This window comes from Bordetella tumulicola, assembly GCF_054779135.1.
The window spans coordinates 1,032,495-1,263,180 of record NZ_BAAGYU010000007.1 but is presented as its reverse complement, the minus strand read 5'-3'; the positions used below and the strand labels follow the sequence as shown (position 1 = coordinate 1,263,180).

200 protein-coding genes and 4 pseudogenes (2 of these 204 only partly in view) are annotated in these 230,686 nt (G+C 58.2%); 142 read left to right on the top strand and 62 right to left on the bottom strand.

The features are described from left to right. The 3 genes from ACYVDM_RS14155 to ACYVDM_RS14145 form a co-directional block, all read left to right on the top strand. Positions 1–5,024: the 3' portion of a glycosyltransferase family 2 protein gene (locus tag ACYVDM_RS14155; RefSeq protein ID WP_415792821.1), read on the top strand. 529 nt of this gene lie to the left of the window's left edge; the window shows 5,024 of its 5,553 coding nt (coding positions 530–5,553); its start codon lies off the left edge, out of view; the stop codon is at positions 5,022–5,024. Beyond that, positions 5,025–5,807, top strand: coding sequence for a glycosyltransferase family A protein (locus ACYVDM_RS14150; protein WP_415792822.1), 783 nt, complete (start codon positions 5,025–5,027; stop codon positions 5,805–5,807). A gap of 63 nt (positions 5,808–5,870) precedes the next feature. Next, complete coding sequence (locus tag ACYVDM_RS14145; protein WP_415792823.1) at positions 5,871–7,172, top strand: hypothetical protein; 1,302 nt, start codon at positions 5,871–5,873, stop codon at positions 7,170–7,172. Positions 7,173–7,323: 151 nt separating this feature from the next. Here the strand turns inward: ACYVDM_RS14145 and ACYVDM_RS14140 are convergent, their stop codons facing one another. Beyond that, a complete protein-coding gene (locus tag ACYVDM_RS14140; RefSeq protein WP_415792824.1) occupies positions 7,324–8,832 on the bottom strand; it encodes a glycosyltransferase in 1,509 nt (502 codons plus the stop codon). Positions 8,833–9,976: 1,144 nt separating this feature from the next. On the opposite strand from ACYVDM_RS14140, the gene ACYVDM_RS14135 reads away from it, so the two are divergent. The 11 genes and pseudogenes from ACYVDM_RS14135 to ACYVDM_RS14085 all read left to right on the top strand — a co-directional run bounded on the left by ACYVDM_RS14135 (position 9,977) and on the right by ACYVDM_RS14085 (position 22,425). Further along, complete coding sequence (locus ACYVDM_RS14135) at positions 9,977–11,014, top strand: polysaccharide pyruvyl transferase family protein (protein ID WP_415792825.1); 1,038 nt, start codon at positions 9,977–9,979, stop codon at positions 11,012–11,014. Between the two features lie 883 nt (positions 11,015–11,897). After that, positions 11,898–12,173 (top strand): hypothetical protein, encoded by a 276-nt coding sequence (locus ACYVDM_RS14130; RefSeq protein ID WP_415792826.1) that lies wholly within the window; start codon positions 11,898–11,900, stop codon positions 12,171–12,173. Positions 12,174–13,776: 1,603 nt separating this feature from the next. Beyond that, a complete protein-coding gene (locus ACYVDM_RS14125) occupies positions 13,777–13,956 on the top strand; it encodes a transposase (protein ID WP_415792827.1) in 180 nt (59 codons plus the stop codon). 169 nt (positions 13,957–14,125) lie between these two features. Then, positions 14,126–14,461 carry an IS66 family insertion sequence element accessory protein TnpB gene (tnpB, locus tag ACYVDM_RS14120; RefSeq protein WP_415792828.1) on the top strand — a complete coding sequence of 112 codons (336 nt, stop codon included), beginning with the start codon at positions 14,126–14,128 and terminating at the stop codon, positions 14,459–14,461. Positions 14,462–14,536: 75 nt separating this feature from the next. After that, a pseudogene (locus ACYVDM_RS14115) lies at positions 14,537–14,953 on the top strand (transposase domain-containing protein); the annotation flags it as partial. An 88-nt stretch (positions 14,954–15,041) separates the two neighbouring features. Next, positions 15,042–15,434, top strand: coding sequence for a transposase (locus ACYVDM_RS14110; RefSeq protein WP_415792829.1), 393 nt, complete (start codon positions 15,042–15,044; stop codon positions 15,432–15,434). Positions 15,435–15,454: 20 nt separating this feature from the next. Further along, on the top strand, positions 15,455–15,763 hold the full coding sequence (gene tnpB / locus ACYVDM_RS14105; protein WP_415792853.1) for an IS66 family insertion sequence element accessory protein TnpB: 309 nt from the start codon (positions 15,455–15,457) through the stop codon (positions 15,761–15,763). Positions 15,764–15,829: 66 nt separating this feature from the next. Further along, positions 15,830–17,365, top strand: a complete 1,536-nt coding sequence (gene tnpC / locus ACYVDM_RS14100) for an IS66 family transposase (RefSeq protein ID WP_415792854.1) — start codon at positions 15,830–15,832, stop codon at positions 17,363–17,365. Positions 17,366–17,419: 54 nt separating this feature from the next. Then, positions 17,420–18,146 (top strand): annotated as a pseudogene (gene tnpC, locus ACYVDM_RS14095) (IS66 family transposase); the annotation flags it as partial. 1,287 nt (positions 18,147–19,433) lie between these two features. After that, positions 19,434–20,966 (top strand): DUF2442 domain-containing protein, encoded by a 1,533-nt coding sequence (locus tag ACYVDM_RS14090; RefSeq protein ID WP_415792830.1) that lies wholly within the window; start codon positions 19,434–19,436, stop codon positions 20,964–20,966. A gap of 514 nt (positions 20,967–21,480) precedes the next feature. Continuing rightward, positions 21,481–22,425, top strand: coding sequence for a Hint domain-containing protein (locus ACYVDM_RS14085; RefSeq protein ID WP_415792831.1), 945 nt, complete (start codon positions 21,481–21,483; stop codon positions 22,423–22,425). Between the two features lie 791 nt (positions 22,426–23,216). Here ACYVDM_RS14085 and ACYVDM_RS14080 read toward each other — a convergent pair. Next, positions 23,217–23,507, bottom strand: coding sequence for a transposase (locus tag ACYVDM_RS14080; protein ID WP_415792832.1), 291 nt, complete (start codon positions 23,505–23,507; stop codon positions 23,217–23,219). Between the two features lie 966 nt (positions 23,508–24,473). Between ACYVDM_RS14080 and gmd the strand changes: the two genes are divergently transcribed. The 5 genes from gmd to ACYVDM_RS14055 are packed head-to-tail and all read left to right on the top strand — an operon-like array spanning position 24,474 to position 29,633. Continuing rightward, positions 24,474–25,595: a GDP-mannose 4,6-dehydratase gene (gene gmd / locus ACYVDM_RS14075; protein WP_415792834.1), complete on the top strand. Its 1,122-nt coding sequence runs from the start codon at positions 24,474–24,476 to the stop codon at positions 25,593–25,595. 18 nt (positions 25,596–25,613) lie between these two features. Next, on the top strand, positions 25,614–26,543 hold the full coding sequence (locus ACYVDM_RS14070; protein WP_415792835.1) for a GDP-L-fucose synthase family protein: 930 nt from the start codon (positions 25,614–25,616) through the stop codon (positions 26,541–26,543). Then, entirely contained in the window at positions 26,536–27,702 is a 1,167-nt protein-coding gene (locus tag ACYVDM_RS14065) for a DegT/DnrJ/EryC1/StrS family aminotransferase (protein ID WP_415792836.1), read from the top strand. The genes ACYVDM_RS14070 and ACYVDM_RS14065 overlap by 8 nt, the downstream gene beginning before the upstream one ends. A gap of 30 nt (positions 27,703–27,732) precedes the next feature. Beyond that, positions 27,733–28,188: a GDP-mannose mannosyl hydrolase gene (locus ACYVDM_RS14060; RefSeq protein ID WP_415792838.1), complete on the top strand. Its 456-nt coding sequence runs from the start codon at positions 27,733–27,735 to the stop codon at positions 28,186–28,188. Between the two features lie 38 nt (positions 28,189–28,226). Further along, positions 28,227–29,633 carry a mannose-1-phosphate guanylyltransferase/mannose-6-phosphate isomerase gene (locus ACYVDM_RS14055; protein ID WP_415792839.1) on the top strand — a complete coding sequence of 469 codons (1,407 nt, stop codon included), beginning with the start codon at positions 28,227–28,229 and terminating at the stop codon, positions 29,631–29,633. Between the two features lie 199 nt (positions 29,634–29,832). Here ACYVDM_RS14055 and ACYVDM_RS14050 read toward each other — a convergent pair whose 3' ends face one another. Both ACYVDM_RS14050 and pgi read right to left on the bottom strand, forming a co-directional pair. After that, positions 29,833–30,756: a glycosyltransferase family 2 protein gene (locus ACYVDM_RS14050; protein WP_415792840.1), complete on the bottom strand. Its 924-nt coding sequence runs from the start codon at positions 30,754–30,756 to the stop codon at positions 29,833–29,835. Positions 30,757–30,806: 50 nt separating this feature from the next. Continuing rightward, entirely contained in the window at positions 30,807–32,423 is a 1,617-nt protein-coding gene (gene pgi / locus ACYVDM_RS14045; RefSeq protein WP_415792841.1) for a glucose-6-phosphate isomerase, read from the bottom strand. Positions 32,424–32,805: 382 nt separating this feature from the next. Here pgi and ACYVDM_RS14040 point away from each other — a divergent pair, with 382 nt between their 5' ends. Beyond that, entirely contained in the window at positions 32,806–34,137 is a 1,332-nt protein-coding gene (locus tag ACYVDM_RS14040; RefSeq protein WP_460475410.1) for a capsule biosynthesis protein, read from the top strand. A gap of 21 nt (positions 34,138–34,158) precedes the next feature. On the opposite strand, the gene ACYVDM_RS14035 is transcribed toward ACYVDM_RS14040, so the two are convergent. The 3 genes from ACYVDM_RS14035 to ACYVDM_RS14025 all read right to left on the bottom strand — a co-directional run bounded on the left by ACYVDM_RS14035 (position 34,159) and on the right by ACYVDM_RS14025 (position 45,243). Beyond that, a complete protein-coding gene (locus ACYVDM_RS14035) occupies positions 34,159–35,511 on the bottom strand; it encodes an aminotransferase class I/II-fold pyridoxal phosphate-dependent enzyme (protein WP_415792855.1) in 1,353 nt (450 codons plus the stop codon). 16 nt (positions 35,512–35,527) lie between these two features. Then, complete coding sequence (locus ACYVDM_RS14030) at positions 35,528–43,321, bottom strand: SDR family NAD(P)-dependent oxidoreductase (protein WP_460475409.1); 7,794 nt, start codon at positions 43,319–43,321, stop codon at positions 35,528–35,530. A 794-nt stretch (positions 43,322–44,115) separates the two neighbouring features. After that, the gene (locus ACYVDM_RS14025) at positions 44,116–45,243 is read right to left on the bottom strand and encodes a branched-chain amino acid ABC transporter substrate-binding protein (protein WP_415792844.1); all 1,128 of its coding nucleotides are present in this window, start codon (positions 45,241–45,243) and stop codon (positions 44,116–44,118) included. Between the two features lie 244 nt (positions 45,244–45,487). Here ACYVDM_RS14025 and ACYVDM_RS14020 point away from each other — a divergent pair, with 244 nt between their 5' ends. Continuing rightward, complete coding sequence (locus ACYVDM_RS14020) at positions 45,488–46,087, top strand: RBBP9/YdeN family alpha/beta hydrolase (protein ID WP_415792845.1); 600 nt, start codon at positions 45,488–45,490, stop codon at positions 46,085–46,087. 504 nt (positions 46,088–46,591) lie between these two features. Here ACYVDM_RS14020 and ACYVDM_RS14015 read toward each other — a convergent pair. From ACYVDM_RS14015 to proC, 7 genes are all read right to left on the bottom strand, one after another. Further along, complete coding sequence (locus tag ACYVDM_RS14015) at positions 46,592–47,632, bottom strand: FUSC family protein (protein ID WP_415793625.1); 1,041 nt, start codon at positions 47,630–47,632, stop codon at positions 46,592–46,594. Between the two features lie 217 nt (positions 47,633–47,849). After that, entirely contained in the window at positions 47,850–48,929 is a 1,080-nt protein-coding gene (locus ACYVDM_RS14010) for a sn-glycerol-3-phosphate import ATP-binding protein UgpC (protein WP_415793623.1), read from the bottom strand. A gap of 42 nt (positions 48,930–48,971) precedes the next feature. Beyond that, a complete protein-coding gene (gene ugpE / locus ACYVDM_RS14005) occupies positions 48,972–49,799 on the bottom strand; it encodes a sn-glycerol-3-phosphate ABC transporter permease UgpE (RefSeq protein WP_415793622.1) in 828 nt (275 codons plus the stop codon). Positions 49,800–49,813: 14 nt separating this feature from the next. Next, positions 49,814–50,695: a sn-glycerol-3-phosphate ABC transporter permease UgpA gene (gene ugpA / locus ACYVDM_RS14000; protein WP_415793621.1), complete on the bottom strand. Its 882-nt coding sequence runs from the start codon at positions 50,693–50,695 to the stop codon at positions 49,814–49,816. An 83-nt stretch (positions 50,696–50,778) separates the two neighbouring features. Next, positions 50,779–52,092, bottom strand: a complete 1,314-nt coding sequence (ugpB, locus tag ACYVDM_RS13995; protein ID WP_415793620.1) for a sn-glycerol-3-phosphate ABC transporter substrate-binding protein UgpB — start codon at positions 52,090–52,092, stop codon at positions 50,779–50,781. A gap of 350 nt (positions 52,093–52,442) precedes the next feature. Next, positions 52,443–52,994 (bottom strand): queuosine precursor transporter, encoded by a 552-nt coding sequence (locus ACYVDM_RS13990; RefSeq protein WP_415793628.1) that lies wholly within the window; start codon positions 52,992–52,994, stop codon positions 52,443–52,445. 104 nt (positions 52,995–53,098) lie between these two features. Next, positions 53,099–53,932 carry a pyrroline-5-carboxylate reductase gene (proC, locus tag ACYVDM_RS13985; RefSeq protein WP_415793627.1) on the bottom strand — a complete coding sequence of 278 codons (834 nt, stop codon included), beginning with the start codon at positions 53,930–53,932 and terminating at the stop codon, positions 53,099–53,101. A gap of 323 nt (positions 53,933–54,255) precedes the next feature. Here proC and ACYVDM_RS13980 point away from each other — a divergent pair, with 323 nt between their 5' ends. The 5 genes from ACYVDM_RS13980 (at position 54,256) to ACYVDM_RS13960 (ending at position 59,104) form a co-directional block, all read left to right on the top strand. Next, on the top strand, positions 54,256–55,371 hold the full coding sequence (locus tag ACYVDM_RS13980) for a branched-chain amino acid ABC transporter substrate-binding protein (RefSeq protein ID WP_415793619.1): 1,116 nt from the start codon (positions 54,256–54,258) through the stop codon (positions 55,369–55,371). Positions 55,372–55,477: 106 nt separating this feature from the next. Beyond that, positions 55,478–56,404 carry a high-affinity branched-chain amino acid ABC transporter permease LivH gene (gene livH, locus ACYVDM_RS13975; protein ID WP_415793617.1) on the top strand — a complete coding sequence of 309 codons (927 nt, stop codon included), beginning with the start codon at positions 55,478–55,480 and terminating at the stop codon, positions 56,402–56,404. Next, on the top strand, positions 56,404–57,639 hold the full coding sequence (locus ACYVDM_RS13970) for a high-affinity branched-chain amino acid ABC transporter permease LivM (RefSeq protein WP_415793616.1): 1,236 nt from the start codon (positions 56,404–56,406) through the stop codon (positions 57,637–57,639). The genes livH and ACYVDM_RS13970 overlap by 1 nt, the downstream gene beginning before the upstream one ends. Then, positions 57,636–58,403 (top strand): high-affinity branched-chain amino acid ABC transporter ATP-binding protein LivG, encoded by a 768-nt coding sequence (livG, locus tag ACYVDM_RS13965; RefSeq protein WP_460475408.1) that lies wholly within the window; start codon positions 57,636–57,638, stop codon positions 58,401–58,403. The genes ACYVDM_RS13970 and livG overlap by 4 nt, the downstream gene beginning before the upstream one ends. Then, the gene (locus ACYVDM_RS13960; RefSeq protein WP_415793614.1) at positions 58,403–59,104 is read left to right on the top strand and encodes an ABC transporter ATP-binding protein; all 702 of its coding nucleotides are present in this window, start codon (positions 58,403–58,405) and stop codon (positions 59,102–59,104) included. Before livG ends, ACYVDM_RS13960 begins: the two co-directional genes overlap by 1 nt. A 531-nt stretch (positions 59,105–59,635) precedes the next feature. On the opposite strand, the gene ACYVDM_RS13955 is transcribed toward ACYVDM_RS13960, so the two are convergent. Further along, the gene (locus tag ACYVDM_RS13955; RefSeq protein WP_415793638.1) at positions 59,636–60,247 is read right to left on the bottom strand and encodes a glutathione S-transferase family protein; all 612 of its coding nucleotides are present in this window, start codon (positions 60,245–60,247) and stop codon (positions 59,636–59,638) included. 214 nt (positions 60,248–60,461) lie between these two features. On the opposite strand from ACYVDM_RS13955, the gene ACYVDM_RS13950 reads away from it, so the two are divergent. After that, on the top strand, positions 60,462–61,607 hold the full coding sequence (locus tag ACYVDM_RS13950) for a PQQ-dependent sugar dehydrogenase (RefSeq protein WP_460475419.1): 1,146 nt from the start codon (positions 60,462–60,464) through the stop codon (positions 61,605–61,607). Positions 61,608–61,728: 121 nt separating this feature from the next. Here ACYVDM_RS13950 and ACYVDM_RS13945 read toward each other — a convergent pair whose 3' ends face one another. Beyond that, a complete protein-coding gene (locus ACYVDM_RS13945) occupies positions 61,729–62,103 on the bottom strand; it encodes a DUF423 domain-containing protein (protein ID WP_415793465.1) in 375 nt (124 codons plus the stop codon). A 326-nt stretch (positions 62,104–62,429) separates the two neighbouring features. Here ACYVDM_RS13945 and ACYVDM_RS13940 point away from each other — a divergent pair, with 326 nt between their 5' ends. After that, positions 62,430–62,807, top strand: a complete 378-nt coding sequence (locus ACYVDM_RS13940; RefSeq protein ID WP_415793466.1) for an RpnC/YadD family protein — start codon at positions 62,430–62,432, stop codon at positions 62,805–62,807. A gap of 319 nt (positions 62,808–63,126) precedes the next feature. Beyond that, positions 63,127–64,569 carry an MmgE/PrpD family protein gene (locus ACYVDM_RS13935; protein WP_415793467.1) on the top strand — a complete coding sequence of 481 codons (1,443 nt, stop codon included), beginning with the start codon at positions 63,127–63,129 and terminating at the stop codon, positions 64,567–64,569. 48 nt (positions 64,570–64,617) lie between these two features. Here ACYVDM_RS13935 and ACYVDM_RS13930 read toward each other — a convergent pair whose 3' ends face one another. Continuing rightward, on the bottom strand, positions 64,618–65,538 hold the full coding sequence (locus ACYVDM_RS13930; RefSeq protein WP_415793468.1) for a LysR family transcriptional regulator: 921 nt from the start codon (positions 65,536–65,538) through the stop codon (positions 64,618–64,620). Positions 65,539–65,705: 167 nt separating this feature from the next. On the opposite strand from ACYVDM_RS13930, the gene ACYVDM_RS13925 reads away from it, so the two are divergent. From ACYVDM_RS13925 to ACYVDM_RS13825, 21 genes are all read left to right on the top strand, one after another. Beyond that, positions 65,706–66,725 carry a tripartite tricarboxylate transporter substrate binding protein gene (locus ACYVDM_RS13925; RefSeq protein WP_415793469.1) on the top strand — a complete coding sequence of 340 codons (1,020 nt, stop codon included), beginning with the start codon at positions 65,706–65,708 and terminating at the stop codon, positions 66,723–66,725. 2 nt (positions 66,726–66,727) lie between these two features. Next, positions 66,728–68,107, top strand: coding sequence for an MmgE/PrpD family protein (locus tag ACYVDM_RS13920; RefSeq protein ID WP_415793470.1), 1,380 nt, complete (start codon positions 66,728–66,730; stop codon positions 68,105–68,107). Between the two features lie 11 nt (positions 68,108–68,118). Beyond that, positions 68,119–68,925, top strand: a complete 807-nt coding sequence (locus ACYVDM_RS13915) for an N-acyl homoserine lactonase family protein (RefSeq protein WP_415793471.1) — start codon at positions 68,119–68,121, stop codon at positions 68,923–68,925. 46 nt (positions 68,926–68,971) lie between these two features. Then, complete coding sequence (locus ACYVDM_RS13910) at positions 68,972–70,372, top strand: MmgE/PrpD family protein (RefSeq protein ID WP_415793472.1); 1,401 nt, start codon at positions 68,972–68,974, stop codon at positions 70,370–70,372. 43 nt (positions 70,373–70,415) lie between these two features. Beyond that, positions 70,416–71,768 (top strand): MmgE/PrpD family protein, encoded by a 1,353-nt coding sequence (locus tag ACYVDM_RS13905; protein ID WP_415793473.1) that lies wholly within the window; start codon positions 70,416–70,418, stop codon positions 71,766–71,768. Between the two features lies 1 nt (position 71,769). After that, positions 71,770–72,591 (top strand): N-acyl homoserine lactonase family protein, encoded by an 822-nt coding sequence (locus ACYVDM_RS13900; protein WP_415793474.1) that lies wholly within the window; start codon positions 71,770–71,772, stop codon positions 72,589–72,591. A 49-nt stretch (positions 72,592–72,640) separates the two neighbouring features. Further along, entirely contained in the window at positions 72,641–73,603 is a 963-nt protein-coding gene (locus ACYVDM_RS13895; protein WP_415793475.1) for a Bug family tripartite tricarboxylate transporter substrate binding protein, read from the top strand. Positions 73,604–73,641: 38 nt separating this feature from the next. Then, complete coding sequence (locus tag ACYVDM_RS13890; protein ID WP_415793476.1) at positions 73,642–74,640, top strand: NAD-dependent epimerase/dehydratase family protein; 999 nt, start codon at positions 73,642–73,644, stop codon at positions 74,638–74,640. Beyond that, positions 74,640–75,533 (top strand): NAD(P)-dependent oxidoreductase, encoded by an 894-nt coding sequence (locus tag ACYVDM_RS13885; protein WP_460475407.1) that lies wholly within the window; start codon positions 74,640–74,642, stop codon positions 75,531–75,533. The genes ACYVDM_RS13890 and ACYVDM_RS13885 overlap by 1 nt, the downstream gene beginning before the upstream one ends. 25 nt (positions 75,534–75,558) lie before the next feature. Beyond that, on the top strand, positions 75,559–76,326 hold the full coding sequence (locus ACYVDM_RS13880) for an SDR family NAD(P)-dependent oxidoreductase (RefSeq protein WP_415793478.1): 768 nt from the start codon (positions 75,559–75,561) through the stop codon (positions 76,324–76,326). Positions 76,327–76,350: 24 nt separating this feature from the next. Next, positions 76,351–77,508, top strand: a complete 1,158-nt coding sequence (locus tag ACYVDM_RS13875) for an ABC transporter substrate-binding protein (RefSeq protein WP_415793479.1) — start codon at positions 76,351–76,353, stop codon at positions 77,506–77,508. A gap of 24 nt (positions 77,509–77,532) precedes the next feature. After that, positions 77,533–78,693, top strand: a complete 1,161-nt coding sequence (locus ACYVDM_RS13870; RefSeq protein ID WP_415793480.1) for an ABC transporter substrate-binding protein — start codon at positions 77,533–77,535, stop codon at positions 78,691–78,693. Positions 78,694–78,703: 10 nt separating this feature from the next. Beyond that, on the top strand, positions 78,704–79,573 hold the full coding sequence (locus ACYVDM_RS13865) for a branched-chain amino acid ABC transporter permease (protein WP_415793481.1): 870 nt from the start codon (positions 78,704–78,706) through the stop codon (positions 79,571–79,573). Positions 79,574–79,576: 3 nt separating this feature from the next. Beyond that, the gene (locus ACYVDM_RS13860; protein ID WP_415793482.1) at positions 79,577–80,572 is read left to right on the top strand and encodes a branched-chain amino acid ABC transporter permease; all 996 of its coding nucleotides are present in this window, start codon (positions 79,577–79,579) and stop codon (positions 80,570–80,572) included. Then, positions 80,569–81,348, top strand: coding sequence for an ABC transporter ATP-binding protein (locus ACYVDM_RS13855; RefSeq protein WP_415793483.1), 780 nt, complete (start codon positions 80,569–80,571; stop codon positions 81,346–81,348). Before ACYVDM_RS13860 ends, ACYVDM_RS13855 begins: the two co-directional genes overlap by 4 nt. Continuing rightward, positions 81,335–82,048 carry an ABC transporter ATP-binding protein gene (locus ACYVDM_RS13850; protein WP_415793484.1) on the top strand — a complete coding sequence of 238 codons (714 nt, stop codon included), beginning with the start codon at positions 81,335–81,337 and terminating at the stop codon, positions 82,046–82,048. Before ACYVDM_RS13855 ends, ACYVDM_RS13850 begins: the two co-directional genes overlap by 14 nt. A 4-nt stretch (positions 82,049–82,052) precedes the next feature. After that, on the top strand, positions 82,053–82,196 hold the full coding sequence (locus ACYVDM_RS13845; RefSeq protein WP_460475406.1) for an NAD(P)-binding domain-containing protein: 144 nt from the start codon (positions 82,053–82,055) through the stop codon (positions 82,194–82,196). Positions 82,197–82,402: 206 nt separating this feature from the next. Then, positions 82,403–83,401 (top strand): Bug family tripartite tricarboxylate transporter substrate binding protein, encoded by a 999-nt coding sequence (locus ACYVDM_RS13840; RefSeq protein ID WP_415793485.1) that lies wholly within the window; start codon positions 82,403–82,405, stop codon positions 83,399–83,401. Beyond that, positions 83,394–85,448: an oxidoreductase gene (locus ACYVDM_RS13835; RefSeq protein WP_460475405.1), complete on the top strand. Its 2,055-nt coding sequence runs from the start codon at positions 83,394–83,396 to the stop codon at positions 85,446–85,448. The genes ACYVDM_RS13840 and ACYVDM_RS13835 overlap by 8 nt, the downstream gene beginning before the upstream one ends. After that, on the top strand, positions 85,445–86,416 hold the full coding sequence (locus tag ACYVDM_RS13830; protein WP_415793487.1) for a tripartite tricarboxylate transporter substrate-binding protein: 972 nt from the start codon (positions 85,445–85,447) through the stop codon (positions 86,414–86,416). The genes ACYVDM_RS13835 and ACYVDM_RS13830 overlap by 4 nt, the downstream gene beginning before the upstream one ends. 33 nt (positions 86,417–86,449) lie before the next feature. Beyond that, positions 86,450–87,325, top strand: a complete 876-nt coding sequence (locus ACYVDM_RS13825; protein ID WP_415793488.1) for an isocitrate lyase/PEP mutase family protein — start codon at positions 86,450–86,452, stop codon at positions 87,323–87,325. A 174-nt stretch (positions 87,326–87,499) separates the two neighbouring features. Here the strand turns inward: ACYVDM_RS13825 and ACYVDM_RS13820 are convergent, their stop codons facing one another. After that, positions 87,500–88,468 (bottom strand): tripartite tricarboxylate transporter substrate binding protein, encoded by a 969-nt coding sequence (locus tag ACYVDM_RS13820; protein ID WP_415793489.1) that lies wholly within the window; start codon positions 88,466–88,468, stop codon positions 87,500–87,502. A 60-nt stretch (positions 88,469–88,528) separates the two neighbouring features. Then, positions 88,529–89,437: a TauD/TfdA dioxygenase family protein gene (locus ACYVDM_RS13815; RefSeq protein ID WP_415793490.1), complete on the bottom strand. Its 909-nt coding sequence runs from the start codon at positions 89,435–89,437 to the stop codon at positions 88,529–88,531. A gap of 170 nt (positions 89,438–89,607) precedes the next feature. On the opposite strand from ACYVDM_RS13815, the gene ACYVDM_RS13810 reads away from it, so the two are divergent. Next, positions 89,608–90,345, top strand: a complete 738-nt coding sequence (locus tag ACYVDM_RS13810; RefSeq protein WP_415793491.1) for a GntR family transcriptional regulator — start codon at positions 89,608–89,610, stop codon at positions 90,343–90,345. On the opposite strand, the gene rocF is transcribed toward ACYVDM_RS13810, so the two are convergent. Further along, entirely contained in the window at positions 90,346–91,269 is a 924-nt protein-coding gene (gene rocF / locus ACYVDM_RS13805; RefSeq protein WP_415793512.1) for an arginase, read from the bottom strand. 228 nt (positions 91,270–91,497) lie between these two features. On the opposite strand from rocF, the gene asd reads away from it, so the two are divergent. Beyond that, complete coding sequence (asd, locus tag ACYVDM_RS13800; RefSeq protein WP_415793492.1) at positions 91,498–92,361, top strand: archaetidylserine decarboxylase; 864 nt, start codon at positions 91,498–91,500, stop codon at positions 92,359–92,361. Between the two features lie 207 nt (positions 92,362–92,568). Here asd and ACYVDM_RS13795 read toward each other — a convergent pair whose 3' ends face one another. After that, positions 92,569–93,333 (bottom strand): MetQ/NlpA family ABC transporter substrate-binding protein, encoded by a 765-nt coding sequence (locus ACYVDM_RS13795; protein ID WP_415793514.1) that lies wholly within the window; start codon positions 93,331–93,333, stop codon positions 92,569–92,571. Between the two features lie 218 nt (positions 93,334–93,551). After that, the gene (locus ACYVDM_RS13790; protein ID WP_415793493.1) at positions 93,552–94,451 is read right to left on the bottom strand and encodes an NAD(P)-dependent oxidoreductase; all 900 of its coding nucleotides are present in this window, start codon (positions 94,449–94,451) and stop codon (positions 93,552–93,554) included. Positions 94,452–94,635: 184 nt separating this feature from the next. Here ACYVDM_RS13790 and ACYVDM_RS13785 point away from each other — a divergent pair, with 184 nt between their 5' ends. The 8 genes from ACYVDM_RS13785 to ACYVDM_RS13750 all read left to right on the top strand — a co-directional run bounded on the left by ACYVDM_RS13785 (position 94,636) and on the right by ACYVDM_RS13750 (position 103,505). Continuing rightward, positions 94,636–95,364 (top strand): TerC family protein, encoded by a 729-nt coding sequence (locus tag ACYVDM_RS13785; protein ID WP_415793494.1) that lies wholly within the window; start codon positions 94,636–94,638, stop codon positions 95,362–95,364. Between the two features lie 325 nt (positions 95,365–95,689). Next, positions 95,690–96,274 (top strand): NADPH-dependent FMN reductase, encoded by a 585-nt coding sequence (gene ssuE / locus ACYVDM_RS13780; RefSeq protein ID WP_415793496.1) that lies wholly within the window; start codon positions 95,690–95,692, stop codon positions 96,272–96,274. A gap of 107 nt (positions 96,275–96,381) precedes the next feature. Then, positions 96,382–97,365, top strand: coding sequence for a sulfonate ABC transporter substrate-binding protein (locus tag ACYVDM_RS13775; RefSeq protein WP_415793497.1), 984 nt, complete (start codon positions 96,382–96,384; stop codon positions 97,363–97,365). 73 nt (positions 97,366–97,438) lie between these two features. Further along, the gene (gene ssuD, locus ACYVDM_RS13770; RefSeq protein ID WP_415793498.1) at positions 97,439–98,626 is read left to right on the top strand and encodes an FMNH2-dependent alkanesulfonate monooxygenase; all 1,188 of its coding nucleotides are present in this window, start codon (positions 97,439–97,441) and stop codon (positions 98,624–98,626) included. Beyond that, the gene (gene ssuC / locus ACYVDM_RS13765; RefSeq protein ID WP_460475404.1) at positions 98,623–99,558 is read left to right on the top strand and encodes an ABC transporter permease; all 936 of its coding nucleotides are present in this window, start codon (positions 98,623–98,625) and stop codon (positions 99,556–99,558) included. Before ssuD ends, ssuC begins: the two co-directional genes overlap by 4 nt. A gap of 69 nt (positions 99,559–99,627) precedes the next feature. Next, positions 99,628–100,500, top strand: coding sequence for an ATP-binding cassette domain-containing protein (locus ACYVDM_RS13760; RefSeq protein WP_415793517.1), 873 nt, complete (start codon positions 99,628–99,630; stop codon positions 100,498–100,500). An 89-nt stretch (positions 100,501–100,589) separates the two neighbouring features. Continuing rightward, entirely contained in the window at positions 100,590–100,805 is a 216-nt protein-coding gene (locus ACYVDM_RS13755) for a TOBE domain-containing protein (protein WP_415793499.1), read from the top strand. Between the two features lie 168 nt (positions 100,806–100,973). Continuing rightward, positions 100,974–103,505: a mechanosensitive ion channel domain-containing protein gene (locus ACYVDM_RS13750; RefSeq protein ID WP_415793500.1), complete on the top strand. Its 2,532-nt coding sequence runs from the start codon at positions 100,974–100,976 to the stop codon at positions 103,503–103,505. Here the strand turns inward: ACYVDM_RS13750 and ACYVDM_RS13745 are convergent. Genes ACYVDM_RS13745 through ACYVDM_RS13720 form a run of 6 tightly spaced genes read right to left on the bottom strand, consistent with a single transcriptional unit; the run spans position 103,502 to position 110,313 of the window. After that, positions 103,502–104,899: a M20 family metallopeptidase gene (locus ACYVDM_RS13745; protein WP_415793501.1), complete on the bottom strand. Its 1,398-nt coding sequence runs from the start codon at positions 104,897–104,899 to the stop codon at positions 103,502–103,504. The two genes, ACYVDM_RS13750 and ACYVDM_RS13745, sit on opposite strands and share 4 nt — an antisense overlap. Then, positions 104,896–105,870, bottom strand: coding sequence for an ABC transporter ATP-binding protein (locus tag ACYVDM_RS13740; protein WP_415793502.1), 975 nt, complete (start codon positions 105,868–105,870; stop codon positions 104,896–104,898). The genes ACYVDM_RS13745 and ACYVDM_RS13740 overlap by 4 nt, the downstream gene beginning before the upstream one ends. Then, positions 105,870–106,847: an ABC transporter ATP-binding protein gene (locus ACYVDM_RS13735; RefSeq protein ID WP_415793503.1), complete on the bottom strand. Its 978-nt coding sequence runs from the start codon at positions 106,845–106,847 to the stop codon at positions 105,870–105,872. Before ACYVDM_RS13735 ends, ACYVDM_RS13740 begins: the two co-directional genes overlap by 1 nt. A 1-nt stretch (position 106,848) precedes the next feature. Continuing rightward, positions 106,849–107,754, bottom strand: a complete 906-nt coding sequence (locus tag ACYVDM_RS13730) for an ABC transporter permease (protein ID WP_415793504.1) — start codon at positions 107,752–107,754, stop codon at positions 106,849–106,851. A gap of 3 nt (positions 107,755–107,757) precedes the next feature. Further along, entirely contained in the window at positions 107,758–108,675 is a 918-nt protein-coding gene (locus tag ACYVDM_RS13725; protein ID WP_415793505.1) for an ABC transporter permease, read from the bottom strand. Positions 108,676–108,720: 45 nt separating this feature from the next. Further along, positions 108,721–110,313: an ABC transporter substrate-binding protein gene (locus ACYVDM_RS13720; RefSeq protein WP_415793507.1), complete on the bottom strand. Its 1,593-nt coding sequence runs from the start codon at positions 110,311–110,313 to the stop codon at positions 108,721–108,723. Positions 110,314–110,699: 386 nt separating this feature from the next. On the opposite strand from ACYVDM_RS13720, the gene ACYVDM_RS13715 reads away from it, so the two are divergent. From ACYVDM_RS13715 to ACYVDM_RS13695, 5 genes are all read left to right on the top strand, one after another. Continuing rightward, on the top strand, positions 110,700–111,752 hold the full coding sequence (locus tag ACYVDM_RS13715; protein WP_415793509.1) for a serine hydrolase domain-containing protein: 1,053 nt from the start codon (positions 110,700–110,702) through the stop codon (positions 111,750–111,752). 493 nt (positions 111,753–112,245) lie between these two features. Continuing rightward, on the top strand, positions 112,246–112,974 hold the full coding sequence (locus ACYVDM_RS13710) for a hypothetical protein (RefSeq protein WP_415784896.1): 729 nt from the start codon (positions 112,246–112,248) through the stop codon (positions 112,972–112,974). A gap of 184 nt (positions 112,975–113,158) precedes the next feature. Next, positions 113,159–114,013, top strand: a complete 855-nt coding sequence (locus ACYVDM_RS13705; RefSeq protein WP_415784898.1) for a hypothetical protein — start codon at positions 113,159–113,161, stop codon at positions 114,011–114,013. Positions 114,014–114,115: 102 nt separating this feature from the next. After that, the gene (locus ACYVDM_RS13700) at positions 114,116–114,718 is read left to right on the top strand and encodes a hypothetical protein (RefSeq protein ID WP_415784900.1); all 603 of its coding nucleotides are present in this window, start codon (positions 114,116–114,118) and stop codon (positions 114,716–114,718) included. 349 nt (positions 114,719–115,067) lie between these two features. Then, entirely contained in the window at positions 115,068–115,958 is an 891-nt protein-coding gene (locus ACYVDM_RS13695; protein ID WP_415784902.1) for a phage exclusion protein Lit family protein, read from the top strand. Positions 115,959–116,108: 150 nt separating this feature from the next. Here ACYVDM_RS13695 and ACYVDM_RS13690 read toward each other — a convergent pair whose 3' ends face one another. Then, complete coding sequence (locus ACYVDM_RS13690; protein WP_415784904.1) at positions 116,109–117,260, bottom strand: hypothetical protein; 1,152 nt, start codon at positions 117,258–117,260, stop codon at positions 116,109–116,111. Positions 117,261–117,428: 168 nt separating this feature from the next. Between ACYVDM_RS13690 and ACYVDM_RS13685 the strand changes: the two genes are divergently transcribed. Further along, positions 117,429–118,190 carry a hypothetical protein gene (locus tag ACYVDM_RS13685; protein ID WP_415784906.1) on the top strand — a complete coding sequence of 254 codons (762 nt, stop codon included), beginning with the start codon at positions 117,429–117,431 and terminating at the stop codon, positions 118,188–118,190. 271 nt (positions 118,191–118,461) lie between these two features. Further along, positions 118,462–119,205: an SDR family NAD(P)-dependent oxidoreductase gene (locus ACYVDM_RS13680; protein ID WP_415784908.1), complete on the top strand. Its 744-nt coding sequence runs from the start codon at positions 118,462–118,464 to the stop codon at positions 119,203–119,205. A gap of 191 nt (positions 119,206–119,396) precedes the next feature. Here the strand turns inward: ACYVDM_RS13680 and ACYVDM_RS13675 are convergent, their stop codons facing one another. From ACYVDM_RS13675 to ACYVDM_RS13655, 5 genes are all read right to left on the bottom strand, one after another. After that, positions 119,397–120,041: an HD domain-containing protein gene (locus ACYVDM_RS13675; protein WP_415784910.1), complete on the bottom strand. Its 645-nt coding sequence runs from the start codon at positions 120,039–120,041 to the stop codon at positions 119,397–119,399. 222 nt (positions 120,042–120,263) lie between these two features. After that, complete coding sequence (locus ACYVDM_RS13670; RefSeq protein WP_415784912.1) at positions 120,264–120,704, bottom strand: DMT family transporter; 441 nt, start codon at positions 120,702–120,704, stop codon at positions 120,264–120,266. Positions 120,705–120,706: 2 nt separating this feature from the next. Beyond that, a complete protein-coding gene (locus ACYVDM_RS13665) occupies positions 120,707–121,651 on the bottom strand; it encodes an alpha/beta fold hydrolase (RefSeq protein WP_415784914.1) in 945 nt (314 codons plus the stop codon). A gap of 47 nt (positions 121,652–121,698) precedes the next feature. Then, a complete protein-coding gene (locus ACYVDM_RS13660) occupies positions 121,699–122,331 on the bottom strand; it encodes a TetR/AcrR family transcriptional regulator (protein ID WP_415784916.1) in 633 nt (210 codons plus the stop codon). Positions 122,332–122,547: 216 nt separating this feature from the next. Next, positions 122,548–123,351, bottom strand: a complete 804-nt coding sequence (locus ACYVDM_RS13655; RefSeq protein ID WP_415784918.1) for a helix-turn-helix transcriptional regulator — start codon at positions 123,349–123,351, stop codon at positions 122,548–122,550. Between the two features lie 105 nt (positions 123,352–123,456). Here ACYVDM_RS13655 and ACYVDM_RS13650 point away from each other — a divergent pair, with 105 nt between their 5' ends. After that, a complete protein-coding gene (locus ACYVDM_RS13650) occupies positions 123,457–125,019 on the top strand; it encodes an MFS transporter (RefSeq protein ID WP_415784920.1) in 1,563 nt (520 codons plus the stop codon). A gap of 24 nt (positions 125,020–125,043) precedes the next feature. On the opposite strand, the gene ACYVDM_RS13645 is transcribed toward ACYVDM_RS13650, so the two are convergent. After that, positions 125,044–126,246 (bottom strand): RNA-guided endonuclease InsQ/TnpB family protein, encoded by a 1,203-nt coding sequence (locus tag ACYVDM_RS13645; RefSeq protein ID WP_415784922.1) that lies wholly within the window; start codon positions 126,244–126,246, stop codon positions 125,044–125,046. A 137-nt stretch (positions 126,247–126,383) separates the two neighbouring features. Between ACYVDM_RS13645 and ACYVDM_RS13640 the strand changes: the two genes are divergently transcribed. Continuing rightward, complete coding sequence (locus tag ACYVDM_RS13640; protein WP_415784924.1) at positions 126,384–126,890, top strand: GNAT family N-acetyltransferase; 507 nt, start codon at positions 126,384–126,386, stop codon at positions 126,888–126,890. 24 nt (positions 126,891–126,914) lie between these two features. Here ACYVDM_RS13640 and ACYVDM_RS13635 read toward each other — a convergent pair whose 3' ends face one another. Continuing rightward, positions 126,915–127,280: a DoxX family protein gene (locus ACYVDM_RS13635; RefSeq protein WP_415784926.1), complete on the bottom strand. Its 366-nt coding sequence runs from the start codon at positions 127,278–127,280 to the stop codon at positions 126,915–126,917. A 16-nt stretch (positions 127,281–127,296) separates the two neighbouring features. Then, the gene (locus tag ACYVDM_RS13630) at positions 127,297–128,169 is read right to left on the bottom strand and encodes an NmrA family NAD(P)-binding protein (protein ID WP_415784928.1); all 873 of its coding nucleotides are present in this window, start codon (positions 128,167–128,169) and stop codon (positions 127,297–127,299) included. Between the two features lie 311 nt (positions 128,170–128,480). On the opposite strand from ACYVDM_RS13630, the gene ACYVDM_RS13625 reads away from it, so the two are divergent. The 4 genes from ACYVDM_RS13625 (at position 128,481) to ACYVDM_RS13610 (ending at position 131,384) form a co-directional block, all read left to right on the top strand. Next, a complete protein-coding gene (locus tag ACYVDM_RS13625; RefSeq protein ID WP_415784930.1) occupies positions 128,481–128,948 on the top strand; it encodes a winged helix-turn-helix transcriptional regulator in 468 nt (155 codons plus the stop codon). A 150-nt stretch (positions 128,949–129,098) separates the two neighbouring features. Then, the gene (locus ACYVDM_RS13620) at positions 129,099–129,893 is read left to right on the top strand and encodes an amino acid ABC transporter substrate-binding protein (RefSeq protein WP_415784932.1); all 795 of its coding nucleotides are present in this window, start codon (positions 129,099–129,101) and stop codon (positions 129,891–129,893) included. Between the two features lie 35 nt (positions 129,894–129,928). Then, positions 129,929–130,582 (top strand): amino acid ABC transporter permease, encoded by a 654-nt coding sequence (locus tag ACYVDM_RS13615; RefSeq protein WP_415784934.1) that lies wholly within the window; start codon positions 129,929–129,931, stop codon positions 130,580–130,582. 49 nt (positions 130,583–130,631) lie between these two features. Further along, positions 130,632–131,384 carry an amino acid ABC transporter ATP-binding protein gene (locus ACYVDM_RS13610; protein ID WP_415786969.1) on the top strand — a complete coding sequence of 251 codons (753 nt, stop codon included), beginning with the start codon at positions 130,632–130,634 and terminating at the stop codon, positions 131,382–131,384. Positions 131,385–131,462: 78 nt separating this feature from the next. Here the strand turns inward: ACYVDM_RS13610 and ACYVDM_RS13605 are convergent, their stop codons facing one another. Both ACYVDM_RS13605 and ACYVDM_RS13600 read right to left on the bottom strand, forming a co-directional pair. Beyond that, entirely contained in the window at positions 131,463–132,113 is a 651-nt protein-coding gene (locus ACYVDM_RS13605) for a LysE family translocator (RefSeq protein WP_415784936.1), read from the bottom strand. Positions 132,114–132,141: 28 nt separating this feature from the next. Further along, a complete protein-coding gene (locus ACYVDM_RS13600) occupies positions 132,142–132,333 on the bottom strand; it encodes a YqaE/Pmp3 family membrane protein (RefSeq protein ID WP_415784938.1) in 192 nt (63 codons plus the stop codon). Positions 132,334–132,534: 201 nt separating this feature from the next. Between ACYVDM_RS13600 and ACYVDM_RS13595 the strand changes: the two genes are divergently transcribed. The 3 genes from ACYVDM_RS13595 (at position 132,535) to ACYVDM_RS13585 (ending at position 134,188) form a co-directional block, all read left to right on the top strand. Beyond that, positions 132,535–133,452 carry a DUF808 domain-containing protein gene (locus tag ACYVDM_RS13595; protein WP_415784941.1) on the top strand — a complete coding sequence of 306 codons (918 nt, stop codon included), beginning with the start codon at positions 132,535–132,537 and terminating at the stop codon, positions 133,450–133,452. Positions 133,453–133,560: 108 nt separating this feature from the next. Beyond that, entirely contained in the window at positions 133,561–133,857 is a 297-nt protein-coding gene (locus ACYVDM_RS13590) for a hypothetical protein (protein ID WP_415784944.1), read from the top strand. Between the two features lie 100 nt (positions 133,858–133,957). After that, positions 133,958–134,188: a hypothetical protein gene (locus ACYVDM_RS13585; RefSeq protein ID WP_415784946.1), complete on the top strand. Its 231-nt coding sequence runs from the start codon at positions 133,958–133,960 to the stop codon at positions 134,186–134,188. Between the two features lie 70 nt (positions 134,189–134,258). On the opposite strand, the gene ACYVDM_RS13580 is transcribed toward ACYVDM_RS13585, so the two are convergent. Then, positions 134,259–135,887: an FAD-dependent oxidoreductase gene (locus ACYVDM_RS13580; RefSeq protein ID WP_415784948.1), complete on the bottom strand. Its 1,629-nt coding sequence runs from the start codon at positions 135,885–135,887 to the stop codon at positions 134,259–134,261. After that, on the bottom strand, positions 135,887–137,398 hold the full coding sequence (locus tag ACYVDM_RS13575) for a polyamine aminopropyltransferase (RefSeq protein ID WP_415784950.1): 1,512 nt from the start codon (positions 137,396–137,398) through the stop codon (positions 135,887–135,889). Before ACYVDM_RS13575 ends, ACYVDM_RS13580 begins: the two co-directional genes overlap by 1 nt. Positions 137,399–137,492: 94 nt before the next feature. Between ACYVDM_RS13575 and ACYVDM_RS13570 the strand changes: the two genes are divergently transcribed. The 5 genes from ACYVDM_RS13570 to speD are packed head-to-tail and all read left to right on the top strand — an operon-like array spanning position 137,493 to position 140,914. Then, positions 137,493–137,879 (top strand): DUF350 domain-containing protein, encoded by a 387-nt coding sequence (locus ACYVDM_RS13570; protein ID WP_415784952.1) that lies wholly within the window; start codon positions 137,493–137,495, stop codon positions 137,877–137,879. Between the two features lie 26 nt (positions 137,880–137,905). Continuing rightward, positions 137,906–138,943, top strand: coding sequence for an SPFH domain-containing protein (locus ACYVDM_RS13565; RefSeq protein WP_415784954.1), 1,038 nt, complete (start codon positions 137,906–137,908; stop codon positions 138,941–138,943). A gap of 7 nt (positions 138,944–138,950) precedes the next feature. After that, a complete protein-coding gene (locus ACYVDM_RS13560) occupies positions 138,951–140,429 on the top strand; it encodes a DUF4178 domain-containing protein (RefSeq protein ID WP_415784955.1) in 1,479 nt (492 codons plus the stop codon). A gap of 3 nt (positions 140,430–140,432) precedes the next feature. Continuing rightward, entirely contained in the window at positions 140,433–140,567 is a 135-nt protein-coding gene (locus tag ACYVDM_RS13555; protein ID WP_415784957.1) for a hypothetical protein, read from the top strand. Then, positions 140,564–140,914, top strand: coding sequence for an adenosylmethionine decarboxylase (gene speD / locus ACYVDM_RS13550; RefSeq protein ID WP_415784959.1), 351 nt, complete (start codon positions 140,564–140,566; stop codon positions 140,912–140,914). The genes ACYVDM_RS13555 and speD overlap by 4 nt, the downstream gene beginning before the upstream one ends. A 48-nt stretch (positions 140,915–140,962) precedes the next feature. On the opposite strand, the gene ACYVDM_RS13545 is transcribed toward speD, so the two are convergent. Together ACYVDM_RS13545 and ACYVDM_RS13540 are read right to left on the bottom strand one after the other, a co-directional pair. Continuing rightward, complete coding sequence (locus ACYVDM_RS13545) at positions 140,963–142,249, bottom strand: amidase (protein WP_415784961.1); 1,287 nt, start codon at positions 142,247–142,249, stop codon at positions 140,963–140,965. Positions 142,250–142,430: 181 nt separating this feature from the next. Then, complete coding sequence (locus ACYVDM_RS13540) at positions 142,431–143,258, bottom strand: IclR family transcriptional regulator (RefSeq protein ID WP_415784963.1); 828 nt, start codon at positions 143,256–143,258, stop codon at positions 142,431–142,433. 191 nt (positions 143,259–143,449) lie between these two features. Between ACYVDM_RS13540 and ACYVDM_RS13535 the strand changes: the two genes are divergently transcribed. Further along, entirely contained in the window at positions 143,450–144,430 is a 981-nt protein-coding gene (locus tag ACYVDM_RS13535) for a Bug family tripartite tricarboxylate transporter substrate binding protein (RefSeq protein ID WP_460475401.1), read from the top strand. A gap of 40 nt (positions 144,431–144,470) precedes the next feature. Beyond that, complete coding sequence (locus tag ACYVDM_RS13530) at positions 144,471–146,816, top strand: cytochrome P450/oxidoreductase (protein WP_415784965.1); 2,346 nt, start codon at positions 144,471–144,473, stop codon at positions 146,814–146,816. 68 nt (positions 146,817–146,884) lie between these two features. On the opposite strand, the gene ACYVDM_RS13525 is transcribed toward ACYVDM_RS13530, so the two are convergent. Together ACYVDM_RS13525 and ACYVDM_RS13520 are read right to left on the bottom strand one after the other, a co-directional pair. Beyond that, a complete protein-coding gene (locus ACYVDM_RS13525) occupies positions 146,885–147,778 on the bottom strand; it encodes an FxLYD domain-containing protein (protein WP_415784967.1) in 894 nt (297 codons plus the stop codon). Next, positions 147,768–148,667 carry a hypothetical protein gene (locus ACYVDM_RS13520; protein WP_415784969.1) on the bottom strand — a complete coding sequence of 300 codons (900 nt, stop codon included), beginning with the start codon at positions 148,665–148,667 and terminating at the stop codon, positions 147,768–147,770. The genes ACYVDM_RS13525 and ACYVDM_RS13520 overlap by 11 nt, the downstream gene beginning before the upstream one ends. 221 nt (positions 148,668–148,888) lie before the next feature. On the opposite strand from ACYVDM_RS13520, the gene ACYVDM_RS13515 reads away from it, so the two are divergent. The 6 genes from ACYVDM_RS13515 (at position 148,889) to ACYVDM_RS13490 (ending at position 153,993) form a co-directional block, all read left to right on the top strand. Beyond that, positions 148,889–149,806 (top strand): aldo/keto reductase, encoded by a 918-nt coding sequence (locus tag ACYVDM_RS13515; protein ID WP_415784971.1) that lies wholly within the window; start codon positions 148,889–148,891, stop codon positions 149,804–149,806. 10 nt (positions 149,807–149,816) lie between these two features. After that, positions 149,817–151,115: an NTP/NDP exchange transporter gene (locus ACYVDM_RS13510; RefSeq protein WP_415784973.1), complete on the top strand. Its 1,299-nt coding sequence runs from the start codon at positions 149,817–149,819 to the stop codon at positions 151,113–151,115. A 118-nt stretch (positions 151,116–151,233) separates the two neighbouring features. Further along, on the top strand, positions 151,234–151,386 hold the full coding sequence (locus ACYVDM_RS13505) for a DUF3309 family protein (RefSeq protein WP_415784975.1): 153 nt from the start codon (positions 151,234–151,236) through the stop codon (positions 151,384–151,386). A 68-nt stretch (positions 151,387–151,454) separates the two neighbouring features. After that, on the top strand, positions 151,455–151,853 hold the full coding sequence (locus ACYVDM_RS13500) for a Rap1a/Tai family immunity protein (protein WP_415784977.1): 399 nt from the start codon (positions 151,455–151,457) through the stop codon (positions 151,851–151,853). A 682-nt stretch (positions 151,854–152,535) separates the two neighbouring features. After that, the gene (locus ACYVDM_RS13495) at positions 152,536–153,147 is read left to right on the top strand and encodes a hypothetical protein (RefSeq protein ID WP_415784979.1); all 612 of its coding nucleotides are present in this window, start codon (positions 152,536–152,538) and stop codon (positions 153,145–153,147) included. A 165-nt stretch (positions 153,148–153,312) separates the two neighbouring features. Then, a complete protein-coding gene (locus ACYVDM_RS13490; RefSeq protein WP_415784981.1) occupies positions 153,313–153,993 on the top strand; it encodes a DUF3313 domain-containing protein in 681 nt (226 codons plus the stop codon). 42 nt (positions 153,994–154,035) lie between these two features. On the opposite strand, the gene ACYVDM_RS13485 is transcribed toward ACYVDM_RS13490, so the two are convergent. Beyond that, the gene (locus tag ACYVDM_RS13485) at positions 154,036–155,259 is read right to left on the bottom strand and encodes an MFS transporter (protein ID WP_415784983.1); all 1,224 of its coding nucleotides are present in this window, start codon (positions 155,257–155,259) and stop codon (positions 154,036–154,038) included. Between the two features lie 109 nt (positions 155,260–155,368). On the opposite strand from ACYVDM_RS13485, the gene ACYVDM_RS13480 reads away from it, so the two are divergent. Continuing rightward, positions 155,369–156,319, top strand: coding sequence for a LysR family transcriptional regulator (locus ACYVDM_RS13480; protein WP_415784985.1), 951 nt, complete (start codon positions 155,369–155,371; stop codon positions 156,317–156,319). A gap of 23 nt (positions 156,320–156,342) precedes the next feature. Here the strand turns inward: ACYVDM_RS13480 and ACYVDM_RS13475 are convergent, their stop codons facing one another. After that, positions 156,343–157,458, bottom strand: a complete 1,116-nt coding sequence (locus tag ACYVDM_RS13475) for a site-specific integrase (RefSeq protein ID WP_415784987.1) — start codon at positions 157,456–157,458, stop codon at positions 156,343–156,345. A 149-nt stretch (positions 157,459–157,607) separates the two neighbouring features. On the opposite strand from ACYVDM_RS13475, the gene ACYVDM_RS13470 reads away from it, so the two are divergent. After that, on the top strand, positions 157,608–158,699 hold the full coding sequence (locus ACYVDM_RS13470) for a DNA-binding protein (RefSeq protein ID WP_415784989.1): 1,092 nt from the start codon (positions 157,608–157,610) through the stop codon (positions 158,697–158,699). Between the two features lie 140 nt (positions 158,700–158,839). On the opposite strand, the gene ACYVDM_RS13465 is transcribed toward ACYVDM_RS13470, so the two are convergent. Then, positions 158,840–159,298: a hypothetical protein gene (locus tag ACYVDM_RS13465; RefSeq protein WP_415784991.1), complete on the bottom strand. Its 459-nt coding sequence runs from the start codon at positions 159,296–159,298 to the stop codon at positions 158,840–158,842. 133 nt (positions 159,299–159,431) lie between these two features. Here ACYVDM_RS13465 and ACYVDM_RS13460 point away from each other — a divergent pair, with 133 nt between their 5' ends. Then, positions 159,432–160,868: an NYN domain-containing protein gene (locus tag ACYVDM_RS13460; protein WP_415784993.1), complete on the top strand. Its 1,437-nt coding sequence runs from the start codon at positions 159,432–159,434 to the stop codon at positions 160,866–160,868. Beyond that, positions 160,865–161,512 (top strand): glutathione S-transferase family protein, encoded by a 648-nt coding sequence (locus ACYVDM_RS13455; protein ID WP_415784995.1) that lies wholly within the window; start codon positions 160,865–160,867, stop codon positions 161,510–161,512. The genes ACYVDM_RS13460 and ACYVDM_RS13455 overlap by 4 nt, the downstream gene beginning before the upstream one ends. Before the next feature lie 194 nt (positions 161,513–161,706). On the opposite strand, the gene ACYVDM_RS13450 is transcribed toward ACYVDM_RS13455, so the two are convergent. Then, complete coding sequence (locus ACYVDM_RS13450) at positions 161,707–162,555, bottom strand: c-type cytochrome (RefSeq protein WP_415784997.1); 849 nt, start codon at positions 162,553–162,555, stop codon at positions 161,707–161,709. 19 nt (positions 162,556–162,574) lie between these two features. Beyond that, a complete protein-coding gene (locus ACYVDM_RS13445; protein ID WP_415784999.1) occupies positions 162,575–162,997 on the bottom strand; it encodes a c-type cytochrome in 423 nt (140 codons plus the stop codon). A 165-nt stretch (positions 162,998–163,162) separates the two neighbouring features. Between ACYVDM_RS13445 and ACYVDM_RS13440 the strand changes: the two genes are divergently transcribed. From ACYVDM_RS13440 to ACYVDM_RS13425, 4 genes and pseudogenes are all read left to right on the top strand, one after another. Next, the gene (locus ACYVDM_RS13440) at positions 163,163–164,047 is read left to right on the top strand and encodes a cytochrome c oxidase subunit II (RefSeq protein WP_415785001.1); all 885 of its coding nucleotides are present in this window, start codon (positions 163,163–163,165) and stop codon (positions 164,045–164,047) included. After that, the gene (locus tag ACYVDM_RS13435; RefSeq protein ID WP_415785003.1) at positions 164,044–166,593 is read left to right on the top strand and encodes a cbb3-type cytochrome c oxidase subunit I; all 2,550 of its coding nucleotides are present in this window, start codon (positions 164,044–164,046) and stop codon (positions 166,591–166,593) included. The genes ACYVDM_RS13440 and ACYVDM_RS13435 overlap by 4 nt, the downstream gene beginning before the upstream one ends. Beyond that, the gene (locus ACYVDM_RS13430) at positions 166,565–166,822 is read left to right on the top strand and encodes a hypothetical protein (protein WP_415785005.1); all 258 of its coding nucleotides are present in this window, start codon (positions 166,565–166,567) and stop codon (positions 166,820–166,822) included. Before ACYVDM_RS13435 ends, ACYVDM_RS13430 begins: the two co-directional genes overlap by 29 nt. 153 nt (positions 166,823–166,975) lie before the next feature. Then, a pseudogene (locus ACYVDM_RS13425) lies at positions 166,976–167,092 on the top strand (XRE family transcriptional regulator); the annotation flags it as partial. An 89-nt stretch (positions 167,093–167,181) separates the two neighbouring features. Here ACYVDM_RS13425 and ACYVDM_RS13420 read toward each other — a convergent pair. After that, positions 167,182–169,410, bottom strand: a complete 2,229-nt coding sequence (locus ACYVDM_RS13420; RefSeq protein WP_415786971.1) for an NADP-dependent isocitrate dehydrogenase — start codon at positions 169,408–169,410, stop codon at positions 167,182–167,184. A gap of 258 nt (positions 169,411–169,668) precedes the next feature. Here ACYVDM_RS13420 and ACYVDM_RS13415 point away from each other — a divergent pair, with 258 nt between their 5' ends. The 5 genes from ACYVDM_RS13415 to ACYVDM_RS13395 all read left to right on the top strand — a co-directional run bounded on the left by ACYVDM_RS13415 (position 169,669) and on the right by ACYVDM_RS13395 (position 176,541). Then, a complete protein-coding gene (locus ACYVDM_RS13415) occupies positions 169,669–170,580 on the top strand; it encodes a LysR family transcriptional regulator (protein WP_415785007.1) in 912 nt (303 codons plus the stop codon). 70 nt (positions 170,581–170,650) lie between these two features. After that, entirely contained in the window at positions 170,651–172,009 is a 1,359-nt protein-coding gene (locus tag ACYVDM_RS13410) for an MmgE/PrpD family protein (RefSeq protein WP_415785009.1), read from the top strand. Positions 172,010–172,033: 24 nt separating this feature from the next. Beyond that, positions 172,034–174,106, top strand: coding sequence for an acetate--CoA ligase family protein (locus tag ACYVDM_RS13405; protein WP_415785011.1), 2,073 nt, complete (start codon positions 172,034–172,036; stop codon positions 174,104–174,106). Between the two features lie 25 nt (positions 174,107–174,131). Further along, entirely contained in the window at positions 174,132–175,280 is a 1,149-nt protein-coding gene (locus ACYVDM_RS13400; RefSeq protein WP_415785013.1) for an acyl-CoA dehydrogenase family protein, read from the top strand. A gap of 91 nt (positions 175,281–175,371) precedes the next feature. Next, positions 175,372–176,541, top strand: a complete 1,170-nt coding sequence (locus ACYVDM_RS13395) for a BamA/TamA family outer membrane protein (protein WP_415785015.1) — start codon at positions 175,372–175,374, stop codon at positions 176,539–176,541. Positions 176,542–176,590: 49 nt separating this feature from the next. Here ACYVDM_RS13395 and ACYVDM_RS13390 read toward each other — a convergent pair whose 3' ends face one another. After that, on the bottom strand, positions 176,591–177,568 hold the full coding sequence (locus ACYVDM_RS13390) for a helix-turn-helix transcriptional regulator (RefSeq protein WP_415785017.1): 978 nt from the start codon (positions 177,566–177,568) through the stop codon (positions 176,591–176,593). Here ACYVDM_RS13390 and ACYVDM_RS13385 point away from each other — a divergent pair. The 21 genes from ACYVDM_RS13385 (at position 177,567) to ACYVDM_RS13285 (ending at position 201,778) form a co-directional block, all read left to right on the top strand. Then, positions 177,567–177,935: an H-NS histone family protein gene (locus tag ACYVDM_RS13385; protein WP_415785019.1), complete on the top strand. Its 369-nt coding sequence runs from the start codon at positions 177,567–177,569 to the stop codon at positions 177,933–177,935. The genes ACYVDM_RS13390 and ACYVDM_RS13385 overlap by 2 nt on opposite strands. Positions 177,936–178,115: 180 nt before the next feature. Continuing rightward, on the top strand, positions 178,116–179,363 hold the full coding sequence (locus ACYVDM_RS13380) for a Hint domain-containing protein (RefSeq protein WP_415785021.1): 1,248 nt from the start codon (positions 178,116–178,118) through the stop codon (positions 179,361–179,363). Between the two features lie 149 nt (positions 179,364–179,512). Then, positions 179,513–180,658: a formylglycine-generating enzyme family protein gene (locus tag ACYVDM_RS13375; RefSeq protein WP_415785023.1), complete on the top strand. Its 1,146-nt coding sequence runs from the start codon at positions 179,513–179,515 to the stop codon at positions 180,656–180,658. A 56-nt stretch (positions 180,659–180,714) separates the two neighbouring features. Then, a complete protein-coding gene (locus ACYVDM_RS13370) occupies positions 180,715–181,683 on the top strand; it encodes an AAA family ATPase (RefSeq protein ID WP_415785025.1) in 969 nt (322 codons plus the stop codon). Between the two features lie 8 nt (positions 181,684–181,691). Next, positions 181,692–182,633: a DUF58 domain-containing protein gene (locus ACYVDM_RS13365; protein ID WP_415785027.1), complete on the top strand. Its 942-nt coding sequence runs from the start codon at positions 181,692–181,694 to the stop codon at positions 182,631–182,633. Continuing rightward, on the top strand, positions 182,630–183,133 hold the full coding sequence (locus ACYVDM_RS13360; protein ID WP_415785029.1) for a DUF4381 domain-containing protein: 504 nt from the start codon (positions 182,630–182,632) through the stop codon (positions 183,131–183,133). Before ACYVDM_RS13365 ends, ACYVDM_RS13360 begins: the two co-directional genes overlap by 4 nt. Continuing rightward, on the top strand, positions 183,120–184,148 hold the full coding sequence (locus ACYVDM_RS13355; protein WP_460475399.1) for a vWA domain-containing protein: 1,029 nt from the start codon (positions 183,120–183,122) through the stop codon (positions 184,146–184,148). The genes ACYVDM_RS13360 and ACYVDM_RS13355 overlap by 14 nt, the downstream gene beginning before the upstream one ends. After that, positions 184,133–185,662, top strand: coding sequence for a vWA domain-containing protein (locus ACYVDM_RS13350; RefSeq protein ID WP_415785033.1), 1,530 nt, complete (start codon positions 184,133–184,135; stop codon positions 185,660–185,662). The genes ACYVDM_RS13355 and ACYVDM_RS13350 overlap by 16 nt, the downstream gene beginning before the upstream one ends. Further along, positions 185,659–187,041: a hypothetical protein gene (locus tag ACYVDM_RS13345; RefSeq protein ID WP_415785035.1), complete on the top strand. Its 1,383-nt coding sequence runs from the start codon at positions 185,659–185,661 to the stop codon at positions 187,039–187,041. The genes ACYVDM_RS13350 and ACYVDM_RS13345 overlap by 4 nt, the downstream gene beginning before the upstream one ends. Beyond that, positions 187,041–188,075, top strand: coding sequence for an HAD family hydrolase (locus tag ACYVDM_RS13340; protein ID WP_415786973.1), 1,035 nt, complete (start codon positions 187,041–187,043; stop codon positions 188,073–188,075). The genes ACYVDM_RS13345 and ACYVDM_RS13340 overlap by 1 nt, the downstream gene beginning before the upstream one ends. Before the next feature lie 45 nt (positions 188,076–188,120). Further along, positions 188,121–189,755, top strand: a complete 1,635-nt coding sequence (locus ACYVDM_RS13335) for an arylsulfatase (protein ID WP_415786975.1) — start codon at positions 188,121–188,123, stop codon at positions 189,753–189,755. A gap of 64 nt (positions 189,756–189,819) precedes the next feature. Next, positions 189,820–192,372, top strand: a complete 2,553-nt coding sequence (locus ACYVDM_RS13330) for a fused MFS/spermidine synthase (RefSeq protein ID WP_415785037.1) — start codon at positions 189,820–189,822, stop codon at positions 192,370–192,372. A gap of 117 nt (positions 192,373–192,489) precedes the next feature. Continuing rightward, on the top strand, positions 192,490–193,281 hold the full coding sequence (locus ACYVDM_RS13325; protein ID WP_415785039.1) for a bestrophin-like domain: 792 nt from the start codon (positions 192,490–192,492) through the stop codon (positions 193,279–193,281). 142 nt (positions 193,282–193,423) lie between these two features. Then, complete coding sequence (locus tag ACYVDM_RS13320; protein WP_415786977.1) at positions 193,424–194,326, top strand: hypothetical protein; 903 nt, start codon at positions 193,424–193,426, stop codon at positions 194,324–194,326. A gap of 76 nt (positions 194,327–194,402) precedes the next feature. After that, the gene (locus ACYVDM_RS13315; protein ID WP_415785041.1) at positions 194,403–195,587 is read left to right on the top strand and encodes a hypothetical protein; all 1,185 of its coding nucleotides are present in this window, start codon (positions 194,403–194,405) and stop codon (positions 195,585–195,587) included. A 13-nt stretch (positions 195,588–195,600) separates the two neighbouring features. Next, positions 195,601–196,887, top strand: coding sequence for a DUF3300 domain-containing protein (locus ACYVDM_RS13310; RefSeq protein WP_415785043.1), 1,287 nt, complete (start codon positions 195,601–195,603; stop codon positions 196,885–196,887). Next, positions 196,887–197,741: a DUF2950 family protein gene (locus ACYVDM_RS13305; protein WP_415785045.1), complete on the top strand. Its 855-nt coding sequence runs from the start codon at positions 196,887–196,889 to the stop codon at positions 197,739–197,741. Before ACYVDM_RS13310 ends, ACYVDM_RS13305 begins: the two co-directional genes overlap by 1 nt. Positions 197,742–197,787: 46 nt before the next feature. Continuing rightward, entirely contained in the window at positions 197,788–198,180 is a 393-nt protein-coding gene (locus ACYVDM_RS13300; protein WP_415785047.1) for a hypothetical protein, read from the top strand. A 276-nt stretch (positions 198,181–198,456) separates the two neighbouring features. Continuing rightward, positions 198,457–199,245: a hypothetical protein gene (locus ACYVDM_RS13295; protein ID WP_415785049.1), complete on the top strand. Its 789-nt coding sequence runs from the start codon at positions 198,457–198,459 to the stop codon at positions 199,243–199,245. 192 nt (positions 199,246–199,437) lie between these two features. Next, positions 199,438–201,375, top strand: a complete 1,938-nt coding sequence (locus tag ACYVDM_RS13290) for an alkyl/aryl-sulfatase (protein WP_415786979.1) — start codon at positions 199,438–199,440, stop codon at positions 201,373–201,375. Positions 201,376–201,520: 145 nt separating this feature from the next. Continuing rightward, positions 201,521–201,778 (top strand): DUF1488 family protein, encoded by a 258-nt coding sequence (locus ACYVDM_RS13285; RefSeq protein WP_415785051.1) that lies wholly within the window; start codon positions 201,521–201,523, stop codon positions 201,776–201,778. An 8-nt stretch (positions 201,779–201,786) separates the two neighbouring features. Here the strand turns inward: ACYVDM_RS13285 and ACYVDM_RS13280 are convergent, their stop codons facing one another. Further along, positions 201,787–202,791 (bottom strand): zinc-dependent alcohol dehydrogenase family protein, encoded by a 1,005-nt coding sequence (locus ACYVDM_RS13280; RefSeq protein WP_415786981.1) that lies wholly within the window; start codon positions 202,789–202,791, stop codon positions 201,787–201,789. Positions 202,792–203,339: 548 nt separating this feature from the next. Here ACYVDM_RS13280 and ACYVDM_RS13275 point away from each other — a divergent pair. After that, positions 203,340–204,137, top strand: a complete 798-nt coding sequence (locus tag ACYVDM_RS13275) for a lytic transglycosylase domain-containing protein (RefSeq protein ID WP_415785053.1) — start codon at positions 203,340–203,342, stop codon at positions 204,135–204,137. A gap of 53 nt (positions 204,138–204,190) precedes the next feature. Further along, positions 204,191–205,087 (top strand): MurR/RpiR family transcriptional regulator, encoded by an 897-nt coding sequence (locus tag ACYVDM_RS13270; RefSeq protein ID WP_415785055.1) that lies wholly within the window; start codon positions 204,191–204,193, stop codon positions 205,085–205,087. A 20-nt stretch (positions 205,088–205,107) separates the two neighbouring features. On the opposite strand, the gene ACYVDM_RS13265 is transcribed toward ACYVDM_RS13270, so the two are convergent. Then, positions 205,108–206,616: a M81 family metallopeptidase gene (locus ACYVDM_RS13265; RefSeq protein ID WP_415785057.1), complete on the bottom strand. Its 1,509-nt coding sequence runs from the start codon at positions 206,614–206,616 to the stop codon at positions 205,108–205,110. Positions 206,617–206,735: 119 nt separating this feature from the next. Here ACYVDM_RS13265 and ACYVDM_RS13260 point away from each other — a divergent pair, with 119 nt between their 5' ends. From ACYVDM_RS13260 to ACYVDM_RS13245, 4 genes are all read left to right on the top strand, one after another. Further along, positions 206,736–207,722 carry a Bug family tripartite tricarboxylate transporter substrate binding protein gene (locus ACYVDM_RS13260; RefSeq protein ID WP_415785059.1) on the top strand — a complete coding sequence of 329 codons (987 nt, stop codon included), beginning with the start codon at positions 206,736–206,738 and terminating at the stop codon, positions 207,720–207,722. Next, the gene (locus ACYVDM_RS13255; protein ID WP_415785061.1) at positions 207,712–209,001 is read left to right on the top strand and encodes a hydantoinase/carbamoylase family amidase; all 1,290 of its coding nucleotides are present in this window, start codon (positions 207,712–207,714) and stop codon (positions 208,999–209,001) included. Before ACYVDM_RS13260 ends, ACYVDM_RS13255 begins: the two co-directional genes overlap by 11 nt. Before the next feature lie 141 nt (positions 209,002–209,142). After that, complete coding sequence (locus tag ACYVDM_RS13250) at positions 209,143–209,457, top strand: antibiotic biosynthesis monooxygenase family protein (RefSeq protein WP_415785063.1); 315 nt, start codon at positions 209,143–209,145, stop codon at positions 209,455–209,457. 21 nt (positions 209,458–209,478) lie between these two features. Continuing rightward, on the top strand, positions 209,479–210,393 hold the full coding sequence (locus tag ACYVDM_RS13245) for a LysR substrate-binding domain-containing protein (RefSeq protein WP_415785065.1): 915 nt from the start codon (positions 209,479–209,481) through the stop codon (positions 210,391–210,393). A gap of 14 nt (positions 210,394–210,407) precedes the next feature. Here ACYVDM_RS13245 and ACYVDM_RS13240 read toward each other — a convergent pair whose 3' ends face one another. The 3 genes from ACYVDM_RS13240 to ACYVDM_RS13230 form a co-directional block, all read right to left on the bottom strand. After that, the gene (locus ACYVDM_RS13240) at positions 210,408–211,673 is read right to left on the bottom strand and encodes a CaiB/BaiF CoA transferase family protein (RefSeq protein WP_415785067.1); all 1,266 of its coding nucleotides are present in this window, start codon (positions 211,671–211,673) and stop codon (positions 210,408–210,410) included. 57 nt (positions 211,674–211,730) lie between these two features. Next, positions 211,731–212,702, bottom strand: a complete 972-nt coding sequence (locus ACYVDM_RS13235) for a tripartite tricarboxylate transporter substrate binding protein (RefSeq protein ID WP_415785069.1) — start codon at positions 212,700–212,702, stop codon at positions 211,731–211,733. Positions 212,703–212,892: 190 nt separating this feature from the next. Next, positions 212,893–213,843, bottom strand: a complete 951-nt coding sequence (locus ACYVDM_RS13230; RefSeq protein ID WP_415785071.1) for a 2-hydroxyacid dehydrogenase — start codon at positions 213,841–213,843, stop codon at positions 212,893–212,895. A 137-nt stretch (positions 213,844–213,980) separates the two neighbouring features. On the opposite strand from ACYVDM_RS13230, the pseudogene ACYVDM_RS13225 reads away from it, so the two are divergent. Together ACYVDM_RS13225 and ACYVDM_RS13220 are read left to right on the top strand one after the other, a co-directional pair. Further along, positions 213,981–214,025 (top strand): annotated as a pseudogene (locus ACYVDM_RS13225) (helix-turn-helix domain-containing protein); the annotation flags it as partial. Next, entirely contained in the window at positions 214,015–214,521 is a 507-nt protein-coding gene (locus ACYVDM_RS13220; RefSeq protein WP_415786983.1) for an RNA-guided endonuclease TnpB family protein, read from the top strand. The pseudogene ACYVDM_RS13225 and the gene ACYVDM_RS13220, both read left to right, overlap by 11 nt. A gap of 40 nt (positions 214,522–214,561) precedes the next feature. On the opposite strand, the gene ACYVDM_RS13215 is transcribed toward ACYVDM_RS13220, so the two are convergent. The 4 genes from ACYVDM_RS13215 to ACYVDM_RS13200 all read right to left on the bottom strand — a co-directional run bounded on the left by ACYVDM_RS13215 (position 214,562) and on the right by ACYVDM_RS13200 (position 218,323). Beyond that, positions 214,562–215,530: a Bug family tripartite tricarboxylate transporter substrate binding protein gene (locus tag ACYVDM_RS13215; protein ID WP_415785073.1), complete on the bottom strand. Its 969-nt coding sequence runs from the start codon at positions 215,528–215,530 to the stop codon at positions 214,562–214,564. 146 nt (positions 215,531–215,676) lie between these two features. Continuing rightward, the gene (locus ACYVDM_RS13210; protein WP_415786985.1) at positions 215,677–216,258 is read right to left on the bottom strand and encodes an amino acid synthesis family protein; all 582 of its coding nucleotides are present in this window, start codon (positions 216,256–216,258) and stop codon (positions 215,677–215,679) included. Between the two features lie 182 nt (positions 216,259–216,440). Next, positions 216,441–217,325, bottom strand: a complete 885-nt coding sequence (locus tag ACYVDM_RS13205; RefSeq protein ID WP_415785075.1) for an NAD(P)-dependent oxidoreductase — start codon at positions 217,323–217,325, stop codon at positions 216,441–216,443. A 119-nt stretch (positions 217,326–217,444) separates the two neighbouring features. Further along, positions 217,445–218,323: a LysR family transcriptional regulator gene (locus ACYVDM_RS13200; RefSeq protein ID WP_415785077.1), complete on the bottom strand. Its 879-nt coding sequence runs from the start codon at positions 218,321–218,323 to the stop codon at positions 217,445–217,447. A gap of 264 nt (positions 218,324–218,587) precedes the next feature. On the opposite strand from ACYVDM_RS13200, the gene chrA reads away from it, so the two are divergent. The 11 genes from chrA to ACYVDM_RS13145 all read left to right on the top strand — a co-directional run bounded on the left by chrA (position 218,588) and on the right by ACYVDM_RS13145 (position 230,533). Next, on the top strand, positions 218,588–219,790 hold the full coding sequence (chrA, locus tag ACYVDM_RS13195) for a chromate efflux transporter (RefSeq protein WP_415785079.1): 1,203 nt from the start codon (positions 218,588–218,590) through the stop codon (positions 219,788–219,790). A gap of 193 nt (positions 219,791–219,983) precedes the next feature. Beyond that, entirely contained in the window at positions 219,984–220,814 is an 831-nt protein-coding gene (locus tag ACYVDM_RS13190) for an ABC transporter ATP-binding protein (RefSeq protein ID WP_415785081.1), read from the top strand. Then, a complete protein-coding gene (locus ACYVDM_RS13185) occupies positions 220,814–221,692 on the top strand; it encodes a branched-chain amino acid ABC transporter permease (protein ID WP_415786987.1) in 879 nt (292 codons plus the stop codon). The genes ACYVDM_RS13190 and ACYVDM_RS13185 overlap by 1 nt, the downstream gene beginning before the upstream one ends. 2 nt (positions 221,693–221,694) lie before the next feature. Then, a complete protein-coding gene (locus ACYVDM_RS13180; protein ID WP_415785083.1) occupies positions 221,695–222,732 on the top strand; it encodes a branched-chain amino acid ABC transporter permease in 1,038 nt (345 codons plus the stop codon). Between the two features lie 38 nt (positions 222,733–222,770). Beyond that, positions 222,771–223,961 (top strand): ABC transporter substrate-binding protein, encoded by a 1,191-nt coding sequence (locus ACYVDM_RS13175; protein ID WP_415785085.1) that lies wholly within the window; start codon positions 222,771–222,773, stop codon positions 223,959–223,961. A 9-nt stretch (positions 223,962–223,970) separates the two neighbouring features. Further along, positions 223,971–224,804, top strand: coding sequence for an ABC transporter ATP-binding protein (locus ACYVDM_RS13170; protein WP_415785087.1), 834 nt, complete (start codon positions 223,971–223,973; stop codon positions 224,802–224,804). Between the two features lie 11 nt (positions 224,805–224,815). Further along, positions 224,816–226,636: an AMP-dependent synthetase/ligase gene (locus tag ACYVDM_RS13165; RefSeq protein ID WP_460475398.1), complete on the top strand. Its 1,821-nt coding sequence runs from the start codon at positions 224,816–224,818 to the stop codon at positions 226,634–226,636. Then, positions 226,633–227,256 carry a TetR/AcrR family transcriptional regulator gene (locus ACYVDM_RS13160; protein ID WP_415785091.1) on the top strand — a complete coding sequence of 208 codons (624 nt, stop codon included), beginning with the start codon at positions 226,633–226,635 and terminating at the stop codon, positions 227,254–227,256. Before ACYVDM_RS13165 ends, ACYVDM_RS13160 begins: the two co-directional genes overlap by 4 nt. 4 nt (positions 227,257–227,260) lie before the next feature. After that, positions 227,261–228,049: an enoyl-CoA hydratase-related protein gene (locus tag ACYVDM_RS13155; RefSeq protein ID WP_415785093.1), complete on the top strand. Its 789-nt coding sequence runs from the start codon at positions 227,261–227,263 to the stop codon at positions 228,047–228,049. A gap of 346 nt (positions 228,050–228,395) precedes the next feature. After that, positions 228,396–229,379, top strand: coding sequence for a Bug family tripartite tricarboxylate transporter substrate binding protein (locus tag ACYVDM_RS13150; RefSeq protein ID WP_415785095.1), 984 nt, complete (start codon positions 228,396–228,398; stop codon positions 229,377–229,379). Further along, on the top strand, positions 229,337–230,533 hold the full coding sequence (locus ACYVDM_RS13145) for an NADH:flavin oxidoreductase/NADH oxidase (RefSeq protein ID WP_415785097.1): 1,197 nt from the start codon (positions 229,337–229,339) through the stop codon (positions 230,531–230,533). The genes ACYVDM_RS13150 and ACYVDM_RS13145 overlap by 43 nt, the downstream gene beginning before the upstream one ends. Positions 230,534–230,543: 10 nt before the next feature. Here ACYVDM_RS13145 and ACYVDM_RS13140 read toward each other — a convergent pair whose 3' ends face one another. Continuing rightward, on the bottom strand, positions 230,544–230,686 hold the 3' portion of the coding sequence (locus ACYVDM_RS13140) for a LysR family transcriptional regulator (protein WP_415785099.1). 802 nt of this gene lie beyond the right edge of the window; 143 of the gene's 945 nt are visible here — the last part of the coding sequence; its start codon lies off the right edge, out of view; it ends in the stop codon at positions 230,544–230,546.

Below are 230,686 nucleotides of genomic sequence, written 5' to 3'. Positions count from 1 at the left end.
AGGCGATTGAGTCGGTACTGGAACAGAACTATCCGAAATTTGAGATTCTAGTTTGTGATGATGGTAGTCGTGACGATACCGCTCGTATCGTGGCTGCAATGGCAAAGAAAGACCCCCGTATTCGCTATTTTCTTTTGAGCCATCAGGGTGTGTCGGCGGCTCGCAACCATGGATTGTCGAATGCAGAAGGGGGCTTGATAGCTTACTTGGATAGCGACAATACATGGCGCCCATCCTTTCTTTCGACAATGGTCACCTATATGATGACCGAGAAATTGGATTGTGCTTATTCTGGAATGCGGATTTCCGGTCTCAAATATCGCGGACAGTCTTTTGACCGAGAAGCTCTGTTATCGAGAAACTATATAGATTTAAATACTTTTGTGCATCGACGCTCATTGGCTATTAATCGGGGCGGCTTTGATGAATCTCTGCGCCGAATGGTGGACTGGGATTTAATTTTTCGTTATACCAAAGATTCGGTAACCGAATATGCTGCATTCGTGGGCGTCGAATATGATGATAGATGGGGCCGTGATCGCATTACATCGACTGAAAGCGGGGCTTGGGAGCATGTGGTTCGCAGCAAGCTGCTAATTGATTGGAATGAGATTAAACAAGGGCTTCAGGCTCGTAGAAAAGCTAGGCTCTCGATTGTTATTTCCGTTGGTGAGCAAAGTAGCGCAGGTGAACTGGCGCAAGCTATCGAAAATTGGCGCGCGGAAATTGGCGCGAAGGTCCGCGATCTGGAATTCGTGTTAGTGTCATCGGCGAATGAGTTACAGACACGTACTTTATTGGAGGCTCGTACTCCGGATAATATTTTGCTTGTAGATGTGCCGGCTCGAGCTAATCTCGCTTTCCGATTTAATCGGGGCGTTGCTACCAGTTCCGGTAGCGTCATCGTCTTGACACAACCGAACGTTATTCCCTCTGCAGAATGGGGTGACAGCATTGGCCAGATGTTGGATCACAAATTAGATGCTAGTGTTTTGTACGCGCAATATGTCAAAGATGATTGTGGCGAGGCGAGTGTGCGTCAAGGCAGCGTTCTTAGAGACGTTCACCATTCTATTGAAGAGACTCATGACAGATATTGCTTATTGGCAAGTACTGCTGAAGATTATGTCTTCGCACAAGGACTAGAAGCGGGTTGCGCAGATAACTTAGTATTTTCCGAGTTGATTGAACGTGGTAAGGAGCTTGGATGGGAAGCTATTTGGCTGGATGGATTCAGTCAGGCTGTGGTTGACACAGAACACATCGTTGCGCGGGCCTTGGCGGAGCAAAATCAAGAACATAGTCTGCCAAATTTTGTTGATCCTTTTGATGAGAGAGTAAGGCGTCAGCTTCGTGCTTTGGCTGAGGGTAAGGCCGAAGATTTGGTTGCATTTCAGGCACCTGGTTTGACAGGTGCTTGGCATTTCACTACTCCGTATACCGTCAGTGGTTGGTGCATGGATTTAAGTAATCCAGGCGCGCCAGTATCGGTTACGTTAACGTCAGATGGACATCCAATCGCGACGATAGTAGCCAACCAAAAGACCATCGCAAGGGAAACGGGTTTATCGCTGGTTGTGCCAATTGGTTTTCGATTTGACCTTTCTGAAATTGAGGGTATGAAAGGAGAGCAACGGTTAAATGTCCTGCCGACAAATGGCGGTCTTTTGCTCCCTGGTCAAGCCCGAACTGTGCAGCTTCCGGAGTCGGGGGCTAACCCAGAATTATTAGTCACCATTGACGAGAAAGCGAATAGCGGGGATTTAGCCTCCGCCTATTTATTAGCTCGAAGAGCCGTTTTTGACGGTGTATATGGAGTAGCCGAGCGTTTCTTGGTACTTGATTTTGCGCTGAGACAGGACTGGCATTGCTATCCCGATTTTTTAGCAAGCGTGACAGGAATCGTACGGCCACAGTTAGCAGGTACGGTTCAGCACCTTTATGAAATTAACGTATTGGGTACGGCATACACGAATAGTGTGGCACCACCTATATCTGGCTTACCTAAAAAATATATAGAGTTGTTATCCGACTATCCTAGAAATCGCAGTTCGAAATTGGAAGAACAGATAGAACAAGCAGCGTTGTGGCATACGTTAGACGCGATTCCTCGCAATCTTAGCATTGAGCGAGATTATGCTGCCATAGAGATAGTATTGGCATACCCAGAACAAAAAGAGCCATCCGTTGTTGCGTCTCAGTGGCAATCGCTCTCGGAACTTGGCTGCCGTATCGTACGTCTAGAAGACAAGTCGAACGGATATCACACTGCTCGATGGCAGTTACGCATGAGCGAGCCACGGTATATCGGCGTCGGCTCCATTGGATATTTGGCTGGCCTACTCGATTCCGGTGCGCAGGTACGACACTCAGTGTCCGTTTTGGACGTACACGATAGCTTTGCGAGCATGGATTTAATTGCTCGTGCAACGGACACTGTCGTGTCAACACAAGCGTTAGAACGTGTGCACCATATTACGACGATTTCTGATTCATCAGCCGTTCGAATCGAATGTCGAGGGTATAAAATTGCTGATGAAACTCCTTGGCAGAAGGCTCGCAATAGTTGCTTGGTATTTCATGACCTCCCCCACGATGCGTCACTACAACCTTTGCCAAGAGGTGCTGTTACGGTCAGCATGCGGCAATCGTCGGATGCCTCTTCCGTAGATCTAGCATCTGGCGGTACGGGCTATCCGTTGTTGCAAATAGCTAAGTATTTAGAGGCTCATCAAGTTCCTGATGAAACGGTTGTTTTTGTGCTGTTAGAGGCGTTCAAATATCCGACAGGGTACGTAGAAGATTTTGTTCGAAAATCTGTCGCGAACGGTAATCGCTCTGTTGTTTTGGTGCCAGTGGCATATCAACGCACGGAGGCAGAATTTCGAGTAAGTCTTGCAAGTGGTGGTGATGTTTCCTATCTCGGCATGCTCCCATTGGGCGGTTATACGGTTCACGATATTAAGGAAAGTTTGAATCAGTTTTCGAACTACGCTTCCTATGTGGTCGCAGCTACTCGATTGCCTTTCATAGTTGAAGGGAGCGCTGACGCTGAGCATGCTTCTAATAATGCATTGAAAGCCAACCGCCTGTTAGGCGGAAGCTACGCTAACTCCGCTGAGCACAATAAGGGCTTCGTCAGCGATGTGCGCGCGCATTGGTATGGAGCAGCCGAGACTTTCGATCAGGTTCGTATCGGAGGGTCTTGGGAAGGATTGGCTGAACTGGACCGCGTCGCAGCAGCTCAACCGGGGACGCCGCTGAAATTGGATAAGTTCCCTACGGAACTGCTGCGAAAAGCTGCAACGACAGGGCAAGAGTTAGTCGCGCAAACTTATTTGAGGCGCTACATGGAGGATCCTGAAACGCCCAAGCGTATGAGCGAGGAGGATTTGTCTGGTGTTGTAGATATGTGCAAATTTCTTGGATGTCAGGAAGATTTTGCGCGCGTATTTTCACACAATGCTCCAGCCCTGATCAAGCGGTTCCCCAACCATATCATCCCCATTTTCGAGATGTTTGCAATCAGTCTGCCGCCAGGTGATTTGAATGCAATTGTGTTGGCAATCGCTCCAATGATTCTACAAGCCTCTGCTAAGCGGATTGTCTTTAGGCTAGTGGACATGTGCCGGAAGTATTGTTCGGCTCGTACGCTTTTCTTGTTAATTGGAATGATTGAACAGTCTTCTCATAAGGAGCTTTTGACTTCCTCCAACTTATCCAGAGAGATCGGCGAGGCTTTATTTTCTGCACAGTTAGATCCGGACGAATTTAAGTACGTTCCAAACATACAGTTTTATTTATCACATGCACCTCTTTTACCGCGTATTGTTGATGCGGTAATTCGTCATCAACGTGACGACTTTGTGCAATTGATAAAGATCTATTTTGCTGAGCAACATGAACCTCAAGCGCTGTTGCGGACATTGAGAATTTACTCCAGTGAGATTAGTCAATTGGGACTGAGTTCCGGAGAAATTCCATACCCTGCCAAGATTGCGCGCATGGATTTGTTAGGTTTGGCAATTCTATTTGGCGATACCGATATTGTGCGTAAGTATGTGCCTGTTCAACAGGACACGGAGTCCAGTATCATCGATGACGTCGGTATTGTGGCTGCAAGTTATGATCGTAATAACCATTTGATTCAGGCCGCATTCGAACGTTGGGGTGACGTGCATGATGTGGCGACTATGCCTTTTATTGGTGAGTCTATTCACAGTTTGTTCGAGGGCTTTGCCAATCAGGCACCTCTTCCTCCTGTGTCAGGAGAATCGGGTCGAGTGAGCGCAATAGTTACCGTTTACAACCCCGATCTGGACTTGATGAGGTTGGCAGTTGTTTCTTTGTTGAAACAGACTTACGACGACGTTGAGGTCATAGTCGTGGATGATGGCAGCGACCTTGTCGATTCGAAAGCCATCGAAGACATTGCATTGTTAGACTCCCGAATCAAATTCATTCGTATGGTAAAAAATTCCGGTCCTTATGTGTGTCGTAATCGGGCACTGGAGATCGCTACAGGTGAATTTATTGCAATTCAAGATGGGGATGATTATGCTCATCCGCAGCGCTTTGAAAAGCAAGTTGCAGCTTTTTTGCAGGATCCATTGCTCAGATTGTGCACTGCGTCGCACGTCCGCGTGGACAGTATGGCAAGGTTTCAATTCGAACACAGTCTTGAACTACGTGGTGACGGTACTATGACATCGATGTTCCGGCGTGATGTGTTCAACGCATTGGGTGGTTTTGCGCAAGTTCGCTCGCGCGGCGATGTAGAGTTTCGTGAGCGGCTAAAAGCATCTTATGGCAAACATACATATACTCATATCGATTATCCCTTACTTTATTGTTTTGCAACTGCCGCCAGTTTGTCGAATCGTACTGCGCGCAATAACTTGGCGTTCCTTTCTCTATTCAGAGACGCTTTTGGTAAACGTATGAGAGTGCCAGTGATTAATGATCGACAGCTTTGTGCTACAACCCCTGTTGTGGTTCCTTACCCTTTGCGCCCGGAATGCTAAATGGAAAAAGTGATCATTAGTCTGGCTGCGATTAGCAGTCGTATGGCAAATTTGCATTTGACTTTAGTGTCTTTGTTAGAACAGGATTTTACCGATTTCGAGATACGAGTTCACGTATCACCGGATGCGTTCTTACTGGATGAGGGAGTCGTTGACATTCCTGTTGAGTGTCAAAAATTGCTTGAGCGCACTGATAAAATCAAATGGCTATATACACGAAATATTGGATCGTATCGCAAGCTATTACCTGTGTTGGCTGACCCATTGGTTAATAATGCGTTGATCGTTACTGCTGATGATGATACCGTTTATCCGGCAGATTGGCTGTCGACGTTAGTCTATTATTATCGACGCTATCATTGCATTATAAGTTACCGAGGTCATAACATGAGGCGAGACGCTAATGGATTTGTGCCATACCGTCGCTGGATGAAAGCTAAGATCGGCAAAAATCCTAGCCTCTTTTTATTGCCAACCGGAAAGGATGGTGTTCTTTATCACACGTCGTTCTTTGATAGAGATGTATTGAATGTTCACCAAGCGATGCGTTTAGCTCGTACGGCAGACGATCTATGGTTTAAATGGCATACAGCGATTAATGATATACCAGTTTATATGGTGCATACGGACTATTCAGCTAATACATTGGTTGCCACAGACGACAATGGCCCGTCACTTTATTTAATGTTTAATGAAAAAGGTGGCAACGACAAGGCTATACATTCGTTAGAGTCTTATCTCGATTCAAGGGGGCAGGCTCGATTAGCTTCACTTCAAGAGTGATGCTGCTGACTATAAACTTAAAAGGTTTTTGATAATATGCATTGCGTCCCGACCAGAGTGCTATTGGCCTTCTTTCTTGTATTTGTGGCGGGTGGTGCTGCAGCAAAAGATGAACCCGCGCGCTCGAATAAGGCTACACATGCTAGGGCGTCAGCTGATTATAATCAATCAGCTGTGGCTCGCAGTAAGGCATGCGGCCCAGTAAACTCAAAAACGATGGTTTATGAGGTGAAGGACTACTGGCACGGTTTGACGCAGTGCATGAGACAATTACGTGATGTATGGAATCATGGGGGACCAGATACGCTACGCACAATTAGCGGTAAGAAAGTTCGAATTCAAGATCTCGTGCGCAACCAAATTGTTTCTGAGCTTCAGAAACCTTATGTACGCTTTTATTCGAATAAAGATAAAGGAAATGCTAAGGGGTTGACGTATGCAGAGGTTGTAGATGCTGAGTTTAAAATAAAGCCTGGTATTGAACGTGTAGCGCTGACCAATTCAATTGGGGTTCCATACAATGGTATGGGACAGTCTGGAATGGCTTATTTTCTCAGTCAGTTTGCGAGATTGTCGAAGAAGGCTGGTGGAGAAATTGGCATGAGAGATGCCGCTTTTTATAGATCCATCGCTATGCTTTCTGTCAATACTTTGCTGACAGACACTACTGAAGGTGGCCTCGCCACTTCAGTCAAATGTGATAAATCTCCGGAATTGCAGTGCACTTGGTTTCATTCAGTGACACGACGAGATCTTCCTTCCATAGCGGGTGGCACGCTAAATCAGAATTTACACGTTGTACGTGATTTGGGTTTAATCGCGGACTCCATGAATGATACGTCTACTGAAAAAAAGCGGATTAATAATGCCGTTCGCGCAGGAGTTAATCAACTCGTATTCTCTAACGGCCACGTTGGTGCGAATACCTCTCCAAATTTTGCAGATTTCCTGAGCGCTCCAGTAGGTATTGGCAAAGTGCACTGGCTTTACTACGGAGTAAGGGTCGATAACGATAAGAAGGGCGGGTATTTTTTAAATAGTAAAGGTAAAGATTGCGGCTATCAGATGCATGTATTGGATTTGCTTAGTAGCATACTAGCAAGAGCTGAGAAGCTAAATGAGTTGCCTGACGAATTTAAAAGTTGCTCGGCTTCCGCCGCTTCAGCATATCAAACTATACTTGCTGTAGATGCAACACCTAATGTACAAAAGAACTGGTCCGCGAACGACGGACGGGATTATCAATGTAATGATGTTACCCGTAAGGCGACACGAAAAAGTAAATTTCTGAATAAATTATACGGCTCCTGCGCTTGGAATGAGAGTCTAGATAAAGAGCTGACTAAATCGCCTAGTGGCCCGTAAAATTAAAAGTAGTAAGCGCTGCTCCATTTCTATTCGGAGAAGTGCTTACGATTCTCATGACACATTGCCGTTCGTCTTCGTGCTAAAAAAAAGAAAAGACATTCCGATACCATCGATGCTCCATTGGTACATAGAGATATCGGCTCTCACTCTACTTGTCGCCAGCATCAGCTGTGTCGGCTTTGTCGTCTGCCGTCTCTAATGCGCTCATAATATTTTTATAGAGCCGAACAGCGTACGCACCGTCTAAGCGCGCCTGTTCGATCGTGAATTTATTGACGTCTTTCTTGGTATTATTGAGAATCAAATCGGCAGACACAGTTGATCGGGTGACATTGCTAGCTAATGTCGCTATCGCAAACTCAACCGCTAAGTGCTGATTAGAAAGCGCAGCTGAATCCGATTTAGTTTCATTGATTACCATTGCCATATCCTCTGATATCAATCGGAAGAGCAATGGTGGAAGATGTTGGGGTGCAATGCGGTCTCGACTCGCCTGTCTTTGGTCTTGTAATGAAATCGGCGTCTCGTTTGGGAAAATATCAACGAACGGCGCGTGTATAGCGGTTATAGATGAGTGGCCCTCATTACCTCCTGTCAATCCCAGCAATTCGTCATAAATTTCACCGAGTATCTTACTTATCAGTTCTGGACGAATAGCAAGCGCTTTCTTAATGCAGTCCTGAGCTATCCGCATCCGCGTCTCTGCGGACATATCCACGAGCGTCAGGACCGCACGGCGAAGATCCTTTGTTGAGCGTGGGTTAAATAGCAAAATATATGACGATTCAGGAAATAGCTCCCGCATTGCCGAAGTATCAGGCGCCACGATGGGCACTCCCAACGTTAACGCCAGGATGGCTACACCGGAGGTAAGCACTTTGTGATACGGTAATATCAACCCCGCGTGAGATCTTAGAAGCTCGGCAACTTCCGCAACAGGCACGTTATCAAGACTATATTTGATATCCGAACGACTTTGCGTTTGAGCTAGCAGATCATTTAAAAAGCTATCTGCCCGTACGGGTTTGCCGCAAATATGCAAGGTTAATTGATGAGCCACCATAAATTCTTCAGGTAGCTTCTGTACTAAGTCGGGGATACCTTTATAAGCGCGCACCAAGCCAAAATGCAAAAGCATGCGCGGATGCTTCGGTGGCCGTCCGGCGAGTGCGATAGTTTGATCCGCCGGCTCGTAGACGTCAAAATATGCGGGATGTGGCAAAACTCTGACTGTGGATAAACTGGTAAGCCCAGTTTGAGCTTGCAATGTCGATAGCGCCGTCTGGTTATGTACCAGAATACGATGAGACAACGCTGCGAGTTCTTTGCGTAGAGATACAAGCGTCTGGACGAATCGCCATTCATGGGGCTTGACGTTGTGCAACGTCCAGATTACCTTTCCTCCCAAAGCAACATAGTGCTTTAACTTCCTCACATACTCTTGCCGTACACGAACTGCTCGTGCAGTCGTCGTGCACCGTGCAAAAAGAGACTCCTCCCAGTGAATATGATACAGCGAGTGCTTATGGAGCCGTTGCAGAGTAATTGCCTGACTTAGAGATCCCGAAGCGAGCTGATATCTAGATTCGATCGCAGTGTAAAGTAATTTTTGATAAGGATTGCTGTAGACTTGTGAGTTAAAGACTTTAATCGCCATGACGAGCTGCTCCGGCCTGGGGTTACTCCACTTCCTCTCAGTGAACTGAAAATTGGCATACTGCGCGGCAATGCGCTCGCCAGACGTGGCGGTGCGTACACAACACCCTTTGGTTCGTTTACTAAGTTATTCATTACTCGGCGCAAATTTCCCGGCAAGTATAAAATTCGCCTTCTGGTTGATAAAACGAACCATCGACCTGAAGCACTGGGCTTGCTCTGTCCTTCCGGACAGGTTGTTTAATCTAACAAGCCACCGTCTCAAACTGCATGGAGTTTACGTAGCTCAGCGTTGAATGCTGGCATCGTGCATTGTAAAACCTTTCTATATAGTCGAGTACCGCGGCCCAGTGTCGGCTATCAACAGTCAGATCATGTCGGCTTGCGTTGAGCAGTCCCGATGTGACGTGAGGAAAAGTCCATCATTACTGTGACGTAGGGCTTGCCTTCGACGGTTCAGACAGAAGTGAAGTCGTCTACCGACGTCCGATTGAGTGCTTTAACCGTAATAAAGCCTCTGCCCGGTAATTCGCGGCGACTGTGCGTGCTGAACGGGATCCGTATCCGGCGGATGACGGCGGCGCTTGTTCAGCGCCACAAGTTTGGTTCCGATTCAATTGTGCCTCGCGATGTCTATCATAATGTTCCCACCATTTGCGCAGATCGCGCCATGCGGGGGGCTGCCATACGTCCTATCGCTGGTGTCAGTGGTCGTTCAATAATCCTCAACGGGGGAATTGGGTGATTCTTGACAAATTTCTCGACTTCTTACTGTTGGATGCGCTTGAGCGATTTGCTAGGCGTCGTCTCCCAACTACTCTCGCGGATCTGTCCAACCTAGCGCCTATGGCGCTAGGAACCAGACAAGATTCCGTGCGACGTGCGATACGTTGTTGTTGGGCTGTTCAGCCGACCGAAATGTTTCGTGCTTGAGCCCGTACATGAAATGCCTTCCGCCTCGCGCTATCGCTTCTCTCTCGATGCATGATCATGCTGTCTGGCCCGTCTGGAAAGGGAGGCAAGCCCAGCAATTAATAGGTAATATTAGGTGATGCTAGCCCAGAATTAATAGGTAAATTATAGGTAGTTAAATTCACAATTATCTATGCTAACATCAGCCAACATTAAACTTCTTGTGGTTAACAATGGCTCTCAAAGGTAGAAAAAAAGCTGTCGTGGTCGGCCCCTACCGGGTTCACAATTTCGGTGATGACTTGGTCGGTGCGATTCTAGCGAAGCACTTACAGCGGGAGGGATACAATGTCTCGGTGCCGCGACTTGGTAAGAGCAACGCTGAATGGCTGGGGACTAGCTTCACCGAGACATACGATGGGTTGCTTAAGAGCGCAGATCTTATTGTTGTGGGCGGTGGCGGAATTATGTCTGACACCTCTGGTTCGAAACCTGGCGCGTCATATCTGGATATTGTTGCTCGCGCGGCCATTGCTGGCGAGCTGACAGGCAAGAAGGTTGTTGTCACCAGCGTTGGTGCTGGCCCCTGGATTCTTGAACGCTCCAAAATGCTCGCTTTTGGAGTGTCATTGATTGCACAAAAAATCGGCGTCCGAGACCAGCAGTCCTTGGATCACCTTGCGAGCATCGGTGTGAGTGGTGAGAAGGTCGTGCTAGGAGCGGATTGTGCGCTGCTTAGTTCTGATTACCTGGACTTCGCGGCCAAACCTAGCGGCAAGATCGGCCTCCAGTTTGATATAGCGCAGTTTAAGGACGTACAAGAGAATCCCGATCTTGAGTTGATTGCTGAGGCCGTGAGGACTTACGCAAACACTCATGCGTCGAATGTTGTTTTGGTGGCGAATGGTTGGCGTCAGCCTACGCTCGCTGCCCACGCTCCGTCCAGCGAGACTCTTACGTACCAACACTTGCAAGAGTTTCTTCCCCGTCTTGCTGGACTGAAAGCGCTTTTTACTTCTCATCTGCACTTGGCTATTACGTCGTATTCGCAGCGTATTCCGACGTTCTCTCTTTATGTGCGTGAGAAGACAAAACGGTTCTATGACCAAATTGGCCATCCGGAACGCGCTATTGATCTTCGTACTGCTAAGCTTGAGGACTTCAAGCGGTTCATTGCAGCTACCGAGGCTGCGGTCTGGACTGATGAGGATGAGGCCACGCTGCAGAGACTACAGGGACAAGCCAGATCATTGCTCGCGTTCGTGGATTAGCCCGAGCCATTGTTTCGAGAACGTTGTCGATCGTTGCTTCGTTCATCGAAACGAATAGCTGTTGCCTACTTTTTGGGGCAACGGTGAGGAGCAGCAGAACGAGGTAACTGGGTGAACTCGTTTTGCGACCAAGTTTCTGTTTTGGTGTCGCGTTGGGCGTGAGTGGCGGGGCGATAGGCCGCCATTCCAACATCATTCTCAGCGGATGAGTTTGGCGTTGCTACCATAGCGAATGTTTTTCGGGGTACGTTGTTGTTACTCGAAAATCTGATGCAGGGCGCGCGGGTCACATGCTCGGCGGGGAAGGGAAGCTCCCCCCATGCTCAGCCCAAGCGATTGTAGTTATTCGCTACATTGAGCAGCCGAATACTACTGTCGTCGGCCAATTGGTTGTGCATGAAATCAATGGATCGGGCTTGGTTAACATCCATAGCGGGTCTTGAAGGCTCTGGCCTTTCGGACATGATCCCACCCTTGAAGCGTTCTCCAACATGCATCGTTCGGCTGTCAGGTTGTTTCCTCCAATTCCTTGAGCCGGACTATGATCTGGCCGTCCGTGTAATGGGACGCCTTCATCATGTTGAATCTCAAGATCATGGAAATCCTACTTCTGCTCACTACAGATATTTTGAAGGATTAGCGGATACTGGCGATTGCACCCGATACGTCGTTTATGAGGGAACCGTACCAAGAGTCATTACATCATTTGCTATTTGATCCACGCTCCGGCGACGGATCTGCGGCATGCTCGTCGCAGTCACGGTGGGAGTCATGTAGCCGCGGAGTCGTATTCTTTAAAAATCAACGATAGACAACGTTTGGTGACATAACAGTCCAGTCTCGTGTACCGTTTCTTTTCCAATTAATATCAGAAGGCGCAACGATGGCAACTCGTGTATCTAAAGCTGCTGCGGCAGAACTCTCCAATCAGCAATTAGCGCTAGAGCTTGTGAAAGCAACGTTAGTAGGTAATGTCGCCAGATCCGCTGTGTTAGATGAGTTGATCATGAATAACACCAAGAAAGACGTCAGTAAATTTACTGTTGAACGAGCGCGTTTGGACGCTGCCTATGCCGTGCGGCTTTATCGAAACATTCTGAGCCGGTTGGAACCGCCGATAGAAGCGCTGGCGACGCCGGGGTCCGCCAACGTAAAGTAGGGACGTGCTAGGTATCGAATCTATTGCGGCCCGGGATGATCGGCGGCCGTGCCTCTAACCTGGCTGAGTTCACTGTGCAGCGATGGCTCTAGTCGCCACCGCGATCTACGTGTCCGCTCTCAGACACTGAGGCACGATTTCCGTCCCTAAGACCTGCAAGAATGGGCGTAAGTACGCCGAGAATGTTATTGGTCTTCCTCATATCTGCAGATCTGCAGCAGCTGAATTTAAGAATGGAAAGTGGCGTAGGGTCACGATTTCGTGCTCAAACACTTGCATCCCCGTTCCTACAGGTTCGTCCACATTTTTCGGCGGGGTGGGTTCCATTTAGCTTAGTTGCGTGATTCTAGAGCAGATGGGTGCAGAGCGAAAATGATTGCCATTCGCTCCCGAGCCTCTGCGCGACCATCACAATGTACTGCGTCTGGATCAAGACGAACCAATCGTACTTTGTTTGAAGCGTATTTCGTTAACTTCGAGAGATGACATGGGATGTTGGTATGTCGTCTATTAGGTGGTGCCCAAAGTTGGCGCGCCACCTATCTCTTGTAATATGGTGGAAGAGGATTGAAGCGGCCGTTCATTTCACGAAAGACGTTGCGGTTGTCTGGAGATTTCGGATAACTCAATCAGTAAGATCGAAGAGCCAGTAGTTGCTACAGTCAACGTTGCATAGAGGACCTCGCAGATCGCTTTGCATCACTCAGATATATAACGCCGTTCACCATCGAACCGCAGTTGGAGTCGATATGCAGTCCCGGTGTTTGTGGGGTCGCGTTGTCCTCAATCAAACATTTCGAAGAGGAATGGCTAATCTTCGACCTTGATTTTGTACACCATCAGTTGGTATATCGGGCGGTGCAACTGGGACAGTACGCCCTGACTACGTCTGCGCAGCCACGGACGATACTGCATAAAAAAATGAGTGGGTATGGAGTGCTGTACGTGTTACTTCCGCCGAATTCACTGAGCAGAATAATATTTGAGTACTGCGGAAATGCAGGCGGGATTTCCGCTTATCGTTAAGTTGCTTGTGTACTTCTCGGTGCTTCTGCTTAAGTCCACGGATATTCGAGATAGGAATGTTTAATGATACAGCCCCGGCCCGGGCAAGGCGATCAGCTTTACTTTCGGAATGTGTTTTGGCGCGCTTTTCGATGAGGTGAATGTTGCCTGAGATCACTTCAAGCGCATTGTTAAATTACCGGCTGGATAATTTCAGCGTAGCAATCTCCTCGATTAATGATCATACTTCGACTTTGAATGCAGGACGGTAGTCATAGTTAATGACTGGCAATAGGTTGAGTTTGCTCATGCGATATCTCGAATCTGATCTTACGGCCGCCAGTTTATGGGTCAAAGGCGACGGGCCTTCGTCCGCGCAAATTTAATGACATGAATTTATTACCGTGGCTCAGTAATAGATCAATTCTATATGTAGGCATTACCTCGAGCGTCAGCGCGGCTGATAGGCTGTAATCGGCCTAGCATTTTTATCCAAACGTTTGCTGTGCAAGTCTGATAATTCGTAAGCACCCGGTAAACACACCTTGCCGCCAGACCGACACCAATAGATAGTGTCCGCCTAATTTAGGCGGACGCGATGACAAGAGTGGAATTGGAGATTAAGCTCACCCGACGGTCCTACTCAAAACAGTTCAAGAGAGAGGTAGTGGCGGAGTGCCAACAAGGTCAGTCGGTTTCAAGCGTGGCGCTCAAGCACAACATGATTGCCAACATCGCGTGCATAAATGGCTTCGTTTGGCGAAGTCCGGACAATTAGTCCCGCCGGCGCCATCATTCATTCCAATTCCGACAATTCGGGCCGCCGCTACGCCAGCGACTGACTCCGACATTCGTATCGAGATCGTCCACGGCGACACGAGGGTGAGCGTGTACTGGCCCACGCAAGAGGCTGCGAGATGTGCGGCCTCGCTTTCCGAGTGGTTGCGGTGATCCGCATCGACGTGATTTGGTTGGCGACGGAGCCGCTAGACATGCGTGCGGGAACGGAGACAGCGTTGAGCCGGGTGGTGAAGGTCTTTGGCCGTGCACGACCTCACCATGCCTATGTATTTGCTAATCGGCGAGCCAATCGGATCAAGGTGCTGATCCATGACGGTATTGGTGTGTGGTTAGCGGCAAGGCGCCGGAATAAAGGTCGCTTCGAATGGGCCAATAGCCTGGCTACTCCGGGCCTGTCTATCAGTTCAGAACAACTGAATGCACTGGTTTTGGGCTTACCTTGGCGGCACGTCGGAGATGAAGGAATCATCACGGTGCTGTAGAACTCCCGCACACCTGGTGCCAATTGGGAAATGCGCCAATTGAGGACGTCGTAGGGGTCTGGCACCCTGCGCGACATGAATACGACTGTTCCGGATCTGGCCCAACTCGACGCGCAAGCTCTGCGCGAGTTTGCGGCCGACTTGATGGCACAGTTGAGCGAGAGAGATCGGGAGTTGAAATACCACCAGACCCGCATCGATCAATTGACGCACGAAATGGCGATGCTCAAACGCTACCAATTCGGTAAGCGCAGCGAGCAGCTCGACGGCACGCAGTCCAGTCTGTTGGGAGAAATGATCGATGCCGATATGGCCGAGAAGCTGGACTACATGCCTGGCGTGTTCACGGTAGAACGCCATGTTCGGGGCAAGTGGGTCTGCGCGACGTGCGAGACATTGGTGCAGGCGCCCGTGCCCGCCCAGGTGATCGACAAAGGGATCTCGACCTCGGGCTTGTTGCCGCGGGTATTGATGGCCAAATACGCAGACTACCGTAAGCGTCCGGCTAACACACCTTGAGGCAGGTCGGAGGTCGTAAGACCATACGTGTCCACTAAAAAATGATGGACACGTATGCACTATGGAGCAGCCCGAACAGCCGACTCGTCGACGCCGACGCACACATAGCCCAGAATTCAAGGCTGAGCTAATAGCTAGCCGCCAGCAGCCCGGTGTATCGGTGACCGCAATTGCCATGGACCACGGCATTAATCCCAATCTGTTGCGTCGATGGATGATCGAACATGAGCGGCTGGGCCGGCATGAGCTTGCAGAAACGTCACTGACTCAGTGTGATGTCGCCGCTCAATTTATTCCGCTACGGCTACCGAAGTCTGAGGCAACGCCAGTCGCTGCTCCGCAGCAGCAGGAGATTCTGATCGATTTGCAGCGCGGCAATCTGAGCGCATCGATACGTTGGCCGATGGCCCAGTCGGATCGGTGTGCCGCCTGGCTACGCGAAGTCATGCGATGATCCGCATCGACCAGATCTGACTGGCGGTCGAGCCGATGGATATGCGAGCCGGTACCGAGACGACACTGGCCCGGGTGGTCAAGGTATTCGGTGCTGCACATCCACACCATGCTTATCTGTTTGCAAACCGCCGTGCTAATCGCATGAAGGTGTCGGTGCACGATGGCATTGGCGTCTGGCTGGCGGCCAGACGCTTAAATCAAGGCCGTTTTACGTGGCCACACCTGACAAGCCCAGACATGGAATTGACCAAGGAACAGTTACGGGCCTTGGTCATTGGACTGTCCTGGCACCGGATCGGGGCAGGCGGGATCATCGATATTCTGTGAGCGGCATCACGCAATCGGGGCATGCTCCAATAACGTGACAGAGGCAGGCGTGGCACACTCATGGCCATGATCACGCCTGCCGCTACCGACCTCGCGAACCTGGACGCTGACGCCTTGCGTCAGTTGCTGCAGGACAGTTGGGCTGAGCGTCAGGCGCTTGAGGATAAGATCCTCTTCAAGGACACCAAGATCGCGCAGTTGACGCACGAGATCACTGCGTTGCGCCGTTACCAGTTTGGTAAGAAGGGAGAACAACTCTCTGGCGTGCAAGGTAGCTTGCTGGAGGAAGCGGTCTGCGCGGATATCGCCGCGATCGAAGTCGAGTTGGAGCAATTGACCGAGACGACGTCCTCCAAGCCGAAACAGCAACCGAAACGTAAACCGTTGCCCGAGAGCTTGCCGCGTATCGAGTTCCGTCATGAACCGCAGAATACGGCCTGCCGATGTGGCTGCCAATTACAGCGCATAGGCGAGGACATCAGTGAGAAGCTGGACTATGTCCCTGGTGTGGCCAGTGTCGAACGCCATATCCGACGTAAATGGGTGTGTCGTAACTGCGAGACGCTCATCCAAGCACCGGTTCCGGCCCACGTCATTGACAAGGGCTTAGCGACCACGGGCTTGCTGGCCTATGTGCTGGTTGCTAAATACCTGGATCATCTGCCGCTGTACCGGCTGGAACAGATCTTCGATCGTGCCGGGATATCCCTATCGAGATCAACCCTGGCCCAATGGGTGGGCGTGTGTGGTGTGCAACTGCAGCCGTTGGTTGATGCCTTGCGCCAAGCGATTCTGGCGCATCGCGTCGTCCATGCCGACGAGACGCCCGTGCAGGTGCTCAAGCCCGGCAGCAAAAGTACGCACCGAGCCTATCTCTGGGTCTATGCGCCAGGGGCGTTCGAGGACCTGAAGGCGGTGGTGTATGACTTTACAGAAGGTCGCGCTGGTGAACACGCGCGTACCTTCCTGGGCGACTGGCACGATAGCCTCGTCTGTGACGACTACAGCGGATACAAGGCGTGTTTTACACAAGGCATGACCGAGATCGGTTGTATGGCGCATGCGAGACGAAAATTCTTCGACCTGCATGCCTCGAGCAAGAGTCCGCTAGCTGAGCAGGCGCTGCAATACATTGGTCAACCGTATGAGGTTGAACGCCAAGTCGAAGATCTCGACCCCGATGATCGAAGACAAATCCGCTTGGAAAAAGCGAAGCCTCTGGTTGACGCACTACGCGCCTGGATGCAGGCACAACGCACGCGTGTGCCTGACGGGTCGGCCACGGCCAAAGCCTTCGATTACAGCCTCAAACGCTGGGTCGCGCTCACGCGCTATCTAGATGATGGGCAGTTGCCGATCGATAACAACCACATAGAGCAGCGAATCAGGCCGATTGCCCTCGGACGGGCGAACTGGTTGTTCGCCGGCTCATTGCGCGCCGGAAAACGAGCGGCTCCCGTCATGACGCTGGTGCAATCGGCCAAACTCAACGGCCACGATCCGTACGCCTATCTGAAGGACGTGCTCACGCGTCTGCCTACGCAGCCGGCCAGCCGGATCGATCAATTATTGCCGCATAACTGGCAACCGCAAACACCATAAACAGCAACGCCCGCTTATGCGGGCGTGTCAATATGGGATGGCCGGACGCTTACAGACCACCTTCCCCTGCATCGCCAGGAAAGCATCTTTGCGCGCGCAGGCTTGGCGCTGCCGCGTTCGAGGTTAGGCGAATGGGCGGGTGTATGCGGTGTTCGATTGCAGCCATTGGTCGACGCGCTACGCGATGAGTTGCTCGAGCACAACGTACTGCATGCTGATGAGACGCCCGTGCAGATGCTGGATCCGGGAAAGAAGAAAACACATCGGGCCTATCTGTGGGCCTACTGTCCGACAAGTTATGAAGCCATCAGGGGTGTGGTGTACGACTTCGCGCCCAGCCGAGCCGGCGAACATGCTCGCGCGTTCCTAGCTGACTGGAAAGGGAAGCGGGTCTGTGACGATTATGCTGGCTACAAAGCGAGCTTCAGCACCGGTGTGGCCGAGATCAGTTGCATGGCATATGCACGTCGCAAACTCTATGAACTGCTCGCCAATAATCAAAGCCAGCCGGCCGAGCGCGCTGACGTGCATCGGTTCACTTTACGACGTCGAGCGCGAAACGGCGACATTTAGCGCTGACGAACGACATCGTGTCCGTCAGATCAAATCCAACCCTGTTATCAAGACCTTGCACAAGCGGATGTTGGCGTGTGTGCCCGAAGGATCTGCGATCGCTCGCGCGTTGGACTACAGCCTAAAGCGATGGGTGGCACTGACGCGCTACCTGGACGACGGGGCTGTACCTATAGGCAACAACTGGGTCGAAAACCAAATCCGACCGTAGGCGATTGGCCGCTCGAACTGGTTGTTCGTGGGCTCGTTGCGAGCGAGATCGGCGAGCTCTTGCCGCAGAGCTGATGTCTGCGGTCTAGCTGCCCCCAACGTTGTTACGTCTACACGATTTGACCGGCCGCTTACCTATTTCTAGCATATTACGGTAAATTTCCATAGTGTCGAGCCAGAATTGGCGATGAAAATCGCAACTGATCCAGAAAAGCTTAGGTACAGGGAGCTGAGTTCGGTGATCCGCCTTGCTTTTTGCAGGGAACTCCAATCGAGAGTGAGGATGAGGCAGCTACCGTTGAAAACATTAAGGTAGGACAGAAGGTTCACGCTTCTATTGGTTGGCGAGAAGGTCGATAGATTGGCAATCACCATACCTGGATAAACAATATTCCATTTGGAAAGCGTGGTAGGTATGATCCCGTGCAAATTAAACGGAATGCCGTTAGTGACGACGTTACGCAATAAGGACATCAAGGTATCTCCCTGGCATCGTCTCTATATCGATGACGTATTGGTTCGCGCAAATGATCTGGCCAATAACTTAATCGTTGTTGCCGACAACACTCTAGGACGTAGTTCCTATTATCACATCGTATTGAATTAGTTTGATGTAATTTTAACGTATGGTATTTTTTCGAGTTATATGTCGATGGCCGTAATTGGGATTTTTCCAAATGTGAATATTACCATGTTACGCTCTAAGGACATGCAACGACGCCGCGCCAAGCGGACAGGGTTTATCATTGTCCGACTTGGCGATGCTCGTTTTTCAACTTTAAAATCGCTTGAAATTTCGAGCTGCTCAACTCGAAGTGACCTTGCCCATCCCGCAGATCATGTGATTCAGATGATACTTTTAGGATAGTAATCGTAGTGTAATCCTTTGTAGGTTCAAATAATAAACCCCAGCTGACTACCACATTCGGAAAGTCAAATCTTAGAGTCTGGATTTTTTGAGTTCTTAACTCTCTCTTACAGGGGGCGTATCACGATGTGAGGTATGCACTTAGATAGAAATTCTCAATGATCGCATTTTGACGCCCAAAAATGTTCTGACTTATATCCTCGAATATAGATAAAAAATCGCTTACGGATGGCAACAAATTTATATTTGGCACTGATGGTGGCATTGATGATGGAGTGTCACCACATTATAAGATTGAGCTACACCTTACAGTGACTAATATAATGCTTAGAGAGGCAACGAAGGCATAGTTAACAAGAATGCTTGCATTTTAAATTTCCCATCTCTTTGAACTTAAATATTTAATAAATTCAAAAAATGCTACCGAAAGAAAATCAAATTGAAATTATTGCTTCGTCTGAAATTTCGCATCCTAAGTTTGGAAAAAAACCATGGACTATTAACCGCAGTAATGATTTTATATTTCATACTGAAGCAGAAGATCCGATGCCTGAAGTGGTTATTCGGTTTTCTGAGAATGCGATCTCGACAGAGGGTGTGATTTATTTATATAACCGGTACGGTACTGTCGAAATGGCAGAGCGCCTGCGCGGTGTGCAATTTGCCGTTTCTGGCGACGGTGTGTTCTGGGAAAAAATAGATGTAGATATTGGTGATGATAATATTTATAACGGCGCTCCGATTGAAGTTGGAATGATAGGAAAAAATTACTTAAAAATTTTCCGACATAAATCAGGGCCACCTATCCATTTGTCGCAAATAACGATTGGTATTGCATTGCATGAAAAACGGGAGTTTGATGCTGATCTGACACGCAAATTAGCAAATGAATACCAGTTGCCAGTCGATCCAAATGGGCACATAATTGAGAATAGAAAGCGTAAGCACTATATTAGTATTCGAAGTTCAATTTATGACGCAAAAAGTATAGTTGGAATTTCGGACATCTCTGCTTTAGAGATTGTGCATCTAGGTCGTTTTTCTAATGCTTTAATACAACTTTGCAATGCCTTAAATATTGCAAAGAAGTTAGGGGTAAAAAAGATTTATTTGCCACAAGGAGCCAGGGCTGAACAAATGTTTGCTACTGGATTCCCGGTAATATGCCAGGATGCAGGAGTGGAGATATGTATTCCTGCTCATGGGGCGGAACGTATTGCAGAAACTATTCTTACAGGACATTTTTTTTACTCAGAAAAACATAAATATTTGATGAGTTCAAGGTTAAATAATATTGATGCTGCGAAGTTATTTAAGCATGGACTGGGATTTGATTATGGCCCAAGTGATGTTATCAAAGAAGATGAACTCGTAATTCACGTAAGGTCGGGAGATATTTTTAATAAAAATAAAACACCACATCGTGCATATGGGCAGCCACCATTTTCTTATTATAAAAAAATAATAGATCTGGTGAAACCTAGAGTTGTTCATATTGTATTTGAGGACGAAGGGAATCCAGTTATAGGTGCGCTCAAAATATTCCTGTTTGAAAAGCGCATTCCTATGGTTTTGCAAAATAGTTCATTGCGTGAAGATATACAAAAAATCCTAAAGGCAAGGTCCTTGGTGGCTGGACGAGGGACTTTCATTGCAGGAATAGTTTCGCTCAGCGAAAATATAAAAACAGTATATTCTTTTCAGAATGATATTAAGGTTCCGAAGGGTGCGAACAATATTATTTTAGACGATGTGGTAGGAGAGTTTGTTGAAAATATTCTGAGGGATAATTGGAGTAACTCTGAAGAGCAAAGAAAGCTGATGCTTGAATATCCTGTCTCGGCACTAGCAATACGCCAAAAAAAAACGCTGCCTGAGCTGGACGGGGAGAGTTTTTTAAAAAAAAAAATTAGATATATTTATCAACGATTGACGGATTATTTAGTGTGAAGAAAGTGCTTGTCACTCGCATCACCAGCCACGGTTGTTCTTACCTTGTCGAGTTCCTGCTTACTCACGGGTGCAAAGTGCACTGACAACGGCTCAGCCGCAGCCTGCTTGATAGGCCTATTCTGATTAGCAAACATTGTTATCACCTGCTCCTATGCTCAGATATGAGCGCATACGGCGCGTCGATGAAACATAAGCGGCGGCGGCCTCGTTTGGATACGCCCGCATAAAGCGGGTTTTGTTGGCTCGTGTGTAAGGCTCTGATGAATACCGTGCTTGCAAGCGTTACCCAATACCGGTGTATCCGGTTCTCTCAAATTTCCGTCCACAAATAATTTATGGATAGAAATTTGAGGTTTCGAGCATTAGCGTGTAAGCGTCCTGCTCTACGATCTAGTGCATGAGCTCAAGGTGGTCTAGCGAACGTATACGGGAAAACCCCGGGCCGTTATCCTAACCGCCCGTTGAATCCAAATGATACATTTGGAATATAAATTTACGTGACGAGGCGGAGATGGCAACTTTATCGGCAACTTATGTATATGAAACCACATACGACATGTGGGACACCGGGGATATCTACGTTTATTTCGGTGCCACTCCCCTTGTCGACCCGACTACGACTCTGACAGAAACGAGTGAGGCGACTCCCGAGTTCGACCCCAATCCAGGCGATGACCTAATGTGGGGGGAAACTGCTGTGAAGTACGTTGGGTATCATTGGGCTGACGCGCTTTTTCAAGACCCTGCGACCGGTAAATATTACGTACTCTCCAGCGAGCAATACGGTGATGCAGAAACCTTTGTTGTATGGGAAAAGCAGTACACCGATGACCCGCTGCCGCCCGGGTGTTTTGTCAAAGGCTCGTTGATCGAAACCTCCAAGGGCGCCTCGCCGATTGAGAATCTGCGACCAGGCGATAAAGTGAAATGCTTATCGGGCTGGCGTGAAGTGAAATGGCTTGGTTGGCGCACCTTTGGCGCTGCTGCATTTCGTACTGACAAGTATCGCGCTGCGCACTGCCCCGTTACGATCAAAGCGCATGCCGTAGACGAGAATGTGCCGACACATGACATTCGAGTCTCCCCATGGCACCATCTATTCGTTAGTGGCCTGCTCATACGTGCGATGGACTTGCTTAATGGCAGCAGTATCGTCCAAGACCTGACAGTCCGAGAGATATCCTACTTTCACGTGGAACTCGATCAATTCGATGTCATGACCGCGCATGGCATCTACTCGGAATCTTGGGCTGACGGCGGGAATCGTGACTTTTTTCAGAACGTTGACGTGCCGACGCTGTGCCCGGAAGACCAGATGCGTCGGCGCGCCTCCCGCCCCGGCTTTGATCACTTGGTAATACGAGGTGGTAAAAAATTAGCAGCAATCCGCGCTCGCATTGCTAAGCGTGCTGACAACTTTTTTTCAAAAAAAAGTCCATCTGAAAAAGTAGCCTAATCGTGAGGGTGCTCAGCGTGATCCAATTGTTCTGGCGTATCTCCGAAACCTAGCATCTGCTTCTTGCTCAAGCGTTTCGATCCACACAGCCTAGCGCCCGTCTCGGATCAGCAAGCCGTTGGTGGGATCTCTGACCGGCAATGCTCCTAGCTAACCTAAGATCAAGCTCGTGGATGGATAACCGTCTTCTGATCATCTTGGGACGATCGCCAGCAAACGCCGGCCAGCGTCTAGATACACATCGTCTCAGAAGAAGAAAAGGCGACCATTACCTAATTATTTACAACTGCTAGCTGTATGCCTTGCTTGGGAGACTCTAGGTAACGTCATAAACATTCGGAGTTTCGGCTTTAGCCCAGCCGCAAGTGCGGTCACGAACACTACCCCGTTCACCCAAGCAATCACGCACGCCAAAGGCCAGCCTATCATCATTGAGTCCGATGAGGACTACGAGATGAATCAGCTTTCGATCCAAGATTTAACGAACGACGTAAATCTCCATTTCAAGGGCCCCGGCTATGTCAAGAAGTTGATTGGCAACGGCAGTGTTTCAGCGCCTATGCGCATACGTACGGGATTTAGAGCGTGACGGCCATCATCGACACAACAACGTCCATTAACAATGTGGTCGAGGAAGTGACGCGTCTGACTGTGGCGGACACTGGCGGGTATTCTGCAGGAGACACAATCAACCGGCCCGCCGGCTCGATGAACTGCTGCCGCATAACTGGCAGCCGTATAGACAACGACGCCCGCTTACGCGGGCGTGTCAATATGGGATGGCCGGACGCTTACCGCGGGACTGCAGTAAGTCGGTACCATTTGGGGTTTCGCAAGCCGTAGAGGGGTGAATTGAGCCGCGCGACATCGCGCTGTGGGGGTGAATCACTTGCCAGTTCATGATGCCCGAGCCGCTCATGTTCAATCGTCCAACAGCGCAACAAATTGGGATTGATGCCGTGGTCCAGGGCAATCGCCGTTAGCGACACGCCGGGCTGTGGGCAACTGGCGACTAACTCTGCCTTGAACTCAGCGCTATGCGTACGCCGACGTCGGCGCCCAGACTGCTCTAGTGAATCCATAGTATGTACGTGCCCACTAACTTAATGGACACGTATAGTCTTACGGACTGCGGGCTATCTCAAGGTGGGTTCGCCAGACGCTTACGGCTATCTGGTGCAGACGCATGATCCACCTCCGAGCAACTTGATTATCTGGAGAGGCATGGGTCGGCTTAGCGATTTGCTATTGGGCGCGGAGCTCGTCAAGAATTGTGGGTAATTGCAAGCTGCGGAACACACATTGAGGTAGTTGGCAACCGGTAAAAACAGGGAAACCCCAATCTCCAGTTGAACCTGCGTGGTCATTGGTGGCGTCACTATGGTACCTGTGCGACATCGCCTTCAAAATTAAGGACTGTTGCTCCAGCGAGGGTCGACCATCACGGTACAGCTTGAGCCACGGTCTAACTTTGGTTGTGGCGTATAGACCAGGCTCCAGTGCTAAATGTGTGACCGACATTCCGGACTTCAGTGAGACTTGAACGACCTCACGCTTGAACGCAATGGGATGATCATGGAATTTACGCCGCCTGTCGGTCCCATCAATTTTATGTCCACAAAATCGTTTTATGGGCAGAAAGTTGTGGGTACCCGGAGGAACAAGTTCTCCGGCGATCCACGGGAAGCGCTAGATGCTATGGGCCGGATGCTTACTTACAAGGTGTAATTTGGCCGCGTATGCATCTGGCAAGTTCTAACCGCTCAAAGCCACGCTGTACGACTTCCACGAGGGCCGTGTTGATGAGTTTTCTTACCAGATTCTGAGAGGATTGCAACGTAAATTGGCCGTCGACGGATTACTCTGGCTATAAAGCATCATTCCCTCAGGGAATAACTGAAATTGGGTGTATGGCGCAACATCAAGAGATCAAGTTGACGTATAAAGTGCGAAGTGTACTCCATCGTGTAACCATAATGTGGTAAGTTTGCGCTGCAGTATAGACAAGCTGTCTATCGTGTCCTCATCGAGGAAATTTTGGAGCATATATGTCTAAAAGAGCGTTATTAACGGGAGTGACTGGTCAGGACGGCTCCTACCTAGCCGAGTTCTTGCTTGATAAGGGATATGAAGTGCATGGCATCAAGCGCCGCGCTTCCTCTTTTAATACACAAAGAGTCGATCATATTTTCCAAGATCCTCATGAAAAAAATCCCAGATTTTTTTTACACTATGGAGATCTCAGCGACTCATCAAATCTGACGCGCATAATCGGTGACGTTAAACCTGATGAAATATATAACCTCGGTGCCCAATCTCATGTTGCGGTAAGTTTTGAGGCACCTGAATATACGGCCGATGTTGATGCTATGGGCACGCTACGTATATTAGAGGCCATACGGCTGCTAGGTTTTGAAAAAAACACTCGTTTCTATCAAGCGTCAACATCAGAATTGTACGGTTTAGTGCAAGAAATTCCCCAAAAAGAAACCACTCCATTTTATCCTCGATCACCATATGCCGTAGCAAAATTATATGCTTATTGGATTACGGTGAATTACCGTGAGGCATATGGTATGTATGCATGCAATGGTATTCTTTTTAATCACGAGTCCCCTAGACGTGGTGAAACGTTCGTTACAAGAAAAATAACACGTGGATTGGCAAATATAGGCCAAGGGATCGAGCATTGTTTGTACATGGGAAACTTAGGGGCATTACGGGATTGGGGGCATGCAAGAGATTATGTGCGTATGCAATGGTTGATGTTGCAGCAAGATACGCCTGATGACTATGTAATTGCGACTGGCGTGCAACACTCGGTACGTGATTTTATTCAATGGTCAGCAGAGGAGTTAGGTCTGCAATTGAGGTTTGAGGGTGACGGCGTAGACGAGATAGGCGTGGTGGAGTCTATTACTGGTGATTCAGCGCCTGCGTTGAAAGTTGGTGACGTTGTTGTGCGTGTGGACAAGCGGTATTTTCGCCCTGCGGAGGTTGAGACCCTGCTAGGTGATCCAAGCAAGGCCAAAAACCAACTAGGCTGGACTCCAGAAATATCGGTTCGAGATATGTGTAAAGAAATGGTGATGAACGATCTCGAGCAAGCAAAACAACACGCATTACTTAAGAAACATGGTTTTGATGTGCATATTGGTGTTGAGCGCTAATACGAACAGGCTTGGAAAATGAAAATATTGCTAACGGGCAGTACTGGCATGGTTGGGCGTAATCTGCTTGAACATCCACATGCTGTCAAATTTCAATGGTTGACCCCGTCTCATGCGGAACTTGATTTATCCGTCTTTTCATCGGTGTCTGATTACATTGGAGTGGAGCGACCCGATGCGATCGTGCATGCTGCCGGTAAGGTCGGTGGAATTCATGCAAATATGCGTGAGCCTGTACGCTTTCTTATAGATAACCTAGATATGGGGCGTAATGTATTGCTCGCCGCGGCGCAACATTCCATACCTCGTCTAATCAATTTGGCGAGTTCTTGTATCTATCCACGGAATCGCCAAGATGCTCTTCGCGAAGAGGATATTCTGACAGGAGAGTTAGAGCCCACAAACGAGGGCTATGCTCTAGCAAAGATTGCCGTTGCGCGACTTGCTGAGTATATTTCTCGAGAACGCCCTGAACTTTGTTATCGTTCCCTTATCCCTTGCAATTTGTATGGAAGGTACGACAATTTTGATCCTATCAGATCACATCTAATCCCCGCAATCATACATAAAACGCATCAGGCTAAGGTACAGGGAATAGACGAGATAGAAATATGGGGAGATGGTTTAGCCCGACGCGAGTTTCTATACGCGCAAGATCTCGCAGGTGCAGTGTTAGCCGCAGTCGAGAATGCCGATAGTCTACCGAATATGCTGAATATTGGCCTGGGTGTAGATTATACGATCAATGAATACTATCAGGCAGCTGCTGAAGTCATTGGCTTTACCGGTTCTTTTAGGCATGATCTCACTAAACCAGTTGGCATGAGCAAGAAACTCACAAGTATTGAAAAGGCAAAAAATTGGGGCTGGCTTCCTACCACTACACTTAAAACAGGATTGGAAGCCACATACGAATTCTATATTAAGGAGATCGGAAAAAATGGATAATCGTTACCCTCTGGCGACTACCACTTGGGATGATGCTGAATATGCTGCAATTCAGCGGGTCGTTAAATCTGGCATGTTTACTATGGGCAAGGAGGTCCAAGAGTTTGAGCAGCGGTTTGCTAACTTCGTGGGAAGTAGATATGCGGTGATGGTCAATTCAGGATCATCTGCCAATTTGTTGATGATTGCAGCAATGTTCTTCAAGAAGGACTCGCCTTTAAAACGAGGCGATGAGGTGATTGTTCCCGCAGTATCTTGGAGCACAACTTATTACCCGCTTCAGCAATATGGTTTGAAAGTAAAATTCGTGGACGTTGATAAGGCCACTCTGAATTTTAACTTGACCGATTTACGTGAGGCGGTTAACGAGAACACGCGAGCTATTCTTGCAGTAAACCTATTGGGTAATCCAAATGATTTTTCGGCTATTAAGGAAATTATAGGTGACCGAAATATCGTTCTGCTCGAAGATAATTGTGAATCGCTAGGCGCGACTTTTGGCGGCAAACAAGCCGGCACGTTTGGATTGATGGGTACATTTAGTAGTTTCTTTAGCCATCACATTGCGACAATGGAGGGCGGAGTACTGGTCACTGATGATGACGAGCTATACCATATCTCGCTATGTCTTCGCGCCCATGGATGGACTCGAAATTTGCCGAAGAATAATTTGGTATGCGGAACGAAGAGCGACAATGCTTTCGAAGAGTCATTCCGTTTTGTACTGCCGGGATATAACTTTCGCCCGCTTGAGATGAGCGGTGCTATTGGGATAGAGCAATTACAAAAATTGCCGAACATTATTACCGGCCGTAGAAAGAATGCTGAAAAATTTCAGGTACTTTTTAAAAATCACCCATGGCTCGATATACAGGAAGAGGTAGGCGAAAGCAGTTGGTTTGGTTTCGCACTAGTTATAAAGCCTGACGCAACTATTAATCGTTTAGAGCTAATGCAAAAATTGGGGAATGCGCACATAGATGTTCGCCCTATCGTAGCTGGCAACTTCGCTAAAAATGAAGTTCTACGGTGGTTTGACTATACAACGGTGGGAAATCTTGAGGCAGCTAGCTATATAGATGAGAAAGGTTTTTTTATCGGTAATCATCACTACGATGTATCCAAAGAGCTCGAGTACGTGAGAAGTTTATGCGACTGAGTTGAGAAATAAGTATGCTAGGGGTGTGATGTGTATTTAAGTGACGACCATTTTCAGCACGTGATTTCTTCTGCACCCCTTATATCTATCGACCTAATCGTTGAACAAAATGGCGAGAAGATTTTGTTGGGTAAACGAATTAATCGTCCTGCCAAAGGATATTGGTTTGTGCCTGGTGGTCGGGTTCAAAAAAATGAACGATTAGATGACGCTTTTTTTAGGATTACTAGAGCGGAATTGGGTATTTCTTACGAGCGTGGCAACGCCACTTTCTTAGGAGTATTCGAACATTTTTATTCCGACAGCATGTTTAGTGATTTCGTTGACACTCATTATTTGGCGCTTGCATATCGTTTTTCGATGGATGCAATTCGAGAGTTGCCATTGACTCAACACGAACATTTTTCGTGGTGGTCTATAGTAGATATATGCGAGTCTGATTCCGTTCACCCTAATACTCAAACGTATGGTCGTTTCCTTCTATAGTCCAATGGTCACTCTAAATATCAATGAGGACTTATAATATGCTCTGCCCAGTAATTATTGCGGGAGGAGCTGGCACAAGACTCTGGCCGGCTTCTAGGCAACAGTATCCTAAGCAGTTTTTGAACCTGGAGGGTTCATCAACAATGCTTCAGGCTACGCTAGGGCGATTGAAGGGCTTGAGTACCATAAGGCCGACTGTCATTTGCAATGAACAGCATCGTTTTTTGGTTGCAGAGCAACTGCGAGTCCTCGGTATTTCAAATCCGCATATTCTTCTGGAGCCAGAGGGGCGCAATACCGCTCCTGCTATCGCTCTCGCGGCTTTAGAAGCTAGGATGAACGGCGATGATCCACTGCTCTTGGTGCTAGCTGCTGACCATTTGATCCGGGATATTGGTGCATTTCATGCTGCCATAAACACCGCTATTCCCATCGCTGAAGCCGGAAGATTGGTCACATTTGGAATTGTTCCTGAACGAGCTGAAACTGGATATGGCTACATACAGCGCGGTGAGGAGTTGGAATGTGGTGGATTTGGAATTTCTCGTTTTTTTGAGAAACCGAGTAAAGAGATTGCCGAAGAGTATTTAGAGAGTGGGGACTATTTTTGGAATAGCGGAATGTTCATGTTCAGAGCAGGCCGTTATCTCGAGGAGTTGGAGAAATATTGTCCTGAGGTACTACAGGCCTGCCAGGCCGCGCTTTCCACCCCTAGTTTAGATTCTGATTTTATCCGAATTACTGAAACTGATTTTTTGGCGAGCCCGAATATTTCTATCGATTATGCAGTTATGGAGCACACTACTAATGGTGCCGTTGTCCCATTGTCGGCAGGTTGGAGCGATATCGGCTCGTGGCAAACTCTATGGCAAGTCAGTGAGAAAGATAGCAATGATAATGTCCTAATGGGAGATGTAATCGCACTGAAATCCAAGAATAATTTGATTCGAGCAGAAGATCGCTTGGTGTCAGTATTGGGTGTAGATGGCTTAGTGGTAGTTGAAACTAAAGATGCTGTTTTAGTAACAACTTTGGAGCATGCACAGAATATAAAAGAAGTAGTAGCTGAAATAAAAAATAAAAATCGTTCTGAACATCTGCTTCATCGTGAAGTATACAGACCGTGGGGATCATACGACTCTATTAGCAATGGAGATCGATACCAAGTTAAAAAAATTACTGTAAAACCGGGCGCGAAACTTTCCGTTCAAATGCATCACCACCGCGCCGAACATTGGGTGGTTGTAAGTGGCACAGCAAAGGTAACAAAAGGGGAGAATACGTATTTGGTCAGCGAAAATCAGTCGACATATATTTCGATTGGCGAAGTGCATGCATTGGAGAACCCGGGCAAGATTCCGTTGCATCTTATCGAAATTCAATCTGGTACGTATTTGGCTGAAGACGATATCGTTCGATTCGAAGATAAATATGGGCGTGTGTAGATACTTTATCCAAATTTAATTGGAATTTTTATGTGCGTCATATATAGATCATCAACCCAGCAACATTGATTATAGCTATAGATGACATTTTGATTACAAGACAAAGAAAAAAGCTCGCTTGTTTGCGAGCCTTATGATGTTTTTAGCACCTACCAAAAAAATGGGAACATCACGATCAAGGACTACGAGAATTCTACTTCTATACCGTATTTTTCTGCCGAAAACGTTGAGTTAGTGCATACCAGCGAGATGTGGCTGTTGATTTTTTTTCAGGCTGGCTCAATGTAGCTTCAATCAGTTCTCTTAGTTTTTCATGTTCCGCGAGAACTGCTTGGCTTAATTGTTTTGCAATGAAACATTCCTCTTCATTGCGGTCATGACTAAGAAAGTACTTTTTATGCTTGACGCGTGCTTTCTTCGTAGCGCTACCTCGACGGCTTTTCCCGACGAAAAATTCCTCGAGCGATTTGGTCGCGTAATGATTGATGCGCGCGCCGCTCCAGACGATCTCGCTACTTAACCCCTTGCCATGTTTAGGATGTGGCGTGATATCGGCACCCGTGGCGTCCACGTATCGTCCTTCGGACAAATACACGAAATGGGGATTGGCAAATTTCACCCCCCGTTCGGGGCGTAGCATCGTCTTGATGTGGAAATTGACTCCAAAACTTTGCTTTGCCCGCTTGGTAAAGCGTTCAATGACTAGCCCATCCTCGGCAAACAGTGCACCGCCGGATCCAAAGTTTGCCCAGTTCAACCCCACGGCACTAACATCCGGGCTGACAAACAGTTGATCGATCAACGGGAGTAGGGATGTGCTGCCATCCATCGGTAGCAAATATTCATCTGCATCAATGAACGCTAGGACATCGCATTTCCCGCATGCATACGCTAGCAGCGCTGCGTACGCGGGCATTTGGGCATTGCCGGCCTCGGGGGTCGGAAAGCGCATCCGATGCACGATGCCATGTTCGGCGAGCGCTTCCAGTATTTCACTCGTGCCGTCGCTACTATCGTTATCGGCAATAAAGAAACTCTGTACGCCGATAACGCGGTGAAAGGCAATCCATTCCAGCAAAGAGTCGGCCTCGTTTTTAACGATGGCCGCGATACTTAATTTCAAGGACACTCGCAATCTTTTTTATTGTTGGACAGCAAACGAGTATAGCTCGATCAGATATCTTGCTGGACCGACGGAGGGGCGAAGCGTTGTAACCAATGCTGAGTCGAGACGTCATGAGATGCCGCCGATACAGCCTTGCCTTCGGCCATATTTTGCCAATCTTTGCGTATTTGCGACGTGAGTGTTTTACCTAGCTCTACGCCCCATTGGTCAAACGGATTAATGCCCCAGATCAATGCCTGGACGAAGACTTTATGCTCATACAAGGCAATCAAGGAACCCAGGGTATAGGGGCTGAGGCGGGGCAATACAATCAGGTTGGACGGGCGGCCACCTTCGTAGACTTTGTGCTTGGCCAGCCATTCCGCGTATTCACGGTCGCTGGTTTTGCCGATCTCGCTCAGGACTTCGTCGTACGATTTGCCGCGCAGCAAGGCCTCGCGTTGCGCCAGGCAATTGGCGACCAATTGCTGATGGTGATCAGGCCAGCGGTGATCGGCCTGCTGGCAGACGATGAAGTCGACCGCGGCGCCGTCGCCCTGGTGCAGCCATTGGAAAAAGGTGTGCTGGGCATCGGTACCGGGCATGCCCCAGACGGCGGGGCCGGTGGGTACGCCGACCGGTTCGCCGGCCAGGGTGACGGACTTGCCCAGGGATTCCATTTCCAGCTGCTGCAGGTAGGGCACCAAGTGGAACAGTCGTGAATCGTAGACCGAGACATTCAGCGAGCTGAACCCGAGTACGCTGCGGTTGGCGACACCGGCCAGGGCCAGCTGTACCGGGGCGTTGCGATGAATAGGCGCTGTACGGAAATGCTCGTCCATCGAGTGGGCGCCGGCCAGCATGCCGGCCATGACGTCGGTGCCGACGGTTAGCGCCGTGGATACGCAGACTGACGACCAAAACGAGAACCGACCGCCGACCCAGTCCCAAAACGGAAAGATCTGGTCTTTGGGGACGCCGAATTTACGCGCGATCGCGGGGCGGGCGGTGACGGCGACGAGCTGGCGTTCCGGGTACTTGACCCCGGCGGCGCGCAGCCATTCCAGGGCGCGCTGGGCATTTTCCAGGGTTTCCGCGGTGGTGAATGATTTCGACGCGATTACCACGACGGTTTCGTGGGGATTTAGCCCGGACAGGCCGCCCTCGATGGCGTGGCCGTCGATGTTGGCGACAAAGCGAATGTCGCGCCAGGTGCCGGTATAGCCGAACGCGGCCACTGTCAGACGCAAGCCCCAGTCGCTGCCGCCGATACCGATATGCAGCACGTGGCGCCAGCGGCGCTCGCTATCAGCGCGTTGCACGAATTGCAGCAGCCGGGTGCGCTCGTGGGCGACCTCGGGGGTGGGCGACGGCTCGCGCAGCATGGTGTGCCAGGCGGCGCGGTCTTCGGTGTGATTGACGATGCCACCCTCTAGCAGGTCGCGGCGCATTTGCTTGAAATTGCGCACACGCAGCAGGGCGTGTGAGGCCTCGGTAAAGGCGTCTGAATGCGGTTGGGCACTCAGGTCGATGCTCATGCCCGCCGCCTCGATGACGCGCAGCGTGCCGCCTTTGCGGTCTGCGGTTTCGGCCGCGTCCTTAAACTGCTGCCATTCGGGTAGCGCGGACAGGGCGGGTACGTCGTTCACAGGTACTGCGGCCGGGCGTGTGGCTGAGTCTTTCATTGTGTGCGCAATCGGGGCGGGTAATTAATAAGTTGAACTGATTAACGCGGATGTCGCGTTAAAGCCGGCGTAGCCATGGGCTACATAGCACTTGGAACCATACGCTCTTTCTCTGGGAGTAATGTAACGGGTCTTTATCGTTTTGTGATCACGATATTCACGGTGCCGCTTGATATATAGCAATAATGCGCAAACTTCACAGAGAGAATAGCCGACGGAATATTGCGATGCAACATATAAGCTAATTGCGCTGGTACGGTTGGTAACAGATGCGCGCCCAACTGCCGGATGAGCAGGGCGTTGTGCTGCCCGAGGCACCAGGGTGGCTGGTACAATCATCGGCTTTTGGTGTCGACGTTTTGGCCTCGTCTAGCGGATACGAATGATAGCTGATTCCCAGCGCAGAATATTATTTTTGCAGGGCCCTCCGTCGACGTTTTGGCGCCAGCTCTGTGATCAGTTCGAGGCAGCGGGCGCCACGACGCGCCGCATCAATTTTTCGATGGGCGATTGGGTTTATTGGCGCAAACCCGGCGCCGATAATTATCGCGGTCGCTTCAGTAAATGGGGCGCGTATTTACGGAAATATCTGGTTGAACATCAGATTACCGATATTTTGTATTACGCGGATCGTTTGCCATACCACGCCGTCGCGCGTGAGTTGGGCGCCGCCCTGGGGATACGTACCTACGCGGTCGAATTTGGTTATTTACGTCCGGATTGGCTGACGCTGGAGCGCGGAGCGATGGGTGCGTTGTCGCATTTTCCCAGCGACCCAGAGGTGATTCGGCAGATTGCGCGCCAGGTGCGTACCTTTTCGCAGCCCAAAGAGCATTTTACGCACCGGTTTGCACAGGAAGCCACGAACGAGGTGGTTTATAACCTGCTGACGTCGTTGGTGCCGTATGGGTATCCGCTGTATCGCGCGGATAAATATTATCACCCGATTATTGATTATTTAAGCTGGCTGCCCAGTGCGTTGCGCAAGATGTTTACGGAACGCGCACGCACGATTGCGGCGACACGTCTCCGTACGGAACGCAAGCGTTATTGGATGCTGGCGCTGCAGATCCAGGCGGATTATCAGCTGCGGGTGAATTCCAGCTATCGGCGTCAGGCCGATATGATCGCCGAGGTGATCGCGTCGTTTGCGCAGCATGCGCATCCGGATGGGCATTTGATCGTAAAGTTGCATCCCCTGGACAATGGCGTCGAGTGCTGGGAAAGGCGGGTCAAGCGTCTGGCCAAGCAGCACGGTGTTGAAAAACGTGTGCTGGCGGTGAGTAATTGCGATCTGAAGCGCACGATACGGCGTAGTCGCGGGGTGATCACGATTAACTCGACGGTCGGTCTGCATAGTTTGCGGGCGGGCACCCCGGTCAAGGTCTTGGGCATGGCGGTGTATGACATCGTCGGCCTGACGCATCAAGGGTCGTTGGATACGTTTTGGGTCAAGCCTCAGCGCGTCGATAAAACCCTGCGTAACGCGTTGGTCAGTGCGTTGGCGGCGACGATCCAGGTGCACGGATCGTTTTATCACCCAGAGGGGCGAGAGTATGCCTGCCGCGAGATTGTGCGACGGGTGATGAATGATCAGGTGAACGAGCCGGGCGGATTTGTGGATCCGCCCCCGCGTCTGGCACAGGCGCTGGAGCGCAATGTGCCGATTTTCAAGTCGCTGGAGGGCAGTGGGGTGACGCCGGGCGGTCAATGACCCGGCGGGTGATCCGGCGGACTATTTTGGGCCGGGCATGAGCTCGTTCAGGCTCTTTACGGCGTGGCTGAGCTGCTCTTCGGTGTGCAGGCACGAGATGAAGAACCGCAGGCGGGCCGATTGTTCGGCCACGGCGGGGTACAGAATCGGCTGCACGTTGATGCCGCGTTCGAATAGCGCCGCCGAGAGGCGTGCCGCCTTGAGTGAGCTGGCGGTAATGGCCGGTACCACGGCCAGGCCGGTGCTGGTGCCCGTATCGATGCCGGCGGCCTGGGCCGTCTCTAGAAAATAGCGACCGCGGGCCTGCAGGGTGGCGACACGCTCGGGCAGCTCTTGCATGCGGCGCAGGGCGGCCAGCGAGGCGGCGGCGACGCTGGGGGGCATGCCGACGCTATACAGAAAGCCGGGGGCCAGGAATTTCAGGTGTTCGATCAGGGCGGTCTCGCCGGCGATGTACCCACCGCAACCCGCGAGGGTTTTGCTGAGGGTGCCCATCCAGATGTCGACGTCTTTGCCCGACAAACCGAAGTGCTCGCGGATGCCATAGCCGCGTTTGCCCATGACGCCTAGCGAGTGGGCTTCGTCGACCATCAGAAAGGCTTTGTGGCGGCGCTTGATCTCGATAAAGCGTGGCAGGTCGGGATAGTCACCGTCCATGCTGTAGATGCCCTCCAGCACGATGAGCACGCGTTCGAACTGGTGGCGTTGTTCGTTCAGGATGGCGTCTAGCGCGGCACTGTCGTTGTGCGGAAACGGCAGGCGTCGCGCGCCGGATAGCTGGGCGCCTTGCAGGATGCTGTTGTGGATGAACTCGTCGTGCAGGATCAGGTCGCGCGGGCCAAACAGATAACCAATGGTGGAGACGTTCGTCGCGTGGCCGCTGACGAAGCTGATGGCGTCGTCGGTCTCGTACAGGTCGGCCAGCGCGCGTTCCAGTTCGCGATGGATGGGGCGCTCGCCCGAGACTAGACGGCTGGCGGACACCGAGGTGCCGTAGCGTTCCATGGCCTGCCGGGCGGCGGCCTGTACGACGGGGTCGCCGGACATGCCCAGGTAGTTGTAGCTGGCGTAGTTGGCGTAGAGCTTGCCGCCGATGCGCGTGTCTGCCCCGGCGGTGCCTTCGTGCATTTTGAAGAACGGGCTGCGCACGCCCATGCGGGCGGCGCCTTCGTTCATGATCTGCAGTTGCCGATAGCCGGGGTGCTGGTCAAACCGGTAAAACGCCTCTGGAATGGCGCTTTTACGCGTGGACGACTGGAACATCGTGCGTGACGAGGGTTCCTGGCCGGCTTGGCGCAATTTGCGCTCCAGGGCCTGTTGGATCAGCTTGTCTTTGATGCTGGCCGACAGGCCCGGTAGACCTTTTTTGGTAATGCTCACAGCGTCCCGTCTAGTGAATCATGCGTTTGGCGTTGATATTGCCGGATTTTAGATCATCGGCAAATTTTGCCATTGCTTCGGCCGGAATTTCGTCGGTGTGTTGCGAGACGACTTGTTCGACTTGGGCCAGCATGGTGTCGGATTCACTATGGTCACTGTCGCCACGCAACAGCAGGATGAGGCGATCCGCCAGCTTGGACAGGGTGGGGCTCTCGTTCAGGGCCATGACGGGCAGGCGGATGCCGAAACGGCTTTCCAGGGCGACGACGAGCTCGACACCCATCAGCGAGTCCAGGCCCATGTCGTAGACGGAGACGTCCGGGTTGATCTTGTCGCCGGGCACGCGCAGGATCTCGCTGACTTCGTTGCGCAACATGTCGACAAAGACGGGATGCAGGGCCTCGTCGTCCAGGGTGGCGAGCAGGTGGGCGATGTCGCCGGTGTCACCGTCGTCGTCGCCGTTGTCGCTGCTGCGGCGGGCCAGGAGACTGAATTTGGGCGTGGCGGCGGTGGGCAGAAAACGCCGTAAGGCGCGCCAATCCAGTTCCAGTACGCCCAGGCCGCTGACGTCGGCGAGCAGCATGTCTTCGAGCGCCTGCAGGGCGGCCTCGGAGGCGAGTGCGGCGCCGCCCATGCGGCTTTGCAGGGCATCCTTGATTTTTTTGTTGCGGGCAAGGAAACCGACATCGTCGATCGCGCCCCAGCGCGCGCAGGTCGCAGTCAGGCCCTGAGCGCGGCGACGGCGCGCCAGGCCCTCGAGCCACATGTTGGCAGCGACGTAATTAGCCTGGCCAGGGTTGCCGAATAGGGTGGTGCCGGACGAATACATGATGAAGAAGTCCAGCACCTGGCCTTGGGCCTGGGTCGCGGCGTCCAGGTTCGAGGCGCCCAGGACTTTGGGCGCCAGGACGCGTTGGATCTGCTCGGCGGTGGCGCTGCGGATCAGGCCGTCCTCGATGACCATGGCGGCGTGCACGATACCTTTGAGAGGCGGCATCGTGTCGTGGATGTGTTGCAAGAGGGTGTTGACGGCCTGGCTGTCGGTGACATCGCAGGCGGTGGCGTGCACGGTGACGCCGCGTGCCTCGAGTTCGGCGATGGCCTGTTGCGCGGGTTCGGCGGTCGGGCCGCTGCGGCTGACCAGGACCAGATGGCGCGCGCCCTTGTCGGCGAGCCATTGCGCGGTGCGCAGGCCAAAGCCGCTCAGGCCACCGGTGACGAGATAGGTGGCTTGTTCGGGCAGGGTCAGGGGCGTGGGTGTCGCGGTGACGTGACGCACGGCTTGCGTATGACGAATGCCATTGCGATACGTGATGACGATTTTGCCGATCTGGCGTGCCTGCTGCATGAAGCGGAAGGCATCGATGATGTCGTTGGCGTCGAATTCCTGATACGGCAGGGGACGCAGTACGCCTTGTTCGAACAACGCCATCATTTCACCGAACAGGCGGCGGGTGAGGGTGGGGCGTTCGCGCATGAGCTGATCTGCATCAATACCAAAATAGCTGATGTTGTTGCGGAACGGGCGCAGGCCGATGCGGGTGTTTTCGTAGAAGTCGCGTTTGCCGAGTTCGAGGAATCGCCCAAAGGGCTTCAACACGCGCAGGTTGCGGTTGATGGCTTCGCCGGCGAGCGAGTTCAGCACGATGTCCACGCCCTGGCCATGGGTGTCGGCGAGGATTTCGTCGGCGTAGGCGAGCGAGCGCGAGTCGTAGATGTGTTGTACGCCTAGCAGGCGCAGGAAGTCGCGCTTTTCGTCGGAGCCGGCGGTGGCGTAGATGTCGGCGCCACGCGATTGCGCGAATTGAATCGCGGCAATACCCACGCCGCCCGCGGCGCCGTGGATCAGCACTTTTTCGCCTTCTTCGAGTTGCGCGAGATGATGCAACGCGTAGTACACGGTGAAGAAGGTGCTGGGGATGGTCGCGGCGGCTTCGAAGGAAATGTCGTTCGGGATGTGCGCGATCGCGTTTGATTGGGTCAGCACGCGGTTCGAGAAGCTGGCCGGTCCAAAGCCGACGACGGCGTCACCGGGTTGGTAGTCGCCCGCGGCGCTCGTACCCACGCGCAGCACGGTGCCGGCGAATTCCAGACCCAGGGTGGGGCCGGAGAAGCCGTTTTCGATGGCTTCGTCGGACAACAGGCCCAGGGCGTACATGACGTCGCGGAAGTTCAGGCCGGTCGCGTGGACCTCGACTTCGAGTTCGTCGTCGGCGAGTTCATTGGCGGGGCCACGTTCCCAACGCAGGTTGCGCAACTGGCCCGGGAATTCAAAGCCCAGGCTGATGTGGTCGGCGCTGTGCTCGGGCGCCTGGACGCTGACGGGACGTGGCTGGATGTGCAGGCGTGGCGCGTAGCGCTCGCCTCGTGCGGTGAGTGCGGCCTCTTGTTCGGCATCGGGCCAACGCAGTTCGCGTTCCAGGGCGTCGAGCACGGGGTCGCTGAAGTCAGTGTTGGGCAGATCGAGCAGGCGCACGCCAAACTGGGCGGCCTCGTTCATCAGGGTGCGGCCGTAGCCCCACAACGCGGTGTCGTTCAGGCTAAAGGGCTCGGCATCCGGGGTGGCCAGGTGCTGGGCGGCGCCGATGGTCAACAGCCACAAGGTGGCCTTGCTGCTGTGATGTTCCAGGGTCTGGGCGGCCGCGGCGGTCAGGGCGCAACGGCGCACCTGGGTTTGCAGGGCGGCGTCGTTGGTCTGGGCGGCGGGCGCTTGGGCCAAGCCATCGAGATGGATGATGCCATCCAGTTTGGCCAGATGTTGCTTGGCCTGGGCGTACACCGCTTCAAAGTCGGCGGGATCCGCGTCGTACTGGATCAGTGTGCGATGACCGGCGGCGTTCAGACGAGTGGACACGGCCTGCGCCAGGACGCGATCGGCGTTTTGCGAGCCGGCCAAGAGCAGCCAGCCCGGTGGGATGGCCTGTGCGTCAACGGGCGAATGGGTCGCCCGGGTGGCGGTGTTCGCGGTGGCGTTGACGGCGCCGTTCTTGGCTCCGTTTGCCGAGGCATTGACGGCTGCATGAGGGGTGGCGTTGACTGTCGTGACGCTCGCGGCGATATTCGCGGCGGCGTTGGCTTGCGCGGCCTGCACCGCCCGCGTGGTGGCGAGCGTCGAGGCGGGTGCGGCGGCAACGGCGCTGAGCAGGTACGGACCGGTGAGGCTGTTGGGGACGAATTCCTGGATGGGGCCGCAGGTGCAGCCCTGTTGGGTCAGCAGGTCTTGCCATGTGCGAGCGGAATACTGGCTCGACGCTCGCGGATTTTCGCCGTCGGCCGGGATCCACCAGTTGGGGTTGCCACCGGCGACAAAGTCCAGCCAGGCCACGGGATGGTGGCCGAGCAACAGTAGCGTGCCACCTGTTTTCAGGTGGGCGCGGGCATATTCCAGCGCGCGCAACGTGTCATCGGGACTGTCGGCGTCGGCGTGCAGGATGATCAGATCATGGTCGGCGAGGTCGGTCTCGTCGCCAATCAGGCCGTGCGAGGCGTCGGGATGGCTGTCCAGCAGGCGTTGGGCGTGTTCCAGCGCCTGCGGCTGCGTCGAGACGTAGCGGTAGTCGGCCAGATCGAAGTCTAGTGCGGTGCAGCAGTGCACGGCAAAGGCCGGCGAATGCGCGCTGATTTCCAGAACGCTCAATCGCGACCCGGCGGGCAACGCCGCCTGGGCTTGCGTCAGCAGGGTCTGCAGTGTGGCGCCCATGCGTTCGCGCGCTTCGGTACCCAAAATCTGGCGGGTCAGCGCGCTGGCGGATGCGTCGTCGGGGCAGATGGCATCCAGTGTGGTTTGACCCTGCAACAGCGGACCCAGATGCAAGCCGACGCGGCCCACCGCGTGCACGACGTGGGCGTAGTCCGGGTATTCGCGCAGGAGGCTATTCCAGATATCGATGACATCCGCGCCGTCGTCTTGGGCGTTGATGGTCCAGCCCGACGGGGCGCGTTCCAGCAGGCCCGAATCGGTCGCGCGCGCCAGCAGGTGATCCAGCAGCGCGGCGGACTCGGGCGAGGCCTGGCGGCAGCGCTCGGCGACGTCGTCGTACAGGTGATTGGTGTTGGGGGCCAGTGTGCCCAGCGCACGGATGAAGAAGTGATCGCACAGGCTATCGAGCAAGGGCTCGATTTCGTGGGCGTAGCGCGTGTGGGTCTCGTCCTGGGCGGCACGCGCGGCCATCGCGGCCCACGTGTCGGCGGCCGTGGCGGCATCCAGCGTGCTTTGATGGCTGCGCGGATCTTGGGCGTGCGGGCGGGGTACGCCCGCGTCGTCGACAAAGTCCAACGCATCGGCGGCCGTCTTGGACAGGCGAATGCTCTTGAAGCGGGCCTCGCGCACGGCGGCGATTTGTTCGCCCTCGGCGTTGTAAAGCGTGAACTCGGCGGTCAGGGAATGCGGCGCGCGGCGCAACAGGCGCGCGCGCACGTAGCGCGGCGTGCCGCCATCGGCGCGTAGCGCCAGGCGGCCAACCTTGGCGGGCACAAAGGCCACACCCCGATCAAAGGAGGGGTCATCGTGCAGCAGTTGGATGATCAACTGAAAGGAGCAGTCGAGCAACGCTGGATGCAGGTGGCTGCTGGACAACTGGTCTTGCAGGATCTGTGCGGGCTGCAACACGGCGAGCACGGATTCGTCGGACTCTTTCCAGCCGTGCTGGATAGCGCGGAAGGCCTCGCCGTAGTCCAGGCCGACTGCACGCGTCATGAGAGCATGGCTCTCAGTCGTAAAGTCGTACGGGCGATCCGGGCACTGTACCGGCGTGCTGGTCAGCAGGGCCGCGCTGGCTTCGCGCAGGACGCGGGTGGAGGCATGCAGGGTCCAGGGTTCCGTACTGCCCACGTCTTTGGCCTGGATACGCAAGCCGCCATCGGCGGTGTCCAGCGTGACGCGCACGCGCTTGGAGGGCGATGCCCCCAACAGCAGGGGTGAGCGGATTTCGAGTTCTTCGATTTCGGCCCAGGCGCCCGGTTGCCATTGCAGGGCGGCGGCCAGGGCGATCTCGACGAAACCGGTGCCAGGAAAGACGACGGCCTCGCCGACCACGTGATCGGCGAGCCACGGGCGGAGTTTGGTGTCGAGTTGGCTTTCCCACATGCCTTCGTGTTGGCGCAACGGGTAGCCCAACAGGGGATGCACGTTAGTGCGTTGCAACTGGCCCAGCGACTCGGGCGACATGGGATGCCAGTAACGTTCGCGCTGCCACGGATAGGCCGGCATGGCGATGTGACGTCCCACCCAGGGAAAGAGATCCTGCCAGTCAGTCTGCGCGCCACTGAGCAGGGCCTGGCCGGCCGCGTCGTGGATACGCGCGGGGTCATCATTGCCACGGCTGGCCGTCAACAGCACCACGCCCTTGCGTTCGGCGGCGTTGAGACTGTCGTTGACGTACGAACGCAGCACCGGATGCGGGCCGACCTCGATGAAAACGTTATTGCCTTGCGACACCAGCGTGTCGACGGCCTGATGAAAACGCACGGGTTCGCGGACGTTGCGCCACCAGTAATCGGCGTTCAGTAGCGTGCCGTCGAGCGGCTTGCCGTCGACCGAGGACAGGAACGGGATCTGGCAAGGCTGCGAGACCACGTTGGCCAGGGCTTGCTGCAGGTCGGCCTGAATCGGGTCCATGGCCGCACTGTGAAAGGCGTAGTCCAGGTCCAGACGTTTGTAGAACTCGCGTCGCTCGGCCAGTACGGCCTCGACGGTGGCCATGGCGGCCGGATCGCCCGCCAGTGTCGCGCCGCGCACGCTGTTGTAGCCCGCGACGCATACCGCGTCGGTGACCTGTAGCTCGGTCAGCAAGGCCTGTGCGGTAGCACCGTCGATGCCGACCGCGGTCATGCAGCCGCGGCCCTTGGTGGTGCCTTGCAGGCGGCTGCGATGGAAAATCACTTGGACGGCGTCGGCCATCGTCAGTGCGCCACTGGCCCAGGCTGCGGCGACTTCGCCCACGCTATGGCCAATCACCGACGTGGGGTGGATGCCGCGTTGCGCCAGCATCCGCGTGACGCCGACTTGTAGCGCAAAGAGGGCGGGTTGCGCGACCTCGGTGCGTTCGTATTGTTTGGCACTGTCGGTGCGCGCCAGCTCGTCGCCCAGGCTATAGCCTGCCAGCGGCGCGAACAAGGTATCGATCTCGTGGACGGCCTCGGCAAACACGGGGTCCGCCAGCAACTGACGGCCCATGCCATCCCATTGCGAGCCATTGCCCGAATACACAAAGACCGGGCCTTGCGCGTCGGCAACCGCGCTACCCGACGCCACGCTATAACGCGGCGCGTCGCCCTCGGCGAATTGGGCCAGGGCCTGCGCCACGTGTTCGCTGTCGGTGCCGTACACCACGGCACGCTCGGCGTGCCATTCACGGCGCATCGCCGCATGGTAGGCGACGTCATACAAGGCGCGAGCGGGCTGGCTTTGCAGCACGTCGGCCATGCTGCGCGCGGCGGCCTTCAGGGCCTCGGGCGTCTTGCCGGAAACGATCACCGGTACCGCCGCCGTATTGGCCAGCTTGTTGGCCGGGTCGTTGGACTTTACCGGCGGGCTTTGCAGAATCACGTGCGCATTCGCGCCACCAAAGCCGAACGAATTCACGCCGATTGTCAGCGTGCCCTTGCGGCGCAAGGGCGTGTTTTGCGTCGCGACCGAGATGTTCCAGTCGTCGAACTCGATTGCCGGATTCAGCGTCTGGATGCCGATCGTGGCGGGCACCATGCGATGCTGCAGGCTGTACACGGCCTTGACCAAACCCGCCACGCCAGACGCGGCCTCGAGGTGACCCATGTTGCTTTTGACCGAGCCGATGGTCAGCGGATTATCCGCGCCACGTGGCTGACCCAGCGCTGCGCCGATCGCGCGCGTTTCGATCGGGTCGCCAACCGCCGTACCCGTGCCGTGGGCCTCTAGATAATCAATGTCCGACACCGGAATGCCGGCGCGCTCGTACACCTGCTGCATCAACGAAATCTGCGCATTGGCATTCGGGACGGTCAGCCCCGACTTGCGCCCGTCCGTATTGACGGCACTGCCCGCAATCACGGCCAGAATATGATTGCCGTCGGCGACCGCCAGATCGTAATCCTTCAGCAAAAACAGGCCGCCGCCCTCGGAACGCACATAACCATCGCCCGACGCGTCAAAGACCTTGCAGCGCCCACCGGGCGACAGCATCGATGCCTTGGAAAACGTAATAAACCCATAGGGATGCAGGTGCAGGCTGACGCCCCCCGCAATCGCATGCGTCGTCTCACCCGTGACAATCGCGCGGCACGCCTGGTGAAATGCCACCAGCGCCGACGAGCACGCGGTATCCACCGCCATGCTCGGGCCATGCAAGTCAAACAGATAAGACAGCCGGTTCGCCGCAATGCTCGACGTATTGCCGGTCGCCATCGAGGCGTCAACGGCACTCATGTCATCCGACATGCGATACGAATAATCAGCGCTCGCGATACCGATATACACGCCACAATCACTGCCGCGCAGACTCGACGGCTTGACCCCGGCGTTCTCGATCGCCTCCCAGCAGAGCTCCAGCAATAGACGCTGCTGCGGATCCATCAACGACGCTTCGCGCGGTGAAATACCAAAAAACTGCGCATCAAAACCCGACACGTCCCCAATCGACCCGGCCGCAAACGTGTATGCGGTGCCTGGGTGATCTTTCGCGGGATGCAGGTAGGCGTCTTGCTGCCAACGATTGGCTTCGACCTCCGTAACGAGGTCACGTCCGGCCATCAGGTCGTTCCAATATTGCTCAGTATCCGTTTGCGGAAACCGGAACGAGAGCCCTACGACGGCAACACGCTTTGCCATAAATGAATTCCTTCGAACAACTACTCTTGAGAGTTTTTTGGTCTTGTATTGTTATTAGCTACGCATACGAGCCGGTCAGACAACCACCACGCTCGCAGATCACATCGGTTAACACTGACTTAGCAATAAGGCATTAGTACCTGCGCCAAAAAAAGAGGCTCAGTCATTAGAAAGGGCTACCCGTAGAGTTCGAATTGGCAAATTTTACTGTTTATATGGCGTTTGTAAGCTTTCCGCGTGCCGGCCGGCAAAACGCAGATACAAACCGCCCCTAATATCCATCGTTCCGCACACAAAAATCTCAAATCTCCTACAAAAGAAAGCCTCAACCTAAGCGGAGTATCCTGGCAATAGAGGCTATATTATTAAGTAAATGAAAGTTTTATAACAAAAGTTAATATTTCAGTGCTGAAACGCCTCTTTCTGAAGTATTTTGTATCTTGATGTCGTTTTTTCGCGAAGCTCAGAAAATAATTGTCAAGACCCTTATTTCCTAAGCAAAACCACCGTGAAAAGCCCCCAAAACCCCACAGATCGCCGATAGAAGACTGCAAAACGCCCCAAAATCGTCACCCTAATCGGCCGCGCATTCCGTTTTTGATACCAATCAATCGGCAGCGTTACTTCTGAGTTACGCAAAGGAAGTCAGCCTGCGGCCTTTTTAACCCTCGGTGATTGAGGCATCAGCAATGGCACAAGCAAAGCACGGGCAACCGGCATGGGCTAGCTAGCGGTGCAGGCCGCCAGACAAAGGCACAAACCGCTAATTGACGCGGTCTGTGCCTCGTGCGACATCACTTATAGGCCGTCTTGCTGCCGTCCTTGTGCCAGGTAAAGACCTCGAACTCAAAGTCCGTCAGATCGCCTTGCTTGTTCCACGCCGTCTTGCCGATCGGCGTATCGAAGGTATTGGCATGCAGATACGCCGCCACCTTGGTCGGATCCGTGCTGCCCGATCCCTTGATCGCATCCGCGATTACCTGCGTTGCCGCATAGGCCGTCATCTGGAACGCGCCGCTGGCATTACGCTTTTTAGCCTCGAAGGCCTTGACGATGTCGGCGTTCGCCGGATTCTTCGTAAAGTCCGCCGGCAGCGTCAACAGCATTCCCTCGGCAGCCGGGCCCGCAATCGCATTAATGTCCGGATTGCCCACACCCTCGGGACCCATGAACTTCGCTTTCACGCCTTGTTCGGACGCTTGACGCAGCAACAAGCCCATCTCCGGGTGATAACCGCCGTAATACACAAAATCCACGTTATTCGACTTCAGCTTGGTAATCACCGCCGAGTAATCGCTATCGCCCGCATTGATCCCCTCAAAAATCGCGACCTTCGTCCCGGCCTTTTCGAGATCATTTTTCACCGCTGTCGCGATACCCTGGCCATACGACTGCTTGTCGTGCAGCACGGCTACCGTCTTGGGCTTGATCTTGTCCAGAATGAACTTCGCCGCCGCGGGACCCTGCTGATCATCACGACCAATCGTGCGGAAAATAAACTCGTAGTCCTTGCCATCCGTCACGGCGGGGGCCGTCGCCGAAGGCGTCACCATCACCACGCCTTCATTGTTGTAGACATCCGCCGCCGCAATCGTCGCGCCCGAACACACGTGCCCGACCACAAACCCGATCTCATCATTGACCACGCGGTTCGCCGCGACAGGACCTTGCTTGGGCTCGCACCCATCATCAATCACCACCGCCTCGAGCTTTTTGCCATCAACACCGCCCGCGGCATTGATCACCTCGATCGCCGTATCCACACCCTCGCGGACCATCGCGCCATACTGCGTCACAGGGCCTGTCGTCGGCCCCACCACGCCAATCTTGATGCTTTGCGCCTGCACACCCGCCGACACGGCCAAACCCGCCGCCAAACTCAGTGCAGCCAGCACAGGGCTAAGACGAAATGCTTGCTTCATAGCCGATCTCCTTAACGTTCGATTTCGTTATCCAGGCAGGGTAGACCGTCCACGCGACACGCGCGCGACAAGATCCAGACCCCACACAGTGCACGCCAAGCATACCCGAAAGGTACCCCGGAAAAACCCGTGCTCCATCCCGAGAAACCCTCAGATCAGACGGATTCCCATATACCTATACCGATATATACAAAAGAGAATTAGTTCGTTTACCTTCATAAAGCAGCGCGGCATCATATCTGCCATGAGATTCCAACCGATCCTCGTCCCGGGCTGGAAAAATTCCGCCCCCGGTCACTGGCAAGCCCGCTGGGCCGAATGCGTGCCACACGCCCAAACCGTACAGCAGCCCGACTGGGATAACCCCGACCCCGCGATCTGGCACGCCACCGTTGCCGCCCACGTAGACCGAGCCGCTTGCCCGGTCCTCCTCATCGCCCACAGTCTCGGCTGCCTGTCCTGCGTCAGCCTGCCCGTCCCGCTACGCGCCAAAATCGCGGGCGCACTCTTGGTCGCTCCCGCCGATGTAGAGCGCCACAGCGCCCCCGATTGCCTGCAAGCATTCGGCCCCGTCCCACTGCACTCACTCTCATTTCAATCCGTCGTCGTCGCCAGCGACAACGACCCGTACTGCAGGCTGGAACGTGCAGCGCAGTTCGCAGACGCCTGGGGAAGCCGCCTGGAAATCATCCCCAACGCCGGCCACATCAACGCCGACAGCGGCTTTGGAGACTGGCCCCAAGGACTAAAAATCCTGACCGCCCTGCGGCGCAGAGCCATCTGGCGCGTCACAGCGCCATTACCGAGAGTGTCTCCAGTACAGGAGTCGGTTGTGTTGCCTTGAGGGGGAGGGGGGGCTTGCTGGCGGGGTTGGTTCTTGAGGCGCCAGGGTTCAGCGTATTGGGCCCCGCCGGCCCATCGACTCGGCTCGGGCGCATGCAGGCGCCCTCGGTCCCGCTGGCGCGGGACTGCCCGAGCCTCAAAGGGCCGGCGGGGCCCAATACGCTGAACCCTGGCTCGCAATGTCTCCAAGCCTTCCGGATACCAGTCATGCAGCATCCAGCGCTACAGGCACACCCGTAAGTAAGTCGAGACCCAACACCCTCAAGCGGCCCAAGTCAACGACCCAGACTGATAACTAACCGCAAGTCGTGGCATCGAGGCAAGCCGAGGCGGCGGGCCTTTTGAAAAACGGGCAGTCCCCGTAGGGGACCGAGGCCCCTGGTCGGGCCGAGCCGTTTTGATTAGGCCCGCCGCCTCGGCTTGCCTCGATGCCACGACGCGTTTAGAACCCAGCCCGTCGCAAAACGCCCTCCGCGACAACAGCAAACGCTGCCACAACAAACGCTCAAGACCGAGCCGACTTACGCAACCACGGAAAACTGAGCAAGCGCGCCAGTTCAACCAAAAGCATCCCCACCACAATGCCGTCCAATCGATCGATGCCTCTTTCCACATTAATGTGGGCGTACGAATCGGGCACCATCAGTACCAGATACACCAGAGAGAACTGCGTGCCGACATACGCAAAACTGCGCCCACTGTTTTCGATATGCCTGCCGAACAAAACGCCTAGCGACATTCCCAACGTGAACGTGATCCAACTGGGTCCAAACACCAGCACCATGATCCCGGCGACCATAGCGCCCGCAAGGCAACCCAGAAAACGGTGAATATTTTTCGTGCGTACGGTTTTGCCGAGTGGCATGGGCGAACTCAGCGGCACCATCATCACGACAATGATCGTAATCGCCGCCTGGCTGAAAGACTGCACATCCATCCAACGCCCCAGAAAAGGCGTCAACGCCAAAGCTAAACCCGCCTGCGCCGCATGAGATATCGCGTTCTGCGAGGGCAGTGGTTGCAGAGTAGGGTCAACCTTTGGCGGTTCGGAAGACACACGAGATGCGGGCACAGCGGAAGGCGTCGCTGCCGCTGCCGCCAAACGAGAGCGTACGGTCAGCGTAGACAACATGCTGACAATCACGCTCGCACACGTCCCCGCCGTTACCTCCAGAATGCGCGTCGTCGCAAAAACAAAAACATCCACCGCAGGATGCTGTAGCGCATCAAGCGCCACCATGGCAAACGTCAGACTCGCCAGCAGCCACGCATAACTATAGACGCGTGTCATCGCACAATAAAGCGTAGCCGTTCCGACCAATGCTATCGACAAACTCACCCACAGATCAGAGTTCTCGACCACGCCGGCCAAAAGACAAGCGGCACCCGCTCCGACCAGCGTACCCAAGACGCGCAAAGCCCCACGGGTCAATGTCGCCCGTAGCTGTGATCGCATCACCAGATAGCCACTGAATGCCGCCCAGCCCGCATTATGCGCACCAAGCAGATGCGCAAAGGCAATAGCCAGACACACGGAAGCCAGCATCTCAATCTCGTCCAAAAACCGCGGCAACGATCGCGACGGTCTCAAGAAATCATGAGTAAGCTCGCCAAGCAGTGTCCTGAAACGAAGAAAAAAATCGGCAACAAACCTCACAGTCGGCGCACCCCACTTGGAAAAGCGGATCATCACAGACGGCAAACACCGCAACGAAAAAACCAACTCTGCCACTAAAGAACCGCCAACCCACGCAAGAACCGCGCTAAATCCGACGCCCCGTTTCAACGTCGAACCAATGCAGATCATGCTTGCCATCGCTGCCGAACTGAAGCCTATCGCCAGGATTCACCGGAGTACCCGCCAAGAGATTCGTCGGACAGCGGACAACCATCGGGGCCTGACCGCAGCGCGCATGCAAGAGTTGCTCCGAGCCCAGTGTTTCCAGCATCTCCACTTCAACAGGAAACCCCGCCGTATTCAGCGTGATGTGCTCCGGGCGGATGCCCAGAATCACTGACGTACCACGAACGGAGGCGGGCACCTGATCGCCCGCGATTTGTAATAAGACGCCATCTTGCGTCTGGATCGTGCCCTCGGCCGAAATATTGACCGTCAATAGATTCATCGGCGGCGAACCAATAAAGCTCGCCACAAACGTCGACGCCGGCTTTTCGAAAACCTCCATCGGCGTGCCGATTTGCTCTGGGATGCCCTGGTTCATCACAATCATTCGGTGCGCCAGCGTCATCGCCTCCACCTGATCGTGCGTCACATACAGGCTCGTCGTGCCCAGACGGCGGTGCAGCTTCATGATCTCCAGGCGCATCGCCACACGTAGCTTCGCATCCAGATTCGACAACGGCTCGTCGAACAAAAATACCTTCGGCTCGCGCACAATCGCGCGGCCCATCGCCACGCGTTGGCGTTGGCCACCCGACAATTGGCGCGGGCGGCGATCCAGCAAATGCTCCAATTCCAGAATGCGGGCCGCGGCCTGCACGCGCTGGCGGATATCCTCCTTCGACAGCCTGCGGATCTTTAGCCCGTACGCCATGTTGTCGAACACACTCATGTGTGGATACAGCGCATAGTTCTGGAACACCATCGCGATATCGCGTTCCGCCGGCTCCAGGTGATTCACCACCTGGCCATCGATCAGGATCTCGCCGCTCGTCACCGTCTCCAGGCCTGCGACCATGCGCATCAGCGTTGACTTGCCGCAGCCCGACGGGCCGACGATCACAATAAACTCGCCGTCCTCGACATCCACATCGACGCCGTGGATCACCGCCACATTGCCGGCGTAGGTCTTCTTGATATTGCGAAAGCTCAGGGTTGCCATGGATGTTCTTTGCGTAAGCGGTTGCCAGAGAGGGCAGCACGGTTATTTTTCGGTATCGACCAAGCCTTTGACGAACCATTTTTGCATCAGGATGACCACCAGCACCGGCGGAATCATCGCCAACAGCGCCGTCGCCATCGTGATATTCCACTCCGTCACACTGTCGCCACCCGCGATCATGCGTTTAATGCCGATCACCACCGGGTACATATCTTCTTTTGTCGTGATCAACAGCGGCCAGAGATACTGATTCCAGCCATAAATAAACTGAATCACAAACAGCGCCGCGATACTCGTGCGCGACAGCGGAAGCAGCACATCGCGGAAAAACCGCATCGGCCCCGCGCCATCAATCCGGGCCGCCTCCACCAATTCGTCCGGGATCGTCAGAAAAAACTGTCGGAACAAAAACGTTGCCGTCGCCGACGCGATCAGCGGTAGGGTCAGGCCCGCATAGCTATTGAGCAGACCCAAGTCCGCCACGACCTTGTATGTGGGGGCAATACGCACCTCGACCGGCAGCATCAGCGTGACGAAAATCATCCAGAAGAAAAACATGCGGCCGGGAAAGCGAAAGTACACCACCGCAAACGCCGAGAGCAGCGAGATCGCGATCTTGCCGATCGCAATCGCCAGCGCCATGATCAAACTGACCATCAGCATTTTGCCTACGCCTTCGCCCATCAGCGCGCGCGTATAGTTGTCCACGAGATGCGGTCCGGGCAACAGTGACATCGGCGCCGACGCGACCTCTTGGGCCGTCTGCGTCGACGCCACAAACGTCACGTACAGCGGAAAGGCGACGATCGCGACACCGCACAGCAGGATGAGGTGGGCCAGGATGTCCAGCCAGGGACGGCGTTCAACCATAATGCTCTACCTTTTCAGTACTGGACCTTGCGGTCGATATAGCGGAACTGCATGACCGTCAGCGCGACGACGATGAACATCAGGATGACCGACTGCGCGGCCGACGAACCCAGGTCCAGGCCGTTAAATGCATCGCTATAGACCTTGTAGACCAGGATGGAGGTCGACGTGCCGGGGCCGCCTTGCGTGGTTGTGTCGATCACGGCAAAGGTGTCAAAGAACGCGTAAATCACGTTGACGACCAGCAAGAAGAACGTCGTGGGCGATAGCAGCGGAAAGACAATTGTCCAGAATCGTCGGGCGGGCGACGCGCCGTCAATAGCGGCGGCCTCGATCAGCGAGCGCGGGATCGACTGCAGGCCAGCCAGGAAAAACAGGAAGTTATATGAGATCTGTTTCCAGACGGCGGCAATCAGTACCAGGATCATGGCCTGATCGCCGTCCAGGCGCGGATTCCAGTGGATGCTGAGTTGCCCGAGCGCGACCGCCAGGATGCCAACCGACGGCGAAAACAGAAACAACCACAGCACGCCGACCACGGCCGGCGCCACGGCGTACGGCCAGATCAGCATCGTCTTGTACAGACCGGCGGCGCGGATGACGCGGTTGGCCATGACGGCCAGCACGAGCGAGACGGCCAGCCCGACAAACGCCACCAGCGCGGAAAACATCGCGGTGACGCGGAACGAGTCGAGATACGCGTCTTGATTGAACAGATCAATAAAGTTGTCCAGGCCAACGAACTCGGTGGATAAGCCGAAGACGTCTTGGAGTTGGGTCGATTGCCACAGGGCCTGGCCCGCGGGCCAAAAGAAAAATATCAGCGTGATCGCGATTTGAGGCGCTAGCAGCAGATAGGGTAGGGTCTTGTGCCGAAAGACAACGCGTTTTTCCATGGGGCAAGACCCTGATCAATTGATAACGAGGCGTGGCAATAAAAACGGCGGTCTTTGGTGAAAAAGACCGCCGTTCAACGAGATTACTTCACGCTTTTTTCGAACTTTTCGAGCAACTCGTTGCCGCGTGTGACCATGGTCTTGATGCCGTCTTGGGCACTGGTCTTGCCGGCCATGATGCGTTCGATTTCTTGATCTTCGATTTCACGGATTTGCGGCAAAAAGCCCAGGCGCACGCCGCGCGATTGCGCGGTGGTGGCGACGTTCAGCTGTTGCACGCCGATTTCGGTGCCGGGGTTTTTGTCGTAAAAGCCGGATTTCTTGGTCTGCTCGTAGGCGGCCACGGTGACGGGCACGTAGCCGGTTTGCTGGTGCCAGCGAGCGGCGATTTCCGGGCTGGCCAGGAAATGGAAGAACTTGGTCACGCCCTTGTAGACCTCGGGCGATTTCTTGGCGAACACCCATAGCGACGCGCCGCCGATGATGGTGTTTTGCGGTGCGCCCTTGACGTCCGCGTAGTAGGGCAGGGTCGAGGTGCCGAATTCGAACTTGGCGTTCTTGGCGATGTTGGCGCGCATGCCGCTTGATCCCGTGATCATTGCGCATTTGCCGCTGATGAACAGCGAGTTGGGCTGATCGCCGCGTCCACCATACGTAAAGATGCCTTCCTTGGCGAGCTTGGCCAGGTTATCCAGGTGTCTGACGTGCAGTGGGGTGTCGATGGCCAGACGCGCGTCCACACCGCCAAAGCCGTTGTCTTTGGTGGCATAGGGCACGTTATGCCAGGCGGAGAAGGTTTCCAACTGTGCCCAGGACGGCCAGGACGTGGTGTAGCCGCACTCTTGGCCGGCGGCCTTGAGTTTCTGGCCTACGTCGGCGAGCTCTTCCCAGGTCTTGGGGGCTTTTTCGGGATCCAGGCCGGCTTTTTTGAAGGCGTCTTTGTTGTAGTAGAAGACGACGGTCGAGCTGTTGAACGGCATGGAGATCAGCTTGCCCTCTTGGGACGAGTAGTAGCCCGCGACCGCGCCGATGAAGGCTTTGGGGTCGAGCGGCTTGCCGGCTTCTTCGGACATCTCCTGGACCGGCTTGATCGCGCCCTTGGCGTACATCATGGTGGCGGTGCCGACCTCGAAGACCTGCAGCACGTCCGGCGCATTGCCGGCGCGAAAGGCGGCGATACCGGCGTTCATCGATTCGCCGTAGGTCCCCTTGTAGACCGCGTTGACGTTGTAGTCGGGGTTCTTTTCGTTGAATTCTTTGACGAGCTCGTTGACGCGCTCACCCAGAGCGCCTTCCATGGAGTGCCAGAACTGGATGTCGGTGGCGGCATAGACCGATGAGGTGGCCAGGGCCGTCAGGACGGCGGCAAAAGTGAGGGCTAGGTGTTGCGGTCTCATGGATAATTCTCCGGTTTGCGTGTAGATGTGGCCGAGGATTGTGGCCGCAAGAAACACGACACCTTATGTAGAGGACATGACAGAAGCGTGACTTTTACATCACGAACTGGCACTGTCAAATACACGTCGCATTTCGTGAGGCAATGTCAGGTCTTGTTGCGGCTGAGCGACAAGGGGGGACTTCATTTCACCCAGGTGGATTTTGTCTCGGGTTTTAGGTTTTATATCGGGCGCTGTATCGGGCCATGTTGCGATCATGGCCGGTTCGGGTCAATCCGGCCTGATCTGTCAGGTGATGGTCAGTCGGGATTTAGCCGACCCGGGCGTCGTCAACCCCGATCGAAGACATATTACGCGCGTTGGTTGACAGAAGGCGTATCGAGGGGCTCGGGGCGCGCCAGATTCCACATCAATGCACGAAATGGGGCCAGCATCGTCAAATTGACGGCCAGCTTGATAGCGAGGTCGCCGAGCATCCAGGTGACCCAGGGCGTGCCGGTGGCCGCAAAGGCCACGCTAAAGAATATGGCGGTGTCGAGCAGTGCGCCCACGGTACCGGACAACATGGGCGCGACCCACCAGCGCTGGTCGCGCAGGCGATCAAAGACCTGGATATCGGCCAACTGGGCGCAGATATAGGCCAGACCCGAGGCCATGGCGATACGCGGCGAGGCAACCCAGATGGAGACAATCAGGGCGAGCGCGAAGCCCACCCAGGCGACGCGGCGCGCGGCGCCTGGCCCAAAGCGGCGATTAAGAACATCGGTGACGAGGAACGCGATGGGATACGACAGGCCGCCCCAGGTCAGCCAGTCGTTGAGCGGAACCTGGACGAGGATGTTGGATCCCACCACGATCAGGCCCATGCAAAAAACGGCCATGGCGAATTGGCCGGGCGTCATGGCCTGGAAGGCGCGGAATTTTTGGTGGCCTGGCTCAATCGGGTGAGTGGGCGTGGGAGGGGACTGGGGATTGCTGGCGTTCATGGCGGAGGTTGCGGGTTTGTCTACTGGCCGAATTCGTCGGCGAGCTCGCGCGAGCGTTGCGCGGCGGCTTGCATGGCCTGCTGTACGGTGTCGCGCAGGTTGGCCTGCTCGAAGACTTGCAAGGCGGCGTACGTGGTGCCGCCTTTGGAGGTGACGCGTTCGCGCAGCACCGAGGGGGGCTCGGCGGCTTGCTCGGCGAGCTTGGTGGCGCCGGCCAGGGTGCCCAGGGCCAACTGGCGAGCCTGGTCGGGAGTCAGGCCGACGGCGACGCCGCCCGCGATGAGGGATTCGATAAATAGGAAGACATAGGCGGGGCCACTGCCCGAGAGGGCGGTGACGGCATCCAGGCCGGCATCGTCGGCGACCCAGACGACTTGGCCGACGGAGGCAAGCAGGCTTTCTGCAAGCGCGCGACCAGCCGCATCGACGCCGGGCAGCGCGATCAGGCCCGAGACGCCCGCGCCGACGAGGGCAGGGGTGTTGGGCATGCAGCGCACCAGGTTTTGCCAGGGCGCGCCGGGCTCGCCCAGCCAGTCGGCCAGGGTGCCGGCGCGGATGCCGGCGGCGACGCTGATGATCAGGGTGTCGGGTTGCAGCCAAGACCGAGTAGCGGCGACGACCTCGCGCATTTGCTGGGGCTTGACAGCGTAAAGCCAGATCTTGCAGGCCCTTAGGGCGGCATCGGGCGCGGCGGCGGCGGTAGCGCCGCGCTGGCGCCAGGCGTCCTGGACTGCAGCGTTCGGATCAACGACGTGCAGGTTACCCGCCGGGCAGATGTTGTCGGCGAGACCGGTGGCCAGGGCGGTGGCCATATTGCCGCCGCCAATGAAAGCAATAGAGAGGTCGGGATTCATAGCGTGATTGTAGCCGTCGGCGCCGGTATTAGCCGGACGGGCCTGCGCGTTTTCCCTTGTTTGACGGGGTTTGACAGCTTCGCGTAAGTAACCGGGCAGATACTTGCGCGCCACTTTGTCCTTTGTGATGTGTCCCTGGATAGGATGCTTTGCATCATATTGGGGAATACTCGAAGTGACAGGGTCTGGGGCAGCTTTCAGAATACCGCCCACGCAGTACTTTTGCCCAAGAAGCCGGCAATGTGCGTCCAGGTTCCCCGGGTATCCCCCACAGGGGCTTGTGCCGTACAAAGCTGTCCATCCCTATCGCCGGAGAATATCGAATGAAGCTTCTGCACCGTGTGAACCCCATCGCCCTGGCGATTGGCTCGTTGTTGTTGGTGGGAGCTGCCCATGCGGCCGACACCATCAAGATCGGCATGCCTCAGCCCATGACTGGGCCAAATACCCAATATGGCACCCAGATCCAGGCCGGCGCCTTGACCGCGATTGAGACGATCAACGCGAAAGGCGGCGTCAAAGGCAAGAAACTCGAAGCCATTCTGATTGATGATGGCTGCGAGCCCAAGCAGGCCGTTCCGGCGGCCAACCGTGTGGTCAACTCTGGCGCCAAGTTCGCCGTCGCCCACGCGTGCTCGGGTGTGACCGTGCCTGCCGTGAACGTCTACGAACAAGAAGGCATCGTGGCCATCACCCCGGGTGCTACGTCGCCACTGGTGACGGACACGACCAAGCCGCATTTCTTCTTTCGCACGATTGGTCGCGATGATCAGCAGGGCCCGTACGCGGCGAACTACATCGCCAAGACGCTCAAGCCCAAGAAGGTCGCCGTGCTGCACGACAAGCAGACTTACGGTTCGGGCGTGGCCACGCAGGTCAAGAGCAGCCTTGAAAAAGAGGGCGTGAACGTCGCCCTGTTCGAAGGCATCAACGTGGGCGACAGCGACTATTCGGCCGTGATCACCAAGCTCAAGTCCTCGGGCGTGGACCTGGTGTATTTCGGTGGCTATCACCCCGAACTGGGTTTGCTGTTGCGTCAGTCGCGCGAACAGGGCCTGGACGTTCAGTTTATGGGCCCCGAGGGCACGGCCAACCAGGATCTGGTGGCGATTGCCGGTCCGGCCATCGAGGGTTTGCTGGTCACGTTGCCGGCTGACTTTACCAAGATGCCCGGCAATGAAGGCATTGTGAAGGCCTTCAAGGACGCCAAGCGCGATCCGGACGGCGCATTCCAGATGCCGGCTTATGCGGCGGTGCAGATCTTGGCCCAGAGCATCGAGGCCGTGGGCGAGGATCCCGAAAAGGTCGCTGACTATATGCACAGCAACACGTTCAACACCGGTATCGGCAAGGTCGAATACGACGAAAAGGGTGACTTGAAGGACTTTGAGTTTGCCGTCTACAAGTGGGACAAAGACGGTAAGAAAACCCAGCTGTAAACACGCGATGCCCCGGCTATCCGCCGGGGCTTTATCGTACGCCCAGGTTTCCGGCTCCGGGTTCATTCAACCGGGGCCGGAACTATTTGGAGCATAGGTAATATCCATGTCAGACTTTATCCCCCAACTTACCCAGCAGATCTTTAACGGTCTGTCTCTGGGCGCGATCTACGCGTTGATCGCCATCGGCTACACAATGGTCTACGGCATCATCGGTATGATCAACTTTGCTCACGGCGAGATCTATATGATCGGCGCGTATGTGGGCCTGGTCACCCTGACCGCGATTGGCACCGGTAGCGGTTTGCCTTTGCCGTTCATGGTGGCTGCCATGTTGCTGGTGGCGATTGCGGTGACCGGCGTCTATGGTTTCAGTGTCGAACGCGTGGCCTACCGGCCGGTACGCGGCAGCCAACGGCTGGTGGCGCTGATTTCCGCTATTGGTATGTCGATTTTTCTGCAGAACTGGGTGGCCCTAGGGCAGGGCGCGCGCGATATGGCCGTGCCCTCGCTGATATCCGGGTCCGTGCAGTTTCATATGGGCTCGGCTTTTGACGTCACGCTGCCGTATTCCCGGATCATGATTATCGTGGTGACGGTGTTGTTGATGGTGGCGCTGGCGCTGTTTATCAAACACTCGCGCATGGGTCGTGCGTCGCGGGCATGCTCGCAAGACATGCACATGGCCAATCTGCTGGGTATTGATACGAACCGCGTGATTTCGTTTACCTTCATTCTGGGTGCGATGCTGGCGGCGGTGGGCGGTGTGTTGATCGCGATCACGATCGGCAAGCTCAATCCGTTTATCGGTTTTCTGGCCGGGATCAAGGCGTTTACGGCGGCGGTGCTGGGCGGCATTGGCAGCATCCCCGGCGCGATGTTGGGCGGTGTGCTGCTGGGCTTGGCGGAGACGCTGGCAGCGGCCTATATCTCGTCTCAGTACAAGGACATCGTGGCCTTTGGGCTGCTGGTCTTGATTCTGCTGTTCCGCCCGTCGGGACTGCTCGGCAAACCTGAAGTGGAAAAAGTCTGATGGCCAAGCACACCCTTAAAAATGCGGTGATGGCGGCCTTGATGACGGCCGTAATCATGATGCCTGTGTTTGGGCTGAAACTGGTACGCCAGGGCGCTCAAACCCATATTGACCCCCGCTGGGATCTGGTGGCCTGGGCTGCCGCGGCGGTTTTTGTTTTTCAATTGCTTCGCCCGTGGCTGGCGATTCCGTTCCGGCGCTTGAAGACCAGTATTCCGGTGTTGCCGGCCGCGCCGACCAAGGGACGTAAATGGCTGATCGTGCTGCTGATCGCGGTGGCGGTGATCTGGCCGTTTTTCAGCGGCCGCAGCTCGGTGGATATCGCGACGCTGGTGCTGATCTATGTGATGCTGGGCCTGGGGCTGAACATCGTGGTGGGCTTTGCGGGCCTGCTGGATTTGGGCTTTGTGGGTTTTTACGCGGTGGGCGCCTATACCTATGCGTTGCTCTATCACTGGGCGGGCTGGGGTTTCTGGGAGGCGCTGCCTTTCTCCGGCCTGGTGGCGGCGCTGTTCGGCTTTGTGCTGGGCTTCCCGGTGTTGCGTTTGCGCGGGGATTATCTGGCGATTGTGACGCTGGGCTTTGGTGAAATTATCCGCTTGTTGTTGATCAACCTGAATTTCCTGACGGGTGGTCCGGACGGGATTTCGGGTATTCCCAAGCCAACGGTGTTCGGTTTCGAAATGACGCGCCGTCCGAGCGAGGAGGGCACGCAGACGTTTCACCAGTTGATGGGCTGGACGTTTGATAACCAGCACATGGTCAACTATCTGTATTTGATGGCGCTGGCGTTGGCGTTGGTGACGTTGTTTGTGTCGACGCGCCTGATTCGGATGCCGGTGGGTCGCGCGTGGGAGGCGTTGCGCGAGGATGAGATTGCGTGCCGTTCGCTGGGGCTGAATCCGACGCGCATCAAGCTGTCGGCATTTACGCTGGGGGCGATGTTCGCGGGCTTTGGTGGCGCATTTTTTGCGGCGCGCCAGGGGATGGTGAACCCGGAGTCGTTTACGTTTATCGAGTCGGCGCTGATTCTGGCGATTGTGGTGCTGGGCGGTATGGGTTCGCAGGTCGGGGTGATTCTGGCGGCGATTGTGCTGACGGTGTTGCCTGAGGTGGCGCGCGAGTTTGCCGAGTACCGGATGCTGTTGTTCGGCTTGGTGATGGTGTTGATGATGATGTGGCGTCCGCAAGGGTTGTTGCCGATGAAACGTCCCCATGTGGAGTTGACCAAATGAGTGAAGCCTTGTTGAAAGTTTCGGGCCTCACGATGCGGTTCGGCGGTTTGCTGGCCGTCGATAGTGTGGGTTTCGATGTCCATCGCGATGAGGTGTTTGCGATTATTGGACCGAATGGTGCGGGCAAGACGACGGTGTTTAACTGCGTGGGCGGCTTTTATAAGCCGACGGGCGGCGACATCATGATGGATGGCAAGTCGATCAACGGTTTGCCGAGCCACAAGGTGGCGCGCCACGGTTTGGTGCGCACTTTTCAGAATGTGCGTTTGTTCAAGCAGTTGACGGTGCTGGAAAATTTGCTGGTGGCTCAGCATACGCAGGTGGAGTCGCGTTTGTTGCCGGGCCTGTTAAAGCTGGGGTCGTATCGACGATCTGAGGCCGAGGCGCTGGATCGCGCGGCGCAATGGCTGGATTTTATGGGCCTGCGCCAGTATGCGAACCGGGAGGCGGGCAATCTGGCGTATGGTCACCAGCGTCGTCTGGAGATCGCGCGCTGCATGATTACGAAGCCGCGTTTGTTGATGCTGGATGAGCCGGCGGCGGGCCTGAATCCCCATGAGAAGCGCGATCTGCAGCAGTTGATTGATCAGTTGCGTCGGGAGTTTGGCGTGGCGGTCTTGTTGATCGAGCACGATATGAGTTTGATTATGGGCATTTCCGACCGGATCCTGGTGATGGAACACGGCAAGCCGATCACGACGGGTACGCCGGAGCAGGTACGTAGTGATGAGCGCGTGATTAAAGCGTACCTGGGGGAAGAGTGATGCTGAAGCTGGAGAATATTCATACTTTTTACGGTGCGATTCAGGCGCTCAATGGTGTGTCTGTGGAGGTGAATCAGGGCGAGATCGTGACGCTGATTGGCGCGAATGGCGCGGGCAAGACGACGCTGCTGATGACGGCTTGCGGGAATCCGCGGGCCAAGGAGGGCACGATTACATTCGAGGGCGAGGATATTACTCACAAGGATACGCATCACATTATGCGTAGTGGGATTGCGATTTCGCCTGAGGGTCGTCGTGTGTTCAAGGATTTGACGGTTGCGGAAAATCTGATGATGGGCGGCTTTTTTTTGAGCCGCCAGGAGATCGAGGCGGGCCTGGATCATGTGTATACGCTGTTCCCTCGATTGAAGGAACGGGCGTCGCAACGTGCGGGGACGATGTCGGGCGGAGAGCAACAGATGCTGGCGATTGGCCGGGCGTTGATGACGCAGCCGAAGCTGTTGTTGCTGGATGAGCCGACGCTGGGTTTGGCGCCGCTGATCATTGCGCAGATTTTCGACATTATCCGCACGATCCGCGAGCAGGGAGTGACGGTGTTTCTGGTGGAGCAGAACGCGAATAAGGCGCTGCAGGTGGCGGATCGCGGTTATGTGCTGGAGAACGGTCGCGTGGTGCTTCAGGATACGGGGGCCAACTTGCTGGTTAACGATGACGTGCGTAAGGCTTATCTGGGGGCTTAGGTAGGTGGGTTTTTGCGTGGCGTTGTGGGTTCTTTCGTTGCGGCGTTTGCTGTTGTCGCGGGACTGCGTTTTGCGACGGGCTGGGTTCTAAACACGTCGTGGCATCGAGGCAAGCCGAGGCGGCGGGCCTAATCAAAACGGCTCGGCCCAACCAGGGGCCTCGGTCCCGCTGCGCGGGACTTCCCGTTTTTCAAAAGGCCCGCCGCCTCGGCTTGCCTCGATGCCACGACTGGTCGTTAGTTATCAGACTGGGTCGTTGACTTGGGGCGCTTGAGGGTGTGGGGCCTCGACTTATTTACGGGTGTGCCTGTAGCGCGGGATGCTGTATTACCAGCATGCGTGATGTTGGGAACATTGCGAGCCAGGGGTCAGCGTATTGGGCCCCGCCGGCCCTTTGAGGCTCGGGAAGTCCCGCGCAGCGGGACCGAGGACGCCCGCATGCGCCCGAGCCGAGGCGATGGGCCGGCGGGGCCCAATACGCTGACCCCTGGCGTCGAAAGAACCAACACCCCCACCCAAGCAAACTACTGCTTACAACCCTTCGGCTTTGAGGGCGCTCTGGACGCCTTTGTCGGATTGCATACGGGCGAAGAAGGTGCTCAGGTTGTCTAGGCCTGAGAGGTCGATTTCTTTTGCGTGGGCCCAGCGCAGGACGACATACAGGTATGGGTCGGCGATGGTGGGTTTGTCGCCGGTTAGGTATTGTTTGCCGTCGAGTTGGGTGTTGAGGATGGTGAACATGTTGCGCAGGGCGGCTGCGGCGTTGGTGCGGATTTCGGCTTGGGCGGCTTCGTCGGCGGTGTAGCGGGCCGCGCCGAAGATGAGGGAGAAGGTGCGGTGTACGTCTGCGTTGATGAAGGCGAGCCAGCGGCGGACTTGGGCGCGGGATTGTGGGGTGTCGTCGCCGAGTAGCTGGAGTTGCGGGGCGCGTTCGGCCAGGTATTCGAGGATGGCGACGTTTTGGGTGAGGGTCATGTCACCGTCTTGTAGCGCGGGTACTGCCCCCATGGGGTTGATGTCCAGGTAGGCGGGCTGTTTGAGCGCGTCGCGGGCGACAAGCTGGGCTTCGTAGGGTTCGCCCATCCATTCCAGGGTGATGTGGGCGGCGATCGAGCAGGCGCCGGGCATGTAGTAGAGTTTCATGGTGATGAGTCTCCGGTTGGTCGCTGTGGGTGTGCGTTATTACGATGGCGCATGTCTATATTGCCATTTGTACTTGTTATGGTACGCCTGTCTGGTTGCTTTTTTGGCGTCCGTTCTTTCCTCCTTTTCTTCCTGTCTTCGGCGCTGTTGGTTTGGCTCAGTGGGGATTTACATGTCTGAAATATTTGCGGGTGTTGCGCGACGGTCTGTGGTGATGGCTTTGGGCCGAGTGGGTGCGGTGTTGGTGGCGATGGGAACTGGGCTGTCTCAGGCTGAGGTTTCTATTGAGGCGCCGGCGCCGACGAAGGGTGAGGTTGAGGTGACGGAGGTCGCGACGGGGCTGGAGCATCCCTGGTCGGTGGCGTTTTTGCCGGATGGGGGGATGTTGATTACGGAGCGGCCGGGGCGGTTGCGTCGGTTGGATGGGCAGGGCAAGTTGTCTGAGCCGTTGGCGGGTGTGCCAAAGGTGTGGGCGAATGGGCAGGGCGGGTTGTTGGATGTGGTGTTGTCGCCGGATTTTGGGTCTGACCGTTTGGTGTATTTGTCTTATGCGGAGGTCGGCGATGACGGTAAGGCGGGGACGGCGGTGGGGCGTGGTCGGTTGTCGGAGGATGGGCGGGGGCTGGAGGATTTTGGGGTGATTTTCCGGCAACAACCGAAGTTGTCGACGGGGAATCATTTTGGTGGCCGGATGGTGTTTGGTCGTGATGGGTTGTTGTTTGTGGCTTTGGGAGAAAACAATCAACGGCCGACGGCGCAGGATTTGGATAAGCACCAAGGCAAGATTGTGCGGATTGGGGCGGATGGGTCGGTGCCGAAGGACAATCCGTTTGTGGGGCGTGCTGATGTGTTGCCCGAGATCTGGACGTACGGGATGCGTAATCCTCAAGGGATGGCGCTGAATCCGTGGACGGGTGAGCTTTGGGAGAGTGAGCACGGGCCGCGCGGCGGGGATGAGGTGAACGTCATTGCGCCGGGGAAGAATTACGGTTGGCCGTTGGCGACGTATGGGATTAATTATTCGGGTTTGCCCATTCCGGAGGCGAAGGGCAAGACGTTGAGTGGTGGGCAGGGGCCGTTGTATTGGTGGAAGAAGTCGCCGGCAATTAGCGGGATGGCGTTTTATGATGCGGACCGTTTTGCGGCGTGGCAGGGGTCGCTGTTTATTGGGGCGCTGGCGGACGAAACGTTGATTCGGCTGCAGCTAAAGGATGGGAAGGTGGTGGGCGAGGAGCGTTTGCTGCAGGATGAGGATGCGCGGATTCGCGATGTCCGTCAGGGGCCGGATGGCTATGTGTATGTGTTGACGGATGAGGATGACGGCAAGCTGTTGCGGCTGGCCCCGGCGGAGGTGAAGTAGGCTGCTGCGCGCTGTTAGGATCGAGATGATCGGTACTGCGGTTGTCAGTGCTGTGATTGTTGGCGTAGCGAGGGCTGAGGCGGCGATTGCAATCGCCGCCTAGGCGTCAGGAAGGTGCAATTTACGCCGCGCGCCAGGCGGCCCAGGCGACTAATGCCCAGGACACAAGGAAGGCGACGCCGCCAATCGGGGTGACGATGCCTAGCCAGCGCGTGCCGGTGAGGGCCAGGATGTACAGGCTGCCGCTGAAGAGAACGATGCCGACGAACATGATGAGGCCCGCAGTAGTAAAGAGGCTTGCGCCGTAGCGGGCGGCGAGTAGGGCGACGATGAATAGGCCGAGGGCGTGGATCAGGTGATAGAGCACGCCGGTTTGCCAGACGGCGAGCAGGTCGGCGCTGATCATTTGTTTGAGGCCGTGCGCGCCAAAGGCGCCCGCGCCGACGGCGGCGATCATGTTGAGGGCGGCCAGGATGATGAGCTGGCGGTCGGTCATGGGGGCGTCCTTAGTGATGTCGAGATGATGATGCCGAAGTGGAACCGGTTGTTGGTGACCGATGGCTGATTGTCGGTCGCTGATAAGCGATTATCGGTGATAAGGGAAAATAAAGTCTGTCGACAGCACTTGAAGCCTGTATTTACTGTTTCATCAGAAGGATTCATCGCCCGAGGTACTACGGGTTCAGGGCGTATCGTAGAGGGCTCGCTTAACCGCCCTCACGAAATGCTTTATGGCCCAACGCCCGGACTACGATAGTGTCTGGAAAGACGCCTTGTCTGCGTATTTCCCCGAATTCATGCAGATGCTTCGTCCGGATACGCATGCCCAAATGGGGATTCACGCGCGATAATAGGCGTACGCTATTTCGGGTCATCGATGCCATGCTGTATCTGCCAGATGACCTAGAACCCGTATTCGAAGCCGCTGTCATTCAAATCGAAGAGGAACACCAGATGACTTACGTGACCAGTATCGAGCGCGTGCGGCTCAAGCGCGAACGCGCTGAGGGCTTGGAAAAAGGCCGGGAAGAAGGCCAAATTAAAGGCGCTTCTGGGCTGCTGACAATGCAAATCACCAGTAAATTTGGCATGCTGCCAGATTGGGCGCGCGCTCGCATCGTCGAGGCCGATGAAGTCACGTTGAACCAGTGGGCACTGCGTATTCTGCAAGCTGAACGTCTCGAGGATGTGTTTTCCTGAGTCGAGATTGCGCCCGTCGCTAGGCGGGCTTGGATGTCATCGTCAGGCTATGGCGTACCCGTTCGGACCCCATGTGCCGGTCTTGTCGACGTAGCTGCACGATCAACTCATTGCTGAACTGAGATCATCTCTATTGTGACGCGTCGACCGTAGATCGTGGATATGTCCTCCCTTTAGTATTCCTGCAATAGCGAGTCTCGCTCGCATGGCGGCTACCCGTGTTCGACGCTTATGTCTACGTGGCCCTGTCAATGCGATCGAATGCGCTATGGAATCTAATCAGGGTCACAGCATGGGGCCCGCAGCTGGAGTATCTGGTGTGGACGATTTGGACTCGTGGAAGGTGCTTGCACGCGAACATCGCGGCATTACTCAGGAACTTGCCGCTTTTATCGCAGGGCTCCAAGCGTCGGACGTAACGTCGCAAAGTCGCGACGTGTTGTCGAAGGCCTTGATCGACGCATTGGGCTGTGGTCTGTATGGGTTGACTACGCCGTGGGGCCGAATCATGGCCGATTTCGCGCGCGAGCAGCAAGGGCCCGCCGAGGCGGCGTTGTGGGGCGGCGGCGTACGGGTCAGTGTGGGTAACAGCGTATTGTCCGGCGGCACGGCAATACACAGTTTCGACTTTGATGATCATAGCCGTGCGAAGATTCATCCAGGCGCACTGGTCGTGCCGGTGGCGTTGGCCCTGGGTGAGCGCGAACGGGTGACCGGGAACGTGATTCTGGCGGCCATGGCCGCGGGTTATGAGACGATGAATCGCGTTAGCCAAGCAGCCAATCCGAGCCGGACACGCATGCGTGGCTGGCATCTTACCGGAACCACCGGCACGCTCGCCGCCGCGGCGACCGCGAGTGTCATTCTTGGACTGGACGCGACCACAACGGCGAGTGCGCTGGGCTTGGCGGGCACTCAGTCCGCAGGTACGTGGGCATTTACCGCTGATGGGGGTATGAGCAAGCGCATGCATCCGGGTAGATCGGCCCAGGCGGGTGTCATGGCGGCACTGTTGGCGCAGCGTGGCTTCGAGGGGCCTCGCTACATCCTGGAGGCGGAAGATGGGGGGCTGCTGTTTGGCATGTCCGATACACCACGGCCGGCTTTATTGACTGAGGGGCTGGGTACCCGCTGGCATACCGACGAAACCTGCTTCAAGCCACATGCGTGTTGCGGTAGCAACCACGCCTGCGTCGATGCGGCACTGGCGCTGATGCGAGAGCATAAGCTCGATTTAGCCGATATCGATCGCATCGTGGCGGGTGTCGCGAGGGTGGTGAACACGCAGACGGGTTTTGTTTATAGAGCCGATTCGGTACTGAATGCGCAGATGAGTCTGCAGTACAACATCGCCGTGGCATTGTGTGATGGCCAGGCTTATCTGGAGCAATTTACGCCCGAACGTATTGTCGAGAAACAGGTTGTCGCGCTGGCGAGTCGGGTCGAGATTGAGATCGATCCCGCCATTGATCAGGCCTATCCCGAGATCTACGGGGGCAAGGTGACGCTTGTGACGCGTCAGGGTCAGACGCTGGTGCGCCAGGTCGATTATTCGCGGGGCATGCCGGAGAATCCGATGTCGCACGCGGAGATCGAGAGCAAGTATTTGTCGTTGGCAACGGCGGCGATTGGGGCTGATGCCGCCGCCGATATTTTGGCGCTGGCCAATACGCTCTTTGACGCGGCGTCGGTGAATCCGTTGGCAAAGCTGCTGGCGCAAGCGTCGGTGACGCCAAGTACGGAATCGTTCGTTGCTGCGTGATCCTGTAACGGATACGTCTATTGCGGCGTGATCCGACAATGACTCCATTCACTGTAATGTGATTTTGTCCCAGTCGGGATCGCTGGGAATCAGGTCGCGCAGAAAGTCGACAAAGGCGCGAACCTTTGGCGATAGATTTCGTCCGGGCAAGTAGACGACCGAGACAGGTGGGCCGATGCCAGCGTAGTCGGTCAGGACGCACTGTAGTTTGCCTTCACGAATCGCCTCGGCGGCGATGAAGTTGCTGATCATGGCGATGCCCAGGCCGGATGTGGCGGCTTCGAGCAGGGATTCCGCATTGTTGAAGTTGAGGCGGCCGGACACGGTTTTGCTGAAGGGTTTTCCGTCGTGGACGAATTGCCATTCGCGATAGCGTCCCGTATGCATCAGGACGTAGGCGAGGCAATGGTGCCGGTCGAGTTCGTCCGGCGTGAGGGGTGCGCCGTGACGCGCGAGGTATTCGGGCGAGGCGCAGGCGACGAAACGCAGGTTGCACAGTCTGCGTGCGATGAGGCGGGCGTCGGCCGGCTCGCCGATGTGTACAGCTGCGTCGATGCCTTCGTAGGCGAGATCGACCGTCCGGTCGCTGAGTTCGGCGTCCAACACCAGGGCGGGATGCTGTTCGATGAATTGACTGAGCGCGGGCACGATGACGCGCCGGCCGAAGCCCACAGGCATATGCACGCGTAGCCGGCCGTGTGGGCTGGATGTGGCGCGATTCAACACGTTTTCGGCATCTTCGATCTGCGCCAATACCTGCAAGCAATGCTCGAAGAAGCTGGCGCCATCGTTGGTCAAGCCCACCGAGCGTGTCGTGCGGTGAAGCAGCCGTACGTTGAGTTCTTGCTCTAACCGCGTGATTGCTTTGCTGACCGCGGATGACGTCAGGCCGAGCCGTTTGGCGGCCTCGGTAAAGCTTCGAGTTTCGGCGACTCGCACAAAGACGCGCAAAGCGTTCAGGTTTTCCACGCGGTTGTCTCCTGGTTTTCTGGTGAACTAGTTTAGTGAATTTGATTCACTAGTATTTTGAATTTTTAGTAATTGATCTGTTTTTATAGCGTAATTAGACTGCAGACATCAATAAATACTTAAACGCGCAAGCACTGCAGGCACGTGTTAATCGGGAGACAAAAGTGGTGTGTGGATCCGGAACCAAGAGCACGGCCTCCTTGATGTGGGCGGGGCGAGCCCTCATCGCCGCATTGGCGCTATTCCTGTGCGGCGGCGCCGCGCAGGCGGCGGCAGAGTCGGCAGGATCCTTTCCGGCTCGTCCCGTGACGCTGATTGTGCCGTTTCCGCCGGGCGGCGGTACCGACATTTTGGCGCGGCCCCTGGCGCAGCGGTTGGGCGAATACTGGGGTCAGTCGATGGTGATCGAAAACCGCGGCGGAGCAGGGGGCAACGTAGGTGCCGCGACTGCGGCACGGTCCGCATCGGACGGCTACACCTTGCTGTTCACCCCGGTCATCACGCTCGCCGCCAACCAGAGCCTGTACAAATCGGCTGGGTACGACGCCGTGCGCGATTTCACCGCCGTCACGATGTTGGTCAGCACCCCGAATATCCTGGCAGTGCCGTCGTCTCTGCCGATCAAAACCGTGAAGGAATTGCTGGACTATGCCCGTGCCCATCCCGATGAGTTGAACTTCGCTTCGCCGGGCAACGGTACGCCACCCCACCTGGCCATGGAGATACTCAAGCGCATGGCCAACGTCAAGATCACACACGTGCCTTATAAGGGTACCGGTCCCGCCGTCACCGATCTGATCGCCGGACGGGTTCAGGCGATGATGGTCAACGCCCCGGTGGCACTGCCGTATATGAAATCCGGCCAATTGCGCGGACTGGCCACCACCAGCGCGAAGCGACCGTCTTCGGTCGGCGATCTACCCACACTGGACGAAAGTGGCCTGAAGGGCTATGAGGCTGACACATGGTATGGCCTATTCGCGCCGGCCGGCACGCCACACGCCATCGTTGCAAAAATCAACGCCGACGTAGCCCGAGCATTGAATTCGCCTGACATCAAGACGCTTTTCGCCGAGCAGGGCGCTGAGGTGGTGGGCGATAGCCCCGAGTCGGCTTCCGCACGGGTGAGCGACGACGTGATCAAGTGGCGCGATGTCATCAATGCCATCGGCCTTCAGGTGGATTGATCGTGCAGGCTTTATCCACAGTTTCCCGCAAAGCAGACACATCTCCACTGACCGTGGTCCTGGGACGTTTCGTCGCCGATGTGCGGGCCGAACACCTGCCTTCGGATGTGACGCGGGCTGCATCTTTGCGCGTGCTGGACACATTGGCGGCAGCCGCCAGCGGTGTGCAACAGGGCACTCATCTGGGGCTGTTGGCACTACTGCCTGGCGATGGCCCGAGTCCTATCTGGGGTACCGCAGTCGGACGCAGCCTGCGCGATGCCGTCATCATCAATAGCGCGGTGTCGCATTCCACCTATTTCGAGGATGGTTGCCGTTACACCGGCGGGCATCCCTCATCGGCGCTGATCCCGGCGGCGTTCGCGCTGGCCTGTGAGCGCGGGGTGTGTGGCGCAGAGCTCGTCGCTGCCATCGTCGCGGGATACGAGGTCTTCCTGCGCCTGGGGCGTGCCATCTATCCGTCTACGGTCGAGCGCGGCTTCCAGAGCACGGCAATTCTGGCGGCGCCCGCGACGGCGGCGGCTGCCGCCGTGTTGCTGCGCCTGCCCGCTGACCGGGCCGCGCATGCCATCGCCATCGCTTGCAGCCACGGCGCGGGCCTGAAGATGGCATTGAAGAATGCGGGCAGCCAACCTCTGCAAGTCGGCCGCAGCAGCGAAGGCGGCTTGCTGTCGGCTTTGTACGCCGCGCAGGGAGCCGACGGCGTCCCCGAGGTGATCGAGCAAGGCTTCTTCAAGGCCTACGCGGCCAACGCGCGAGCTGACCTCGTAACCCATGAGTTGGGTCTGGAATGGGGCATCGGACAGACCTACCTGAAGATGCATGGCGGCTGCCGCGGCAACCACGCGCCGGTGGATACGGCGGTGGCCTTGACGCGTGAGTACGGCGTGGTGCCACGGGACATCGTGTCCATGGATGTGCGGGTGGATACCGTCACGTTGGCTGCCGAGGTAGCCGCGCCGGCCAACGCCGACCAGGCCAGGTTTTCTATCGCGTTTTCCATCGCGGTGAGGCTGCTCAAGGGCGACGCCATGCCCGCGCGCTACACCGATGCCACGCTGCAAGACCCCCAGGTGCGCGCGTTGATGGCACGCATCCGGGTGAGCGCCGACACCGCTCTGGATGCCGGGTTTCCTGACAGGCGCGGCGCGGTGATCCGTGTGTGCACTACCACTGGAAACCAACTGGAATACGCGCTGGACCGTGCGCTGGGCGAGCCGGAGCAGCCCTATGCGAACGATGACGTTGAACGCAAGTTCGACCTGACTGCGGGCACGCTGTACGGCGCATCCGCGGACCGGATCAAGGCGCTCGCGATGTCACTGCCGTCGCTGCAGGACGTCAAGGCACTGAACGACCTGTTGCAAGCCAACCCTACCTGATGAAGACACAGATGAGCCATACGACATTGCCCGACTACGAGGTTTATGCCATTCGCTACGGCACGCGCGATGCCAAGCGAACCAATAACTTTATTGGCGGCGATCCGCACGATGCGCCGATGCCCATGGACTATTACCTGTGGCTGGTGCGCGGCGACGGCCGGGAGTTCGTGGTCGATACGGGCTTCGGCGCCGAGGTCGCGAAAAAGCGCGGCCGCACGCTGTTGCGCCATCCGGCCGAAGGCCTGGCCCTGCTGGATGTGGACGTGGACACGGTCGAGGACGTGATCATCACGCATCTGCATTATGACCACGTGGGTACGTTCGACAGTTTCCCGGCCGCGCGTTTTCATTTGCAAGACGACGAAATGTACTACGCCACCGGCCGTCATATGCGCTATCGGCAGTTCAATCACGGTTATGAGGCGGACGAGGTAATTGGCATGGTGCGTCTGGTCTACAAAGACCGAGTGTGCTTTCACAAGGGAAGCGCCGACCTGGCTCCGGGGCTCAGCATTCACCGCATCGGCGGCCACACGCATGGCCTGCAATGCGTGCGCGTGCACACCAAGCGCGGCTGGATCGTGCTGGCGTCGGACTGCAGCCACTACTACGAGCATTTCGAAAAGAAGCGCGCCTTCACCACCGTGTTCCATGTGGGTGAAGTGATCGACGGATACAACAAGCTCGACATGTTGGCCGACAGCCCGAAGCACATCGTGCCCGGCCATGATCCTCTGGTCATGCAGCGCTATCCCGCAGCCTCCGACAAGCTGGCCGGTATCGCCGTCCGCCTCGATGAAGAGCCTACTTACTGATGTATTCCCCGATCCGCAAACTTGTTCAATTAGCAAAGGCATTCCGATGAGTAGTTCGCAACCTCCGCTTCTAACAAACGCCACTCGCGACCTGGCTCGTTTCGCCGCGCAGCTGCGCTACGAGGATATTCCCACCGAGGCCGTGGACCGCATGAAGACCAGTCTGCTCGACAGCATCGGCTGCTGCCTGTACGGGGCGACTCTGCCGTGGACCCAGCGTGTGCAGGCCATGGCCGAGGCCGAACAAGCAGCGCCCGTGGCCAGCCTGTGGGGCAGCGGCCGCAAGACGTCGATTGCCAACGCAGTACTGGTCAATGGCACAGCGGGGCATGCTTTCGAGCTGGACGACATCCATAAGGAATCGATCGTGCACGCGGGCTCGATCGCCGTGCCGGTGGCCTTGGCCTATGCCGAGCGCGACGGCAACTGGAACGGGCGCGACCTTATTGTTTCCCTGGTGGCCGGCTACGAAATCGGCACGCGTGTAGGCAATGCCGCCACCATGAGTCTGTTCTACCGCGGCTTTCATCCGCAAGGCACCTCCGGCGTGTTTGTGGCGGCGGCATCAGCGGGCAAGGCGCTCAAGCTCGACGCGGACCCCATGCAGCATGCCCTTGGCATTGCGGGCTCGCAGGCCGGCGGCCTGATGGCCGCGCAGGAAGGCGCCATGGTCAAACGTTTCCACGCCGGGCGCGCCGCGCAGAGCGGCGTGTATTCGGCGGAACTTGCCAATCGCGACTTCACCGGCATCGTCGATGTCCTGGAGGCCAGCTATGGCGGCTACCTCAGCTCGTATTCCGACAAGCCTAACGCCGCGCGCCTGACCGATGGCCTGGGCGACGTCTGGGAAACCGCAAAAGTGGGCTATAAGCCGCACGCCAGTGTGACCAGTATCCACGCCGCGCTGGACGCACTGACGCATATCATGCGGTCCAACGACTTGAAGGCGGCTGACTTGGCCTCGATCCGAGTCGGGGTCAGTCACATGACCTATGTGCACTGCGCCTGGGAATACAAGGCGCAAGGCGTGACGGCCGCGCAGATGAACCTGTACTACGGTCTGGCCGTGATCGCGCACGATGGCGTGGCCTTCGTCGATCAGTACGACGAGAAGCGCCTCTCCGATCCAGTGCTGCTGGACCTGGTTGCGCGCATCCAGGCCTACGAAGACGCGGAGATCGAGGCCATGGGTCCGGCGTTTCGTCATGCCGCCACGGTCACGGTAAAGACGCGCGACGGTCGCGAGTTGACCCACCGCATCTTGAACCGGCGCGGCAGCCCCGAGAACCCGATCTCTGCCGACGACGTGGAATACAAGTTTCGCAATGTCGTCCGTTCCTGTCTGTCGGCGGACAAAATCGATCGCCTGGTGGAGTTGGCCAGGCGGCTGGACACGCTGTCCAACCTGGACGATTTGATTTCCATCGTGAGCGCGCCCCGCGCCTGACTTTTTCTTCTATTACTGCCCTTCAACACATCACAAAACCACCATGCCAAAAACGATCGCTGAACAACTCGCCTCACATTTCTTCAAATTCAACTACGACGCCCTGACGCCGGCGACCCGTACAGCGGTCAAGCGCCTGTTGCTGGACTACCTGGGAGTGGGTGTGGCGGGCAGCCAGACCGGTAGTGGCAAGGTTGCGCGCGAGTTCGCTACGTCTACCGGCGGGTTCGAACAGGCCACCCTGATCGGCGACGGCCGCCGCGTACCGGCCATGCAGGCCGCGCTGGCCAATGCGATTTCCTCTCACAGCGTCGAACTGGACGACATTGACGTCCTGGCGCTGTTTCATTTCAGCCCCCCCGTGTATTCGGCGGCGCTGGCCACGGCCGAGCAGAAGGGCAAGGACGGCCGCGCCCTGGTGACTGCGTTAGCGGCCGGCTGCGAAATGATGGAACGCCTGAGCAAGGCGGCCAACAATTCTCTGCGCAATCGCGCCTACCACACCACGCCCACTTGCGGAATCTTCGGTGCCACGATTGCTTCCGGCCTGTTGCTGGACAATAGGGAAGAACAGATCGTGTCGTCGCTAGGCCTGGCGGGCGCGCAATCGGGTGGCCTGATGGAAATGTACGGCCCTTCGATGCAGAAACGATTTAACCCCGGCCCAGCCTCGCGCAGTGGCGTGACCGCTGCCGCCATGGCCAATCTGGGTTTTACCGGCGCGGCCACCATTTTTGAAGGTGAGCGCGGCTGGCTGGCGGCCTTTACCGATACGAGCGACGCTGCACAACTGACACTCGACCTGGACAAGCCTTACCAGTTGGACATCGAGTTCAAGCCCTACTCGTGCGCGCGTCCGATCCATAACGCCATCGACTGCGCGCTCGATATCCGCAAGAAGCATGCGCCCGACCTGAACCGCATCAAGAGCATGACCATGGCGCGTCATTCCGACTGGGCGCTGTACCACCAGAATACCCAGCCTCAGACTTATCATGAGGCGCAGGTAAGCCTGCCGTACTCGGTGGCGGTTGCTTTCACCGATGGTCAAGCACTGTTCCCGCAGTACAACAACGCGCGCTTGAAAGAGCCCATGCTGATCAGGCTTTCCGAAATGCTCAAGATCACTGTGGACGACACGCTGCCGCGCGGCGTGTCGTGCAAGCTGACAGTGGAAATGGAAGATGGCGCCAAGTACGTGTCGCAGGTCGACTATCCCAAGGGCTCGATCCAGAATTCCATGTCCGACGACGAACTACGAATCAAGTTCGACAGCCTGACGATCCCGGTGATCGGCGCGTCGCGCTCGGCCGAGGCGGCCGATATGGTGGCGAATATCGAACAGTGCAAGGATATCGGCCTGTTGATGCGCCTGCTGGCGCCGGCGGGAAACTGACATGAGCCAGGTTCGGACGGCCGGGGAACTGCCCTTGTACGAGGTGTACGCGCTGAAGTACGCGACACGGGCGGCTCGGCGTTGCGCGAATTTCGTTGGGGGAGATCCCCACGACGCGCCCATGCCGCTGGATTACTACGTCTGGGTCGTGCGCAATCGCGAGCGCCTGGTCTTGGTGGACACCGGCTTTTTCCAGGACATGGCCGACAAACGCCATCGCACCCTGTTGCGCACGCCGACCCAGGCGCTGGAACTGATCGGTATCAAAGCGGCCGATGTGCGTGACATCGTCATCACCCATATGCACAACGACCACGTTGGCACGTTCGACGCCTGGCCCAGTGCGCGCTTCCATTTGCAGGACGCCGAGATGGATTATGCGACGGGCCGACACATGGCGTGCGAGGTGCACAAACGAGCCTACGAGCCTGACCACGTAGCGGGTTTGGTCCGGCTGGTCTACGGCGATCGCGTCGCGTTTCACGACGGCGACGACGACATCGCCCCCGGCATCAGCGTGCACCGCGTGGGCGGCCACACGGCAGGGTTGCAGGTGGTGCGAGTGCATACGGCGCGGGGCTGGGTCGTGCTGGCGTCCGACGCCAGCCATTTCTATGAGCATATCCAGCAGCGCCGCAGCTTCACGTTGGTGTTCCACATGGGCGATCTGTTCCAGGGCTACGCGCGTATCGAGGCGCTGGCGCAGTCACCCGACCACATCATTCCCGGCCATGACCCGCTGGTGATGGAGAAGTATCCGCCCGCAAGCCAGGAACTAGCCGGGATCGTAGCGAGGCTGGACGTGCCGCCGATAAAACAGTAGCCACTGGATTCGGCCGGCAATCAACCATAAAAAAATCAGGAGACATGCGATGAAAAAGTTGGCTTTGGTGTTTTGCTGGGCATTGGCGTTGGCTTTACCTTTGGCCGCCCAGGCGGATTATCCCGATCGGCCTATCAAGCTCATTGTCCCGTTCCCTGCGGGCAGCGGCACAGATACGGTGGCAAGGGAATTGGCCGAAGAAATGGCGAAGGATCTGCGTCAGCCGATCGTGGTGGACAACAAACCAGGCGCGCAGGGCATCATCGGCGTGAATGCGGCTGTGGATTCGCCACCGGATGGTTATACCTTGGTCATGCTGGGCGTGACGACCGGGGCCAGCAACGTCACGCTGTTCAAGAAATTGCCCTATGACCCGATGCGTGACCTGACTCCCATTGGCATGATCGCGGAGTCGCCTATCGTGCTGGTGGCGGCCCCTCAATTCGGGCCGGACAGTACGAAAGAGTTGTTCGAGCTTGGACGCAAAGAGCCAGGCAAGCTGACCTATGCCTATGGGTCGGGCAGCGCGCAGATCGCGGCCGCGAAGCTGGTCGACATGGGAGGGATCGAGACGGTCGGCGTGGCGTACAAGGGGTCGCCGCAAGCGCTGACGGACGTGATGTCCAGGCAGGTGGATTTCATGTTCGTCGATCTGTCCTTGGCCATCCCTCAGATTCAAGGCGGGAAACTGAAGGCCCTGGGGGTCACGACAGCGTCGCGGTTCTCGATAGTGCCTGACATTCCGGCCATCAATGAGTCTGGTGCGCCAGGGTATGAGCTAGTCGTCTGGTTCGCCCTGGGCGGGCCCGCGAACATGCCGAAACCGGTGGTCGATCGTCTTTCGGAATCACTGAAGCAGGCGCTGTCCAGCAAAAAGCTCCAAGGCAAGTATGCGAACCATGGCTTGGCGGTAAAGCTGTCCACGCCGGACGAGTTCGGAAAATTTCTAAAGAGCGAAATCAGCAATTGGGGCGACTTGATCCGTAAAGCCGGAATTACGCCTCAGGGTTGAGACCATTTTCAAACATCACGTAGACAGGGACAAAGGCCATGGAAATTTCTGGAGGTCGGTTCGCCATTACCGGTGGGGTCAGTCTGATTGGCTCGCACATCACTGAAGCGTTGTTGTCGCGCGGTGCGGAACAAATCATTCTGTTCGACAATTATTCCCTGAGCACGCCGGAAACAGTCGGTGATTTGCTCAAGAACCCCCGAGTCAGGGTCGTGCGGGGAGACATCCTTCGTATCGGCGAACTCTATGACGCCTTCGAGGGCGTGCAAGGGGTGTTTTCTGTCGCGGCTTTCTTGACTTTGCCGTTGTCGAACAATCCCGCGCTCGGTCTGGCCGTGAATGTGCAAGGACAGAACAACGTCCTCGAGGCGTGTCGTTACCAGGGCGTGAAGAAGATGGTCTTCTCATCGTCCACGGCGGTATACGGCGAGCCGATCCAAGGGGTCATGGACGAAACCACGGCGTCCAATCTGGCGCCTTTCCAACCCGCGGCGGCGTTGTATTCGGCATCCAAGCTCATCGGCGAGCATCTGAACAGGTATTACCACCAGAAACAGGGGCTGCAGACGATCTCACTGCGTTATGCCACGGTGTACGGCGAACGCCAGCACTACCGTGGCGTCAACGCCCTGTACATCGTGGAGAACTACGACAGGATCAAGCGAGGAGAGCGTCCCATCATTCCCGACGACGGAAAAGAAGTCCATGACTACATTCATGTTGCGGATGTGGCCCGCGCCAATGTTCTGGCCATGGGGTCCGATGTTTCGGGTGAAAGCATGAACGTGTGCACCGGGGTCGCCACGACCTTGAATGACGTGGTGAACACGCTGCTCAAGGTCATGAAGTCCGACCTGAGGCCTGAATACCGTACGCCGACGCAAGGGGTACGCGCTTCGGTGGGTACGCACCTGGCGTTCAGCCGAGAAAAAATCGAGCGCCTGCTGGGTTGGAAGCCCGAGGTGTTGCTTGAAGAGGGCATTCGCCGTCTGGTGGCTTGGTGCGAACAACGGGATGCTGCCAAGAGGAACGGATGATGGACAAGCTGACCGTGGCGGTGGTTGGCATGGGCCAGATGGGCTCGGCCGTGGCGCTCAATCTGAAAGATAAAGGATTTGACGTTATCGGCTGGGACATTGTGCCGGCTGTGCGCAAGCGCGTTGCATCGCAAGGCATGCAGGTCGAAGAAACGCTGTCAGACGCGTTGAAGGGACGTACCTATGTGCTGAGCAGCTTGCCGAACGGCGCCGTCGTCAGGGAAAGCTGGTTGGGCAAGGCGGGATTGGTCGAACTGGCTGATGCGGGCGCAACCCTTATCGACCTGAGCACGGTGGAGCCGTCTGCGATGCGAGAGGTCGCCAACGGCGCCAAGGGCCGTGGGTTGAAGGTCTTGGATTGTCCGGTCAGCGGTGGTCCGGTCGAGGCACGCGCGGGAAAGCTCATCGTGATGGTGGGTGGCGAGACCACGGTGATGGAGCAAGCGTTGCCCTTGTTGGAAGCCTTGGGTCCGACGATCCGGCACACAGGAGATGTGGGGTCGGCCAAGGTAGTCAAGCTGATCAATAACACCATGGCAATGGGAAATCTGTTGGTCGCCTGCGAGGCCTTTTCGCTGGGTGAGGCCTTGGGCGTGGATTCGGCAACCTTGTTTGATGTCCTGTCGGAAAGCGGTGGCCGCTCGATGACATTCACCAAGCGGTTTCCACTCGCACTGAAGGGAGATTTCGAACCGCGTTTCAAGTTGGCGTTGGCGGAAAAAGATTTGGCACTGGGCTTGTCGATGGCCAAGGATTTGGGAGTGCAAGTTCCGACAGCCACTTTGGCGCGGGATATGTTTGGCCAGGCGTTGGAAGAAGGGTACGGAGAAAAGGACGCAGTGGCACTGCTTGCCATGTACCGAAACAGAATTGGACAGCAAGCCGGGAAATGAACAAGACGACCAGGAGATGAAAGCAATGGGCAAGCATGCGGTGGTTACAGGCGCGGCGTCGGGCATCGGGGCGGATTGCTGCCGGGATTTGTTCGAGCGCGGTTATACGGTCTTTGGGCTGGATAGGGACGAGCAGAAACTGAACCAGGTGGAGGAAACGGCAAAAGGTACGTCGGGGAAATTCATTCCTATTGTCTGCGACACCTCGAGCAGCGCGTCCGTGGCGCAGGCCTTTGAACACATCCGTGCCGCGACGAGTGCGGTGGATGTACTGGTGTGCTCGGCCGGTGTATTCCGAACCGGCGCGTTGATGGAACTTTCGGAATCGGATTACGACGCCTTGTTCGACATCAACACCAAGGGATGTTGGCTGACGGCGAAGGCCGCCCATCCTTTGCTCAGGCGCGCGGCGACTCCGGATGCGCCAGCCCGAGTGGTATTCGTGGCATCCGCCGCGGCGTTTCGGCCCAAGACGGGAGGCGGCGCCTATGCCGCGTCGAAAGTCGCATTGACCTACATCACGCGGGTGCTCGCGGTGGAGTTGGCGAATCAGTCGATTCTGGTGAATGCCGTGGCGCCGGCGACCGTGGATACCCCGCTCGTGCATCAATTGGTGGCCGATGCCGCGACTAGCGGCTATCAGGTTTCGGGCGTTTCGCCCTTGGGTAGGGTCGCGCAGCCATCCGATGTCACGTCGGTGATTCGCTTCTTGCTTGGTGATGATTCGCGCTATATGACGGGCACGATCATTCCCATAGACGGAGGTTCGGTCGCAGCGGTTTTATCAAAATAAAAATGACGGAAGGAGGAGAAAACGATGAAAAAATTGATATTCACGATTCTGGCTGGTGCGGCCGCGTTTTGTGCCAATGCGCAAGACACCTTGAAAATTGGTGTGCTCGCGAGCCTTTCGGGCCCTGGCGCGCCTTGGGGGCAGGCCATTCTATATGGCACGCAATTCGCCGCGGACGATGTCAATGCCAAGGGCGGCCTGAAGGTGGGCGACAAGTCCTACAAGATCGAGATCGTTGCATACGACGACAAATATCAGGCCAGCGAGGCTGTTACCGCCGCCAACCGGCTGATCTTCGAGGACAAGGTCAAGTTCATCATGGGGCCCATGGGTGGCGCCACCGCCTTGGCGATCGGGCCCACCGTCGAGAAGCATGGGGTGTTGACGACCACCATGGCTTTCACGCCGCTGGCGCTGGGTCCCGACAAGCCGCTGACGTTCCGGCCGGTTCTCACGACATCCGAAACGGCCGGTGTGCAGGTGGCCTGGGCCGTCAAGAAATACGGCCTGAAGAAAGTCGGCGGCCTGTTCCCGAATGACGAGACGGGCCAAAAGATCGTTGTCGACCTGGAGCAAGCCTATGCCAAGGCTGGCGTGCCATTGGCGGCCAAGGAAATGTTCGAGCGCGACCGGCTGGATATGGTTCCGCTTCTGACCCGTCTGATGGCCCAAGGCGTAGATGCCATCGATCTGGACGGCAACGCACCCGCGACGGCCGGCCTGATTGTCAAGCAAGCCCGCGAGCTCGGATTCAAAGGGTTGATCATCCGCAGCGGCGGTCCGGCCACACCCGAAATTGTCAAGGTCGCAGGGACGCAGGCCACCGAAGGCATGGTGGTCTATGCACCGATCGATCCGTCGAACAAGGCGGTTGCCGATTACGCACAACGCTACCTCAAGGCCCACAACAAACCCATGAATGGGTTCAGCCCCTCGTACTACGACAGCGCCAACATGGTGTTCCAGGCCATTTCCGCAGCCGGCACCATTACCGACACGAAAAAGGTGGCAGACGCCCTGGCCGCCATGCGCGATTACCAGGGCATCCTCGGCACGCTTAATTGGACCGGCAAGCAGGCCTACGGTATCGACAGGCAGGTAGCCATGCCTTTCTATGTGGCGGAAGTTCACTCAGGCAAGGAAGTCATAGTCGCGAACTGCACGCTCGCAGGCTGCGAATAATTAAAAGCATAAAGGGAGACAACCATGTTGAAGAGATCATTGATGTTGGCTGGTTTGCTGGCGATGACGGGAATGGCCCATGCGCAGGAGACGCTGAAGATCGGCGCGGTTCTGGCTTTGTCCGGCCCCGGCGCTGCCTGGGGACAGGGTATGCAGTACGCCGCACAATTCGCGGCAGACGACGTCAACGCCAAGGGCGGACTCGAGGTAGGCGGCAAGAAGTACAAGGTGGAAATCGTCGCTTATGACGATAAGTACCAGGCCAACGAGGCAGTGACGGCGGTGAATCGCCTGATCTTCGAGGACAAAGTGCAGTATGTCATCGGCCCGACGGGGTCCGCGCCGGCATTGGCCATACAGCCGGTGACGGAAAAGAACAAGGTCATCATCATGACCCTGGCCTTTACCGCGAAGGCCATGGGAGCCGACAAGCCTTACACTTTCCGCCCCGTGCTTACCACGGTGGAAACGGCTGGCCCCCAGGTCGCATGGATCTCTCAGGTTCTCGGTATCAAGAAAGTAGGCGGGTTGTTCGTCAGCGACGAATCCGGGCAGCAGCAGCATGAATGGCTCACCAAAGCCTATAGCGGAGCGGGCATTCCGCTGGTCGCCAGCGAGTTCTTCGATCGGGACCGTCTCGACATGATGCCGCTGATCACGCGGTTGATGGCCAAGGGCGTGGAGGCAATTGAACTGAATGGGATATCGCCCACCACGGCCGGCCTGATCGCCAAACAGGCGCGTGAGCTCGGCTTCAAGGGCAGGTTTATTCGCAGTGGTGGTCCGGCTACTGCGGAAATCCTCAATGTCGCGGGTGCCAAGGCGGTCGAGGGCATGATCGTCTATACCCAGTTCGATCCGAACGATCCCAAAGTCAAGGCCTATTCCAAGCGCTATAGCGATAAGTATCACAAGCCCATGAACGGTTTCAGTCCGTCTTTCTACGACGGAACGCATATGTTGTTCCAGGCCATGGCAGATGCGGGAACCGTGACCGACACCGACAAGGTCCGCGCGGCACTCGAATCCCTCAAGGATTATCCGGGCATATTGGGCACTACTAACTGGAGCGGACAGCAGACGTACGGGATCAATCATCAGGTCGATACGCCGTTCTATCTTTCCGAGGTCATCGCAGGTCAGGAAGTCATCCGTGCGCGCTGCACGATGGCCGGTTGCAAGTAAAGGAGGCGTCGTGGATATCTTCTTTCTGCTGGGCCAGGCGCTGATGAACGGGCTCATTATTGGATTGCTTTATTTACTGATGGCCATCGGCTTTACGCTGGTCTTCGGCGTGATGCGTATCGCCAATTTCGCGCATGGCGAGTTCTACATGCTGGGGGCCTTCATTGCGTTCATCTGCGTGACGCAATTAGGGCTGCCGTATATGTTGTCGGTGCTGATTGCGTTTGTCCTGACGCTTGTGCTCGGATGGATTCTGGAAATCGTCGTGCTGAAACCCTTTCGGGGCGACGAATTGAATGGACTTATCGCGACGCTCGGGTTGGGTATGGTCATACAGAATGTGGCCCTTATGGCCTTTGGACCTGATCCGCAATCCATGCCGCCGGCGGCTGAAGGGGTCGTCTCGCTGGGGAAAATCGTCATGCCGCTTTCCCGCTTGTACGTGGTGGCGTTTTCGGCGGTGGTGCTGGTGGCACTGTATGTATTCCTGATGCACAGCAAGGCAGGGCGTGCGTTGCGAGCCGTCGTCCAGGACATGGAAATCGCTTCGTCCTATGGAATCCGTTCGGGTGCGGCTTACCCGTTGGGCTTTGCACTGGGCATTGCGTTGGCGGCGATCGCGGGCGCATTGATGGCACCGGTGTTCTCCGTTTCACCTTTCATTGGGGCCACGCCGCTATTCAAGGCTTTCATCGTGGTTGTCCTGGGCGGCCTGGGCAGTATCGGCGGGGCCGTGCTTGCCAGTCTGCTGTTGGGTATATCGGAAAGCCTGGGGGGCACGTTCTTCGATGGAAGTACGGCCGACATGTTGATATTCGCTCTGGTGATTCTGGTTCTGGTCATCAGACCAACCGGCTTGCTCGGGCGTGCGGAGCATTGATAAATGACGCGCGACTCCATTTCTTCCTTCGCGAATCCCTCGCTCGATAAGCAGAAACGCAAGTCCTCGAGCTATCCCGTGCTGGCGTGGATGCTGCTTGCTGCGCTGATGATCGTGCCGCTGGGATTCAGTAGTGCGTTCTATGTGCATCTGGCGGTCCTGATATGCCTGAACACCTTCATTGTCAGCGGCTTGGCGTTGTTGACCCGTACAGGGCAGTTGTCGTTGTGCCATGCGGCATTCGTCGGTATTGGCGCCTATGTCTCCGTTCTGGCAGAAATGCGGTTGGGGCTGCCTTTCTTGGTGGCAGCCGCCCTGGGAACGATGGCGGCATCGCTAGTGGCGTACCTGCTGGGCTCTGCGATACTGCGATTGCGTGGCGTGTATTTCGTGCTGATCACGTTCGCGTTCGGCGAATTGTTTCGTCTCTTCATGCTGGATGCCGCCTCGGTGACAGGCGGGGCGAATGGCATCGCGAAGATACCGGCGGTAGATTTGCTGGGCTTTGCGCTTGATACCCGCAAGGCATTTTATTGTCTGGTCGCGCCCTTGGCCGCTACTTCGATCATATTCCTTGTCGCGTTCTTCAGGACGCCCAAAGGGCATGCTCTGGACGCCGTGGGGGAACAGCCCGGTCTGGCGGAATCGTCCGGTATCAGTGTACGTAAAGCCCAACTATTTGCATTCACCGTGGGCAGCGGCATGGCCGGACTAGGCGGTGTGCTGCTATCGCGCTATGTGGGGTATATCTCGCCCGAGTCCTTTTCCGCTCAGGTTTCGATCGCCGCCATCATCATGCTGGTCGTCGGTGGCCGAGTGTCGGTCGCCGGACCGATCATCGGCGCGCTCATCATGACGCCCCTGCCCGAATTGTTCCGCGGCGCTGTGCAGTCTCAGAACATCTTCTACGGGATGAGCCTGATTCTTATCCTGCGGTTTCTGCCCAAGGGAATCGCTAGCTTGGGCCTGTTGCGACGCTTGACGGGAGAACGGCTATGACGGTGTTTTTGCGGGTAACGAATCTCTCCAAGACATTCGGCGGTCTGAAGGCCGTGCGCGATCTCAGCTTTGATATCAACGAGGGCGAGATCGTCGGCTTGATAGGCCCGAACGGCGCCGGCAAGAGCACGGCGTTCAATCTCATCACCGGCACGCAGCCAGCCACGTCGGGAAGCGTGTGCTTCAACGGCAAGGAGATACTGGGCATGACGCCCAGCCAGGTGGTTCAGCAAGGTCTGGCGCGAACCTTTCAATCGGCCTCGGTCTATGGCAACGCGACCGTACGCGAGAACGTCTTTCGTGGCGCGATATCCAAGTTAGGCGTGCCTTTCTTCCATCAGCTGTTCGGCACGCAAGCCTATCTTGAAAAATTGCGGGAGCTCGATACGGAGATCGACGAGATCCTGGATATCGCGAGCTTGAATTCCGTCCGGGATCAATTGGCGGGCGGCCTGGCGTATGGATATCAGAAACGGCTCGGCGTCGCGATCGGGTTGGCCACCAAGCCGCGTCTGCTCTTGCTGGATGAGCCGGCCGCAGGCCTGAACGCCGAGGAATGCGCGGAATTCAGCAGGTTCCTGCAGCGTGTGCGCTCCCACTATCGTCTGACGCTCTTGTTCGTCGAGCACCATATGGCACTGGTCATGGGTACCTGCGAACGCATCGTCGTTCTGGTGCAGGGGCAGAAGATCGCCGATGGCACGCCAGCCGAAATACAGGCCAATCCAGCGGTAATCGAGGCCTACCTGGGAGAAACCGAACATGCCGGTGCTTGAAGCAAAGGAAATCGTGGTGCGCTATGGGCCGTTGGAGGCCGTGCGCCACGCGTCGTTCAGTATCGGAGACGGAGAAATCGTCGCGCTGATTGGATCGAATGGCGCAGGCAAGAGCACGACCCTGAAATCGCTGATGGGATTGATGCGCCTGACATCGGGCGAGCTGACGCTGGACGGCCAGCGGATTTCGGGCAGCGGCGCGGCACAACGCGTACGCATGGGAATCGCCTTGTCGCCCGAGGGTCGGCGGCTGTTTCCGCGCATGACCGTATGGGAGAACCTGCAGATAGGCGCTCATACGGTGGGCGATGGCGCACGCAAGCGCAACGCGCAGGACTTGGTCTGCTCGCTGTTTCCCATCGTTGCGCAACGCCAGCACCAACAGGCGGGATCGCTGTCCGGCGGAGAACAGCAAATGGTTGCCATCGGCCGTGCACTGATGGCCTGCCCAAAGATCCTGATGCTGGACGAACCCTCGCTGGGTATTGCGCCCAAGATCGTGTCGGAAATACGGGCCGCCATCGAGCGTCTCAATCGCGAAACCGGGATTTCGGTTTTGCTGGTTGAACAAAATGCCGCTTTGGCCCTGCGCCTGGCCAGGCGCGCCTACGTGTTCGAGCAAGGGGAAATTATCCGCTCGGGCGCAGGGCAGGAACTATTGAACGATCCGTTTGTGCGGAAAGCCTACTTGGGGGTCTAGTGCCATGAATCAAACATTAGGATGCATCGGCGTCGGTGTGATGGGCGAGCCCATGTGCCGCCACCTGGCAAAAAAAGCGGTGTCTGCGTACGGGCCTGCGATCGCGATCCCGAACACCACGTCTTGCGCCATCCGTTCCGGTTCATGACGGGGCGACAGGCTTGGCCAGAAGAAAGACATGCACGGTTTTGGGCGATGGCGTTCATGGCTCGGCATGTCAGTCAGGACACATCAGTCCCGGTCTGAAAGTCCGAGGCTTGATGTGATGAAAATCAACTATTACACAACGGAGGCGGATCATCGACACGTTGCACGGGCAGGCCTTGCAATCCGAGATGGTCATATAGACAAACCATGTTCATCAAGAATTCTGAAATCGCTCGCCGTGGCCTGTTGAAGGTCTTCATTGCTGGCGCACTTGCGGTTACCGCGATACCGGCCCTTGCGGCCGACAACTATCCCTCCAAGCCCATCGCCATGGTGGTGGGCTTTCCGCCGGGCGGGTCGAACGACATCGTGGCCCGCATCATCGCACCCAAGCTCGGGGAAATCCTGGGCGTGTCGGTGGTGGTGGAGAACAAGCCCGGTGCCAACGCCACGATAGGCACCGAGTACGTGGCGCGTGCCAAGCCTGACGGCTATACGATCACCCTGGGCAGCGTGAGCCCGCTCTTGCTCAGCTATTACGTCTATCCCAACTTGCCCTACGATCCCTACAAGGATCTGTCGGGCATCACGACGGTAGCGTCCACGCCGGAATTGCTGGCGATCAACCCGAACGTACCGGCTAAGAATTTGGCCGAACTGATCGCGTTGTCGAAGAAGCAGGACGTTACGCTGGCGTCGGCCGGCAACGGCGGCCTGCCGCACCTGGCAATCGAACTGCTCAAGGCGGAATCGAAAGGGCGCATCGTGCACGTACCGTACAAGGGCGCAGGCCCGGGCATGGTGGACGCAGTGGGTGGCCACGTCGCGGGCATTATTGTCGACCTGCCGGCCCTGCACAAGCTCGTGATGGACGGCCGGCTGCGTGCAATCGCGGTGACCGACACCAAGCGCGCGTCCGTCATGCCCGACGTACCAACCACGGTCGAGAGTGGCCTGCCGTCGGTGCTTGCATTTAATTGGTTCGCGGTAATGGGCCCCCAGGGCATGCCCATGGACATCCGCCAGCGACTGCATGATGCGCTGGTCAAGACAGTGAACGATCCGGACACCAAGAGCAAACTGGAAAAACTGGGTATCGGGCCCTTTACGCAGGAATCCCCCGCAGCATTCGATGCCTTCCTGAAGCAAGAGGGTGAGCGCTGGAGCAAGCTGATCAAGGATGCCGGCGTCAAGTCGAATGGTTGATTCCAGGGTGTCCGACATGTTGCTGGCACAACCGGGGCGGGTGGGTAACCTGCGGCTGAAAAATCGCGTCGTGATGGCGCCCATGGGCACCAACTACAGCACGACGGATGGCCTATCGACAGAGCGCGACAAGCGTTACTACGAAGAGCGCGCCAAGGGTGGGGTGGGCATGATCATGACCGAGGCCATGGTTGTGACCGAGCATGCCCGTCCGCACCACAATTCGCTGTGTTGTTATCACGACCGGTTCATCCCCGGCCTGGCCAGCATTGTCGAGGCGATCAAGAAGCACGACTGCCACGTTTTTGGCCAACTGAATCATCGAGGTGGACTGCTGCGCCGCGCCGTGCTGAACATGGAGCCGGTCGGACCGTCTGCGTGGGTCAACCCGAACACGGGTGATAAGGTGCGGCCCCTGGCGGTGGACGAGATCATTGATATCCAGAAGCTGTTCGTGGCCAGTGCGCGCCGGCTGTGGCTAGCGGGCTACGATGGTGTCGAGATCCATGCCGCTAACGGCTACCTGTTCCAGCAATTCTTCAGCCCGCGCGTGAATCAGCGCACGGACGCCTATGGCGGATCGCTGGAGAACCGCACGCGGCTGCTGCTGGAGACCATCGTGCGCATGCGCGACGCGCTGCCTGACCTGTGCCTGGTGGTACGGCTGTCGGCCAGCGAGTTCGCCGAAGGCGGCTACACCCGCGAAGACATCATTGCGCTGGCCCAGGCGGTGGAGCATGCGGGGGTGGATGCTATTGACCTTTCCGGCGGCAGCAACGAAAGCCCGCAGCTGTCGAAGTTCTGCATTCAGCCGCCGTCGTTCCCGCGCGGCTGCCTGGCGCCGCATGCGAAGCCGATCAAGCAACAGGTGAAGATTCCGGTGTTTGCAGCCGGCCGCATGGTCGAGCCCCGGGACGCTGAGAACATGCTGTCGTCGGGCAGCGCCGATTTCGTATCTATCGGCCGCGCGCTATACGCTGACCCGCACTGGTGCGACAAGGCGTTTGGCAAGATCCAGGCGCCCATCCGAACGTGCATCGCATGCAACGTCTGCTTCGAGCGCCTGACGCTGGAAAAGGACGTTTCCTGTGTGCAAAATCCGATGATCGGCACCGAATTCGAAACCTTGGAATATGCCGAGCCACAGTTGTTCCCCGCCCCGACGAAAGGGCGTCTGCGTGTGCTGGTGCTGGGCGCCGGCGTGGCGGGCGTGGAGGCCGCGCGTGTGCTCAAGGGCCGCGGCCATGACGTCGAGATCTGGGAAAAGCGCGCCCAGCCTGGCGGCCAGATGCCGCTGGCGATGGCCTCGCCCGACAAGACCGAGGTCGAGCCCGTCTGGACCTGCCGCTGGAAAACCGTGCAGACGTTGGGTGTGCCGATACGCCTTGGCGTGCAGGCCGATGCCGGGCGCATCGGCGCGTTCGCGCCAGACCACATTATCGTCGCCACGGGCTCGCGCCCGGCAAAGCCGCCGCTGGACTTGTCGGCGCTGAACGCCAGCGTGCGCGTGTTGCACGCCTGGGACGTGCTGGCCGACCTGGATGCTGTCCAGCCCGGATTGCGAGTCACCATCGTGGGCGGTGGCATGGTGGGTGCGGAAGTGGCCGACGCGCTGCGGGTACGGGAGGCGCAGATCACGATCTTGGACCGTTTACCCATCATCGCCACGGGCATGGCGCGCAACAACCGATTCGAGCTGGTCGAGCGCCTGGAGGCCCACGGAGTCTCCATGGTCACTCACTGCCGCATCCTGGGTGTACAGGGTGACCAGATCGAGATCCAACAGGGCGACAAGTCCACCGAAAGCCTGCCTATCGGCAGCTGGCTGGTCTTTGCCACCGGTCCCAGGCCCGAGCTGGACGTCCTGGATGCGGTTGAGGCTAGTGGCGTTCCCTATACACGCATCGGCGACTGCAATGCGCCGGGCGACTTTCTGGCCGCCATCCGCGACGGCTGGATGACGGGGCTGTTGATGGATCGCATCACCCATCACGATGGGCAAGGCATCCGCCGCAGTCCATTCATACAAAAGGAGACAAACTCATGAAGAAGACGTTCAAGTCGCTGTGCGCCAGCCTGCTGGCCGCTGCCGCGCTGGCGCCGGCCGCCCAGGCTGCCGACAAGTATCCCAGCCGGCCGATACGTGTGGTGGTCATGTTCCCGGCTGGGGGCAGCGCCGATATTGTCAGCCGCCTGGTCACGCAGAAGGTTGGCGAAATGTCGGGCTTTAACTTCGTGGTTGAGAATCGCCCCGGCGCGGGCGGCAACCTGGCCCTGGATGCCGTGGCCACCGCGCCCGCCGATGGCTACACGGTGGTTTTTGCCACACCGGGTATCGCCATCAATCCCAGCTTGTACGCCAAGGTTCCGTACAAGCTCACGGATTTCAAGGCAATCTCGCTGGTTGGCGAGGCGCCCCTGATGCTCATGGCGCGTCCTTCGCTGGGTGTGAAATCGATTGATGACTTGGTAACGATGAGCAAGAAGGCTCCGGACGCCATTCGCTTTGGCAGCTCGGGAAACGGCAGTTCCTCGCATCTGGCCGCCGAAGTGCTGCGTTCCATGACCGGCCTGCAATACTTGCATGTGCCCTACAAGGGCGGCGGCGCTGCCATGACCGACGTGGTGGGCGGCCAGACCGACATCACCGTGCTGCCGATTGCCGAAAGCCTGCCATTCATCCGCGACAAGCGGCTGCAAGCCATGGGTCAGACGGGCCGAGTGCGCTCGCCCATCGCGCCGGACATTCCCACCATCGAGGAAGGTGGCGTGAAAGGCTATGCCTCTACGACCTGGTACATGCTGGCCGCGCCGGCTAAAGTGCCCCAGGAGGTGGTTGACACATTGGCCGAAAAATTCGACCAAGCCTTGCGCCAACCAGACTTGCGCGAAAAGCTTCAGAATATCGGTGTCACGACGATCAATGGCGACCCTCGACAGGCCGGCGAATTCCTGATGAGTGAAGCCGCTCGCTGGGATAAGCTGATCACGGCGGCCAAGATCCGGCTCGAATGACGCCATTTTCATACACGATGTGGGAGACCCCTAATGGAAAAATCGACGAAACAAGTCCTGCGTGAAAAAGTGGCCCGTCGCGACGGCCTGATTGTGGCCGGCGCTTTCAACGCGATGAGCGCCAAGATCGTCGCGGACCAGGGCTTCGAGGCCGTCTATCTGACGGGCGCCGGGCTGACCAATATGCACTACGGCGCGCCCGACCTGGGCATCATCGGCCTGCGCGACGTGGCCGATGCCGCCTCGCGCATCCGCGAGGCGGTAGAGCACCTGCCACTGATCGTCGACATCGACACAGGGTTTGGCAACGCAGTCAATGCCTGGCATACGGTGCGCGCGCTTGAGCGCGCCGGCGCCGACGCCGTCCAGATCGAGGACCAAGTCTTTCCGAAACGGTGCGGCCACTTCGCCGGCAAGGCAGTGGCGCCGCTGCAGGAAATGCTCGACAAAATCCGTGCGGCCACTGACGCGCGCAAAGATCCCGATTTCCAGATCATCGCACGCACAGACGCCCGAGCGGTGGAGGGTTTCGAAGGGGCGATCGAACGGGCGCAGAAATTCGCCGAGGCAGGCGCCGATATCTTGTTCGTCGAGGCCATGACCAGCCTGGAAGAAATCCGCAAGATTCCTCAGTTACTGAAGCAGCCGTTGTTGATCAACATCGTGGTAGGCGGCAAAACCCCCACGCTGACGGCGCAGGAACTGGGCGGCATGGGCTATAGCCTGGTGCTGTATGCAAACGCTGCACTTCAGGGCGCGGTGCTAGGCATGCAAACGGCCCTGTCCACGCTCAAGCGCGACGGCAAACTGGACGAAGACCCCACCTTGCTGGCGCCGTTTAACGAGCGCCAGCGCCTGGTCGATAAGCCCCTATACGACGAGTTGGAAAAACGCTACGCCGAGCGCTGACTGCCGAAAGCTTGGCGGACGTTCGCATGGGGAGCGATTCCCAAGAGCTGACCGCGAATCGCCTGAGACTGAAAGCCGTACGCCCATGACAGAGTAGCGGCCTCGCGCGCCCATCCTTGATCGTCTTCACGAACAAGATGGACGCGATTCCTCGGCAGCATTGACTCCGGATTTTTAGTTAGGCTTGATGCCGACCTCTTGCACGACTTTGGCCCAACGGCTGATTTCGCCTTGCACAAAACTGTTGGCTTCTTGGGGCGTGCTGGTTTTCACTTCTGCGCCCAGTTCGGCTAGCCTGCTAGCTAGGTCTTTTCCCTTCAGGACCGTGTTCAACTCTTGATTGAGTTCGTTCAGGATTGCGTCTGGTGTGTCCGCGGGGGCTAACAATAAAAACCAGCCAACGATATCGAAGCCTGGATAGCCACTTTCCGCGATGGTTGGCTGATCGGGCAGTAGCGATGATCGTTGGGCGGTGGTGACCGCGAGTGCCCTGACTTTGTCGCTTTTTATGTGGGGCAGCATGACCGCGACGTTGTCGAACATCATGCCTGTGCGTCCTGCCACCAGATCGGGCAATGCTGCTGAGCTGCCCTTGTAGGGCACATGCAAGATGTCGACTTGCGCGGCTTTCTTGAACACTTCACCGGCCAGGTGTTGGCCGGTCCCCGGACTGGCCGACGCGAAGGCGACTTCCCCTGGGTGTTGTTTCAGATAAGGAACGAGTTCGGCAACTGACGTGCTTGGTAGTTTGGGATTGACTACTAACACATAAGGCGTCGTGGCGACGAAGCCAACTGCGGTGAGATCGCGCACGGGATCAAAGGGCAGGTTGGTGTAGAGGGACGCATTCACTGCGTGGCTGCTGGGCACGAACAGCAGGGTGTTGCCGTCTGGTTTCGCCTGGGCCACAGCAGACGCGGCAATGTTGCCACTGGCGCCTGGGCGATTCTCCACCACGATATCGCGGCCGATTTGTGCGGAGAGCGCTTTGGCGACCAACCTCGCCATGACGTCTGTGGTGCCGCCGGGTGGAAATCCGACTTCAAGTCGGATGGGCGGTGCAGCGTACGCGGACATACAAGCGGTATTCAGGCAAACAAGCAGGGCGAGCGTACGTGCTCGACGAAAAAAATGGATGGGCATATCAGGTCTCCTCCAGGGAAATGCGACTGAGTTGTTTTTTTGAGCAGGTGGGCGCGCGTGTCAGGACACAGCGGCCAGCGCGCTCTTGAGCGATGCGTCGTCTTTGCTTTCTGGTTGAATGACGTAGCCCGATTTCTCGCCGCGCATGGAGCAACGCATCATATGTCTGGGTTGGCTCTGATCGAAGTCCTTTAGCGCGATATGCAAGGTGCAACGGTTGTCCCACATGACCACGTCGTTCAATGCCCATTGATGCCGGTATACGAACTCCGGCGCAGTGGCGTGATCATTCAGGAATCGCAGTAGCGGACGGCTTTCTTCTTCGGTCATGCCAACAAAGTTTCGAATCCGCTCGCTGATGAACAATAGCTTTCGTCCCGTTTCCGGGTGCGTGCGTACGACCGGATGGGCGATAGGCGGGTTGGCGCGTTTCATGTCGGCAATTTGGGCCGGGTCGCGGCGCTCAAACCCCTTGATCAGCGTGATGTCGTGGACAGCATCCAGTGTTTCGATGAAGTCGCGCAACACGGGACTGAGCGTTTCGTACGCCATATACATATTGGCAAACATGGTGTCGCCACCGATTGGTGGCTTTTCTTTGCACATTAGTACCGAGCCCTTGGCCGGACGGTCGGTGTAGGTGAGGTCGGCGTGCCAGTTTCGGCCGGTATTGCGAGTTTCCGAAGGTTTACCGTTTCGAGGCTTGTTCGACACCAGCAGGACTTCGGGGTAGTCGGGGTCACGGTAGTAGGGCACGTTGTCGTTGCGCTCGACTTCCCCCATTTGCGCAGTGAAGGCAATGAGTTGTGGCGCGGTGAGATCCTGATCGGGGAATGCCAGCACCAAATGGTCGTGCCAGGCGGCCTGCACAGTCGCAATTTGTTCGGGTGTCAGCGGTTTTCGTAGATCCAACCCTGTGACACGCGCCCCAGCCGCGTAGGCCTGCGCAGTGACGGTGATAGAAGTCATGAGAAATCTCCTTGATGCGGGCGGCAAACCGCCGCTCTCAAAAGCGAGTATATTAAGTCGATTGTCGTTTGTCGACAAAATATTATTTTGCGATGAGCCACCGTATTGACGCCTATTCCCGGGGGAGTCGAACGGTATACTGACCGTAATCTTTCCAGTATCTGAGAGCCATGACCGGCGCGTCCGCCTATTTCAATAAAGAATCGACACAGATTGGCCGCCTGGCCAAGTCGTTACCCGAACAAGTGGCGGAGTCTCTGCTGACGGCTATCCATGATGGCGCTATTTCTCCTGGCGAGCGCCTGAAAGAAGAAACCTATGCTGAGCTGTTTGCTGTAAGCCGCAGTACTGTGCGTGAGGCCATGGCGTTGCTCGAGAGGCGCGGTGTGGTCGAGCGCATTCCCCGTTATGGCGTACGCGTGATTGCGTTCAATGCAGAGGAAATCGAAGAAATATTCAACATACGGGCTCAGTTGCTCGGACTGGCTGCCCGACAGGCCGTGGAAAAGCCCACCTCAGTGAATTTTGCTCAGCTTTTGCTTGCGCGTTCGGTGCAGTTGCGTGCTTTGGCGGACGCGGAGGATACGACGCCGGCCGAGTATGCCAACTTGTCTATTGATACGCAGCATATGTTGATTGGCGCGTGTCAGGGTAAACGGTTGCGTGCCATCTACGAAGCACTCAGCGAGCAGGCGCTATGGCGTTATGCCATTCGTGGAAACTCGATCAGCTTTCGCACACAGAAAAGGCGCCGGGAGTCTGCTGAGGATTGGACGCGATTGGCGCAAGCGGTGGCCGATGGGAATGCCGACGAGGCCGAACGTGCCGCCAAGGTGCTATTACTCGCCTCATATCGGGCCGTCTCTGTCTACATGGCGAGTATCGAAGAGGCCTCTGTACCGGAGTGATCATCCCCGTGATCGGGACGGCCGCCGAATCAACGTGGATTTGCCGAACAGGCTTTGCACAAGCTCGGTGGCGAGCATGGCGGTTTTATTGCGGATGTCCAGCGCGGGATTGAGTTCGACGATGTCGAGCGAGGCGAGCCGGCCGGTGTCGGCGATCATCTCCATGCAGAGCTGTGCCTCCCGGTAGGTGGGGCCGCCGGGGATGCTGGTGGCGACGGCGGGAGCGATTTCAGGATCGAGAAAGTCGACGTCGAAGCTGACGTGCAGGTGGGTGTTCGGTGTCAGGTCCGCGAGGGCGGCTTCCATGACGGATCGCATGCCGATTTCGTCGATGGTGCGCATGTCATAGACTTCGATGCCGGCGGCGGCGATGAGGCGTTTTTCGCCGTCGTCGACACTACGGATGCCGATTTGGCGTATCCAGTCGGGATGCACGGCGGGGACTTCACCGGCCAGGGTGGTCAAGGCGTCGGGCCCCTGGCCGCAGAGGCAGGCGACGGGCATGCCGTGCAGGTTGCCGGAGGGCGTGAGGTCCTGGGTGTTGAAGTCGGTATGGGCGTCTAGCCACAGGATGCGCAGGGGTTTGCCGGTGTGATGACAGTGACGGGCGACAGCGCTGATCGAACCGATGCCCAGGCAATGGTCGCCGCCGAGGGTGACTGGGACGCGCTCGCGTTGTAGTTCGGCGTAGACGGCGTCGTGCAGGACCTGGTTCCAGGCGATGACGCCGTCCAGGTGGCGATAGCCTTGGTCGGGAGGCAGGTCGGGGTTGGCGGGGCCAGTCAGATTGCCGGCGTCGTGGACGTCATATCCCAGGGCCTGCAGGGCAGGGCCGAGCCCTGCGACGCGCAGGGCTTCGGGGCCCATCGAGGCGCCGCGAGAGCCGGCGCCGATGTCGGTGGGGGCACCGATGAGGGTCAACATGCGATTGGCGGGCAATGGATCGGAGATAAGCACGGTGCGATTCCCTGGGGGTGAGAAGGCCAGACCCTGCCGGCGAGGGGCGCAGAATCTGGGGGCGATGAGAGCATGTTTATCGATGTGGGCGGACGGCGCAAGGGGGCCGATGGGTAGCGCTACCCGTCTATAACAAGTAACATCCGTGCCCTGTGCCGTTCCTGCGGCGACGCCCTGTTGTTGTAACCGACTTCCATGCAAGTTAAAGATAAGATTTTCCTCGCGAGCCAGTACGCGTCTCCCCATCATTTGGTGTCGCGCTTGATGGGGGTGGCTTCTGATTGCCGCCATCCGTCGGTGAAGAACTGGATGATCTCGCGTTTTGTGCGTCGCTATGGCGTGGATATGACGCAGGCGCTGCAGGAAGACCCATTGGCGTATGAGACGTTTAATCAGTTTTTTACGCGTGGGCTGAAGCCGGATGCACGGCCGCTGGATGCAACGCCGCAAGGTATTGTGTGCCCGGCCGATGGTGCGATCAGTCAATTGGGCAGTATTGAGCATGGCCGCATTTTTCAGGCGAAGGGCCATTCGTATGGGCTGACGTCGCTGCTGGGCGGCGATATGGTGCGTGCCGAGCCGTTTGTCGGCGGTGAGTTTGCGACGATTTATTTGTCGCCGCGCGATTATCACCGGGTGCATATGCCGTGTGCGGGGACGCTGCGCGAGATGGTGCATGTGCCGGGCCGGTTGTTTTCGGTGAATCCGTTGACGGCGGGACATGTGCCGGAGCTATTCGCTCGCAATGAGCGGGTAGTCTGTATTTTTGATACGGAATACGGTCCGATGGCGCTGGTGTTGGTGGGCGCGATGATTGTGGCGTCGATCGAGACGGTGTGGGCGGGGCTGGTGACGCCGCACAAACGCAAGGTGCGTTCGGTACCGTATGACGCGGCGTCGCGTGGACCGGTTCAACTGGACAAGGGCGCTGAGATGGGGCGCTTTTTGCTGGGCTCGACAGTGATTGTGCTGTTTGGCCGAGATCGCGTTCGCTGGACGGATAGGTCGTCAGTGCGGGGGCCGGTGCGTATGGGTGAGTTGTTGGCGTTGCCTGCCTGAGATTGCGGTTGCTCGCGACGAGTCTGAGTTCTAAAGACGTTCCCGTCGTTGGTCAAGGCAATTCGGCGGGCCTTTTGAAAAACGGGCAGTCCCGCGCAGCGGGACCAAGGCCCCTGGTTGGGCCGAGCCGTTTTGATTAGGCCCGCCGCATTGCCTTGACCAACGACGGGGACTTCGGTTTTGAATTGCCCTGCGATCGGGCCCAAGTTACCAGGGGAATTCGATCAGGTCGCCGTATAGGTCGCGTAGTTTGGCTCTGACCTCAGGGGATTTTTGATAGATATCGATGAACTTGAGCAGCCGCGGATCGTGGGCGTGGTCGGGAGTGGTGACCCAGCGGATCGCATAGCGGCGGACGTTCTCGGGATCGGTGTTGTCGAAGGCCAACCCGTCCTTTTCGTCGATGCCGGCGTGTTTGGCGAACGTGGTGTAGGTGACGGATGCGGTGACGTCGTCGAACGCGCGGGCGGATTGCGAGCCTTCGATCTGGATGAGCTCGATCTGCTTGGGGTTGTCGACGATATCCTGAAGCGACGCTTCGTGGGTGGCGCCGGGGCGTAGTGTGAGCAGGCCGATGGACTGCAGGAAAAGCAAGGCCCGGCCTGTGTTGACGGGGTCGTTGGGAATCGCGATTTTGGCGCGTTGGGGGATGGCATCGCCTGGCTTGAGCTTCTTGGAGAACAGGCCAATGGTGGTCGAGTAGCCGTACGCGATGGGGGCGAGCTGGGTGCCGCGGCTTTGGTTGAACAGCAGCATGAAGGGTTCATGCTGAAAGAAATTCGCGTCCAATGCGCCTTCGGCGACACCAGTATTGGGCATGACCCAATCACTGAATTCAACGAGCTGGACCTGCAGGCCTTGTTTGGCGGCTTCGGCGATGGCGATTTCGGTGGCTTGATTGGCAACGCTGGGAATGACACCAATGCGCAACGGTTTTTCAGATGCGGAGTAGGCAGCGCCGGCCAGCATCATGAGGCCCAGCACACCGGCCAGCGGAAATTTCAGAAAACGGTTCATCGCGGGTAGGCCACCAGGGCAGCAATCAGCAAAGCGCCATTGTGCCCCAGGTCAATCGGTATCGTGCCTATGCCCCTGTCATCGACTTGGGCACCGAGCCTGTGGAGGCTGTCGCTTCGATATTAATGACCTACCGCATTGCCTTGATCACCGACGGGGACGTTTTTAGAACTCTACTGCTGTGACTTCGTCCCCCCCGCGAGCAACGAAACCAAATGCGGCAACGTCGTCTGTGGCGGGGTGTTTTGCGCGCCGTGTTTGAACAACTGCTCGATGGCGTCGGCGGCACCGTGTGCGGCGCCGGTTTCGTCGGCCATGGTGGTGTAGTAGCCCAGGTCCTTTTGTGCGTTGGATAGAGAAAAGCGAAGGCCGGAGTCGTCGCCGGATTCGATAAAGGGACGCAGGCGCTCGAGGGCGACGCCAGCGCCGCCGCCTTTGGCCAGGATGTCGGTCAGGACGCTGGCTTCGATGCCGGCGCGTTCGGCGCAGGCGGCGGCTTCGGCGATGACGGCGGCGCAGCCTAGCGAGACATAGTTGTGGATCAGCTTCATTCGGTGGCCGGCGCCGATGGGGCCGACGTGGCTGATGTTTTCGGCATAGCACCGCAACAGCGGCTGGCAGCGTTCGAAGAGGGCGCGGTCGCCGCCGACCAGCAGGTTCAGGCGGCCCTCGGCGGCTTCTTTGGGGGTGCGGGTCATCGGGGCATCCAGGAACTGGCCTCCGGCCTCGGTGACGGCCTGGGCGATGCGCACGGTCGAGGAGGGAATGGCAGTCGAGCAGTCGATGACGACGGTGCCTGGGCGCAGCCCCTGCAGCAGTCCGTCGGGGCTGAACAAGACGTCTTCCACTTGCGGGGTGCCCGTGACGCACAGGATCACGATATTGGATTGTCGGGCGACCTGGGCGGGGCTGGCGACCTTGGCGGCGCCGGCAGCCAAGAGCTGGTCAACGGGCTGGTTGCCGGGGTGATCCAGCAGCACCAGGGGGTAGCCATGTTTGACGATATTGCTGGCAATGCCGTGGCCCATGAGGCCCACGCCGATCATGCCAATGGAGTCTTTCCCGATATTCATGAAGTGGTTTCGCAAAAAAATGGTGACAGAGCAATCCGCGTTTACAGGGTCGGGGTTGCCGGATGTGGTTATCTTACAAGTTACCAAAAATTCAGTTTTTTGTAAGAATTGCCGTCAGGTGGTATTCAGGTTGCTGTAAGAAATGGTAAAACAGCGCTTTGCCGATTTTTCTTACGGAGATTGCATGCTCGAGTTTTTGCAGACCCTTAGCTGGGCCGCAGTGTTTCAGATAATTCTTATCGACATCCTTCTGGGTGGTGATAACGCGGTGGTGATTGCGCTGGCCTGCCGCAATCTGGAACGCAAACAGCGCATGCAGGGCATTCTGTGGGGAACCGCGGGCGCCATTTTCCTGCGCGTGGTGTTGATTGCCTTTGCCCTGACGTTGTTGACGATTCCTTATCTGAAGGTGGTTGGTGCACTGCTGTTGTTGTGGGTGGGTGTCAAGCTGCTGATCCCGGAGGAGGACGCGCATGGAAATATCAAGGGTAGTGCGTCGATATGGGCGGCGGTCAAGACGATCATCGTGGCGGACTTTGTGATGAGCCTGGATAACGTCATCGCGATTGCCGGCGCCGCGCAAATGGCGGACCCGGCGCATCAAATTGGTTTGGTGATCTTCGGCCTGGTGGTCAGTGTGCCCATCATCATCTGGGGTAGCACGCTGGTGCTGAAGTTGATCGATCGTTATCCGTTGGTGGTGACGTTTGGCGCGGCCTTGTTGGGCTGGATCGCGGGCGGCATGCTGGTGACCGATGTGGTAGTGGTTGAGCGTTTCGGCGAGGTTTCGGGCGCGGTCAAGATCGCTGCCGAAGTCATCGGCGCGCTGTTGGTGGTGGGCTTGGGTCGCTTTTTCGCGGCGCGTAAAAAGTCCACGGCATCGACCTCGGAGGTCAGCCGCCAGGAGGCTTGATTCATCGCGTCGTTCGACGCCGAGTAGCTGCTAGGCGGCTTCACTTCTCGGGTTGTTCGACATCGGAGATTAGCCGCCAGCAGGCTTTATTCATCCGGCTATTGTTGTAGGTTCATCAGGGCCTGAGTTCGGTATCACACCGAGCTCAGGCCCTTTTGTTTGGCGTTGATACGCGGGTGATGGTGCCGATCGTCGCGCGTGGCACGACGACGCATCGCGCACGAAACCGCATAACGACATATCGACTAAGTATTTTTCAGATCGGAATGAGAGCCCCAGAATGACTGCATCCCTGGTGGTATGAGATGGAGCAGTAGTCCCGATTATGACGATTCTGATGTTGGCCGGCAGTCCTTCGCAGCACTCGCGTTCAACGGCCTTATTACGTTATGCCGCGCAGCGATTAGCGGCGCGTGGTTTGTCGGGCAATGAGTTGGGTCTGCGCGATGTGCCGGCCGTGGATTTGATTGAGGGCAATTTCAATGGTGCGGCGGCGGGGGCATTGCGTAAACGCGTGAGCGACGCGCAGGCGCTGTTGATCGCGACACCTGTATACAAGGCTTCGTTTTCGGGCGGGCTGAAGGCGATTCTGGATTTGCTGGATGAGAAATCGTTGGCGGACAAGATTGTGCTGCCTATTGCAACAGGTGGCAGCGCGGCGCATTTGCTGGCGTTGGAATACAGTCTGAAGCCGGTGCTGTCGGCGCTGGGCGCCCGTCATATTTTGGCGGGCGTGTATGCGACGGATCGGCAGGTGGTCCTGCATCAGGGGCACGTCACGATCGATGACGATGTGCGCGAGCGACTGGATAGTGCGGTCGATCGGTTGGCTCGGCATGTGGCGACGGCGCCGCTGTCACAGGGCTATGACCTAGGGTATTTGGCGCTGAATGCGCGATTCAGTATCTGACGGTGCGATGACATTCAGTAATTGAACCTGCGTGTGACACCGCGATGTGCAGGTGTCATGGCTCGCACAATTTTTTCACACAACCATGATGGATCAGGAGCATCTCTATGCGAGGTTTGCATTCACGTTTGGTGGGCTTGTCGCGTTCACTGCGTATCGCGGTGACGGGGGTTGTGGTGTTGTGCGCGGTCGCATGGGCGTGCGCACCGGCGGCGGCGCAGGATGCGAAGACCTTGCGTATTGGTTTTCAGAAGTACGGCACGTTGACGATCCTGAAGGCGCTGGGGTCATTGGACAAGGCGTTGGGCGAGCAGGACATCACGATCAAGTGGGTGGAGTTTCCGGCGGGGCCGCAGCTGCTGGAAGGTCTGAACGTAGGCTCGATTGATTTTGGGACGGTGGGCGAGTCGCCTCCGATTTTTGCGCAGGCCGCGAGTGCGCCGTTGGTGTATGTAGGCAATGAGCCGCCAGCGCCGACGAGCGAGGCGATTTTGGTGCCCAAGGATTCGCCGATTCAATCGGTGGCGGACCTCAAGGGAAAGAAGGTCGCCTTGAACAAAGGCTCGAACGTGCATTACTTGCTGGTCAAGCTGCTGGAAAAGGCGGGTGTTCCGTACCAGGACGTCAAGGTGTCTTATCTGACGCCAGCGGATGCGCGGGCGGCGTTTGAGCGCGGCGCGGTGGATGCATGGGTCATCTGGGATCCGTTCCAGGCGGCGGCGGAAAAGCAGTTGGGCGCGCGGGTGCTGGCCGATGGTGTGGGTGTGGTCAATAACTATCAGTTCTTCCTGGCGTCGAAGGATTATCTGGCGGCGCATCCCGACGTGATCAAGACGGTGTTGGAGGAGATCCGCAAGGGTGATCTGTGGGCGAAGGATCATCCCAAGGAGTCGGTGGATCTCTTGCAACCGGTGTTGGGACTGGAGCGACCGGTGGTCGAGTTGGCCGCGGAACGCCTGGCGTACGGGGTGACGCCGGTGACACGCGAGGTGTTGCAACACCAGCAGGAGATCGCGGATGCGTTTTATGCGCTGAAGCTGATTCCGAAAAAGCTGGATGTGAATGAGGCCGCGCCGCCTGATCTTCGATAGGTCGTTGATCGAGTGGCTCGTGGGATCGTTTGTTCGATTGTTTGCTAGATCGTTTTCTAAACGCGGTGGTGCCATGAACGTATTTTGGTTTATTCCTACGCATGGGGATTCTCGTTATCTGGGGACGACGCAGGGCGCCCGGGCGGCGAGTCATGATTATTTTCGGCAGATTGCCGTGGCGGCGGACACGCTGGGTTATGACGGGGTGTTGTTGCCGACGGGCCGATCTTGCGAGGATGCCTGGGTGGTGGCGTCGAGCCTGATTGACGCGACGCGCCGGCTGAAGTTTCTGGTGGCGATCCGGCCGGGCGTGAGTTCGCCGCAGTTCGCCGCGCGGATGGCGGCGACATTTGATCGGATGTCGGGTGGGCGCTTGCTGGTGAATGTGGTGACGGGCGGTGATCCGTCCGAGCTAGCAGGCGATGGCGTGTTTGTCAGTCATGACGAACGCTATGCCATCACGGATGATTTTGTGAAAATCTGGCGCGGCATTTTGCAGGCAAGCCATGAGGGGCAGGGCTTTCATTACAAGGGTCCACAGTTGGTATCCGAGGGCGGCAAGGTGATTTACCCACCGGTGCAGCAACCGTACCCGCCTTTGTTTTTTGGTGGCTCGTCAGAGGCCGCGCATGCGCTGGCGGCCGATCAGGTCGATGTGTATCTCACCTGGGGTGAGCCGCCTCAGGCAGTGGCGGCCAAGATCGCCGATATGCGTCGCCGCGCCGCGCAGCAAGGGCGTACGCTGAAATTCGGGATTCGTTTGCATGTGATCGTACGAGAGACGGATGACGAAGCTTGGGCCGCGGCGGATGCACTGATTCAGCATTTGGACGAGGGCACGGTGGCTGCGGCTCAGGCGGCGTTTCAGCGCATGGATTCGGAGGGGCAGCGACGGATGGCGGCGTTGCACGGCGGGCAGTTGCGCGATGACCAGGGAGGCCGCTCGCATTTGGAGATTTCGCCGAATCTCTGGGCCGGTGTAGGCCTGGTCCGAGGCGGAGCGGGCACCGCGCTGGTGGGCAGCGCCGAGACGGTGGCTGAGCGCATGCGTGAGTATGCCGAGTTGGGCATCGAGACCTTTATTTTCTCGGGGTATCCGCATCTTGAAGAGTCGTATCGCTTTGCAGAGTTGGTATTTCCCTTGTTGCCGGGCAAGGGGCGGAAACAACAGACGGGTGGCTTGTTGAGTGGACCATTTGGCGAGGTGATGGCGACGGAGTTGGCGCCAACCCGCGCCGCAACAGTGGCGGAGCCGGTATGAGCGCGACGACTGGGATAGCGGCGACAACAGCGGCAGCAAGGACGGCAGCGGTGAGGACGGCAGCAACGACGACAGCGGCGGCCGCAACGACAGCAGCAGCGAGGACAACGGCGTCGACGACACAAACGGCGAGAGCGGCAACGACAAGGGCGGTAACAACAACGGCGGTAAACGTCGCGCGCCGCTTATTGCCCTGGTTGGTGCCGTTGTTGATTTTAGTCGTATGGCAGGTCTCGTCGGAGCTGGGATGGCTGTCGTCCCGAATTTTGCCGGCGCCGTGGGCCGTGGCCAAGGCGGGTTGGACGCTCGCGGCTACGGGAGAGTTGTGGGAGCACCTGCGTATTAGCGCTTTGCGCGCCTGGTGGGGCTTGCTGCTGGGCGGTGGATTGGGGCTGGCGTTGGGTTTGTTGAATGGCGCGTCGCGTCTGGCCGAAACGCTGCTGGATACGACGTTGCAGATGATCCGCAATATTCCGGTGCTGGCGCTGATTCCACTGGTGATTCTGTGGTTTGGAATCGAAGAGGTGGCAAAGCTGTCGTTGTTGTCGCTGGGCGTGTTTTTTCCCGTTTACCTGAACACCTTTCACGGTATTCGTTCGGTGGATCCGGCGTTGATCGAGATGGGGCGCTCGTACGGGTTGTCGGGCTGGGCGCTGTATCGCGATGTGATTTTTCCGGGCGCGCTGCCGTCGATCCTGGTGGGCCTGCGTTTTGCGTTGGGTCTGGTGTGGGTGATCTTGATCGTGACGGAAACGATTTCGGCGCAATCGGGTATTGGCTATATGACGATGAATGCGCGTGAGTTTTTGCAGACGGACATCGTGTTGCTGGGCATTCTGCTGTACGCGGCATTGGGCAAGGTGGCGGATGTTTGTGCCCGTGGGCTCGAGTCGCGTCTGCTGCGCTGGAATCCGGCGTATCGCCCCGCCTGATGTCAACCATGTCTTTGGGAGCCGAGGATGTTTTTGAATACGTATGAGTGGGAGTCGCCCGAGGCGTATATGACGTCTCGGATCAATGAGGCCGAGCGGGAACGCGAAGGCGAGGATACGGTCGCGGCGGCGCAGCCACCGGTGCGCGTCACGCTCAAGGACTTGAACAAGCATTACGGCGAGCGGCATGTCCTGAGGGGACTCAATTTGGCGTTCGCGCCGGGCGAGTTTGTCGCGATCGTCGGGCGTAGCGGTTGTGGAAAAAGTACGTTGCTGCGCTTGCTGGCGGGGCTGGAAAGCGCGACAGCCGCCGACGGTCATCGGCGCGCGAGCGGCGCGATCCGTCTTGATGATCAGGTACAGGATGGCGCGGATGACCGTGTCCGCATGATGTTTCAGGATCCACGACTGTTGCCGTGGAAGTCGATTTTGAGCAACGTCGCTATCGGTACACCGGCAAGTCAGCGCGGCGAGGCCGCATCGGTGTTGCGGCAGGTCGGGCTGGGCGAGCGGGGGCAAGAATGGCCCGCCGCGTTGTCCGGTGGCCAGAAGCAACGGGTGGCGCTGGCGCGTGCGCTGTTGCATCGACCCGGTTTGTTGTTGCTGGACGAGCCGTTGGGTGCACTGGATGCGTTGACGCGGCTAGAGATGCAACAGTTGATCGAAGACCTGTGGCAGCGCGATGGGTTTACCGCCGTCTTGGTGACGCACGATGTGAATGAGGCCATCGCCCTGGCGGACCGCGTCATTGTGATCGAAGAGGGCCGCGTGATCCTCGATCAGCGGATTGATCTGGCGCGACCGCGGCAACGCACGAGTCCGGCGTTTGCGGCCCTGGAGGCACGCGTGCTGAACGCGGTGCTGGATAAAGAACAGGAGCCGCAGGGCAACCGGCCGCTGGCGCCCGTGATTTCCATTGGCCATTTGCGGCTGGCGGTGTAGGTGGGGCGTCGACGCTGCTGTCCGGGCGCGGCAACGGCTCGCTAACTGAACACGTACGGGTTACGTACTGATAAACAAGGAGCAGGACAATGAGCATTCAATCGATCAACGCCCGCAATCAATTCCGCGGCCGTATCAAGGAGATCATTCTCGGACCGGTCGTGTCCGAGGTCGACGTGGAGACCCCGGCGGGTATCGTGACGTCAGTGATTACCACGCGCTCGGTCAAGGAGCTGGATCTACAAGTCGGCACCGAGGTACTGGCGTTCGTCAAAGCCACCGAGGTATCGGTCGCCAAACTGTAAGGCAGGCCAATGAAGCAGTCCTGGGTGTAGTGATGCCGCACGCATGTGTGGTTGTCTACCTGTTGCAATGACCTATATCATGCGGGAAACGCCCCAGTCATTGGGGCGTTGCGTTGTTGCGGCCGGCGCGTCAGTGGCCGCACACCGTCTCATTAAGGAGACCGCCACGTGGGTTCGCACGTCCGCACCACCCCATTCCTGGATATGAACAATAATCCGGCGCTATCGCGCGCACGGTGGGTCATACCCTGGTTGGTGCAGCTATGCTGCGCCGTGGGTTTGTTGTGGATCGTGGGCCTGGGCAATGCCGCGCAGGCGGTGACGCTCCCGGGGCTGTCGGCGGCGAAACCGGCGGCCGAGAGTCCGGCCAAGGCGACGCCTGCGACGGAGCTGACCCCCGCCGCCCTGGCGGATATGCTGGCCGATCCGGCGACTCGCGACAAGCTGATTGAACAATTACGGACGCAGGCTGCCCCGGCGGCGTCCGCCAATGCTGAACAGGAGGCGGCGGCGCAGCCGTCGCTGCCAACGCGTATCGCCCAGGGTACGCAGGACTTTGTCGCGGACATGAGCACGAATGCCCAGACCGCGGTGGATGAGCTACGAGGCGTGCTGGGGGGCCAGGGGATGGACCCCGGGAGACGCGAGCGGCTGATATCAACGCTATTGGGCCTGGCCATTGTTGCGGCGACGAGCGTGGTGGTGTTTGGTGTGCTGCGCGCGATCGCGTCCTATGCCTATGCCCGGATTGACCGTTGGGCGGCGCAACCGCCGCCGCCGCCGATTCAGGGGCCGTTGCGCGCAAAGGCCGGGATCGTGGTGGTTCGCCGTGCTGGCGCGATGTTCGGCGCGTTGCTGATTGATCTGGTCATTGTGCTGCTCGCCGGTCTGGCAGGGTATGGGATGGCGATGACGGTGGCCGAGCCGCGTGGCGGGATCACGACCGCCCAGTCGCTATTTGTGAATGCGTTTGTGGCGGTGGGGGTCACGCGGGCCTTGATCCGCGGCGTGTTTTCGACGCGTTACCCAACGTTGCGTCTGTTTACGATGGCCGACGATGTGGCCAGCTATTGGAACGCGCGGCTGGGTAATATCGCGGCCGTTATTGGCTATGGCTTGTTGGTGGTAGAGCCGCTGGCGCAGTCTCTGCTGTCGCCGGCACTCGGCAAGCTGATGGGGCTGATTATCATGGTGACGGCCTATGTCTATGCCGTACACATTATCTGGCGCAACCGCTTTGTTTTGCGGGATCATCTGAGGCAGCGTGCGCAGCGCATGTCGATCGGCTCGTTCGGGACGGGGTTGCGCCTCTTGGCGCGCACCTGGCATTTGCTGGCGATAGGCTATTTCACGGTGCTGCTGGTGGTCAGTCAGGTCGATACCGATGAGGCCCTGCCGTTCATGGTCAAGGCCACGGTGCAGTCGGCGATCGCGATCGGGGTGGGGACCTCGATCATCCTGGTGTTGGCCGGCCTGTTGTCGCGTCCTATCCGTTTGCCCGAAGACCTGCGCCGCAAGTTGCCTATGCTCGAGGCGCGGGTGAATGCTTATGTGCCGGCGACCCTGCGGGGTTTCGGGATATTAGTGCGTATCGTGGTCGTGCTGTTTGTGCTGGATGCGTGGCGGGTGTTTGATCTGTCGAACTGGATCGTGTCGCCGGCGGGAACGGCGGCGGTGCGGGTGGTGGTCAATGTGGCGATTGTGCTCGTGGTCGCCGCGATTGCCTGGACGGTGATCGCCAGCATCATTGAACACCGGCTCAGTATGCAAGAGGGCACTGCGGTGCCGACGGCGCGCGAGCGCACATTGCTGGCGCTGTTTCGCAATGCGGCGCTGATTTTGATCCTTACCATGACGGTGATGGTGGTGCTGTCGCAGATCGGCGTGGATATCGCCCCGTTGATCGCGGGCGCCGGGGTGGTAGGCCTGGCGATTGGTTTCGGGTCGCAGAAACTGGTGCAGGACATCATTACCGGGATTTTTATCCAGCTCGAAAATGGCATGAACCAGAATGACGTGGTTCAGGTCGCCGGGATTTTTGGCACGGTGGAAAAGATCACGATCCGCTCGGTGGGTATCCGTACGCTGGATGGCGGTTATCACCTGATTCCGTTTTCGTCGGTGGATGTGGTGTCGAACCACATGCGCGATTTTTCGTATCACTTGGGCGAATACACGATCTCGCATCGAGAGAGCGTGGACGATGCCGTACAGCACTTGCGTCATGCGTTTGACGAGATGATGCAAGACGAGCTGCTGGCCGCCGAGGTGCTGGAGGATATCAGTATCCCGGGCGTGACGGCGCTGAACGAAAAGGGCGCGACGATCCGTGTGCTGATCAAGACGACGCCGGGGATGCAGTGGGCGATACAGCGCGGCTACAACCGCCTGGTCAAGAAACACTTCAATGCCGCCGGCATCGAGATCCCGTACCCGCACACCGTGATGTACTTTGGCCAAGACAAGAACGGCTATGCGCCGCCGGCCAATGTATTCATGCAGACTGAACGCCCCGCGACGCACAATGCGCGCGCGGCGGGTCACACGCGGCGCCAGTTGTCGAAAGAGCAGGGCGAGGGATCGGAAGACGTGCTGGGTAATGAACTGGACCGGGTGGTCGAGGACCCGGACGCCGAGGGCGCATCGACCGACGGCGTGGATCCCAAGGCCCCCGGGGATTCGGGGCCGAAGCCGGCTTAGGTTGATTGGCGGGCAGGCGTGCCGCCGTCTCCCAGATCCCAGTACAGCCCGGTCATCAGCGTGAGTGCTTCACGCAGCAGTTCGGGCGGTAAATGCTCGTTGGGCGCGTGCTGCGAGCAGCCGGGGTACGAGTGAGGAACCCAGACGGTCTTCAGGCCCAGGACATCGGTAAAAATGTCGTTGGGCAGGGAGCCGCCCAGGTTCGGCAGGATGGCGATTTTTTTGCCACTGGTTTGTCCGAGCGACGCGACAGCCCATTTGACCCAGGGGTCTTCGGGGTCGATACGCGTGGCCTTGAACATGGTTTCGCGCGTGGTCTGGATCTTGACCATCGGAAAGCCCTGGCGATCCAGGTGACGGCGCAGGGCGGGCAGGAGGCCGTCGGGATCGACGCCCACGACAAAGCGCAACTGGCAACGCGCCCAGGCACGCGGCGGGATGGCGTTGACGGGCGTGTCGGGATTGCCGGTCTTGTAGGCGAGGACCTCGAAGGAGCACCAGCCAAAGACACGCTCGGCAGGAGACAGGCCGGGCTCGCCCCAGTCGGGTTCGATAGTGGGGCCGTCGGCGCCGCCGTCGACTTCGCAGTCGGCCAGGGCACGACGCACGGAGGCGGGTAGCTCGGCCGGCACCCATTCGGGGATGCGTATCTGGCCCGAGGACGACGAGATCGAGGCGATGGCGTGCGCCAATTGAATGCCGGGATTCGAGATCAGGCCGCCCCAGTTGCCGGAGTGATGGCCACCGTCGCGTGCCTCGATGGTGAGATCCACATTCAGGCTGCCACGTGCACCGAGAAAGACGGTGGGGCGCTGGGGACTGAGTCGAGGGCCGTCCGAGGCAATGAGCAGGTCGGCGCGAAAACGGTCTTTGTGCTGTTCGCATAGTTCGCGCAGGCCGGGCGAGCCGGTTTCCTCACCCATTTCGATCAGGTATTTGACGTTAAAGCCGAGCTTGCCGCGTGTTTCGAGTACGAGGCGCAGGGCTTCCATGTTGATGCTGTGCTGCCCCTTGTTGTCGGCAATGCCGCGCCCATACCAGCGACCGTCCCGCTCGGTAAGCTCCCAGGGCGAGAGGCCTTCGTGCCATTCCGGTTCGAGTCCGCGGATCACATCGCCGTGACCATAGCCCAACACCGTGGGCAAGGCGGGGTCTTCGATGCGCTCGGCATAGAGAAACGGCGCGCGCGCTTTGTCGTGGGTGAGCGTTTCACAGGTAAAGCCCATGGCCTCGAAGGCGGGCTGCATTTCGGCGGCCAAGTAGCGGGCCAGCATGTCGGCGCGCTCGGGATTCTGGCTTTCGGTGGGGATCGCCACGCGGCGGGCGATCACGGAACGAAAGGCGCCTGAATCAAAACAGTGCTCGGCGTTGGCAATGGCTTGTGTGCGGCTCATGGTGTCGGTGTTCCTTCGATGTTCGACGACGGGTAAAGATGGCAAGCGACTTGCGCCCGGCCTTGGACTTGCAGGACGGGTCGCTGTTGCTGGCACTGCGGCATAGCGTGCTTGCAGCGTGGGTGAAACGGACAGCCCGACGGGGGATTGATCGGATCGGGAAAGGATAACCCCAGACCCATATCGGGGATACCCAGGCCGGGTTCGGGCGTGAGCACTGAGGCGAGCAGGGCCTGGGTGTAGGGATGGCGCGGTTGATGAAAAAGTTCGGCGGCGGGCGCGGACTCGACGACGCGACCGAGATACATCACGGAGACATGCGTTGCGATGTGCTCGACGACAGCCAGGTTGTGGCTGATGAACACGTACGTCAGGTTGAACTCTTTTTGTAGCGCCATCAACAGATTCATGATCTGCGCCTGCACGGATACATCCAGCGCGGAGGTCGGCTCGTCACAGATGACGATCTCGGGATTCATGACCAGCGCCCGCGCAATGGCGACGCGTTGGCGCTGGCCACCGGAAAGCTGACCCGGTGTGTTATCGGCGAACCGGGCGGGCAGGCCTACCCGCTCGAGCATGTCGATGGCTTTGTGTTGGCGCGGGTTGGCGATGCCCTGGACTTCGAGGGGTAGCGACACGATCGAGGCGATGGTGCGCCGGGGGTTCAGCGAGGAGTAGGGGTCTTGAAAGACAGGCTGCACGCGACGGGCGAGTTCGCGCCGGGTCAGGGCGTGAATGTCCTGGCCCTCGATGGTGACGCTGCCTTGGGTGGCGGGTATTAGTCCCAGCAGGACGCGTGCCAGGGTGGATTTACCGCAACCGGATTCGCCCACGATGCCCAGCACGCCGCCGCGTTCCACATCGAGATCCACGCTGTTGACGGCGTGCAGGGTGCGGCGCGGCTGGAACATGCCGGTTTTGACGGTGAAGCTGCGGCTGACGTCTTGTGCCTGAAGCAAGGGTGGCATCAATGGGCCTCCGTACGAATACAACGCCATTGGCGATGGGGCGACTGATGCAGGGGAATGGTTTGCAGACAGTCGGGCTCGGCATGAGGGCAGCGGTCGTGGAACGAACAGCCCTGCAGGTCGCCCACCAGACTGGGTACCACGCCAGGGATAGTGCCCAATGGCGTACCGGGCGGCGTGCGTCCGGGTACGGGAATACAGGCCAGCAGGCCTTCGGTATAGGGATGGCGCGGCGCCGCGAAAAGATCGGCGACGGGACCTTGCTCGACGATCTGGCCGGCATACATCACGGCGACTTGACGGGCGGTGCGCGCTACCACGCCCAGATCGTGAGTGATCAACACCATGGCAATGCCGAGTTCAGCCTGCAGGTCGGCCAACAGGCGCAAGATCTGCGCCTGGATGGTGACGTCCAGCGCGGTGCTGGGTTCATCTGCGATCAGGAGCTCGGGGCCGCACATGAGCGCCATGGCAATCATGACGCGCTGACGCAGGCCGCCAGACAACTGATGGGGGTATTGACCCAGGCGTTGTCCGGCCGACGCGATGCCGACTTTTTCCAATAGCTCGATGGCCCGGTCGCGGGCCTGAGCGGCACTGGCGTGGCGATGGTGGCGATAGTGTTCGGTAAGTTGATCACCGATGGTGTAGGCGGGGTTCAGCGCGGTCATGGGTTCTTGAAAGATCATGGCCATTTTGTTGCCGCGCAGCGTGTTGATGCGTCCACGACTGGCGCGCGAGAGGTCTTCGCCCAGGACGGCCAGACGCGAGGTACTGCGCTTGGCGGTACGAGGCAGCAGGCCCATGATCGCCAGCGAGGTCATGGATTTGCCGCAACCGGATTCGCCGACCAGGCACAGGGTTTCACCGCGCCGCACCTGGAACGAGATACCGCGCACGGCATGCAGTGCGCCGCGGGGCGTGTCGATGTCGACACGCAGGTCTTGTACGTCCAGCACAATATCGGAGTCGCTCATGTCAGGCTTTGTCCTCGGGCGTCAGCCATTGATGCAGGCCATCGCCGGCCAGGTTGATGGCGAAAATCAGCAGCGCCAGGGCACTGCCCGGAATGGCGATCAGCCAGAACGAAAAGAACATATAGGCCTTGGCCTCGGAGATCATCAGGCCCCACGAGGGCAATGGCGGCTGCACGCCTAGACCCAGAAAAGACAGGGAGGCCTCCAGCAGAATGGCGCTGGCGGCCTCGAGGGTGGCGATCACGATCAGGTGCGGCACGACATTGGGCAGAACCTCGCCACGCACGATGCGCCAGGTCGAGGCGCCGGCCGCTTGTGCGGCCGAGACATATTCCAGCGAGCGAACCTGCTGCGTGGCGCTACGCATGACGACGGCGAAGCGATCCCATTTCAATAACCCCAGTACCAGGACCACGACCCAGAGCGATCCGCCGACGATAGCGACGGTGGCCAGCGCGACGAGGATCACCGGCATGGACAGGCGCGTCGTGACGAGAAAGGACACGACCATGTCGACGCGTCCGCCAAAATAGCCGGCGGCCATGCCGATCGCGGTGCCGATCAAGCCCGAGATCACGGCGACGCTGATGCCGATCAATAGTGATATCCGCGCGCCGTAAAACAGTCGTGACATGTAGTCGCGACCCAACTGGTCGGTGCCCAGGGGATGCAACCACGTGCCTTTCTCGTACCACACAGGCGGAGCGGTGCGATAGGCCAGATCCTGAAAATAAGGGTCGTGCGGCGAGATCCAGGGCGCCAGGAGGGCGATCAGTACGATCAGCAGCAAGATGCCGCCGCCGACCATCAAGGCCTTGTTCTTACGCGCCCGGCGCCATTTCAAGGCCGAGGCGGTCACGGTGACCGGAGGAGCTTCCGCGATGAGGGTCGAGGGTGAGAGCGCCATGATTTACGACACCCGGATGCGTGGGTCCAGCCACGCGTTGGCGATGTCGGACACGAGGGTCAGCAAGACGTACAGCACGGACAGCAACAGCACAATCAATTGCATGACGGGAAAGTCCTTGAAGGTGATGCTTTGATAAGCGAGATAGCCCAGACCATCCAGGGCGAAGACCGTCTCGATCACCACCGAGCCACCCAGCAAGTAGCCCAGTTGCACCGCGGCCAGCGCGACGACGGGAACGATGGCGTTACGCAGGGCGTGCTTGAAAATGACCTTGCCCGCGGGCAATCCTTTGGCGCGCGCCGTACGAATGTAATCCGCCGCCAGCACTTCGATCATGCCGGCGCGGATCAGTCGCATGAACGCGGGCGCGACGTAGTAGCCCAGTGCAATAGCCGGCATTACAAAGTGCTGCCACGTGCCGCTGCCCGATACGGGCAAGATCCGCAGCGAGATCGAAAAGAGCATGATCAGCATCAGGGCAAAGAAAAAGTTCGGCAATGCCTGGCCCAGGACGGCCACAGCCAAACAGATGCGATCCGCAATGCTGCCCTTGTAGAGCGCGGCAATCACGCCAAGCGGGATGGAGATGAGCAAGGCCACGCCCAGGGCACCGAGCCCCAGCATCAGTGTGGTTTTCAGCTTGGACAGGATCAGCGGCCCCGCCGCGGTCTTGAAATAAACCGAGTTACCGAACTCGCCGTTGACGATGTGCCAGAGCCAGTCGGCATATTGGACGACGACAGGGCGATCCAGCCCGTAGGTTTGGCGCACCATGTCGATGTCGGCCTGGCGGGCGCCTTCGCCCGCCAGGGCTACCGCCGGATCTCCCGACAGATGCAGCAGCATAAAGGCCAGGACGGAAACGGTCAGGGCGACCAATACCGCGAGTCCTAACCGCCGGATCATGAATGCAAGCATAGTGACGCTCCGTGTGCTGCCGCGTGGCCGAATGGGCGGTTGGGTTTACTTCCAGCTCATTTCCCAAAAACGAACCAGTTCATCGGGATAGGCCTTGAACTCCACGTCCTTGCTGGCGACGTAATACACCGGCAGCGACCAGAGGGGGACCGCGTACGCGTGCTCGGCGATCATTGTCAGCGCTTCCTTGTAGGCCGCGTTGCGTGCCTTGCTGTCGATGGTGGTGTCGCCCTTGTCCAGGAGTTCGCGTACCTTGGGATCGCGGGTGATATCGTCGTGGCCGAACGAGAAGTACACCGGCGTCGAGGCCGAGACGTCATTGACCAGGTTCGATCCCCAGGTCTGGTGGGTCAACGAGGCTTTGCCCTCGCGGATCAGGTCGCGCATGGCGGCGTATTGCAAGTAGTTCAGCTTGGCGCGTATGCCGACGGCCTGCAGGTAGTTGATGATGGCTTCGGTCTGGTTGCGTTCGCGATAGGCGACGATGCTTGTTTCAAACCCATCCGGATAGCCGGCTTCAGCCAGCAGCTTCTTTGATAACGCGGGGTCGTATTTGTAGACCGGGGCGCCCTCGTCGGTGCAGCCGACTTGGGACGGCGTGCAGATGGTGTTCAGGACTTCGGCGCCTTCGCCCACGATGTTTTTGACGATGGCTTCGCGGTCGATAGCGTGTCCAATGGCTTTGCGTACGCGTTCGTCCTTGAGTTGCGGGGTCGGCGTGTTGTCGAGGCTGTTGATATTGATGAACACGATACGCATCGTGTTCCCGCTCTTGACCTGCAATTGCGGCATGGACTTCAGTTGCTCGGCTTGATCTTTGGGCACATGCATGATGAAGTCTTCGCCGCCCGAGATCACCTCGGCCATCTGGGTCTGGCGATCGGGGATAAAACGGATCTCGACTTTACCGATCTTGGGCTGGGCCTTGGGCGAGTCTTTGAAATAGTCTTTGTTGGCTTCCAGCGTGATGGATTTGCCGGGGATGTATTCCACGACTTTGTAGGGGCCGGTGCCGACCGGCTTGGCGTTCATACCTTGCGGGCCGACTTCGGCGTAGTACTTGGCGGGGTGGATGGCCACGGTCGTGGACAGGTATTCCTTGGCGCCGGGAAAAGGCTCTTTGGTGGTGATCCGTACTTTGTACTTGCCCAGTTTTTCGACCTTGTCGATCCAACGGACGTTTTGTTGGGTGGTGGCTTTGTTTTTCGGGTCGGACACGAAGTTCAGGGTGTAGACCACCGAGTCGGCGTCAAACTCTTCGCCGTTATGAAATTTCACGCCCTCGCGCAGTTCGAATTCCAGGGTCTTGTCGTCGACCTGTTTCCAGCTCTTGGCGAGTTGACCCTTGTATTCGTTGGTCAATGGGTCGCGATACAGCAGCGTGTCCCAGACGTTGGCGGCGATGATGACGCCGATACGTACGTTGTTGTAATAGGGGTCGACGCTCTCGGGGGCCTGGTCGTAGGCCATGCGCAGCGTGTCATCTTGTTTGCCGGCGATGGCGGGCTGCAGGCCCAGTACGGAGCCAGCCAGCAAGAGGGCGGTGGCCAATGTCTTGAGGCGCGGCAACCCGGGACGAGTGGACGATGAACAGACAAAATCCAGCGGTGCAGCGAAACTAACGCGACGTTCAGCCATGATGAGCTCCTGTGAGCGTATCGGTTAAGCGGAAAACTGCGGGTATTGCTGAGACGATTGCCAGACGCCCGGCGTCGGGGGTGATCCGGCGTCGAAATACGTGCCATTAGGCGAAGGGGAAAGCGCTGCTCTACATTGGTTGGTATACCAAATGGTATTTGATTATGCGATCACTATAAGGCAATGAGCTGGGTTTTTTTTATGAGGGAATACCCAAAAGAAGCCTTGTTAGCCCGGAACGTTACGGGTTATCGATGATAGGGAAAATCTGCGTAGCCGTTGCCGGTCTATAGTGTGTTGCGTATGATTTAGTTGAAACGCTATTTTGGTATACCAATCGCGATGGGCGAGCACGCCGGTCGCCCGCCTTTACAAAGAGGGGTTCCATGCAAGACGCATTGATGCAGCAAGCCATCCAGTTTGCACAAGAACACGAGAGCAACTGGGACCGCTCGGTCGATGGTGTATGGGGCGTGCATCAGGGGGACCCCCCGCCATGGAATCGTCTGCTTGGGCCAGTGCACGATCGCGGTCCGAATACGGGTCTGGTGGTGGTCGATGGCAAGACGGTGGCGTCGTGGGGGGAGCCGCAGCGTGCGGATCTGACGTTTAGTGTGGCCAAGATGTATCTGGCGCTGGTGGCAGGTGTGGCGCATGACCGCGGCCTGTTGCCGGATGTCGATGAGCCCGTGCGCGCGCGGGTGCCGGGTATTGGTTTTGATGAGGGCAATAACGCGCAGATTACGTGGCGTCATCTGCTGCAGCAAACGAGTGAATGGGAGGGCGAGCGCTTTGGCGTGCCGGACCAGGTGGATCGCTATCGCGCGGTGACGTTCGGTGCGCCCCCGGGGGGCAAGAAGGGCGATGCGCGACCGCTGCAAAAGCCGGGGACGTATTGGGAATATAACGACGTACGGATTAATCAGTTGTCGTACGCGTTGCTGCATCTGTTTCGCAAGCCGCTGCCGGAGATTTTTCGCGAGGCGATCATGGGTCCGCTTGGTGCTAGCGACTCGTGGAATTGGGTGTCTTATGACAATGCTTGGGTCGAGATCGATGGCGAGTTGATGCCGTCGGTGCCGGGCGGTTCGCATTGGGGCGGAGGTATGTCGATCAGCAGCGAGGATCAGGCGCTGGTGGGTCAAATGCTGCTGAATAACGGACAGGCAGCGGATGGTCGGCAGGTGATTTCGAAGGAATGGCTAAAGGCAATGCGCACGCCTAGTGAGTTGGCGGCTTACTACGGTTATCTGATTTGGCTGAATGATGGCCAGCGTATGTTTCCCAGCGTGCCGGCGTCGAGTTTCTTTGGCGTGGGGGCAGGGAGCTCGTTTACGTGGGTGGAACCTGAGCGTCGTATGGTGGTGATTGTGCGCTGGTTGGATTCGGCGCATGCGGATGCGTTATTTGGGAAGATCTTGGCTGCTGTTGACGGGTGAGTGCTGTTGCAGCGGTGATTTTTTCTTGCTGAGAGGGTTGGCTGTTTAGGCGTTCGTGTCGGGGGCTTCAGGGGCTTGGCGGGGCGGGCCTAATCGAAACGGCTCGGCCCAACCAGGGGCCTCGGCTCCGCTGCGCGGAGCTGCCCGTTTCTCAAAAGGCCCGCCCCGCCAAGCCCCTGAAGCCCCCGACACGAACTCGCAGCGGTGGCATGCCTTTTAGCTGTGGGTTTTGATTTTATTTTGCTGATATACCCTCTGGTGAGTCGGAGGGTTTTTTCATCTTGGGGTTCGGTCGGGTTGTGTTGTTCAGTGTGGTTTGCTCATTATGTCGGTTTTAGCGAGCAGCCGCCTCGGGCTGCAATCGGCCAAATCGGACTTTAGATGGATGGCCCTAGATCGGTAACAATAGGGCGCAGTTGCAAAGCATTGTGGCGAACTCCTCACCTACTGCCGGAAGGCGAGTAATCAGCATCTTCGCAATATCGAGGAATCAGTGGAAAAACGAACCGCCGTTTCGATAGCCGTGTTTAGTGTCATATCCATTGGATTCTTTGCGGTCGGCGTCCATGTCGGCCTTAACGCGGAACAATGGGCTGCGTGGATACAGGCGATAGGAAGTATTGGCGCAATTTTGGCTGCGGTTGGCGTCGTTCAATATCAGCGCCAAAATGAAATCCGACGTGCCGCAGAAAGAGAGCGCCTCTCCTTTCAACGGAAAATGTATGCCATGAGAGCTCTATTCATGGAGATAGCTCAGCGCTGTCACACTGTCGCAGGAAAGGTATATGGCGATCACATTACTTGGGAACTAGAAAAAACCCATTTGCAAGAGGCACGGGCGATGCTGACTGCATTGCCAGTTTTCGATATACCGGACTCCGGCCTCGTCATGAGGATCATGACCATCGTCACCGGATTGCGGACAGCAGAGGCCATGGCAGAAGCAATGAAAACACCTAGGTCAAAATCGGTTCGAGATCACATCGCATCAATCTTGCTGACCCCACACGATCAGTGCTTAGAAGCGATCGTCGAAGTGACTAACCAGCTGGCGAGATGTAGTACAGAGAAAGAGCTTGAATTGGCTTGGCAGTCGTTCGAACGATTTAAAGACAATATGCAGCTAGCAAAAAAAGTGATGGCATCGCAACAGCAGAAATCTAAGAGTGAACCTTCAGATTCAGTTATCAAGGAGCCGTCAGATAAACAGAACGTCTCTTGAGGGTCGAATTCAGACAGTCGCGAAAGACTGCTTTCGACCCAAAGCTGACGATGGGGGCTAGTTCTCAAAATAGTCAATGATTTGCCGCCGCTTGCGCCTTGACAGAACCACGCCGTTAGAGAATCTAACCCCCGCCTCCTTTCGGGTTATAGTGCGTTCCGTTACTTAAAGTTTCATATTCCATATGGCGAAGGCACCGAGGGGCGAAAAGCGAAAGATCGAAGTTGCTGCGTCACTTTGGATTGATCTGCTAGGTTATGGCTCCATTCTCGAAGCGGCACAGTGGGATCCGACTTCCGAGCGGTCCGAAGCCGCGCTTGCGCGTATTGTGGAGTTCCAGCGCCTGATCACGAAACACTCCAACAGGCACTTTCCGACGTTCGTCATGAATGATGGAGCGATAGTCTTTCGGGATATGTCGCCGCGGAGTAGTGGAGTCACGTTCGACTTTCTTAAGCGCGCTATTGCCCTGCATCGTGAAGTCAACGATGTTGATCGTTCGGCGGGGTATCCCGGAGCTCGCGCAGTTCTAGCCGTTGGCTTCCGTGTTCGACGTAACATCAGCTTCGCGTCGCGCCTGCAAAGTGGTGAGGGCAAAAGAATCAAAGAGAAGCTTGCTGATGGCTCGATGGACTCCGAGCAAGCAATTAACCACGCGCTTAAGGTGCGGCATCATGCGGATTCAACTCCCGAACTCCAACATAATTACGCTATGACTAAAGCCTATCTGGCGGATTCTGGGGGGGCGAAGAAAGGCTTCAAGGGCCCAAACCTTTTCCTCGATCTGACTATGTTCCAAGACAAACTGCCGAACTGGATCACATTCACAGCGCAGACGAAATGGGCTGAGCGCGGGATGTCGGGAACATTCGGCACGTTCGAGTCGCTAGACACAGTGACCGCAAACCAAGAGGGGTTTTCGGGGATGCGCGATGCATTTGAGATTGCAGAAGCGCTATCACCAAATCCCGACATTGTTAAGCTCATCCGAATGACCCGAGTCGGCGACCTTCGAAAGAGGCATGCCGATAAGATTTAAAAAGTCGATCGGGGACGTCATAGCGCTCTGCTTGTCTAGCTTTAGGCGTAGCTCACTTTGATATTAGGCCTACATCACACACTGTCGGTAAAGTGGAGAATCATGGATTGGCTCACGTTCGTCAGCAAGGTAGTCGACTCTTTAGCATGGCCAGTAGCGGGTGTTCTCCTTGGCCTCATCTTCCGTAAGAAGCTACTTCACCTTATCCCATTGCTACGCAAGGTGAAAGCCGGTCCATTGGAAGCGGAATTTGAGATAGCAACAAAGCATGTGCTCGAAAGTACGGTTGATCTGGCCCCTAAGCAATCCACCCCAGAGATCCCTCAAACTGGAGCCAAACCAAGCGTTGAGGACCCAGCGGCGAAGTGGCTTACGGCAAGATCTGAGCCAACAGCAACGATCATCGAAGGTTGGTCAACACTGGATGGAGAACTGCACAAGCTTGGGCGGCAGACTGGACTTGTGGTCGATCCACTCGAGAGTCAACAAAAGGTCTATAACTCAATCCTGAGTTCGGACGTGCTTCCAGTCAGAACCAGGCAACTGATACAGAGTCTTCGACAGCTGCGAAATCAAGTGGCGCATGCCAACGTCATCCCCACCCCTGAATCCGCACAGGATTATCTGCTATCCGTCGAGCGTGTAGTCGAGCTCATACGCAACTATCGGAAGAATCTGCCTGGCTACACGGCCGATGTTCGCTAAGCCAAGCAGAAACTTGATGAGGTTCAATGTCAAATCGCGAAACCCGGCACAGCTCAAACGTTGATGGCTCTGCCTTCACTCGACCTCACTGGCTGTTGCTGGCGGGAAGCCGGTGCTGATGAAGGCGAGCTATCGACCCATAGCTGTCATTTCCAATGGCCTGTGCCGCGCGATTCGGTCAGAGGATCATCGAGCGCACTCACCTTAGCTCCCGCTTGCGAGATAATCATGAACGTAATGACCAGCCCCCTATCTGCCTTAAGTTAAATTGGCGCCAGCATAAAATTCCGGGAGCTTTGTTTTAAATCGATAAAGAGCTGCATCTTTCAATAACTTTCTTATCACACGCATGACTAAGCCAGTATATTCTCCCATTGCTCTTCTCGACGACGCCATCGCTAGCGCCGCATTCGCAATTGCACCGGAAAAGGCTACGGAGTTGGCAAACGATCCACGGGTCGCGGAATTTGGCCTAGTTCTATCTGCGGATTCCGGATGCACCATTAGAGTTGATATAGACACCAAAGAGGCAACTCTTCCTGTTTTTGCGATGGAATATCTCTGGTGTTTTTCATTTCTAGTTTTGGCGCTTGTTGAGGAATATCAGGGCGCCCAGTCAGGTGGGAAAGAAACGATTGACTTGCGCACTTCTCCGCAAGTATCTCAGGCGGTAGATATGTTGAATTGGTCGCATGCCCGGATGCGCCAGGGCGGCGGCTCTCCATGGCCTGAGGAATTTCCGAAGCCAGAGAAAAATCCTGCTCAGTCCGACATAGCGTACTCAGTTAACCAGATTTTTTTGTCCGCGATTGCCTGGATTATTCATCATGAAATTGCTCACATCCGCCTGGGACATGGGATCGAAACTACCTATTCCGTTCAAGAGGAGACAGCGGCGGACGACGAGGCAACAAAGAGGATATTTTCCGAAAATCTAAATGACGACGTTCTTTTGAAGCGGCAATTAGGCATGGCGGTGGCGCTGCTCTCCCTACAGTTCTTGGAAGAACCGCAAGGAAAAGATAGCAGAGTAGAGTCACACCCGCCCTCTGTGGACCGGCTATTTCGATGCTTTGATATAGCGGGCGTGGCCCAAGATGGTTTTATCTGCGCGTTGACGACCGTAGCACTTCAGTTTCAGTTGGCTAATTTGGATATCAAGACGCCATTAGACGGAAATTCTTGGAGCAACATAATGGCCGATGCCTTGATTTCGTTCACGACTGCCGGTCGAGATTGACATGCTGGCGGGCACGGATTTACGGAATCTTTCTTTCGAAATTTCTGAGAGTCTACGTCTGCTCATGGCCGAAAGGTGATACTGGATAGATGGTGGCATTCGACCCGTTGTGGCCGGTCGAGCCCCTCTCCCCCCGAATGAATAACTGGCTTAAAGCGTCAACGGATCAACGATGCGCTGCTCTATCAGCTCCTGCGATCCGAAGCAGATGAGATCTTCGCGCTGATTAGAGGGAAGATTCAATTTGGGTGCGTAAAAAGATGAGGGCAAGCAGTTTCTCAGTTCGATCGTGAATAGCTGGTTGCAGTACGCCGCAAGTGTGCCGCCTCCGTGAAAAAGAGGAAACGGGCCAAACCGTACGCTGAATAGCACTAAATTCGCAGCTACCGCTTGTAGACAGTTCCACAAAGTCGCGTCGGCGAAATTTGATCGCCGGTCATGTTTGGTTTTGTTGTATGCGTCGTACCACGGTAGAGACTTTGTCGGCGCCGTTGCTGACCAACTATCGAACGGGCATATCGCTGCTACGGCTGCATATCGTGGCAGCGAAATTTGGTATTCGGTAAGATGAAGCGGTCCCAACAGTTTCACGTAATCATTCGTTCTGAAATCCCCTCGTGCGGGCGTTGCAACATTTGCAATCCGCAGATATTCCATCCATGCGTTTTCCACTTCTGTGCATGCAAGGATCAGAAGTTCTCGAGCTTTATGACTATGTGTTTGTAGCGTGCTCGACGAGGGTTCAACGAAGTGGAGCAATTCATCCAGTCGTTGAATCAGCAGCAAAAGGGCCTGCTCTGCCACGCGAAGATCGTATACGGTTGCCGACAGACCCTGCAAGATTTCATCAGAGTAGTACAAACCTGGTCGCCAAACGCCGTGGACCGTGTGACCGACGTCACAATGTATTGGCTCAACGTCAATCGCACCAAAAGTTCTATCTATCCATTCGCCGAGAGTACCTGACTTGGCCTGAGTGACGGTAAGGCCGGTCGATACTACCCACAAGCCTTTATCCTTGCCGAAGAAATGGACGAAATGCGTGTCAGTTTCATATGCGATTCCTCGAGGCTCCTTGTGATGAAAGGGAACCCAGCCGGGAATTGTATGTTTAGTGATGCGATAGGTAAGCGCCTGCATGTCGTCCCTCAGGTTCAAGGAGTGGGCATCGTAACGACTAAGGTAATCCACGTCATATTCTGGCCATAGGGACAGCGTCCGTTTCTGGCTGGAAGCCGTCGGTGCTGGAAGATCGTTTCCGACCCATTGCCGCCATCCAGATGCAAGCCCTAAAGCAGTCATTCAGTCTAGCTACAAGCCGATTTCACAAACATGCGTACTCATTGCGCATAAGCCTGCTCGGAGGGTGGGCTATAGTGCTTAAACGAATTCGCTCACAGGCCTAATCAGCGGCCGCCTCCGGCGCAATACCGCCCCGCGCCGCCAACATTAGGCTTGATACTCAGATATATGAACTCGACACTCACGGAAGCATGCAGCAATTACCGCGCTTACATGGAGCGTATACTCCACCCAGTAGCCTCCGAATTCTTGAGCAAAATAAACAATAACTCTATTACTTTGCACGATGCCTTTGGAGTAAACCTATTTGTCGCCCATGCCGTTGACTATATACATGCAATCCGAAAAGCCGATGGCTTAAATGAAGGGCGCGCTGCCTTCGTAAAAGAGTTCGACCAACACTTTGGAGTAGCTGGAGCCCGCTTTCGCGACAGGAAGTTTGAACTTATTGACGCCATTAATAACTCGCTCAAGCATGTGCAACTCGACGAGAAGAGATACAAGAACATAGTCGATCAATACGGTTCAATTTCATTCAAATGCCTTGCTCCAGAAGATGGGCGGGTACTTTGTTTCCTTGATGGATATAGATTCGACTATGCTCGGTCGATCCTCCGTCCGGCAATTCGTGCACTTTCAGGATGGAATTTCGATGATAACTCCGAGGTCCTGGATTTTGCGCGCGGAAACATTCACATCGCGCATGACGAAAGTATGCCCTCTTATGATTACTGGGAGGATCCTATCGACCAGATGATTGAATACTGTAATCCGAATTGCGACGATTGTGAGGAGCCTGAGGGTACCTGCATGTGTGCCACCTACGTTTTTGACGGCAAGCAAGGGTCGTTCGAACCGCGCTTTGATTCAACGTTTAACTTTGATCACGTAATGTCCCGCATTTCTGGCGCATATAAAGCAGGTAGGTAGGTGCTGCGCTCATTAGCGGCAAGACGAATGATGGATGATTTCACACTAACTGGATGGTTAAGGTGAAGCTAAGATCCCTCGCTTTCGTCTCCGGCGCAGCTTACCTTTTGCATTGAGTGTCTGCGTCTTGATTACGCCAACGACGGTTTTTGGCCGCAAGCCGCCTTTGGTGATTGACGGCTCCCGGCCAAAAACGGCCATCAAGTTAAACTGCCAAATTGTGTCCTACGCCTACGATGAATAGCCCTTTACTCTTGATATCGATACGTCTATGAAGTCCTCATGTCCTGTTGCTCTCGTCACCGGTTCTACTTCAGGTATCGGTGCCGCCATCGCTCGACGGCTATCAAACGAGGGATTCGCTATCATCTTGCATTCGCGCAGCTCAGTCGATGCTGGACATGCGTTGGCCAGAGAGTTAACCACGGCCGCTTATGTGCAAGCCGACCTGGCTAATGAGGCGGACCGGCAGAGGCTCGTCCGCGAAGCAATTGCCATGTGGGGACGGCTCGACGTGTTGGTCAATAACGCTGGCGTCAGTCGCGTAATCCCGCATGCTGATATGTTGGCAGCCACGCCAGCTGCGTGGCAGGAACTGCATGAAGTAAATGTCGTTGCCCCATTTCGTTTGGTGGCGCATGCGGAATCTGCGCTCCGTGATGCTGCTGCGCGAGGAAAGCCTGGTTGCGTCATTAATGTTAGTTCGCATGCTGGCGTCAGACCAAAGGGCGCGTCCATTCCTTACGCGGCGACCAAGGCTGCGTTAAACCATGTGACCCGGTTACTTGCTCTTTCGCTTGCCCCGCATATCCGAGTGAACGCTGTCGCACCAGGCCTGGTCGATACGCCTATGACAGCGGACTGGACGCAGGCACAGCAAATTTGGAAAGAACAGGCGCCCATGCGTCGGGCGGCTAGCCCAGAAGACATTGGGCAGGCTGTTGCAATGCTGGTCGCCTCAGACTACCTGACGGGCGAGATCCTACTGTCGGATGGTGGCTTAAACCTCACATAGCCAACGCGTATCAATCGGCCAGCTGTTTTATTGATCGTCCGCTTCGGGTCGTGATCGCCTGCGAGCTGTTATCTCACTACTCCGCACCACCAAACCCCTACAGCATATTCTTAATCGACGTTACATAGCGCCGAGAAGTCGTCGCAATTTACGGAGAGATTGCGCGGTATTGAGACCGCTATCGCAGCGGATTAAATTTCGTCTGTGAATTCGTCCAGAAATCGCTGCAACCGGTCATGCCGAATCTTGGCCATACGTGCGCCAGTCGCCGTTTGGAAATTCGTCGCTAGTTTTAAAAGCTTCGTTCGGAAGTGATCGATCGCGTATCGCGTGTCATCAAGGGGCCGCTCCGATGCGTGTGGATCGGCCGGGTTATACAAAGCACTGCCCATCCGGCCGGCGACGTAAAAGCATCGCGCCACTCCTAACATTCCGATCGCGTCGAGTCGATCAGCATCTTGTAGCGTTTTTGCCTCCAATGTCGTCGGTACGAGATCGGCGGAAAAACTATGCGTCTTCACCGCATGCGCCACTGCCTGAATCTTGGTTTGCGGCCAATCGAGGGTGGTCAGTATTTCAGTAGCCTTTTCGGCTGATAGTTGCGATGCATGCGCGCGCAATGGTGAATTTTTCTCTACCGATACGCAGTCGTGGAGTATCGTTGCAGCAAACAACACTTCGGCATCTCCGCCTTCCTCTGCATGTATAGCCGCCGCGTTCTTCCAGACACGTTGTAGATGTGAGATGTCATGGGATCCGTCGCCACTAGGCTCGTTCGAATGAGCCAGCAAGGTCTTGGCCAAATCCTGAAATGGTACGAAGGCAACTGTCGTCACTGATGGATTCCGTTAAAAAGCGAGGTTTTGATTATCACCCAGGATTGATTTGGAAAAATCCGGCAATAGGGACTTCGAAACGCCTGTACTGCCTAAAGCAACTTGAGCAGACTCATTTCTAAGCGTTCAAACCGAGTTGTTCAACACAATAACTAGGCACGCATGTGCAAGCACATGCGTGGGAGGGCTATGCAGAGATTTCCCAACGGACTTGGCGGAATTTTAAACACTCATTAACACTGCTCCGGCAAGAAGCAGACCCGCTGCCGTCGTCCGCTGAAAGCTGAAGGGTTGTACTGCCATCTCAAACCAGCCAAGTCGATCCAATGCCATAGCGGCGATCACCTGCCCGGCCATGACCAACGCAATCATGTTGGCAGCGCCTATGCGCGGAGCGACGGCAGTGGTCGCAGACAGCACGACAGCTCCGCACAGCCCTCCGGTCCAGGCCCACCAAGGAAGACCGGTCATTTGCGATAGTCTTGGCCATGTTTTGCCGGACGCGAGCGCGACGCATGCGAGTATCGCTGCCACCAGCAATGCAGAGAGAGCTGCCGCCCAGAGAGGGCCTCCTATTGCGCGTCCTAAGCGAGCATTGACGAGCGCCTGTAAGGGAAGCATTACTCCGGCAGTCATAGCGAGGAGAAAGAAGAACCAAGACATCGCTATTTCCCTTGCTGCTTGCCGAAAAAATCCACCAGCAGCTCGGATACGTGATTTGAAGCTTCTTCTGGAAGGAAATGTCCGGCGTTCAAGATCACGTCACCTTGCACATCTTCCGCCAAAGACTGCAATGCATCTACGATACGATCCCCGACTCCTCGCTCTGCGCCTACAGCCAGCACTGGAATGTCGAGTCGCTTCTCAGCGCGAAGGCGGTTTGCGGCAATTCCTGTGGGTGAAAGTGCTGACTGGTAGTAACCAGTCACCGCTCGCAATGCACCGGGAGCCGCAAGCTGACGCGCGTAGATCGCGATGTCTTCGGCTGTAATTGTCCAGGGCTGAAGTGCTTTCGCGCGAAACAGCCAAGTGAGAAAAACCTCTTCGCGGCCGGCTATTAGTAACTGAGGAAGTTCGTCGAGTTGGTTGAAAGAAAAATGCCAACTGCGCAGGTTTGCCTCCTCGGCAGGCAGATCACTGCGCGGGGTTGAAAGTCCGGGTATTAGAGCGTCAAACATTGCGACGCGACGAATGTCCGAGCGCCAGTCAGCGGCCCATGCATAGGCGATCCAGCTGCCCACGTCGTGTCCGACGACGTCGATTGGTCCGTTCTCGAACAGCCCAATCTTCGCTGCAAAATGGTGCAGTTCAGTGGAGACTGTGGCCATATCGTAACTACCCACTGGCGCGTCACTTTCCCCCATACCCCGAGGATCGACTGCAATGACCCTATAACCTGCGTCAGCCAACTGGGGCATCACGTAGCGCCATGCATACCAGCTCTGTGGCCAGCCCGGAATCAGCAGAACGGGGGGGCCTTCGCCTCCCTCTAAGTAGTGAAGGTTAACGTCACCAACCCGAGTACTCGCATGGCGAAATCGTTGCCAGAAATCGGTACGCATCATGAAATCTGCACCGACATGCTCAGGTTGTCTTGAATGAACACTCATAACTGCTCCTTAAATGGAATTGAACGTTTCCTAATTGGTGAAATTTTTTAGAGCAGCCGCATTAACTCGGCAACCATTCCAACCATAGTGCTGGTTTCTGATCCGGTTTTCCCTAGTATCCGCATACCTTGTTGAAGTGTCAGGAGGAGCTTCGCCATGTTGGCGGCATTGACCTTCGTACGAATGGAACCGTCCATCTGTCCTTCTTCGATGAGACGCAGGAGCTGTTCTTCTTGCCTAGCCTGCTGTGCAGCGATCAGATCGGAAATCTCGTTGTCGGCCAGAGAAAGTTCAACCGCACTCTCGATGACTAAGCATCCCGTACGACCAGTACCCTCACTACTCAGTAGGGCATACTGAGTGAGTAAAGTTTCGATTTTTTTCTTGCCGGAACGCTCGCTCGCTAAGCAAGCAGCAATCGCCTCGCTGCGCTGTGTCATGTAGCGATCAAGCGCTGCTAGAAAAAGCCCTCGCTTGTCGCCCCATGCCTTGTAGATGCTGCCCGACGTCAACCCTAGGCATGCATTCAGGTCCGAGATAGAGGTGCCGTGGTACCCATACTCGCTAAAGCGAGTGATTGCTTTGTTCAGGGCTGCATCCGTATCAAACTCGCGAGGCCGACCAGGGCCGACAGGAACTTCCGTTTTTTGATTCATATCATCATTATAGGAAACAATCATTTCCTAATCAAGCGGCAGCAAATAACTAAGCATCCTTCTGCTCGAAGGGGCCACGAGGGTAACAATACAGAAAAGAGCGCCGCAGCTCTGAAAGCGTTCGCCAGATTTTCAGGCGTTTTGGGTCAACGGCTTCCATGCTTTACCTCTCCAACGTGAACCTGGTCAGCGCTGTGAGTGCGTCTCGCACACGCACGCGTTGGTCCGGGTTCAGGATATTCAGTGACTTGCCTGTTCGACGAAGTACACCACCATCCTGAGATGCCGGTGTTCATCGACCACCAGTGTTTCATGATGGAAATCCTGGCGGCCCTTATCGGCAGTCATGACAGATCCGATTCCGCGCCGAGCTTGCTCACTATCCGGTGTCTGCCACCAGCGCCGAAAGTCGGCCGACAGCTCCTTTAAGTTTTCGACCAATGCCAGCATGGACGGATCGTTCGGCGCCACGGCGAAGTCATAACGGAACTGCGCCAGCAATTTCGGCGCATCGTCTCGCCAGGCAGGAAGGCGCCGTCGCATGTCGGGGTCGGCAAACACCATGCGCAAGATGTTGCGTATCTGCGGTTCTCGTGCTGTTAACTCGAACAAATCATCGGCCGCCGCATTCCAGGCAATGACATCCCATCGCAAATTGAGCACATAGGCGGGCCTTGTGACCAGATCATCCATCAACTGTTGGACGAGTGGCTTGACCGATACCAAGTGATGGGCCTCCGGTGGCGGTGGCCGCTGGTGAGCCAGAAGAAACAAGTGACTGCATTCGGCGTCATCGAGCTTGAGCGCATGGGCCACACTTAGCAGGAATTTCTCCGACACCTGAATGTCCCGTCCCTGCTCGAACCACGTGTACCAGGTGAGTCCCACGCCAGCCAGTGCAGCGACTTCTTCTCTTCTCAGGCCCGGCGTTCGACGCGATCCGTGAGAGGGCAGGCCGACATCGGCTGGCGTCAGTTTTTTGCGGTGCCGAGTCAGAAACTCTGATAACTCGTTCTTGGTGCGGCTGAGGCTTCGCGCTATCACGGCTATTGCCATTAGTAATAGGATAAACACTTAAATTGTAATGTGATGATATTGCCTCAACAATGTGCCTTCCGCAACCAACCCGAGCGAACCGGGAGGCGACCTTTGACAACACTTGACGATTTATCCCCTATTACCGAAGGGCTTCAGACGCATGGTGCTGCGGGCGAGAGACGCGCAGGTGCTCGCGAATGGATCGCGCTGGCACTGCTTGCGCTGCCGACGATTCTGCTCGGGCTTGATCTGACGCTGTTGCACTTGGTGTTGCCAGCGCTGGCCGTCGATCTGCGCCCGACGAGTGCGCAGACACTCTGGATCGTCGATGCCTATGGCTTCATGATTGCCGGCCTTCTCATCACGATGGGAACGCTGGGGGATCGCATTGGGCGGCGCAAGTTGCTCATGATTGGCGCGGCCGCTTTTGGGGTGGCCTCCGTGATGGCGGCCTATTCGACTAGTGCCGCCATGCTGATTGCCGCGCGTGCCGTGCTGGGTGTGGCGGGCGCGACGCTGATGCCATCGACGCTGGCGCTGATCAGCAACATGTTTGTTCATCCTCATCAACGCGCGTTGGCCATTGGGGTGTGGGCGACGATGTTTGCGCTGGGCATGGCGGCTGGTCCCGTGGTGGGGGGCATCTTGCTTGAACATTACGGGTGGGGGGCTGCATTTCTCGTGGCACTGCCGGTCGTCGCGCTGTTGCTGATGGCTGCGCCGTTTCTCCTGCCAGAGTACCGTGCTCCGCAACAAGGGCGATTGGATTTGCCCAGTGTCGCGCTGTCGCTGCTGGCCTTGCTGCCGATCATTTACGGCATCAAGCAGTCCGCAAAGGATGGGATAGGGGCGGGTGCCACGTTGGTGATCTTGGGTGGGCTAGCGTTCTTGATGCTGTTCATCCGGCGGCAACGCCGATTGAGCAGTCCTTTGGTCGACCTCAGTCTGTTCTGTTGCCGGGCATTCAGTGTTGCCCTAGTGGTGCTTTTGGTGGGTCTGATCGGTGTTGGCGGAACGATGCTGCTGGTGACCCAGTACCTGCAACTGGTAGCGGGCTTGTCACCGTTGGCGGCGGGGTTGTGGATGGGTCCCCCGGCACTCGCCATGCTGGTGGCAGGTATTACTGCGCCATTGCTTGCGAGACGAATCCGACCCGGCTATGTGATCGCAGGAGCACTGGGGCTATCTGTAGTGGGCTATCTGATGTTGACTCAACTCGGTCACGCGCGTCACGGCATCGCACTGGTAACGGCATCGTTTTCTCTGGTGTATCTCGGTTTGGGCACGATTGCCGCGCTGGGAACAGATTTGGTGGTGGGGGCCGCACCGGCCGAAAAAGCGGGATCGGCCTCGGCCATGTCGGAGACGGTACAGGAGCTTGGATTGGCTGTAGGCATTGCCACGTTGGGCAGCCTGACAAGCGCCATCTATCGCATCAAGATGGCTGGTCAAGTCCATATCCCGATGGCACAGGACGTTCAACGTGCGGTATTGGACAGTCTGGCCGGTGCCATATCGGTGTCGCAGGAACTGCCTGCCGGTGTGTTGGAGCAGGCGCAAGCCGCTTTCATGACGGGACTCAACGCGGCGGCGCTAACCAGTGCCATCGGCGTTGCTATCCTGGCTGGGGTAGCAGCGGTCACATTGCGGTATATCGGCGTTGGGGGAGCGTAGTATGGAGGTCCGCACAGAGGAGTGTTATTGACTGCTCCCTTGCCTGAAGGCAAGGGATTCCCACTTCACAGAACCGAGCCGTTGCGCATCAACACTCATGCACTCAGGTCTTACCGTTTCTCCATGGGCTAACACCGCCAGCCCGGCGGCTAATACGTTATGGGCTGCGTTGAGGTCACGGTCGTGGTCTGTGCGGCATCCCGGGCAGGACCAACGTCGCACGCTCAACGGCAACTTGGCCAAGACATGCCCGCAATGGCTGCAACGCTTGGTGGAGGGATACCAGCGATCCACGCGCACGACGTCTCGTCCAACCCAACGCGCTTTGTATTCAAGCTGTCTCACGAACTCCGCCCACCCGGCATCGCCGATGGATTTAGCAAGGCAGCGGTTTTTCCGCATGGCTGACACAGACAAGCTTTCTACGGCGATCACTTGGTTTTCGTGGATCAACCGGGTGGAGAGCTGGTGCAGGAAATCCCTGCGGGTGTCTGCGATCTTGGCATGCAGTTTGGCCACTTTCAGCTTGGCCTTGGCACGGCGAGCCGAGCCGCGTTGTTTCCTGGCCAAGCGGCGTTGGAGCTTGGCCAACTTGGCTTCATGTTGTCGAAAGACCTGTGGCGCATCGACTTTTTCTCCTGTTGAGAGGGTTGCAAAATGAGACAGCCCCAGATCAATCCCGACACCAGTCGACGCGGGCGTTTTCTGCACCACAACGTCGTCACACAGCAGGCTGACGAAGTATCGTCCTGCGGGGTCTTTGCTGACGGTGACGGTGGTGACCTTCGCAGCCTTGGGAATTTGACGGGACCAACGAATCGGGAGCGCCTCGCGCATCTTCGCCAATTTGAGCGACCGGCCATCCCAGCGAAAGGCACTGGCGGTGTATTCGGCCGATTGCGGGCCGTCTTTGCGTTTGAATCGCGCGTATCCCGTGCGTTTCGCGAAGAAATTAACGAACGCCGTTTGCAAATGGCGCAGCGTTTGTTGCAGAGGAACACTACTGACCTCGTTCAACCAGGCATAGTCCGGCGTCTTTTTCAGCGCCGTCAGTGCAGCCGAGGTCGCGCGATATCCCAGACGCTCTTGCCGCTGGGCCCAGGCCGTCGAACGAAGATTAAGCATGTGGTTATAGACCATACGCACACAACCAAACGTGCGAGCCAGCGTCATCGCTTGCTCGGGCGTGGGATAGAACCGGAATCGGTAGGCACGTTTGGTTTGCATGCCCGAGATGTTATCGACGCCAAACCTAATAACTGGGTATTTACCCAGCTATCGACTCATATCAGACCAATCCTGCAGCCTGACGGCTGCCCCCCTTTCCTCCCCGGCAGGAATGCCGAGGTTTCTCCGAGCAAGTGATGAATCCCAAAATCAGAAACGAGAGATCCACTGATATAGATGCCATCGACGCAGTGACAACGGCTGCGTTTCTCACTGCGCGCCATACGGCTCATACCGAACAGTTCATCGTCAAGGCACTGCGCAAGACTGGCAAGTTGACGATATCGTTAGTCGCAGAGCTTGGCGCGGATGTGGTCGGTCATGTGGCGATATCGCCAGTGACTATTTCCGGCGCATTTTTGGGCTGGTATGGCCTTGGCCCCATTTCGGTAGTGCCGGCGCATCAAGGTCGAGGCATCGGCTCGCTTCTCGTCCTCGACGCCCTACGTGCGTTGCGTGAACGCCAAGCAGGCGGCTGCGTCGTTCTCGGCGAGCCTGCCTATTACGGTCGCTTTGGCTTTCGAACTGAGCCGGGTCTCGTCCTGCCGGATGTGCCACCAGAATACTTTCAAGCGCTTGCTTTCGCTGAAGTCATGCCGTCTGGTGTGGTCTCGTACGACGAATCGTTCAATGCGCGTACCTAGTGACACGACAAGCAGATCCTTGCGTTAGCTTGGTTCGGTTGGCGCCATCCGTTTGCGCCAACTTATCCAGACGACCACAAGTGACAATGTCGCTACGACCAGTGGTGGCACAGTGTGCCCGTATTCGCCGTGGATGATGACGGTCGCGAGGGCGGCCAGCATGACAAGGCAGCCGAGCGCCGAGCCTAACAGGCGGCTCGACGCCCGAAAAAGCAGAATGGCCGCAGTGAGTTCCAGCGATCCAGTCACGAAATGGAACCAGCCCGGATAACCCCATTTCAGATATTCCTCGTAGATGGGTTCCGGGGCGAAAATGTTGCTCAGTGAGCCCACGACGAAGAACGCCGCAAGAGCTAAGGGTAAGGCTTGGCGCCAAGAAATTTTAGACATGTGTCGACCCGTGGACCTACGCCGTAGCGGCCTGCTGGGCCGCCGAGAAGACATCGCGAGCGGAGGTCGCGCCTCGGACATGCTCCGTACCCGCGACCCCGAGGTCCATACAGCCCGAGTTGACGGCGTCATACATCGCTTCTGCCGGGCCTGTTTGGCCCTTCGGAATGCCGAATTGCTCAAACGCGGCCGACCAGTCGGCCCGTGGGATAGGAAGAGCTTTGACGTCGACCTTCAAGACTTCACCCCATTGGGCCGCTATTTCATCGGCGCTGACCATCGAACCGAGTTCGATGATCCGATGCTTCAACCATCCCGGCCCGGTCAGAAGTGCTGCAATCTCGGCACCGATATCATTGGTCGCGACCATGGTCGATTTCCGATCTGTCGGGTTGTAGTAGACGGGGAGCGTACCGCCCTGGGCAACATGCAGGCCGTAGAGGAAGTTCTCGAAAAACGCACCGGCACGCACATAGGCGGTGGGCAATTTCAGATCGCGAAATCCTTGTTCCAGAAGCGACAGAGCCGTGATTATCCCCAGCCCGCTGGTTCTATTTGCACCCATTGATGAGAGCGCGACGACCCGCGGCGGTGCCGCCTGGGCAAGCGCATCGAGGTAGTTTGCAATGACAGCCTTGGCTTCTGTGTAGTCAGGCGAAGGCGCCCATACAGGCGGCAGCATGAAAAATGCACCTTCGACATGTTTAAGCGCCATCGCAATAGCTACCGGATCATTCCAGTCGCCGTCCACCAGTTGCACGCCTTCGTCGGCCCACTTTGCTGCTTTTTCACGATTCCGGACGAGCGCGCGCACTTCTTTGCCTTGTGCTAACAGGTGTTTTGCCGTTGCACCGCCAACTTTTCCCGTAATTCCCATAACTAAAAACATGAGGGTTCTCCTGATCTTTAGGATTTCGTACATAAAGGTCAACTAACAGGCAGGAATTCCTGCCGATATGCTTTAGTTGAAGTAAGTGACTCCAAGCCCCAGTCCCGCTCAATCGCCGGACGGTGAAGCCGCTCCAGACGTGGTCCATGTGTATGCCGGAGCCTGTGACGAGAGGGCAGACGGAAACAGAGGGGGACATGGAGACTTTATGAGTGGAAGACTTCGGCTTAGGGTAGGTCTACTATAGAGACCTCTGCCGAGTACCGTAAGGAGGCAGTTTTTAGTAACCAGCAAATTTCGAGGGGTTCCCTATGAGTAATGCCTTGAAGGCGATCGAAAGATTCAGCCAATATCCATTAGGCGAATCCCAATCCGTGCATTGCCCGGTTCGAGACGTGCTCGACCGTATCGGCGACAAATGGAGCATGCTCATCATCATGGCTCTCGCGATGCGACCACACCGCTTCAGCGAGCTTCACCGCGCTGTCCATGACATTTCCAAGCGCATGCTCACCCAGACTTTGCGCGATTTAGAGCGCGATGGGCTGGTCACCCGTCATGTCTTTCCGACCAAGCCGCCGAGCGTTGAATATCGATTGGCGCCGCTGGGCCAATCGCTGCTGGAACCGATGGCGAGCCTCATCGATTGGGCGGATCGTTGCTATGGCGATATCCATGCTGCACGCGCCCGCTTTGACGGCACGCCCGATGATGCCCCACGGCAGGTTTTCCCTGCTGGGTCGAAAGCGCTGCCTGACAGCACCAACCTGCCAGGGTGACCTGCTGAAACCTGCATACTGTTCATGGTCTACCAGCCGGGACTCATCGCCGCGGCTTGCCCCGGGTGCTGGCTTATAATCCTGGGTTCGGCTTTTGCTTGGCCATTTCTCCTTCCTTACTTCCTGGCGCTTTTTAGCGCGTGACTCATCATGAAAAAATTGACCGCCGCTCTCCTGGTCTGCACGACTTCGCTTCTTGTGGCTTGTGGCCAAAAAGATGAACCGGCCCCTCAGGCGGCGGCTCCTGCGCCAGTTGCGCAAAAAGTGATCGTCGGGCTGGACGATAATTTCCCGCCGATGGGTTTTCGGGATGACAAGAACGAGCTGGTCGGTTTTGACATCGACATGGCCCGCGAGGCGGCCAAGCGGATGGGTGTTGAGGTCGAATTCAAGCCGATCGACTGGAGCGCCAAGGAGGCCGAGTTGAACGGCAAGCGCGTGGATGCGCTGTGGAATGGCCTGACCATCACCGAAGAGCGCAAGAAGAACATCGCGTTTACCGCGCCTTATATGGCGAACCATCAGATCATTGTGGTGGCAAAGGACTCGCCTGTGCAGACCAAGGCGGATCTGGCCGACCGCGTGGTGGGCGCGCAAGACGGCAGCAGCGCGGTGGATGCGATCAAGAAGGACGACGCCGTGGCCTCCAGCCTGAAAGAGATCAAGCTGTTTGGCGATAACGTGACGGCGCTAATGGATTTGTCGACGGGCCGTCTGGATGCGGTGGTGGTGGACGAGGTGGTGGGCCGTTATCTGGCCAGCAAGCGCGAAGGGCAATACCGTGTGCTAGAGGAAAATTTTGGCACGGAAGACTACGGTGTGGGTCTGCGCAAGGAAGACACCGCCTTGTTGGCCAAGCTCGACGAAACGCTGAATGCGATGAAAAAGGACGGCTCGGCTGCCAAGATTGCGCAGCAATGGTTCGGCGCCGACATTATCAAATAAGCTTGCGCGTTCGAGAGGGCTGACGAGAGCACCGCATGGATTACATTTTCTCCCTGCTGGGGCCGATGGCGCAGGGCGCGAAAACGACCCTGACGCTGTTTGTCATTACGCTGGTGCTGGCCGTGCCCCTGGGGCTGGTGCTGGCGCTGGCGCGTATTTCGCATTGGCGCTGGTTGAGCCAGTTGGTCAATGGTTATATCTGGCTGATGCGCGGTACGCCGCTGATGCTGCAGATGCTGTTCATCTATTTTGCGTTGCCTTTTGTGCCGGTGGTCGGCGTGCGGTTGCCCGATTTTCCGGCGGCGATTGTGGCCTTTGCGCTGAATTATGCGGCGTATTTTGCCGAGATTTTCCGCGCGGGCATTCAATCGGTCGATCGTGGGCAGTACGAGGGCAGCAAGGTCCTGGGCATGACGTATTTGCAAACGCTGCGGCGCATCGTGCTGCCACAGATGGTGCAACGCGTGTTGCCGCCGATGAGCAACGAAACGATTACGCTGGTCAAGGACACGTCGCTGATTTACGTGTTGGCGCTGAATGATATTTTGCGCACGGCACGCGGGATTGTGCAGCGGGATTTCACGACGACGCCTTTTTTGGTGGCGGCGGCGTTTTATCTGTTGATGACGCTGTTGTTGACCTGGTTGTTCCAGACGATGGAAAAACGTTATGCCAAGTACGATCAGTAATCCGTCGACGGCAATGGATGCGGCGCAGGACGGCAATGGGCGTCCGGTCATGATTGCCGCGCACCAGGTCAGCAAGTCGTTTGGGTCGGTACGGGTGCTGGACAATGTATCGTTGACGCTGCGCAAGGGCGAGGTGGTGGCGGTGATCGGCCCATCGGGCTCGGGCAAGAGCACGTTCTTGCGTTGCCTGATCCATCTGGAGACGATCGATCAGGGCAGCATCGAGATTGAGGGCGAGGCGATGGCGACGGCGGTGCCGAGCGGTCCGAGCCGCTATGCGCGCGACGCCGAGGTACGCCGAATCTGTCGCAAGATGGGGATGGTGTTTCAGTCGTTCAATCTCTTTGCGCACAAGACGGTGCTGGAAAATGTGATCGAGGCACCCATCACGGTGCAGGGCGTGGCGCGGGATCAGGCGATTGCCAAGGCCGAGGTTTTGCTGCGCAAGGTCGGCCTGCTGAACAAACGCGACAACTACCCCGCGCGTTTGTCGGGTGGGCAGAAGCAGCGGGTCGCGATTGCGCGCGCGCTGGCGATGGAGCCGGACATCATGCTGTTCGATGAGCCGACGTCTGCTCTGGACCCGGAGTTGACGGGCGAGGTGTTACGGACGATGCGCCAACTGGCGGACGAGCATATGACGATGCTGGTGGTGACGCACGAGATGGGATTTGCGCGCGAGGCGGCGCATCGTGTGATCTTTATGGACGAGGGTCGTATCGTCGAAGAGGCGTCGGCACAGGCGTTCTTTCTGGCACCGAAGCAGGAGCGCGCCCGAGCGTTCTTGGGACAGATGCTGTAGGGTTTTTGCCGGCAGGCTGGTCTGCACCTTGTCCGTGCGCGCTTGAGGTCTGGCGAGCGGCGTCGCCGCCCGCCACGATCATTTTTTGTGAGGGCCAGAGAGGGCCGCCACGACACCCAGCCCAATCAGCATGGCCCCACCCAGATAACGATCGATATTCAGATAGCTGCGGCTGGTGCGTAGCCATTGGCCTACGGCGCCGGCCGCGAACGCGTAGCAGGCATCGCTGATAAAGCCAAGGACGATGAGCAGCGCGCCCAGGATGAGGATCTGGGAGGCGATGTGGCCTTGGCTGGGGTCGGTGAATTGCGGCAAAAAGGCGAGGAAAAATAGCGCGGTCTTGGGATTCAGGAGATTGATGATGAATCCGTCGCGATAGAGTGCGCGCAGGCGCCGTTTGGGGATGGATGTGTTGGCGGCGGCCGCGGTGGGACGCGTGTAGATTTTCTTGAGGCCCAGCCAGATCAGGTAGGCCGCGCCCGCGTATTTGACGAGATTAAACGCCAGTGCCGAAGAGGCCAGCAGCGCGGAGAGACCGAGCGCGGCAGCGATGACGTGGACAAGGGTCGCCGTGTGGATGCCCAGGTCCGAGACCAAGCCGGCTTTTTTGCCTTGCTCTACGGATTGGGCAATGATGTAGAGCACTGCAGGGCCCGGGATGACCAGTAGTACGAGTGCGGAACCGGTGAAGAGCAACAGGTTTGCGGTACTGGGGACAACAAATTCCATGCTTGCCTCCGTCCACCCCGGCGCGGGATTAGCGCGAGCCCAGGGCGTCTTTGATTTTTTTGTCGGTGTTGTATTGGCTGAGGGCGTAGACGGCCCAGATGGCCGCCGGAATCCAGCCGATGAGGGTGATCTGCAAGATCAGGCAGATGATGCCGGCGATGGGACGGCCAATGGTGAAAAAGGCCAGCCAGGGCAGCAATAGGGCAATGAGTAAACGCATGATGATGGCACTTGGGTGTGAAAATTTCGAAAAGTGAGTTTACACGGCCAGCGAGGGGGTTCTGTTGCCAGACGTAGCCTTGCACGCAGTGTCTCATGCGACCGCAGAGGTATTTTCGTGATGATTCTCGCGTGAGTTTTACCGCGAAATGGCCTGTAGGCCTGTAAAATCCGGGCTCTTGCTTCAAAACTGGGGTCTTTTATGGCCGGTAGCAGCTTTTTTGCGTTGTTTGATGACATTGCGACCATTTTGGATGACGTATCCGTCATGACCAAGGTCGCGGCCAAGAAAACGGCCGGTGTATTGGGCGACGATCTGGCACTGAATGCGCAGCAGGTCTCGGGCGTATCGGTCAATCGCGAGCTGCCGGTGGTCTGGGCGGTATTCAAGGGGTCGTTGCGCAATAAGTGCATTTTGGTCCCCGCGGCGCTGTTGATCAGCGCCTTTGCGCCCTGGGCGGTGACCCCCTTGCTGATGGTGGGCGGGGCGTTTCTCTGTTTTGAGGGCGCCGAAAAGCTGATCCACAAATTTTTGCCGCATGACAGCACACCGGATGGTAATCATCAGGCACGCGCGCAGGCGCTGCAGGACGAGCGCGTGGATATGGTGGCGTTCGAGCGCGAGAAAATCAAAGGCGCGGTACGTACCGATTTTATTCTGTCGGCCGAAATCATCGCGATTACGCTGGGCGCTGTCGCGGGGGCAGACTTTACCCGTCAGGCGATTGTGGTGACGACGATTGCGTTGGCCATGACAGTGGGTGTGTACGGTTTGGTCGCGGGGATTGTCCGCCTCGACGATCTCGGGCTGTATCTGCGTAGCAAGGGTTCGGCTGCCGCCCGCGGTCTGGGCAGCATGATTGTGCAGGCCGCACCGTATTTGATGAAGACGCTATCCGTGGTAGGGACGGCCGCCATGTTTATGGTGGGCGGTTCTATTCTGACGCATGGTATCGGGCCCGTGCATCACGGGATCGAGTACGTCAGCCAACTCGCGTCATCGACGACGTGGGTGCAGGCCGTGGTGTCTACACTGCTGAATGCTGTGTTTGGCATCGCGGCGGGTGCGTTGCTGGTCGGTGTGATCTCGGTAGGCAAGCGACTGTTTCGGCGGCGGTGATTCGAAATCGATCGTATCCCATATTTACGTTTTGCCCAGAGGGACGGCGCTATGCTAGTCCGTAAATAATAAGAAATATTTTTACAGCAAGCGGTAGGGAGCAAGCGCATGTCAAATAATGATCGACATACCGGGCCCGACCAGAGAAAGCGTGATCTGCGTGATGCGGGCAGCGCTGTTCAATCGGCAGTGGAGCAGGGCCGAGAAATATATAACCGGGAGTCCGGCCAGTGGGGCGCGCATGAACCCGACTATGGGCGACCTTATGGCGAGCACCCGGAACATCAGCCTGTGTGCGGACCCAATCGTCATGGGCCGCAATACGAAGAAGGAGGGCGTTACCCCGGTACCCGAGAAAATGACGAGGAAATATCGCTGAGCGGTCGCCGCGAAGATTCAGGGTAGACCTACTCGGATCGGTATCCGCCGCGGCCTCAATGCGGTCTTGACGCAGCTTCAAGGTAGCGGATCTTGGAATAATGATTTGCCCAGACAGGAGAGCACGATGAACCTCAGCTTGCATGTTCCCCCGCCAAAGCCCAATCCAGATCCGCCCGTTATTCCTCCGGAAATCCCGCCCGAGGCGCCGCCGGAGGCTCCACCCGCCGATCCGCCTGCGGACCCGCCCATTGTGCCGCCCGAGCATCCCGATACGGATGAACCGGACGTTGATCTGCCTCCTGCAGAGCCGCCTGTCCGGCACAACACGGCGCTGGCGGGGTGCGCCCAATATTAAAATTCAGCATAGGCGGCAACCCCGGTTGCGCGATATCGCGAGTGAGTACGGGGAGTTGCAGCAAGGTCGTTTAGCTATTGCCGCCAAGTATTTTGGTGGCAGCCGTGACACCCCACCAAGACGCCTCTTCAAATACGGAGTATCCGGAGAGGTCCGCATGGGCAAACAGCACGGGGCCGTTGACTGCGCGTAGCGCGGCGAGTCCGGGATTATCGAGGTAACCAGGGACCGGCGTTGCCATGGCGTGTCCCCGTACCGTGATGTCCAGGCGATGCGCATGTTTCCAGAAGGTGTCGCCGTAGGCGGTCAGCAGGTCGCTGGACACCTCGTCGCGCAGCGCCTGCGGGCTGGCGTTGGTCAGCCATTGACGGGCCTCGTTGGGCGTGAAACGGCTGAGGGCGTGGTACGCCGTGAAGACGGTGCGCGGCGTGGGCGCGACGCGTAGCAACTGGTGGGTCGAGACGACGTAACCGAGCGCCTTGCCTTGGTAGACGACGTTATCCCAAGAAAGCGGTTCGCCGTGGATCTCTTGGGGGTAGCTGTTCATGTGGAAATTGGACACCAGCCAGGCGGCGCGCGGGCTGGCGTGCACGGCGGGATCGTAGCCATAGGCGCGGATGTCGGGCAGGACGTGTTGCGCCACGAATAGTGGCATGGCGCAGACGGCGCGCCGGGTTTGCAGTGCGTAGGCCGATGCGGTGCCGTTGATGCAGAGCACGCGCGGGCCGGCTGCGGTGTCCTCGAGACGGGCGGCGGTGCCGGGCAATAGCCAGTCGGCATGGCCGAGTTTGCGGGTGATGGCATCGCGCATCATGCGAGACAGCGAGGCCAGGCCGGCCGGCCACGTCAACACGGCGCCATCGGCGGCATTGGCTGCGTGGCCGTCGCGGCTGGCAAAGTAATGCAGGCCGGCCCAGGCGGAAACCGTATCGATGCCGGCGCCATAGTCGTCGCGACAGCAGTAGTCCAGATACCAGCGCAGGGCGGGTGAGGTGTAGTGTTCTTTATCCAGCCATTGCCGCAGGGTGAGTGTGTCGAGTGCGCGCCAGGCGGGGTCGTTTGATGACAGGGCGAGGGGGATGGCAAAGACATTACGGCCGTCTTGGCCGTGTGCCGTGCTCAGCGTCTGGGTATAGGCTAGAAACCGCCGGTGCTGGGCCACGTCGGCGTCCGGCAGGCCCGTCATGGGCAGCAGGCTGTCTTCCCAGCGACCATTGCGCAGCAGGCGCTCCTGGGGCGAATGAGCCAGTATCGTTTCGTCGTAATAGGGGTGGGTGGTATCGCCGCCGTGTTCGATGATGCCAAAGTCGGCCAGCATTTCCCGGACGTGGGTGGATTGCATCGAGGGCAGGGGCAGGTAGTGCGCGCCCAGCGGGTAGTCGAGGCCTTCGACGTGCCCGCCGGCGGCGTTGCCGGCGAACTCGGGCCCCTGGACCACCACGAATTGCCGGTACCCCTCGCGGGCGAGTTTCCAGGCGCAGGACAGGCCGGCGATCCCCGAGCCAAGGATGGCAACGTCGTGATGTCGCGTGGCGGTGGCTTGCGGCGTCGGCTCGGTGGCATCGCGCAGACGGTGACCCACGGACATGCCCGGGTAGTCGACGCGGGCGGGGATTTCGGTGACGCGGGACCGATAGTAGCCCGCGGCACCCGCGGCGGCAGCGATGGCCGTGGTGAGCAGGAAGCTGCGGCGGCGCACTAGCGAATGACCTTGCGCCAATCCTCGTCGAAGTAGCGTACGAGGGATTGTTCGTTGAGTCGATTCGGCGGCATGGCGAGCGCGGGCATGTCCGACGGGAAATGAAACAGCTCCTTGACGGTGGCGCTGTCCAGGTAGCGGGTGGGCACGGTGAGCGTGTCGGGCGGCGTGTAGTCGGCGCGTTTGCCTGCCAGGATAAATCCCCAGTCGCCGAACGACGGCACGTAGACGTGATAGGGCCAGGTGTGCAGGCCCGCTTCTTTCAGGGTGGCGTCGATGCTCCAGAATGAGCGCGGCGCAAAGTAGGGCGAGGTGGACTGGATCACCATATAGCCTTTCTCGGCCAGGTGCCGCGCCATCAGGTGATACACCGGTACAGAGTACAGGCGGCCCAAGCCGAAATTCGACGGGTCCGGAAAGTCGACCACGATGTAATCGTAGACTTCGGTGTGTGTTTCCAGCCAGCGGCCGGCGTCTTCGTTGATGACGGTGACGCGCGGGTCGTTGAGCGCGTTTTTGTTCAGGTCAACCAGAGGGGCGGACCGCTGGAACAGGCCCGTCATGGCGGGGTCGAGATCGACTAGGGTGATGTGCTCGACGTGCGGGTATTTCAGGAGCTCGCGCACGGCCAGGCCGTCGCCGCCACCCAGAACCAGGACGTTACGGGCCCAGGGCAGGGTTTGCAGGCCGGGATGCACCAGGGACTCGTGATAGCGGTGTTCGTCGCGTGAGGAAAACTGCAGGTTGCCGTTGATATACAGGCGCAAGTCGTCATTCCAGCGGGTGATGGCCAGACGCTGGTAGGGGGTGTTTTCTGCGTGGATGACTTCGTCGCCGTAGAGGCCTTTTTCGGCCCAGGTGGTCATTTTCCCGGAGTAAAGGAAACCCAGGCTCAGCAGACCCAAAATAACGGCGCAGCGCAGGGCGCGCTCGCCGGGGCGGCGCACCTCGGTCCGAAAGAGCCAGGTGGTCCACAAGGCGACGCCGGCATTGAGCATGCCAAACAGAAAGCTGGTGCGCAGCAGGCCCAGACGGGGCGCCAGGAGCAAGGGGAACACCAGTGAGACGGCCAGGGCGCCCAGATAGTCAAAGGTCAGCACGCGGCTGACGATCTCGCGGAACTCGGCTTTGCGCTGATTGAAAATGCGCATGACCAAGGGGATTTCCATGCCGACCATCAGGCCGATTATGAACACCCCGGCGTACAGGGCGGCGCGAAACGGGGCGGATAACCAGGCGAACACGAGAAAGAGTGCCGCGGCGGACACGCCCCCCAACAGCGCGACGAGCATTTCGACGTCGATAAATCGCGTCAGCACGTCTTCGTCCTTGATGTACTTGGATAGCCAGGAGCCGATGCCCATAGCAAACAAATAACAGCCAATGACGGACGAGAACTGCAGAATGGAATCACCCAGCAGATAGCTCGCCAGCGCGCTGCTGATGAGCTCGTAGCCTAGGCCGCAAGAGGCGACAATCAGTACCGATAAAATGAGAATGCGGTCGCGCATGGATTTTCCGGGCAAGGTGCGCGCAGTATATCGAACCATGCGGCGCGACCGTGCGTTTATACTGCGCGGACACCAAGACAAGGGAAGGGCTGGAATGCATCCTGTGCTGCTATATCTGATGTATATCGTCTCGGCGCTGATCATGCTCGGGATCTTTACCGTCATCTATACGACCGTCACCCGCTACAACGAGTTTTCGTTGATCCACGAGGGGAATATGGCCGCCATGTTGTCGTATGGCGGCGCGCTACTGGGATTCAGCCTGACCGTGTGCGTCAGTATCGCGGTGCACGCGACCTATGTGATGTTTCTGGCGTGGGGGCTGACCGCGATGGTGGTGCAGATCGTGGTGTACCTCGTCGTGTCGCGCGGCATTCCTGGAATGAACGACGCCATTGAAGAAAACAATGTCGCCATGGGTGGCCTGCTGGGCTTGTTCTCGTTGGCTGCCGGCGTGGTAAACGCCGGGTGCCTGACCTGAGTGTGATATTTGGAAAGGAGTCTCGTATGGGTCTCGGTTCGTTTATACGCAAGCAGTTTATTGATGTCCTGCAATGGAACGAAGACGGCGATGGCGTACTCGCCTGGCGTCATCCGATGGAGGATTTTGAAATCCAGTATGGCGCCAGCCTGACGGTGCGCGAGTCGCAGATGGCGGTGTTCGTCAACGAGGGCAAGGTGGCCGACGTGTTTGGTCCCGGCATGGTTAAGCTGACCACGCAGACGCTGCCTGTCCTGACGTACCTGAAAAACTGGGACAAGCTCTTTGAGTCGCCGTTCAAGTCGGACGTGATTTTCTTCAGCACTCGCCTGCAGTTGGGGCGGCGCTGGGGCACGGCGCAGCCGGTGACGGTGCGCGATAGCGAGTTCGGCATGGTGCGGCTGCGCGCGTTTGGCGTGTATTCGTACCAGATCAGCGATCCCGAGAAGTTTTATCGCGAGATTAGCGGCACGCGAGAGGTCTTTACGGTCGATGATCTCGAGTTGCAACTGCGCAATATGGTGGTCGCGAGCATGAGCACCGCGCTGGGTGGCTCGAATGTGGCGTTTTTGGATATGGCGGCCAATCAGGGCCTGATGTCGCAAAAGATCACCGAGCAGCTCGGGCCCGTCTTTGACCGCTATGGGGTCAAGCTCGATAACTTTACGGTCGAGAACGTGTCGGTCCCCGAGGAACTGCAAAAGGCCTTGGACCGCCGGATTTCGATGGGTATGGCGGGCGACCTGGGCAAATTCACTCAGTATCAAACCGCCACGGCGATTCCGATGGCGGCCCAGAACGAGGGCGGTATTGCGGGGGTCGGCGCGGGCTTGGCCGCGGGCGCGGCGTTGGGACAGACGATGGCCCAGGGCATGGTGCCGCCAGCGGGCGGCGCCGGTGCGGCAGCCGGCGCAGGGGCCGCGGCGGGCGCGGGTGCTGCCGCGGACAACGCCGATCCGGTGCAGCGTCTGCAGCAACTCAAAGACCTGCTGGACAAGGGTTTAATCACGATCGCGGACTACGACTCGGCCAAGGCCGAGGTGCTCAAGAAACTCACCAGCTAATTACACGATGCAGCAGGTTCTGTGTCCGCAATGCGGCGCGCCAGTCAAGTTCACGTCCACGGCTTCGGTCATGGCGGTGTGCGGCGCATGCCGCAGCACCTTGCTCAAGGATGCGGAATCGGTCAAGCATGTGGGCGAAATGGCCGATGTGCTGGAGGATTATTCGCCGATCTGCCTGGGCGCCTCGGGCATCTACGACAAGCGGCGTTTTACGGTCGTCGGGCGTATTCAACTACGCTATGACGACGGCTTTTGGAACGAGTGGTATATCTGGTTTGATGACGGCAGCGATGGCTGGCTATCGGATGCCTCGGGCCAGTATGCCGTGACGCACCGGCGTCGGGCCCAGAGTCCATTGGAGTTCCCGACGTTTTTCCAGATCGCGCCGGGCGCGGTGTTTGACCTGGATGGCCAGCATTTCATTGCCTCGGATATACGCTCCTGCCGCGCGACCGGCGTGCAGGGGGAGCTGCCCTTTGTGCCCGATACTGACGGCTGGGAGGCCCGGGTCGCGGACTATCGCAGCCTGGATGCGTTCCTGACCCTGGATTATTCCGATGGGGACACGCCCGAGGTCTATGTTGGGCACGCGTTCAAGATCGAGGGTATGGATGCGGCATCATTGCGCGGCGACGCCCTGATCGAGGAAACCGCCGGCCGCTTTCGTGGCCAGATCACGGCGCTGGATTGTCCGAATTGCGGTGCGCCCATCAGCTTTGTAGCCGCGATGGCGACTCAGGTGGTGTGCCCAACGTGCCAGGCCATGGTGGATTGCACCGAGGACACGGCTCGCGTGATCGAGCGACAGCGCAAGGTAAAGGCCACCCAAACGACGCTAGCGCTGGGTGCCGAGGCCACGATCGATGGGACGCCGTACACACTGATCGGCCTGCTCAAATGCGCTGACCCCGACCCCGATGAGCCGTCGGACTGGGTCGAGTATTTGCTGTTTAGCCCCAAAAAGGGCTTTTTGTGGCTGGTGGAGTCGGACGAGGGCTGGGAGCGCGTGCATGTCTGCGATACCTGGCCGAGTCGCAACAATAGCAACAGCTTTAATTGGCGGTCCAAGACGTATCGCAAGCTGTACGACTACACCTCCAAGGTAACGTTGGCCCTGGGGGCGTTTAATTGGCGCGTCAAGGTTGGGGACACGACGCAGATCAGTGATTATCAGTCAGGTAATCGCAAGTTGACGCGCGAGGAAGGCCTCAATGACCTGGGCTGGTCGGCGTCGGTGCCGGTCCAGCCATCCAGTCTGGCGCAATGGTTCGGGCAGCCCGAATTGGCCAGTGTGACAGCCTCGGCAACACGGTCTTCGGGCGACAAGGATACCTATCGTTCTTGGGCCATGCGGGCCTCGATTGCGATGCTGTTTCTCAATTTGTCGGACATCTTTAGTATCCGGATTCTCATGTTGATCGTCGGGTTGATCCTGCTATGGGTGCCCGCGAGCATGGCCGACAAATTCAATGGCGAAGGCGATTAACCGATGGGCAAGATTCTTTACATCATCTATGCGGCCATCGTCGTTCTCTCCATGACGGTTGGCTCGGGCGTGGGCGGATCGAGAGGCTGGGGCGGATCGTCCAGCAGTTCGGGATGGTCGTCGGGCGGCCATAAATGAGGGTGCATGCGACGCCGGGCTGCCACGTGCTGGCGGATCTGCGGGGTATCGAGGCGCGGTTATTAACGGATGCGAACGCACTGCGGGCGGTGCTGATCCAGGCTGCGGAGCACGCGGGCGCCCATGTGTTGGGCGCGCATTTTCATCATTTTGGCGAGCAGGCCGGTGTGACGGGCGTGGTCATGCTGAGCGAGTCGCACATCAGCATTCATACCTGGCCGGAGCATGGCTTTGCGGCGCTGGATATTTTTATGTGCGGGGCTGCAAAGCCCGAGTGGGCCTTGCAGCATGTGCGTGAGGCACTCAAGCCGGTTGATGCGCAGATCACGAGCGTCGACCGTGGCTAGCACCGACGCAGTGGGTTCAAGGACGCCGCGGGTTCACGGCGCCATAAGTTAGCCGCGCAGGCGCTCGTGTACCCAGGCAGCCGCGCGCAGCGTAGGCAAGTCGGCCCCGACCGGACCAATGACCTGCAGGCCCACCGGCAATCCGTGCGGCCCCTGATGAAAGGGCAGGTGGATGCAGGGGGCGCCCAGCAGCGTCCATAGACGACAGAACACGGCATCACCCGTGCCGCTGTCGGCCAACGGCGCCACGCCGGGCGCGCTGGGGGCCAGGATAATCTCCACATTCTTGAATTGGCTGGCCAACTGCGCACGAGCCTCGGCGGCCAGGGTCATCAGGGCTTGGTATCGTTCGTAGGGCAACTCCTGTCCCTGAGCCAGCATTTTTTGCAGCACCGGACCGAGTTGCTCCTCGTGACGGATCCGTTCGTCCGCCAGGGCACGGGCCGCTTCGAAGGCCATGATTTCGGCATGAATGTCCGTCAGTACGCCAAATGACGACGGCAATTCGATTTCGCGGATCTTGACGCCGGCGCCTTTTAAAACGCGTTCGGCTTGCGCCATGGCCTCGTGCACTTCCGGCTCCGCGTGATCCCACATCGGTGTGCGGCACAGGGCCACGCGCGGCGCGCGTGTTGAATCGGGATTCAGGAGGGCGCGATTGCCGCTCAGGGCGCTGACGAGCAAGGCGACGTCGTCAACGCTGCGGCCAAAGCCACCGACCGTGTCCAGCGATTCGCACAAGCTTTTCACGCCCGCGCGTGCCAGCATGCCGAAGCTGGGCTTGTAGCCTACGATCCCGCAATACGCAGCGGGACGGATGAGGGAGCCCGCCGTTTGGGTGCCAAGGGCAAGCGGCACCATGCCCGCGCCGACGGCGGCGGCGGAGCCACTGGACGATCCGCCCGGTGTAAAGGCCGGGTTGTGCGGGTTGCGCGTGGGCCCGGGTTCAAAGGTGGCAAACTCGGTCGTGATGGTCTTGCCGATCACCACCGCGCCGGCTTCGCGGCATACCGCCACGGCGGCGGCATCGTTGGCGGGCTGATGTCCTTTGTAAATCGGCGATCCGTAGGCGGTCGGCAGATCGTAGGTGTCGTAGATGTCTTTGACACCCAGCGGTAGCCCATGCAGCAACCCCTGTGTGGGGCCGCGGTCCAGTTCCTTGGCGCGTGCGATCGCCTGATCATGCCCGAGGACGGCCCAGGCATGTAGTTTGGGCTCGCGTTGCGCGATGCGTTCAAGGCAGGCGCGCGTCAGCGTTTCGGCTGAAATATCGCGTTGCTGGAGGCGGTGAGCCAGTGCGGCGGCTCCACTGTCTAACAGGCTGTCTATGTTCATCAGAGGTCCTGGGGAGTCAGATCTCGGGCTGAGTTGAGGGCTTCAAGCCTGAGGATACCAGTCACCAATGACATGGTGGAAAAAAGCGCCAGGCCGGTGCGAGTCGTTGGGGGCAGGCCACTGCATGCACGCCATCGGGCACCGCGTTGACGCCATTTGGCCGACATCGTGCAGTCATGTCTTAGGCCGTCGTTGTGCTCGCGCTATGACCCAGTAGACGGCTGATGATCTGCGCTTCTCTGCAAACGGCCTGGCCGACGACGCCTTCGGGCGACGGATTGAAGCCGCCGGTTGCGCCCAACGCTGTGAGCACCGCGCAGGGTCGGCCGGTGTAGTTGTATAAGGGCGCTGCGATCGCGCTGATACCCGGCAAGTTGGTGTCTCGCACGACGGCGCAGCCTGCTGCCAGGACGGATTGCTGCAAGGTCCCGATCGGATCTTGTGCGTCGAGTTGCGCACGCTGCTGCGGCGAGGCCGCCTGCAGCTCGGCGCGCGCCAGCGCCAGGACATTGCTGTCGTCCAGGGTGGCCAATAACGCGCGCCCCGTGGCGGACCACAACATGGGCAGGACCGAGCCCACGCGCACATTGAGGGTGACGGGAAGGCCAGGCTCTTCAAAGCGAATGATGGTCGGGCCTTTATTGCCCATCACAGCGACAAAACACGTGATCTCCAATTGCTCGCGCAAGCGAATCAACGAGGCCTCGGCTACGCGGATGGGATCAGCCTGCCGCATGGCCGACACGCCGAGTTGCAAGGTCTCCCAACCGAGGAAGTATTGTTGGGTCGCGCTGTCTTGATCGACGAGCCCGCCCTCGATCAGGCTGACCAGATAACGATGCACTTTGGCGGGGCTTTCGTCGATATGGGTAGCGATCAGGGTCAGGCTGGCACGCCCTCCCAGACTGCCCAGGGCCTTGAGCACCGCGATGCTGGTCTCGGCCGCCTGCACGCGCTGACGCCGTTCGCGTGGACGGGGGATGATGGGCGCAGAAGAGGGTGGGGTCATGGGCGTCGTTAAATAAAGGGGGCGGACCAAGGTCAGAGCTTATACCGGACCCGTCCTCACGGCGGCCCGTTGTCGACCTGCTTTCAGCCTGTTTTCGGGGTAAATCCTATTGATTAATTACGCATAGCGTATATTATTTACGCAAAATAGGATGCACAACACCTTTTCGCAAAAATAAGCCGGAGACAACCATGTCCGTTACCCGTATTGCGCGCGCACTTGCCTGTTCTGTATTCACCCTGACCGCGGCGACGACTGCCGTCGCCGCGGATAACTATCCATCCAAGCCCGTGCGCTGGATCGTGCCTTATGCCGCCGGCGGTGGCTCGGATTTCCTGGCGCGAACCGTCAGTCAGGGGCTGGCGCCGCGCTTGGGACAGACGGTCGTGGTCGACAACAAGCCAGGTGGCAATACGGCCATCGGTGCCTCAGAAACCGCGCGATCCGCCCCGGACGGCTACACGATGTTGTCGGCCGATAACGGCACCCTGGTGTTCAATCCGGCGCTGTATCAAAAGCTGTCGTATAACCCCGAAAAAGACTTGGCGCCGGTGACGTTGCTGGGGGTGTTTCCCATGATTCTGGTCGCCGGCCCGGCCCTGAAAGCCACCGACGTCAAAGGCTTCCTCGAGGAAGTCAAGACGTACAAGGACGGCATGAGCTACGCCTCCGCCGGTGCAGGCAGCCCCCATCATCTGGCGATGGAATTGCTCAAGGTCGAAACTGGCGTCAATCTGGTGCACGTTCCCTATAAGGGCGCCGCGCCGTCGCTGTCCGATGTGGCCGGTGGGCAGGTGCCCGTGATGATGGTGGACCTGGCCGCGGGAGCGGGCTTTATCAAGGGCGGTAAGGTGCGGCCACTGGCGGTTGCCAACGCGACGCGTTTGGCTCAATTGCCCGACGTGCCGACCTTTGCCGAACTGGGCTACAAAAATATCGAGGCCGCCGCACAGGTGGGCATCGTTGTGCCGGCCGCGACCCCGCAGCCCGTCATCGATACGCTCAACCGCCAGTTGGTCGCCACGATCAATGATCCGACGATCCACCAAAAACTGGTCGACTTCGGCATCGAGCCCGTGGGCAATACGCCCGCGCAATACCGCGATTTGCTGCAAGCCGAGCGTACGCGCTGGCACAAACTGATCGACGATCTGGGTATCAAGCTGGATTAAACGCGCCGCTTGTTTTTTGAATTGCTATCGGAGCGAAGTCATGTCTGCATCCGTCACCCCCGAGCCTGCGTCGGGTTGCCCCATCCATCACGCCGCGAGCGGCCAGGCCGCCGGCTGTCCGATGCATGTCAGTGCCGGCGCCGCCGAGTTTGATCCTTTTGGTGATAGTTATCAGCAGGATCCGCCGGAGTATGTACGATGGGCGCGTGAGCAGGAGCCGGTGTTTTACAGTCCGAAGCTCGGCTATTGGGTGGTGACGCGATACGATGACATCAAGGCGATTTTTCGGGATAACCAGACGTTCAGTCCGTCTATCGCGCTGGAGAAAATCACCCCGACGGGACCCGAAGCCAACGACGTCCTGGCCTCGTACGGTTATGCGATGAACCGGACGCTGGTCAACGAAGACGAGCCAGCCCACATGCCGCGTCGTCGCGCGTTGATGGAGCCCTTTACGCCCGAGGCGCTTAAGCATCACGAGCCCATGGTGCGCCGACTGACGCGCGAGTACGTGGACCGCTTTATCAACGACGGCCGCGCGGATCTGGTGGATCAGATGCTGTGGGAAGTGCCGTTGACGGTTGCCTTGCATTTTCTTGGGGTGCCCGAAGAGGACATGGATCTGCTGCGCAAATATTCGATTGCGCACACGGTCAATACCTGGGGACGCCCCAAGCCCGAAGAGCAAGTCGCCGTGGCCCATGCGGTGGGGAATTTCTGGCAATTGGCAGGCAAGATCCTGGACAAAATGCGCCAGGATCCGGACCAGCCCGGATGGATGCAGTACGGAATACGCAAGCAGCGCGAGGTCCCGGACGTGGTCACGGATTCGTATCTGCACTCGATGATGATGGCGGGAATTGTGGCGGCGCACGAGACCACGGCCAACGCCTCGGCCAACGCGATGAAACTGCTGCTGCAGCATCCCGATGCCTGGCGTGATATTTGCGAAGACCCATCGCTGATTCCCAATGCGGTGGAGGAATGCCTGCGCCACAATGGTTCGGTCGCGGCTTGGCGTCGGCTGGTGACGCGCGATACGCAGATCGCGGGCGTACCGATGGCGGCGGGGTCGAAATTGCTGATCGTCAGTTCGTCCGCGAATCACGATGAGCGCCATTTTTCCGATGCGGATCTGTTTGATATCCGTCGGGAAAACGCGAGCGATCAACTGACCTTTGGCTATGGGTCGCACCAATGCATGGGCAAGAACCTGGCGCGCATGGAGATGCAGATCTTCCTGGAGGAGTTCACGCGTCGGTTGCCGCATATGCGCTTGGCCGAGCAGGCCTTCAGCTACGTGCCCAACACATCGTTTCGTGGGCCGGAGCATGTCTGGGTCGAATGGGATCCCAGTCAGAACCCCGAGCGTCGTCAACCCGATATCTTGTCGGTGCGCCATCCGGTGCGTATCGGTGAACCCTCGACCCACGCGATTGCGCGAACGCTGGTGGTAGAACGCGCCGAGGCGGCGTCGCAGGGCGTGCTGATGGTGACGCTGGTCTCGCCCGATGGCAAGGATTTGCCGCGCTGGTCGCCGGGCGCGCATCTGGACGTAGAGTGCGGCGACACGGGCTTGTCGCGTCAATACTCCCTGTGCGGAGATCCCAACGATGCGGGCCGGTTGCGCATCGCGGTGCTGAGAGAATCCGAGGGCCGGGGCGGCTCGGCGTGGATGCATGATCATGTCACCCCTGGCGCGCGTCTGCGTGTCCGCGGGCCCCGCAATCATTTCCGTCTTGATGAAGAAACGCGTCGCGCGATTTTCATTGCGGGTGGCATCGGCATCACGCCGGTCAGCGCCATGGCGCGACGCGCCCAGGGGCTGGGGATCGATTACGAGCTGCATTACAGCGGCCGTTCACGCGCCTGTATGGCCTTGTTGCCAGAGTTGGTGGCGTTGCATGGCGACCGTCTGCATGTGTACGCCAGTGATGAAGGGCGGCGTAATGATTTTGCGGCCTTGCTGGCCGAGCCCGATGCGCAGACACAGGTCTATGCATGCGGCCCGGAACGCATGCTGGATGCACTGAAACAAGCCTGTGCGCATTGGCCGGACGATACGCTGCGCGTCGAGCATTTTCATTCGACACTGGGCACGCTGGATCCCGCGAAGGAGCATGCGTTCGAGGCGGAGCTAAAAGACTCGGGGCTGGTGATTACGGTGGCGGCGGATCAGACCTTGTTGACCGCATTGCGTGCCGCGAATATCGATGTGCAAAGCGATTGCGAAGAAGGTCTGTGCGGCTCTTGCGAGGTGCGAGTGCTGGCCGGCGATATCGACCATCGCGATGTCGTGCTGACACGCGCGGAGCGCGAGGCCAACGGCCAGATGATGAGCTGCTGCTCCCGGGCGAAAGGCAAAAGAATCGTTCTGGAATTGTGAGGACTTGATCTGTTGTCGGCGTCGACTTGATTAGTCGATTTCCCGACCTGATCTATCTGGTTTGCCGTTTACTTGCCCTCGGCGTCATATACGATGCCCACGCGTTCGAAGTTCGCACCGTATTGCTTGACGGCCACCTCAAAGGGCGCGCTGTCTCCGGGTTTCAGGACGGGCAGGCGCAGTTCGTCGAACTCGGCACCGGTTACGCGATCTTTGGCATCGTAGAGGCTGACCCAGACGTTGATCTTGCTGACGTCGTGGTCGGCGTCGTTGGTGACCCGACCGGACACGACCACGTATTTGTATTGATAGCGGTACGTGAAGTTCAGCGTGCCCCGTCCGATGCGCGCGTCGGTTTTGTCGATGCTGATGGTCAGCGCGGGGCGCGGGCCGGGCAAAGCGGCGCGCCGCATCGCCTGCCAGGCCGGCTTGAACTCGGTGATCTTGTCAAAGCCTTCGCCGCCGTACATGACGGGGACGCGTTCGCCGGGATAGAGCGTCTCGGGCAAGGCCCACGAGGGGTGCAGCTTGACGCCGCGAGCTTTCTCGAAAAAAGCCATGTCGAGCTTCGGGTCTATCGCGATATATTGCTCGCTGCGATTGACGAGCTCGGCGATCCATAGAGACCGGCCGATCTCGTTGGCGAGTCGACGCGGCTCGACGATTTCCAGCGCCTGCGCGTCGAATAGTGCGAAGTTTTCGTCAAGCAGTTCCTGGGTGGTGAGCGTGACGCCTTCGATCATGCGCACCTTGGCCGGTTTGACGCGGATGATGCGGGTGGCGGCGGCAGGCGCGCCGGTGGTTTTTGCATTGGCTGGCTCGGTTGTCGGGCTTCCCGCAGGCTCGGTTCGTGCTGGAGTGGGCGTGGGGGCCGCGGTTGACTCGGCGGCCGGCACCGGCACTGCAATCAGCAAGGCAATGAGGCCGGCCAGTAGCGCGGCGGCGTAGCGGCTAGCGGTCACTTTGCACCATATAGTCGTAATAGGCGATGTTGCCGTTGTCGAACATCTCGACATCGACATCGAACGGCGTGGCGGCGTTGGGCTCCAGCTCGCTTGCCACGCCGTAGCCGGAGCCGGCGCCCATCAGGCGACCGTCTTCGTCATAGGCCATGACGATGATCTTGGTGCCGTTGGCCGCGCGGCTGTCCTTGTTGCGCAGCAGGCCCACGAAGCGATAGCGGTCGTCATTGAGGACCAGTTGGGTTTTCTCGGCGGCGACGTCGCGGCCTTCGGTACGTGATGCCGTCACGCCTCGTTCGAGCGTCAAGGCATAGCGCGTATAGGATTGCGATGGCACCGAGATCCGTACGGGCGTGTATTCGCCGGGTAGCAACGAGCTCGCCAGTGGTGAGGCCGATTTGGACGTTAGCGTCAATTCATCCTGAAAAAAGGTGGCCTTGACGCTCGGCACCTGGATTTTCACGCCGGTCTCGTTACGCATCATCAACACGATTTCGCGACGGCCGTTGTCCTCGACTTCCTGCGTGTTCGTCAGCGTGACCAACGCGGGATCGATGGGTTTTTCAACAACGCGGGGGGCAGCAGCGCGGGATGGGGGCGTGTCACGGTTGCCGAGTATCGAGGTTACGACGGCCACCCCAATAATCGCGACGATGATGGCGAGGACTCCGATGATCCAGGAGGTCTTGATTTCCAGCGGAGCTTGTTGGGGCGCCTGCATGCCCCGGAGAATCTTCTCTAGCCGCTGGGCGACGTCGTCTTCGACGAGGGTGACGGCCTGGCAGTGATTGCAGCAATACTCGTTGGTCGCCAGTTTGGTGAACTGGCTGCTACCGCAGGTAGAGCACGTCAGCGTGACAGTGTTGATAGTGGTTCGTTTGGTGGGCATGCTCGCTGCCACGCATCGCGCGGGCGGGTGTTGGTCATCCTTGGGGCGCAAGGATACCGGGATGGTGGGCAGGGTGGGGTGCGGGGTCGCATCTGAATATTACAAAATGCGAGCAAAGGCCGCCGGCAGTGCTAAAAGATGAGTTGTCTTGGCAAGGTCGAAGCGTGACGGTTATAAGAAAAACTCAATGCCACCCACCCGTTTCGCTAGGAGCCCACGTTATGTTTACGCGCCGTCGCTTTGTCTATGGCTTGTCTGCATCGGTCATGGGGGCTCAACTGCCACGCGTCGCGTTGGCCGCCAGTGCCGCGACCCATGCGATGTCGTCCCGACGGATTCCGTCGTCTGGCCAAATGGTGCCTGTGATCGGCATGGGGACGGCTGACAGTTTTAATGTCGGGGCCTCCGAGGGCGATCGCGCACCGTTACGAGAGGTGATGCGCCGGTTTTTCGCGGCGGGCGCCTCGGTGATCGATACGGCGCCCAGCTATGGGCAATCGGAAACCGTCGTCGGCGACTTACTGGCCGAGTTGGGGCTAAGAGACAAGGCATTTCTCTGCACCAAGATCGGCGCTTCTGGGCGCGACAACGGTCAAGCCCAATTTCAAGAATCACTGCGACGTTTAAAAACAGACAAGGTCGAACTCTTGCAGGTGCACAATCTACTTGACTGGAAAACTCAACTCGCGCTCATCAACGAGCTGAAGGCGCAAGGCAAGGTGCGTTATTCTGGGTTAACGCATTATCACGAAGGCGGGCACGACGAGCTGGCCGATGTGGTGCAAGCAACGAGACCTGATTTTCTGCAGATCAATTATTCGGTGATTTCCACGGGCGCGGAAAAACGTCTGTTCCCGATGGCACAAGACCTGGGGGTGGCCGTGCTGATTAACCGCGCGTTTGACGATGGTCGATTATTTCGCGACGTCGGCGACAAGGCGTTACCGGGCTGGGCGGCAGAGGTCGGGATCACATCGTGGGCTCAGGCCTTTCTGCGTTTTGCCATCAGCCCGCCTGCAGTCACGGCGGTCATTCCGGCGACGAGCCGACCCGATCGCCAAAGTGATAATTTGAAGGCCGGGGGTGGGCCCGTCCTGACGGCCGAGCAACGTCGATCATTGCAAGCGCTGTTTGCCTGAACGCATGGCGATGATCCCATCGACGCGCGTAGAGGCGTGGCTTGTTCGGGCGTTCAACTTGCGTCAAGGCGAAGGGCTCGCTGTTGCGGCGGGCCTGGCGATGTTCTTTCTGCTGTTCTGCGCGTATTTCATGCTGCGGCCGGTACGCGAAACCATGGGCGTGGCGGGCGGCGTCGATAATCTGCAGTGGCTGTTTACGGGGACGTTCATCGTCACGCTCATTGCGATGCCCTTGTTTGGCTGGGTGGCATCCGTGGCGCCGCGGCGTCAGATCATGCCCTGGGTTTATGGCTTTTTTGTCTTGAATCTGCTGGGTTTCGCGGTGGTGTTGTGGACGCGGCCCGACAGTGTGTGGGCAGGGCGCGTGTTTTACATCTGGTTGTCGGTCTTTAACCTGATGGCGATTTCGCTGGCGTGGAGTGTGCTGGCGGATTTGTTCGTCGGAGAACAGGCCCGGCGCTTGTTTGCGCTGATAGCGGGAGGCGCCAGCCTGGGTGGGCTCGCGGGGCCATTGCTGGGAGCCGCATTGGTCCAGCCGTTGGGCCATGGCGGCCTATTGCTATTAGCGGCGATGTTGCTGACGGCCAGCGCCTGGATGTCGGCATGGCTACATCGCTGGCGTGATCAACATCCTGTCGATGAGGCCGACGCTGCCAGCGAAGCGCGGCGCCGTCGCCCATTGGGCGGCAATCCGTTTGCCGGCTTGTCCGAAGTGCTGGGTTCGCGTTATTTGCTGGGTGTCGCGTTGTTTGTGACGCTGTTGGCCAGTGTCAGCACGTTTCTGTACTTTGAGCAGGCGCGCATGGTGGCAGAACATTTTCCCGACCGCACGCGGCAGACACAGGTCTTTGGGCTGATTGACGCGGTGGTGCAGGGTTTGGCGATTCTGACCCAGGTTTTCTTTACGGGACGCATTGCGCAACGGCTCGGTGTCGGGGTGCTGTTGGTCGGTGTGCCGCTGTTGTTGGCGCTGGGCTTCCTATGGTTAGCGTTGTCACCGGTATTTGCGGTCTTCGTTGTGGTGATGGTCGCGCGTCGTGCCGGAGAGTACGCGCTGGTGCGGCCGGGCCGTGAAATGCTTTACACCGTGCTGCCCGCAGAACAAAAGTACAAGGCCAAAAATTTTAACGACACGGTCGTGTATCGCGGTGCTGATGCATTGAGTGGTTGGGTGAAGCGGGGGGTGGACCTGATCGCGGATCAGCCCTCCTTGGCGCTATGCCTGGGCGCGGGGATCGCGCTTGCATGGGCCGCCACAGGCGGGTGGCTGGCGCGGCAATATCGAAAGCTGGAGCCTGACGGTAGCTGACCCGAGATCTCTGCGGCATGCCGTTCAGAGCGGACGTCCAGGCACGCAAGTTGCTGGACCTTAGGGCGCGCAGGCCCGACGGGGTCCCTGGCATTGTTCCGCAGGAAGGGAGGTCGCTATGTCGACTATTTTATTTATCGTGTTGATTCTTTTACTGATTGGTGCCATTCCGGCGTGGCCCCATAGCCGGAGCTGGGGGTACTACCCGAGCGGGATCCTTGGCATTTTGCTCATCGTTCTCATCGTTATGCTGCTGACAGGGCACATATAAGGAGTTAGCCGTACTGAATCAAGGCGCTGGTAATATGCGTTGTTTCCATGATGATCCGGGGTCAAATAATGACGCAGGTTTCACGGCGCCCAGCTTGCTTGTTTCATGCGATTGTTGTCACGCTGGCGCTGGCATCGGCGCCTGTGACGGCGCAGCCTGTCGAACAATATCGACCGATCGTCGCCAAGGAACTCTATGACGGCATCATGTCGGGTGGCTTGGCATCCTGGGTTGAGGATCCGGCGCAACGTACGGCGCTTTCGACCTATATGGCGACCTCGTATATTTGGGCGGTCGCGGATAGCACTCAAGGCAAACAGTGGTGTTTGATGCCGCCTCTGGATCTCGTAAAGATGGCCGAGTCTGTACTGGCCTATCTGGATGAACTACCGGCGTCCAGGCAGTCCGAGGGGGCCGCGGTAATCGTCGCCGAATCTTTGGGCAAGACCTATCCGTGTCCACGTTAAATCATGCGCGGCTGTTTTGTCACGATACTTGCCGCGTAGCTTTTACGGTACATACCGCTATTCGGTAGGCTTTACCGATTCCTTCCGTATCGTGTTGCGTCGTCTCGCGGCGAGCGGCTATTTTCCCCATGCCAGCGTTCGGGAACGGCAGTTGCGCCTGTGTCTCAGCGGACTGGCTTTTCACTCGCGGTCCGCGGAGCTTTTTCCAAGTGCGTATCACGCCTCGTATGGGAGAATCGCAATGACCGGCACAAAAACACCCCCTTCAACGAATCGACCCGCATCGCCTCATACCCATCGAACGGCAACCGAGCCTACCGTTCCACCTACAGCCGAAGGCCCGCCTAACGGTGAGATAAATACCGACCCGAGCACAAACTCCGGATATCCTGCCGGCGGCTCTCAGGCCCCCAGAGGTAAGGATCCTTTCGGGCGTAAGAATAAAAAAGAAGATTGACGCACCGAGCCTGCCTATTAATGCGTGGAGAGCGGAACCGCCTATGGCGCAAGCGCCTACGAGTGTCAGGCATGGGAATTGCGATGGGGATGCCCACGACGAGGGGCCGACGTCTCTCGAATCGGCCGAGCCCGTTAGCGCACCCGTCTCGACTCAAGCGGTTTTACCAAAAGACAATCCTTGTCTCCGAGGACTAGCGGCGATATTGACTCATTGGAGAATGATATGGCATCAAAGAACAAAGGCGATATGAAGATGATTCACGACCTGCTTTATCAGGCATTGGAAACCGAGATCGGCGGAATCAATGTCTATACGGCAGCGTTGACCTGTGCCACCAACAAAGATTTGGCAAAGGAATGGGACGGCTACCTTGGCGAAACGAAGACGCATCGCCAAGTGCTGCTGACCGTGTTCGAGGAGCTCGGCCTGGACGCCGAAGTGCGCGTACCCAGCCGTGAGGTGGTGAAACACCACGGCGATTCGCTGGTCGCCGCGATCAAATTGGCGAAGAAGGCAGGCGACCCAGCCGGCGCTCAAATCGTAGCCGCCGAATGCGTGGTGCTTGCCGAAACCAAAGACCACCAAAATTGGGAGTTGATAGGCGCAGTGGCCGATAAGCTTGCCGGCAAGGAGGCTGCTGTTCTAAAGAAGGCGCACCAAGCCGTGGAAAAGGACGAGGACCATCACCTATACCATACCAAGGGCTGGACACGGGAGCTCTGGATTGACGCCTTGGGTTTTCCCGCTGTGCTTCCACCTCCAGAGGAAGTCAAGAAGGTAGAGACCGCTATCGGCGCCTCGAGGGCGGAACAGTCGCGCGAGAAAATGTTATGACGATGGATGCCAGCTTGCAGACGCTAGGTTCGATCGTGAATTCGTCGAGCTAAAACGCAGATTCGTCGAAAATCGATAGTGATTTCCTGAGGGCGCATTTATCGTTGATCCGCGCCCGAGGATCAACCTCAGATAGAGCGCGGATTCATCTCAGGAGATTGGCTGATGGCATTGCAGCGCTTTGTTGGTCCGATGGTTGTCGCGGGAGCCTTGTTGCTCGCCGGTTGTGCGTCGAGGGTCCCGGACTCTCACGAGTATTCGGGTTTTTTGGGTAATTACAGCAATTTGCAGCCATCGACGTCGGCGTCGGGCGCGCCGATACTGCGTTGGGTCGCGCCGAGCTTTAACCCCAAGAGTTATTCGGCCCTGGTCTATGAACCTGTCGTGTATTACCCCGAGGCGCATCCGTCCAGCCAGGTTGGTCAACGGGTGCTGGACGGTGTGTTGTCCTATACGAATACCAAGCTGAAGACCGCTGCGGAGCAAAGGATGCGGCTGGTGAGCAAGCCCGGGCCCGGGGTGTTGATATTTCGTGGCGCGATCACCGCTGTGAATACCAGTGACCAAGATCTGAAACCGCGCGAGTTGATTCCTTTCGCGTTGGTCGTGGCCGGCGCGCGTGCCGCGACGGGCATGCGCCCCAAGGATACAAATTTGTTTTTCGAAGGAGAGTTGCTTGATGGCGTGACCAGGCAGCCGCTCGTCAAGATCGTTCGTAAAGGCACCGGCATACAGGTGACCAATGCGGAGCAACAAGTCACCGCGGACGATCTGCGAACGGTGATCGACCAGTTGGGCGCCGATGCGGTCATGTTTGATGCGAGGGCGCAGCCCAAGCCGAATTGATCGCGGGCTTGAGCACCCGCGAAGGATCAAGGCGGCGAAGGGTCAAGGACGGGCGCCTGTCAGGGCGATGGGGTGCAAGCGCAACAACAGGGCGCCCAGTGAGGCGGCTATCGCCAGTACGACAACACCCGTCCACCCGAAATGGGCCAAGGCCAGAGTGCCGAGCGCGCCGCCAGCCGCCATGCCAACAAATATGCCTACCATCAAGATGGCATTCAAGCGGCTGCGCGCAGCGGGGTCCAGGCTATAGACCAGGCTTTGATGCGCAATCAATGACATCTGAATACCAAGATCAAAACCGATCGCGCTGATCGCGATCAGTCCTAATGCGACGTAGGGCGACAACATGGGAACGGCGATCATCAGCGCAAAGGACGCCGCAGCCAGGAGTGCACCTCGACGCGCGACGGTCGCCGGGCCGCGCCGATCCGCCGAACGCCCAGCCAGTGGCGCGGCCAAAGCGCCCGCTGCACCCGCCAGCCCGAACGCGCCCGCGGCACCAGCTCCCAACTGAAACGGCGCCGCATGCAGCATCACTGCCAGGGTCGACCAAAACGCGCTGAAGGCGAGCGACAGCAGACCCTGGGCGACTACCGCGCGTCGCAACGCCGCATGTTGCCGCCACAATGTCGCCAGTGATCCCAGCAATGCGCCGTACGATAAACGCGTCGTAGGCGCAAAGGCGGGCAGGCCGCGCCACAGTGCCGCTCCCAAAACCAGTATCGCCGCAGACGCCGCCATGAACATGGTGCGCCAGCCGAATTGCTCTGCCACCAGACCGCTTACCACGCGTGACAGCAAAATTCCCAACAATAGGCCGGTCATGACTGATCCCACGATGCGACCGCGGTGTTCGGGCGGCGCCAGCGTGGCGGCGGCGGGCACAATATCCTGCGCCAGCGTGGCGGCTAAGCCCAATGCAAAGCTGGCGCCCAACAGGGCTTCTATTCCTGGCGCCAGTCCGGCCAACAGCAACGCCAGTGCCAAGGCAATGATTTTGCCCAGGATGATGCGCTTGCGGTCATAGCGGTCGCCCAGCGGGGCCAGCAACAAAATGCCCACGGCATAGCCCAATTGCGTTAGCGCGGGGATCCAGCCCAGCGCGGCGTCGCTGGCGCCCAGCTCATGTCCCAAAATGCCCAACATGGGCTGGTTGTAATAGAGCGATGCGACGGCGAGTCCTGCGCCGCTGGCCAGCAACAGTACACGCCCGGAAGACAAGTCCGTCCGGGCAGGGGAAGAAGCAGAAGTCATAACGGCTGGCATGAGATTTGTCCTGGGTCATTGCTTAGTGTGAAAGGCATCGCCGCATTCTGGACTTGCGCCAAACGTATTGGTAGTAGCCTAAATGGAAGAATGGTTATACGATTTACGTATGACCGATTCGAATTTCGGGGCAGATCGCCTCCAATTGCTGGAAACCTACGTGCGCATCGTCGAAGCCGGCAGTCTGTCTGCCGCCGCCGTGCAGCTTGGCGCTACTCAGCCGACAGTGAGCCGTCGCCTGCAGGCGCTGGAACGGGCACTGGGCGTACGGCTGCTCCAGCGTTCGACGCATGCCATGGGTCTGACCGAGGATGGGCAGCGTTGTTACGAGCGCGCGCTTGAGCTACTCGGCGCCTGGCAAACGCTGGAAGGGGAGGTGCGTGGCGCCAGTCGGCAGCCCACGGGCATGCTGCGCGTCGTGGCACCCCATGCATTCGGCCAAGAGCAGTTCATCGAGCCTTTGGCACAGTACCTACGCCAGTATCCCGAGATGCGAGTTGAATGGTTGCTGCACGATCGACTTCCGGACTTCATTGGCGAAAATATCGATTGCGCCATCCGGGTCGGCGAGGTGGCTGATCCTTCTGTGGTGGCGATTAAGCTGGGGGACGTCCCGCGTTTTGTCGCTTGCGCGCCAGCGTTATTACATGGGCGCCCACTGCCACAACATCCGCAAGAGCTTGCCGATCTGCCGTGGTTGGCATTGCATATGTTTTATCGCGAGGAAGTTCAGTTGACGCATCGCCATACGGGCGAACAAGCGCGCGTGGAGATCGCACCGCGTTTGTCGACGGATGGCCTGCGCGCCTTGGCAAACGCGATGAAACTGGGCCTGGGCGTCGGTATCGCATCGTCGTGGGCGCTGACCGAAGATCTGGCTACTGGCGATCTCGTCCATCTCGTTCCCGAATGGAAAGCCGAGCCGTTGCCCGTGTATCTGATTTATGTTCCGTCCCGGCTGCAGCCCGCTCGCCTGCGCACGTTCATCGATATTATGAAGACGTATCTGCCTGCGGAATTGCAGGCGTCGCAAGGGGCCGCTTCAGTCGAGATACGTTAGTCGGTTTTGACAAACGGCACCCTTTATCTCCTATCGGACGATGGCGTAAAAGGGGCGTCCTCTAAAAGATATCCGGCTTTGGACGACAAGGCCGCACCCGCCCGGTGATAGCCGACCACACTGGCTACGCTGGCGTGATTGGTCATCGCCATGATTTCGCCTAATGGACGCCCCTGGCGCCCGGCCTCGGTGACAAAACCCGAGCGCAGACTGTGGGCCGTGTAATCCCCCTCTAGCCCTGCCTGCGCCGCGCGAGCCTGGACGATTTTGCGTACGGCTTCGGCGCTCAAGCATTCGCCGATGACGCCGCCGCGCCGTACCCGGCGAAACAGCGGGCCCGACGTGATCTTGGCGGCGGCCAGCCAAGCCTCGAGCGCGGTCGCGGCGCGTCCTACCACCGGCTTATAGCTATCGGCGGTTTCCTTGCCTTGCTGGTTGGTTTTGGAATAGCCCATGGTGTATAGAAAACCCTCCGGCACGCGGCGCGTGTTCTCCAGAGTGGCACGCACAACCTCCGAGCGGCGGCGTCCACCGCTGGCCCAGGCAAATAACAGCAGAGCGCGATCACGCAAACCGATGAGCGAGTCGTCGCAAGTGGCGAGCAACTGCTCGAGGGGTTCTTTGGTGAGGGCGTCTTTGCGGCCAGGGCGCTCACCGCGCTTGGCATAAGCGCTGCGGATGCGGGCGAGCAGAGTTTGCACGGCGCGGCTGCGGCACGGATTGGGCAGGTCCTGTGTTTCGTGGGCCTCGGAGAGGACGGCAAGGCGATGGCGCACCGTGGCGAGCTTGAATGGCCCGGTTCTGCGCTTGACCTTGGCCGCGACCAGCGCGGCGTCGATGTCGTCGGGCAAGTCGTGGGCGAGTCCGGTGCCAGTGGCGTGCTCGACATGGTCGGCGATGAATTGGAGGACGGTGCTGACGGGCACGGGCAGCACAAAGGGATGCCCCAGACGCCACTGATGCCACGCCGCCCAATATTGAATGGCCGAGCGATAAGAGGCGAGGGTGTTATCCGAGCCGCCCTCGCGCAATAGCGCCTGGATGGACGCATCGCTGGCACTCAGGCTTGCCGAGAGCGCGTTCGTAATCCCATCGTATTTTTTAACGGCACGAGAGGGGCTGGATTGTGGGTTTTTCATCAGGAAACCCCTTGTTTATCTATTGAATGTATTAAATAATATGTATGACGTATTAAATAATACGTAAATATCTAATTAGGTTGGATAACTTTTAATTATCCGTTCTAATTTGCCAGAAACCCGTGCCGGTGCCAAGCCCGGCACACTCAGTGAGCAAAACCATGGCGATAGGCGTGCAAGAGGCAGATGTCTGGGCGGCGGCCGATACGCTGCTGCAGGCAGGCGAACAGCCGACGATCGAGCGGGTGCGTCTGCAACTGGGGCGCGGTTCACCGAATACAGTGGGCCCCCATCTGAAGGCGTGGTTTCGCGGTTTGAGTGGGCGGCTGAACGCCACGGGGCAGGCCGAGGTGGCCGGACCCGCGCCGGATAGCGTGACGCAAGCGGCGCAACAGTTCTGGACGCTGGCTTTGGCCGCGGCCAAGGAGGAATGGCAGCAGGCGATCGCCATAGAGCGCCAGGCACTGACTAATGCCCAGGAAATCTTGGCCGCCGATCAACGCGTCCTGGCTCTCGAGCAAGAGCGTCTGAGCCAGCGAGAAACAGATTTGAAAGCCACCATCTATAGCCTGCGCGAGCAGGCGGCGGCTTTACGGGATCGCGCCGAGACTCTGGAAAAACAGTGCCAGCAAAGTGACGCCCGCGCCACCTCGCTGGAGGCACGTTTAACCGAGGTCACGGAACGCGAGCGCGCGCTGCAGGAGCGTCAGCACGAGGCCGAACAGCAGCATCGCCAGGCATTGGCGGCGGCAGAGCAACGGCATGCCAGCCATGAGCGCCGCTGGCTGAACGATCTGGATGTGCAGCGTCAGGCCACCAGGAAAGCTCAGGACGATCTGGAACAACATCGCAAAACCGCCACCACATCCCAGGCAGCGCATCAAGACGCGTTGGCGCGAGCCGCGGACGAACTCCGCGACGCCCATGACGAACTCGCCCAAGCCCGGCATGAGTCCCTCAACACAGAACGCACGATCGCCCAGCTAGAGCAGGCACAAGATGCGCTGCAGACGCAGCTCGCCATGGCGCAGACGTCCGCGGCGGCCGTTCACGACAGCCTGAAAGAACGCGTCGCCGACCTCAACCTGCGCTTGGCGGAGCAGAGCGACCAACTTCAGGTCAAAGACCAACAGATTGCCGCACAAGCACAAGTCCTGGCGCAAACCCAGGCACTGGCGCAGCAGCAGGTCGGGCATGCCACATCTTCGACACCGAAGGCCAAGCGCGTGCCCGAACGTTAGGCGAGGGTGACGTACCGACTGAAAGTCGAGGCAACTGAAGATCGGGTGACTGACGGTTAGCCAAGGGAAACCAGCCGAAGAAAATCAGTCGATGACAGTCAGTCGGCGGAAAATCATCAACGAAAGTCATCGAACGAAAGTCAGCCAAGTCCGTGCCAGACCAGATAGACCAGCAGGATTACCGCCATGGCCAGGTCCGATATCATGGCCGCGATCTCACCCCGGGTGGTCGCCCGGTTCCGGATATGCTGGATGCCCGCCAAACCAAAGAAAATGCAGCCCGCCAAGGCCAGCGCAGGCACCCAGGCTGGAAAATACAGGCTCGCGACGGCCGGGACGCCCAATGCGAGATTGCCAAGGCCGATTTCCAGCACCAGCTTGTTCGCCCCAGGATCCTCGATGCCAAAAATATCCTTGGCCGTAAAGCCGGGCCGCAACAGCTGGTGCACCCCCGCGCCGATCAATCGCCATCCCATGCCCCAAAACACGAACCATTTGCCCAAGGCCTCGGCCAAGAGCACCTGGCCGGTAGTCACGTCTTGAATGATCGCGATGATTGGGAGGACTCCCATCAACAAGACGATCGCAACGAGCTGCATGGCAGTCTCCCGTGCTAAAAATAACAGTGACAATAGTCGCGACAGCGTGGTTGTGCAATGCAGGCACCCGGCTTGGCGTGTCAAAATAATGGCTACGTCACCGATACCCCCATGCGGTGGCCCTGGAGAGTCGATGAGTAATCCCAATGAAAACGTCAGCATGGCGCTTTTCTGTGACTTCGAAAACGTAGCCCTAGGCGTGCGCGACACGAAGTACCAAAAATTCGATATTCGCCCCGTGCTCGAGCGGCTGCTGCTCAAGGGCAGCATCGTCGTCAAGAAAGCCTATTGCGACTGGGATCGTTACAAAGACTTCAAATCGCCCATGCACGAGGCGAACTTCGAGCTGATCGAGATTCCGCACGTGCGGCAGTCCGGCAAGAACTCAGCCGACATCCGCCTCGTCGTCGACGCGCTGGATTTCTGCTATACCAAATCGCACGTCAACACGTTTGTGATCATCAGCGGTGACTCTGATTTCTCGCCGCTGGTATCCAAGCTGCGCGAGAACAACAAGAAAGTGATCGGCGTGGGGGTGAAGCAGTCCACGTCGGACCTGTTGGTCGCCAACTGTGATGAATTCATTTTCTACGACGACCTGGCGCGAGAGATCCAGCGAGCGGCCGAATCCGGGCGCGACAGCCGCGGGCAGCAAAGCGCGCCGCAGCAACGTCGCACGCCTGACGAAGAGCACCGCCGCAAAGAAGAGTCCGAGGCCCGCAAGACCAAAGCCGTCAAGATGGTGGTCGAGACCTTCGAGGCCCTGACGGCCGAGCGTGGCGATAGCGGCAAGATCTGGGCGTCCGCCCTGAAAGACGCGCTCAAGCGACGCCGGCCCGACTTCAACGAGTCGTACTATGGCTTCCGGGCTTTTGGCAACTTGCTCGACGAGGCACAGTCGCGAGGTTTCCTGGAAGTAGGCCGTGAGGAAAATTCCAGTACCTATGTGTATCGCAGCGGCGCGGAGGTCGCACCGGCAGCGTCGTTGCCCGTAGCGCAAGAAGAGCCTCGCACGAAGCAAACCCGCAGAACGCGCGGTGGTCGGCGGTCGGAGGGGGCGGGCAGGGGCGCGAACCAGACGACCGGGCAGGAGGTTCAGGCGGAAAGTGTTGCCTCACCGCGCGAGGCTGTCTCGGTATCCGAGGTCGCGGTGGTGCGCGAGGCGGCCCCGGTCTTCGAAGCCACCCCACTGGCGCCTACACAGCCATCCGGCGATCTCCCGTCATCCCGCGACGTGGCTCCGTCCAAACAAGGCAGTCTGGCCACAACATCCGAGACGGAGCAGGCGACTATACAACCGGCGCCCGAGCAGAGCGAGAACGCTCCCGCCCCCGTCAAACGCAGCCGAACGCGTAGCCGCAGTCCCAGCAAGAAGGCAACTGAGAAGGCGACTGCAACCACGGGCGTTGCGTCCAAGGAGGCCGAGCCGACGGTTGCGTCGTCTGTCGCCCCCGACGTTCAACCCGCCGATGCGACGGTAGCGGCCCCCGCCAAAACCGCCAGAAAAACCACGCGCAGCACGACCCCACGCACCCGCCGTCCGCGCAAAACTGCGAGCACCGAATCGTGACGAAACTTTTTTACCATCCCGGCAACGCCAGCATGGCGCCGCATTGCGTACTCGAAGAAATCGGGCAATCTTTTGAACTCGCGTTTGTCGATCGCGCACAAAACACGCATAAATCCCCGGACTATCTTCGGCTCAATCCGAACGGGCTTATCCCCGTGCTGGTCGATGGTGACCTGGTGCTGTACGAGACCGCCGCCATTTGCCTATATCTGGCCGATAAGTATCCAGAAAGGCAATTGGCGCCAGAGCTGGGTACCCCGGAGCGTGCGCAGTTCTATAAGTGGTTGATGTGGCTGACCAACACCATGCAAGCTTCGCTGCTGCTTTACTTCTATCCGGAACGATGGGTCGACGCCGGCAATGCGTCCGGCGCGCAGCAGATAAAATCCCATGCCGAATCAAAGGTCGCCGGTCTGCTGGCGCAGCTAGAGGATCACTTGGCAGCAAGCAGCGGCCCGTGGTTTCTGGGGGAGCATTACACCGTGCTGGACCCCCTGGTCATGATGGTTTGTCGTTGGACGCGTGGGTTTTCCAGACCCGCACGGGACTTTGCGCAACTCGGCCCTTATTTGCAACGCGTCCTGGCGCGTCCTGCCGTTCAGCGTGCGCTGCAAACAGAAGGATTGGCGCACCCGTGGGTGTAATGCATGCCTCGGCATGGTGAGTAGGGAGTCTGACTCTCTTCGCCGTTAACGAGAGGCGATGGCACGGCAAGCTATTGATTTGAAGTCAGTGTGCGGACGCTCGAGCCCGCAGGCTATGGAAAAAAATACTCAGGCCGGGAAATCATACGGAATGGGCGAAGGCGCCGATCTGCGTGTGCAGGGCGATACTCTGGCTAATCCGGCGCGGACAGCGTCTTCAAAAATGCCGCGATATCGCGCGCATCCTGCTCGCTGATGCCCAGGTCCGGCATCGCGGTGCCGGGTTTGATTGTCGTGGGCGCCATCAGCCAACGCCGCATGTTTTCCGGGGTATTGGATAACACGCCGGCAATATACGGGCGTATGGCGATGCCGGCCAGCGACGGACCGACATGGGAAGACGCACCCACCACATCGGGGATGACGTGGCAGGTCACGCACATATATTGCTGTAATGCCTGGCGTCCCGCCATTGCATTGCCTATCCGCGGAGCGTCCAGAGGGATGGCCTGAGGTGTTGGCTGGGGGGAGCGCTCATCCCACTGTCGATAGTCGGTCGGCGACAGCGTAGGCAGTACGCGCATAAACGCGACAACATCCCATATTTGACCGTCTGTCAGGCGATATTGCCAAGCGGGCATGCCGGTCATCTTGATGCCTTGACGGATTAACCAGAAGACTTCGCCCGCGGAACGTTCGTGGGCGCTCTCGACCAGGGAGGCGGGGGCGGGATTCAAGCCCAAGGCATAGGGTTCGGGCGCTACGCCGGGCGCGCCATGACATTGCACGCAGTGCGCGCGGAACAGTCCAAATCCATCCCGAATATCGGCAGGGTCATTCAGGTCGGGGACCCGAATGGATTTGGCGCGCACGCTGACCGAGCGTGCCAGGGTAGTTTCTATCAATTGATTCACGGCAGCCGTATGCGGGCGGGTCGCACTGATGTCATACCAGCCGAAGTAGATCACCGAGCCTGCGACTAACAAGGCGGCGGTGGTCAGTCCTATAACTGTCCAGGCAGCAACCCGCTTGCAGCTTGTCATGTTCAACGCTCCTCAGTAGTCATCCGTCGGGCAACGCATAGAGGAATGCAGCAATGTCCTCGGCTTCAGTCTGCGTCAGTCCGACATTCGGCATCGCGGTGCGCGGATTGACCGCGGGCGGGTCCATCAACCAACGGATCAGGTTGGCGGGAGTATTGGCAAGCAGGCCATTCACGTACGCCTGGCGCCCCATGTTATTCAACGATGGACCGACTCTCGCGATCGGGGCACGTACGCGTGGCACCACGTGGCAGGCAACACATCCCTTTTCCATCATCAGGCGTCGGCCTCGATCGGGATCGGCTCGGTCGGAAAGACCAGTGGATACGTCTTGCGCAAGCGGCGCCCGAGCATCGCCACAGGCTGCCATACCGGCCAGCATGACGATACCTATCGAGGCGAGCGCGTTGCGGGTGGCGTGATGCAAGGTTTTCTTCTCCAAACCCTGTCGCCGACGCAATTTTTGTACCTTGGGTACGGTACATGCTGCTGAGGGAGCGTTCCTTCCTCACGACGCGTCTCATAGCGAAGTTATCAAAAGCATCTATTTACATTTATGGCCGCTTTTTTCTTGCGTCCGCATGCCAAGCAACCCGGGGGTGATAGGGTGACCCAGTTCGCTGACATCAGCAGTGTGTTGTTCCTTGGCGCGACGGTCATCTTCGCAGCAGTCGTGATACTGATCGCCGTTGCAATATTCGCGCCCAGACCTTGGCGTGATCGGTTGGCTCGGCCATCGCTGATTCTGCTGGCGGGTATTGCATTTCCTGTTGTCTGCCTGACGGTCCTGTTGATCTACGTCCTGGCTCTCCCGTCCTCGACGGCATCAGATGCAAAGCCGACGATTCGCGTCGAAATCACCGGGGAACTCTGGTGGTGGCGCGTGCGTTATCTCGACGAGTCGGGCGCGCTATTGGTCGAAACTGCCAATGAAATCAGCATTCCTGCGGGGCAGCTGGTCGAGTTCGTGCTGAAGTCCGACAACGTTATCCATAGCTTTTGGATACCTGAATTGGGAACCAAGCTGGACATGGTTCCGGGCCATGTCAATCGGATGCGCGTGCGGGCGCCCGCAGCGGGCGTTCTTTCAGGTCAATGCGCGGAATACTGCGGTGCACAACACACCAAGATGAAGTTCGCGGTGCACGTGCTTACGCCGGCGTCATTCAATGCCTGGTTGTCGGCGCAACGTCGGCCCGCCAGGATGGCGGGGCCCGAGCTTCAGCAGGGTGCGCAGCGGTTTCAGCAAGCCTGTTCGGCGTGCCATACCGTGCGGGGTACGCCGGCCACGGGAACATCAGGGCCGGATTTGACGCATGTGGCCAGCCGCTCAACGTTGGCGGCTGGCGTGCTGACGAATAACGTGGGCGCGCTGGCGGGATGGATCGCTGCCAGCCAAGACATTAAACCCGGTAACCGCATGCCTTCTTTTGATCAATGGTCCGGCGAGGAACTACGTGCCGTGGCCAACTATTTGGATAGTCTGAAGTGACGACAGATAAAGCGACGTCCAGCGTGCCGCCACCGCTTCCAAACCCGCTTGAGCGCCCCGAAGGGGAGCTTGAACAACTCAAAACGGTCTGGCGACGTCCGTCGGGCTATCGGGCCATCACGGTAGTGAACAACACCTACATTGGATTGCTCTACATCGCGACCGCGTTGCTGTTCTTTATCCTGGCCGGCGTACTGGCGCTGCTAATGCGTACGCAGTTGGCGGTACCGGAGAACGCGTTGATCGGCCATGATTTGTACAACCAGTTGTTTACGATGCATGGCACGGTGATGATGTTTCTATTCGCGGTGCCGGCGGTCGAGGCGGTGGCGGTGTTGCTCCTGCCAAACATGCTGGGTGCCCGCGACCTGCCGTTTCCTCGTTTGTCCGCTTATGCCTACTGGGCGTACGCCGTGGGCGGGGTTGTGTTCTTCTGCAGTCTGTTTTTTGGACTGGCGCCGGAGGGAGGCTGGTTCATGTACCCGCCGCTCACCAGCACTCAGTATTCGCCAGCATTGAATGCGGACCTGTGGTTGCTGGGGATCGGCTTTATCGAAATATCCGCTATTGCCGGCGCGATCGAGCTGGCCGTGGGCATCCTTCGTACGCGGGCACCGGGCATGAGCCTGGACAAGATGCCCATCTTTGCCTGGGTGATGTTGGTGTTCAGCGCCATGGTGCTTGTCGCGTTTCCGGCTGTCATCGTGGCGACCGCGCTATTGGAGCTGGAGCGCGCCTTTGACATGCCGTTTTTCATTGCGCAGCGAGGCGGCGACCCTTTGCTATGGCAGCACTTGTTTTGGTTTTTTGGCCATCCCGAGGTTTATATCATTTTCCTGCCGGCGGCCGGCATGGTATCCATGATCATCCCCGCGATGACGGGCGTGCCGCTGGTCGGCTACCGGTGGGTCGTCATGGCGGTGATCGGCGTCGCGTTTCTCAGTTTTGGGCTTTGGGTCCACCACATGTACGCCACGGGGATTCCGCCGATGTCCTTGAGCTTTGCATCGGCGGCCAGTATGGCGGTGACGATACCCACGGCGATTCAGGTATTCGCCTGGATCGCGACGATTGCCGCCGCGGTACGGCTGCGTCCGGTGAAGACGCCGATGCTGTTTATCCTGGGATTTTTCTTCATCTTTGTGTTGGGTGGATTGACCGGCGTCATGGTGGCCGCCATTCCTTTTGACCTACAGACGCACGACACGTATTTCATCGTTGCACACCTTCATTACGTGCTGTTCGGCGGCATGGTTTTTCCGCTATTCGCGGCGTTTTATTACTGGATGCCGTTCGTCAGTACGCGAGCACTGTCCGAGCGTAGCGGACGCTGGGCATTCTGGTTGATGTTCAGTGGCTTCAATCTGGCTTTTTTCCCGATGCATTTCACCGGCTTGGCTGGTATGCCCCGCCGCGTCTACACCTATGCCGAGAGCCAAGGTTTAGGGACGCTCAACATGATGTCCACCGTCGGCGCCTATCTCATCGCTGCCGGAGTGCTGATATTTTTATGGGATCTGGCGCGCAACTTTCGTCCCAGCAGCGAGAAGAACGCCGGCAACATCTGGCAAGCCGGTACGCTGGAATGGCTGCCCACCGGTAACTACGGTTTGCGCAGCATTCCCATCGTGACCGCCAGGGAACCCCTATGGGATCAGCCCGGTATTGTCGACGACGTCGACGCGGGCCGCTACTTTTTGCCCAACGCGCCCGCGGGCGTGCGCTCTACGCTGGTGACGAGCGCCCTGGATGCGCGGCCGGAGTATGTGTTGCCGCTGCCAGGGCCGGGGTGGTCTCCTTTCGTTGCCGCACTTGGCACTGCCGGCTTTTTTCTGTTGTTGACCTTCAAATTGGTGGGCCTCGCGGCAATTTGTGGCGTCGTGGCCGTGGCGGCGATCTGGCGTTGGCTATGGGATGCTGACACGGGGCCCGATCCGTCGGGTGTGGATATCGGCGCGGGCATTCGCCTGCCAATGCGAGCATCAGGCAGCACATCCCACGCTTGGTGGGCCATGATGCTGCTGCTCATTGTCTGTGTCAGCATCTTTGGGGCGGTCGTGTTCGCGTATTTGTTCTTATGGCTCACCTCTCCTGAGACGTGGCCCGCCACAACGGCGATTGCAGCGCCTACGTTGCCGTCGTTATCAGCGGGCTTGCTCGTCGGTGCCAGCATCCTGGGCGTTTGCGCCGTACGTGGACTGAAGCACGGAAAGAAAATGGCGGTGAACGGATGCTTGTTGAGTGGGATCGTGTTGATGATCGCCGCCAGTGGACTGGATCTTTACACACATTGGCAACACGGTTTGAGGCCGCAGGCATCCGCGTATAGCGCTGCCGTGTTTGCCTTGTCGGGTCTGCAAACCGTGTTCGTGATATTGACAGTGGTGATGAGCCTATTCACCATCGCGCGTCATCTCGCTGGCCGGCTAAGTGCTCGGCAACGTGCATGCCTGGACACCACCATGGTGATGTGGCAATACACCGTCGTTCAGGGTTTGCTAACCCTGGGCGTTATTCATGTCTTTCCGCGATTGGCGGCGGGGTAGTCATCATGCGATCACCGTTTTGGGTCGAACTGTGGTTCCTGATTGGCGGTCCGGTGATCTGGCTGCTGCATTACCTGTCTATCTATACGATCAATGCGTTGCACTGTGCCAGGCCGAGGGCCTGGTTGGGGACTATCTGGATAAGTCTGCCGATTTCTTCCTGGATGATCCTGATTTGCAGTGCGCTGGCATTGAGCGCCATGGCGTGGGTCGCGCAGCGCCAGCATAGGCGTCTGCACGCAGGCGACTCACGGAGGTTCCATACCAGGCTGACAGATTCGTTATGTCTGTTATCCGCTCTCGCGGTGGTCTGGGAAACCCTGCCGGTCTTTCTGGTTTCAAGGTGTGGGTGAGGGTGTTCAGTCGCCGGTGCACAAGTACGACTGTGACGTCCGAGCGCAAGATGATGGACTGCTTGAATCGCCTCGGTTACGACATCGGAATCAAGGTGCGGTCGGCAAATGAACCGCTCGGTCATCTGACACTCGCGTTCGCCTGACGAAACCATAGAAAAAGCCGGCAATCCGCGAGGGTCGCCGGCTTTGATTTGCCAGGTGGCGGGCTAGCCCGCCACACCGTGCCGTTCGATCAGCTGATCGAGGCCAGTGCCTGGTTTAGCGTCGGGCTAGGGCGCATGGCTGCGCTTGCCTTGGCTTCGTTGGGTTGGTAATAACCACCGATGTCCACGGGCTTGCCTTGAGCGGCCTTCAGTTCGTCCAGGATCTTGGCTTCGCCCTCTGCGAAAGCAGCGGCCAGAGCCTTGAACTGCGTGGCCAGTTCGGCGTCGTCGGTTTGCGCGGCCAGTGCTTCGGCCCAGTACATGGCCAGGTAGAAGTGGCTACCGCGGTTGTCCAGGCCACCCACCTTGCGATCCGGCGACTTGTTGTTGTCGAGGAACTTCGAGGTGGCTTCGTCCAGGGTGTTGGCCAGGACTGTGGCGCGCGGGTTGTTGTACGCGCGGCCGAGGTGATCCAGCGATGCGCCCAGGGCCATGAACTCGCCCAGCGAGTCCCAACGCAGGAAGCCTTCTTCCACGAATTGCTGCACGTGCTTGGGGGCCGAGCCGCCGGCACCGGTTTCAAACAGCTGGCCGCCGGCCATCAACGGCACGATCGACAGCATCTTGGCGCTGGTGCCCAGTTCCATGATGGGGAACAGGTCGGTCAGGTAGTCGCGCAGCACGTTGCCGGTCACCGAGATGGTGTCCTTGCCGGCACGGATGCGTTCCAGCGAGAAGCGCGTGGCGTCCACGGGATTCAGGATCTGCAGTTCCAGACCATTGGTGTCGTGGTCGGCCAGGTATTTCTTGACCTTGGCGATCACCTGGGCGTCGTGGGCGCGATTTTCGTCCAGCCAGAAAACGGCGGGCGTGTTGCTCAGGCGGGCGCGGGTGACGGCCAGCTTGACCCAGTCCTGTACCGCGGCGTCCTTGGTCTGGCACATGCGCCAGAGGTCGCCGGCCTGAACGACATGCTCGAGCAGCACGGCGCCGGAGGTGTCGGTGACGCGCACGGTGCCATCGGCGGGGATGACGAACGTCTTGTTGTGTGAACCGTATTCTTCGGCGGCCTGGGCCATCAGGCCGACGTTGGGCACGCTGCCCATGGTGACCGGATCAAAGGCACCGTTGGCCTTGCAGTCGTCGATGACGACCTGATAGACGTCGGCATAGCAGCGATCGGGGATCACAGCCTTGGTGTCTTGCAGTTCGCCAGCGGCGTTCCACATTTTGCCCGAGTCACGGATCATAGCCGGCATGGAGGCGTCCACGATCACGTCGCTGGGCACATGCAGGTTCGTGATGCCGCGGTCGGAGTTCACCATGGCCAGGGCGGGCAGTGTCTTGTAGGCTGCGTCGATGTCGGCTTTGATGGCCGTCTGCTGGTCAGCCGGCAGGGCGCCGAGCTTGGCGTACAGGTCGCCAATACCGTTGTTGGGATCAAAGCCGATTTGCTCGAGGGCGTCGGCATGGCGAGTCAGCACGTCGCGATAGAACACGGACACGACGTGACCAAAGATGACGGGGTCGGAGACCTTCATCATGGTGGCCTTGAGGTGCACCGAGAACAGCACGCCTTTGGCTTTGGCATCGGCGATCTGGGCTTGCAGGAAGCTGCTGAGCTTCGCGGCGGACAACACCGAGGCGTCGATGATTTCGCCGACCTTGACCGGGGTTTTTTCCTTGAGCACGGTCTTCGTGCCGTCGGTCGCGGTCAACTCGATCTTGACGTCGCCGGCCGCGGCCAGCGTGACGGATTTTTCGCTACCGTAGAAATCGCCGTCGTCCATGTGTGAGACATGCGACTTGGAATCCGCGCTCCACGCGCCCATCTTGTGGGGGTGTTTGCGGGCGTAGCTCTTCACCGAGGCCGGCGCGCGGCGGTCGGAGTTGCCTTCGCGCAGCACGGGGTTGACGGCGCTGCCCTTGATCTTGTCGTAGCGCGCCTTGACGTCGCGTTCGGTGTCGTTGGCAGGCTCATCCGGGTAATCCGGCAGCTTGTAGCCCTGGGTTTGCAGTTCCTTGATGGCCGCCTTGAGCTGGGGCATCGAGGCACTGATGTTGGGCAGCTTGATGATGTTGGCGTCCGGCGTCACGGCCAGGGCGCCGAGTTCAGCGAGTGCGTCGCCGATCTTCTGGCTATCGTCCAGGTAGTCGGGAAACGTGGCAATGATGCGGCCGGCCAGCGAGATATCGCGGGTCTCAACCGTAATGCCAGCGGATTTAGCAAAGGACTGGACGATAGGCAGCAGCGAACGAGTAGCGAGCGCGGGGGCTTCGTCGGTCAGGGTATAGATAATCTTGGGAGTGGGAGCCATAGTCATCAGTGTGCCCGGTTGCTTGCGCAATCCCGGACATGCGTTGCTGGACATCGTCGCCGATGCCATCGTAGAAGGGGGGTGTCTTTGGGCACACGCAATCAAGCGCCTGCCCACCACGACGGAAACCCTGCCTTTATGACTGCTTTGGCTAGGTGTGACCGCCATATGCCGTTGATTGTAACCCCGCGGGGGGCGAAATCGTCAAGTCTTATAGAAGACTTGGAGGTTTAATCCAGGACTCGGTATATTCTCTCTATGAAAAAAATCGATATTCCCGCGCTTGAGATCTTTGTCGCGGCGGTAGAGGAGAAAAGCCTGTCCAGGGCCGCCGAGCGCGAGAATCTCGTGACGTCGGCTGCCAGTAAACGGGTCGCCGAACTAGAACGGCAACTGGATCGCATTCTGTTGCTGCGCCATGGGCGCGGCGTTGAGCCGACGCCGGCGGGCGTATTGCTATACCACCGCGCCAAGGCGATTTTGCGCAGTCTGCATCTGACCGAACAGGCCGTCCAGGGGTTTTCGGTCAACGGGCAGGCCAAGATCAAGCTGGCTGCCAACCCGTCGAGTATTTTGCAGTTTCTGCCGACGGTAATGGGGCGCTTTCTGGCGGGGCGCAGCGATGTCAGTGTCGATTTGCTGGATCAGCATAGCTACGACATTCCGCGCCTGGTCGCCGAAGGGACCGTGGATATTGGCATTTATCACGCCGATTATCCGATGCCTGGCGTGGAGTCTTTTCCTTTTCGCCGTGATCGGGTCGGGCTGGTGGTGCCGATCGGGCATCCGCTGGCCGAGCGCAAGGCGCTCTATCTCGAAGACGCGCTCGATTACGATTTACTGGGTTTTTTCCCGCGTCATTCGCTGGATCAGTTTCTGGCCTACGTGGGGCAGACGGTCTCGCGCCCGCCCAACGTCAAGCTGCAAGTGTCGAATTTCGAGACGCGCTGCCGCATGATCCGCGAGGGGCTGGGCATTGGCGTGGTGCCCGAAGATATCGCACGCAATTATCTACAAAGCATGGGCTTGGTCCTGTTGCGCCTGCTGGATGTTTGGGCCGAACGGCAGTTCTTTGTGTGCGTGCGCTCGCCCCGTGAGCTAGGGAGCGCGGCCCGTGATCTGTTTGACGTCTTGCGCGGGGAAGGGGCCACGTCTAATCAAGAACGGTGAGTTTCCTTTTTTTCAATCCTGCCGGGTATCGGATTCGATACAGTAGGCTGGATATCAACGAGGAGACATCATGTTGCTGAAAACCCTGGCGGATTACGGTGCGCGCGACAGCGTGGCGACGTTATCGGACGATGTCCTGCATCATGCGAAACGCGCCTTTCTGGACTGGTTATCCGCGTTGTACCCGGGCACCCGCGTGGCGCCGTGCCGCCAATTGCTGGGCGCCCATCGCGCAGAACTAGGCTTTGGCACGAGCAGCCTGCCCGGTTGCGGGACCACGGCTTTCGCCCCGACAGCGGCTTGGATCAATGGCAGTACGTCGCATGCGGTGGAGTTTGACGATATCTTTCGTGATGCGGTGTATCACCCCGGCTGCCCGACGATCGCGGCGGCGCTCGCGCTGGCCGAAGACCGCCATGCCAGCGGCAGCGCGCTGTTGGCCGCAATCGTGGTGGGCTACGAAATCTCGACGCGCATCGGTGCGGCCGTTCAACCGTCGCACTATCGGTACTTTCATACGACGGGTACGGTAGGCAGTTTTGGCGCGGCGGCGGCGGGTGCGGCGCTGGTGGCGCCGGGCGACACGTCGGTCATGCTGCATGCGCTGGCGACATCGGGGACGTTGGCCAGCGGCTTGCAACAAGCGTTCCGTTCTGACGCGATGAGCAAGGCCCTGCATGCAGGGCATGCCGCCGAAGTCGGCGTGCGGGCCGCGCAAGGCGCCGCACATGGTCTGACCGGGGTGGCCGATATTCTGGAAGGCGAGGTGGGTTTTGGTGCGGCGCTTGCACACAAACCGAATTGGGCCATGGCCATCGACGCGTTGGGCGAGCGTTACAACATCACGCACATGACCCAGAAAAATCATGGCTGCTGCGGGCATACCTTTGCCGCGATCGATGCCATGCTGGCCTTGCGCGACGCCGGCTTGCGACCGGAAGACGTCGCGTCCGTCACGGTGAATACCTATCAGACCGCACTGGATGTCACCGGCAATTTCCAGCCGAATACCGCGTTCGAGGCCAAGTTCAGCCTGCCGTATGTGATCAGCCATGCACTGGTCTATGGCAGCGTCAGGCTGGATGCCTTTGAGCCCGCGCGTCTCACCGACGCCACCGTGCGGGGGCTCATGCCGCGCGTCGAGCTCATCGCGGATCCCGATCTGACGGCAAGCTTTCCGGGTCAGCGCGCCGCGCGCGTCACGGTGCGTACGACGGATGGCCGCGAACTGGAGCACTTTGCGCCGTATCGCAAGGGGGACCCCGAGGCGCCACTCTCGGATGCTGATCTGAATGACAAATTCGCCGAGTTGGCAGGCCCTGTACTGGGCGAATCCCGCATGCGTGAGTTGCGTGATGCCGTCTGGCAATTGGAAAAGCAGGATGACCTGCGCGCGCTGCGCCTGGCCACCGACGGCCCATCCACCTGAATCATTGAATCCATCATCATAAGTATGACGACCTTTGCTCAAGCATTGCTGACCCCGCGCACGATCGCCCTGGTGGGCGCCTCGGGTGACGTGAAAAAGAATACGGCCCGACCACTGCGCTTTATGCGTAAACATGGCTATGACGGCCACATTTATCCGATCAACCCCGCACGCGATGAGATTCTCGGTGAAAAAGCCTGGCCGTCACTCGCCGAGCTGCCCGAGCCGATTGATCACGTCTTTGTGATGATTCCGGGCGCGGGCGTCGAGGCCATCTTGCCGGACTGCGCGCGGGCCGGGGCCAAAGTCGTCACAATTTACTCCGACGGATTTGGCGAGGCGGGCCCGGAAGGGCAGGCGCGCCAACAGGCACTGGTCGCCAAGGCCAAGGAACTGGGCCTGCGTGTGCTGGGCCCCAATAGTATTGGCCTGGCGGATCTGCATTCGGGCTCGATTTTGTCCGTCAACGCGGCCTATGAGGCGTCTACCTTGCTGCCGGGCGAAGTCAGCATGGTGTCGCAAAGCGGTTCGATGATGGGTTCTTTGCTGTCACGGGCCGCGGCGCGCGGCTTTGGTTTTGCGAAGTCGGTGTCGGTGGGCAACGAAAGCGATATCAGTGTCGGCGAAGTCGTCGACGCCCTGGTGGATGATGCGCAGACACAGGTCATCCTGCTGTTTTTGGAAACGCTGCGGGCGGCACCCGTCCTTTCACGTGCGCTACAGCGGGCGCGAGCCGCGGGCAAGCCCGTGATTGCCTACAAGCTCGGCCGCTCTGAACTGGGCGATGCGCTGGCACAATCACATACTGGGGCGATGGCGGGTAATGACAAGGCGGTCGATGCCTTTTTGCGGGCGCACGGGGTGTTGCGAGTCCATCAGCTCGAAACCCTGTTCGAGATGGTGCCGCTGGCGCGTCGCTACGGGACTGCGCGCCCGGCGCAGCGTCGGGCGGCACCGCGTGTCGCCGTCATTACGACCACTGGCGGCGGCGCGGCCACCGTGGTCGATAACCTGGGGTTGCGCGGGCTGACCGCGGTGGCTCCGCCCGATGATTTTATCGATCTGATGGCCAGCCGTGGCCTGAAACTGCGCCAGACGCCGGTGATTGATCTGACCCTGGCCGCCACCCCCCCGCAGTACAAAGACCTCCTGGAACACCTGTTGCGGGCGGATTGGTGCGACGCGGTATTGAGCGTAGCGGGCTCCTCGGCGCAGTTTCATCCGGAATACGTTGTCAAGCCCTTGCTGGAGTCCGAGAAATCCGCCTCGAAGCCTCTCGCCATCTTTCTGGCACCCGAGGCGCCTGAGTCACTGCAGCTCCTGCAACAAGCCGGTATTGCCGCGTTTCGGACACCGGAAGCTTGCGCCGATGCGTTATCGGTGTTCTTTGATACGTCGGGCGGCGCCATGCCCGCGCCCGTGACAACGCGCGAATGGTCCGCCGAGTTTCCGACGCAGGGCCTGCTGAACGAGTACGAAGCCAGCCAGGTTTTTGAAACGCTGGGCGTACCCGTTGCGCCGCGCGCCTTGTTGACGCCTGGCCGGACCACGCATGATCTGGCATACCCCTTGGTTGCGAAGGTCTGCTCGCGCGACATCCCGCACAAGACCGAGGCGAATGCCGTGCGTATCGGTATCAAAGAGCAGGGTGGCCTAAGCCAGGCGTTGGAGGAACTGCCCGCCAATGCCCGGGCCTATAAAGCCGACGCGCATATTGACGGTGTGCTGGTGCAGGCGATGCAGGACCGGCTCGCCGAATTCATTCTGGGCTATCGCGATGATCCACTAGTGGGGCCGACCGTGTTGTTTGGCGCGGGCGGGATCACTGCGGAACTGACCCCCGACTTTGCGTTGCGCCTGGCGCCGGTCTCCGAGGACGAGGCCCGGGAAATGATCGCCGAGGTGCGCCACACGCAGTTGATCACCGGCTGGCGCGGCCTGCCGCGTGGCGATATCGATGCCCTGGCGCGCGCCATCGCGGCATTCTCGCAGTTGGCGGGACTGCGCGGCGCCCATGTGACCGAGGCCGAAATCAACCCGTTGTTTGTGCAAACACAAGGCGTCGTCGCCGTCGACGGCTTGATCCGCCTGGACTGAATTTTCGATAGAGACCGATAGAAAAATGGACTTTAAACTCACCCCCGAGCAAAGCGATTTCGAGACTGCGGTCACGCGTTTTGCGCAAAACGAATTGGCCGAAGGCGCCGTCGCCCGCGCGCACTCGCAAGAATATCCCTGGGATATCGCCCAGAAAATGGCCAAGCAGGGTCTGCTGGGCATCACCATGTCCGAGGCCGACGGCGGTGTGGGTGGCTCGCTGATGGATGCGGTTATCGCGATTCAGGCGGTGGCCTCGGTGTGCCCCCGCAGCGCGGACGTCGTGCAGGCCGGCAACTTTGGCGCCATCCGCGTGTTGGCCGAATATGGCAGCCCCTTGCAAAAGGAAAAATATTTGGCTCCGCTGTTGGCGGGCGAAGCGCTGATCGCCGTGGGTATGACCGAGCCGGACGCGGGGTCGGCCGTCACCGAGCTCAAGACCAGTGCCACGGCCGTGCCGGGTGGTTTTCGAATTAATGGCAGCAAGATTTTTACGACGCACGGCCCGCACGCGACCGTCATCCTGGCCTACGTGCGGTTCGGCCCCGGCACCAAGGGCATCGGCTCCGTGCTGATCGACACTAAAGCCGAAGGCGTACGACTGGGCAAGCGCTCGGCCTTTATGTCCGACGAAGAATGGGTCGAGATCTTCTTTGACAACGTCTTTGTGCCCGACGAACTGGTGGTGCTGGGCGAGGGCGGTTTCAAAAAGCAGATCGCCGGCTTTAACGTCGAACGCATTGGCAATACCTCGCGTTCCGTGGCGCTAGGACGTTATGCGTACGAGGAGGCCCGCCAGTGGGCCCTGCAACGCAAGCAGTTCGGCCGTCTGCTCTGCGAATTCCAGGGCCTGCAATGGAAATTCGCCGACATGCGCATCAAGCTCGATGCCGCGCAATTATTACTGTATCGGGCGGCCTCCAACGCTGATACGGGCTTTCCGTCGCCGACCGAGACTGCCATTGCCAAGGCGTACTGCAATCAAATCGGCTTTGAGGTCGCCAATGACGCGCTGCAGGTGATGGGCGGCATGGGCTACAGCCGCGAGTCGCTAGTCGAGTATTGCGTGCGCCGTTGCCGTGGCTGGATGATCGCGGGTGGATCGATCGAAATACTGAAAAACCGCATTGCCGAAGGCATATTCGAACGGAGTTTCTCGCAGCGGCCCAGCTAAACCGCTACGCAAAGCGTGCCTGTACGTCGCGTATAAAACAGGGCAGTATTGCGGCTGAGCAAGAATTGCTTGCAACTCGCCGGAGTCATACATGCCCGTCACAGCAGTCGCGACTGACCGCGTCTCCTCGGTAATCAAGTACGCTTTGATTCGTGTGCTGGCGCCGACTTACGCCATGATGCTTGCGGCGACTGCCATCGCTCAGCCGACTTCGTATACGGACCCGGAGGACGGCGCTTTCGATATGAGCGACTATCTGTTGAACCGCAAGGGTGTGTTCCCCGTACCGGTCATCATTACCGAGCCCGCTGTGGGCTTTGGTGGCGGGGCTATGCTCATGTATTTTTCGGAATCGCTCGCGGAAGCAGACGAAAAGGCTAAACAAGCAGGAGAGCCCGTCGCCCATCCCAATGTGACGGGGATAGGTGCGGTGGCGACCAGAAACGGCACGCGTGGCGGTGGCTTATTTCATACGCGTAGCTGGGACAACGATAGGTTCCGGTATATGGGGGCACTGGCACATGCCAAGGTCAACCTCGATTACTACGGGCCATTCAATCAAGGACGAGGCTACGAGCTGACGGGCACGTTCTTGGTACAGCAGCTCTTGACCCGGCTGGGTAAGTCGCGGTGGTACATCGGACCGCGCTACACGTATTTCAGATCCGATACCCGGGTTACCGGCCAACCCGCCGCCGAATTTGGGCTGGAGGACAAGAAACTCAGCGTGGGCAAGCTGGGTTTGGTGATCGACTACGACAGTCGAGACAACCTGTTTTATCCCACGAAAGGCAGCTATGCCGAAGTAGAAGCGCAGTTTGCCCGTGGCTGGCTGGGCGGCTCCAGATCGTTCGAAACCTATCGTGCGCGTGGCTTCACGTGGCTGCCGATTCACCCCAAATGGACACTCGGATTGCGTGTGGATGGCCAGACCACCCGCGGAGCAGTGCCGTTCTACGCGCAACCGTCGGTCAATCTGCGGGGTGTCTCAAGGGGCCGCTATCAGGACCAGACGGCCCTGGTGGCCGAGACGGAGCTGCGCTGGAACGTGACACCGCGCTGGTCGTTGCTGGGGTTTACCGGAATCGGTAAAGCCTACGGTCGATGGAAGTCATTCAGCGATGCTTCCAATGTATCCAGTGTCGGGGTGGGATTCCGGTATTTGATTGCCCGCAAATTGGGGCTGGCCGTCGGTATCGACGTCGCGCACAGCAAGGACCAGAACGCTTTTTATATCCAGATCGGCAGCGCCTGGCGGTAAGTCAGTGATATGGCCTATTAAGGGTAACGTTTATCGCACTGGGTGATGATTAGTTCACGCGGGAACGATTCAAGGTCTCGCTTGGCAATTCGCCAAATGTCTTTTGGTAATAGTGGGAAAACCGCGACATATGCCGAAAGCCCCATTTCATCGCCACCTCCGAAACGGTGCATGTTTGATCGCATGCCAGCAGGTCGCGTAACGCCCCATTTAGCCGTGCGGTCATAAACCAGCGGCCAGGTGTCATACCCACGCTGCGGCGAAAGATCAGTTGCAACGAACGCATGCTATATCCGCTACGTTTGGCGATATCCGCGAGGGCGACGTCGGCCTCCGTGCCGGCCAGTACCAGTCGCTCGCACGCGTTAATCAAATGATGATGACGCACCTCGATGGACGGCTTTCCTGATTTGCGCGAGGGTACTGCATCGAATAGGGCATCCACATAGCCGGCCAGTAGCGACCCGTATATCTCTTGGGCCAGATCAGACGTCATACCGCCAGTCGATTGAAGACGTCGCGCGAGATTCAGGGCATCGTCGGTAATACGGGTTAATGCGCGTCTTCCGCCGACGGGCAGACGTATTGAGTAGGCGGCGGCTCGCAATAGTGTTAACGAGCGCCCCGTTCGCTCGATGGCCATCTTCTGCAGGCGCTCTTCCGGAACGACGAAATTCACCCAGCGAGACAGGCTTGCCGCGTGATACAGGAGCTCCACGCCCGCCGGATAAATTTGTATTTCCTCCGTGGCAATTTGCGTGGTGTTGATTCTGGTCGCGTCTGCGCCTTCAGCCATGAAACCAATGCAGATCGCGGTTTTCGGCATGCTTCCCCGAGCAATAACGGGAAAGTTATACCAGCCTGTCTCCAGTCTGATATCACCTAAGGTCAAGCGCTGATGCTTCATCGAGGTGCGCTTGGCGGACAAGAGGCGGTGCTCAAAACTCGTGCCATACACAACGTCGAAAGCCTGAGAGGGCTCGAAACCCGAATAGTAATGCTGTAAATAACTATTCTGAAACAACATGGCACAAACTCCCAGAAAGATTTCGTTTTTTGGATATCGCGCTGGCAAAGTTCGTAATACTTTAACTGAAAACAGCCGCAAGAATAGGTTTCAGCTTATGGCGAAAGACTATCGGCAGGTGAAAGCGCGCATACGTACGCTGGAGGCGGAGGCGGAGCGATTGCGTCGACAGGAGTTAAGAGGGCTCCTGGTCGAGATGCGTCGAAAGATTCGGGAATATGACATTTTGCCCGAGCAATTGTTTGGCCCGGATTTATCTGATTTTGTGAGATATCGACACCCGGAAACGGGGCAAACCTGGAACGGCAAAGGTCGGCCGCCCAATTGGATTCGAGGAAAAAATCGAGAACTTTTCTACGTGGAGTAAATAGCGTCAAGTCAAAAGAGCGCGTTGCTAAATGCCGACACGGAGTCCGCAGGTCTATAGGCATGATCGACTCTCCGCCAGGCAGAAAATCGAAGAAGCGAAAGTCCGAGTTTTGAAAGTGTGTGTTTTTAGTCTTGCGCCGTGGCACAAGGCGCGCCAATCAACAATAGAGGGATTGACATGGCAACGAACATCAGCTTGACGACTGAAGAACCATCATGGGCCTGGGACGCGGCGAGCACGGATCCGGACAATGCGTACAATTTTCAAATGGCGGCTGACGACGTCTCGGCCAGCTTCATCGGTTCCCCTGACTCCACTGCCAGCTTTGACGGTGCACATACCTTTTCGGTCTATGTCGAAGATACCAATCTGGACATCGGCCAGATGAACGGCGGGGCGGGTGATAGACCCTTCACCGTGCTGGTAGGACCCAATTCGAACACCAGCTTTGCGACGCTCCAGTCGCAATGGGAGAAAAACTTAACGATCGACTTTAGCGATGCCGCGGGCACAGGTAATGTGTCGATGAACATCGACCAACTTACAAACAACCCCGGTGACCTCATCACTGTCGAGGGCGCGGAAGGTGGTGCCTCCTTTACGTTTACATCGAGCGCCGGGACCCCGGTTCTGGATTCGCAGGCTACGACGTTGAGTGATGGCGTCCTGACTTTCTACGATGACAACGATGAAGTGCTTATCCAGGTAAATGCCCCGGACCTCACCTCAGAGGACCTGGCAAATTTTGAATACAGTGGCAGTACCGTCACGTTCGCGTGTTTTGTCCGAGGTACGTTGATTGCGACGCCGGATGGCCAAAAACGCGTGGAAGATTTCCAGGCGGGTGACCAGGTGCTGACCGCTAGCGGCGGTATTCGCACGGTAAAGTGGATCGGCCATCGTACCTTGTATGGGGCCTATATCCCCAAGCAGCACGCGAACCGTGCGTTTCCCGTACGGATCACTGCGGGAGCGCTGGCGCCGGAGGTTCCTGTTCGCGATTTATATGTGTCCCCGTATCACCACATGTATTTTGACGGGAAATTGGTCCCGGCGATGTTGCTTGTGAACGGCAAGACGATTATTCAGGATTTCTCACAAAAGAAATTTGAGTATTTCCATTTGGAACTGGACCAGTTTGACATTTTGATGGCCGAAGGCGCGGCATCGGAGTCATATGTTGATACGGGTAATCGTTCTATGTTCCAGAATGTGAACACCGTCACCTTGTTGGCAGACTTTGGTCCGCCGGCGGGTCGTCAATCGATGGGTGATTTTGAATTGGTGCGCAAAGGCCCCAAGCTGGCCGAGATATGCGATCGCTTGCTCAAGCGTGCTGAGCAGATCGAGGAAATCGTGCGCGTATCCGATTCAGATCCGACTGAACAAACGAATGAGCAGGTCAGCCTGCGAAAACAAGCCTGACAACAGCTTCAGTCGCATACACGCGAGTGTCGGTTCCCTTATCGAAGGGGTCGACATTCGCGGTCTGACGGTCGAGTTCTGCACTAATTTTCGCTATCACCGCGTCATTTGATGACGCCGCGTTTCTGAAACGGATGTGGGGTGGGCAAGTGAAACAGCAATTGAAAATCGGATTAACGGTCGCCGCAATTCTTGTCGCGGCGGGCGCGCTGGGGGCCTATGTGGCTCAGACACCCGCCTCGGATTCATCGGCCCCCATCGCCAAGCTCGGCGATGGTAAGTCGGGTCCTGTCGGTATGGCCTGGATTCCCGATGCCGAGTTCCTGATGGGTAATGAGCACAAGCTCTCGCAACCAAATGAGCGACCGGCTCACGAAGTTCGTGTGAGCGGTTTTTGGATGGATGTGCATGACGTCACGAACTCGGAGTTCCGGCGTTTTGTCGAGGCGACGGGCTACGTCACCACAGCCGAACAGAAACCGCGTTGGGAAGATCTGAAGCCCCAGTTGCCACCTGGCACCCCACGTCCGGACGACAGCTTGCTGGTACCGGGCGCGATGGTTTTTGTGGGCAGCGAATCAGAAATCTCGCTACGCGACTACACGCGCTGGTGGCAGTTCGTCCCGGGCGCCAGTTGGCGCCATCCACAAGGTCCAGGCAGCGATATCGAAGGCAAGGACGACCATCCCGTCGTTCAAGTGTCATATGAAGATGCGCAGGCTTATGCCAAATGGGCGGGCAAGCGTCTACCCACCGAAGCCGAATGGGAGTTCGCGGCGCGCGGCGGGCTGAACCAGGCCACCTATAGCTGGGGCAATGACCTGAGTCCGCAAGGCAAGCCCATGGCCAATATCTGGGACACGCAGCAGCAGCAGCCATTTCCGGTCGTCAAAGACGAAAAAATCCAGGTCGGTACTACGCCGGTCGGCAGTTTTCCGGCTAATGGTTATGGCCTATATGACATGGCCGGCAATGTCTGGCAATGGACCGCTGACTGGTATCGGTCGGACGCCTTTGCCATTCAGGCGCAGTATCGCCAACCGCCGCTCGATCCGGCCGGGCCCGCGTCGAGCTTTGATCCCGACGACGGCAATGTACCGGCTTCGGCGCCCAAGCGGGTGACGCGTGGCGGCTCGTTCCTGTGTAGCGATACCTATTGCATCAGCTATCGGGCTAGTGCCCGACGCGGTGCCGACCCTCTGAACGGCATGTCACACCTGGGTTTTCGCACGGTGATGACGCCGGAGCAATGGAAGGTGGTGCAAGCCCGCAAGGGCAGTGTCGCGAGTCGTTGATGTCAGGTCAGCCACCTTGTGGTGGGTGCAGGCAACAGTCATAAATAGGGAAGGGTATGGCGAATCGCGACGGTATTCTGGCGCTGGAGCAGGCGGTTGGCGCAGCTGTGTTGGGGCAATCGGAGGTCATCCATCATGTGTTGGTCGCGTTGCTGGCCGACGGGCATGTTCTGCTTGAGAGTCTGCCAGGTCTAGCCAAGACGCGTACGGTCAAGGCGTTGGCCTCACATCTGGCCGCCACGATGAGTCGCATTCAGTTCACGCCCGATCTGCTGCCTTCGGACATTACGGGCGCGGAGGTGTTGCAACAGGATGCCGACGGACGTCATCACATCGAGTTCCAGCAGGGCCCGTTGTTTGGCAATTTGGTCCTCGCGGATGAAATCAACCGCGCGCCCGCGAAAGTCCAGTCCGCGCTATTGGAGGCCATGGAAGAGCGGCAGATCACGGTCGGTGGTGTGACCCGGCCCATGCCCGAGCTGTTCATGGTGTTGGCTACGCAGAATCCCATCGAGCAGGAAGGCACGTATCCGCTACCGGAGGCCCAGATGGACCGCTTTCTCATGAAAATCCGGTTGGACTACCCGGGCGCCGAAGACGAGATGGCGATGCTGGCCTTATTGCGTGAGGGTTCGTCTGCCAGCGGCGCGGATGCGATGCGCCTGTCGCAAGAGGAGCTGTTCGCTTGCCGACGGGAGGCCGAGGCCTTGTACGTCGCGCCAGCCGTCGATCGCTACGTGGTGGATCTGGTCAACGCTACGCGACGACCGGCTGATTATGACGCGGATCTGGGGCGGTGGATACAAATCGGCGCCAGTCCACGGGGCGCCATTTCGCTGGATCGCGCCGCGCGCGCGCATGCGTGGCTGGCGGGAGCCGACTTTAGTTCGCCCGACGATGTACGTGCCGTTGCGCACGCGGTATTGCGTCACCGGCTGCATCTGTCATACGACGCGGTGGCGGATGGTATCACCGCCGAGCAGGTGATCGACCGCTTGCTGGACGTGGTGGCTGTGCCGGCCTAGGAACCCTCATGATGCGCCCCACACATCCCGTTCACCCGTCATTACATGAGTTGATGGCATTGGAAGGTGCTGTGGGCGGGTTGTCATTTCTGGCGCGCCAGCCGTTGAGCAGCGTACTGGCCGGTCAACATGGTTCTCGGTTGCGTGGGCGGGGTCTGGATTTTTCGGAGCTACGGCGCTATGTACCAGGTGATGATCTCCGGCAGCTAGATCCCCGCGCATCCTTGCGCTATGGCAAGCCGTACGTTCGTTCCTATACTGAAGAGCGTGATCGGCCGGCCATGATCTTGGTGGATCAGCGTATGAGCATGTTTTTTGGGTCGGTGCGATCCTTTAAATGTGCGGTCGCCGCGAGATTGGGCGCCATGGCCGCGTGGATGGCTTATCGCGCCGGCGACCGCGTAGGCGGACTCGTCTTCGCTGATGACGGCGTCCGGTCGGTCAAACCCTTGCGAAGCCGCGACCGTGTACGCGCGCTGCTGGCCGAGGTGACGCGTGCCAACGCCCAGTTGTCGGCCCAGCGGCCGGAACAACCCGTCGGCGCGCTATTGAATGCCGCATTGCGAGGCGCGTCGGCACATGCGCCGCATGACTGCCTGATATGCATCATTAGCGATTTCGCCGGCGCTGATGACGAGACCTTACGCTTGCTGCGCCGGTTGGCTGCCCATAACGATGTGCTGGCCGTATTGGTGTATGACCCGATGGCGCAGAACCTGCCCAAGCGCGGGCGGTTGGTGGTCACGCAAGGCGAACTGCAGTTGGAAATTGCTACGGGGCGGCAGCGAGAGCGTCAACCGCTAGCGGATTTTTTTAGCGGCCGTCTGCGTGATGTCGCGGATTTGTTGCGACGCAGCCAAGTGCCCTTGCTGTCGATCGACACGGCCGACGACGAACTCGGGCAACTGCGGCGCGAGCTGGGTCGGCAATGGTCCGGAGCACGCCCATGAATGACGCACTGCCGGGCCTGGATCAACTGCGCGAGCTGCCTTTGCCGGCGGCTATCTCGTATTGGCCCGCCACTTGGGGATGGGCGGTGGTGGCGATCGTGCTGTTAGCGGGCGGGGTCTGGTCGGCCGTTGCCATTGGACGCCGTCATTGCCGCAACCGGTACCGGCGTCAAGCGTTGGCGGAATTGGACCGTCTGACCCGCATCGTGAGCAAGACACCCCTTGAGGCACGTGCCTTGCCCGCACTGCTCAAGCGTACGGCGCTTGCCGCACAAGTCGAGGGGCAACAAGCACGGGTGGCGCCATTGAGCGGTAACGCGTGGTTGGCATACCTGAACCAGGACGCTGCGTCTCACCCATTTACCGATGATGCCGCGCGTTTGCTCGCCACACTGGCCTATGGCACGGATGCGACGGTGCAGTCGGTCGATCCCGCCGCGCTCGGTCGGCTCTTGGCGGCCAGTCGTCAATGGATGGAGCGCCATCATGTGGCGGCTTGAGTATCCGTGGGTGTTAGCCGTCGCGCCACTGGCGTTGATTTCCTATCGTTTGCTGCCCGCGTATGTGCAGGGCAGGGCGGCGTTACGGCTGCCGTTCTTCGATACGATGGCGCAGCTCACCGGGAAATCTCCGTCTCGCCCGGGGGTGAGCGCCGGCGGCGCTCAGTTGTGGCTGAACGTACTTGTCTGGCTGTTGTTGGTGCTCGCCTTGGCACGCCCGCAATGGGTGGAACCCCCGTTGACGCATACGGAACCCGTTCGCGACATTCTGCTTGCGGTCGATATTTCGCAATCGATGAGCAGCGACGATTTTCGGGATGCGCAAGGTCAGCGCGTATCACGTTGGAATGTCGTCAAGGCAGCGGTGGCCGACTTTATCGACAAGCGTCCTGATGATCGGCTCGGGCTCATCGTGTTCGGCACCGGCGCTTATCCCCAGGCGCCCTTGACGCGCGACCACGCATCGCTGCAGTTGTTGCTGGATCAGACGGCTGTCGGCATGGCCGGTCCGAATACGGCGGTCGGTGATGCGATCGGCCTGGGTATCCGTATGCTGGACGAGGCCAAGGAGCAGGACAAGGTGTTGATCCTGTTGACCGACGGCAAAGACACGGGAAGCGCCGTACCGCCATCGCGCGCCGCTACGTTAGCGGCGCAACACCATGTCACCGTGCACACCATTGGGTTTGGCGATCCCGAGTCGGGCGGCGAAGATCGGGTGGATTTCGATGCCTTGCGCGAGATTGCGACCAAAGCAGGCGGGCAGTTTTTCCTCGCTCAGGATGGCGACGCGCTGCAGGATGTCTACGCCACGCTGGACCACATTACGCCTCACGAGGTCAAGACGCTGCAACATCAGCCCAAGCGTGATTATTTCTGGGCGCCACTCGGTATCGCGCTGTGCCTGCTGGCGCTGTGGCACGGTGTAGCCGCGTTGTTTTCCTTACGGAACGGGCGCCAACACGGTGCGGACGCGATGTCGGACACGAAGGAGGCGACGTGGACATCGACCTGAGCGCCTTTCATTTTCTGCGACCGTGGTGGTTGGTGGTTTTGCCCGTCGCTGCGCTGCTTTGGTGGATGCGGCGCGGCGAGCGTGCAATGCCCGGGCGCGATAGCCAGATTGCGCCCAGCCTGTTGCCCTATTTGCTGGTGCGGGCCCCTGGCAGCCGCGGCCCAAGACCTATTGATCTGCTGGCGTTGATGGTCGCCGCGAGCGGGATAGCCGCCGCCGGGCCCGCGTGGCAGCGCGACGAACCCGCCTTTCTGGACAATGTTGCGCCGCTGATCGTCGCCGTGGATCTGTCCGCGTCGATGGACCACGCCGATGTGCCGCCCTCCCGGCTTGAGGCGGCCAAACACACATTGCGCGACCTGGCAGTGCGCCGAGCCGGGGCGAAGACGGGCCTGATTGCCTATGCGGGCAGCAGCCACTTGGTATTGCCACCCACGGACGATACGAGTTTGCTGGATCTGTTTGCGCAGGCACTATCCATCGATCTGATCGACCGACAGGGCAGGGATGCGGCCGGCGCCATCGCGTTGGGCGCGCGTGTGCTGGCGGCGGAGCGCGCGGGCGGGACATTGCTGCTGCTGACCGACGGCGCCGACGCGCAACAGCTCGACGCGGTGCAAAAGCAGGCCCAGGCGGCGCGCGACATGCAGGTGCTGGTCATGGCGGTCGGCCAGACCGGCCGCGGTCAGGCGGGCATCGACGCCGATGCCTTGCGTGATTTGGCGCAAGCAGCGGGTGCACCGCTGGGCAGCCTGACGGGCGGGCCCGATGATCTGGACTGGATCACGCTGCATGCGCAACAGCATTTCCGCGTGGTGCAAGACGCACAGCCCGGCGCCATTCACTGGAAGGACGCGGGTTATTGGCTATGCTGGCCGCTGGCGCTGCTCGCGTTGTTCGCTGTGCGGCGCGGCTGGCGGGTGACATGGAGCGCCTGCCTGGTGGCGGCAGTGATGTCGGGGGCACCGTTGGACGCACACGCGGGCGCCTGGGCAGATGCATTTTTGACCCCCGATCAGCAGGGGCGTCGGGCATTTGAACACGGTCATTATGACGAGGCGGCACAGCATTTTCGTGATCTTTATTGGAAGGGGCGGGCCGCCTATGAGGCCGGCGACTACCCGGCGGCGTTAACCGCGTTTTCCGACCTGGATACCGCCGACGGCTACTTTTACGTTGGCAATACGCAAACTCGCCTGCGTCAATATGATGCGGCGCTGGCTGCCTACGATCAGGCCTTGTCTATCAAACCGGGCTGGGAACCGGCGGTCGTGAATCGCGGGATTGTCGCGCGCCTGCTCGAGGCGATGAGCCAGGAGGATCAGGGCGACCAAGCCGAACCGCCGGACCGCAGCATTCAGGACAAGACCGCGCACGGCGGAAAAATGACCAAAGTGCCGGTGGCGCAAGCGACGTCCGAAGACGTCTGGCTGCGTAATCTGACAATATCGCCGGCGCGCTTTCTGCGCGGAAAATTCGCTGCCGAGGATGCGGCCCGAGGAGCCAAGCCATGATGCGTTGGCAACGTCTCCTGCAGGCAATCGCCCTGACGCTCAGCATGACCACGATGGCGTGGGCAGACGACTCGCCGTCGTTGCGCGTCACGGCGCGCTTGCAGGATGCCGCGCAGGCACAGGTCGGCGGGACGGTGCAATTGGAACTGCAGGTCATGACCCCGACCTGGTTCACGCAACCGCCGCGGCTGCCGGAGCTGGAATTGCCGGGTGTGATTGTGACGCCCCCCTCGGGACACGGCGCGATCGTGCGAGACCAGCAGGACGGCGTGGCCTATAGCGGATTGCGCTACACCTATCTACTCAGCCCCACCGCCGCCGGAGCGTTGCACGTGCCGGCGCTGACCGTGAGTGCTCAAGTCGGACCCGGGGGCAGCGCTGTCACCGCCAGTAGCGAGCCCATGGATTTCAATGTAGGCGGGGGCAGCGGCGTGGCGGGTGACGTCGCCGCCGCTGAGTTGACCATTACCCAGGACTACGCGCTTGAGCCTGATCCTCTTGTCAAAGGCGGGCGCGTGACGCGCAGTATCACGCAACGGGCCCAAGGCATGCAGGCGATGCTACTGCCCGCCGCGCCCTTGGAGGACGTGGCCGGTTTCAAGCGCTATCCGCGCGAGCCTGAGGTCACCACCTTGACCGATACGCGTGGCGGCTTCATCGGCGGGCAGCGGATCGACCGCGCGGATTATGTGGCCGAGGAAACCGGCACGCTTCATTTGCCCGACGTGATCATGCAGTGGCGTGATGCGAGCAGCGGTCAGCGTGAACAGCAAGCATTGTCGGGACGCGAGTTTGTCGTGACGGTGAGTCCGCTGGTCGATCCGCCCTTTTCATTAACGGATGATCTTGCACAGTTGCGCCATGGCTTGCGTTGGGTGCTGCCTGTGGCGTGGCTGGCATGGGTGGTAGGAGGGGGGTTCGCCGCACTGATGATATGGCTGGGTTGGCCGTGGTGGCGGCGCGGTATACAAAAAATACGTCTACAGATCCAGCGGGCATCCGCGCGCAGAAAGGCCGGTGAGCCGTGGCATTGGCGCGTATGGCGTCGCGCGGCGAGCCGCGGCGCGGTTTCCGACACGGCATCCATCAGCGCCTTTTACCGGTGGTTGGGTGTCATCACCGGCGCCAGCGATATGCGTGCGGCCACCCGACAGCTGGATGCGCCGAATCGCCAGGCCGTTGAGACGGCATTACGCGCGGCCTACGGCAATCCGAATGGCGGGAAGCGGTGGCGGGCCGGTCTTGCCGCGGCTTCTCGACAATGGCGACGGCTATGGCGAACACGACAGAAACCTACGCCGGCCTATACGTTGCCCGCGGCAGTGAATCCGGTGCCCGTCGAGCAAACCGGTTCATTCAAGCAAACAGGAGCACGATGATGGGCAGATTCCCGACCGTAATGACGCGCCGATGGACGAAATGGCTAGGCGTCACCGCCATCGTGCTACTGATGACTGCGTGCGCGGGGCACGGTGCCCACTCGCGCCATGGCGAACTGCCATCCTGGAACGACGGCCCGTCGCGACAAGCGATCGTGGCGTTCGTGCAGGCCGTCACCGATGCCGATAGTCCGGATTTCGTCGAACCCGAAGAACGCATCGCCGTGTTCGACAACGACGGCACGCTTTGGAGCGAACAACCGTTGTACTTCCAGGTGATGTTCGCGCTGGATCGCGTCAAAGCCATGGCTCCCGCGCATCCCGAGTGGGCACGGCGCCAGCCATATAAGGCCGCGATCGCCGGAGATCAGGCCACGCTGGCTAAGTCCGGCCAGGCCGGGCTCATGAAGATCGTCGGTGTCACACACACCAATATGAGTGTCGGTGACTTTACGAAGAGCGTCACGGAATGGGCGAACGAGGCACGTCATCCTCGTTTCAATCAACGCTATGTCGACATGACGTACGCACCGATGCGTGAGCTGCTCACGTACTTGCGCGCCCGGGATTTCAAGACGTATATCGTGTCCGGCGGCGAAGTGGAGTTCATGCGCGCCTGGGCGCCGGCCGCCTACGGCATTCCACCCGAGCAGATTATCGGCACCACGTTTGTGACGACCTTCAATGATCAGAAGGGCACGCCCGTCCTGTGGCGGCAAGGCAAGCTTGAATTCAATGACGATGGGCCCGGAAAACCCGTGGCGATCCAGCGCTACATCGGTCGTCGCCCAATTCTGGCTTTCGGTAACTCCGATGGCGATTTGCAGATGCTGCAGTGGACGGTGGCGGGCGAGGGGCGGCGATTCGCGGGACTAGTGCATCACACCGATGCGCAGCGCGAATGGGCCTATGACAGGGAATCCAAAATCGGCCGCCTGGACAAGGCGCTGGACGAAGCCACGAGCAAAGGCTGGACAGTCGTAGACATGCAGACCGAATGGAATCAGGTGTACTCGTTCGAAAAAACGCAATAAGGCTTGATGTGGGACGTAACGCCCTTCGGGGTAAGGAGAGCAATGATGAGAGCACGACGATGGTTCGGAGCGGCAGTGGTGGCCGCGAGCGGACTGGTGATGATGGGAGGAGCGTCCGCGCAAACCCCGAGTTCACAGTCCAAACCGGCGGCGCAGGCTTCCGGCAAGAAACCCAATATTCTGGTGATATTTGGCGATGACATCGGCCAGACCAATATCAGTGCTTACGGCAAAGGTGTGGTTGGCTACACGACGCCCAACATTGACCGCATCGCCAAAGAAGGCATGATGTTTACCGATTACTACGCCGAGAACAGTTGCACGGCGGGGCGGTCGACATTCATCACCGGACAGGTACCCCGCCGTACGGGTCTGTCGAAAGTGGGCATGCCTGGTGCCCCGGTCGGCCTGCAAGATCGGGATATCACCATTGCCCAAGCCCTGAAGGGGCATGGCTATAACACCGCGCAGTTTGGCAAAAACCATCTGGGTGATCGCGATGAGTATCTGCCAACCAACCACGGGTTTGACGAGTTCTTTGGCAATCTGTATCACCTGAATGCCGAGGAGGAGCCAGAACGTCCGTACTGGCCCAAGGACTCGAAGGATCAGATCATCGCATCCTATCAACCGCGTGGCGTCATCAAGGCTTCCGCTGACGGCAAGATCGAGGATACAGGCGCGTTGACGAGCAAGCGGATGGAAACCATCGACGACGAGACCGTTGGCGCCGCCCTGGATTATCTGGACAAGCATGGCAAGGATGAAAAACCGTTCTTTGTGTGGATGAACACCACCCGCATGCACGTGTATACGCATATACGGAAGGAACATCAGGGCAAGAGCGGTATGCCGGGCAACGACTACGCCGATGGCATGTGGGAACATGACCAGGATGTCGGTAAATTACTGAAGAAGCTCGACGATCTGGGGATTGCGGACGATACCATCGTGGTTTACACGACAGACAACGGTCCCAATCAGTTCAGTTGGCCCGATGCGGCGACGACGCCATTCCGTAACGAGAAAAACTCGAACTGGGAAGGCGCCTATCGGGTCCCGGCCATGATCCGTTGGCCGGGGCACATACCGGAGGGTGTCGTCAAGACCGGGCTGATGTCGGGACTGGACTGGTTCCCGACTTTGTTGGCGGCGATCGGTGATACCGATGTCAAGGACCGACTATTGAAGGGGTGGACGCCAGACGGGGCCAGCAAGAGTTTTAAGGTACACCTGGACGGCTATAACCAACTCGACTACCTGACGGGCCAGAGCGACGATAGCGCGCGCAGGGAGTTCTATTACTTCAATGACGATGGCATGTTGGTCGCCATGCGTTACAACAACTGGAAGGCCGTTTTTTGCGAGCAGCGCGCACCGGGTGGATTCGATGTATGGAAAGACCCCTTCGTTTGCTTGCGCGTGCCGAAGTTGTTCAATCTGCGCATGGATCCCTACGAGCGCGCCGATACCGTTTCAAACCAATACTATGACTGGCTGGTGAAGAACGACTATCTGGTGCTCATGGCATCGATGAAGGCGGCGGAATTCTTGCAGACTTTCGTCGAATGGCCACCGAGCCAGCGTCCCGCTTCCTTTAGCGTCGACCAGGTGCAAGCCGAAGTCGATCGGAAAGTAGAGCAGTATTTCGAAGAGGCAGCGAAAAAGCAGGGTAAGTAAGTAGACACGGCGCGGGCGTGGCATCCGCCATGCCCGCTGCCTACGAATTTCTCTGGATGGATGCATGAGTAACAATATGAGCTTGTCCACGCGCGCGCCGGCGGATGTTCCCCAAGCCGGCACGCCACCGTTGTCGTCGACGGGACTTGCCGCGCCATCCCTTTTGCTGGCGCTGTCGGGTATGGCGGCGCTGATTTTCCAGATTCTCTGGATCAAACAACTGTCGTTGATTGTCGGCGTGGAAGTGCACGCTATCGCCGTCGCAGTCAGCGCGTTTTTTCTTGGGCTGGCCGCGGGTAGTTGGTGGCTGGGTCGTCGGGCCGATCGGGTTGAACGGCCTTTGCGCTTGTACGTCCTGATCGAAATTGGCATTGCGGCGGTTGCTGTCGTCGTAACCCAAGTGTTGGCGCACGGCGCGTTGCCCTTCGCGCGAGTCGAACAGACCAGTCCCGTGCTGGCCTGGCTTGCTGTATTCCTTATTATCGGTGCCGCGCCGTTTCTGATGGGGGGCACGCTACCCGTGTTGTTGCGTGCCACCGGCGCGGCGAGAGTCGGGCGGGCGGGTGCCATGTTGTATGCGGCTAACACCAGTGGCGCGATTATCGGCGCGCTATTACCCGCATTTGTCCTGATTCCCGCCGTGGGAGTACAGCGAACGGCGTGGGCAGCGGCGGGCTTGAATCTTGCGGCGGCCCTGGGTGCCTGGATATTGGATCGACACCATCGGTCGGCCAATGACATCCCCGCGGCATCCGTTGCAGGCCACGAGCGTCAGTCGTTACCCGCCCGCGCATGGCTGGCAATTGGGCTGTACACCGTGGCAGGCGCCATTGCCCTGGGCTACGAGGTGTTGTGGTCGCAAATGATCGTGCCCTTCATGAGCACGCGCGCCTTTGCTTTTTCTATCGTACTCGCCGTTTATTTGGCCGGGTTGGCCATCGGGTCAGCGCTGTATGGACGCTATGAATCGCGTTTAGGCAGTCCGTGGCGGGTATTCGGGCTGTTGATCGCATGTGCCGGTGTGTTTGCGCTGGCGGAGGCCGCTCTGCTGGGGCGCTGGCTGGTCGATGTCCAGAGCTATGCCGAAGTCTTGGTAGCCGGCCCAACGGGTGGCGGCCTGGCGGGCATGAGCGCGCGCTTTGCGGTGGCAGCCTGCACGATCGTGCTGCTGCCGACGCTATTGCTCGGCGCGGCGTTCCCGGCCGTGTTACGCATAGTCGTGCCCGCTGAGCAGCGTGGACGTGGGGCGGGCGCGGTATTGGCGGGCAATACGCTAGGCGGCATTGTCGGCACGGCGCTCACCGCCTTTGTCCTGCTGCCGCAGTTGGGCACCCTACGCAGTCTGGTGCTGCTGGCCGCCGCGGCCTGCGGCATCGGCGTGATCGCTGTCTGGCAGGCCCGGCCCGCCGTCACCATGGCGCGCGCGATGACGATCACATTGACCGTCGCCGTGTTGATCGTCGGCTGGTCGCTGCCCACAGACCATCTTGCACGCTTGCTCCCGGGCGCGCAGGGTAAGGATCTGGTTTTCTACGAAGAGAATCACGGTGGCACCGTGGCCGTGGTGGAAAGCGGGGAGGGCGATCATCGTTTTCGGCGGCTGTATATACAGGGCGTCTCGAACTCGGGCGACGCCATGCCCTCCTTGCGCTACATGCGCTTGCAGGCCTTGCTACCGCTCATCATGCATGCGGGTGAGCCACGCTCCGCATTGGTTATCGGCTACGGTACCGGCATTACCGCGGGCGCCTTGTCGCGCTTTCCGGGCTTGGAACACCGGGTCGTGGCAGAGCTTCTGCCCGGCGTGCTGCATGCCGCTCCTTTGTTCAGGGGGACGTACGATGCCGTACAGGATCCCGGTCTGGATATCCGCGTGCGCGACGGCCGGCGCGAGCTCCTGGTCAGCACGGACGCCTATGACCTGATCACTCTGGAGCCGCCACCACCCTCCGCTGCGGGTGTGGTGAATCTGTACTCCAGGGATTTCTATACTCTGGCCGCGTCCCGCCTGAATCCTCATGGCGTCGTGGCGCAATGGCTACCTCTACCCACCCAGAACCTGGACGATACCCGCGCCTTGGTGGCGAGCTTCATCGATGTTTTCCCGCATGCCTCGCTCTGGACGACCGAGCTGCATGAAATGCTATTGGTGGGGTCGATGGATCCCTTGCCGCTGGATGTGGCCCGTATCGCCGAAAGGTACGTCAAACCCGCGACACGATCCGCCTTGGCGGAAGTCGGGATTCTCTCGCCAGCGGCGCTACTGGCGACCTGGGTCACCGATCGTGACGGCCTGGTACGTTTTGCGGGACCGGCACCTTTGGTCACCGACGATTTTCCGGCGATCGAGTACGCCACGTGGGTACGGCCTCGCGAGATCGTCCGTACCTTACCCGCACTGCTCGAGTTACGTGACTTACCCCCGGTGCAAGGGGGGTCTGAAGCCTTGATGGCCGAGATTCGCGGTGAGCGCGAACAACTGGATTTGTTTTATCGCAGTGCCCTGGCGGCCTACCGAGGGGATCGTCAGGAGTGGGCGAGCCATGCCGCCACACTGGCGCAGGTGGGGCAGGGAAATCCGTATTTGCGGTGGTTTATCGGGAGTCAAGCCGAATAGTCGGCGACGGTATCAATCTGAAGTTCAATGACGAGGTGGATACGAGGCAAAAAAATCAAAAACCTGTTCTGTTTTCATGGCGTGTCTGGTTGTGAACCTCTTTGCGCGTGGTGATATATGAACTTCTCATTGATGCTTATTAGTTTGGCCGTATTGTTTTTCTTTCTGTTGTTTGGTGCCATCCACCTTGGGCGTTATCTCGGAAAGTCGCATGGTGATACGGAAGAAGACTCGGGTCGTGTGGGTGCGGCGGCCATCGAGGCCTCAGTCTTTGCTTTACTGGGTCTGTTGGTGGCGTTCACCTTTTCGGGCGCCGCCCAGCGTATGGCGGAACGGCGCAATCTGATTGTCGAGGAGGTCAACGCCGTCGGAACGGCGTGGCTGCGTGTCGATCTTGTCAATGCTTCTGATCAACCTCAATTGCGCGCGCAATTTCGCCAATATGTCGACGAACGCATCAACTACCTGCAGCATGTCGCCGACTTCGAGCGACGTGATCAGATCGCGAACACCATAGCGGCTATCCAGAAAGACCTGTGGGCTACCTCTATGCAAGCCGCGACACGCAGCACCCCAGCCTTTGCGGCGTCGTACGCGAGCGCCGTTAACGAAATGTTCGATGTCGCCACGAGCCTGACCGTCGCACAGAAAGTGCATCCGCCGACGGTGACCTATTTGTTTCTTTGCTTTTTGGCATTGGTTTGCGGCTGCTTTGTCGGCCTGAATCTCGCCAACACAAAGCAGGGCAGTCTGATCCATCAACTGCTGTATGCGTTGGTGATGACCACCGCCCTATACATCATCGTCGATTTCGAGTTTCCCCGTATTGGCACGATACGCATCGATCAAGGCGATGCATTGCTGATCGCTCAGCGGCAGGCGATGAACGATCCCGTGGGGGGTAGGTAAATAGTTTTTCGAAGGAAAGTGACTATTGCCTGAACGCTATGCGTATTTTGATTGCGAGGACGAGATGTTTGGCTGGCAAGCGATACCGGTAATGACAGCGACACGTGCTTTGACATGGCTGATTGCCTGGGTGGCGTCGACGATGGGGACGTCGGCGTTTGGGCAATCGGGTGTTCGATTGACGCAGGACGACCTGCAAAAACGCGCCAATGGGGTGCTTGCACTAATGTCCTTTTCGATTGTCCCCGACATCACGACCAGTGCGTTGAGCATCGGCAGCGGCGGGGGGACCGCAGGTTCCAGCGATTTTTTTATGACACAGCTCGGCGGTGGAGACACGATTTCCGACAGTGTGCCCATTTATCTGGAGGGCGTGCTGGCCGCCAGCCGGTACGACCCGACCTTTATTGCGACCCAGGGTGCGGAGAATCGGAGAATCCCGGCAAAGTGGAATAGCCTGTCCGCCACGGGGGGCATAGGTTGGGATTTCAAACTGACCGATGAGTTGAAATTGCGACCCATTTTCAACTTTGCGCTTGGCAACGTGACCAGCGACCTGCGCGCTGCCAGTTGGTATGTCGGCCGCAAGACGGACCAGGATGTGGCGTTTCTCGATAGAGGTTCACTCAATGCCTATGGCCTTGGTGGGTCGCTGATGCTGGATTGGGAACACTATCGCCCGGGCTATGAGGTCGATGTGGAGCTGCGGTATTCCGATATCCGCCTGCAAAGTTTCGATAGTTCCGCAGCAGTCAAGGGCAAGGCGGCGGCACGGTCGGCCAACCTCTGGGCCCGCTATCGGGCGCCCACTGGTATCACGCTATTGCAGCGGCCGCTGCGCTACGTCCTGGAATTGACCCATACAGAGTTTCTGGGCGACCAGCGCGGCGTGCTGGGCTTTGATCGCTTGACCGCTATTGGCGCGGGGTTGGAGTTGGATTCCAGCGCCTATAACGTCGTGGTGACGCGTACGCGGCTAGTGGGCCGCTATGTTTTTGGAACCAATGTTTCGGGTTTTTCGGTGGGGTTGGCGGTGAGTTTTTAAACGAGTAGTCGCCCCTCGGCCGTGGCGATGAGGTAACCGATTGTGCGATGCCGGTGAACCTGGCTAAAGGTGAAACATGAAATCGGGGCAATCTTATGACATCGATTCTCGATCATTCTCGCTGGTGCGCAATGATCCGTTCTATCGACTACAGCGCCGGATTGGACTCATACCAGCCCATGGCGATGGATGTAAACGGCGGGCTTTACTCTACGCGCTGGTGGCATGGTTGCCCCTGATGATCGCTTCTTGGGTGGCCGGGACAGTGGTCGAATCCGCCGGGATCACCGAGCCTTTGCTGGGTCATATCGGTATTCATGTGCGCTGTCTGGTTGCGATTCCGTTGTTGGTATTGGCTGAAGGACTCGCCCAGAAGAATATCCCCTTGTTTGTGCGGGAGTTCCGCCGCACGGGGCTGATCGGTGATGCGCAATCGCCGCAGTTTGAGCAAGTGTTGGCGGACATTCAGCGACTGCGTAATAAGGCGATTCCATGGGTCATCATCGCAGGCTTGCTCATCACCTGGACAGCTGCTTTCTTTCTGGCGCCCAATTCCGACGAAATTCAATGGGCCGACGCCGAAAGCCCTAGCCTGGCTTTTGGAGCCTGGTGGTTCTTGCTGGTCACGCGCCCCATTTTTTCAGTTCTGCTATTAGCCTGGATATGGCGTCTGGTACTGCTGGGTATCCTGTTATTGCGGATCGCCCGTCTGCCGCTGCAATTGGTTGTCATGCATCCGGATCGGGCTGGTGGCCTGGGTTTTCTGGACCGCGTCCCGCTGATTTACAGCCCATTCATTCTTTCTGTATCCGCCGTCCTGGCCGGGGCCTGGGCGCACAGTGTTTTCTACCACAACGTGCCGGTGCCATCCCTGTACATCCAAATGGTCACCTTATTGATTGTTCTGACGGCAGTGGGCCTGGCTCCGCTACTGGCTTTTTCTCCGAAACTGATGCACGCCAAGCGTCAGGCGCTATTGGATTATGGTGTCTTGCTCGCCCGCCATGGCAAGGAGGTCGACGACAAATGGATTGCACAAAAAGGGGTACCCGATTCGCCCATGTTGGGTGCGCCGGAGCTCGGGCCAGTGGCTGATATGCAGGCCCTATACCAAGCCGTCGCGTCAATGCGGCCAGCGGTTATCAGCAAATCCATATTAATCAAAATCGTGTTGCCCGCTGCACTGCCGTTGCTCGTGCTGGTTGCCACACAATGGCCGCTCAAGAGCACATTGAGCAAACTGTTGTTCACACTGCTGTAAAGAGGAGAACGCCATGAGATGGCTTCCAAGATACGTCCTTGCATTGTTGGCACTGTTGTGTTTGAGTTCGCCCAGTTTCGGTCAATCGAAACTGGGTAATGAACAGTTGGATCAGATGTTGGCGCCTATCGCTCTGTACCCGGATGCACTGCTATCACAGGTGCTGATGGCCTCGACCTATCCTGATGACGTGGTGGCGGTGGCTGCATGGTCCAAGCAGCATACGGATCTGAGCGGTGACGCCGCTGTGAATGCCGTACAGAATCAACCTTGGGACCCCAGCGTCATGTCGTTGGCCGCTTTTCCTTCGGTGGTGGACATGATGGGCAGGCAGCCCGATTGGGTACGGTCGCTGGGAGACGCCTTTCTGGACCAACCCGAGGACGTCATGGATTCGGTGCAACGGCTACGGCTACAAGCTCAGAAGGCGGGCAGCCTGGCCAGCAACACACAGCAAAAGGTCACCACCTCCGCAGATAGTGGCTCGACAGTGATCAGTATCGCGCCTGCCTCCCCGAGCGTAGTGTATGTACCTACCTACAATCCCACCACGGTCTATGGCACGTGGCCATATCCCACTTATCCTCCCGCGTATTACCCGCCACCCCCGGGATCGGTATTCGCGTCGGCATTGGTCAGCGGCCTGGCATTTGGTACCGGGATCGCGATTGCGGATTCGCTATGGGGCGGTTTTGACTGGGATGATCGAGACGTAGACATAGACGTCAACCGCTACAACAATATCAACGTCAACAAGAGGCTGGACGTCAACCGCAACAACGTGAAATGGAATCATGATCCGTCCCACCGTGGCAACACGCCTTATCGTGGCGCTGATACCCGGCAGCGTTTCGAGACGCAGCGTGTCGACTCGCAACGACGTCAGGCGGGGGGAAGAGCTGGCACGGCATCCGGACAAGGAGGGGGCCAGCAAGCCCGCCGCGAGCATGCGCAAGCCGTCGCGCGTCAGCACAGCGCCGCCGGTCCGGCTGCGCGTGGTGGTGGAAGTTCAGTACGCCCGCCGAGCGCTCGAACGGGCGCTGGCACACACTCAGCGACAGCTAACCGCAGCGCAAGTCGCGGCAGTGCCCAGGCCGCGGCGGTTACGCGTTCAAAGGCCGACAATCGCGATAATGCGCTACGCGGCGTCAATGGCCCCTCTCATACGCGAAGCGTGAGTGCGAATCATGGGGGTCAGACCAGGCCTGCGGTGCATCGGGAAAATCGGCGGACGGCGGCCCCGCCTCGTCCACATGGTGGCGGGCGTGGCGCAGGACAACATACGCGTGGGAGACGGTAATGAAACAGGAAAAACAGAATTTGATACGTACCGTTGTCGTTGGGCTGTTGGCAACCAGCATGATCTGGACGGGGGGCAAAGCGCTGGCCCAAGCGTCCTATCCCAGTCCCGAAGCCGCGGCGGATGCCTTCGTGTCGTCTCTTGCCACCGGCGACGATATCAAGTTAAAGCATGTACTGGGCGCCGACTTCAAGCGGTATGTACCGCCCGGCGCCATCACACAGGAAGACATCTATACGTTCCTCGCGGCTTGGTCAAAACATCATGAGGTCGTCATGTCTGGCCCCGCAACAGCTGCATTTATCGTTGGGCAGCATGATTGGTCCTTTCCCGCACCTCTTATAAAAGGAGCCAAAGGTTGGCACTTTGACGTGCGCGAAGGCGGGCGGGAAATGCTGCGACGACGGATGAACCGTCACGAGGAAGCCGCAATACATACCCTGCAAGACTTGTGCGACGCGCAGGAGCGCTATCGATCATTGGTGGGGCAGGGTAAGCCGGCGCAACGGATTGTCAGCCACGAAGGCCAGTATGACGGTCTTTATTGGGAGTCCGACGTCCAAGCCCCCGTACAGAGTTTGCTGACGGACGACGCACTCGTAATGGGTGCCGATGTACCCGTAGATGCGGCTTTGCATGGCTATCGATACGCTATCCTGCCATCTGCCGGCGATGAAACGGGATGCGCCTTTGCCGCGTGGCCGGCCGCCTACGGCAGTTCGGGTGAGTACAGTTTCTTGATCGGGCCGGGGGCAAACGTGATGGAACGCGATCTTGGCAAACAGTCCAGCAGAGCGGATTTCAGTCGCATTGGACCCGGTACGAACGCCAAGTGGACACCGGTCGTCCCTTAGAATAGCTTTTTAAAATAACCAATCGTATCGATACTGGAGAACGACGATGGCGATCATTAACCGACAGGTCTTTACCTCTTCGCTGGCACTGGCGCTGCTTTGCGCCTCGGGGACGGCCGGCGCACAGGCATATAGCGCGTTTTCCCCTGATTCCATTTACGGTTCCTTAAAGGGCGCCGAGTCCACATCTTTTAATCAGGCCGTTGCCAGCGTGATCGAAAACCCGCAGGACAATGTGGTGCAACTGTGGACCAGCCCTGTGAAGCGCCGTACACCCATCACAGGGCAAGTCTATGCCGATGGCTCACGACAGCAAAATGGCCTGCCATGCCGCGAGCTTCACGCTAAATTGGAACGGGGCCCGAACCACGAGAACTGGAAATTCCTGTTTTGCAAGGTAGATGACACCTGGAAAATCGCCTCTCAAACGCAGCAATGATGGGCGCGTGGATAGGGTTATAAATATAGACCACCGTCGAGCATGATTTCGGCGCCGGCGTCGTTTTGATCATCACCGGCTGACCGAAGTCCTTTAACTTGAAACAACACGATAAAAAATATCCCCAAGATTTCGCTTTTCGGATAGAAAATAGCTGAGATTCGTAATAGTTTAGATGTCATGGATCACGCCAGATCCGAGACTGAACTAATAGCGGACAACGATCGACAGATTGGTGCACCGTGTATACGCACGCTCGAGACGAGGAGATGATCGATGAATCGTTGGAGAGATGCAACTCTCGTTTTGGGGACTGTCGCGCTTTGCACCGATCTGACTTTTGCTCAGAGTGCGGATAATGCCGCCGCCCAGGCTAATAACCCGTTGGCCAACATGACGGCGTTCAATATCCAGAACTATTACATTGGTCGCCAGACCGAAACGGGAAAGTCTGCGAATCAATTTTGGCTGCGGTACGCACAGCCGTTCTCTGTGTCGAATACCAAGTGGCTGATGCGGGCCTCATTGCCTGTCAACACGTTGCCGGTGAGTAATCATCATGAAACGGGCATAGGTGACCTGAATCTCTTTACGGCTTACCTTATCGATACGGGCAACCCTGCGATCAGCTTCGGGATCGGTCCGCAAATCACGGCGCCCACTGCTACCAAGAAATCTGTCGGCAGCGAAAAATGGTCGGCTGGGCTGGTGAATGTGCTTTTCGATGCCAGTTCTCCAAAGTTCCAATATGGGTATTTGCTGTCGTGGCAAGACAGTTTTGCGGGTTCGAGCCACCGGGAAGATTCAAATTTCGTTGCCCTGCAGCCTTTCGCGATGTACCAGCTAGGGGGTGGCACATATCTGCGGGCAGCGCCAATCTGGACGTATAACTTGGAAAATGACGGCTACAGCGTGCCTTTGGGCGTGGGTATTGGCCAGGTCTTCAAGCGACAAAAGACCGTTTTCAACTTGTTCATCGAACCGCAATTCTCCGTTGCCAGTCGGGGTCCTGGCCAGCCCGATTGGCAGATATACATGGGTCTGAACATGCAATTTGCCAACTGACGCGAGTCGGGTTGGGCAGGAAAAGGGTTTTTTTGCTTTACCGGGCTGCCGCATCGACGGTCGTTCATCGTTTCACCCTATGGAGAGTTAGCCATGATGAAATCCGATTATCGTGTGAAATCCCGTCAAAATCCGGAACACTACGTCGCGACGCCGCCACTGCGCGCGCGGCTAGCACCATTGGCGCTAGCCATGTTCACGCTAGTCGCGTCGAATCAGACATGGGCCGCGGAAACGTCCAAGCCTGCCGAGGCCGCGACCAAGGAGGCCAACGCCGCGCTCTTGAAAGCACTGCCTTTTTCGGACAAGACCTCATTCGAGCTGGCCCACAAAGGTTTTATCGCGCCGCTGCCACAAACCATGATCAAGGGGGCTCAGGGCAACCTGGTGTGGGATCCAACCAAGTACAACTTTATCAAGGAAGGTTCGCAGGCCCCTGATACCGTCAATCCGAGCTTGTGGCGCCAGTCGCAGTTGCTGAACATATCGGGTTTGTTCGAAGTCACCGACGGCATTTATCAGGTACGCAATCAGGATCTGTCAAACATGACGATCGTCGAAGGCAAGGAAGGCCTGACGATCATGGATCCCCTCATTTCCACGGAAACTGCCAAGGCGGCGCTGGATTTGTATTACCAGCACCGTCCCAAGAAGCCCGTCGTGGCCGTGATCTACACGCATAGTCACGTTGACCATTACGGCGGTGTACGCGGGGTCGTGGACGAGGCCGACGTGAAAGCCGGCAAGGTCAAGATCTACGCGCCTTTGGGCTTTCTGGAACACGCTGTGGCCGAGAATGTCATGGCTGGGACGGCTATGAGCCGGCGCGCAAGCTATATGTATGGCAACTTGTTGCCGCCTGGCCCCACGGGCCAGGTCGGTGCCGGCCTGGGCACCACCACGTCGGCGGGGACGGTCACTCTGATTGCCCCGACAGACATCATTCAGAAAACCGGCGAAACGCACGTCATCGACGGCCTGACATACGAGTTCCTCTACGCGCCCGGCAGCGAAGCGCCCGCCGAGATGCTGTATTACATCAAGGAAAAGAAAGCGCTCAATACGGCAGAAGACTCCACGCACACGCTGCACAACACCTATTCGCTGCGCGGCGCAAAGATCCGCGACCCTCTCGCATGGTCGAAGTACCTGAACGAAGCTCTCGCTCTGTGGGGCGATGACGTTCAGGTGATGTACGCCATGCACCATTGGCCCGTATGGGGAAACAAGGAAGTCGACGAACAGTTGAGCCTGCAGCGCGATATGTATCGCTACATCAACGACGAAACGCTGCGCTTGGCCAACATGGGCTACAACAAAGAGGAAATCGCGGAGCAGATCAAACTGCCCGAGACGATCGCCACCAAGTTTTCGAACCGTGGGTACTACGGCTCGGTAAATCACAATGTGCGTGCGACTTACGTACTCTACTTGGGGTGGTTCAATGGCAATCCGGCCACGTTGCACACGTTGCCCATTGAAGAGGGCGCTAAGCGCTACGTGGAAATGATGGGTGGTACAGACGCCTTGTTGAAAAAGGCGCGCGAATACTACGCCAAGGGCGATTACCGCTGGGTGGCAGAGGTTGTCAATTACGCCGTGTTTGCCGACCCCAAAAACCAGGCCGCTCGCGATTTGCAGGCCGATGCGCTGGAGCAGATGGGGTATCAGGCCGAAAGCGGACCGTGGCGCAACTTCTATCTGACTGGCGCGAAGGAATTGCGTGAAGGCGTGAAGAAACTGCCAGTACCGGATACTGCCAGTCCAGATACGGTTCGAGCCATGACGCTGGACATGCTGTTTGATTACTTTGCGGTGCGCCTGAACCGCGAGAAGGCAGCGGGCAAGCATGTGGTCCTGAATGTGGATTTCACCGACACCAACCAGAAGTACATGCTGGAGATGAACAACAGCGTGTTGAATCACACAGAAGGCAAGCAGGCTAAGGAAGCGGACGCCAGTCTTTCGCTGACCCGCGAAACACTGAACAACATTATGCTAAAGCAGACCACATTGAAGGACGCGATGGCCAAAGGCGACGTCAAGCTGACCGGCGACCAGTCGAAGCTGAACGATGTGTTCGGGTCGCTTGACGACTTTGAGTTCTGGTTCAACATTGTGACGCCATGACGTGATGAGGGCAGGGCGGGGCTCTCGACCGGGAGCCCCGCCCCTTTTTTCGATTGATCAGTTGTGCGTGGCACACGATTTGCTGCTCGGTAGCCTTTTGCCAGACCTCTGTCGAACGAGATAGGCTTGTTTAGGACTATTGGCCATGAAATTTACAAAATCGACCGACGCTAGCGTCCAAGACGACGCGATCGTTTTCAATATGGAAATTTCTGGTGTGGTGCGATCTTTCGAGATTTCAGGAGACGTACTGCGTCAGCACTTCGGGGCGGCCGATGACACCGCGCCAGAGCTATTGCGAGCGTTTGAACGCGGTGCGGGTGCCGTGCAAGACGCTGCGCGTCGTCTCCGATCGGTGCCCACCGAAGGGACTATTCAGTTGGGCGAGGGTGACTTTGAGTGATCCAAGCTCTAGATATCGAGCACGATTTTGCCGAAATGCTGCCCGCTGGCTTCGTACTGGAACGCCGCGACGATCTCGTCCAACTGAAAGTGGCGGTCGATGATCGGCCGTAGCTTGGTGGTATTAATGGCGCGGACAAAATCCTGTTGGTGGCGACGGCTACCGACAATGAATGCGTGCAGTCTGACCTGTCGGGCGAGCGCCTGCCCGAGCGGCAGTTGGCTCGTGACGCCGCTTAGTACCCCTATAACGGCAATATGACCGCCCACCCGGCTAGCGATAATGGACTGGGCCAACGTCGCTGGGCCGCCCACCTCGATGACATGATCGACGCCACGGCCCTGGGTCAGGCCGCGAACGGTCTTTCCCCAGTCGGGGTCATTGCGGTAATTGATCACGGCGTCGGCGCCCAATGCCTTTAATTTATCCAGCTTTTCATCGCTGGAAGAGGTGGCAATGACTTGCGCGCCGGCAAGCTTGGCTAACTGCAACGCAAAGATAGAGACGCCGCCCGTGCCTTGCACCAGCACGGTGTCGCCCGATTTCAACTGACCGTTCTCGAATAAGGCACGCCAAGCCGTCAGGCCAGCCGTCGTCAAGGTAGCCGCCTCCGCATGGCTATAGTCCTGCGGGGCGTGCGTGAACGCGGTGGCAGGCAGGGTGACCTGTTCGCGCGCGAAACCATCGATGCCGTCGCCTGGCGTGCGCCCAAATCCGGCACGTTGCGGCTCGCCGTCCAACCAGTCGGGAAAGAAAGTGCTGACCACATGATCACCGACCGCGAATTCATCGACGCCTTCGCCCACGGCAATGACTTCGCCGGCACCGTCCGACATGGGGATACGCTGCTCACTGGGGGCCATCGCGCCGCTGACCACGCCCATGTCGTGATAATTGAGCGAACTGGCCCGGATACGCACGGTGATTTCGCCCTTGGTGGGCGCTTTGGGTTCGCTGGTGCCCACCACAACGTTGCCAAAGCCGCCACCCGCTGGCACGTAAATCGTCTTGATCGGCATGTTGTCTCCAAAAGTGGGTCGGCCCAGTGGACTACCGTTGGTAGCTTAGCGGGCATAGAAGTAAAAATGATACTCGCTCACGACGCATGACGGGAGTAACGCAAACTGATCTGGCTGAACAGGTGGGCATTGGCCTATCGACGCTTGTTGCAATCGAAAAGGGCGCTCCTGGCTCTGCAATCGGCGCTGTGGCCAGAGTACTGTGGGGGCTGAACGTGCTTTCAGACCTTGACGCTGTATCCGGTCTGGAAGAAAGCGATCCGCTCCTAATCGAGCGCATCGCGGAAGTACCAAAGCGCGTGCGCAGAAGGCACCGATCATGAAAAAACAAATGAAGCCTGTCTGGGTATGGCTACCGGGATCTAAGGAACCGGTCGTTGCCGGGGATTTTGAAGTGTGAATGGACGTAGCGCGATAAAAAGTTTGAACTCGCTCTTCGATCAAATTCCTGTCACATTGCTGTCTTACTCTCTCTGTCCACAACCCGCTGGGGCATAATGCTTCGCGCGAGGCTTGCCTTACAATGTGGACGGAGGGTGCGGTTGAAAAGGAATTCGTGGCGTGATGCGGTCAGGCGGGTCGCCTTTTGCGCGACCCTGCTGGCCATGGCGCCCATGATGGCGGCTCAGGCCGCAGGGACCAAGGCCCCGGGAAAGAAACAGCCCGCGGGCGCTTCGAGCATGCTCATCATCGAAAACGGACAAGTCGTCGCCGAGATCAACATCCACGACGGTGAACTCGTGTTGTCCCATCCCGTGCCCAAGACCGTCCAGGCATCGAAGATGTCCAAGATGTCTAAGACATCGAAAGCATCGAAAGTATCCGAGACATCCATGGTATCCAGGATGACCCGGACGTCCAGTATGCAAGCAGTGCAATCCCACGAGATATATGACCCCGCGCAGGTCTACGACATCATGGTCCAACAGGCCGCTCTACGTTACAGCATGGATCCCGACTTGCTCCATGCCGTCATCAAGGTCGAGTCGAACTACAAGCCTCTGGCCGTGTCCTCCAAAGGGGCCATCGGCCTGATGCAGATCATGCCTACGACAGGCGTGGAGCTTGGTTTCGCCAACCCAAGACGTGACCTATTGATCCCTATGAATAATATCGACGCGGGTACCCGGTATCTGGCGCGGATGATGCGACGCTTCGAGGGCGATCTGTCATTGGCGCTGGCCGCCTATAACGCGGGCCCGAGCGCCGTTTCCCGAAACGCGGCATTGTCCGATTATCCCGAGACACGCAAATACGTCCGGTCCGTGCTGGACTTGTATAGTCGATCCGCTTTTAAAGCTCTGCAATTGGAAGCACTTCGGGCGGGATTGAGTCGATAGCCATCGCCGTTGTATGCAACAATCGTTGCAAGATCGTTTCACCTGTTTTTCCAATGCCATCGAATTCCACTTCTTCCGCTTTCCATACGCTGGCTGATTTCCAGGCGCATTGCCGCGCGCATTTCTCCGAGTTGAGCGCTCAGTATCAGCAGAGCGTGCGTTACCTGATGGATCATCCGCAAGAGGTGCCCATTTCGTCGATGCGAACGATCGCAGGGCGTGCAAAGGTGCAGCCGGCTACGCTGGTCAGGCTGGCCCAGCATCTGGGCTTTGACGGCTGGCAGTCATTGCGCGCGTTGTTCGTGGATGACTTTCGTGGCGCTCACCAGCCCTATGCATCGCGTGCCGAGACGGTCGTGCGTAAGCGAGGCTCGTCCCGTCTGCTGGACGATATGGTCCAGGCCCAGCACCAGAACCTGGAAACCCTGCGCGTTGAGGCGCTGGAGGGTCTGGCAAATGCGGCCGAGATGCTCGGCGACGCGCAGAATGTGCATGTGGCGGGCTTTCGGGCGTGCTTTCCGGTGGCATTTTCCTTCCATTATCTATATCGGCTGTTTCGCAAGTCAGTCCATCTGGTGCGAGGCGATGCCGGCGCGCTGGAGATGGAGCTGCGCGCCTTCGATCGACAGGACGCCGTGCTAGCCATCAGTTTCGCGCCTTACTCGCAAGAGGTGTTGAGAGTCGTCGAGGCTGCCCGCGCCGCGGGATGCCGTGTGGTGGCGCTGACCGACAGTTCGGTTTCCCCGCTTGCGTTGCAGGCTGACTGCACGGTGCTTTTCTCAGTGGACAGCCCATCGTTTTTTCCGTCTATCACGGCCGGCGTTGCCGCCGTCGAGGCGCTGGTCGAACAACTGCTGGCGCGCGAGGGCAAGGGGGCGGTCAAGGCCCTCGAGGCGGCCGAGGGGCAGTTGCATAGCATGGGCGCGTACGTGCCTGCCCGACGCCGGTAAAAGCGCCAGCAGGCTTGCGCTTAAACTACGTCCGCATCATCGAAGGGATAGACGCCCCGCCGGTCGAGTTGACGGTAGTCCAGCAGCGTCAGATCGGCAGGGCCATGATCGGGCGTGTCCACAATGAGGATCTCTTGCGCAACGGGCTCGTAGAAATCACGGAAATGTGTCTTCGAGCGGAGCACGATCACGTCGAAGTCCTCGGGACGTTGGCCGAACAGATAGAACGGGTCGCCGTCCACGGCGAAGGCGAAGCGGCTGACCACGCTGATCGAAACACCGTCGATACGTAGCAGGGCCGTCATGCCCAGATCCACCGGCATGCCGCGTTGATAATTGCCCGTGACCCGGTATGAGATGGGACCAGCTCGTTCGACTGTGGCCGTGACCGTCAGGGGTGGGCCCGCCTGCGGCGAACTGTGCGCGCCCAGGCGCACGGTGATCGTGGCGCCCACCCCGGCCTCGTAGGCCGCCTGGGCAGCGGCGGGATCCAACAGAAAGGGCACGGCGACCTTTTGCATGCGGCGCTCCAGCACCGCCGCTAGGACATAGGTAGAGTCGTTCATGCGATCGGCGTGCTCCAGCAGCACGTATGGCCGCGATGCGCCCGGCAGGCCCGCGGCCACGCGATCGATGGCCTGCGAGACGGTGAACACGTCAAAAGGCCGGTACAGTGCATGGCGTTGCGCGCGAATGTCGTCTGCCAGTGTCTGTGCGATGTCTTGTGCCTCGGAGAGCGGCCCGTCCAGGACGCACAGCACAGAAAAACCTGTGTTGTAGGCATCGGCATACGAGAAGCCCGCCATGACGGAGATGTCCAAGTAGCGTTCGCTGGCGGCTTCTTTTGCGCGAGCCTCGGCAATCAAACTGGCCAGCGGCTCCAGATTGGTGGCGCTGAAGATGCTGGGCACCAGCACGCCCGGCTTGACCACCGCCAGACTGTGGTGGATCTCGCCCGCGATCGTGCGCGTCAGGCAGAGCGCGGCGCGGCGCCCCGTATCGCCCATGTCGATGTGCGGTGACTTGTGGTACGCGAAGGCGGCCGTGGCATCGGCAAACGTGTCGGCATCGACATTGCCGTGATAGTCCAGCGCCACGACGATGGGCAGATTCGGCCCCACGCTTTGGCGGGCGCGCTCGATGATGTGGCGCTCGACGTCGGGATAGGACGCCGCCACGCAGGCCCCGTGCAGGTACAGCAGTACGCCGTCCAGTTCGCCGGCCTGCGCTGCCAGCGCCGAGCAGATTTCCCCGGTATAAAACTCGACCGCTTCGTCTGTCGCCGGACCCAGCGCGCCCAGCAGGGTGTGGACGATGGGCACGATTTCGACCGCGCGCGATTCGCAGACGTCGATGACACCGCCGGCCACCGTGTTGGTGCCGCGTAGCTGTTCGATGATGGCGTTCCCGCGCAAAGCCACTTGCTCGAAGTCCTGCAGCGTAGAGGCCACGGGCAGAAAGCTCACGGATTCGGTATTGAAGGCGGCGAATGCCACGCGGGGCGGCTGGAATTGTCGATCGGGTTTCATGTCGGCTCTTCAGTTGGAAACAAATGTTGTGTAGTATCTTAAAGCGAATCGGTTGATTCTTTTTGTTTACGGTCGATGAGTCGGCCAAATCGTCACAATAACTATCCAAGGGAAAACTTATGGCTCAGCCTCTCCTGCAGCGCGTGTTGCGCCGAGTCGCCCTCTGCGGCGTCGCCTTCATCCTCGCTCCCGTATCGGCGCAGGCCGCCTTTCCGGAGCGGCCCATCACCATTGTCGTGCCGTCCGCCGCTGGCGGAACACCCGATACGCTCATCCGTTTCCTGGCGCAAAAGGCACAGGAGCGCTATCAACAAAGCTTCGTCGTCGACAATCGGCCCGGCGGATCAGGTATTCCCGGTATCAGTGCCGTCTATCGCGCCAAGCCGGACGGCTATACCGTCGGCTATGCCAATAACGTCACCTTGGCTATCAACCGCAGCGCTTTCAAGGAGTTGCCCTACGATCCACAGGCTTTGGTGCCGGTCGCGTACGTCTTGAAGGTGGCTAACGTGCTGGCGGTGAATCCGTCTCTGCCGGTCAAAACGCTGGACGAGTTCCTGGCCTATGCCAAAAACAATCCTGGCAAAGTGACGTTTGCCTCGCCGGGCGCGGGCACGTCGGGCCATCTTACCGGCGAGCTTCTGGCCAGCTCGTCGGGCGTGGAACTGTTGCACGTACCGTATCGCGGCAGCCCGCAGGCCACCACCGACGTTATCGCAGGGACCGTCGATGCGCTGTTCGACAACACCACCAGCATTAGCCCGCATATTCGCTCGGGCAAGCTGCGGGCTCTGGCGGTGACTAGCCTGGAGCGGTCCCCCAATTTTCCGGATCTGCCTACGGTTGCCGAGAACAAGTTGCCGGGCTTCGAGGGAGTGGCCTGGGGCGGTATCGTTGCGCCGCCGGGAACGCCGCCCGAGGTCGTCCAGGTCCTGACCAAGATGTTCAACGATCTGCTCGAAGACCCCGCCATTCGGGACCAACTGCTGAAGATGGGCATGGACGAAGTGATGGGCGGCCCGCCGCAGGCCATGGCCGATTATGCGGAGAAGGAAACCGCGAAGTGGGGCAAGGTCATCAAGGATGCGGGTATCGATGTCAAGTGATCGCCGGGTCGCCATTGAACCGTCTACACGCTCGGCGGCGCGCGAACAGGTCGTTCGTTGGTTCAGCGTGATGGCCAGCAATACGGCCGATCCCGTTGCCGGTATCACGCGCCCTTCATATGGTGAAGGCGAGCAGTTCGCTCACACCTTCCTACGAGAGGAGGCAACGGCACTGGGATTGCGCGTAACCGAGGATGCCGCGCTGAACAGCTACATGACGCTGCCGGGCCGCGATAGCGAGGCGCCGGCGATCATGATCGGCTCGCATCTGGATTCGGTGGCGCAGGGGGGCAATTTCGATGGTGCCGCGGGCGTGGTGGCAGGCCTGGCCGCGCTGTCCATGTTGCGGCGGCACGGGATATCGCCGCGCGGCGACATCACGGTTATGGGGGTGCGTGCCGAAGAAAGCGCGTGGTTCCAGACCTCGTACATCGGCAGCCGCGCCGCCCTGGGTCGCTTGTCGCCCGAGGCGTTGCAATGCCGGCGCGTCGATACGCAGGCGACGCTGGCCGAGCATATACGACAGTGCGGCGGTGATCCCGACGTTTTGCTGGCCGGGCAGCCATTCCTGGATCCCGGCCGAATTCGGGCTTTCATGGAGGTACATATCGAGCAGGCCCCCAGTTTAGTCGAGGCCGGTGTGCCCCTGGGTATCGGCACGAGCATTCCTGGAAATTTCCGTTATCCGGAGATCACGGTGACGGGCGAGACCGCCCACGTGGGCCTGCCACGCCGCTTTCGCCGGGATGCGCTGGTGGCGGCTGCGCGCTTCGTGGCACAACTGGATGCCCTGTGGCAACGCTGGGAGGACGCAGGCAAGGATATGGCCTTTACCGTCGGTCGCCTGCATACCGACGCAGCCAATGACGCAATGACCAAGGTCGCGGGCGAGGTTTGCTTCAGCCTGGATGTGCGAGCGTACGACGCGGCGGACGTGGCGCGCCTGCACGAGGACGTGCTGGGCATCGTTGCCACGCTGCAGGACGAGTGCGGCGTACGGTTCGAACTGGGACGCCAAACGCAGGCGCCAGTGGCGACGGCCGCGTCAGACATTCAGGCCGCGCTGACCGATCTGGCGCGCTCGCGCGGGATCGCCTCCATGCCCCTGGCTAGCCCTGCCTCCCATGACGCGGCGGTTTTTCACGAGGCGGGGGTGCCAATGGGGCTGCTTTTCGTGCGCAACCACCATGGCAGCCACAATCCGCACGAGGCGATGGATATCGACGATTTTATGCTGGCGGTCGATGTCTTGACCGATTGGTTGCTGGCCCAGGGCTAAAGCCGGAATTCGCGCGACAGGTGACCCAGTTTTCACGATGGTGACATGAGTGACTAGGGGAGGGTGCAGGCGTCTCGACGCAGGGGGCCACTGGCCCACTACAATGGGACATCATTTGCAGAGAGCAGAGAGGATTCAGCCATGTACATCGCTATGAACCGATTCAAGGTCGCCCTGGGATCCGAGAGTGAATTCGAAGAACTTTGGAAGAACCGCGATACGCATTTGAAGGAAGTCCCCGGCTTTGTTGAGTTCCATCTGCTCAGAGGTCCCCAGAAAGACGATCATGTCCTGTTTTCGAGCCACACAGTCTGGTCGAGTCAGGCGGCATTCGAGGACTGGACAAAGTCCGAGGCATTTCGGGCCGCGCACCGCAATGCGGGCGGCGGCACGCGTTCACTCTATCTTGGCCATCCAGAGTTTGAGGGGTTTGAAGTTATTCAAACCGTGTCGTAGTCGAGCTTAAACGACCTGGCTATGGAACTGCGCCAACTGCGCTATTTCGTCAAGACCGTGGAATTAGGCAGCCTGTCGCGTGCTGCGGAAGCCGTCCACGTTGCGCAGTCGGCGTTGAGCTCGCAGATCGCGCGTCTGGAGGAAGAGCTTGGCTGTCAGTTGCTTAGCCGTAGCTCGCGTGGTGCGGAGCCGACAGAGCACGGGATGCAACTGTATCGACGGGCTCGGGCGGTGTTGCAGCAGATCGAAGGCATGCGCGATATTGGCGGTGGCATTGGCGTTGAGATTCGTGGCAAGGTGACGTTGGGTTTGCCGGTCAGCGTTGCGCAGACCCTGGCCACGGAGCTGTTTGAAGCGTTGACGAAGCGCTGTCCCCATGTTTTGTTGCGGGTGATCGAATATCCCAGTTCCTATCTGGCCGAGCAGTTGCTTAATCATCGCATTGATGTGGCGCTGTTATTTGCCGAAGATGTGCCGCGTGGCGTGGATGCCCAGGCCATGATCAAAGAAGATTTTTACGCTATTGGCGTTCCGGCACCTGCTGAAGGCGATTTCCCTTTGACGGCGCTGGATGGCGTGCCCTTGATTCTGGCTGCACAGCCCAATAATGTGCGGGCTGTTCTGGATAGGGCGTGCTACGCGGCGGGCCTGACGCTGAATGTGGTCGTGGAATGTTCGAATCCGTTGACCATGCTGCGTTTGGCGCGGTCTGGGGTCGGCGCGACGGTGTTGCCATTGTCCGCGTTGCCGGATCAGGCTTCGCAGTCTACGCTGCCCACCCGCCTGATTACGCCACGACTGCAACGCGTGTTGGCATTATGTACCGCGATAGAGGCCCCTCAAGAGCCCGCGCTGCTGGCACTGCGCGGCGTATTGAGCGATCTGCTGCACGACATGCTGAAAAATGGCCGATGGCCGGGTGGCCACAAGCCTTGATCAGACGATAGGTACTAAGTGGTGTGTTCGACCGTGCCAGGTGCCTGCGGATGATCTTCTAGACCGTCCCAACTGGCACCGGCGTTCTTTAACGCAGTGATTTCATCGCCGCTAAAGCCCAATTCACGCAGCACGGTCTGGGTGTCTTGCCCCAAACGTGGTGCAGCCGAGCGGGCAGGGTGGTTGCTTCCGTCAAACAGTATAGGCAGGCCGATGGCCCTGGCATTACCGCCATTGGCGTCGGCGACGTCAATCACCATATCGAGCGAGCGGGTTTGAGGATGGAGCAATGCTTCGTCCACGGTTTGTACCGGACCACAGGGAACGCCGGCCGCGAGGAAGTCACGCTCCCATTCGGCCCGGGTGCGCTTGACCAAGACGGCGTTCAAGCATGCCGCCAGTTTTTCTCGGTTGTCCAGTCGGTCTTTCGGACTGCGAAAACTCGGATCGATCTCCCATTCGGGTTTGCCAACAATCTGCACGATGCGTTTCCAGATCGAGTCATTACCACCGCCCAGTGCCAGTTCGCCATCGGCGCACTGATAGGTTTGGTAGGGTGCGATGATGGGATGCGCCGTACCGAGCCGTTCGGGCAACTGGCCAGACGAAAAAAATAACGCCGCATACCAATAGAGTTGTTGGACCGATGCCTGCAGTAACGAGGTCTGTACCCACTGGCCTTTACCGCTTCGCAGTCGATGGATATAGGCGGCCAAAACACCCAATGTGGCCAATACCCCCGCATTGATATCCGCGATGGGAACGCCTGGTTTGACGCCACCGCGTCCAGGTTCTCCGGTTACGCTGATCAGACCGCTGAACGCCTGCAGAACCAGATCAAAGCCGCCGCGTGATTGCAGATCGCCCTTGGCGCCATAGCCGCTGACCGATACGCAGATGAGTGCCGGGTTCTCGCGCATCAGTACGTCGGGTCCCAGCCCCAATCGTTGCAAGGTACCGGGCCGGAAATTTTCGGTCAGCACATCCGTCTTCCTGACCATGCGTAATAGCGCTTGGCGCCCCGCATCCGTGCGGATATCCAATGCCACGGACTTCTTGCCGCGATTGATCATCTGGAATGACGCGGGCATCTCCCCAGGGGCCCCTGAGTTGTTGAACGCGCGTGCGTCGTCGCCGGCAGGGAATTTCTCGATCTTGATGACGTCCGCCCCCAGGTCTGCCAGCATCAGCCCGCAAATCGGGCCCGCCATGATCTGCGAAAGCTCCAGGACGCGTACACCGCGCAACGGCAATCGACCATCAAGCATTTCGGCGTTCATTAATCCCCCGTAAATCGCGACATACGTTCTTCAGCGCAATGCTTCAGCTCCATGGCGTCAGTTCACCTGCATGTTGACGCTCGTGACCAGTTTGCGCGCCGTCTCATAGTCGGCGTCTATAAATTGGGCGAAAGCATCGGCGCTCATGTCGCCGACCTGACCGCCCAGCGCGGCAACCTTGCTCTTGATCGCCGGGTCTTGCAGTACCGCCATGGTAGCGTCGCTGAGCTCGCGGACTTTTTCCGGAGGTGTTCCGCTAGGCGCGAACAGGCCCAGCCAAGTCATATGCTCGTAATTTGGCATGCCGAATTCTGATGCGGCGGGGATGGAATCCTGCCCGGGCCACCTCTTTAGCGATGTGACGGCCAATGGGCGCACTCGCTTGGCCTGGATCAACGGCGTGGCGGCTACTAACGATGAAATGACGACGGGGATCTGGCCGCCAGCAACGTCGTTCAATGACGGGCCGGACCCCCGGTACGGCGCATGGACCAGTTTTATTCCCGCCGCTTGTGCCAGTAGTTCGCCTGCCATGTGCGAGGGCGTGCCTACGCCTGCGCTGCCATACGTGATCGTACCCGGGTGTTTGCGGGCATCAGCCAAAAGATCCTCGAACGAGTTGTAGGGAGAATTGATCGGCACCACGACCACAGACGGTCCGCGCATCAGTTCGGCGATCGGAGCCAGATCCTTTAGCTCGTAGCCTGCGTCGGCGAAGAGGGTGGGATTGATCGTGTGGTTGTTAGCAGTGAGCAATAACGATGTACCGTCAGGTTCGGCGCGAGCCACTGTCTGAGTGGCCAAATTTCCGCCGGCGCCTGGCTTGTTTTCCACCACAACGGTGGTTTTCAGCCGTGGCCCCAGCTTTTCGCCAACGATGCGGGCCATGGCGTCGGCGCTGCCCCCTGGCGCGACGATGACAAACAGCCGAATCGTGTTTCCCTGTCCGTGGGCAAAGTTGACGGTGCCCAACAGCCCCAGCAATGCTAGCGTAGCGGCAAACCGCCTGCGGGTTTTGCTCATTTTCATTCTGTCTCCGTCCTTTATTACGGCATCGCTCTGATGGCGGTGCTTTCGCCACTCTAAAGTGTTGGCGGGGCGGGGGGAACCATGAATTTCAGACAGGGGTATATCTGAATGCGATGGGAGTATGTCACACCGATTCAAAACGCGTTAGTTTGCGGGACCGGCGGTTTTGATAGCTGTTATACACCCTCTGTCAGACGGGCGTGACCAACGGCTTACCCGCATAAAAGCACGCCGCATTTTCCAGAAATTTCCGCACGGAGGCGTCAATCGCCTGCGGTGAAATCCCCGCGATGTGGGGGGTCAACACTGCATTGTCCAAGTCGAGAAGGGGAGCAGGGGGAGTGGGCTCGTTCTCGTACACGTCTAGCGCGGCGGCCATCAGGCGCCCCTCTCGCAGGGCACGCGAAACGGCGTCGAGGTCGACGAGCGTGCCTCGGGCGATATTCACGAGCACACCCTGTGGGCCAATGCAATCGATGATCTTCTCGTTAATGATGTGATAGGTTTCTTTGCCGCCGGGGGCTGCAACGATGAGGAAGTCGCACCAGCGCGCGAGGCTTTCAAGATCCTCAAAATACTCGTAATCGACATCGTCGCGGCGCTGCCGGTTGTGATAGCCGATGGTCATGTGAAAGCCGAGGGCCCGATGCGCCACCTTTCTGCCGATGGCGCCCAACCCGAGGATGCCCAGTCGGCGGTACGACACGTGAGGGGGGCGTGGGATGTCGTCGCGCCACAGGCCATGCCTGACGCCCGTATTAAGAAACGGCAGGCGCCGTATCGCGGCCAGGAGAAGCATCATCGTATGGTCGGCCACACAATCATCATTGGTGCCCGCCGCGTTGGCGACCGCAATACCGCGGGCGCGCGCGGCCTCGATCGCCACGTTCTCGTATCCCACGCCTACCGTGCAGATTAATTCCAGCACGGGAAGACGATCTATTTCACTGGCGAGCAGGCCGTTTGTGCCATTCGTGAGCACGACCTTGATTTCGTGGCCGCGCGCGTTGATCTGTGCTTCACCGTTGGTTCGGTCCTTGCCCAGATGGGCATTGGGTGCATAGATCATGTCGAATTGCTCGCCAACGAGTGCACGATGCTCTTCGGACAAAAAGACCAGAACGAGTAATACGGGTTTCATCCATTGCTCCGAGAAACCTCGGCATCCATGCCGGGGAGGAAAGGGGCGCCGCCGTAAGGCTGCAGGATTGGTCTGATTTGAGCTGTTGTCTGGATGACTATCCAGTGATTTGGTTTGGTGTGGATAGACTTTCGGGCATGCAAACCAAACGTGCCTACCGATTCCGGTTCTATCCCACGCCCGAGCAAGCGATCACGCTGGCTCGCACGTCTGCATGCCAAGATCGCAGACATCCGCAGGGATTTCCTGCACCAGCTCTCCACCCGGTTGATCCACGAGAACCAAGTGATCGCCGTAGAAAGCTTGTCTGTGTCCAACATGCGGGAAAACCGCTGTCTTTCCAAATCCATCGGCGATGCCGGGTGGGCGGAGTTCGTGAGACAGCTTGAGTACAAAGCGCGTTGGGCAGGACGTAAGTTGGTGCGCGTGGATCGCTGGTACCCCTCCAGCAAGCGTTGCCACGCTTGCGGATATGTGTCACCGAAGCTGCCGTTGAGCGTGCGACGTTGGACTTGTTCGGCTTGCTGCACAGACCACGACCGCGACATCAACGCGGCGCATAACCTATTAGCCGCCGGGCTGGCGGTGTTAGCCCATGGAGAAACGGTAAGACCTGAGTGCATGAGTGTTGATGCGCAATGGCTCGGTTCTGTGAAGTGGGAATCCCTTTCCCTTTAGGGAAGGGAGCAGTCAAACGATGATTTTCTCCTGCCGTCGATCAGTTGACTTTTGCGCCAGACAATTTTACGAGTTCTCCCCATTTCTTGATTTCGGCATCAACGAGTGTTGCGAACTCCTCAGGTGTGTTGCCGGCCGCGGCGGAGCCTTGTGCGTTGAACGTCTTTTGTACTTCGTCCGTGGTAAGCACGGCATTGATGGCCTTGTTCATCCGGTCGACAATAGGTTTGGGCGTACCGGCGGGGGCCCACACGCCATTCCAGAGAACGATTTCGTAGCCGGGGAGGGTCTCGGCGACCGCGGGGACGTCGGGCAATCTGGGTGACCGTTCGGGTGTCGTGACGGCGAGCGGGCGTAGCTTTCCGCTATCTATAAACGGGAGGACTTCCACCATAGGAGAAAAGACCGCCTGGATCTGGCCCGCCAGCAGATCGGCATTCGCAGGCGCGCCGCCTTTGTACGGCACATGCGTCATTTCGGTTCCTGCCATTTGGTTAAGCAGCGAGCCGGATAAATGCTGCGATGTTCCCGTGCCAGCTGAGCCGTAGTTCACCGCGTTTTTGTTTTTCTTGGCATAGGCGATGAATTCCTGGAGCGTTTTTGCCGGAACGTCGTTGTTGACCATCAACACGTTCGGAATCAGCGAGACCCGTGACACAGGCGTCAAGTCTTTCTGTACGTCCAGCGGCATATTCGGTGCGTACAAGGTCACGTTCGTGGTCAATGTCGAGGTCGACAACAGGAATGTGTAGCCGTCCGGTTTCGCATTCGAGACATAGTCGGCGCCGATGTTGCCGCCCGCGCCGGCGCGGTTCTCAACAATGACGGGTTGGCCCAGCTCTTTTGACAGACCTTGGGCGATCAAGCGTGCCGTGGCATCCGTACTACCGCCGGGTGATAGGGGGACCACGAGTGTGACAGGGCGCTCCGGCCAGGTCGCCGCACCCGATGAGGCAGAGATTCCCAGGCTGAGGACGGCCGCTGCCGTCATAGTGAAAAATTTAATCATATTTGTCTCCGAGTCGATCCGGCATAGTTCGTAAAGGGCTATACCTGCGACGTTTTATTTTCAAAAAATCATTGGCGATATCGCTTGAGGTGATCGCCTGATGTCTATGCGCGTCGGCGGTATGACCGACGCCCAGTGGCCAGGATTTAGCGTTGACCGTCGCCGACCGTGAGTTGGTCAGCCCGCAGTCCGCCAAGCCGTTCATGAACGCGCGTCCCTGTGGAGACGACCAACGCATATAACAGCTCGTCAGGGCGGGGGCTGTCGATGGCCCCCACGTCCATGGTGGTGAAGTGGCTGCGCACATAGCAGGCTTCGATGTGATGCAACGGAATCTGCAGGCGCGTGCCTGCGGTGGCAACGACCTTGGCGGCAGGCACAATCGATTTCGCCTGAGGCAACTCGGCGCGCATGGACCAGCCGCCCGCTTCGTGCCAGATTGCGCCGTGTTCGAGCTCGCCGTTCAGGCCCACGATGGCGCCCTTGCCATAGGCCTGGACCTTGTCAGCGCCACCCACGGCCGCGAGGAGCTCGGGCACGATTTCCTTGGCCAAGACTTTCGAGTCTTCCACGAGCTGGGAAAGGTCCTCGACATATCTGCCCGCGTAGGGATTCTTGAGAACGATCGCGATAGATGCCATCACGATCGGCGTCTCGCGAACGGGGCCGTTTTCGTGATAGATGGACTCGATGTTCAATAGTTTTTTGCGAATCTGGACTGCCATGATGTAGTGCTCCTGATGGTTGAATTCAACGGTGAGTCATGATGCGGGTGCGCAGTGTCGCTACTGCGGTAATCCGGACAGATGTTTCGAGATAAACCCCCAAGCCATCATCGGGCGCGTGCACAGAAGAGCGAATAAACGACGTTTCATCTGGGTCTTGATCTCTGGGTATTTAAGAATTCGTGTCAAGGCTTTTTACCGAACTCGACCCCCGCCCATTGCTCAATGTGCCGAATGGGGAACACGTTGTCCCGATCTCCATCGCCCTGTGAAATCGCAAACGCGAGGAACTGCCGGGCCGCCGGATTGACAGACATGGGGACACCGAGTTTCTCGGCCTCGTCAATGCACATCTTGACGTCTTTATGCAGCAACGCCGTCGTAAAACGCACCGGAAAACTGCGGTCAAGGACGCATTGCGGGATGCGCTCCAGCGTCGCAAAAGATCGGCCGCTGGATACGTTGATCACATCCAGAAGCGTTTGTGGATCGAGTCCTGCCTTGACGCCGTAAACGAGCGCTTCGCAACTGGCGATCATGCTCGTGGCATAGAGCGTGTTGTTGATGATTTTGGTGGTCTGTCCCAGACTGGGGTCCGCACCCAGGTAGAACACGTTTTTGCCCAGCACTTTCAGGATAGGCTCGACTTCGTCGAACGTGGTTTTCGGGCCGGCGGCCATCACGGCCAGTGTCCCTTTTTCAGCCGCCACGGTGCCGCCGCTGACCGGTGCGCCGATCAGCGGGATACCCTGGGCGGAGAGCACGGCGTCGATGTCTTGGGTGACAGACGGTCCCGTCGTCGACAGGTCGAGCACAATCTTGACTCCTTTGACCTGGGCGATTTCGCGACATACGTCAGCGACGATGGCTGGCATGGGCAGGCATATCAGCACGATGGACACCTCGCTGGCTAAAGCCGTTACGCTGTCCGCGCCGGTGGCCCCGCGATCCACACTACGCTGTTGCGCGGCCGCTGATTTGTCGTGCACCACCAACTCGTGCCCGGCGGCCAGCAAGCGATTCGCGAAATGCTGGCCGATGTTACCTACGCCGATTAGTCCCAACTTCATTGCCGTCTCCTGGATTTCATTTGTTGCGAGGCAGAGCCATTCGCGCAACATGAAATCCTAAGGATTCGGGCGGATTTGGGCGAGTGCTTAAATCTAAGCAGGGTATGCCGTCAGGTTCATCACTCCTTGGTCAGCACATCAATAAATTTGTCCGCGTGGCTCTTTCCCGTATCGAACGCCGATCGCACGATGCTTGGGAAGAGGGGGATGGGATCGGTGAGAGGCACGACCTGCACATCGGGCCATCCCATGCTTTCAGCGGTAAATTGATCAATGATCGCCACGCCGGCGCCCGCGCGCACCAGGGCGCATGCAGTGTCGGTCTGATGGATGTACACAGAAGCCCGGTGGTCCACGCCGGCCTGTTTGATCGCCGTGGCGACGAGCTGTCCAAACGGAATACCCGGGTGATGGGCGATGAGAGGATACTGGGCGATGTCAGCGATATCGACGCTCTTTTTCCGAGCGAGCGCATGTCCCCTCGGGACCACGCAGACCATGCATCCCTCCATGAAGGGCATGACTTTCAGATTGGGATGGTCAATCGGCAGGACGGAAATGGCCAGGTCGACTTTGTTACTGATGACGTCCTGAGCCATGCTGTTGAGCATCGTCAGGTGGTAGTTCACCTGAATGTTGGGATAGCGCTTGATAAAACGTGTGATGGCGCTGGCGATGACGCCTCGGCTCAATGCCGGGCTGCAGGCGAGATTGAGCATCCCCGACGGCCCGCTTGCCAGTCCGCGCGCAAAATCGTCGATTCGAAGCAAGTGCTGATAGCACTGGTCGACTTCCTGGAACAGGGCTTCAGCGTCTGGCGTGGGAACGAGCTTGCCCTTGACCCGATTGAACAGCTTGAGTCCGAGCGTCAGTTCGGTATGGGCAACGATCCGGCTGAGCGCCGGCTGGGATGTGAAAAGCAAGCTCGATGCGCCTTTGATCGAACCGGTCAACATGACTGCTCTGAAAACTTCTATCTGGCGTAGGCTGAAGCGCATGTGAAAGTGGGATTGCCCAAGACGGTGTGCTATAGATCTGGCGGGCGGAGCCGGCCAGGGAGTCACTTTACTTATAAACGACCGGGAGGCGAAACGGCCCGCGAATGTCCCTGGCTGAGCCTGAGGACTGTCCGCGCTAATTTGTAATTTTACTCAGTCAGAATGTTTGTCTTTTAAGCTTGGGGGCCTTTATCTTTACCCGAGACTCGCCCAAGACGTACCCCAGCCATCACGCATCTACCAAATATCAATAAATTATCAAATATGTTAAGAACCGACGGACAACATCGTGACAGCGCCTGGCGTGTCTTTCTGGTGTTCCTGCGACTGGGGCTGACTTCGTTTGGTGGCCCGATCGCCCATTTGGGCTACTTCCGATCGGAATTCGTGGAGCGCCGCCAGTGGCTGGATGATCGGAGTTATTCCGACCTGGTTGCCCTGTGCCAGTTTTTGCCCGGGCCGGCCAGCAGTCAGGTCGGCATGGCGTTGGGCTTGGGTCGCGCGGGCTGGCCGGGACTGCTGGCGGCCTGGACGGGTTTTACCTTGCCGTCGGCGATCGCCCTGATCCTGTTTGCCTTTGGCATCGCCCAGTACCAGGATCTGGCCGAATATGGCTGGGTGAACGGACTGAAGGTCGTGGCCGTGGCCATCGTGGCACAGGCTGTCTGGGGAATGGCCAAGTCGTTGTGCCCGGATCGTCCCCGTGCCTGTCTCGCGATTTTGGCTGCGGTATTGACCCTGATCCTACCGTCAACGGCAGGGCAAGTGGCCGCCATCGCGGTGGCCGGACTACTGGGTTGGTGGATGCTGAAAAAGGGCACTCAACCCGCTGGCGGGCACGCCCATCGTTACCCCGTCTCACGCAAGCTCGGGGTCGTCGCGCTGTTGTTGTTCGTCGTCCTGCTTATCGGGCTGCCGCTCTGGGCGTCGGCCACGGGTTCATCGTCGGTTGCCTTGCTAGAAGGGGTTTATCGTTCTGGCGCGCTAGTCTTTGGCGGCGGCCATGTCGTGTTGCCGCTATTGCAGGAAGCGGTCGTGCCGCCTGGCACCGTGAGCAACGCCGATTTTCTGGCCGGCTACGGCGCCGCGCAAGCCGTACCGGGGCCGCTGTTCACGTTCGCCGCCTATCTGGGCGCGATCGCCAACAACCCGCTCCATGGCTGGGCGGGTGGTTTGGTTCTGCTGGGCACGATTTTCCTGCCCGCGGTGCTGATACTGGTCGCTGCATTGCCGTTCTGGGAGTGGCTGCGTCACCGAGAGGGGATTCAGACCGCCATGGCAGGCATCAATGCCGGCGTGGTCGGCATTCTGTTGTCGGCGCTGTACGACCCGGTATGGACGAGCGCCATCCACGACAAGGCCAATTTCGGGCTGGCGTTAGTCTTGTTCGGACTGTTGACGGTGGGACGCACGCCACCCGTGCTGGTGGTGCTGCTGGCCGCGCTGGCAGGTTGGGCCATGGCCTAGTACGCGGCCGACAACTGGCTAATCCCGCAATGCGTCGGTATCAGGGTAAATACGATATTGGCAACGTGGCAGTACTGCTGCAGCATTCAATCAAGCGCTTGCTTGGTAGAAAGCATAGGATAGCCTTGCGGGTGCCCGGCGGTAAAAAATAGCAGGGCGGCGGGATCTTCCCTGTACAAAAACGGAGACAATTGTGGCGGCTGGCAACCCTATCTTGCAGGTAGAGGGGCTGACGCTCGCCTTTGGCGGTGTCAAAGCGCTGAGCGGTGTCGATTTCAGCGTCGCGCCTGGTTCTATTACCACTGTCATAGGCCCCAACGGGGCAGGTAAGACCTCGCTGTTCAACACGATTTCCGGTTTTTACCGCCCCAGCCAAGGGGCCGTCACATTCAAGGGCCGCGATATTTCTCGGCTACCGGCCCCGCAACGGGCCAAGCTCGGATTGGCTCGCAGCTTCCAGAATATTGCCTTGTTCCGCGGCATGTCCGTGCTGGACAACATCAAGCTTGGCAGGCATTGCCACCTGAAAACCAATGTGTTCCAAGGCCTGTTTTACCTAGGCACGGCCAAGCGCGAAGAAATGGCTTTGCGCGCCGATATTGAAGAACGCATTATCGATTTCCTTGAGATCGACCATATTCGCCATGCGTCGGTGGCGGCTTTGCCCTATGGTTTGCAAAAGCGGGTGGAAATGGCACGCGCCTTGGCAATGCAACCCGAAGTATTGATGCTGGACGAGCCGGTTGCCGGCATGAATCGCGAAGAAACCGAGGATATGGCGCGATTCATCCTGGACGTTCGCAACGAGTGGGGCGTGACCGTGTTGATGGTCGAGCATGACATGGGTCTGGTCATGGATTTGTCCGATCACGTGGTGGTGCTTAATTTCGGGCAGGTGATTGCCGATGGTACGCCCGGGCAAGTGCAGGCCGATCCCGAGGTAATTCGCGCTTATCTGGGTGATAGTGATGTGTCCGATTTACGCCGCCGCTTGCGCGGGCAGCCGCAAGACGAGGCCGTATGATCGACTGGCTTTTCCTCTTTGAAGTCACCCTGGCCGGTATAGGCAGCGGCGGCCTGTACGCGCTGGCCGGTTTGGCTTTTGTCATCGTATACAAAGCCACCAAGGTGGTGAACCTGGCCATTGGCGAAATGCTGATGATGGGTGCGTATATTTTCTTTGCCTTTGCCGCGGGCCTGCAATGGCCGATATGGCTAGCGGTAGTGTTGGCGATTGTTTGCAGCGGTGTCATGGGTGGTGTGATCGAACGCTTGGCCATACGGCCTATGCTGGGCGAGTCCCCGATTTCAGTCTTCATGGTCACAGTCGGACTGGGCTCCATTTTGGTGGGGCTGGTCGAACTGATCTGGACGGCGGATCAGCGTCGATTGCCTGAGTTTCTGCCAACCGAACCGATCTTTATCGGCGAAGCATTCATCTCGTCCAAGGTGTTCTATGGCTTTTGGGTGGCGGTCGCGCTGGTAGCGATCGTTGTTGCGGTGTTCCGATACTGGCGCGGTGGGATTGCCCTGCGCGCCACCGCTTCCGACCAGGGGGCGGCCTACGCCATGGGCATCAATGTGCCGCGCGTCTTCTCGCTCGCGTGGACGGCCAGCGCCGCATTGGCCGCAGTGGCGGGCATCGTCGTCGGTGCCATAGGAGGGCTGTCTTCCTCCATGGGGGTCTTCGGGCTCTCCGTACTGGTGGTGGTGATTGTCGGCGGCCTCGACAGCGTCGTGGGCGCCTTGCTGGCCGGGCTGCTGATCGGTGTGCTTGAGGCCTGGGCCGGTGCCTATCTGGGAGGCGAGTACAAGTTGCTGGTCACTTTTATCGTGCTGGTGGCGGTCCTGATGCTCAGGCCATACGGCCTGTTCGGCACCCGTGAAATAGAAAGGCTCTGATCATGCGTATTGCGACCGCCAAGCAAAACTACGGGGCCGATGAGGCCTTGTTCGACACATCCACGCAGCGAGTGTGGATGGCTGTTTTACTGCTCGCGCTGGTCTTGTACCCATTCTTGGCCAATGATTACTGGCTTTACCTTGCTTGCCTGGTGGCCATTCATGCCGCCAGCGCGACCGGCCTGAATATCCTGACCGGCTATACCGGGTTGGTCAGTCTCGGACAGGCCGCATTCATGGGCCTGGGCGCGTATACCGTGGCCGTGCTGGAGCAGCGCTACGGCACGCCGTTCCTGCTTAATTTGGTCGCGGCCGGATTCGTAGCCATGCTGGGCGGGGTGGTTGTGGGTGTTCCATCACTGCGAGTCAAAGGCCTTTATCTGGCTATCGTGACCATCGCGGCGTCTTTCATTGCGCATTTCATATTCGGCAATTTGGCGTTTACGGGCGGTTCGGGCGGCATGACCGTGCCACCGCCCAGTCTGTTCGGTTTCGCGCTGGATACGTCTTTCAAAATTTACTGGCTCATTGTGCCGGTGACCCTGTTGATGGTGCTGGGGGCAGCCAACTTATTCCGCACGCGAGTAGGGCGGGCTTTCATCGCCATTCGCGACCGGGATATTTCCGCTGAAGTGCTGGGCATCCCCTTGTTGCGCTACAAGCTGCTTTCCTTTGGTTTGTCCTCCTTCTATGCGGGAGTGGCAGGCGGATTGTGGGCCTACTTTTTTCGTGTGGTAACGCCTGAAAGCTTTCCGCTGATTCTGTCTATTTTCTTCTTGGCCGCGATTATTGTCGGTGGCATGGGGTCGATACTGGGCGCGATACTGGGCGCGGTCTTCATGACCATGGTGCCCGAGGTGCTTCGTATCGGGATCGGGTTATTGCCTATCGAGGGGGACACCCTGCGTTACGTCTCACCGGTACGGACCATCGTGTTCGGTCTGTTGATCGTCGTATTCCTGATTTTCGAACCGCAAGGGCTAGCCGAAATGTGGCGGCGGGCGCGGCGTTTTTTTCACTTATGGCCATTTCGCACCTGAGTGCGCACGGCCTTGTTCATCGCCCCAGGAGACAAACCATGAAACGTACGTTCTTTTTGTCCAGCCTAGTCCGGCGGCTGGTTCTTCCCTTGTCGCTGGCGGCCGGGTTGGCCGTTGCCGGCGGGGCGATTGCGCAGCAGAAGGATGACATCGTGATTGGTGGCTCGATCCCGATGAGCGGGGTTTTTGCCTTTGCCGGCGTCGGCATCCATGCGGGTATGGGCGATTATGTGAAGATTCTGAACGAAGCAGGCGGCATCGATGGACGCCAGGTACGTTATGTACCCGAAGACACTGGCTACAAAGTGGATGTCTCGGTCGCCGCGTTCAAGAAAATTACCAGTCAGAACAAGGTCAATCTGTACTACGGGGACTCCACCGGTTTTTCAAAGACCATCAATCCCGAACTCAATCGACTGGGCAACATCCTCATGACGGGCGCCTCGTTCGCCACCGAGATCAATGACCCCGAGAAATTTCCCGCCCAGTTCCTGGTAGGGCCCGATTACACGGAAATGTTCGGCATCCTATTGCGCCACATCGCCAAGGAAAAACCGGGTGCGAAGGTCGCTTTTGTCTATTCCGATACCGAGTTCGGACGCGATCCCATTGATGAATCGCGTGAGGAGGCCAAGCGCCTGGGCTTGACTGTCGCCACCGAAATCATGACGCCGCCGGGCAGCGTAGACGTGTCCACAGAAGTCCTCAAGTTGCGCCGCGCCAACCCCGACTTCACGATATTCCATGGTTATGTGCTGGCGCCTATCCCGGAGTTCGTCGGACAGGGTCGCCAAATGGGTCTGAAAACCCGTTATATGGGGACTTTCTGGACCATGGACAACTCCACCATCATGAAAATGGGCGAGAACGCCGATGGTTTCATGGGCGTCATGCCTTTCCGTTATTACTATGACGAAGAAGGCGAGGCGCCCATGATGAAGAAAATCCGCGAAATGCGCCCCGAATACCAGAGTACGGCGTATACCCAGGGCTTCCTGGCTGCCATGCTGCTGACCGAGGCGGTTAAACGCACGCTGGCCAACGGCAAGGAACTGACTGCGGTCAACATGAAAGCAGGGCTGCAATCCATACAGGATTTCGATACCGGCGGCATTATCGGGGTACCTATCAGTATCAAGGGCAATTCGGTACCGGTGGGCCGCATTTACCGGGCGGACTATAGCCAGCGCAAGATGGTGCCGGCGTCCGACTGGATTGTGCTGGATTAAGCGATAGCCATGTTCAACGCAATGGAACAAGCACCGGTCGGCCAGCCTGTTCTCGATATCAACAATATCGAGGTGGTCTATAACAAGGTCGTCCAGGTATTGCGCGGCTTGTCACTATCGGTGCCGTCCGGACAGGTTGTTGCCCTGCTGGGCAGCAACGGCGCGGGCAAGTCGACGACGCTCAAGGCTATCTCGCGTCTGTTGTCGCTGGAAAACGGCGAGCTGGTCAAGGGTCAGATTGCGTTCAACGGGCAGGATATCGCTCAGATGGCACCCCAAGTACTGGTGCGCAGCGGCATGAGCCACGTCATGGAAGGCCGTCGGGTATTCGAGGACCTGACGGTGGAGGAAAACCTGGTGGCGGCAACCTATGCGTTGTCACACCGTCGTGCGACACGCGCCGATTTCGACCTGGTCTATGATTATTTCCCCCGGCTGCATGAGCGACGCAAGGGATTGGCGGGCTATCTGTCAGGCGGAGAGCAACAGATGCTGGCGATCGGCAGGGCATTACTGGCGCGCCCCAGGCTGATGTTGTTGGATGAGCCGTCGCTGGGGCTTTCTCCCATGCTGGTTGAAAACATTTTCACGATCATCGCACGCATCAACCGCGAGCAGGATACGGCCATGCTGCTGGTGGAGCAGAATGCATCGGTCGCGCTGGCCATTGCACACTACGGCTACATCATGGAGACGGGCAAGGTGATGATAGACGGCACGGCGGAAAAATTGTCTCAGGACCCAGATGTACGGGAGTTCTATCTGGGCGTGGGAGGCAGCGGCGAGGCGCGCAGCTTTCGTGACATCAAGCACTACAAGCGCAGAAAGCGCTGGCTTTCTTGAAGAGCATGAATATGCGCGCTTATACGCCAGAGCTACCGGAACTGACGCTACCGCAGATGCTGCGCGAGCAGGCGTCCAGGATGCCCGACCGCATCGCCATTCGACAAAAGGATTTCGGCATTTGGCGACCTTATTGCTGGCGTGATTACTGGCAAAGGGCGTGTCACGTAGGCATGGGGCTGCGCGCGCTGGGTGTTTCGCCAGGCGGCCACGTGGGAGTGCTGTCCGAGAACCGCATTGAATGGGTGTTGAGCCAGATGGGGGCCGGTGTGGTTGGCGCAGTGACCGTGGGTTTGTATCCCACGAGCCCCTCGGCCGAAATCGGCTATGTGATGAACCACGCCGATATCGAGCTGGTCGTGTGCGAAGACCAGGAGCAGCTCGAAAAGGTGCTGGAGGTACGCGATGCGTTGCCGCGCCTGCGTAGCATTGTCGTGATGGAAACCAAGGGCCTGAGCAGTTATACGGACCAAGTGCGTCAACTCATCCATACATTCGAGGAGTTAGAGCGACTAGGTACCGAGCGGCATGCCAGCGAACCAGATGTCGTCGGAGAGGTGCTTGCCGTTCAGCGTCTCAGTGATGTCGGCCTCATGATCTACACGTCCGGCTCAACGGGCAAGCCCAAAGGGGCGATGATTTCCTATCGCAATATGCGTGCCGTGGCGCCGGGCATCATGGAAAGGCTAGGTCTGGACGCCAGCGATTCCCATCTTTCGTACTTGCCGCTCTGTCACGTCGCTGAGCAAATGTTGACGACGTTCGTGCCCATTTATTCTGGCGCGATGGTCAATTTTGGCGAGTCCATCCGCACAGTGCAGGAAGACCTGCGCGAGGTGGGCCCCACGTTGTTCCTGGGCGTGCCACGCATATGGGAAAAGCTGCACGCCGCCATCACGATAAAAATGCAGGAAGCACGCCCCTGGGCGCAAGCCCTGTACCATCGCGCCATGCGTGCCTGCACGCCTTTTGCCCTCAAGTCAGCGTCACAGCGCACACTTGGCGAGAAACTCACCTATCTGTTTTGGTATTGGTTGGTACTGCGCGCGTTGTTGAATTTCATTGGATTGCGGCGTGCCAAGATTGCCTTGACCGGCGCTGCGCCTATCTCGACCACCATCGTGCATTATTTTCGTACCATGGGCTTGCCGTTGGTCGAGGTATACGGTCTGACCGAGAGTACCGGGATGATATTGGGCCAGCATCCCGACCGTATTCTTTCTGGCACGGTGGGTGAACCCATACTGGGCGTCGAGTATCGCCAGGGCGAGCACGACGAGCTTTGGGTGCGCGGCGATATGGTGTTCGAGGGCTACTACAAGGCGCCGGAACAGACAGAGGGAGTCCTTGACGGAGGATGGCTCAAGACGGGCGACGTTATAGCCGAGGAGGGCGGCATGTTGCGCATCGTCGATAGACTGAAAGACATCATGATCACCGCGGGCGGTAAAAACCTGACGCCCTCAGAAATCGAAAACAAGGTCAAGGCCAGCCCTTACGTCAAGGAATGCATCGTGATCGGCGATGGGCGTAAGTACGTCTCGGCACTGATACAGATCGAATTCGACACCGTTGCCAAGTGGGCGGAATCCCAAGGCATTGCCTTCACCCATTTCCGTTCTCTGGCCGAGCATGCGTCTGTGCGCGAACTGATAGAACGAGAGGTCGCTATGGCCAACCGGCAATTGGCCGACGTCTCGCATATCCGGCGCTTTCATGTATTGACCAAAGAGCTCGACCACGATGATGGCGAGGTGACGGCAACCATGAAAGTGCGGCGCGCCAGTATTTACAAGAGCTATGCCGAACAGATAGAGGCGCTGTACACGTGAAGCCTGCAACGTCTTCGCATTCGTCTATCTCCACCGCCGGCGACGGCCGTCGCGAAGCGGTGATCCTGACCGCCGCGCGATTGTTTCGGCACAACGGCTATGAACGTACCACAGTGCGCGAACTGGCCGACGCCGTGGGTTTGCAATCAGGTAGCCTGTTTCATTATTTCCGCACCAAAGAAGACATTCTGGTGGCGGTCATGGCTAATGGCATTCAGTCGGTCATCGATGAAGGGCAGGAAATTATGGCGCGCCATGAACAGCCGGCCAAGCGCCTGGAGCGGCTCTTCCGATTGCATATGGCCAGTCTGATCAGCGGCGTAGGTGGCGATGCCATGCATGCCATGATCTACGAATGGCGCAGCCTGTCGCCCCAGGGGCGCGCGCAGGTCCAGGAACTGAGCACGGCCTACGAGAAGCTGTGGCATCGCGCCATTGACGATGCCGTAACCTGCGGACTGGTGCAGGGCGATGCGGCCATTATTCGCAAGCACGTTCTGGGCGGCATGAACTTTACCGTGCGTTGGTATCAACCCGGCGGCCGACTGAGCGCCGACGAAGTCATCGAGCAGATGCTGCGCGCCGCCTTGCCGGGGCTGGCGCAACACCTTGGAATATAGCCTTATGACACAACCTGATTCCACATCCCCCTTGCAATTGAGCATCGCCCAAGCTGTGGCGTGCATCCGCTTTAATCGGCCCGACGCGCTTAACGCCGTCAACATCGATATGGCACGGGCATTTCTGGATGCGGTCACGACGATTGCGGCAACACCCGAAGTCAGGGCCGTGTTGCTGTGCGGCCAGGGCAGGGCCTTCATGGCCGGTGGCGACGTGGCGGAGCTAAGCCAGGGTGCCGCCACAGCCGCGCGGATTATCGAGCCGCTGCACGCAGGGCTCCTGATCATGACGGCGCTGCCTGTACCCGTGGTGGCGAGCGTGCGCGGAGCGGTCGCGGGCGCCGGCCTGAGCATGATGCTGGCCGCCGATTTAGCCATTGCCGCCGACGATAGTACCTTCAATATGGCGTACGCCAAGCTAGGCGCTAGCCCCGACGCATCGGGGTCGTGGCATTTGCCTCGCGTTGTCGGTTTGCGTAAAGCCATGGAGATCGCGTTGCTGTCGGAGTCGCTTGACGCAACCGAAGCCTTGCGTTTATCTGTGGTTAACCGTGTGGTGCCGGCTGCCGATCTGGACGCTGAAACCGATCAATTGATACGGCGTCTGGCCGATGGTCCGACCGCGTCGTTCGGTCGCATAAAAAGCCTGCTCCGGGCCGCCGAGACGCGCGATCTGGCGACGCAGCTGGATGCCGAGCGCGCGGCGTTCGAGGCGTGCGCGGCGACCGAGGATTTTCACGAAGGCGTGACGGCGTTTCTCCAGAAGCGCCGGCCCTCATATCACGGCCGTTAATACGCCAACGGATCAGGCGGCAGCGGGAAGGCCATTTGTCATTTCGACAGGGGCTTGGCAACGGTTGGGGCTGAATCGATTGTTGCCTGGCAAATAAGACATGTGTGCAAGCGTGCCACCCGTTGGTGCATGATGTCGCGTTGTCGCCCGAAATGAGATCAAACCCGCGCTTTTTCCGCCCCATCATGAAGCACTGGCGTAGTACACGGCTCGATTATTAGCGGGCGCAAATCAAATCATTAGGATTTTTCATTTGTTGGATCTTTTGGCTGACCGTCATAGTAACGACACATAGTGGCGGGGCATTGTCCCTTCGTCGTTCGTTCACGCACTTGATGGCGGTTACATGCATCCGACTTTTCGCCGATTTCTCGTCGCTGTCGCCTGTACGCTGGGCGCGGTGAGTACCGTCCCAGCCAAGGCCGCGGACGCTTATCCCACACGCCCCATCCGGATGGTGATCCCTTGGTCGGTAGGTGGATCCACCGATATATTGGGCCGAATCCTGGCCGAGAGCATGGGGCGTCGACTGGGCACGTCCATCGTGGTGGAGAACAAGCCCGGCGCCACCGGCACCATCGGCTATGCACAGGTGGCCCGTGCCGATCCCGACGGCTATACGCTGCTGCTGGGCACCAACAGCACATTCGCTATCGCCCCCCATTTCTATAGCAATCTGACCTACAACGTGGACACCGACTTCGTCCCGATCGGGATGATCGGCGGGAACCAGCAGGTGCTGTGCGCTGCCCCCGCCCTGGGAGTCGATACGATGGCGCAGTTGCTGACCCGCGCTAAGCAAAAGCCTGGCGAGATCACCTACGCGTCTTCCGGCGTGGGTGGATCCAGCCACCTAGCCACCGAACTGCTGATGTCGATCACCGGCATCAACATGCTGCACGTGCCGTACCGGGGCGGTGCGCCCGCGGTGCAGGCCATTCTGGGTGCCCAGACGCAAGTGGGCTTTGTGGATATCAGCGTGGCCGAGCCCCTGATCCGAGGCGGTAAGCTGAAAGCGCTGGGAACCAGTGGCACGGCGCGCGCGCCGTCGCTGCCCGATGTCCCTACGCTGGCCGAGGCCGGTGTGACGGGCTTCGATTCCCTGACCACGTTTGGCTTGTTCGCGCCGGCCGGTACACCCAAGTCGACGGTTGACCGCCTGAACCAGGTGCTCAATGCCGCACTGCAGGATCCCGCAGTCGTGGAGAAACTGGGTGCCATGGGTTACGAACTGAGCGGTGGTACACCCGATACTTACAAGGCTTATGCAGACGCGGAGACAAAAAAATGGGGCACACTGATCGAGCAGCGCAACATCAAGTTGCCATGAGCGACGAGGGGGGTGAAAAACCCTTGCTGCTGTCGCCAACGACATTGCGCGGATTGCGCTTGCGCAACCGGATTGTGGTTTCGCCCATGTGCCAGTATGCGTCACAGGATGGTGCGCCCAGCGACTGGCACCTGGTGCACCTGGGCAAATTCGCCCTGGGCGGGGCCGGTCTGGTGTTCGGTGAGGAAACAGCGGTGCAAGCCAGCGGACGCAAAACCTACGGCTGCGCGGGTATCTACACTCATGCACACGTTGCCGCGTATCGTCGCATCACCGATTTTATTCATGCGAGCGGCGCGGCTGCTGGCATCCAATTGGGTCATTCCGGCCGCAAGGCATCGTGCGGCCCGCCCTGGACCAACTTCAAGCCGCTGACCGAGGCCGACGCCCTGGAAGGCCGGCCCCCGTGGCGCGGGGTTTCAGCCAGTGAACTGGCAGCCAAGCCGGGCGCCCTGACGCCCGTGGCGCTGGACGAGTCGCAGATCCGCGTCATGATCCAGACTTGGCGCACCGCGGCTTTGCGTAGCCTGGACGCCGGTTTTGACGTCTGCGAGATTCACGGCGCGCACGGCTACTTGATCCATCAATTCCTGTCACCGTTGGCCAACTTGCGCACGGATGCCTGGGGCGGCGACCTGAATGGGCGCATGCGGCTCGCGCTGGAAATTACCGAGGCCATCCGCGACGTTTGGCCGCAAGACAAACCCGTGTTCTTCCGCGTGTCGGCGGTCGACGGCGATGGCGGTGTGTGGAATATGGATGACACAGTGGTGCTGGCTCGCGCCCTGGGCGAACGAGGCGTCGACGTTGTGACCTGTTCGTCCGGTGGCATCAACGGGCCGTTGAACATGGCCGTGGTGCCGCGCGTGCCCGGTTACCAGGTGCCATATGCAGAGCGGGTGCGCAAGGAAGCCGGCGTGGCCGCCTGTGCGGTGGGCCTCATCACCGAGCCGGCGCAAGCCGAACGCATCTTGCAGGACGGTCAGGCCGATCTGATCGCCTTGGCGCGCGAACTCATGGTGGAACCGAACTGGCCCGTGCGGGCTGGGCGTGAATTGGGGTTGGACAAGTACCTGGACCTGCTGCCCGCGGACTACGCGTGGTGGCTCAACCGTCGCGAGGATATCCGTGCGTTGAGTGTGGCAACGGCCTGATCGCGTCGTGTCAGGCGAGCGGCTCGACCAATTCCACACCTTGCGGCAGCGACGCGGCATGCAGGGTGTCAAGCAGCGCCTGCAATAGGGCCTGCGCGGTACGCGACATGGAACGCAGACTGCGTGTCACCAGACACAGCTCGCGGTACAGCA

What these genes read in the sequence shown, in the direction of transcription:
- ACYVDM_RS14150 (WP_415792822.1), top strand. Translation starts at nt 5,025, where the DNA reads ATGGAAAAAGTGATCATTAGTCTGGCTGCGATTAGCAGTCGTATGGCA.
- ACYVDM_RS14140 (WP_415792824.1), bottom strand. Translation starts at nt 8,832, where the DNA reads ATGGCGATTAAAGTCTTTAACTCACAAGTCTACAGCAATCCTTATCAA.
- ACYVDM_RS14135 (WP_415792825.1), top strand. Translation starts at nt 9,977, where the DNA reads ATGGCTCTCAAAGGTAGAAAAAAAGCTGTCGTGGTCGGCCCCTACCGG.
- ACYVDM_RS14130 (WP_415792826.1), top strand. Translation starts at nt 11,898, where the DNA reads ATGGCAACTCGTGTATCTAAAGCTGCTGCGGCAGAACTCTCCAATCAG.
- ACYVDM_RS14125 (WP_415792827.1), top strand. Translation starts at nt 13,777, where the DNA reads ATGACAAGAGTGGAATTGGAGATTAAGCTCACCCGACGGTCCTACTCA.
- ACYVDM_RS14110 (WP_415792829.1), top strand. Translation starts at nt 15,042, where the DNA reads ATGGAGCAGCCCGAACAGCCGACTCGTCGACGCCGACGCACACATAGC.
- tnpC (WP_415792854.1), top strand. Translation starts at nt 15,830, where the DNA reads ATGATCACGCCTGCCGCTACCGACCTCGCGAACCTGGACGCTGACGCC.
- ACYVDM_RS14090 (WP_415792830.1), top strand. Translation starts at nt 19,434, where the DNA reads ATGCTACCGAAAGAAAATCAAATTGAAATTATTGCTTCGTCTGAAATT.
- ACYVDM_RS14085 (WP_415792831.1), top strand. Translation starts at nt 21,481, where the DNA reads ATGGCAACTTTATCGGCAACTTATGTATATGAAACCACATACGACATG.
- ACYVDM_RS14080 (WP_415792832.1), bottom strand. Translation starts at nt 23,507, where the DNA reads ATGGATTCACTAGAGCAGTCTGGGCGCCGACGTCGGCGTACGCATAGC.
- gmd (WP_415792834.1), top strand. Translation starts at nt 24,474, where the DNA reads ATGTCTAAAAGAGCGTTATTAACGGGAGTGACTGGTCAGGACGGCTCC.
- ACYVDM_RS14070 (WP_415792835.1), top strand. Translation starts at nt 25,614, where the DNA reads ATGAAAATATTGCTAACGGGCAGTACTGGCATGGTTGGGCGTAATCTG.
- ACYVDM_RS14065 (WP_415792836.1), top strand. Translation starts at nt 26,536, where the DNA reads ATGGATAATCGTTACCCTCTGGCGACTACCACTTGGGATGATGCTGAA.
- ACYVDM_RS14055 (WP_415792839.1), top strand. Translation starts at nt 28,227, where the DNA reads ATGCTCTGCCCAGTAATTATTGCGGGAGGAGCTGGCACAAGACTCTGG.
- pgi (WP_415792841.1), bottom strand. Translation starts at nt 32,423, where the DNA reads ATGAAAGACTCAGCCACACGCCCGGCCGCAGTACCTGTGAACGACGTA.
- ACYVDM_RS14040 (WP_460475410.1), top strand. Translation starts at nt 32,806, where the DNA reads ATGATAGCTGATTCCCAGCGCAGAATATTATTTTTGCAGGGCCCTCCG.
- ACYVDM_RS14030 (WP_460475409.1), bottom strand. Translation starts at nt 43,321, where the DNA reads ATGGCAAAGCGTGTTGCCGTCGTAGGGCTCTCGTTCCGGTTTCCGCAA.
- ACYVDM_RS14025 (WP_415792844.1), bottom strand. Translation starts at nt 45,243, where the DNA reads ATGAAGCAAGCATTTCGTCTTAGCCCTGTGCTGGCTGCACTGAGTTTG.
- ACYVDM_RS14020 (WP_415792845.1), top strand. Translation starts at nt 45,488, where the DNA reads ATGAGATTCCAACCGATCCTCGTCCCGGGCTGGAAAAATTCCGCCCCC.
- ACYVDM_RS14015 (WP_415793625.1), bottom strand. Translation starts at nt 47,632, where the DNA reads ATGCTGGCTTCCGTGTGTCTGGCTATTGCCTTTGCGCATCTGCTTGGT.
- ACYVDM_RS14010 (WP_415793623.1), bottom strand. Translation starts at nt 48,929, where the DNA reads ATGGCAACCCTGAGCTTTCGCAATATCAAGAAGACCTACGCCGGCAAT.
- ugpE (WP_415793622.1), bottom strand. Translation starts at nt 49,799, where the DNA reads ATGGTTGAACGCCGTCCCTGGCTGGACATCCTGGCCCACCTCATCCTG.
- ugpA (WP_415793621.1), bottom strand. Translation starts at nt 50,695, where the DNA reads ATGGAAAAACGCGTTGTCTTTCGGCACAAGACCCTACCCTATCTGCTG.
- ugpB (WP_415793620.1), bottom strand. Translation starts at nt 52,092, where the DNA reads ATGAGACCGCAACACCTAGCCCTCACTTTTGCCGCCGTCCTGACGGCC.
- ACYVDM_RS13990 (WP_415793628.1), bottom strand. Translation starts at nt 52,994, where the DNA reads ATGACGCCCGGCCAATTCGCCATGGCCGTTTTTTGCATGGGCCTGATC.
- proC (WP_415793627.1), bottom strand. Translation starts at nt 53,932, where the DNA reads ATGAATCCCGACCTCTCTATTGCTTTCATTGGCGGCGGCAATATGGCC.
- ACYVDM_RS13980 (WP_415793619.1), top strand. Translation starts at nt 54,256, where the DNA reads ATGAAGCTTCTGCACCGTGTGAACCCCATCGCCCTGGCGATTGGCTCG.
- livH (WP_415793617.1), top strand. Translation starts at nt 55,478, where the DNA reads ATGTCAGACTTTATCCCCCAACTTACCCAGCAGATCTTTAACGGTCTG.
- ACYVDM_RS13970 (WP_415793616.1), top strand. Translation starts at nt 56,404, where the DNA reads ATGGCCAAGCACACCCTTAAAAATGCGGTGATGGCGGCCTTGATGACG.
- livG (WP_460475408.1), top strand. Translation starts at nt 57,636, where the DNA reads ATGAGTGAAGCCTTGTTGAAAGTTTCGGGCCTCACGATGCGGTTCGGC.
- ACYVDM_RS13960 (WP_415793614.1), top strand. Translation starts at nt 58,403, where the DNA reads ATGCTGAAGCTGGAGAATATTCATACTTTTTACGGTGCGATTCAGGCG.
- ACYVDM_RS13955 (WP_415793638.1), bottom strand. Translation starts at nt 60,247, where the DNA reads ATGAAACTCTACTACATGCCCGGCGCCTGCTCGATCGCCGCCCACATC.
- ACYVDM_RS13950 (WP_460475419.1), top strand. Translation starts at nt 60,462, where the DNA reads ATGGCTTTGGGCCGAGTGGGTGCGGTGTTGGTGGCGATGGGAACTGGG.
- ACYVDM_RS13945 (WP_415793465.1), bottom strand. Translation starts at nt 62,103, where the DNA reads ATGACCGACCGCCAGCTCATCATCCTGGCCGCCCTCAACATGATCGCC.
- ACYVDM_RS13940 (WP_415793466.1), top strand. Translation starts at nt 62,430, where the DNA reads ATGCCCAAATGGGGATTCACGCGCGATAATAGGCGTACGCTATTTCGG.
- ACYVDM_RS13915 (WP_415793471.1), top strand. Translation starts at nt 68,119, where the DNA reads ATGAGCCATACGACATTGCCCGACTACGAGGTTTATGCCATTCGCTAC.
- ACYVDM_RS13910 (WP_415793472.1), top strand. Translation starts at nt 68,972, where the DNA reads ATGAGTAGTTCGCAACCTCCGCTTCTAACAAACGCCACTCGCGACCTG.
- ACYVDM_RS13905 (WP_415793473.1), top strand. Translation starts at nt 70,416, where the DNA reads ATGCCAAAAACGATCGCTGAACAACTCGCCTCACATTTCTTCAAATTC.
- ACYVDM_RS13900 (WP_415793474.1), top strand. Translation starts at nt 71,770, where the DNA reads ATGAGCCAGGTTCGGACGGCCGGGGAACTGCCCTTGTACGAGGTGTAC.
- ACYVDM_RS13895 (WP_415793475.1), top strand. Translation starts at nt 72,641, where the DNA reads ATGAAAAAGTTGGCTTTGGTGTTTTGCTGGGCATTGGCGTTGGCTTTA.
- ACYVDM_RS13890 (WP_415793476.1), top strand. Translation starts at nt 73,642, where the DNA reads ATGGAAATTTCTGGAGGTCGGTTCGCCATTACCGGTGGGGTCAGTCTG.
- ACYVDM_RS13885 (WP_460475407.1), top strand. Translation starts at nt 74,640, where the DNA reads ATGGACAAGCTGACCGTGGCGGTGGTTGGCATGGGCCAGATGGGCTCG.
- ACYVDM_RS13880 (WP_415793478.1), top strand. Translation starts at nt 75,559, where the DNA reads ATGGGCAAGCATGCGGTGGTTACAGGCGCGGCGTCGGGCATCGGGGCG.
- ACYVDM_RS13875 (WP_415793479.1), top strand. Translation starts at nt 76,351, where the DNA reads ATGAAAAAATTGATATTCACGATTCTGGCTGGTGCGGCCGCGTTTTGT.
- ACYVDM_RS13870 (WP_415793480.1), top strand. Translation starts at nt 77,533, where the DNA reads ATGTTGAAGAGATCATTGATGTTGGCTGGTTTGCTGGCGATGACGGGA.
- ACYVDM_RS13860 (WP_415793482.1), top strand. Translation starts at nt 79,577, where the DNA reads ATGACGCGCGACTCCATTTCTTCCTTCGCGAATCCCTCGCTCGATAAG.
- ACYVDM_RS13855 (WP_415793483.1), top strand. Translation starts at nt 80,569, where the DNA reads ATGACGGTGTTTTTGCGGGTAACGAATCTCTCCAAGACATTCGGCGGT.
- ACYVDM_RS13850 (WP_415793484.1), top strand. Translation starts at nt 81,335, where the DNA reads ATGCCGGTGCTTGAAGCAAAGGAAATCGTGGTGCGCTATGGGCCGTTG.
- ACYVDM_RS13845 (WP_460475406.1), top strand. Translation starts at nt 82,053, where the DNA reads ATGAATCAAACATTAGGATGCATCGGCGTCGGTGTGATGGGCGAGCCC.
- ACYVDM_RS13840 (WP_415793485.1), top strand. Translation starts at nt 82,403, where the DNA reads ATGTTCATCAAGAATTCTGAAATCGCTCGCCGTGGCCTGTTGAAGGTC.
- ACYVDM_RS13835 (WP_460475405.1), top strand. Translation starts at nt 83,394, where the DNA reads ATGGTTGATTCCAGGGTGTCCGACATGTTGCTGGCACAACCGGGGCGG.
- ACYVDM_RS13830 (WP_415793487.1), top strand. Translation starts at nt 85,445, where the DNA reads ATGAAGAAGACGTTCAAGTCGCTGTGCGCCAGCCTGCTGGCCGCTGCC.
- ACYVDM_RS13825 (WP_415793488.1), top strand. Translation starts at nt 86,450, where the DNA reads ATGGAAAAATCGACGAAACAAGTCCTGCGTGAAAAAGTGGCCCGTCGC.
- ACYVDM_RS13820 (WP_415793489.1), bottom strand. Translation starts at nt 88,468, where the DNA reads ATGCCCATCCATTTTTTTCGTCGAGCACGTACGCTCGCCCTGCTTGTT.
- ACYVDM_RS13815 (WP_415793490.1), bottom strand. Translation starts at nt 89,437, where the DNA reads ATGACTTCTATCACCGTCACTGCGCAGGCCTACGCGGCTGGGGCGCGT.
- ACYVDM_RS13810 (WP_415793491.1), top strand. Translation starts at nt 89,608, where the DNA reads ATGACCGGCGCGTCCGCCTATTTCAATAAAGAATCGACACAGATTGGC.
- rocF (WP_415793512.1), bottom strand. Translation starts at nt 91,269, where the DNA reads ATGTTGACCCTCATCGGTGCCCCCACCGACATCGGCGCCGGCTCTCGC.
- asd (WP_415793492.1), top strand. Translation starts at nt 91,498, where the DNA reads ATGCAAGTTAAAGATAAGATTTTCCTCGCGAGCCAGTACGCGTCTCCC.
- ACYVDM_RS13795 (WP_415793514.1), bottom strand. Translation starts at nt 93,333, where the DNA reads ATGATGCTGGCCGGCGCTGCCTACTCCGCATCTGAAAAACCGTTGCGC.
- ACYVDM_RS13790 (WP_415793493.1), bottom strand. Translation starts at nt 94,451, where the DNA reads ATGAATATCGGGAAAGACTCCATTGGCATGATCGGCGTGGGCCTCATG.
- ACYVDM_RS13785 (WP_415793494.1), top strand. Translation starts at nt 94,636, where the DNA reads ATGCTCGAGTTTTTGCAGACCCTTAGCTGGGCCGCAGTGTTTCAGATA.
- ssuE (WP_415793496.1), top strand. Translation starts at nt 95,690, where the DNA reads ATGACGATTCTGATGTTGGCCGGCAGTCCTTCGCAGCACTCGCGTTCA.
- ACYVDM_RS13775 (WP_415793497.1), top strand. Translation starts at nt 96,382, where the DNA reads ATGCGAGGTTTGCATTCACGTTTGGTGGGCTTGTCGCGTTCACTGCGT.
- ssuD (WP_415793498.1), top strand. Translation starts at nt 97,439, where the DNA reads ATGAACGTATTTTGGTTTATTCCTACGCATGGGGATTCTCGTTATCTG.
- ssuC (WP_460475404.1), top strand. Translation starts at nt 98,623, where the DNA reads ATGAGCGCGACGACTGGGATAGCGGCGACAACAGCGGCAGCAAGGACG.
- ACYVDM_RS13760 (WP_415793517.1), top strand. Translation starts at nt 99,628, where the DNA reads ATGACGTCTCGGATCAATGAGGCCGAGCGGGAACGCGAAGGCGAGGAT.
- ACYVDM_RS13755 (WP_415793499.1), top strand. Translation starts at nt 100,590, where the DNA reads ATGAGCATTCAATCGATCAACGCCCGCAATCAATTCCGCGGCCGTATC.
- ACYVDM_RS13745 (WP_415793501.1), bottom strand. Translation starts at nt 104,899, where the DNA reads ATGAGCCGCACACAAGCCATTGCCAACGCCGAGCACTGTTTTGATTCA.
- ACYVDM_RS13740 (WP_415793502.1), bottom strand. Translation starts at nt 105,870, where the DNA reads ATGCCACCCTTGCTTCAGGCACAAGACGTCAGCCGCAGCTTCACCGTC.
- ACYVDM_RS13735 (WP_415793503.1), bottom strand. Translation starts at nt 106,847, where the DNA reads ATGAGCGACTCCGATATTGTGCTGGACGTACAAGACCTGCGTGTCGAC.
- ACYVDM_RS13730 (WP_415793504.1), bottom strand. Translation starts at nt 107,754, where the DNA reads ATGGCGCTCTCACCCTCGACCCTCATCGCGGAAGCTCCTCCGGTCACC.
- ACYVDM_RS13725 (WP_415793505.1), bottom strand. Translation starts at nt 108,675, where the DNA reads ATGCTTGCATTCATGATCCGGCGGTTAGGACTCGCGGTATTGGTCGCC.
- ACYVDM_RS13720 (WP_415793507.1), bottom strand. Translation starts at nt 110,313, where the DNA reads ATGGCTGAACGTCGCGTTAGTTTCGCTGCACCGCTGGATTTTGTCTGT.
- ACYVDM_RS13715 (WP_415793509.1), top strand. Translation starts at nt 110,700, where the DNA reads ATGCAAGACGCATTGATGCAGCAAGCCATCCAGTTTGCACAAGAACAC.
- ACYVDM_RS13705 (WP_415784898.1), top strand. Translation starts at nt 113,159, where the DNA reads ATGGCGAAGGCACCGAGGGGCGAAAAGCGAAAGATCGAAGTTGCTGCG.
- ACYVDM_RS13700 (WP_415784900.1), top strand. Translation starts at nt 114,116, where the DNA reads ATGGATTGGCTCACGTTCGTCAGCAAGGTAGTCGACTCTTTAGCATGG.
- ACYVDM_RS13695 (WP_415784902.1), top strand. Translation starts at nt 115,068, where the DNA reads ATGACTAAGCCAGTATATTCTCCCATTGCTCTTCTCGACGACGCCATC.
- ACYVDM_RS13690 (WP_415784904.1), bottom strand. Translation starts at nt 117,260, where the DNA reads ATGACTGCTTTAGGGCTTGCATCTGGATGGCGGCAATGGGTCGGAAAC.
- ACYVDM_RS13685 (WP_415784906.1), top strand. Translation starts at nt 117,429, where the DNA reads ATGAACTCGACACTCACGGAAGCATGCAGCAATTACCGCGCTTACATG.
- ACYVDM_RS13680 (WP_415784908.1), top strand. Translation starts at nt 118,462, where the DNA reads ATGAAGTCCTCATGTCCTGTTGCTCTCGTCACCGGTTCTACTTCAGGT.
- ACYVDM_RS13670 (WP_415784912.1), bottom strand. Translation starts at nt 120,704, where the DNA reads ATGTCTTGGTTCTTCTTTCTCCTCGCTATGACTGCCGGAGTAATGCTT.
- ACYVDM_RS13665 (WP_415784914.1), bottom strand. Translation starts at nt 121,651, where the DNA reads ATGAGTGTTCATTCAAGACAACCTGAGCATGTCGGTGCAGATTTCATG.
- ACYVDM_RS13660 (WP_415784916.1), bottom strand. Translation starts at nt 122,331, where the DNA reads ATGATTGTTTCCTATAATGATGATATGAATCAAAAAACGGAAGTTCCT.
- ACYVDM_RS13645 (WP_415784922.1), bottom strand. Translation starts at nt 126,246, where the DNA reads ATGCAAACCAAACGTGCCTACCGATTCCGGTTCTATCCCACGCCCGAG.
- ACYVDM_RS13640 (WP_415784924.1), top strand. Translation starts at nt 126,384, where the DNA reads ATGAATCCCAAAATCAGAAACGAGAGATCCACTGATATAGATGCCATC.
- ACYVDM_RS13635 (WP_415784926.1), bottom strand. Translation starts at nt 127,280, where the DNA reads ATGTCTAAAATTTCTTGGCGCCAAGCCTTACCCTTAGCTCTTGCGGCG.
- ACYVDM_RS13630 (WP_415784928.1), bottom strand. Translation starts at nt 128,169, where the DNA reads ATGTTTTTAGTTATGGGAATTACGGGAAAAGTTGGCGGTGCAACGGCA.
- ACYVDM_RS13625 (WP_415784930.1), top strand. Translation starts at nt 128,481, where the DNA reads ATGAGTAATGCCTTGAAGGCGATCGAAAGATTCAGCCAATATCCATTA.
- ACYVDM_RS13620 (WP_415784932.1), top strand. Translation starts at nt 129,099, where the DNA reads ATGAAAAAATTGACCGCCGCTCTCCTGGTCTGCACGACTTCGCTTCTT.
- ACYVDM_RS13615 (WP_415784934.1), top strand. Translation starts at nt 129,929, where the DNA reads ATGGATTACATTTTCTCCCTGCTGGGGCCGATGGCGCAGGGCGCGAAA.
- ACYVDM_RS13610 (WP_415786969.1), top strand. Translation starts at nt 130,632, where the DNA reads ATGATTGCCGCGCACCAGGTCAGCAAGTCGTTTGGGTCGGTACGGGTG.
- ACYVDM_RS13605 (WP_415784936.1), bottom strand. Translation starts at nt 132,113, where the DNA reads ATGGAATTTGTTGTCCCCAGTACCGCAAACCTGTTGCTCTTCACCGGT.
- ACYVDM_RS13600 (WP_415784938.1), bottom strand. Translation starts at nt 132,333, where the DNA reads ATGCGTTTACTCATTGCCCTATTGCTGCCCTGGCTGGCCTTTTTCACC.
- ACYVDM_RS13595 (WP_415784941.1), top strand. Translation starts at nt 132,535, where the DNA reads ATGGCCGGTAGCAGCTTTTTTGCGTTGTTTGATGACATTGCGACCATT.
- ACYVDM_RS13590 (WP_415784944.1), top strand. Translation starts at nt 133,561, where the DNA reads ATGTCAAATAATGATCGACATACCGGGCCCGACCAGAGAAAGCGTGAT.
- ACYVDM_RS13585 (WP_415784946.1), top strand. Translation starts at nt 133,958, where the DNA reads ATGAACCTCAGCTTGCATGTTCCCCCGCCAAAGCCCAATCCAGATCCG.
- ACYVDM_RS13575 (WP_415784950.1), bottom strand. Translation starts at nt 137,398, where the DNA reads ATGCGCGACCGCATTCTCATTTTATCGGTACTGATTGTCGCCTCTTGC.
- ACYVDM_RS13570 (WP_415784952.1), top strand. Translation starts at nt 137,493, where the DNA reads ATGCATCCTGTGCTGCTATATCTGATGTATATCGTCTCGGCGCTGATC.
- ACYVDM_RS13565 (WP_415784954.1), top strand. Translation starts at nt 137,906, where the DNA reads ATGGGTCTCGGTTCGTTTATACGCAAGCAGTTTATTGATGTCCTGCAA.
- ACYVDM_RS13560 (WP_415784955.1), top strand. Translation starts at nt 138,951, where the DNA reads ATGCAGCAGGTTCTGTGTCCGCAATGCGGCGCGCCAGTCAAGTTCACG.
- ACYVDM_RS13555 (WP_415784957.1), top strand. Translation starts at nt 140,433, where the DNA reads ATGGGCAAGATTCTTTACATCATCTATGCGGCCATCGTCGTTCTCTCC.
- speD (WP_415784959.1), top strand. Translation starts at nt 140,564, where the DNA reads ATGAGGGTGCATGCGACGCCGGGCTGCCACGTGCTGGCGGATCTGCGG.
- ACYVDM_RS13545 (WP_415784961.1), bottom strand. Translation starts at nt 142,249, where the DNA reads ATGAACATAGACAGCCTGTTAGACAGTGGAGCCGCCGCACTGGCTCAC.
- ACYVDM_RS13540 (WP_415784963.1), bottom strand. Translation starts at nt 143,258, where the DNA reads ATGACCCCACCCTCTTCTGCGCCCATCATCCCCCGTCCACGCGAACGG.
- ACYVDM_RS13535 (WP_460475401.1), top strand. Translation starts at nt 143,450, where the DNA reads ATGTCCGTTACCCGTATTGCGCGCGCACTTGCCTGTTCTGTATTCACC.
- ACYVDM_RS13530 (WP_415784965.1), top strand. Translation starts at nt 144,471, where the DNA reads ATGTCTGCATCCGTCACCCCCGAGCCTGCGTCGGGTTGCCCCATCCAT.
- ACYVDM_RS13520 (WP_415784969.1), bottom strand. Translation starts at nt 148,667, where the DNA reads ATGCCCACCAAACGAACCACTATCAACACTGTCACGCTGACGTGCTCT.
- ACYVDM_RS13515 (WP_415784971.1), top strand. Translation starts at nt 148,889, where the DNA reads ATGTTTACGCGCCGTCGCTTTGTCTATGGCTTGTCTGCATCGGTCATG.
- ACYVDM_RS13510 (WP_415784973.1), top strand. Translation starts at nt 149,817, where the DNA reads ATGATCCCATCGACGCGCGTAGAGGCGTGGCTTGTTCGGGCGTTCAAC.
- ACYVDM_RS13505 (WP_415784975.1), top strand. Translation starts at nt 151,234, where the DNA reads ATGTCGACTATTTTATTTATCGTGTTGATTCTTTTACTGATTGGTGCC.
- ACYVDM_RS13500 (WP_415784977.1), top strand. Translation starts at nt 151,455, where the DNA reads ATGACGCAGGTTTCACGGCGCCCAGCTTGCTTGTTTCATGCGATTGTT.
- ACYVDM_RS13495 (WP_415784979.1), top strand. Translation starts at nt 152,536, where the DNA reads ATGGCATCAAAGAACAAAGGCGATATGAAGATGATTCACGACCTGCTT.
- ACYVDM_RS13490 (WP_415784981.1), top strand. Translation starts at nt 153,313, where the DNA reads ATGGCATTGCAGCGCTTTGTTGGTCCGATGGTTGTCGCGGGAGCCTTG.
- ACYVDM_RS13485 (WP_415784983.1), bottom strand. Translation starts at nt 155,259, where the DNA reads ATGCCAGCCGTTATGACTTCTGCTTCTTCCCCTGCCCGGACGGACTTG.
- ACYVDM_RS13480 (WP_415784985.1), top strand. Translation starts at nt 155,369, where the DNA reads ATGACCGATTCGAATTTCGGGGCAGATCGCCTCCAATTGCTGGAAACC.
- ACYVDM_RS13475 (WP_415784987.1), bottom strand. Translation starts at nt 157,458, where the DNA reads ATGAAAAACCCACAATCCAGCCCCTCTCGTGCCGTTAAAAAATACGAT.
- ACYVDM_RS13465 (WP_415784991.1), bottom strand. Translation starts at nt 159,298, where the DNA reads ATGCAGCTCGTTGCGATCGTCTTGTTGATGGGAGTCCTCCCAATCATC.
- ACYVDM_RS13460 (WP_415784993.1), top strand. Translation starts at nt 159,432, where the DNA reads ATGAGTAATCCCAATGAAAACGTCAGCATGGCGCTTTTCTGTGACTTC.
- ACYVDM_RS13450 (WP_415784997.1), bottom strand. Translation starts at nt 162,555, where the DNA reads ATGACAAGCTGCAAGCGGGTTGCTGCCTGGACAGTTATAGGACTGACC.
- ACYVDM_RS13430 (WP_415785005.1), top strand. Translation starts at nt 166,565, where the DNA reads ATGTCTTTCCGCGATTGGCGGCGGGGTAGTCATCATGCGATCACCGTT.
- ACYVDM_RS13420 (WP_415786971.1), bottom strand. Translation starts at nt 169,410, where the DNA reads ATGGCTCCCACTCCCAAGATTATCTATACCCTGACCGACGAAGCCCCC.
- ACYVDM_RS13415 (WP_415785007.1), top strand. Translation starts at nt 169,669, where the DNA reads ATGAAAAAAATCGATATTCCCGCGCTTGAGATCTTTGTCGCGGCGGTA.
- ACYVDM_RS13410 (WP_415785009.1), top strand. Translation starts at nt 170,651, where the DNA reads ATGTTGCTGAAAACCCTGGCGGATTACGGTGCGCGCGACAGCGTGGCG.
- ACYVDM_RS13405 (WP_415785011.1), top strand. Translation starts at nt 172,034, where the DNA reads ATGACGACCTTTGCTCAAGCATTGCTGACCCCGCGCACGATCGCCCTG.
- ACYVDM_RS13400 (WP_415785013.1), top strand. Translation starts at nt 174,132, where the DNA reads ATGGACTTTAAACTCACCCCCGAGCAAAGCGATTTCGAGACTGCGGTC.
- ACYVDM_RS13395 (WP_415785015.1), top strand. Translation starts at nt 175,372, where the DNA reads ATGCCCGTCACAGCAGTCGCGACTGACCGCGTCTCCTCGGTAATCAAG.
- ACYVDM_RS13385 (WP_415785019.1), top strand. Translation starts at nt 177,567, where the DNA reads ATGGCACAAACTCCCAGAAAGATTTCGTTTTTTGGATATCGCGCTGGC.
- ACYVDM_RS13390 (WP_415785017.1), bottom strand. Translation starts at nt 177,568, where the DNA reads ATGTTGTTTCAGAATAGTTATTTACAGCATTACTATTCGGGTTTCGAG.
- ACYVDM_RS13380 (WP_415785021.1), top strand. Translation starts at nt 178,116, where the DNA reads ATGGCAACGAACATCAGCTTGACGACTGAAGAACCATCATGGGCCTGG.
- ACYVDM_RS13370 (WP_415785025.1), top strand. Translation starts at nt 180,715, where the DNA reads ATGGCGAATCGCGACGGTATTCTGGCGCTGGAGCAGGCGGTTGGCGCA.
- ACYVDM_RS13365 (WP_415785027.1), top strand. Translation starts at nt 181,692, where the DNA reads ATGATGCGCCCCACACATCCCGTTCACCCGTCATTACATGAGTTGATG.
- ACYVDM_RS13360 (WP_415785029.1), top strand. Translation starts at nt 182,630, where the DNA reads ATGAATGACGCACTGCCGGGCCTGGATCAACTGCGCGAGCTGCCTTTG.
- ACYVDM_RS13355 (WP_460475399.1), top strand. Translation starts at nt 183,120, where the DNA reads ATGTGGCGGCTTGAGTATCCGTGGGTGTTAGCCGTCGCGCCACTGGCG.
- ACYVDM_RS13345 (WP_415785035.1), top strand. Translation starts at nt 185,659, where the DNA reads ATGATGCGTTGGCAACGTCTCCTGCAGGCAATCGCCCTGACGCTCAGC.
- ACYVDM_RS13340 (WP_415786973.1), top strand. Translation starts at nt 187,041, where the DNA reads ATGGGCAGATTCCCGACCGTAATGACGCGCCGATGGACGAAATGGCTA.
- ACYVDM_RS13335 (WP_415786975.1), top strand. Translation starts at nt 188,121, where the DNA reads ATGAGAGCACGACGATGGTTCGGAGCGGCAGTGGTGGCCGCGAGCGGA.
- ACYVDM_RS13330 (WP_415785037.1), top strand. Translation starts at nt 189,820, where the DNA reads ATGAGTAACAATATGAGCTTGTCCACGCGCGCGCCGGCGGATGTTCCC.
- ACYVDM_RS13325 (WP_415785039.1), top strand. Translation starts at nt 192,490, where the DNA reads ATGAACTTCTCATTGATGCTTATTAGTTTGGCCGTATTGTTTTTCTTT.
- ACYVDM_RS13320 (WP_415786977.1), top strand. Translation starts at nt 193,424, where the DNA reads ATGGGGACGTCGGCGTTTGGGCAATCGGGTGTTCGATTGACGCAGGAC.
- ACYVDM_RS13315 (WP_415785041.1), top strand. Translation starts at nt 194,403, where the DNA reads ATGAAATCGGGGCAATCTTATGACATCGATTCTCGATCATTCTCGCTG.
- ACYVDM_RS13310 (WP_415785043.1), top strand. Translation starts at nt 195,601, where the DNA reads ATGAGATGGCTTCCAAGATACGTCCTTGCATTGTTGGCACTGTTGTGT.
- ACYVDM_RS13305 (WP_415785045.1), top strand. Translation starts at nt 196,887, where the DNA reads ATGAAACAGGAAAAACAGAATTTGATACGTACCGTTGTCGTTGGGCTG.
- ACYVDM_RS13300 (WP_415785047.1), top strand. Translation starts at nt 197,788, where the DNA reads ATGGCGATCATTAACCGACAGGTCTTTACCTCTTCGCTGGCACTGGCG.
- ACYVDM_RS13295 (WP_415785049.1), top strand. Translation starts at nt 198,457, where the DNA reads ATGAATCGTTGGAGAGATGCAACTCTCGTTTTGGGGACTGTCGCGCTT.
- ACYVDM_RS13290 (WP_415786979.1), top strand. Translation starts at nt 199,438, where the DNA reads ATGTTCACGCTAGTCGCGTCGAATCAGACATGGGCCGCGGAAACGTCC.
- ACYVDM_RS13285 (WP_415785051.1), top strand. Translation starts at nt 201,521, where the DNA reads ATGAAATTTACAAAATCGACCGACGCTAGCGTCCAAGACGACGCGATC.
- ACYVDM_RS13270 (WP_415785055.1), top strand. Translation starts at nt 204,191, where the DNA reads ATGCCATCGAATTCCACTTCTTCCGCTTTCCATACGCTGGCTGATTTC.
- ACYVDM_RS13265 (WP_415785057.1), bottom strand. Translation starts at nt 206,616, where the DNA reads ATGAAACCCGATCGACAATTCCAGCCGCCCCGCGTGGCATTCGCCGCC.
- ACYVDM_RS13260 (WP_415785059.1), top strand. Translation starts at nt 206,736, where the DNA reads ATGGCTCAGCCTCTCCTGCAGCGCGTGTTGCGCCGAGTCGCCCTCTGC.
- ACYVDM_RS13255 (WP_415785061.1), top strand. Translation starts at nt 207,712, where the DNA reads ATGTCAAGTGATCGCCGGGTCGCCATTGAACCGTCTACACGCTCGGCG.
- ACYVDM_RS13250 (WP_415785063.1), top strand. Translation starts at nt 209,143, where the DNA reads ATGTACATCGCTATGAACCGATTCAAGGTCGCCCTGGGATCCGAGAGT.
- ACYVDM_RS13245 (WP_415785065.1), top strand. Translation starts at nt 209,479, where the DNA reads ATGGAACTGCGCCAACTGCGCTATTTCGTCAAGACCGTGGAATTAGGC.
- ACYVDM_RS13240 (WP_415785067.1), bottom strand. Translation starts at nt 211,673, where the DNA reads ATGAACGCCGAAATGCTTGATGGTCGATTGCCGTTGCGCGGTGTACGC.
- ACYVDM_RS13235 (WP_415785069.1), bottom strand. Translation starts at nt 212,702, where the DNA reads ATGAAAATGAGCAAAACCCGCAGGCGGTTTGCCGCTACGCTAGCATTG.
- ACYVDM_RS13230 (WP_415785071.1), bottom strand. Translation starts at nt 213,843, where the DNA reads ATGAAACCCGTATTACTCGTTCTGGTCTTTTTGTCCGAAGAGCATCGT.
- ACYVDM_RS13215 (WP_415785073.1), bottom strand. Translation starts at nt 215,530, where the DNA reads ATGATTAAATTTTTCACTATGACGGCAGCGGCCGTCCTCAGCCTGGGA.
- ACYVDM_RS13205 (WP_415785075.1), bottom strand. Translation starts at nt 217,325, where the DNA reads ATGAAGTTGGGACTAATCGGCGTAGGTAACATCGGCCAGCATTTCGCG.
- ACYVDM_RS13200 (WP_415785077.1), bottom strand. Translation starts at nt 218,323, where the DNA reads ATGCGCTTCAGCCTACGCCAGATAGAAGTTTTCAGAGCAGTCATGTTG.
- chrA (WP_415785079.1), top strand. Translation starts at nt 218,588, where the DNA reads ATGTTAAGAACCGACGGACAACATCGTGACAGCGCCTGGCGTGTCTTT.
- ACYVDM_RS13180 (WP_415785083.1), top strand. Translation starts at nt 221,695, where the DNA reads ATGCGTATTGCGACCGCCAAGCAAAACTACGGGGCCGATGAGGCCTTG.
- ACYVDM_RS13175 (WP_415785085.1), top strand. Translation starts at nt 222,771, where the DNA reads ATGAAACGTACGTTCTTTTTGTCCAGCCTAGTCCGGCGGCTGGTTCTT.
- ACYVDM_RS13170 (WP_415785087.1), top strand. Translation starts at nt 223,971, where the DNA reads ATGTTCAACGCAATGGAACAAGCACCGGTCGGCCAGCCTGTTCTCGAT.
- ACYVDM_RS13165 (WP_460475398.1), top strand. Translation starts at nt 224,816, where the DNA reads ATGCGCGCTTATACGCCAGAGCTACCGGAACTGACGCTACCGCAGATG.
- ACYVDM_RS13155 (WP_415785093.1), top strand. Translation starts at nt 227,261, where the DNA reads ATGACACAACCTGATTCCACATCCCCCTTGCAATTGAGCATCGCCCAA.
- ACYVDM_RS13150 (WP_415785095.1), top strand. Translation starts at nt 228,396, where the DNA reads ATGCATCCGACTTTTCGCCGATTTCTCGTCGCTGTCGCCTGTACGCTG.
- ACYVDM_RS13145 (WP_415785097.1), top strand. Translation starts at nt 229,337, where the DNA reads ATGGGGCACACTGATCGAGCAGCGCAACATCAAGTTGCCATGAGCGAC.